At 64.2% G+C, this 230,686-nt stretch carries 141 protein-coding genes, 2 tRNA genes and 1 pseudogene (1 of these 144 cut by a window edge); 17 read left to right on the top strand and 127 right to left on the bottom strand.

Annotated features, from left to right (window positions below; genetic code table 11):
• From AEQU_RS05725 to ilvD, 6 genes are all read right to left on the bottom strand, one after another.
• A protein-coding gene (locus tag AEQU_RS05725; protein WP_022739984.1) for a helix-turn-helix transcriptional regulator crosses the window boundary here: on the bottom strand, positions 1–291 show its 5' portion. It extends 1,173 nt beyond the left edge of the window; the window shows 291 of its 1,464 coding nt (coding positions 1–291); the start codon lies at positions 289–291; the stop codon falls past the left edge of the window.
• A 210-nt stretch (positions 292–501) separates the two neighbouring features.
• Positions 502–774 (bottom strand): twin-arginine translocase TatA/TatE family subunit, encoded by a 273-nt coding sequence (tatA, locus tag AEQU_RS05730; protein WP_022739985.1) that lies wholly within the window; start codon positions 772–774, stop codon positions 502–504.
• Positions 775–1,036: 262 nt separating this feature from the next.
• Positions 1,037–2,032, bottom strand: coding sequence for a ketol-acid reductoisomerase (gene ilvC / locus AEQU_RS05735; RefSeq protein WP_022739986.1), 996 nt, complete (start codon positions 2,030–2,032; stop codon positions 1,037–1,039).
• Between the two features lie 38 nt (positions 2,033–2,070).
• A complete protein-coding gene (ilvN, locus tag AEQU_RS05740) occupies positions 2,071–2,553 on the bottom strand; it encodes an acetolactate synthase small subunit (RefSeq protein ID WP_022739987.1) in 483 nt (160 codons plus the stop codon).
• Positions 2,550–4,646: a biosynthetic-type acetolactate synthase large subunit gene (gene ilvB / locus AEQU_RS05745; RefSeq protein WP_022739988.1), complete on the bottom strand. Its 2,097-nt coding sequence runs from the start codon at positions 4,644–4,646 to the stop codon at positions 2,550–2,552. Before ilvB ends, ilvN begins: the two co-directional genes overlap by 4 nt.
• Positions 4,643–6,313: a dihydroxy-acid dehydratase gene (gene ilvD / locus AEQU_RS05750; protein ID WP_022739989.1), complete on the bottom strand. Its 1,671-nt coding sequence runs from the start codon at positions 6,311–6,313 to the stop codon at positions 4,643–4,645. Before ilvD ends, ilvB begins: the two co-directional genes overlap by 4 nt.
• 510 nt (positions 6,314–6,823) lie before the next feature.
• On the opposite strand from ilvD, the gene AEQU_RS05755 reads away from it, so the two are divergent.
• Positions 6,824–7,843 carry a hypothetical protein gene (locus AEQU_RS05755; RefSeq protein ID WP_022739990.1) on the top strand — a complete coding sequence of 340 codons (1,020 nt, stop codon included), beginning with the start codon at positions 6,824–6,826 and terminating at the stop codon, positions 7,841–7,843.
• 230 nt (positions 7,844–8,073) lie between these two features.
• A complete protein-coding gene (locus AEQU_RS05760) occupies positions 8,074–8,634 on the top strand; it encodes a gamma carbonic anhydrase family protein (RefSeq protein ID WP_022739991.1) in 561 nt (186 codons plus the stop codon).
• Positions 8,635–8,802: 168 nt separating this feature from the next.
• Here the strand turns inward: AEQU_RS05760 and AEQU_RS05765 are convergent, their stop codons facing one another.
• The 7 genes from AEQU_RS05765 to AEQU_RS05795 all read right to left on the bottom strand — a co-directional run bounded on the left by AEQU_RS05765 (position 8,803) and on the right by AEQU_RS05795 (position 16,870).
• The gene (locus tag AEQU_RS05765; protein ID WP_022739992.1) at positions 8,803–9,633 is read right to left on the bottom strand and encodes a purine-nucleoside phosphorylase; all 831 of its coding nucleotides are present in this window, start codon (positions 9,631–9,633) and stop codon (positions 8,803–8,805) included.
• A gap of 14 nt (positions 9,634–9,647) precedes the next feature.
• On the bottom strand, positions 9,648–10,757 hold the full coding sequence (locus tag AEQU_RS05770; RefSeq protein WP_022739993.1) for a N5-glutamine methyltransferase family protein: 1,110 nt from the start codon (positions 10,755–10,757) through the stop codon (positions 9,648–9,650).
• A gap of 171 nt (positions 10,758–10,928) precedes the next feature.
• Positions 10,929–12,002 (bottom strand): peptide chain release factor 1, encoded by a 1,074-nt coding sequence (gene prfA / locus AEQU_RS05775; RefSeq protein WP_022739994.1) that lies wholly within the window; start codon positions 12,000–12,002, stop codon positions 10,929–10,931.
• A 122-nt stretch (positions 12,003–12,124) separates the two neighbouring features.
• On the bottom strand, positions 12,125–12,421 hold the full coding sequence (locus AEQU_RS05780; protein ID WP_022739995.1) for a nucleotidyltransferase family protein: 297 nt from the start codon (positions 12,419–12,421) through the stop codon (positions 12,125–12,127).
• Between the two features lie 130 nt (positions 12,422–12,551).
• On the bottom strand, positions 12,552–13,403 hold the full coding sequence (locus tag AEQU_RS05785) for a TorD/DmsD family molecular chaperone (protein ID WP_022739996.1): 852 nt from the start codon (positions 13,401–13,403) through the stop codon (positions 12,552–12,554).
• Positions 13,404–13,493: 90 nt separating this feature from the next.
• Positions 13,494–14,072, bottom strand: coding sequence for a 4Fe-4S dicluster domain-containing protein (locus AEQU_RS05790; protein WP_041714520.1), 579 nt, complete (start codon positions 14,070–14,072; stop codon positions 13,494–13,496).
• Between the two features lie 17 nt (positions 14,073–14,089).
• A complete protein-coding gene (locus AEQU_RS05795) occupies positions 14,090–16,870 on the bottom strand; it encodes a molybdopterin-containing oxidoreductase family protein (protein ID WP_158318401.1) in 2,781 nt (926 codons plus the stop codon).
• A gap of 409 nt (positions 16,871–17,279) precedes the next feature.
• Here AEQU_RS05795 and AEQU_RS05800 point away from each other — a divergent pair, with 409 nt between their 5' ends.
• Positions 17,280–18,815, top strand: coding sequence for a response regulator transcription factor (locus AEQU_RS05800; protein WP_022739999.1), 1,536 nt, complete (start codon positions 17,280–17,282; stop codon positions 18,813–18,815).
• 11 nt (positions 18,816–18,826) lie between these two features.
• Here AEQU_RS05800 and AEQU_RS05805 read toward each other — a convergent pair whose 3' ends face one another.
• The gene (locus AEQU_RS05805) at positions 18,827–20,215 is read right to left on the bottom strand and encodes a cation:proton antiporter (RefSeq protein WP_022740000.1); all 1,389 of its coding nucleotides are present in this window, start codon (positions 20,213–20,215) and stop codon (positions 18,827–18,829) included.
• 295 nt (positions 20,216–20,510) lie between these two features.
• Here AEQU_RS05805 and trxA point away from each other — a divergent pair, with 295 nt between their 5' ends.
• Together trxA and trxB are read left to right on the top strand one after the other, a co-directional pair.
• A complete protein-coding gene (trxA, locus tag AEQU_RS05810; protein ID WP_022740001.1) occupies positions 20,511–20,819 on the top strand; it encodes a thioredoxin in 309 nt (102 codons plus the stop codon).
• Between the two features lie 178 nt (positions 20,820–20,997).
• Complete coding sequence (trxB, locus tag AEQU_RS05815; protein WP_022740002.1) at positions 20,998–22,008, top strand: thioredoxin-disulfide reductase; 1,011 nt, start codon at positions 20,998–21,000, stop codon at positions 22,006–22,008.
• Between the two features lie 90 nt (positions 22,009–22,098).
• Here trxB and panF read toward each other — a convergent pair whose 3' ends face one another.
• The 11 genes from panF to AEQU_RS05870 form a co-directional block, all read right to left on the bottom strand.
• Entirely contained in the window at positions 22,099–23,583 is a 1,485-nt protein-coding gene (gene panF, locus AEQU_RS05820; RefSeq protein WP_022740003.1) for a sodium/pantothenate symporter, read from the bottom strand.
• Positions 23,576–23,902, bottom strand: coding sequence for a DUF997 family protein (locus AEQU_RS05825; RefSeq protein ID WP_022740004.1), 327 nt, complete (start codon positions 23,900–23,902; stop codon positions 23,576–23,578). Before AEQU_RS05825 ends, panF begins: the two co-directional genes overlap by 8 nt.
• Positions 23,903–24,057: 155 nt before the next feature.
• Positions 24,058–25,977, bottom strand: a complete 1,920-nt coding sequence (gene thrS, locus AEQU_RS05830) for a threonine--tRNA ligase (RefSeq protein WP_022740005.1) — start codon at positions 25,975–25,977, stop codon at positions 24,058–24,060.
• Positions 25,978–26,143: 166 nt separating this feature from the next.
• Positions 26,144–26,647, bottom strand: a complete 504-nt coding sequence (locus tag AEQU_RS05835) for a zinc ribbon domain-containing protein (RefSeq protein WP_022740006.1) — start codon at positions 26,645–26,647, stop codon at positions 26,144–26,146.
• A gap of 153 nt (positions 26,648–26,800) precedes the next feature.
• Positions 26,801–27,388 (bottom strand): hypothetical protein, encoded by a 588-nt coding sequence (locus AEQU_RS05840; RefSeq protein WP_022740007.1) that lies wholly within the window; start codon positions 27,386–27,388, stop codon positions 26,801–26,803.
• A gap of 255 nt (positions 27,389–27,643) precedes the next feature.
• Positions 27,644–30,319: a valine--tRNA ligase gene (locus AEQU_RS05845; RefSeq protein ID WP_022740008.1), complete on the bottom strand. Its 2,676-nt coding sequence runs from the start codon at positions 30,317–30,319 to the stop codon at positions 27,644–27,646.
• 112 nt (positions 30,320–30,431) lie between these two features.
• Complete coding sequence (clpX, locus tag AEQU_RS05850; protein WP_022740009.1) at positions 30,432–31,829, bottom strand: ATP-dependent Clp protease ATP-binding subunit ClpX; 1,398 nt, start codon at positions 31,827–31,829, stop codon at positions 30,432–30,434.
• A 6-nt stretch (positions 31,830–31,835) separates the two neighbouring features.
• Positions 31,836–32,468, bottom strand: coding sequence for an ATP-dependent Clp endopeptidase proteolytic subunit ClpP (gene clpP, locus AEQU_RS05855; RefSeq protein WP_051353498.1), 633 nt, complete (start codon positions 32,466–32,468; stop codon positions 31,836–31,838).
• A gap of 154 nt (positions 32,469–32,622) precedes the next feature.
• Entirely contained in the window at positions 32,623–34,023 is a 1,401-nt protein-coding gene (gene tig, locus AEQU_RS05860; RefSeq protein ID WP_051353399.1) for a trigger factor, read from the bottom strand.
• A 264-nt stretch (positions 34,024–34,287) separates the two neighbouring features.
• Positions 34,288–34,824, bottom strand: a complete 537-nt coding sequence (locus AEQU_RS05865) for a hypothetical protein (protein ID WP_022740012.1) — start codon at positions 34,822–34,824, stop codon at positions 34,288–34,290.
• A gap of 294 nt (positions 34,825–35,118) precedes the next feature.
• Entirely contained in the window at positions 35,119–35,679 is a 561-nt protein-coding gene (locus AEQU_RS05870; RefSeq protein ID WP_022740013.1) for a hypothetical protein, read from the bottom strand.
• Positions 35,680–35,955: 276 nt separating this feature from the next.
• On the opposite strand from AEQU_RS05870, the gene AEQU_RS05875 reads away from it, so the two are divergent.
• Positions 35,956–37,641, top strand: a complete 1,686-nt coding sequence (locus tag AEQU_RS05875) for an MFS transporter (protein ID WP_022740014.1) — start codon at positions 35,956–35,958, stop codon at positions 37,639–37,641.
• 25 nt (positions 37,642–37,666) lie between these two features.
• Positions 37,667–39,295: an amidohydrolase gene (locus tag AEQU_RS05880; protein ID WP_022740015.1), complete on the top strand. Its 1,629-nt coding sequence runs from the start codon at positions 37,667–37,669 to the stop codon at positions 39,293–39,295.
• A gap of 161 nt (positions 39,296–39,456) precedes the next feature.
• On the opposite strand, the gene AEQU_RS05885 is transcribed toward AEQU_RS05880, so the two are convergent.
• The gene (locus AEQU_RS05885) at positions 39,457–41,337 is read right to left on the bottom strand and encodes a BglG family transcription antiterminator (RefSeq protein ID WP_022740016.1); all 1,881 of its coding nucleotides are present in this window, start codon (positions 41,335–41,337) and stop codon (positions 39,457–39,459) included.
• A 225-nt stretch (positions 41,338–41,562) separates the two neighbouring features.
• Here AEQU_RS05885 and AEQU_RS05890 point away from each other — a divergent pair, with 225 nt between their 5' ends.
• Positions 41,563–43,218: an MFS transporter gene (locus AEQU_RS05890; RefSeq protein WP_022740017.1), complete on the top strand. Its 1,656-nt coding sequence runs from the start codon at positions 41,563–41,565 to the stop codon at positions 43,216–43,218.
• A gap of 170 nt (positions 43,219–43,388) precedes the next feature.
• Here the strand turns inward: AEQU_RS05890 and sstT are convergent, their stop codons facing one another.
• The 51 genes from sstT to AEQU_RS06140 all read right to left on the bottom strand — a co-directional run bounded on the left by sstT (position 43,389) and on the right by AEQU_RS06140 (position 77,989).
• Positions 43,389–44,660: a serine/threonine transporter SstT gene (gene sstT / locus AEQU_RS05895; protein WP_022740018.1), complete on the bottom strand. Its 1,272-nt coding sequence runs from the start codon at positions 44,658–44,660 to the stop codon at positions 43,389–43,391.
• Between the two features lie 79 nt (positions 44,661–44,739).
• Positions 44,740–44,825 (bottom strand) — tRNA-Leu (locus AEQU_RS05900).
• 429 nt (positions 44,826–45,254) lie between these two features.
• Complete coding sequence (locus AEQU_RS05905; RefSeq protein ID WP_022740019.1) at positions 45,255–46,007, bottom strand: N-acetylmuramoyl-L-alanine amidase; 753 nt, start codon at positions 46,005–46,007, stop codon at positions 45,255–45,257.
• Positions 46,008–46,010: 3 nt separating this feature from the next.
• Complete coding sequence (locus AEQU_RS05910; protein WP_022740020.1) at positions 46,011–46,436, bottom strand: phage holin family protein; 426 nt, start codon at positions 46,434–46,436, stop codon at positions 46,011–46,013.
• Positions 46,436–46,561, bottom strand: a complete 126-nt coding sequence (locus AEQU_RS13030) for a CD1375 family protein (protein ID WP_022740021.1) — start codon at positions 46,559–46,561, stop codon at positions 46,436–46,438. Before AEQU_RS13030 ends, AEQU_RS05910 begins: the two co-directional genes overlap by 1 nt.
• Position 46,562: 1 nt before the next feature.
• Positions 46,563–46,946: a hypothetical protein gene (locus tag AEQU_RS05915; RefSeq protein ID WP_022740022.1), complete on the bottom strand. Its 384-nt coding sequence runs from the start codon at positions 46,944–46,946 to the stop codon at positions 46,563–46,565.
• Positions 46,947–46,955: 9 nt separating this feature from the next.
• Positions 46,956–47,555 carry a hypothetical protein gene (locus tag AEQU_RS05920; RefSeq protein ID WP_022740023.1) on the bottom strand — a complete coding sequence of 200 codons (600 nt, stop codon included), beginning with the start codon at positions 47,553–47,555 and terminating at the stop codon, positions 46,956–46,958.
• A 128-nt stretch (positions 47,556–47,683) separates the two neighbouring features.
• Positions 47,684–48,109, bottom strand: a complete 426-nt coding sequence (locus tag AEQU_RS05925; RefSeq protein WP_022740024.1) for a hypothetical protein — start codon at positions 48,107–48,109, stop codon at positions 47,684–47,686.
• A gap of 102 nt (positions 48,110–48,211) precedes the next feature.
• Positions 48,212–48,736: a hypothetical protein gene (locus tag AEQU_RS05930; protein ID WP_144079470.1), complete on the bottom strand. Its 525-nt coding sequence runs from the start codon at positions 48,734–48,736 to the stop codon at positions 48,212–48,214.
• Positions 48,737–48,767: 31 nt separating this feature from the next.
• A complete protein-coding gene (locus AEQU_RS05935) occupies positions 48,768–49,589 on the bottom strand; it encodes a hypothetical protein (protein ID WP_022740026.1) in 822 nt (273 codons plus the stop codon).
• A gap of 20 nt (positions 49,590–49,609) precedes the next feature.
• Positions 49,610–51,445, bottom strand: a complete 1,836-nt coding sequence (locus tag AEQU_RS05940) for a Gp37-like protein (protein WP_144079471.1) — start codon at positions 51,443–51,445, stop codon at positions 49,610–49,612.
• A gap of 4 nt (positions 51,446–51,449) precedes the next feature.
• Positions 51,450–52,355: a phage distal tail protein gene (locus AEQU_RS05945; protein ID WP_041714532.1), complete on the bottom strand. Its 906-nt coding sequence runs from the start codon at positions 52,353–52,355 to the stop codon at positions 51,450–51,452.
• Positions 52,348–55,362: a phage tail tape measure protein gene (locus AEQU_RS11875; RefSeq protein ID WP_022740029.1), complete on the bottom strand. Its 3,015-nt coding sequence runs from the start codon at positions 55,360–55,362 to the stop codon at positions 52,348–52,350. The genes AEQU_RS05945 and AEQU_RS11875 overlap by 8 nt, the downstream gene beginning before the upstream one ends.
• A 4-nt stretch (positions 55,363–55,366) precedes the next feature.
• Entirely contained in the window at positions 55,367–55,651 is a 285-nt protein-coding gene (locus AEQU_RS05955) for a hypothetical protein (RefSeq protein WP_144079472.1), read from the bottom strand.
• Positions 55,585–55,953 (bottom strand): hypothetical protein, encoded by a 369-nt coding sequence (locus AEQU_RS05960; RefSeq protein ID WP_041714533.1) that lies wholly within the window; start codon positions 55,951–55,953, stop codon positions 55,585–55,587. Before AEQU_RS05960 ends, AEQU_RS05955 begins: the two co-directional genes overlap by 67 nt.
• Before the next feature lie 4 nt (positions 55,954–55,957).
• On the bottom strand, positions 55,958–56,305 hold the full coding sequence (locus tag AEQU_RS05965; protein WP_022740032.1) for a hypothetical protein: 348 nt from the start codon (positions 56,303–56,305) through the stop codon (positions 55,958–55,960).
• 2 nt (positions 56,306–56,307) lie between these two features.
• Positions 56,308–56,907 carry a hypothetical protein gene (locus AEQU_RS05970; protein WP_041714535.1) on the bottom strand — a complete coding sequence of 200 codons (600 nt, stop codon included), beginning with the start codon at positions 56,905–56,907 and terminating at the stop codon, positions 56,308–56,310.
• Complete coding sequence (locus AEQU_RS05975; protein ID WP_022740034.1) at positions 56,908–57,312, bottom strand: hypothetical protein; 405 nt, start codon at positions 57,310–57,312, stop codon at positions 56,908–56,910. It abuts the gene before it with no gap.
• Positions 57,309–57,668, bottom strand: a complete 360-nt coding sequence (locus AEQU_RS05980) for a hypothetical protein (RefSeq protein ID WP_022740035.1) — start codon at positions 57,666–57,668, stop codon at positions 57,309–57,311. Before AEQU_RS05980 ends, AEQU_RS05975 begins: the two co-directional genes overlap by 4 nt.
• Positions 57,652–58,035: a hypothetical protein gene (locus tag AEQU_RS05985; protein WP_022740036.1), complete on the bottom strand. Its 384-nt coding sequence runs from the start codon at positions 58,033–58,035 to the stop codon at positions 57,652–57,654. Before AEQU_RS05985 ends, AEQU_RS05980 begins: the two co-directional genes overlap by 17 nt.
• Positions 57,995–58,348 carry a hypothetical protein gene (locus AEQU_RS05990; protein WP_022740037.1) on the bottom strand — a complete coding sequence of 118 codons (354 nt, stop codon included), beginning with the start codon at positions 58,346–58,348 and terminating at the stop codon, positions 57,995–57,997. Before AEQU_RS05990 ends, AEQU_RS05985 begins: the two co-directional genes overlap by 41 nt.
• Positions 58,349–58,351: 3 nt before the next feature.
• Positions 58,352–59,599 (bottom strand): phage major capsid protein, encoded by a 1,248-nt coding sequence (locus AEQU_RS05995; RefSeq protein ID WP_022740038.1) that lies wholly within the window; start codon positions 59,597–59,599, stop codon positions 58,352–58,354.
• A 12-nt stretch (positions 59,600–59,611) separates the two neighbouring features.
• On the bottom strand, positions 59,612–60,403 hold the full coding sequence (locus tag AEQU_RS11880; protein ID WP_022740039.1) for a head maturation protease, ClpP-related: 792 nt from the start codon (positions 60,401–60,403) through the stop codon (positions 59,612–59,614).
• 3 nt (positions 60,404–60,406) lie between these two features.
• Entirely contained in the window at positions 60,407–61,558 is a 1,152-nt protein-coding gene (locus AEQU_RS06005) for a phage portal protein (RefSeq protein ID WP_022740040.1), read from the bottom strand.
• A 13-nt stretch (positions 61,559–61,571) separates the two neighbouring features.
• The gene (locus AEQU_RS06010) at positions 61,572–63,254 is read right to left on the bottom strand and encodes a terminase TerL endonuclease subunit (protein ID WP_051353400.1); all 1,683 of its coding nucleotides are present in this window, start codon (positions 63,252–63,254) and stop codon (positions 61,572–61,574) included.
• Positions 63,232–63,690 carry a P27 family phage terminase small subunit gene (locus tag AEQU_RS06015; protein ID WP_022740042.1) on the bottom strand — a complete coding sequence of 153 codons (459 nt, stop codon included), beginning with the start codon at positions 63,688–63,690 and terminating at the stop codon, positions 63,232–63,234. Before AEQU_RS06015 ends, AEQU_RS06010 begins: the two co-directional genes overlap by 23 nt.
• A gap of 145 nt (positions 63,691–63,835) precedes the next feature.
• Positions 63,836–64,210, bottom strand: a complete 375-nt coding sequence (locus AEQU_RS06020; RefSeq protein ID WP_041714540.1) for an HNH endonuclease — start codon at positions 64,208–64,210, stop codon at positions 63,836–63,838.
• Between the two features lie 147 nt (positions 64,211–64,357).
• Entirely contained in the window at positions 64,358–64,801 is a 444-nt protein-coding gene (locus AEQU_RS06025; protein ID WP_022740044.1) for a hypothetical protein, read from the bottom strand.
• Between the two features lie 50 nt (positions 64,802–64,851).
• The gene (locus AEQU_RS06030) at positions 64,852–65,178 is read right to left on the bottom strand and encodes a hypothetical protein (RefSeq protein ID WP_041714542.1); all 327 of its coding nucleotides are present in this window, start codon (positions 65,176–65,178) and stop codon (positions 64,852–64,854) included.
• An 82-nt stretch (positions 65,179–65,260) separates the two neighbouring features.
• Entirely contained in the window at positions 65,261–65,482 is a 222-nt protein-coding gene (locus AEQU_RS06035; RefSeq protein WP_041714543.1) for a hypothetical protein, read from the bottom strand.
• Positions 65,479–65,865 (bottom strand): Lar family restriction alleviation protein, encoded by a 387-nt coding sequence (locus AEQU_RS06040; protein ID WP_022740045.1) that lies wholly within the window; start codon positions 65,863–65,865, stop codon positions 65,479–65,481. Before AEQU_RS06040 ends, AEQU_RS06035 begins: the two co-directional genes overlap by 4 nt.
• A 255-nt stretch (positions 65,866–66,120) precedes the next feature.
• Complete coding sequence (locus tag AEQU_RS06050) at positions 66,121–66,309, bottom strand: hypothetical protein (RefSeq protein ID WP_022740046.1); 189 nt, start codon at positions 66,307–66,309, stop codon at positions 66,121–66,123.
• Positions 66,306–66,926 (bottom strand): hypothetical protein, encoded by a 621-nt coding sequence (locus tag AEQU_RS06055; protein WP_022740047.1) that lies wholly within the window; start codon positions 66,924–66,926, stop codon positions 66,306–66,308. Before AEQU_RS06055 ends, AEQU_RS06050 begins: the two co-directional genes overlap by 4 nt.
• A 183-nt stretch (positions 66,927–67,109) precedes the next feature.
• Positions 67,110–67,253, bottom strand: a complete 144-nt coding sequence (locus AEQU_RS12615) for a hypothetical protein (protein ID WP_158318402.1) — start codon at positions 67,251–67,253, stop codon at positions 67,110–67,112.
• Entirely contained in the window at positions 67,243–67,479 is a 237-nt protein-coding gene (locus tag AEQU_RS06065) for a hypothetical protein (RefSeq protein ID WP_022740048.1), read from the bottom strand. The genes AEQU_RS12615 and AEQU_RS06065 overlap by 11 nt, the downstream gene beginning before the upstream one ends.
• 377 nt (positions 67,480–67,856) lie before the next feature.
• Positions 67,857–68,294 (bottom strand): hypothetical protein, encoded by a 438-nt coding sequence (locus tag AEQU_RS06070; protein ID WP_022740049.1) that lies wholly within the window; start codon positions 68,292–68,294, stop codon positions 67,857–67,859.
• A gap of 26 nt (positions 68,295–68,320) precedes the next feature.
• Positions 68,321–68,557, bottom strand: a complete 237-nt coding sequence (locus tag AEQU_RS12475) for a hypothetical protein (protein ID WP_144079473.1) — start codon at positions 68,555–68,557, stop codon at positions 68,321–68,323.
• A 15-nt stretch (positions 68,558–68,572) separates the two neighbouring features.
• Positions 68,573–68,914 (bottom strand): hypothetical protein, encoded by a 342-nt coding sequence (locus tag AEQU_RS06075; protein WP_144079474.1) that lies wholly within the window; start codon positions 68,912–68,914, stop codon positions 68,573–68,575.
• Positions 68,911–71,406, bottom strand: coding sequence for a DNA methyltransferase (locus tag AEQU_RS06080; RefSeq protein WP_022740051.1), 2,496 nt, complete (start codon positions 71,404–71,406; stop codon positions 68,911–68,913). Before AEQU_RS06080 ends, AEQU_RS06075 begins: the two co-directional genes overlap by 4 nt.
• A 75-nt stretch (positions 71,407–71,481) precedes the next feature.
• Entirely contained in the window at positions 71,482–71,706 is a 225-nt protein-coding gene (locus AEQU_RS06085; RefSeq protein ID WP_022740052.1) for a hypothetical protein, read from the bottom strand.
• Positions 71,703–71,966 carry a hypothetical protein gene (locus AEQU_RS12620; RefSeq protein WP_022740053.1) on the bottom strand — a complete coding sequence of 88 codons (264 nt, stop codon included), beginning with the start codon at positions 71,964–71,966 and terminating at the stop codon, positions 71,703–71,705. Before AEQU_RS12620 ends, AEQU_RS06085 begins: the two co-directional genes overlap by 4 nt.
• A 3-nt stretch (positions 71,967–71,969) precedes the next feature.
• Positions 71,970–73,061 carry a DNA polymerase III subunit beta gene (gene dnaN / locus AEQU_RS06095; protein WP_022740054.1) on the bottom strand — a complete coding sequence of 364 codons (1,092 nt, stop codon included), beginning with the start codon at positions 73,059–73,061 and terminating at the stop codon, positions 71,970–71,972.
• Positions 73,062–73,077: 16 nt separating this feature from the next.
• Complete coding sequence (locus tag AEQU_RS12480; RefSeq protein ID WP_144079475.1) at positions 73,078–73,455, bottom strand: hypothetical protein; 378 nt, start codon at positions 73,453–73,455, stop codon at positions 73,078–73,080.
• A complete protein-coding gene (locus tag AEQU_RS11885) occupies positions 73,452–74,246 on the bottom strand; it encodes a hypothetical protein (protein ID WP_022740056.1) in 795 nt (264 codons plus the stop codon). Before AEQU_RS11885 ends, AEQU_RS12480 begins: the two co-directional genes overlap by 4 nt.
• Before the next feature lies 1 nt (position 74,247).
• Positions 74,248–75,183 (bottom strand): DUF1351 domain-containing protein, encoded by a 936-nt coding sequence (locus AEQU_RS12290; protein ID WP_158318403.1) that lies wholly within the window; start codon positions 75,181–75,183, stop codon positions 74,248–74,250.
• Positions 75,120–75,629 (bottom strand): hypothetical protein, encoded by a 510-nt coding sequence (locus tag AEQU_RS12625; protein WP_022740058.1) that lies wholly within the window; start codon positions 75,627–75,629, stop codon positions 75,120–75,122. Before AEQU_RS12625 ends, AEQU_RS12290 begins: the two co-directional genes overlap by 64 nt.
• A complete protein-coding gene (locus AEQU_RS12485; RefSeq protein WP_144079476.1) occupies positions 75,626–75,949 on the bottom strand; it encodes a hypothetical protein in 324 nt (107 codons plus the stop codon). The genes AEQU_RS12625 and AEQU_RS12485 overlap by 4 nt, the downstream gene beginning before the upstream one ends.
• 779 nt (positions 75,950–76,728) lie before the next feature.
• Positions 76,729–76,938, bottom strand: coding sequence for a hypothetical protein (locus AEQU_RS06125; protein ID WP_022740059.1), 210 nt, complete (start codon positions 76,936–76,938; stop codon positions 76,729–76,731).
• Between the two features lie 14 nt (positions 76,939–76,952).
• On the bottom strand, positions 76,953–77,201 hold the full coding sequence (locus tag AEQU_RS06130) for a hypothetical protein (RefSeq protein ID WP_022740060.1): 249 nt from the start codon (positions 77,199–77,201) through the stop codon (positions 76,953–76,955).
• On the bottom strand, positions 77,185–77,382 hold the full coding sequence (locus AEQU_RS06135; protein ID WP_022740061.1) for a hypothetical protein: 198 nt from the start codon (positions 77,380–77,382) through the stop codon (positions 77,185–77,187). Before AEQU_RS06135 ends, AEQU_RS06130 begins: the two co-directional genes overlap by 17 nt.
• Positions 77,383–77,386: 4 nt before the next feature.
• On the bottom strand, positions 77,387–77,989 hold the full coding sequence (locus tag AEQU_RS06140; protein ID WP_022740062.1) for a hypothetical protein: 603 nt from the start codon (positions 77,987–77,989) through the stop codon (positions 77,387–77,389).
• Positions 77,990–78,127: 138 nt separating this feature from the next.
• Between AEQU_RS06140 and AEQU_RS06145 the strand changes: the two genes are divergently transcribed.
• From AEQU_RS06145 to AEQU_RS13140, 3 genes and pseudogenes are all read left to right on the top strand, one after another.
• Entirely contained in the window at positions 78,128–78,508 is a 381-nt protein-coding gene (locus tag AEQU_RS06145) for a helix-turn-helix domain-containing protein (protein WP_022740063.1), read from the top strand.
• A 9-nt stretch (positions 78,509–78,517) separates the two neighbouring features.
• The gene (locus tag AEQU_RS06150) at positions 78,518–79,225 is read left to right on the top strand and encodes a potassium channel family protein (RefSeq protein WP_022740064.1); all 708 of its coding nucleotides are present in this window, start codon (positions 78,518–78,520) and stop codon (positions 79,223–79,225) included.
• Positions 79,226–79,324: 99 nt separating this feature from the next.
• Positions 79,325–80,065, top strand: a pseudogene (locus AEQU_RS13140) (recombinase family protein); the annotation flags it as partial.
• 788 nt (positions 80,066–80,853) lie between these two features.
• On the opposite strand, the gene AEQU_RS06170 reads toward AEQU_RS13140, so the two are convergent.
• From AEQU_RS06170 to AEQU_RS06210, 9 genes are all read right to left on the bottom strand, one after another.
• Positions 80,854–80,928: transfer RNA gene (locus AEQU_RS06170), tRNA-Asn, on the bottom strand.
• Between the two features lie 94 nt (positions 80,929–81,022).
• Complete coding sequence (locus AEQU_RS06175) at positions 81,023–83,188, bottom strand: THUMP domain-containing protein (protein ID WP_022740066.1); 2,166 nt, start codon at positions 83,186–83,188, stop codon at positions 81,023–81,025.
• A gap of 258 nt (positions 83,189–83,446) precedes the next feature.
• A complete protein-coding gene (rpoD, locus tag AEQU_RS06180) occupies positions 83,447–84,601 on the bottom strand; it encodes an RNA polymerase sigma factor RpoD (RefSeq protein WP_223901137.1) in 1,155 nt (384 codons plus the stop codon).
• 346 nt (positions 84,602–84,947) lie between these two features.
• Positions 84,948–85,658 carry a response regulator transcription factor gene (locus tag AEQU_RS06185; protein WP_022740068.1) on the bottom strand — a complete coding sequence of 237 codons (711 nt, stop codon included), beginning with the start codon at positions 85,656–85,658 and terminating at the stop codon, positions 84,948–84,950.
• A complete protein-coding gene (locus AEQU_RS06190; RefSeq protein WP_022740069.1) occupies positions 85,651–87,459 on the bottom strand; it encodes an ATP-binding protein in 1,809 nt (602 codons plus the stop codon). The genes AEQU_RS06185 and AEQU_RS06190 overlap by 8 nt, the downstream gene beginning before the upstream one ends.
• 144 nt (positions 87,460–87,603) lie before the next feature.
• On the bottom strand, positions 87,604–88,221 hold the full coding sequence (locus AEQU_RS06195; protein WP_022740070.1) for a 4Fe-4S dicluster domain-containing protein: 618 nt from the start codon (positions 88,219–88,221) through the stop codon (positions 87,604–87,606).
• Between the two features lie 15 nt (positions 88,222–88,236).
• Entirely contained in the window at positions 88,237–90,864 is a 2,628-nt protein-coding gene (locus AEQU_RS06200) for a DMSO/selenate family reductase complex A subunit (protein WP_022740071.1), read from the bottom strand.
• A 378-nt stretch (positions 90,865–91,242) separates the two neighbouring features.
• Complete coding sequence (locus tag AEQU_RS06205) at positions 91,243–91,503, bottom strand: hypothetical protein (protein ID WP_022740072.1); 261 nt, start codon at positions 91,501–91,503, stop codon at positions 91,243–91,245.
• Between the two features lie 77 nt (positions 91,504–91,580).
• Positions 91,581–93,131, bottom strand: coding sequence for a helix-turn-helix transcriptional regulator (locus tag AEQU_RS06210; RefSeq protein ID WP_022740073.1), 1,551 nt, complete (start codon positions 93,129–93,131; stop codon positions 91,581–91,583).
• Positions 93,132–93,294: 163 nt separating this feature from the next.
• Here AEQU_RS06210 and AEQU_RS06215 point away from each other — a divergent pair, with 163 nt between their 5' ends.
• Entirely contained in the window at positions 93,295–94,875 is a 1,581-nt protein-coding gene (locus tag AEQU_RS06215) for an FAD-dependent oxidoreductase (RefSeq protein ID WP_022740074.1), read from the top strand.
• 112 nt (positions 94,876–94,987) lie between these two features.
• On the opposite strand, the gene priA is transcribed toward AEQU_RS06215, so the two are convergent.
• From priA to AEQU_RS11895, 5 genes are all read right to left on the bottom strand, one after another.
• Complete coding sequence (gene priA, locus AEQU_RS06220) at positions 94,988–97,336, bottom strand: replication restart helicase PriA (protein ID WP_022740075.1); 2,349 nt, start codon at positions 97,334–97,336, stop codon at positions 94,988–94,990.
• Positions 97,337–97,357: 21 nt separating this feature from the next.
• Complete coding sequence (gene ybaK / locus AEQU_RS06225; protein WP_022740076.1) at positions 97,358–97,843, bottom strand: Cys-tRNA(Pro) deacylase; 486 nt, start codon at positions 97,841–97,843, stop codon at positions 97,358–97,360.
• On the bottom strand, positions 97,843–98,769 hold the full coding sequence (locus tag AEQU_RS11890; RefSeq protein ID WP_022740077.1) for a lipoprotein intramolecular transacylase Lit: 927 nt from the start codon (positions 98,767–98,769) through the stop codon (positions 97,843–97,845). Before AEQU_RS11890 ends, ybaK begins: the two co-directional genes overlap by 1 nt.
• Entirely contained in the window at positions 98,770–100,161 is a 1,392-nt protein-coding gene (locus tag AEQU_RS06235) for an ATP-grasp domain-containing protein (RefSeq protein WP_022740078.1), read from the bottom strand.
• 120 nt (positions 100,162–100,281) lie between these two features.
• Positions 100,282–100,875, bottom strand: a complete 594-nt coding sequence (locus AEQU_RS11895) for a TetR/AcrR family transcriptional regulator (RefSeq protein ID WP_022740079.1) — start codon at positions 100,873–100,875, stop codon at positions 100,282–100,284.
• Between the two features lie 248 nt (positions 100,876–101,123).
• Between AEQU_RS11895 and AEQU_RS06245 the strand changes: the two genes are divergently transcribed.
• Both AEQU_RS06245 and metK read left to right on the top strand, forming a co-directional pair.
• Positions 101,124–102,725 (top strand): radical SAM/SPASM domain-containing protein, encoded by a 1,602-nt coding sequence (locus AEQU_RS06245; protein WP_022740081.1) that lies wholly within the window; start codon positions 101,124–101,126, stop codon positions 102,723–102,725.
• A 190-nt stretch (positions 102,726–102,915) separates the two neighbouring features.
• Entirely contained in the window at positions 102,916–104,184 is a 1,269-nt protein-coding gene (gene metK, locus AEQU_RS06250) for a methionine adenosyltransferase (protein ID WP_022740082.1), read from the top strand.
• Between the two features lie 352 nt (positions 104,185–104,536).
• Here the strand turns inward: metK and AEQU_RS06255 are convergent, their stop codons facing one another.
• The 3 genes from AEQU_RS06255 to gltX form a co-directional block, all read right to left on the bottom strand.
• The gene (locus tag AEQU_RS06255; protein WP_022740083.1) at positions 104,537–104,953 is read right to left on the bottom strand and encodes a PaaI family thioesterase; all 417 of its coding nucleotides are present in this window, start codon (positions 104,951–104,953) and stop codon (positions 104,537–104,539) included.
• A gap of 144 nt (positions 104,954–105,097) precedes the next feature.
• The gene (locus tag AEQU_RS06260) at positions 105,098–106,387 is read right to left on the bottom strand and encodes a hypothetical protein (protein WP_022740084.1); all 1,290 of its coding nucleotides are present in this window, start codon (positions 106,385–106,387) and stop codon (positions 105,098–105,100) included.
• Positions 106,388–106,417: 30 nt separating this feature from the next.
• A complete protein-coding gene (gene gltX / locus AEQU_RS06265) occupies positions 106,418–108,040 on the bottom strand; it encodes a glutamate--tRNA ligase (protein ID WP_022740085.1) in 1,623 nt (540 codons plus the stop codon).
• 274 nt (positions 108,041–108,314) lie between these two features.
• Here gltX and AEQU_RS06270 point away from each other — a divergent pair, with 274 nt between their 5' ends.
• A complete protein-coding gene (locus tag AEQU_RS06270; protein WP_022740086.1) occupies positions 108,315–110,660 on the top strand; it encodes an autotransporter outer membrane beta-barrel domain-containing protein in 2,346 nt (781 codons plus the stop codon).
• An 88-nt stretch (positions 110,661–110,748) separates the two neighbouring features.
• Here the strand turns inward: AEQU_RS06270 and AEQU_RS06275 are convergent, their stop codons facing one another.
• The 3 genes from AEQU_RS06275 to mfd all read right to left on the bottom strand — a co-directional run bounded on the left by AEQU_RS06275 (position 110,749) and on the right by mfd (position 116,504).
• Complete coding sequence (locus AEQU_RS06275; RefSeq protein WP_022740087.1) at positions 110,749–111,195, bottom strand: hypothetical protein; 447 nt, start codon at positions 111,193–111,195, stop codon at positions 110,749–110,751.
• Between the two features lie 263 nt (positions 111,196–111,458).
• A complete protein-coding gene (locus AEQU_RS06280; RefSeq protein WP_070098414.1) occupies positions 111,459–112,478 on the bottom strand; it encodes an EamA family transporter in 1,020 nt (339 codons plus the stop codon).
• Between the two features lie 150 nt (positions 112,479–112,628).
• A complete protein-coding gene (mfd, locus tag AEQU_RS06285) occupies positions 112,629–116,504 on the bottom strand; it encodes a transcription-repair coupling factor (protein ID WP_022740089.1) in 3,876 nt (1,291 codons plus the stop codon).
• 252 nt (positions 116,505–116,756) lie between these two features.
• Here mfd and nth point away from each other — a divergent pair, with 252 nt between their 5' ends.
• Positions 116,757–117,419: an endonuclease III gene (nth, locus tag AEQU_RS06290; protein ID WP_022740090.1), complete on the top strand. Its 663-nt coding sequence runs from the start codon at positions 116,757–116,759 to the stop codon at positions 117,417–117,419.
• Positions 117,420–117,488: 69 nt separating this feature from the next.
• Here the strand turns inward: nth and AEQU_RS06295 are convergent, their stop codons facing one another.
• The 8 genes from AEQU_RS06295 to pheA form a co-directional block, all read right to left on the bottom strand.
• On the bottom strand, positions 117,489–117,989 hold the full coding sequence (locus AEQU_RS06295; protein WP_022740091.1) for a hydrogenase maturation protease: 501 nt from the start codon (positions 117,987–117,989) through the stop codon (positions 117,489–117,491).
• A 9-nt stretch (positions 117,990–117,998) separates the two neighbouring features.
• Entirely contained in the window at positions 117,999–118,436 is a 438-nt protein-coding gene (locus AEQU_RS06300; RefSeq protein WP_041715174.1) for a hypothetical protein, read from the bottom strand.
• A gap of 334 nt (positions 118,437–118,770) precedes the next feature.
• On the bottom strand, positions 118,771–120,963 hold the full coding sequence (locus tag AEQU_RS06305; protein WP_022740093.1) for a YhgE/Pip domain-containing protein: 2,193 nt from the start codon (positions 120,961–120,963) through the stop codon (positions 118,771–118,773).
• Positions 120,956–123,607 (bottom strand): YhgE/Pip domain-containing protein, encoded by a 2,652-nt coding sequence (locus AEQU_RS06310; protein ID WP_022740094.1) that lies wholly within the window; start codon positions 123,605–123,607, stop codon positions 120,956–120,958. Before AEQU_RS06310 ends, AEQU_RS06305 begins: the two co-directional genes overlap by 8 nt.
• A 334-nt stretch (positions 123,608–123,941) precedes the next feature.
• Entirely contained in the window at positions 123,942–124,628 is a 687-nt protein-coding gene (locus tag AEQU_RS06315; protein WP_022740095.1) for a cytochrome b/b6 domain-containing protein, read from the bottom strand.
• 1 nt (position 124,629) lies between these two features.
• Positions 124,630–126,303, bottom strand: coding sequence for a nickel-dependent hydrogenase large subunit (locus tag AEQU_RS06320; RefSeq protein ID WP_022740096.1), 1,674 nt, complete (start codon positions 126,301–126,303; stop codon positions 124,630–124,632).
• 17 nt (positions 126,304–126,320) lie between these two features.
• Complete coding sequence (locus AEQU_RS06325; RefSeq protein WP_022740097.1) at positions 126,321–127,598, bottom strand: hydrogenase small subunit; 1,278 nt, start codon at positions 127,596–127,598, stop codon at positions 126,321–126,323.
• A 631-nt stretch (positions 127,599–128,229) separates the two neighbouring features.
• Positions 128,230–129,078 carry a prephenate dehydratase gene (gene pheA, locus AEQU_RS06330; RefSeq protein ID WP_022740098.1) on the bottom strand — a complete coding sequence of 283 codons (849 nt, stop codon included), beginning with the start codon at positions 129,076–129,078 and terminating at the stop codon, positions 128,230–128,232.
• A gap of 501 nt (positions 129,079–129,579) precedes the next feature.
• Here pheA and AEQU_RS11900 point away from each other — a divergent pair.
• Complete coding sequence (locus AEQU_RS11900; RefSeq protein WP_051353402.1) at positions 129,580–130,512, top strand: DUF559 domain-containing protein; 933 nt, start codon at positions 129,580–129,582, stop codon at positions 130,510–130,512.
• 331 nt (positions 130,513–130,843) lie between these two features.
• Here the strand turns inward: AEQU_RS11900 and AEQU_RS06340 are convergent, their stop codons facing one another.
• From AEQU_RS06340 to rpsP, 22 genes are all read right to left on the bottom strand, one after another.
• Positions 130,844–131,485: a manganese efflux pump MntP gene (locus AEQU_RS06340; RefSeq protein WP_022740101.1), complete on the bottom strand. Its 642-nt coding sequence runs from the start codon at positions 131,483–131,485 to the stop codon at positions 130,844–130,846.
• An 18-nt stretch (positions 131,486–131,503) separates the two neighbouring features.
• Positions 131,504–132,397 carry an HhH-GPD family protein gene (locus tag AEQU_RS06345; protein ID WP_022740102.1) on the bottom strand — a complete coding sequence of 298 codons (894 nt, stop codon included), beginning with the start codon at positions 132,395–132,397 and terminating at the stop codon, positions 131,504–131,506.
• A 104-nt stretch (positions 132,398–132,501) separates the two neighbouring features.
• Positions 132,502–133,932: an ATP-binding protein gene (locus AEQU_RS06350; protein ID WP_022740103.1), complete on the bottom strand. Its 1,431-nt coding sequence runs from the start codon at positions 133,930–133,932 to the stop codon at positions 132,502–132,504.
• A 216-nt stretch (positions 133,933–134,148) separates the two neighbouring features.
• Positions 134,149–135,006: an HAD family hydrolase gene (locus AEQU_RS06355; protein ID WP_244874814.1), complete on the bottom strand. Its 858-nt coding sequence runs from the start codon at positions 135,004–135,006 to the stop codon at positions 134,149–134,151.
• A 238-nt stretch (positions 135,007–135,244) separates the two neighbouring features.
• The gene (locus AEQU_RS06360; protein WP_022740105.1) at positions 135,245–137,146 is read right to left on the bottom strand and encodes an ABC transporter ATP-binding protein; all 1,902 of its coding nucleotides are present in this window, start codon (positions 137,144–137,146) and stop codon (positions 135,245–135,247) included.
• On the bottom strand, positions 137,143–138,948 hold the full coding sequence (locus tag AEQU_RS06365) for an ABC transporter ATP-binding protein (protein ID WP_244874815.1): 1,806 nt from the start codon (positions 138,946–138,948) through the stop codon (positions 137,143–137,145). The genes AEQU_RS06360 and AEQU_RS06365 overlap by 4 nt, the downstream gene beginning before the upstream one ends.
• A gap of 19 nt (positions 138,949–138,967) precedes the next feature.
• Positions 138,968–139,297, bottom strand: coding sequence for an AzlD domain-containing protein (locus AEQU_RS06370; protein WP_022740107.1), 330 nt, complete (start codon positions 139,295–139,297; stop codon positions 138,968–138,970).
• Entirely contained in the window at positions 139,294–140,082 is a 789-nt protein-coding gene (locus AEQU_RS06375) for an AzlC family ABC transporter permease (RefSeq protein WP_022740108.1), read from the bottom strand. The genes AEQU_RS06370 and AEQU_RS06375 overlap by 4 nt, the downstream gene beginning before the upstream one ends.
• Before the next feature lie 288 nt (positions 140,083–140,370).
• Complete coding sequence (locus tag AEQU_RS06380) at positions 140,371–214,617, bottom strand: hypothetical protein (RefSeq protein WP_022740109.1); 74,247 nt, start codon at positions 214,615–214,617, stop codon at positions 140,371–140,373.
• A gap of 1,077 nt (positions 214,618–215,694) precedes the next feature.
• Positions 215,695–216,255 (bottom strand): hypothetical protein, encoded by a 561-nt coding sequence (locus tag AEQU_RS06390; protein WP_041714563.1) that lies wholly within the window; start codon positions 216,253–216,255, stop codon positions 215,695–215,697.
• The gene (locus AEQU_RS06395) at positions 216,248–217,009 is read right to left on the bottom strand and encodes a ParA family protein (RefSeq protein ID WP_022740111.1); all 762 of its coding nucleotides are present in this window, start codon (positions 217,007–217,009) and stop codon (positions 216,248–216,250) included. Before AEQU_RS06395 ends, AEQU_RS06390 begins: the two co-directional genes overlap by 8 nt.
• A gap of 95 nt (positions 217,010–217,104) precedes the next feature.
• Entirely contained in the window at positions 217,105–218,304 is a 1,200-nt protein-coding gene (gene mtnA, locus AEQU_RS06400) for an S-methyl-5-thioribose-1-phosphate isomerase (RefSeq protein WP_022740112.1), read from the bottom strand.
• Positions 218,305–218,379: 75 nt separating this feature from the next.
• Positions 218,380–221,097 (bottom strand): pyruvate, phosphate dikinase, encoded by a 2,718-nt coding sequence (ppdK, locus tag AEQU_RS06405; protein ID WP_022740113.1) that lies wholly within the window; start codon positions 221,095–221,097, stop codon positions 218,380–218,382.
• An 882-nt stretch (positions 221,098–221,979) separates the two neighbouring features.
• Complete coding sequence (locus AEQU_RS06410) at positions 221,980–222,999, bottom strand: hypothetical protein (RefSeq protein WP_022740114.1); 1,020 nt, start codon at positions 222,997–222,999, stop codon at positions 221,980–221,982.
• Between the two features lie 819 nt (positions 223,000–223,818).
• On the bottom strand, positions 223,819–224,730 hold the full coding sequence (locus tag AEQU_RS06415) for a pyruvate, water dikinase regulatory protein (RefSeq protein WP_022740115.1): 912 nt from the start codon (positions 224,728–224,730) through the stop codon (positions 223,819–223,821).
• Positions 224,730–226,817: a glycine--tRNA ligase subunit beta gene (glyS, locus tag AEQU_RS06420; protein WP_022740116.1), complete on the bottom strand. Its 2,088-nt coding sequence runs from the start codon at positions 226,815–226,817 to the stop codon at positions 224,730–224,732. The genes AEQU_RS06415 and glyS overlap by 1 nt, the downstream gene beginning before the upstream one ends.
• Before the next feature lie 3 nt (positions 226,818–226,820).
• Entirely contained in the window at positions 226,821–227,969 is a 1,149-nt protein-coding gene (locus tag AEQU_RS06425; protein ID WP_022740117.1) for a glycine--tRNA ligase subunit alpha, read from the bottom strand.
• A gap of 18 nt (positions 227,970–227,987) precedes the next feature.
• Entirely contained in the window at positions 227,988–228,602 is a 615-nt protein-coding gene (gene lepB / locus AEQU_RS06430; protein WP_022740118.1) for a signal peptidase I, read from the bottom strand.
• Positions 228,603–228,648: 46 nt separating this feature from the next.
• Positions 228,649–229,587, bottom strand: coding sequence for a tRNA (guanosine(37)-N1)-methyltransferase TrmD (gene trmD, locus AEQU_RS06435; RefSeq protein ID WP_022740119.1), 939 nt, complete (start codon positions 229,585–229,587; stop codon positions 228,649–228,651).
• A gap of 58 nt (positions 229,588–229,645) precedes the next feature.
• A complete protein-coding gene (locus AEQU_RS06440; protein WP_022740120.1) occupies positions 229,646–230,170 on the bottom strand; it encodes a ribosome maturation factor RimM in 525 nt (174 codons plus the stop codon).
• Positions 230,171–230,425 (bottom strand): KH domain-containing protein, encoded by a 255-nt coding sequence (locus AEQU_RS06445; protein ID WP_022740121.1) that lies wholly within the window; start codon positions 230,423–230,425, stop codon positions 230,171–230,173.
• 4 nt (positions 230,426–230,429) lie between these two features.
• Complete coding sequence (rpsP, locus tag AEQU_RS06450; protein WP_022740122.1) at positions 230,430–230,675, bottom strand: 30S ribosomal protein S16; 246 nt, start codon at positions 230,673–230,675, stop codon at positions 230,430–230,432.
• Between the last annotated feature and the right edge of the window lie 11 nt (positions 230,676–230,686).

Raw genomic sequence — 230,686 nt, forward strand, 5'->3', positions numbered from 1 at the left:
CGCAACGATGAGGTACAGCGCTCCCACCAACGGCAGCGCGTAGCAGCGAACGAGACCCTCGGCCACGACCATGAGATGCCGACGCCGGCGCTCGCGGGTCATGAGCGCGAAGGTGGCGGCCATGACGAGGAGCACGCAGAGCAGGTCGGCCCGATCGATGAGGAACCCGTGCTGGCTGCTCTCGTTATAGGAGCCCAGATACAGCATGGCGAAGAGAAAGGCCTGGTTGCAACCGAAACCGAGGATGGCGTAGCGCGCTTGGCGCAAACGCGAAAGCGTCATCGTCGCCATGAACCTCCCTTTCTCTCTCGCATTGACAACGGTGTATTCTATCGCAACCAAGCGCATCGGTTCTCACCGACGGAGACATCCGACGAAATGAACCGCATCTGGTAAAACGAAGAGAAGCGGCGCTGGCCGTATCTGGCAGCTGCCGCTTCTCTTGGGAGGGAGGGTTGAAACGAACCCCGCACCTGAGGGCGCAGGGACGGTTCACGAATGCTACTCGGCCTTCTTGCGAACGACCTTCTTGACCACCTTGGTCTCGGACTCGCCGGCAGTGGCGTAGGCGACCTCGGGCTCGTCCTCGACGATCTCGACGATCTCCTCGACCTCTTCGTCGTCCTTCTTATCGAAGGCCATGCCCTCGCGCAGGCTCTTCACAGTCTTGCCGAGGGAGGCGCCGAGTTTGGGAAGGTTCTTCGGCCCGAAGATGAGCAGCACGACGACGAGGATGATAACGAGCTCAGGCACGCCCAGTCCGAGAATCTTCATAGTGGGTAATCTCCTTCTTTGCTTCGAAGCCGGCCGGGACACTCCTTGCGCCGCGCTTCACGGTTTCTTGCGTTTCGACGCCGCCCACTATGCCCCCTTCCAAGCCTCCTGCCTATCACGCAGACTCGTGATTTTGTCACGTGGCGAAGAAATTTCCCTGTCACACCTTTACGTGACAAAGCTCGTTTTCGCTGGTCAGAAGCTTACGCAAAAAAGGGCTGACCGAGGTCAGCCCCTACGGAACAACTATGGGAGATTTTTCCTACTCGTGGATCCAGCTGAACATGCCGCGGATGCGCTCGCCGGTCTTCTCGATCTCGTGGTTGTTGATGGCCTCGCGCTGCTCGAGGAGCCACGCGTGCCCGTTCTTGCAGTCGGCGACGAACTCCTCGGCGAAGGTGCCGTCCTGGATGCGGGCGAGGATCTCGCGCATGGCCTCGCGGCTCTGCTCGTTGATGACCTTCGGGCCCGCGTAGTACTCGCCGTACTCGGCGGTGTTGGAGATGGAGTAGTTCATGAAGTGGATGCCGCTCTCGTACATGAGGTCGACGATCATCTTCATCTCGTGGTAGCACTCGAAGTACGCGAGCTCCGGCGGGTAGCCCGCATCCACCAAGGTCTCGAAGCCGGCCTTCACCAGCTCCACCAGACCGCCGCAGAGCACGGCCTGCTCGCCGAAGAGGTCCTCCTCGGTTTCCTGGGCGAAGGTGGCCTTGATGACGCCGGCGCGCGCCCCGCCCACGCCCCAGGCGTAGGACAGCGCGATGTCCCAGGCGTCGCCCGTGGCATCCTGGGCCACGCAGATGAGATCGGGCACGCCGGAGCCCTCGGTGTACTGGCGGCGCACGATGTGGCCGGGGCCCTTCGGCGCACACATGATGACGTTCACGTCCTCGGGCGGGGTGATGTAGCCGTAGTGGATGTTGAAGCCGTGGGCGAAGGCAAGGGTGTCGCCGGCCTTAAGATGCGGGGCGATGTAGGTCTCGTACACCTCGGGCTGCAGCTCGTCGGGCACGAGCACCATGATGAGGTCGGCCTCCTCGGCGGCCGTGGCCATGTCGGTGACGCGCAGGCCGGCCTCCTCGGCGGCCTCGATGGAGTGCGAGCCCTCGCGCAGGCCCACGCGCACGTCGCAGCCGGAGTCCTTGAGGTTCAGCGCGTGGGCATGACCCTGGGATCCGTAGCCGATGATGGCGATCTTCTTGTCCTTGATGATGTCGGGGTTGCAGTCCTGTTCGTAGTAGATGGTGACGGCCATGAGTTTTGGTTCCTTTCTCTTGTTGCCTTTTCTATTTCCTAATCTCGCGAGCTGCGGGAGAGGGCTACTTTGCCGGTGCGGACAGTTTCCTTGATGCCGTAGGCGCGCAGCAGATCCTCCAGGCCCCGAAGCTTCGCGTCGTCGCCGGTGGCCTCGATGGTCAGCGAGCTTTTGCCCACGTCCACGATCTTCGCGCGGAAGATGTTGGCGATCTCGATGATCTCGCTGCGGCGCTCGGGCGCGGCGTTCACCTTGAACAGCACCAGCTCGCGCTCGATGGCGCCCTCATCGGTGAGGTCGGTGATCTTGTGCACGCTGATGAGCTTGTGCAGCTGCTTGGTGATTTGCTCGTAGGCCACGTCGTCGGCGAGCACGATGGCGGTGACGCGCGAGAGGGTGGGGTCTTCGGTAGGGCCCACGGACAGCGACTCGATGTTGAAGCCGCGCCGCGAGATGAGCCCCGTCACGCGGGACAGCACGCCGGGGCGGTTCTCCACCAGGACGGACAGAACGTGCTTCATCGCGCGCCCCCCTTCTCTTCGTCGCCGTCGCGGAACAGCGTCTTCCAGTCTTCGGGGCGCACGTCCACGGTGGAGCCGTCCTGGCCCAAACGGGCGCCCGTGTCCTCGGGGTCTATCTCCCAGCGGCCGCCGAACTGGGCGTCCAGCTTGGCGCAGGGAGAGGTGGCGGCCGCCGCGCCGGCCGCGGCCGCCCGGGCCCGCAGAGAACCCGGGGCGGCGGGCACATCGGTGCGCACGGCGCCCACGGCCACGTCGATCGCCCCCATGACGTCGCCCAAGGCCGCCCCCGGCGCCACCATGGGATAGACGTTCTGCTCGGGAGAGATGGCCACATCCAAGAGGTAGGGCCCCGCTGCGGCCAGCATGCGCTCGATAGCAGCAGCGACCTCGCCGGGCGCCTCCACGCGTTCGCCCTCCCAGCCGTAGGCCTCCGCCAGCTTCACGAAGTCGGGCACGGGCGCAAGCAGCGTCTGAGAATAGCGCTTGTCGTAGAACAGCTTCTGCCATTGGTGGACCATGCCGAGGCAGCGGTTGTCCAGGATCATGACCTTCACGGGCACGCCGTTGATGGCGGCCGTGGCCATTTCCTGGGAGTTCATCTGGAACGACCCGTCGCCGGCGATGCAGACCACCGTGGCATCGGGGTTCGCCACCGCCGCCCCGATGGCGGCCGGGAAGCCGAAGCCCATGGTGCCGAGCCCCCCAGAAGAAAGGAAGGTGCGCGGGAACTCGCGGGGCAAAAACTGGTGCGCCCACATCTGGTGCTGGCCCACCTCGGTGGTGACAATGGAGGCCGCCGGATCCAGCTGGCGTCCCAGCTCAGCAATGACGAGCTCGGGAACGATCTCGTCGCTCTCCTCGTTCTCGGCCATGTTCGGGTGGTAGAACGGGTAGCGGGCGCGCCACGCGTCGATATCGGCGATCCACTGGTCGTCGCGCGGGGCGGCGCCGTCCTTCTCGAGCACCTCGAGCATGCCGGCGATGATGCCCTTCAAGTCGCCCACAATGGGCACATCGGCATCGCGGATCTTCCCGATCTCCGCCGGGTCGATGTCGATGTGCACGATCTTCGCGTTGGGGGCGAACTCGGTGACGCGCCCGGTGACCCGGTCGGAGAAGCGCGCACCGGCGGCGATGATGAGGTCGGCCTCGGTCATGGCCATGTTCGAGTACTTCGCCCCGTGCATGCCCACCGGCCCCAGGTTCAGCGGATGGCTCGCGGGCACGCCGCCCTTGCCCATGAGGGTGACGACGGCGGGAATGCGCATCTTGTCCATGAGGGCCACAATCTCGTCGGTCGCCTCTGATGAAATGACGCCGCCGCCGACGTAGAGCAGAGGTTGTTCCGCCTCTTCCAGAAGGCGGCAGGCGGCGCGAATCTGCTTGGCGTTGCCGCGGTAGGTGGGCTTGTAGGAGGGCAGGTTCACCGCATCCGGGTACTCGAACACCATGGTCTCGCCGGCCACGTCGCTCGGGATGTCGATAAGCACGGGGCCTGGGCGCCCCGTGACGGCGATGTGGAAGGCCTCGCGGATGGTGCGGGTGAGCTCGTCGGTGGATTGCAGCAGATAGGAGTGCTTGACCACGGGCATCGTGATGCCCACGATGTCGGATTCTTGGAAGGAGTCGGTGCCGATGACCCCGCGGCCCACCTGGCCGGTGATGATGACGAGGGGCACGGAGTCCATGTAGGCCGTGGCGATGCCGGTCACCGTGTTCGTGGCACCCGGCCCCGAGGTGACGATGGCCACGCCGGCGCGCCCAGTGGAGCGGGCATAGCCGTCGGCCATGTGCACGGCCCCCTGCTCGTGGCGGGCGAGCACGTGGGTGATCTGGTCGGAGTCGTACAGTGCGTCGTAGAGCTTGATTGCCTGGCCGCCCGGGTAGCCGAACACCGTCGTCACCCCCTCGGCCTCGAGGCTGGCGACGACGGCCTCGGCGCCGAGCATGGTGCGGCCCTGCTTGGCCGTGCGCGAGCCCGCACCCCGGGGCGCGCCTTGGGTGGCGGCGTTGCGCCGGACCGGCGTTGTCGGCTTGTCCTCGGCCGGCGTTGCCGCGCTTGCGGCTGCAGTGCTGTCGTTGATATCGCTCACAGGATGATCGCCCCCTTGTCGGCAGAAGTTACCAGTTTCGCGTACTTGGCCAACACGCCCGCATCGTACTTGGGCGCCGGTGGCTCCCACGCCGCGCGCCGGCGCGCGAGCTCCTCGTCGCTCACGTTCAGCGTCAGCGCGCCGCCCTCGATGTCCACGGTGACGGAATCGCCCTCGCAGATGAGGGCGATGGGGCCGCCGGCCGCCGCCTCGGGGCTCACGTGCCCCACGGCCGGCCCCTTGGTGGCGCCGGAGAAGCGCCCGTCGGTGATCAGGGCCACCGAGGTGGAAAGCCCCATGCCGCAGATGGCCGAGGTGGGCGCGAGCATCTCGCGCATGCCCGGGCCTCCGGCCGGCCCCTCGTAGCGGATGACCACCACATCTCCCGAGACGATCGCGCCGCCGTTGATGGCCGCGCAGGCCGCCTCTTCCGAATCGAACACGCGGGCCGGCCCGGTGTGGCATAACATGGACGGATCCACCGCCGCCTTCTTCACCACCGAGCCGTCGGGCGCCAGGTTGCCGTAGAGCACCTTGAGGGCGCCCTGGGCGGAATAGGGGTTCTCGCCCGTGCGGCACACCTCGCCGTCGGCCGGGGGGCAGCATCTCGCCAGGTACTCGGGCAGAGGCCCCATGCAGGTGAGCGCGCTCTCGTCCAGCAGCCCCAACCGCCCCAGCTCCCCCATGACCGCCGGCACGCCGCCGGCACGGTACAGGTCGATGAGCGGGCGCGGGCCGGAGGGCGCGAGCTTCACCAAGTGCGGCGTGCACGCGCTGGCTGCGTCCCAGTCGGCCATGGCAATGGGGCATCCCGCTGCGTTCGCGATGGCCGTCAGGTGCAGCACCGTGTTCGTGGAGCCGCCGAAGGCCATGTCGCATTCCATGGCGTTGCGCACGGCCGCCGCATTCAGAATGTCCTTGATGCGCACGTTATCGCGGAGCAGTTCCATCACCTTCATGCCCGCGCGCTTGGCCAGACGAATCCGCTCGGAGTAGACGGCCGGCACGGTGCCGTTGCCCGGAAGCGCAATGCCGAGCGCCTCGCACAGACAGTTCATGGAGTTCGCCGTGAACATGCCCGAGCAGCTGCCGCAGGTGGGGCAGGCCGTGTCCTCGAAGTAGGCGAGCTCCTCTTCGGTCATGGTGCCGGCCGCCACCTTCCCCGCCCCGTCGAAGAGCGTGTTCAGATCGGTGGAGCCCTCCCCGTCCGGGCCCGTGCCGGGAAGCATGGGGCCGCCGGAGACGAACACCGTCGGCACGTTCGCCCGCAGCGCGCCCAAGATCATGCCGGGAACGATCTTGTCGCAGTTCGGGATGCACACCAGGCCATCGAAGGCGTGCCCCATGACGGCGCATTCCACGGAATCGGCGATGACCTCGCGCGATACGAGCGAGTAGTGCATGCCCTCATGGTTCATGGCGATACCGTCGCACACGCCGATGGTGGAAATTTCGAAGGGGACGCCACCGGCCATATAGATGCCGGCCTTCACGGCCTCGGCGATCTTGTCCAAGTGGGTGTGCCCGGGAATGACGTCGTTGCGCGAGCTCAGCACCGCGATGAAGGGGCGGTCCATCTCCTCGTCGGTGATGCCGTCCGCTTTGAGCAGGCTGCGGTGCGGCGCGCGCGCCTCCCCTCGCTTGATCTGGTCGCTCCTCAGTTCCATAGGCCTCGCTTCCTCTCGCGCTGCGTCTCCAAATACACAAAAACCCGCTGCAAGATGCACCGGGCCGGAAAACGAGACAGCCGTGCGACGACGCGCACAGGGAGGCTCTACGACAGATAACGGTGTCGCCGGTCCGACGCTACTTGCCCCCTTCGGCCCGGCGGTAAGCCTGTCAACCGAAAGGTCGTTCGCACCGAACTGCTCGGAGGTGGCTTTTCGGGTCGCCCACCGCCTGCTCGCACCAACCGCAGGCTCTCTTCAGATGGGTTCGCCCCTACTTTTCCTCGTCAACGCATTTCATCGGTATTAACTTGGCTCGGGAGTTTAGCACTCCTGCGATCAATCGCAAGGCTTTTCGCTCATATTTCTACGGGAATCTGACGAAACGGGCACGGGCGGTGACAAATGGGACGCGCCGCCATGACGTTTGACGGTCCGTCATCCCTGCTGACCGCGCCTTCCATAAACTAGTCAGGAAAGGGAAACGTCTATTCAGGAGAGGATACGGCCATGAGCACCGCCACCGTCCATCGTCGCAAGCTGTCGGCTACCGGAACCGTCCCTCCGAGCGTCTCCGCGGCGAAGCCGAAACCCCGCTCCCCGCGCCCTTCCCTTGCGGGCAACTCCCCGGGCGCCGCGCAGCCGCAGGATGACGGGCAAGCAGCGCGCCCCGTTCGCACCGCCTCGCTGCATCCGCGCGCCGCGGCCGCGAGCAACTTCGTTCCCGATCCCGTCACCCTCGAGCTGACCGACCGCGCCGAGCACCCGATGCTCACGCCGTCGTGGCGTGCTTTCCGCGCCTATGCCTCGAACCATCCGCAGCTTTCCGAGCTGAAGGCCCAGGGACTCGTTCCCATGATGCGGGCCCACCAAGGACTGCGTCTGGCAATTTACGCCGTAGCCGCCGCTTTGGTACTGCTCTTCGTGGCGCTTTTGGCCTATTGGTGGCTGCTGCCGGCGCCGGCGGCCGCCGACTCGCCGTACGCCACCGCCGATGCGGGCGCCGCCCAGAGCACGGCCGCGGACCAGTGGGAGCAGGGCGTCGTGCCCTCGCTGTACCAAAGTGACACCTCCTGGGCCGACGTGCCCTATGGGCAGGCCACGCTCGCCTCCACCGGGGCCGCCCCCGTCGCCCTGGCTATGGCCTACGTGGCGGCCACGGGCGACACCACCTACACTCCCGTCGAGTTCGCTCAATGGGCCACCGATCACGATCTGACTGCCGCCGGCGTCGACACCATCGGTGCCTTCCTGCAGCAGGGAGGCACCGCATTCGGGCTCGCCGTGGATCCCATGATCGTTGACGACCGGACGCTGCGCCATGCCATCGTCTCGAATGTGCCCGTGCTCGTCGTCACGCAGCCCGGCACTTTCGCGCCCGCCGCCTCAGTGGTGGTGCTGGACGACATCGACAAGGACTCCCACATCGTGCTGCACGACCCGACGAGCGCGAGCCGCTCGGCCAAAGGATGGGCTTTCGATGACATCACCGACGCCGCCGCCCTCGCCTTCACGGTGCACGAGGTCTAGAGGCGCACGCTGCGTGCTTTAGAAATGACAGTTAGCGTAGTTTTTCGCTTCAGTTTTCCGGAAATCTGCTTTAGAAATGACGGGTGTCGTAGTTTCAAGCTACGCTAACCGTCATTTCTAAAACAAACCGTGAATCCTCGCAACGGTTCCCGCGGTTTGGGTGTTTTCTTCGTTTCTCAAGAGCGGTAATGTGTGGGGCTAAGCTTTAGAACACGTTGCAAGGAGATCCCATGGATTACCGCCAGGTCACCGTTCATCCCGAGTCGCGCATCGCCCCCAACGCCACGCTGGTGGGTAACGTGGAAGTGGCCAAAGATGCCACGATCCTGTTCAATGCCACGCTGCGCGGCGATTACGGCAGCCGCATCGTCGTGGGCGAGGGCTCCAACGTGCAGGAGAACAGCTGCCTGCACCTCGATTACAACCAGGACTGCATCGTGGGCCGCGACGTGACCATCGGGCACGGGGCCGTGGTGCACGGCTGCACGCTCGGCGACAACGTGCTCGTGGGCATGGGAGCCGTCGTCATGAACGGGGCGCACATCGGCGCGAACTCGCTGGTGGCCGCCGGCGCTCTGGTGACCGAAGGCACGCAGGTGCCGGAAGGGTCGCTTGTGGTGGGCGTGCCGGCGAAGGTGCGCCGGGCGCTGACCGAGGAGGAAATCGCCGGCAACCGCGAGGCGGCCGAGGGCTACGCCGCCATCGGCCGCGACCTAGCCGAGCAGGGCATCCTCTACTGGGGCGCCGACGTTCCCGCCGACGCCCGCACCATCGCCCTTAAGCAGAGCTAGCGAACGGCACGCTGTCAGACGAGTCCGTAGGGGCTGACCTTGGTCAGCCCTAATGCTCGAAAGCCGTAGAAGCTATCGCATCAGCGCTAATTACCTCGCGGCTGAGGGGCGACCGAGGTCGCCCCCCTACAGATGGGCTTTCGCACTAGTTTTCACGAGCGAAACGCGCTATATCTTGAGAAGAACCCCCTCAATAAGCCGGCAGAAGTCGGCTTCTCTTGTTTGGGCCACCTCGTGCACCTCCTCGTCGGAGGGGCTCGCGCCCTCCACGCCGCAGGCCATGTTGCTTACGAGCGAGATGCCGAGCACGCGCATCCCCACATGGCGCGCCGCGATGACCTCCTCGCACACGGACATGGCCACGGTGTCGGCGCCCCAAGAGCGGAACATCTGAATCTCCGCCGGCGTCTCGAAGGAGGGGCCGAGCAGGCCCAGGTAGACGCCCTCCTGCACGGGAATGGCCAGCGCCTCGGCAGTCTGCCGGGCCAGCTGGCGCAGGACCGGGTCGTAAGCGTCCAACATGGAGAAGAACCGCGGCGCCATGGCGGCGGGCTCGGTACCGGTGATGGGGTTGCGCCCCGTGAAGTTCAGCTGGTCGGTCATGATGCAGAAGTCGCCGACGCGGTAGCTCTCGTTGATGGCGCCGGCAGCGTTGGTGGTGATGAGCGTACCAGCCCCGAGCCGGGCCATGAGCCACACGGGGAAGGCGACCTCTTGGGCGGTGTAGCCCTCGTAGCCGTGGAGACGTCCCTGCATGGCGAGCACCCGTTTGCCGCCCAGCATGCCGGACACGAAGCGCCCCACGTGACCGTTGGCCGTGGAGACGCCCATGCCGGGCACCTCGCCGAAGGGGACGAAGACGGGATCGGCGATGCGCTCGGCCAGAGGACCGAGCCCCGATCCCAAAATCAACCCGAGTTCCGGCCGGAAAGCGCCCAGGCGCTCCTCCATCACCGCCTGGGCCGCATCCAGCGTCCCCCTCAGGTTTTCCAGAGCCATAGAGAATATCCTTTCTAGCGTTTCGCCACCAGTACGCGGGGTCTTCCCGTCAGATCGTCCACGATATGCACGTCGACGAATCCCGCTTGCTCGGCCACGGCACGGGCGGCATCCATATGCCCCTCATACAGCTCGCAGGCGAGCACGCCGCCAGGCTTCAGGGCCCGGGCGGCCCACTGGGCGAGCGGCCGGAACAGATCGAGCCCGTCGGCGCCCCCGTCCAGGGCGAGCGTCGGCTCGAAATCGGCCACCTCGCGCGGAATGCCAGCCATAACGGCGGTGGGCACGTAGGGCGGGTTGGAGACCACGGCGTCGAAGGTGCCCATGCGCTTCTCGCCGATGCCGGAGCCCAGCGAGCACTGCAGCACGGCCACGCGGTCGGCAAGCCCCAAGGCCTCGGTGTTTTCTTTGGCGAGCGCCACCGCCTCCGGCGCGACATCCGTGGCGATGACCCGCACATCCGGGTGCTCGTAGGCCAGCGAGCAGGCGATGCAACCGGATCCCGTGCACAGGTCGGCCACGAGAAGGCTCTTTCGAGTCTCATCCATGCTTGCAGACGAGGAGCGACCAAGGTCGCCCCCTACGGAGGAGTCCTCCGCAGCATCACTCGGTTCGGCTGCCGCATCAGCATCGTCGTCATTCGCAGCCGAGGGGCGACCGAGGTCGCCCCCTACGGAGAGGGAAGCAGATTCCCCCGCCTCCTCCAGGGCCTTCTTCACGGCAGCAACGGCCTCGCGCTCCTGCTCGGCGGCCTCGGGGTTCCACGCCACATCGCGGGGGCCGGGCGTCGGCAGCGCCGCAAGCACTTCGCTCACGAGCACCTCGGTCTCGGGCCGCGGAATGAGCACACCGGGCCGCACCTTCACGTTGATGTGCCGAAAAGCCACTTCCCCAGTGATGTACTGCAAGGGCTCCCCGGCCCCGCGCCGCCGCACATAGTCGCGCAGCACCCCACGCTCGTCCTCCGAAAGCGGCCGATCGAAATTGACGAAGAGCTGCGTGCGCGAAAGTCCGCAGGCCTCGGAGAGCAGCCACTGCGCCGAGAGCCGGGGATTCTCATCCCCCTTGTCGGCCAGGTACCCCTCAGTCCATTCCAGCGCTTTCTTTATCGTCCATTCAGACATCGGGTTAACGGCCTTTCAGTAGTGTAGAAGTCAGGCGCGGACAGGAGGCGATGGTGCCGCGCGCAGTTCATTCAATGGCATCCGTGAAAGCCGCAACCCTTTGCAAGCCCTGCCATTGAATGCTGTTTGAGCACGGTGCCGTCGCCTCCTGGCCGCGCCGTCAGGTTGAGGCTAAACAGCAGCTTCCAGCTTTTGCGCGCGGTCGGCGGCCTGCAAAGCCGTGATCACATCCCCCAGGTTGTCGCCCAGAAGCACCCCGTTGTAGGTGGAGTTGAACCCGATGCGGTGGTCGGTCACGCGGTCCTGCGGCCCGTTGTAGGTGCGGATCTTCTCGGAGCGGTCGCCGGAGCCGATCTGGGCCAGACGCTCGGCGCCCTCGGCGGCCTGCTGCTCGGCGAGCATCTTCTCGTAGAGGCGGGCGCGCAGCACGGCCATGGCCGCAATCTTGTTCTGCAGCTGCGACTTCTGGTCCTGGGACTGCACCACGAGACCCGTGGGCAGGTGCGTGATGCGCACGGCGGAGTCGGTCGTGTTCACGCACTGGCCACCCGGGCCGCCGGCGCGGTACACGTCGATGCGCAGGTCGCCCTCGTTGATCTCCACTTCCACCTCGTCGGCCTCGGGAAGGACGGCCACGGTGGCCGTGGAGGTATGGATGCGCCCCTGGGACTCGGTCTTGGGCACGCGCTGGACACGGTGCACGCCGGACTCGAACTTCATGACCGAGTACACGTGATCGCCCTTCACCTTGAACTGGATCTCCTTGAAGCCGCCGGCCTCGGAGGGCGAGGCGTCCATGGTCTCGGTCTTCCAGCCCTGGGCAGCGGCGAAGCGCTCGTACATCTTGTAGAGGTCGCCGGCGAAAATGGCGGCCTCGTCGCCGCCGGCCGCCGCGCGGATCTCCACGATGATGTCCTTTTCGTCGGCCGGATCGGCCGGGATGAGCATGAACTTGATGTCCTCCTCCAGCTGGGGCAACCGGCCCTCGATGGAGGCGATCTCCTCCTGGGCGAACTCCTTCATGTCGGCGTCGGAGAGCATCTCCTTGGCCGCTTCCAAATCGTCCATGGCCGCCACGTACTCGGCCGCCTTCTTGGCGAGCGGGCCCTGGGAGGCGTACTCCTTGGCGAGCCGGTTGTACTCCTTCTGATCGGCGAGCACTGCCGGATCGCCCATCTTGGCCTGCAGCTCGTCGTAGGCCTCGATGATCTTCTGGAGCTTCTCTTTCATATCAGTTTCCTGCATGGGTGCTTCCTTTGCGTGAAACGGGTGTGTTGGAAAGCGCCCGAAGGCGCAACTTTGCATTGTAGCAGAAGGGGCACCAACAAACGCGCCCTTCGGTGAAAGACCATGGCGGAAAGCAGACCCTACAATGGCACCGCGTCCCTCGGGACAGCATCGCGGAATGGCCCGGCGTCGAGTTCGGAAAGCCCGAACACATCAACCTTTTTGCCCGAAAGCCGATGAAGATCCTCTGCCACCCCAAACACATTGAGGGGCCTGAAACCTGGGTTCCCCACAAACAAGATGTCAATGTCAGAGGACGCATCTGCCTCGTCGCGAGCATAGGACCCGAACAAGCTCGCCGAGCGCATGTCGTACTTCTCAAGCAAAGGTATGACCCACGAGCGAATTTGATCTGTTGTGAGCAAACCCGTTTCCATCGATGCTTCCTCCTTTCGTTTGAGCCCCATTTTAGCGTCAGATAAGAATATTTGGGACGCAACATCTCCGAACCAAAGAAAGGGACGGAAGCCATTCCGTCCCTTTCTGTAAGATGACGCTTGCAGCTATTTACGCAGTGGTTGGCACAAGCTCGTTGTCCTCCAGATGCGGCAATCGCAAAGATTCCAAGCGATCCAATGCCCCTGTCCCATCTTCATGGGATGAGACCGCTGCGTTGCCATCCGTGCCACCCAAGGGCGCATCTCTATCCGTCGGAGCCACTTCCTCGGCAAGCCAGAGCGCGATGTTGTTCAAGCACTGACGGTCCGTCGAAACAAATGCTTCAGTAGTCTTGATCAGCTGCGGGTAAAGGCAAGGATCGCTCATTTTACGCACTTCTGCCGCAAATGAGGGGATCCATGCAAGCAGATGATCGTCGGCGAACTTCGCTTGCGCCTGCAGAAGCGTCACGAGCTCGCGCCAATCTCTCTTATCGAATGCCTCCATGGCATCTCGGGCAAGACACGACATGAAGGCCATTTCTAGCGCAATATGGTCATCCGGCGTTCGCGGATAGCGCGCAGGAAGAACATTGAACCGACGGTAAAAGTCCCGAACGGCTAATGTCACTTCCGAAAGCAGGGAATGATCGCCAGAGCGATAGAAAGACTCAGACGGAACCACAAGCGCCTTCGGAAACCCGTAGAAGATTGCGACGTACTCGTCACCGCATAGCCCGAGAAAGCGTTGCCGCCTCTCATCATCTGCCAGCTCGCGACACAGTCTCTCAAGAAAGCCCTGGCATTTTTCGATCGTCTCGTCCTCTTGGGCGTAAATGCCCAAGGCCTCCGAAGTATCAGAGCCGCCGAGCGCTTCCATCAACTCTTCAGTCGGCTCACCACCGTAAAGCTTGTGGAACAGCAGATAGAGATACGCCCTTGCAGATAGTATCTTTTTGCAAGAGTCCATTTCTTCCGTCATGGCACCTCCTGCCTCACTCATACCGAACATCAAATAACTCGCTCTCGACAGAGAGACGCGGGGCATAAAGACGCCCCGCGTCCGCGACTATTAGTAGGTCACCTCGCGATAACCGCTCTCGAGGGCAGCTTCACGCGACTTAATCAGCAGATTGGGCCCCGTCACTTCAGCGCTGGGAAGCACCGACACCTCCTGAACCAAATCGTCGCCATGGGCTAAACGCAGTTCATTCAAGTCACCGAACTCTAATGCGCGATAGGGACATGCGTCCACGCACACCGGCAAGTATCCGCCTTCCCGCAGAGCGTTGCAGGTATCGCACTTCACAACGAGGTTTTCTGCCTCGATGTACTGAGGTGCGCCATAGGGGCATACGTTCAGGCACGTTTGACAGCTGATGCACACATCATCGTCATGCAGCACAAGGCCATCCTTGTTCTTGAACATAGCTCCCGTCGGACAATTTTCGACACATGCCGGTTTCTCGCAATGGTTGCAAGAAACGCTTGTGACGTACCCGGCCACCGAAGGAAAAGTGCCCGTTTGATAGCGATGCACCCTGCGAGGAGCGAACCCGACCTCGAAGAGATCGAAACGATCTTGACACGCCGTGCGGCACGCGGCGCATCCGGAGCAACGCGTCATATCAAAGTAAAATCCCAGACTCATTTCCAGCCCTCCTTTCCTTACTGTTCCTCAATCTGGAAGATATCGCGCTCGCAATCGGGCGGCACGGGCTCTCCCTCGTACTTCTCAATATTGACGATACCGTTGTTGTAGCCGGACAATCCGGGCATGTAATTGCTACGAACTGCAGGGGTAAGGACATTGGCAGAACCGCCGCGGTCGATCCAATGCTCCGGATCCGACTCGTCGAGATCGAGGTTGCCAGCGCTCTCCGCCAGGCCCAGGCAACCGGGCATGACCCCCTCCATCAACGTGACGCGTCGCAAAATGCATCCGCCATCAGGATTCCAGATACGAGCCGTATCGCCTTCCTCCAACCCCTCCTTCTGAGCATCGACTGGATTAATGTAAAGGCTGTGGGGATACAGCTCCTTGCCGACAAGGCTCCAGTTGTCGGAATGGCTGCCACGGGCCGGATGGAAAGTGAAGAACTGATAGGGATAATCGCCCTTGATCTGCTTGTCCCAATCGCTGAACGTCTTTTCGTACCCTATCGTAGGCTCGTAGTAGTTGGGGTAGGGCTTCATCGGTGTTTCAGGATCGACGAAGTCGGGCGTATTGAAATTGTCCGCTTTCAGCTGACTATAAATCTCCCACAGGCCACTTGCCGAAGGAAGAGGATTCGCGGCGGGGTCATCGATAAAGTCCTGATAGCAATAGCGCTTCGCGTAGGCATCGTCCTTCGAGCGAGGATATTGGTAACCGCCGTGCTCGACGAATTCCTCGAAATCGACCTCACCCTCTTGGGGCTCTAGTTCGACGCCGTGACGATCGATGGTGTCTTGAGTAATCGTCAGCAGCGTGTGCTCGGTCCCATCCTCATCTGTCGCGACACCACCGGCCATGCAATTGAAATAGCTCTGGATGGCATCCGTTGCAACAATCTCGTCGGGATCGAAACCCAGGCGCGCACCTATCTCCCTGGATATCCAATCGTCCGAGTGGCACTCCCACATGGGCTCGCACACGGGATAGTTGGCAGATACGAAGTCGACGCCATAGTAACGATTGACGGTGCCGCTCGGCCACGCATACTCCGCATGGTCGAAGCTGCCCTCCCATTTGGAAGGAACCGGCAGCACGATATCGCTGAATCGCGCGACCGTGGACGCATAAATGGCGTTGGTGAGAACGAACTCACAGTTCCTGTACACTTTCACCGCGTTGAACAAATCGATGCTCATCGAGAGGAAGTTGCGGCATCCGTTCCAGATGAATTTGACGTTGATGTCGTGCTCAACGCCACTGTTATAGGGATTCGGCGATTCCTGCTGGGAATGGGCGCCGTAAGAGGTGTACTTCCCCTCAAGCATGTTGCGCCAATGCAGCGGCGCGGCGATCAAGTTGCGCCCAACCGAAGGGATGCCCGCGAGATTGACTCCTGGCTCGGCCTCGAACTTCAGGGGGTTCTGAATCGAAGACGCCGCGCGACCGCGTGCCCCAGTGTAGGCTTTAGTGACGTAGTTCATCGCTGTCAGGTTGTAGAACACGGCATTGCCCTGCTTGCCCATATGGCCGCCCATGAGCCCGATGGTATAGATCATCTGGGGATAGTTCTCCACACCGGTGCAACGCGCCGCAGCTGTGCCCGTCGCCAAAATTACGTTGTTCTGCTTGCTCATGATCGCGGCCATGTCCTTGATGTCCTGCTCAGGTGCACCGCAAATGAGGCTGGCCCACGCCGCTGTTTTGGGCGTGTCGTCGTACTCTCCCAACAGATACCCTTGGTAACATTCCTGGAGTTTGGCGTCGTCGGGCATGTTGTCCATCGTGAAGCCCTTGGTGTACTTGGCGAGGAACTCCCAATCGATGACATCGCCCGCGCTCTCGTCCAGCTTCACCATCTCGTAGGCGACACCGTTCCAAAACGCTGTATCAGTTCCGGGACGAACCGGGATCCACCGCGCTTCAAGTTGAGTAGCACCCTGGTTGTAGCAAGGCCCCACATAGACGAATTTCGCTCCCGCTTCTTTCGCAGCCGTCAGATAAGCGCCGGAGGCGTTCGCGGTAAACACGGGATCCGAGGACGCGAGAACGAAATAGTCGGCATATACCCAATCCTGGGGGTCGTCGCCCATGTAGTTTCCGTAGAAGGGCAGGCCCCACCAACTCGTATCCGCCTGCCATGTTCCGCAGGAAATAGTGTCGTTGATCTCTACGTAACCACCCATGAGGTTCAGAACATTCTGGATCGAGCCGCCCATGCTGATAAAGCTGATGGTGCATGTGGGGCCATAGGTTCCATATATACGCTTAATCTCCGCGGCGCAGAGGTCGAGCGCCTCATCCCAACTGATGCGCTCCCATTCGTCTTTGCCACGCATCTGGCCGTTCGAATTCTCTCCGCCACCAGGCTGCCATCCCTTGCGCTTCATGGGATACTTGATGCGGCTGGGGCTGTATATCCACTCTCGAGCGACTTTGTAAGCGTGGCAGCTTCTCAGCTGGAGATTGTAGCTATCCTCTTCGAAATAATCGACAACCTTCCCTCGCATGGGGACGCTGTCAACGACATATTGGCACGGAGAGCACGTAAGCGAGCATCCCTTGGGGCACGGAACGCCCTGCCAGCGTCCTCGCCCTTCTAGAATCGCCCCATCTGAATCAACAACGTGTTGATTCAGATCGGTGGCATCGGCCTTCTCCCCCGTTGCAGATAAGCTTCCTTCGCTGTTTGGCGCGCAGCCAAAAGCCGCACCTGCAGCAGCCAATGCGGCGGCCGTAGCTCCGCCGCGCAAGAAACTACGGCGGCTAACGGTGGTACTGTTTTTTGACGACATTGATCCTCCTCCTGTTCGTATGTTGATTTTTCGCCAAAGCGTGTCCAAGCAAGTGATCTCCTCTCTCCTTTGGATGTTCCGCGCTGCAAATGAGCATTCGAGTTGCTCAAGGTTCGGAGCCGTCGACGTATAGCGTGCTCGGAAGCGGCGAGGGAAGAAGGGAGGGGGATTTAAAAACTTAAACAGCATCTCTCGATACCCGCTCAGACGATCATCCATATCCGACAGCGCCGAACTGGTTGGTCATGCTAAATCGAGACAGGAGGGCAGCCGGTCATGAAATTGGATACCTCGAGGTAAATCGCGTCTCATGAAACATGGGATATTGCCCTTCGGACGTCTTTCAGACACTTTGCGCAGTCTCTTGTCGATCCCTTTCGTGCTAGGATAGCTTCAGAGGAGGATCCCGTTGAAACGCATCAAATACATCACCGAAGCTTCTCTTAGCTTCGCACTCATCATTGCTGCCAACTCTATGGCCGAATGGCTTCCTTTTGTTCCGAATGCTGAAAGCGGTTTGCCCCATTTGCTCATGGAGCTTATAAGCCCCTTGACCTACTGCCTGACATGGATCCTATGTATGTTCATAGGCTTCTTCGCTCCTGCATCCGCAAAGGGCCCAGTTGTCTTCGGGGCACTCGGTCTCATATATGCGAACATGGCCACCGCTCTCTTCCGGCAATGCGGATTCGAAATCCCCATTGAGGCAAACGTTGCGGGCACGATAGCGAACAACATTGGCGCGCCCCTGCTCTACCTATTGTGGGAACAATACTTTGCCAGCGAGGACGACGACCAGTGCATCGCTGACATACTGGTCGGTCGCGGACTTCCCGTTTTGCTCTTTGCTTTGCTAGGCCTTATATCAAGCAGCAGCCAAACGATGGGGCTGCGTGCGGTGATATTGCTTGTTGCGGCCGTCACTTTGACCCGTTGCTACCGTTCGATGGACTGGAGCGCGCCGATGTACGCCGAGCGCCCGCTCGACCATCGGCGCACCTATCTCAATGTCATGGTCTTGTCATGGAAAAGCGCTTTATGCATCGGCTCACTTGCCTTCCTGTACACGGTTTTAAGATCGGCGTTTACAAGTAGCAATAGCACCTTAAATGGAATATTTACTTATGCACCACTGCTCGGAATGCTTGTAGCGTCCTTGGCCATCATGGCGCTATGGCAGCGCCGCTCCTTCTCTTTCAATGTCATACAGGTATTCCGCTCGCTCTTTCCGTTCCTACTCTGCCTACTTGCCGCCATTCCGCTATTCGCCACAGCGCTCCCTCAGATCACTTACGGCATCGCGTATGGAATCTTTTCTCTTTTGGTATCCATAGGGATGGTGCAGTGTTGCCAAACGTGCAAGAGAGATGGAATAAGTCCTTTGTTTATGTTTGGATTCTATTTCGGCATTGTCAACGTTATGCAGCTTCTCGGTTATGGCTTCAGCTCGATACTGACGACCTATGCCTTCTTCGGACAACCGCATGGGTTCGTCATCGCCCTATCGGCCATGTTCGTCACGTCACTCGTTTTCTATTTAGTACGGGGCGATCTCGATTCGAAGACGACAGCATTCACGAATGCAGAGTTTATCGCCCTTAGCCATGTCCCCGATTCCGATTCGCGCCTGGTCGTTTCAACCAATCCTCGGGACGCCCTCCGCAATCCCTATTGGGACAGGCTTGCGAAACAGTGCGCCAATACAGCAGCTCGCTTTCGTCTCACGGCGCGTGAAGCCGAGGTACTAGAACTGCTCGCCAGAGGGAACACCGTCCCTGCTATCGCCGAAAGCTTGGTCATATCCACCGGCACTGTGCAAACTCATTGCAAGCGGCTCTATGCGAAGATGGGCATTCATAAGAAGCAGGAGTTGATTGACATAGTCCGGGCCTCGACGGACTATGTCAAAGATCAGTCGCCGCAAAAGTCCTCGAAACCAAGGTAAATCAAAGACGATCAATGGCCGTCGTCTTCGGAATCTGGAACGTTGCAGACGCCCCCGGGGCAGCGCTCGGTGAGGTCGAAGGTGTCGGCATGGCGCGCGCCCGCTGCGGCCAGACGCGCCTTCAGCTGGCGGTGCAGCTCGCGCTCGCGACGACGGTGCTCAGCCAGAATATGGGCCACGGCGCGGGGCTGCTCGCGGATTTCGTGCAGCGCCTCTCCCAGATCGGCATTGACCGAATGGGCCATGACGGAGGCGAGCAGCGGCATGAGGAACACCGTGACGCCGCCGGCGGCCACGAGCACGGAGGCGGTCTGCTGGCTCATGGCCTCGGCGGAGACGGCCACGCTGGTGACGGCCACGATGATGGGAAGCGCCGTCGTGCAGTAGAAGGCGACGGTAAGCCGCTCGCGCACGTCCATGGTGCGCGACTCGCGTCCCGTGGAGAGGCCCACGAAGATGGGCAGCGCGCGCACGAACAGCAGAAGGAGGATGAACAGCCCCAAAAGCTCCGGCTCGGCACCGATGGCCCGCACGTCCACCTTCGCCCCGGACACCACGAAGAACAGCGGCACGAGGAAACCGTAGGCGATGGCGTTGTGCTTCATCTCCATGGTCTGGTCGCCCTCAGGGATGAGGTAGCGCAGGATGAAGCCGGCGGCGAAGGCGCCGAGCACGATATCCAAATCGAAGACGGCGGAAACAGCCGTCAGGCCGATGAGCAGCAGATTCACCGAACGGATGACCATCTGCGTGTTGGTGTTGGCATTGGCAACGATGAACCGGTGCACGTAGCCGCCGATGCGCTCGGCGATCTTCGGCACGGCGGCGGCCGCCACGGCGATAGCGAGGAACGCGAGGAGGATGACCACGGTCTGCCAGGTGGCCCGGGTCGAGAGCAGAAGCGCCATGGCGATGATGGGAAGCAGCTCGCCCCAGGTGCCGTAGGCGATGATCTCGTTCCCCATCCGCGTGCCCAGGATGCCGCGCTCCTGCAGAATGGGCAGAAGCGTGCCCATGGCCGTGGTAGTGAGCGCGATGACCACGGCCAGGCCGTCCAGCTCGAAGGCCGACAGCGTCGGCCAAATGGCCACGACGACGAACGCGATGGCGAAGGTGACAGCCCAGGTGACGGCGCCGCGCTTCCCCTCCGTGCCGGTGAGGCTCTTCGGCGATATCTCGTAGCCGGCGAGAAGGAACAGGAAGGCGAGGCCCAAATCCGACAGCAGGTTGATGGCGTCGGTAGACTGAATGGCACCGAGCCCGTGAGGGCCGAGCAGCGCCCCGGCTAGAAGAAGGAGCACCGTCTCGGGAATCGGCTTGCCCGGAATGAGCCCGGCGATGATGGGGCACGCGACGGACACCAGCGATATGAGGGCCAGCGAGACCAAATCGATCGCCATGACGCTTCCTTTCTCTCCCCTGCGCGAACGCGCGCGGTTTTCGAGTCCACTATAGGCATTTTAACGAATGTGGGCGGCATACAGGGAGCGGCGATGACAGACTGTTGAAGACGTGAGCGATTCAGCCGCAGATTATCTGCCGTCTGTGCCACGGTTTCGTGTCAGCCCCTTGACGCGGCGTCGCGCCGGCGGCGCCTTTGGCTAGAATACCAGGCAGAAGCGGATCCCAGCCGATGCGCACCAAGGCGAGTTCGGCCCATTCCGCGCTATACGAACATCCATTTAGGAGGATATCATGGCTGAGGTAATCAAGACGGCTGACGAGTTCCAGACGAAGGTGCTCGAAGCGAAGACCCCGGTGCTCGTCGACTTCTTCGCCACCTGGTGCGGCCCGTGCCGCATGGTGGCGCCGGTCATCGACGAGATCGCGGCCGAAAAGGCGGGTCAGGTGGCCGTCTACAAGGTGGACATCGATCAGAGTCCGGACTTGGCCTTCAAGTACCAGGTCTCCAGCGTGCCGACCCTCATCGTCTTCGAGAACGGCCAGATCAAAAATGAGCGCCTCGGCGCCCAGCCCAAGCAGAACATCCTCGCGATGCTCTAGTTTCAACAGAAGCAATGTTCAGCAGGAACACGGGGTGCCTTGACCGAGCGAGTTCCGCAGATGGTATCGAAGGCGCAAAGCCGCAGAGTACGCAAGATCGCCTCGCCTTCGATATCATCGAGGACTGTCTGAGCGAATCAAGGTGCCCCGTGGTCCCGCCCGAGGGAGACCCACAACTATGACTGAACAAGTTACCGACAACCGCATGGGCGCGCCGGTGGGGCCCGATGAGGGCCAGGAGGTGTACGACCTCGCCATCATCGGCGCGGGCCCAGCCGGTCTCACGGCGGCGCTGTACGCGGCCCGCGCCGGACTTTCCACCGCCCTATTCGAGCGCCTCTCCCCCGGCGGCCAGTGCGCCCAAACCGAGCACTTGGAGAACTACCCCGGCTACACCCGATCCACCAGCGGCTTCGAGCTATCCATGGACATGTACGATCAGGCCCTCTCCTTCGGGGCGAAGGCCATCATGGAAGACGTCACCTCCGTGGACTTCTCCGCCGAGCCCAACAAGCTCGTCACGCCCTTCAACACCTACTTCGCCCGCACGGTCATCGTGGCCACGGGCGCGGTGGCCAGCCAGCTCGGGCTGCCCCGCGAGGATGAGCTGCGCGGCCGCGGCGTATCCTATTGCGCCACCTGCGACGGCAACTTCTATCGCGACAAGGACGTGGTGGTCGTGGGCGGCGGCAACACGGCGGCGGCCGACGTCATCTACCTCGCGCGCATCTGCCGCAAGGTGTACCTGGTGCACCGGCGCGACAAACTGCGGGCCACGGCCATCTACCATGAACGCCTACGCGAGCTCGGCAACGTCGAGTTCTGCTGGGACAGCATTGCCGAGGAGTTCATCACGGGCGAGAACGGGCGCGTGACGGGACTCAAGCTGCGCAACGTGAAGACTGACGACGAGCGAGTGCTTGCCGCCTCGGCCGTGTTCATCGCCATCGGCATGAGGCCCTACACCGCTTTTTTGGAGGGCGACCTGGAAACCGATGGCGGAGGCTATATCGTCGCCGACGCCATGGGCAGAACCACGATGCCCGGCGTGTTCGCCGCCGGCGACGTGCGCACCAAGGAGCTGCGCCAGGTGGTCACCGCCGTGGCCGACGGCGCCAACTGCGCCCAGTCCGCCTCAGAGTTTCTGGAGGCCAAGGAGGCCATTGAAGAGGCTCCCTCGGCGGTATAAAGACGTCCGAGCGCCGAAATCCCATTCATAAAAGAAGCGCGCCCGGATCCCGAAAAGGATCCGGGCGCGCCGTGTTGACCGACCGCGGCTCTAGTCCGTCGGGAAGAAGACGTCCATACGGGCGTCTTCTTTCTGCTTGCCAGCGAGCGTTCCCACCACCATGAGGACGCCGGCTGCCGTCACGCCGATGACGATCTGGTGCAAATCGGCCACTTTGAAGCCCGCGGCCATGGCGGCGCAGTAGGCCAACGTGCCGCCGGCGAGCGAGAGCAGAGCGCCCGTGGCGTTGGCCCGCTTCCAGAACAACCCGCAGACAAGCACGAATAGAAACGCCGTCTCCAGGCCGCCGAAGGCGAACATGTTGATCTTCCAGATGACGTCTGGCGGCACGATGGAGAGCACGAACACGAGCAGGCCCACCGCCAGCGTCACCGCCTGGCTGGAAAGGGCGACGGAGCGCTGGGAGGGCGCGTGCCCGCGGTCGTCGCACCAGTGCAGGTAGACGTCCTTGATGATGGCCGAGGACGACGAGATGAGCAGCGATGACACCGTGGAAATGGACGCGGCCACAGGTCCTATGATGGCGATGCCCGCCAACGCCGGCGGCAGCGAGGCCGTGATGACCGTCGGGATGATGTTGTCCACGCTGCCCCCGTAGGCGGCGAGGTCCTCCGTAAGAACACCGGCTGTAAGCACGCCGAGCGAGGTGACGCCGATCATCATGGCGCCGATGATGACGGTGCCCCAGATCATGGCGCGGTGCAGCGACTTCACGTCCTTGTAGCCCATGGTGCGCACCACCGATTGGGGCAGCACGAAGGTGAACACGCCCACGAGCAGCCACTGGGTGAAATACAACGACGGCGGCATGGCGCCTCCGGCAAAGGGCTCAAGCATCTCCGGGGAAGTCTCCTTGATAGAGGTCATGATGGCCTCGTAGCCGCCCCCGGCGGAGAGAATGCCCCCGGCGAGCACCACAATGCCGACGAGCATCATGACGCCGCAGAGCGCGTCGGTCACGGCCACGCCGCGGAAACCGCCGATGGTGGTGAACAGGATGACCGCCACGCCGAACAGCGCCAGACCCACCAGGTAGGAGTACCCGGTCACCGCCTCAAAGAGCTTCGCGCCGCCGACGAACTGGGCCACCATGGTGGCGGCGAAGAACAGCACGATGACGAGCGCCGATAAGTTTGCGAGCGCATTGGACCCGTAACGGGCGCGAATCACGTCGACCACCGTGACGGCGTCCAGCTTGCGGGAGATGAGCGCCATCTTCTTCCCGAAAATGCCGTACAGAAGCACCAGCGCCGTCACCTGTACCACCGCCATGTACACCCAGCCGAAACCGATCTGCCATGCCTGGCCGGGACCGCCCACGAAGGAGCTCACCGATCCGTAGGTGGCGATGGTGGTCATGGCCAGCACGAAGCCGCCAAGGGCACGGTTGCCGATGAAGTAGCTGTTGACGAAGCCGCCCCCGGCCGCATCGGCACGGCGACGCACGACGATGCTCGCCGCCAGGGCAACGAGGAGGAAGAGGATAAGCGGGATGAGGGAGGCGAGACTAGCCACGGCGGGCCTCCTCCCCTTCAGCGTCCGTTGCGCCGGCAGTGGCTGCACCGACTACAGCCTCGGCGTCATCGTCGAGGCTGAAATCCGCGAAGACGCAGTGGGCAAGCACGACGGCGCAGACGATAGCCGCGATCCACGGACCGATTGTGCCCCCGATGATCCACAGCGGCGTCGAGAACACCTCGATGCCACAGCCGGCAAGCCCGATACCGCCCACAAGCCACACGGCCACGATGACCGCCAGCGCGACGACGGTCGCCACCGCCTCCCGGTTGGCCTGGCGCATCTTGGCGCCATAGGTGGAAAACGTTCTCCTCATGCCCATCTCCTCTCGCCACCGGCCTTCCGCCCCCTTCGACATCCGGCCCTTTCGATCCCGCGCTCGTTCCTTCGGAACGTAAAAAGCTCCGAGGGCAGTGTACCCTCGGAGCCTTGCGTTTGACGCGGTGTTATCTATAGTTTCTGGCTATAGGTCTAGATGGCGGCATCCCTGATCACGTCGATGAACTTCTGACGATCCCACTGGCCCAAATCGCCCTCCGAGCGCTCGCGCACGCTGACGAGCTTCTCCTCGACCTCCTTGTCGCCCATGACGATCATGTAGGGGATCTTCTGGCTCTGGGCCTTCGCGATCTTCACCTTCATGGGCTCGTTCTGATCCATGACCTCCACGCGGCCGCCCACGGCCTTAAGCTCGCCAGCGAACTCGGCCGCCGCCTCCTTGTGGCGGTCGGCGATGGGGATGACGGCTACCTGTACCGGGGCCAGCCACAGCGGCAGCGCGCCGGCATAGTGCTCGATGAGGATGCCGAGGAAGCGCTCGATGGAGCCGAAGATGGCGCGGTGCAGCATCCAGGGGGTCTCCTCGGTGTTGTCCTCGGTGCGGTAGGTCAGCCCGAAGCGCATGGGCATGTTGAAGTCGATCTGCACCGTGGAGCACTGCCAGGTGCGCCCGATGGCGTCCTTCACCTTGATGTCGATCTTCGGCCCGTAGAAGGCGCCGTCGCCCTCGTTGATGTCATAGGCGAGACCCCGGCGCGCGCAGGCCTCCTTCAGCGACTCGGTGGCGTGCTCCCACATGTCGTCGGTGCCGATGGACTTGTCCGGGCGCGTGGAGATCTCGGCCTCGTAGGTGAAGCCGAAGGTGCCCATGATGTAGTCGACCAGCTCCAGGATGGCGACCACCTCATCGACCACCTGATCTTTGGTGCAGAAGATGTGGGCGTCGTCCTGGGTGAAGCCGCGGGCGCGAAGCAGGCCGTGGACCACGCCGGACATCTCGTGGCGGTACACGGTGCCGAACTCGAAGTAGCGCAGCGGCAGGTCGCGGTAGGAGTGCAGCTCGTTCTTGTAGATGATCACGTGCCCCGGGCAGTTCATGGGCTTCACGCCGTACTCGGAGTAGCGCGGCTCCTCATCGGTACCCTCGTTGATCTGGAAGAAGTACATGTTCTCGTGGTAGAAGCCGTAATGGCCGGAGGTCTTCCACACATCCGCGTTGTAGATGTGCGGGGTGATGACCTCCTCGTAGCCGCGCTCGTACAGATCGCGGCGCAGCCACTCCTGCAGGGTGCGGATGACGCGCGCGCCCTTAGGGAGGTACAGCGGCAGGCCCACGCCGGCCATGGGCTCCATCATGTAGATGCCCAGCTCGCGCCCGAGCTTACGGTGGTCGCGCTTCTCGGCCTCCTCCAGGTTGTGCAGGTACTCTTCCAGCTCCTTTTTGCCGAAGAACGCCGTGCCGTAGATGCGGGTGAGCATCTCGTTGTCCGAGTCGCCCTTCCAGTAGGCGCCGGCCACCTTGGTGAGCTTGTAGGCGCCGAGCTTGCCGGTGTCGGGCACGTGCGGCCCGCGGCACAGGTCGGTGAAGTCGCCGAGCTGGTAGATGGAGATGGTCTCGTCCTCGGGCAGCTCGGCGATGAGCTCGAGCTTGAGCGGCTGGTCGGCGAAGATCTCCCGCGCCTCGTCGCGGCTGACCTCGCGACGGACGATGGCGGCGCCGGACTTGGCGATCTCGGCCATGCGGGCCTCAATGGCGGCGAAGTCGTCCGGCGAGACGGTCACGCCCTCGGGCAGCTCGATGTCGTAGTAGAAGCCGTTCTCGATGGCCGGGCCGACGCCGAACTTCACACCGGGGTACATATCGGTGAGGGCGGCGGCCAGAAGATGGGCCGTGGAATGGCGCATGAGCTCGAGGCCCTCGTCGCTCTTGGCGGTGACGATGGCCACGGAATCGCCGTCGGAGACGACGGCGTCCAAGTCGACGGGGGTGTCGTTGACGATGCCGGCCAGCGCCGCGCGGGCGAGCCCCGCCCCGATGGAGGCGGCCACGTCGGCGACGGTGGCGCCCTCTTCCAGCTCCTTGACGGATCCGTCGGGCAGTACGATGTTCATGGAACTCCTTTCCTCGCGCCGGGCGCGCACAGAGCGCCTGCGCGGTTTCCGCCGGGGCGTTGACTACCCCGACTCCGTTTCGAAGCACCGGGATTCCGATGCTCCCCTATTAAAACAGGGCCGCACGGGGGCGGCTCTGTTTTTAGGCTAACTTGTTGAAAAAAGCCTAGCCCTGGCTGGCCGGGCGGCTCTGACGCGCCTGGCCGGAGGGGCGACGCTGACGCGTGGCATGCGGAGCAGGGGCGCCCACGGGTGTGGCGCAGTAAGGGCAGACCGTCCAAGAGGGCTCAAGCGCGTGGTTGCAGCGCATGCAGAGGTTCTTCAGTTGCGTGTGGCAGTTCGGGCACAGGACAAAGTCCGCCTCTACGGGATAGCCGCAGTTGGCGCATTCGCCGTACTTCATGAGCTGGCGCTGTTTGAGCGCGATCTCCAGCTCCTGCTCGTCGCGATCGAGCTGGAGCAGCGGAGGGCGCAGCAAGCAGTAGGCCACCAAGCCCAGCACCGGCACGAGCGCCACCACGGCCCAGATGTACCAGGCGGTGCCGCGCAGATAGGCGTCGCGCACGACCCACACGATGGAAAGCACGTACAAAATGACCAGCAGAACCAAGACGACAGTAAAGGCCGCCTGCATCTCCGGCGTCCACAGCTGGGCTAGAAGCTCGCTCATATCAACCTCTTCTGATTCGAGTGCAATTGATGACGTGTCGGCCCATTATAGCAAACCTGCAAGCAAGTGAACCCTACCTGCACGAACGCACCGTATATTCCGCCGAGGGCGAGAGACGAAAGCACATTGGTTGCTGTTAGAGGATGAGCAACTTCAGACTCCCAGTTCCCGGAAGAGCTCGTCGCGACGAGCGGGATCGGACGCCGCTTGCGCAAGGTCGTCGACACGGCCGGCCTCTATGAGCCGGGATGCCAGGGTGGCGAATCGCGCGGAACCCTCCTCGCGACCTTCTTGGCGACCTTCTTGGCGACCTTCTTGGCGACCTTCCTCACGCGCCTCCTCGCAGGCTATGCGGCCGTTTATACGCTCGCGCCGCGCGGCGTTCTCCACGATCGTGCTCACCGACCACACCTTGTCCACCCACTCTCGATCCTCGTTGGCCCGCCCGACCGCCGCCTCTATCTTGCGCGAGAGCGATCCCAGGGCCTTGCCCGTCTGGGCATATCTTAACAGATCGAGCAGATCGCCGCCCGGCGCGTCCTCCCATGCCCGGGCGTTCAGCGCGAGCCAGTGCGAGGCATCCCCGAGCCGCAATTCGGGGACCTCGTCGCATCGGCGCTCGAGGTGGTAGACGGGCAGGTCGTACCCGAAGGGATCCTGGCTGCACAGGAAGACGACGAAGCTCTCGGGCAACCGGTCGTAGTCGTTGGTGAAGTCGACTCTTCTCCGGCGCTTCTGCATGGCTCCTCCTCTATCAGGCTTTCAGCAAGAGCCCAGCAGAGCCAAATCGCAGAAATGACGCGAGAATGTCCCGTTTCGCTCCCCGCGCCGACCGCAGTCGCGTCGCAGCGCATTCTCGCCGCGCGAAGTTGCAAAACTCCGTAGGGGCAGTGCTTGCGCCGCCCTCCCAAAAGAAGGAGATTCACGAAACTGAAAAGGGGCGACCAAGGTCGCCCCCTACGGATCAAATCACGAGTAATGCGGAATTGAAAAAGCTTACCCCAGCTCGGCGATCTGGGCGTCCAGACGGGCGAGCTTGTCGGTGAGGTCGGCGAGCTTGGCGCGGTCCTTCTCGACGATCTCGGGGGCCGCCTTCGCCAGGAAGCCGGGGTTGGAGAGCTTCTTCTCGAACTTGGCGGCATCCTTGGCCACGCCCTCGCGCTCCTTCATGAGGCGGGCGCGCTCGGCGGCGAAGTCCACATGCCCCGCCAGCACGATGTACACCTCCAGGCCGCTTCCCAGCACCACAGCGGACTCGGCGGGCTTGGAAGCCTCCACGGCCACGTCGAACTCCTCCACGTTGGCGAGCTGGCGCACCAGATGTTCCTGGCCCAGAAGCAGCGCGGCATCGGCCTCGTCAGCCACCTTCACGGCCACGGGCAGCGCCGTCTTCGGAGAGATGCCGTAGCGCGCCCGGGTGGAACGCACGGCACCCACCACCTCGCACACCATGGCAATGGCCCGCTCGGCGTCCTCGTCCATATAGGCGGCGAGCTCGCCCGCATCGGGCCACGCGGCCACGATGAGCATCGGGGCCGCATCGGCATCCTTGGGCATCTCACCGTAGACCTGCTCGGTCACGAACGGCATGATGGGATGCAGAAGGCGCAGGATCTGCCCCAGCACGAACACGAGGTTGCGCTGGCACACGGCGCGGTCGGCCGGATCGGCGTCGGCCCCCAGGCGCGCCTTCGAGAACTCGATGTACCAGTCGCAGAACTCGTTCCACACAAAGCTGTACAGCTCGCGGGTGATCTCGCCGAACTCGAAGTTATCGTAGGCCGCGTCCACCGCAGCGACGATCTTGGCCAGTCGCGAGAAGATCCAGCGGTCGGCCGGCGTGGTGGGCTCGGGCGCGCCGGGCTCATACCCTTCCAGGTTCATGAGCACGAAACGGCTCGCGTTTTTCACCTTGTTCGCGAAGTTGCGGGAGCTTTCCAGCTTCGCCTCGTTGAACTTCAAGTCCTGGGCGCCGGTCACCTGCATGAGCAGGCCGAAGCGCATGCCGTCGGCGCCGTAGTCCTCCATGAGGCGCAGCGGGTCCACGCCGTTGCCGCGGCTCTTCGACATGGGCTTGCCATCGGCGGCCATGACCGTCGGATGGATGATGACATCGTCGAAGGGGATGGTCTCATCGCAGCAGTACATGGAGGCCATGACCATGCGCGCCACCCACAGGCCCATGATGTCGCGGGCCGTGGAGAGCACTTGCGTCGGATAGGCGTCGCGCATCTGCGGGGCATTCATGCCCTCCTCCGTCCAGCCCATGGTGGCAAAGGGCCACAGCTGGCTGGAGAACCAGGTGTCCAGCACGTCCTCGTCCTGGCGCACCGGGGCACCGCAGACCGGGCACACCTCGATTTCCTCCACCGAGGCGTCCTCCCAGCCGCAGGTATCGCAGTAGAACATGGGAATGCGGTGGCCCCACCACAGCTGGCGGGAAATGCACCAGTCCTTCAGGTTTTCAAGCCAGTCCAGGTACACCTGCTTCCAGCGCGCGGGATGGAATTGAATGGAGCCGTCCTCCACCACGCGGGCCGCCGGCTCCTTCAGGGCGTCCACGGCCACGAACCACTGCTCGGACTCCCAGGGCTCCAGCTTCGTATGGCAACGGTAGCAGGTCATGACAGAGTGGTCGTGATCTTCCACGTGATCGAGCAGGCCCAGCTCGTCGAAGGCGGCGACCACGGCCTCGCGCGCCTCGTCGCGATCCATGCCGGAGAACTTCCCGTAGCCTTCCACCACATGCGCCGTCTCATCGAAGATGTTGATGCGCTCAAGGCCGGCGCGCTCCCCCATGGCCCAGTCGTTGGGGTCATGCGAGGGGGTCACCTTCACGCAGCCCGTGCCGAACTCGGTATCCACGTGCCAGTCGGCGAAGATGGGAATCTCGCGGTCCACGAGCGGCAGCTTCACCGTCTTGCCCACAAGGTGGCCGAAGCGCTCGTCCTTGGGGTTCACGGCCACGCCGGTGTCGCCGAGCATCGTTTCGGGACGCGTGGTGGCGACGACCAGATACTCCAGGCCGTCCACCGGCTCTGCGAGCGGATAGCGCAGGTACCACAGATGCCCCGCCTCGTCCACGTACTCGGCCTCGTCGTCGGCGATGGCCGTGGTGCAGTGCGGGCACCAGTTCACGATGCGCTTGCCGCGGTAGATGATGTCCTCGTGGTACCAGTCGGTGAACAGCTTCCGCACGGCGCGCACGTAGGCCGGCTCGAGCGTGAAGTGCTCGTCGGAGTAGTCGCAGGAGCAGCCCATGCCCTTGATCTGGTTCACGATGGTGGTGCCGTACTCCTCGCGCCACTTGTAGCATTCCTCGATGAACGCCTCGCGGCCGATTTCCAAGCGCGAGATGCCCTGCTCGGCCAGACGCTTGTCCACCTTGGTCTGGGTGGAAATGCCGGCGTGATCGGTGCCGATGATCCAGCGGGTTTTAAAGCCCCGCATGCGGGCGCGGCGGATGCAGGCGTCCTGGATGGTGTCGTTCAGGGCATGCCCCATGTGCAGCACGCCGGTGATGTTCGGCGGCGGGATGACGATGGTGTAGGATTCGTCGGCATGCTCGCCGAAGCCCGGCGTGCGCTGGAAGTAGCCGGCGTCCTTCCACGCCTCGAAGATGGGCCGCTCCATGGCGGCGTAGTCGGTGGACTTCTTCTTGTCCTCGGACATAGGCCCTTGCCCTCGCTTTCCCTGATTGCTCGGTATAAAACAAGGCGGGCGGCACGCACGCGGCCGCCCGCCAGATTGCCTTGGGCGATTATCGCACAGAAGGCCCGCTGCCTTACGCAGAAAGAGCCACCTGAGCGCTTCCGTCGGCGATCTCGACGATCTCGGGGCGCGTCTCGCCGGCGATATCGCTCGCGCGCACCGTGACGGAGGTGGCGCCCTTGTGCTCCGGCAAGTCGTACATGACGTCCATGAGCACGCGCTCGCAGATGGAGCGCAGGCCGCGGGCGCCGGTGCCGTGTTCCACCGCCTCATGGGCGATGGCGGAAAGCGCCGCCGGCTCGAAGGTGAGGCGCGAGTCCTCGAACTCGAACATGCGGGTGTACTGCTTGACGAGCGCGTTCTTCGGCTCGACGAGGATGCGGACGAGATCCTCCTCCGACAGCTCGTTCAGCGACGTGATGACCGGGATGCGGCCCACGAACTCGGGGATCATGCCGTACTTGTTCAAGTCCTCCGGCAGCACCTTCTTCAGAAGCTCGGCCTCGGACTCCTTCTTGGAGGCGGGCAGCTCGCTGGCGAAGCCGAGGGACGTGGTTCCCACGCGCTGGGCCACGATGTCGGCCAGGCCCACGAAGGCACCGCCCAGAATGAACAGGATGTTCGTCGTGTCGATGGGGATGAGCTCCTGCTGGGGATGCTTGCGGCCGCCCTGGGGAGGCACGCTCGCCTCGCAGCCCTCGACGATCTTGAGGAGCGCCTGCTGGACGCCCTCGCCGGACACGTCGCGGGTGATGGAGAGGTTCTCGGCCTTGCGGGCGATCTTGTCGATCTCGTCGATGTAGATGATGCCGATCTCGGCCCGGGGCACCTCGAAGTCGGCGGCGGTGATGAGCTTGAGCAGGATGTTCTCCACGTCCTCGCCCACATATCCCGCCTCGGTGAGCGTGGTGGCATCCGCGATGGCGAAGGGCACCTTCAGCGTGCGGGCCAGCGTCTGGGCCAGAAGCGTCTTGCCCGAGCCCGTGGGGCCGATGAGCATGATGTTCGACTTGGCCAGCTCCACGTCGCCCTCCTGGGCGGCGGCGCCCATGGAGATGCGCTTGTAGTGGTTGTAGACGGCCACGGAAAGGGCGCGCTTGGCCTCCTCCTGGCCGACGACGTGCTCCGAGAGGCGCGCGTACAGCTCGTGGGGCGTGGGAAGATCCCCCAGCACCTCGGCCGGCGACGGGGCGTTGTCGACCACGGGGCTCGCCTGGCGCTCGACCTGGGCGGCCGGCGGGTTCATCCAGCCCATGCGGCGGGGGTCGTCCTCCAGCATCTCCACCTCCTGGGCCATGGCGTAGCCCATGTCCCGCATCATGGCGTCGGCGCACACCGAGATGCACTCGTCGCAGATGTAGATGCCGTTGGGGCCGGAGATCATGGCGTTGACCTGGTCTCCGGTCTTGCCACAGAAGGCGCAGAAATAATTGGTGTCAGTGGGGCCGTAATTGTCGTGACGATGGTTCATGGGGTCTTATTCGCTCTTCTTCTCTCCGGGCATGGCGCCGTGATGGTAGATGATCTCGTCGACGAGGCCGTATTCCTTGGCCTCCTCCGCGGTCATGTAGTTGTCGCGCTCGGTATCGAGCTGAATCTTCTCGATGGACTGGCCGGTGTTCTCGGACAGGATCTTGTTCAGGCGCTTGCGCGTCTTCAGCATGAAGTCGGCCACGATGGCGATCTCCGTCTGCTGGCCCTGGGCGCCGCCGAGCGGCTGGTGGATGAGCACCATGGAGTTCGGCAGCACGAAGCGCTTGCCCTTGGTGCCCGAGGAGAGGAGCACCGCGGCCATGGAGGCGCACTCGCCGATGCAGATGGTGGACACGTCGCACTTGATGAAGTTCATGGTGTCCAGAATGCCGAGGCCGGCCGTGACCGAGCCGCCGGGCGAGTTGATGTACAGGGAGATGTCCTTGTCCGGATCGGTGGCCTCCAGGTGCAAAAGCTGGGCCACCACGGAGTTGGCCACGTGGTCGTCGATCTGCTCGCCCAGGAAGATGATGCGGTCGTTGAGCAGGCGGCTGTAGATGTCGTAGCTGCGCTCGCCGCGCGGCGACTGCTCGATGACGTAGGGGATGAGGGCGTTGTTCACGCGTTCGATGCCCATAGATACCTCGCTTTCGTAAATAGGGCCGCTCGCAGCGGCCTCCACATAGTTCAAGATCATATTGCTATACATCCGTTCGCAGCGCAAGACTCCTAGCGAAAATAGCAGAAGGGGCGGTGAGACCCGCCCCTTCGAAAACGTGCCAGCCGGAAAGCTACTCGGCGGCCTCTTCGGCCTCGTCCTTCTTGGCGGCCTTCTTCTTCGCCGGCTTCTTCGCGGCCTTCTTCTCCTCAGCGGCCTTGGCGGCGAAGTCCACCTCGGTCACGCTCGCGTTCTCCATGAGATCCTCGATGGCCTTCTGGCGCAAAAGACCCGTGCGGATGAGGTGCAGACGGCCGGCGTCGCGCCACTCCTGCTCCAGCGCCGCGGGATCCTCCACGCCGGTCTTGGCGAACTCGGCGGCGACGTCCGCATCGGTGATCTCCATGTTGTTGTGGCGAGCCCAGGCCTCGAGCGCGAGCTCTTCCTTCACCTGGTCGGCAGACTGGGCCTTCAGGTCGGCCTTGAACTGATCGGGCGTGATGTTCTGGCTGGCCAGATAGGCGTCGAAGGTCATGCCGGCCTGCTGCAGCTGGCCGAAGAAGTCCTGGAGCAGCGACGTCTCGGCCTGCTCAACCAGGGACTCGGGCACGTCGCCCTCGACGCGGTCGCGCAGCTCGACCATGATGTTGTTCTCCTTGATGCGCGGCATCAGCGAGCTCTTCTGCATATCCAGCGACTCCTTGATGCGCTCGCGCATGTCCTCGACGGACTCGAAGCCCATCTTCTCCTTGGCCCACTCGTCGGTGACCTCGGGCGTGACCTTCTTCTTCACCACGTTGCAGGTGACCTCGAAGGTAACGGGCTTGCCCGCCTGACCGGCCAGAAGCACGGCCGTCTCGTCCTCGGGAATCTCGAGCGTGAACTCTTTGGTCTGGCCCTTCTTCATGCCGAGGATCTCCTCGTCGAAGGCCTCGGAGAACATGCCGGTGCCCGGGCCGTACAGACGGGACTCGCTCGTGAGCGCGGCGATCTCGTTGCCGTCGGCGTCGGTGGCCTTCATGGTGAGGTCGGCGTAGTTCTCCGGCTTCATCTTGGTGGCGGCAGAAGCGTCCTCATAGTCGGTGTAGTGCTCGGCCATGGCCTCGACCTGCTCGTCGATCTCGGCATCGGTGGCCTCGGCGAAGGGCATCTCGATGGCCACGGGCTCGTAGCTGGTAAGCTCTACCTCGGGGCGCAGCTCGATGGTGAAGGAGTACTCGTAGGGCTCGCCAGCCTTCACGATCTCGTTGGTCTCCATGACCGGGCCGCCCACCGGGGCGAGCTTGGCCTCGTCGATCGCGGCCGTCCACGTGCCGTTCAGCAGCTCCTCGGTGACGGTGCCGACGACCGCCTCGGCGCCGAGGGCGTTGTCGATAACCGGGCGCGGGGCCTTGCCCTTGCGGAATCCCGGGAAGTTGTACTTGCGAGCGAAGTCCTTGTAGGTTTTCTTGATGCGGCCGTCGATATCGGCGGCGTCCACCGTGACGGTGACCTTGACCTTGTTGCCCTCCAGGGACTCAACCTTAGTTTCCACGAATAGTTCCTCCATCGTTTCCTGACACGTTACGGGCTTATCGCCCGCGCGAACACTTCCTCGGCGATCCGCCACGGGAATCCGCCGCGGAAGCGCACGGTTCGCTATTATGCCACAACCCTCCCACAGTGGCTACACGTCACTGAGACCATGACACAAAAAAGAGACGCGGGGCATCCCGCGTCTCCCAGGAGCGTCGATTCGACGTACTCTGGCGATCCCCGCCCGTCCCAAGCAGGGCACTGGGACTCTGTAGGCCGACGCTTAGGCCTCGCTTTTGCCGGAGCGCACGACGTAGCAGATCGTGATGTACCCGGCGACGGCCCCGGCGCAAGCGCACACAAGGCCCTTGAGCAGCATAAGGCCCGTCACGGTAAGCGGCAGCGGCAGAAGCACGCAGGCGAAAGCGCCGACGCCCATCAGCGAGACGGTGGCGGCAACCGTTGCCACGAGCAATGCCGGAGCGTAGCTCGCCGGCACGAGAGACGCCGCGCCGCCGAGATTGGCGACATTCGGCCCGGAGAAAACGCCCTTGCGCAGATCCATGCGGGTGAGCGGCACCACGATGACGAACAGCAGAATGCCGAGCAGAACCCCCGTAAGCGCGAAGTCATGGAAGATGTCGGCCTCGCTGAAGAGGAGCTCGGGCTCGGACAGGTGCATAAGATAGAAAATAACCGCATTGATGATGCCGTTGATGATGCCGTAACCGACGATGCACTTATTCAGCAAGTATGAATTGAACGGCTTAGCGGACCGCGTCGGCGCCGCGGGCGCCGAGCCAGCCATTGACTTTGCCATGAGCATTCCTTTCATCGGGATCTTCGCCTGCCGGCACAACTTGCCGAAGTCGCCCGGCGCCTCTCAGTATGGACGTCGCCCTGATGTCATCGGCGAAAACCCGGAATGCCGTTACGGAAGGGTGGGCACGGAGGAACCTTAGGGGCAACCTTGCCACCGGCGGGCCACCGATTCGTTCCCGACCTGTTTCGACAAGCAGCCCCGCGCCTCGCTTGAAACAAAGCGCGCCCGCCGGGAACGGCCTCTCGCAAGACCGATCTCGACGGGCGCAAGCGCAGATCCGAGCAGATTGCCCTAGAGCGCTGCCTCGGCAGTCTTGGAGGCCATGGCGGCCGCCACCTCGTCGGCCTTCTGCTGGCCGCGCACCACAAAGCTGATGGTGAACCAGCCGGCGACCGCGCCGCCCAAAGCACACACCAGGCCCTTGAGGAACATCATGCCGGTCACGGTAGCGCCGGCGGCCGGCAATGCCAAGGAAAGAAGGGCGCCGGCACCGGTCATGACCACCGCGGCGAGCGCGCCCACGCCGAGAATGGAGACCGCGTAGGACGAGGAGACGAGCGGAAAGGCACCGCCCGCCGCACCGGGCAGGGAGAAAACGCCCTTGCGCAGATCCATGCGGGTGAGCGGCACGACGCAGGCGAACAGCAGCATGCCGAGGAGAAGGCCGGTGAAGGCGAGGTCGTGCACGATGTCGTGCATGCCGAACATCGCATCGGGAGCACCGGCGTTGATGCCGGCGAAGATGGCCGCGTTGATGATGCCGTTCACCACGCCGTAGCCGATGAGGCACTTGTTCAGCGCGTAGGACTTGAAGGACTTGGGGGCTTTCGGGGTCTTGGAGGTCTTTGCCATGAAGTGATTCCTTTCTTCTTGCCATGCTCGTTCGCAAACCGCGCCCCCTCGCATCTTGTCGGGGTGCCGAGAAGGGCCGCGCGGAAATTGACCGTCGAGCAGTATAGGAACCGGTGTTTCCTTTTCGCACATGAAGCATTTCCGTTGCAACGGAAAACGTTTCACAATCGAAAAGGAAGCAATCTTTCTACAATGAGCGCCGCCGAATAACGAAGGGAGCCGACGAGACTACCCTTTTCGGCGTAGACATCCCATCCAAGATTAAAGGAGGACATAATGGCGAAGAGCAAAGCGACGCATCCCGAGGGGGGTGTTGAGAAGTTCCTCGTGCTGCCCATTATCGTGCTGATTCTGGCGCAGATGGGAACGTCGGGCGACAATGGCGCGCTCGGCCTCGCCAACCAACAGCTGGTCGACGTGCTCGGTGCGACGACCCCCGACATCCAGCTGGCGAACATGGTGTACTCGCTCATGGCCGGCGCCTTCATGGTGGCCGGAGGACTCGTGGGCACCATCATCGGCTGGCGCACCAACTTCCGCCTCGGCGCGGCCCTGTGCGCCGCCGGCGAGCTGGTCATGGCGCTGTCGCCGAACATGACGATCTTCATCTGGGGCGGCCGCATCCTTGTCGGCTTCGGCGCCAGCTTCATGATCCCCTCGGTGCTCGGCCTCATTCCGTTCATCTACCATGGCAAAAACCGCGTGCTGGCCTTCGGCTGCATCGGCGCCGCCTCGGGACTGTCGGCCTTCCTGCCGCTGTTCCTGGGCATCGTCATGCAGTTCGGCGGTTTCCGCATCACCTTCGGCGCCCTGGCCGTGTACTTCGCCCTGGTGCTGCTTCTGTCCTTCAAGCTGCCGGCCATCGAGAAGCCCGCTGAGAAGCTGAAGTTCGACGGGCTGGGCACGGGCATCGCCGCCACGGGCCTGTTCCTGTTCCTCGTGGGCCTCTCCCGCATCTCCGCCTGGGGCCTCATCGAGCCCTTCGCCGAGTGCCCCTTCACCATCTTCGGCATCTCCCCGGCCCTGCCCATGGCCGTCCTCGGCCTGATCCTGCTCGTGATCCTGGTGCCGGTGGAGAAGCGCGTCGAGCAGAAGAACGGCATCGCCCTTCTGCCCCAGTCGTTCCTGAAGACCCCGCAGGTGCGCGCCGGCCTCGTGGCAAGCGCCATCACCTTCTTCTTCATGGGCGTCCAGGCGATTCTCCTGTCCCCCTACCTGCAGCTCGTGGCCGGCTGGTCGCCGGTGCTCATGGGCGTCATGGCGCTGGCCGTGGGCATTCCCACCTTCATCTTCTCGCTGGGCATCCCGAAGTTTATGCCCAACGCCAACCCGCGCCGCGTCATCCAGGTCGGCTACATCGTGATGGCCAGCGCGTTCATCCCCATGGCCTTCTCGCTGCACGGCTCTGAGGTCAACGGGCTCATGTGGGTGGGCCTGGCCGTGGCAGGCGCCGGCGCCGGTATCGTTTCCGCCCAGGCCAACAACATCGTGGCCCTGGCCGTCAACGAGCGCGACGCGTCGCAGTCCGGCGGCATCCAGACCACCATGCGCAACGTGGGCCAGGCCATCGGCGTGGCCGCCATCGGTGCGGTCCTGCTGTTCGGCATCACCGCCAACATCGACAACGCCATGGCCGACAGCCCCGTCATCACCCCCGAGGTTCGCACCGCCGTGGCCGAGCGCAACATCTCGCTCATGGGCGACGAGCAGTTCGAGCAGACCATCGCCGACATCCCCATGACCGACGAGCAGCGCACCGAGCTCGTGCAGCTGAACTCCGACGCCCGCATTCAGTCCACCATCACCTCCTACGTGGTCTCCGGCGTGCTGATCCTGCTCGGCCTGTTCACGACCCGCTGGATCACCATCTTCAAGAAGGAAGAGGACGGCAAGGAGGAGACCATCGTGGCCGAGACGGCCGACGAGATGCCCTTCGAGCCGGTCGTCGACCGCGAGATGTAACTCGCGCGTGTTTGAAAGGAAATTTATGAAACGGCTTTTCACCAACGCCACCTTCGTCACCATGGTCGATGACGTCGACACCGCCGACGCGCTCCTCGTCGACGACGACGGCCGCATCGCCTACATCGGCGACGCCGAGGAGGGCCGCCGTCTCGCCGACGGCGCCGAGGAGGTGGATCTGGGCGGTGCCGCGGTGCTGCCCGGCCTCATCGACCCGCACAGCCACTTCACCGGCGCGCTGCAGTACCTGCTGTACGCCGACCTGTCCGAGTGCACCTCCTTCGACGAGATCACTGAGACGCTGAAGAAGTTCGCCGCCGAGCGCAACATCGGCCCGGACGGCGTCATCATGGGCAACGGCTACGACCAGAACAACCTCGTCGAGCAGCGCCACCCCGACAAGTCCATCCTGAACGCCGTGTCCACCGACGTGCCCGTGCTCATCACGCACGTGTCCAACCACATGGGCGTGGCCAACGACTGCCTGCTCGAGCTGGCCGGCATCACGCCGACGACACCCGATCCGGACGGTGGCCGCTACGGGCGCATCAACGGTTCGGGCGATTTGGACGGCTACGCCGAGGAGCCGGCGGCCATGAACCCGCTCTACGCCGTGACGACCCCCCGTCTGGGGCTGGACTTCGCGGCCATGGTGCCCGACATGCAGCGCATCTACCTGGAGCACGGCGTGACCACCTGCCAGGATGGCGCCACCGCCCCCGACATGGCCGGCGTCCTGGTGAGCCTGGCAAAGGCGGGCCTTCTGAAGATGGACATCGTGAGCTACCCCATGTGGGGCTCGGACGTGATGGCCACGCTCGCCGACAATGCCGAGTTCGATAGTCAGCACTACACCGGGCACTTCCGCTTCGGCGGCCTGAAGATGTTCCTCGACGGCTCCCCCCAGGGGCTCACCGCCTGGATGACCGAGCCCTACACGGCCGGCCCCGACGGCGAGAAGGACTGGGTGGCCTACAGCACCATGACCGACGAGGATGCCATCGCCTTCGCGAAGATGGCCATTGACTCCAACCACCAGCTTCTGTGCCACTGCAACGGCGACGCAGCTGCCGACCAGCTCTTGCGCGTCTACGAAGCGGCGCGGGACGCTTCGGACAACCCGGAGAAGATGGCCCTGCGCCCGGTGATGATCCACGCCCAGACGGCGCGCACCGACCAGTACGAGAAGATGGCCGAGATCGGCATGATCCCCTCGATCTTCGCCTCCCACGTCTGGTACTGGGGCGACGCCCACCTGCGGAACTTAGGACCGGTGCGCGGCGGCCGCGTGAGCGCCTGTGGCGATGCCGAGCGGGCGGGGCTGCCCTTCACGTTGCACACCGACACCCCGGTGCTGCGCCCGAACCTGCTAGAGGCCGCCTGGTGCGCCGTGAACCGCATCACCAAGGCCGGCGTCCAGCTCGACGAGGACCAGAAGGTGACGCCGTATGCGGCCATGCGCGCCATCACCTACAACGGCGCCTACCAGTACGGCGAGGAGGCCGATAAGGGCACCCTCGAGACCGGCAAGCTGGCCGACCTCGTGGTGCTCGACCGCAACCCCTTGGCCGTCGACCCGCGCGAGATCCGCGACATTCAGGTGCTCGCCACCATCAAAGAGGGCGAGACCCTCTACGAGCGCGACGCAAAGTAGCGGCAGCCGATCGATCGAGGAAACCGACCGAAGCAGAAAGGGAGGCGCGAGCCTCCCTTTCTTTCTGCCATCCGGCCCGTGGCCCGAAAGCGCCCTCCGAGCAGGCCGCCGCACCCGCGCCGAATCAGCCGACTCCCTTCCGGGCCGCCCCGGTCTCGCTCCTACTCCGGCTCGGGGAAGCAGACGAAGAAGCCGTCGTCGCTCACCAAGTCAGAGGTGTCGGCGTAGTCCTCCACCAGCCGCTTGAATCCCTGCGTGAGGGGGGTGAGGTCCGCCCGGTCCCCGGGCGCCGCGACGAGCACGGCGGCCATGGTGCACTGCCCGCACTCGGCGCCCTCGCCCTCTTCCAGGCGATAGATGCGTATGCCCGTTCTCCGGACGCCCGAACCGCACCAGGCGAACACGAGCGTGCGATCCTTCACGACAGACAGCGTCCACACGAGCCGCTCGAAGCGTGCAGGCGGCATGTCGATGAGCCCGTCCGCCGACAGGCGCTCGTGGAGCGAGCCGAACAGGCTCTCCGGGGAGGATCCCACCGAAAGCGTCCCCCGCTCCCACGCGGTGTGCACCTCCCGGCCCCGCCGCCAGAGCGGCACCGAGGCGATGATATGGTCGACGTCGCTGCGGCTGACACCCGGGGACACGGTCACGCTGGGGAAATCGACATCCAGCGGCTCGAACGAGACGAGGAAGTCGAAGCGCTCGAGCAGCGTCGAGTTCGGACGCGCCACGGCGGCGAGCACCTCGTTTTCCGTCAGCACGTCGGTCACCTTGAGACGGCTCGTCAGCTTCTCGATGCGGTGCGCGCCCCACAGGGCCAGATCGATTCCGCAGTTCACCACAAGCCCCACGCGGTAGCAGCGCAGGGCGCCGGCCTGATCGAGGTAGTCGAGCAGCACGAGCGCGATTCGGGCGTAATCCGGGCTGAACAGGTCGGCCTCGACAAGAGAGGGCACCTCGCAGAGCACCGAGGCGAGAAGGCAGGCGCCGTCCATGGTCTCGTACTTCACGGCCTCCTCGTTGGGGTTCGGGGCGACCAGGCCGCACGTGCGCCGCGCAAGGCCGCTCTCGAACAGGATGGCCAGAGGCTTGCGCAGATCCTCGGGCAGCGGCAGCCCGAACGCGTTCTCGAGGGCCGAGGCGATGTCGTCGGTGACCGCGCGCGCCCGCTCGCCCGGCTCGTAGGCCTCCATGGCGGCCAGGCTCCACTGCCACGTGCAGCAATGGGCCATGTCGCGCAGAAGCCCCATCTCCGCGTCGCTCACCGCAAGCGAGAAGTGACGCTCCAGCCGCTTCTTCAGGTAGGCGAAAAACGGCGTGGCCCCGTCCGCGCCGCGCCAGGAGGTGAGCCCATATCCAAGCCGGATGCGCGTCACCATGATGCACAGGTACACGCCGAACTGCCACTGCGCGTTGCTGGAGAACTCGAAGCCGAGATCGCGCTGCATCTCGGCGATGCAGCGCTCCAGAAACTGCCGGTCGTAAGGGTCGATCGTCCCGAACAGCGACGGCAGGATGCGCCGGCGCACTGCGGCGGTGGAAAACGAGAACAGCATGGACATGACGAAGCCCCGGATGGTCCATTCGGGGCCCTCGACCGTGATCTGGCGCCCGACGGACAACGAGAGCCCGCTCACCTCGAGCATGCCCTGCCACCAGCGCAGATCGGACTGGATCTGCTGCTTGTTGCGGAACATGCGCCGCGCCAGGCTCTCGGCGGTATGGGGCCCCGGATGGCATGTCAGCGCGATCATCTCCTGGCACAGCCGCTCGTAGCGCGGGTGCATCTCGGTCTCGCTCTCTTCGAGCAGCCGCACAAGGCGGTTCTCCTCGTCGGGCACGAGCGAGAGCCGCAGGCCGGCGCCGCGCTGCCGGCCCACCCGCGTGGCAAATCCCTCATGTTCGAAAAAGGCGTTGAGGGCCTTCACGTCAGTGCGGATCGTGCGATCGGAGCAGCCGAGCCGTCGAGCATAATCGGCGGACGTCCGGTAATCGCTGGCCTCGAGCAGCGCCCTCAAAAGCGCCCCCTGTCTACTGTTCATCGCTCCTCCTCACACGCATCCGGGAAACGCGAGCGCGTCTCCCCTCGCTAGTGTAAACCCGCCCGCAACAGTCGCGGGCGACGATACCGTGGCAAGATGGCAACAGTTGCACGAGATTTCGGGCGACACGAAGGACGAGGGGCGCATTCGGGGGAAAATTCCCTACGAGACAACAAGATATCGAGACGGCGCCAGACGGCGCCGCGGCAAGTTGAGAGGTTCACTATGGCGACAACGATCCTCACCGCCGAGGGCGCAACTCGGCGAACGGAAACAACGGCGAAAGCGACGTACGCGCCCCTGGTCGTTCTCGCTCTCGCCCAGATCGGCACCTCGAGTGACAGCGCGGCGATGAACCTCGCCACGGCGAGCCTGGTGGGGACTTTGGGCGCCACCCTCGACGACATCCAGATGGCGACCACGCTGTTCTCGCTCATCGCCGGTGCGTTCATGATCGCCGGCGGGCTCATCGGCGTGACGATCGGCCTGAGGCGCACACTGGCCATCGGCCTCTCCCTGGCCGCGCTGGGAGAGATCACGGCGGCGCTCTCCCCCGCCATCTTCTCGTTCACCTGGGGCGGGCGCGTTGTCACGGGACTCGGCGTCTGCTTGGTCACGCCCTCGGTGCTCGGCCTGGTCGCGGCGCTCTACCAGGGACGGCAGCGCGCCATCGCGTTCGGCACCATCGCCGGCGCGGCCGCCCTTTCGACGCTCTCGCCCCTGATCCTGGGCATCGTCATGGACTCGTCGGGCTTCCGGCTCACCTTCGCCATCATGGCGGCCTACTTCGTTGTAGTGCTCTGCTGCGCGCGGCTCATCCCCCGCACGCCCGCCTCCGGCGGCCACACGCACTTCGACGTCGCCGGCACCGTCGTGGCCGCCCTCGGCATGGGACTTGTGCTGTTCGGCGTGGCGCACCTGTCGGATTGGGGCATCGCTAGCCCCCAGAAGCTCTGCCCCTTCACCTTGTGCGGGCTGCCCCCCACCCTGCCCGCCATCGTCGTGGGTCTGGTGCTCCTCGGACTGCTCGTTCCCACCGAGCGGCGCGCCCAGCGCCGCGGCAACCCCCTCATACCGCGCGCGTTCGTCACCTCCCCCAGCGTGCGCGCGGGCCTGTCGGCGGTCGCCCTGCCGTTCTTCTACATGGGGGCGGTCGGCATCCTGGCCACGCCCTACCTACAGCTCGTCACCGGGTTCACGGCGCTGCAGACCGGAATGCTCTCGCTCCTGTCGGGCATCCCCATGTTCCTTCTGGCCACCTTTCTCCCCAAGCTCGCGCCGCACCTCTCATCCCGGCTCATCATCCGCGTCGGCTTTATCGCCATCGCCTGCGCGTGCGGACTCATGGCTTTGGGCGTCCACGCGCACGGCGTGACGGCAGCGCTGTTCGCCGGGATGGCCCTCGGCGGCTTCGGGGTGGGCGCCGTCAACTCCCAATCGAACAATGCCGTGGCATGCGCCGTGACCCGCAAAGAGGCCGAGCAATCCGGCGGCATCCAGGGAGCCGCTCGCAGCATCGGGCTCGCCCTTGGTACCGCGCTTGCCGGGACCTTCCTTCTCCTCACCATGGCGGGAGGATTCGCGGCCCAGGCCGCCTCGGCGGGCATCGACCAGAGCTATGTGGCTCCCGCTGCGGAAACCGCCTCGACGCTCATGAGCGACAGCGCCTTTTCCGACGAGGCGAGAACCTGGGGGGCCGACGCCGCGCAGGTCGACAAGCTCGTGGACGTGAAGGCGTCCGCCCAGGCCGACGCCATGCGCCTTTCCTTTGGTGCTCTTGGCCTCCTTATGGCAGCGGGCCTTCTCACCACCCGCCACCTCGCGGAAACCGCCGCGCCGCGCGCCGAGCAAGACAAGGCGAAGGCGAGACGTCCCCGCTGAGACCCCTCTTGCCGGAGTCATCGAACGCAGTCGAATCCGACCTGCTGGTACGCTCGTTCCGACAGGTCGGCACCACCTCGGGCCGTCGGATACAAACAAGGGCAAACGAGAAGGGAGCCCGTAGGCTCCCTTCCGCAATGTGATTCAAAATGCGCGGTGCACGCAGCTTGTTAGGAAAGCTCGTGGTAGGCGAAGGAGTCCTTGCCCAGGTGCACTTCCTTGCCCTCCTTGATGAGCTGGCGGTACTCGGCGGTGGCCGTGAACACCACGTCGGAAGAGGAGTTCAGGCCCGTCTCGCAGGAATCCTGGATGACGCCGATGATGAAGCCGATGCCGACAACCTGCATGGCGACATCGTTGCTGATGCCGAACAGCGCGCAGCACATGGGGATGAGCAGAAGCGACCCGCCGGCCACGCCCGACGCGCCGCAGGCGGACACGGCGGCCAGCACGCACAGGATGACGGCCGTCACCGGGTCGACCGCCAGATCGATGGTCTGGCAGGCGGCCATGGTCATGACCGTGATGGTAACCGCCGCGCCGGCCATATTGATGGTGGCGCCCAGCGGGATGGACACCGAGTAGTTGTCCTTGTTCAGGCCGAGCTTACGGCACAGCTCCATGTTCACCGGGATGTTGGCGGCAGAGCTGCGAGTGAAGAAGGCGGTGAGGCCGGAGTCCTTCAGGCAGCGCAGGACGAGCGGATAGGGGTTCTTGCGGGTGCAGATCCACACGATGAGGGGGTTGGTGACCAGCGCGATGATGAGCATGCAGGCCACGAGCACCAGAATGAGGTGGCCGTACTCGGTGAAGATCTCCAGGCCCGAGGTGCTCACCGAGGCGTACACCAGGCCCATGATGCCGAAGGGAGCCAAATTGATGACCCAGCGCACGGCCTTGGAGACGGCGTCGGAGATGGCGGTGAACACTTCCTTGGTGCGCTCGCCGGCGGCGCGCAAGGCGATGCCGAGCACCACGGCCCAGGCGAGGATGCCCACGTAGTTGGCGTTCATAAGCGCGTCCACCGGGTTGGCCACGATGTTCATGAGCAGCGTGGTGAGCACTTCTCCGATGCCCTCGGGCGCGGCCTGCTCCACCATGGATGAGGTGTCGAGCGTGAGGGACGTCGGGAAGATCTCGCTGCCGATGAGGGCGACAATGGCCGCGACAAGCGTGCTGATGACGTAGAGCACGACGACGGTCTTCATGGTGCCGGCGCCCTGGGCGTTGCAAAGGGCACTGATGACCAGGAAGAACACGAGCACGGGGGCGACGGCCTTCAACGCGCCGACGAACAGCGAGCCCAGAAGCGTGATGATGTCAGTCCAAGGCTGCACATTCGGGATGAGCAGCGCCAAGACGATGCCAACGGCAAGGCCAACGAGAATGCGCTTGATGAGGCTGATCTCGTTGTACTTCCTAAATACTGCGGGGACTGCCAAGGTAATTCTCCTTTGTCTTCGCGCGCCTCTGACAAGGCGCGTCACGGCCGCACGACCCAAACGGAACACGGGCGGGAAATGGTGCGGGCGAAAGGACTTGAACCTTCACGGGGGTTGCCCACCAGAACCTAAATCTGGCGCGTCTGCCAATTCCGCCACGCCCGCACTTCTGCGGTTGCCGACAAAACAGCTTGCCGGATTGGTTAATAATAGCAAAGAAACCCAGAATGCGAGGTCACAATTCTCATGAGGTGATTGCTCCACGGGAACGGCACTGGAAAAGAAAACGAGCCCGCCGAAGCGGACTCGTAAAATTCTGGCTCCCCCGTTTTCCACCTCATCGAACCACAACAGCCCCACTTCGTAGCGCACTCAAGATGTGGAGCATCCGTGTACGTCATGTCAAAGGGCATAGGTATCAGTCTGTCAATAAGGGCAGCCTAACCGAGCAGGGTACATTAAACGCCTTAATGGAAGAGAAGAAGTAGAGTAAACAAAAAATCGCCCCTCCCCCGCGACCGCGAGAGAGGGGCTTTCCACCGGGCGTGACAGCTTGCGGATGTGCGCCCGAGAATGGATTAACTTATAAGTTCATTAAAGAGCCAGGTCGCCGTTCTTGTTGACCTCGACGCTCGTCAGCATCCGGCAGTCCGGCCCGAAGGCGTACCACTTGCCGGCGATCTTGAGGCAGCACGACTGGGCCGCGTAGCCGTTGGAATCGAACCAGTACCAGGCGTCCAGCTTGAGCCACCGGTTCTTCGGCCAGGTGCCGTCCCCGTTGTCGTACCACCAGCCCCTGTCGTTGCGCTTCCACTTGCCCACGGCTTTTCCTCTCCCGATGCCGAACGCCGCCAGGATGCCGGCGGCAACCTCGTCCATGTCCGCGATGATCGTCTCTCGGTCGCCCTTGTTGTCGATGAAGCAGCACTCCAATAGGCGGTAGTTTATTCCCTGCGCCTGGGCGCGGTTCAGGTTCGCGAGGTTGTTCCGCTTGACCAGCTTCTCGGAGCGGCCGGGGAACTTCTTCGAGATGTAGTCGGCAAGGGCCTTGTCGTTCGCGTCAGCCGACAGGTCGGCGTCGATGATGACGTGGCCGCCCCTGGCGCTGCCGTTGGCGGCGTCCAGGTGCAGCTCCACGACGGGATTCCGGCCGACCTTCTTCTTCAGCGCGGAGTTCACAAGCCCCTGGGCGTACCAGTTCTTCGAGGTGTCCAGCACCTCCACTGACGCGCCGCCCAGCGCCTTCATGCGCTTGGCGAGTCGGCGCACCAGATCGGACTCGGTCTCGCCGCCGCCGGAGCTGCCGGGGTCGCCGTTGCCATGGCCGCAGATGACGTACAACTTCATACCCTAAGCCCCCTTCGGCAAGGTCTCGTCCTCTTCCACCTCAACGGCGATGCCGGGGCGCTCCGGCTCGTGGGGCTTCAGCCGCTTCACGACGGGGAGGGACGCGATGTCGGGGTTCAGGACGCAAAGGTTCTCCAAGATCGAGACGACCTCGGTCGCCACGACGAAGGTGCAGACAGCTCCAACGGCGGGAATCTCGGGCACGGACACGCCCGCACCCGCCGTCTCGGCGTTGAGCCACACGCTGCCCACCTCCCAGACGGCGGCCAGGGCGATCAGCCCGAAGAAGCCCGCCTTGTGCCAGAGGCCGGCGCGCATCTTGCCCGACTCGATGGCGTGATCCTTCGCGGCCCCGGCGAAGCCCGTGAGCATGTCCATGGCGATCATCACCGCCGCGACGGCGATGGGGTGCCAGTCGATGACTCCCATTAGGCCCCATCTCCCTCGGTCTGCCCCTCTTCCAGCTTAGCCGCCACGGCCTCGCGCCAACGGGCGGGGACGTCCCCGAGGGCCATCTTGCCGGCCTTGATGAGCCTCACGTACACGGCTGCCATGCTACTCACCCCCCGCGATGATGCCCGCAAGCTCGGCCAGGGCCTCGTCGGTGCCGTCCAGGCGGGTCGTGACCTCGGCGTTGGTCGCCTCCTGGCCCTGCTGGGCCGATGCGAGCGACTGCTGGCGCTGCTCAAGGCGCTCAAGGGTCGCCGCCGTGTCGGGGGCGAGGACGCGCTTGGCCGTGACCTCGCAGTAGCCGTCCATGGCCTTGACGCCCGTGACCGTGTGGTCTGGGTAGACCGCCACCGTCTCGCCGTAGTTGGTCACCTTGAGCACCTGGCCGTCGAGCGCCGTGCACTCCGTCAGCTCCGCCTCGCAGTAGAGCACGAGCGAGCCGCCGCGCTCGACGGGGCGCGCCTTGAGCGGGATGCCGTTTACTTTCATGTTTCCTCCTCAGTGGATTCTCTTGATTGTAAGTTTCTCGATGTAGCGCACCTTGCCGGTTCCAGTTCCTAAGCCATACGACGCTATTGGCAGTACGTCGATGTTGCCTGATCCAGCTTGACTTGCGCCTGTCTTCATATTCCTGGTTCCCGGGCCGTACAGGTACGTATTCCCGCCTCTCTCGATTGTCCCTAGGCTTGTTTTAACCTGCTTCTCGACAAGGCCGTCTGCCTCGGTGAACGCTCTGTACTTGCGTATGGAGCCGCTGGAAAGCTCAATCTCGATCACCTCACCGGTAGGGTGGCTGCTGACCGATCCAACCCATATGCCAATCGGATCATCGTCTCCAGGGCCTACTACGCCGTTTTCCGTGGCGATGCGCCCAGTAACTGTCTGGCGGTAGAGGCCGTCATCGGACACGTACACTCCGTTTGAGTCCGAAGATAGAAACGTTCCGCTCGTCACCGCGCACGACACGAACTTCAGATTCGTTGAGGCGTTGTTACTGTTGGATGTGTGCCCATTGATGGTCGCCTCCCACACCATCTCGGCCGTGGCGACGTCGTTGTCCAGCACTTCCAACAGGCGGGACGGGTCGTCTCCAACCATGTCCTCCCAGACGTGCGAGTGCTCAAGCGGGGCCGTCCCTGCCGCCAGCACCCCGAGGTTCCCGACTACGGCGGGTAGGCATTGAGGCTGCCCCCCCCCTCGATGATTTCGTTCATCCTGAATCCTTTCTAGATGATCCTGAGCAAGGTGAGCCTCGCGCTTGCATCGCCGACGGGCAATCTGATGAGATCCGACTCTGTGCCTATGGTTCTCGTTGTCGAGATGACGAAAAACACCGTCTCGCCGACCGATGATCGAGGACTCGTGATCGAACTGCTGCTTGTCCGGTACGACGGGAGCAGCGCGATATTCGGGTTTGTGTTGGACTCGCTGGAGTAGAGTTGCAGCTGGCACCAGCCCTCGAAACTCTCGAGCTTCGCCATATACACGCCGGGCGTAATCGTCACTCCCGTATCGGAGACCTTTATACCGACGCTTCCGCTGCCCATCGATCTGTCGATGTCGATGACGATCTCGGGCATGGCCTCCAGCCGCTTGGCCTCGATCCTATCGTCCAAGCCCATCACGTCCTCTGCGGTGTGGCAGTGCACCACGTCCGCCTTCCCGGACAGCCCGAGGGCGAGGTCTCCGACGGTCGCGGGGATGGCGCTGACCCCCCCCCCCGCTCATTTGCAAATCTTCCATGGTTTATCTCCTTACGCGAGTTTCCTGAGCTTGACCCTCGTCGTCACCGTGGTGACTCGCCCGCCCCTGTCAGAGGCTTGGTCTCCTCTCACGTACAGACGCGCCTTCGTGTTTTCGCCGACGCCGAAGCTGGTTTCACTGTTAGCGATCAGCAGGCCAGTTACTGATTTCTTCATGGTCTTTTTATTCAGGGAAAAATTGATACTAGAGACGCCTTTGACCGCATCCCCGCTGCTCGATATCTTGTCGCTGAGAATCATCCACGATTGTTGCGTGTCCGGAAAACTCAATGACACGGCACATAATGCATACTGCTCGCTATCGGGAATTGGTATGTCGACGGATGCAGAGGTCTCTGCGCATATCGCGTACACCCCGGGCTCGATCGGGTCGACCTGGTAATACTCGGTCTTGTTGTACTTGGCCGTGCAATCGAACTCGATGACGCGCAACCCGATGGATGCCACCGAGTCGTCGAACCCAGCGATGTCCTGCGGCACGTGCATGTGGTCGGCCCTCGCGCTGGCCGCGCTCACGATTGCCGCGTCCCCTATGGACGCTGGTAGGCTACTCGGCTGCATCTGCCACCTCCTGCTCGTAGGTCTTCCAATCGGTCTGCCAGCCAGCGGGCTCTACGTCGGTGTAGCCGAGGTAGTAGCGGAGCTGGTCGGGGGTCAGTCGGGTCGGGTTCTCCAGGGCGTGGATTCGATTGCTCAGATATCCCGCCGTAGTCTCGTCGAGCGCCGAGGCGATTAGGCCGATATTCGCATCGACATACCTTCCAAGAGAGTCAACGGCTCTGAGCGCTTGGCGTCGAGCCTCGTCCACGACCGCAGACATATCGATATCCTCAAAAGGAGAGCAGTAGGGGCACACTGAGGTGCCGCGCTCGTCAGTTACGGTGCCGTCCTGGATAGATTCGGCACCACTTGGCATCGTGACGTATCCGAGTCGCAACTCGTGAACTGCACCCTCGATCACGGGATCATCGGGAGTGCTCCCGGAGGTCTCCGCAACTCTGACGAAGATTCCTCTGGCGTCGTCGTTGTCGTCAAGACGCAGCATAACCGCATAGGTTACTATCCCACGAGGCGGCTCTGAGCACAGAACAATGTCCATACCGCCGTCGTCGAAAACGCCGCCGATGCCACCGTCGATGATTCCGACGCCATGCGACACGTTCAACGTGTAGCCAGTTCCAACGGACAGCTTGAGATTGTCGGCGGGACTTGGCCATACGCCTGTCGTAAACATTTTATCAAGGGTTCTACGCAAAAGACGCGCGCCGACAGCCCTGTCGTATAGCGGATAGCCCTCGTCGTCATAATCGTCGTTGAAATCGGAATCAAACGGGAACGATTCCAGGAGCGCAACAGTTCCGTTTGCCATAGATCACCTCTCTTTCTCGCTCAAACGAGCGCATTTCTTTGCTCGTGAGTCAGCAATTCGTCTCCGATGATCGGTCTGATCTCGGCCTTGTCGGCATCGTAGGTCTCGTCGATGCCGACAATGACGGCCTCGCTAGAAAGTCCCAATGCGTTGACGGCCATATCGACCCTATCGCCCAGATCCCATCTTTCCATGTAGTCTTCGGGGCTGAGGGTACCTGTATCGAAGTTGACTACAGCACCATAGTTTGCCCTGAGATGGTCGATTCCTCGATCTTCGAAAGTTGCGATGTAGCTCGCGTACTTTGCCTTGACGTCAGAAATCGATGGCATCTCGTCAACGACACCACGCGGCCATTCACCGTCGAAATCGGGCTTTTCATTGCGAATGTCCAGGTACACCTCGGAGTCGTTCAGCCCATCGGCCAGCCGCGCTATAACGTACCCACGCGAGTGCTTGTAACGAACCGCATATCCCTTTAGGGCACCTGGATCGATTGGAGACGTGTAGTCGTTCTCAATCTTCGAGCGGGCATTCAGGACTGATTTCTCGTAGACAGAGACAACGTCTACCGGCTCTTCGAAATCATAGAGGACATAGCATGTATTTCGGTAGTTGGACGTGTCGATCGATGCGGAGTAGTCCCAGAGCGTTCCCCATTCGTCGGAGAACACGGCCCACGGATTGAGCGACTGTGACTGCGTGCGGTCTACGCCCTTCCAAATCTCGAAAAGATAACTGTCCTGTTCGAAGTTGTACACGATTCGGCATGAAGCGTCGTCGGATTCCAACTCGGCGTAGACGAGATCGCCGAGGCGCTTGAGCGATGGGTTGATGGCACGTTTCGAGCACGCGAATATCGGCTCTGCGTAGTGCATGGTGTCTTGGAAGAACATCTGCACGTAGTCTGTCAGATGCACAGCGACATCGTCGGCCCTTGACGAGTCTCCGAGTTCTGTGCGCTGCCAAGGGCCTCTGATCTGAACCTTGCTCCAGCCTTCGTCTGTGCTTGTCCTCCAATTTTTGAGCCTGGTGAAATACTTGTATTCCTCCGTCTGCTCGTACTGCGACGCCACCTTCTCGCGAGTCGCCACTCCCGACGTTCTGAACCACGGGCCGTCAGGATCGTCGTTCCATTTCCTCCACGTGCTCCCGGACGCGTCTGTGACCCACGTAGACCACTCGCCCGTGTCAGGTGTCGTGGCCGAAGTCCCATCAAATCCAATGCTGTAGAGATGGCTGCCGTCGTCGTCTGTGTCTGTGTAGAGGTAGTAGTTCGGTGTATTGCGGTACTCAATCGGATGGACGGTGTAGGTCGCTCCGGTGAGATCGGTTACCGTGACCGACCCGTCGCCATTGGCAACCGACGATGCAAGCGGCTTCTGCACGTGGTTTACGGGATCGTACCCGGAAAGCTCTCCGCTTGGCCCTTCAGTGTAGATGAAGCCGCCGCTTGACGCCCACGCCTTCGGATCGTCCCTCGGTGCCGGATCGAACGATCTGGTTGGCGGCGGGGTGTACTTCCAGTTAAAATCTTCGACATCCTCGACGAGGAACACGAAGTCGTTAAGCCTGCCCTCGAGAAAGAACCCGCTAAGTGTCACAATGTCAACTCCAGCAGATGCTTCCGAGTTGAAGTCGTCGTCATCTGTCTGCACCTTCTGGATTATGCCAGTTTCTGGCCTATCGTCGCAATAGATATAAGCCCATGACGGATCGTACACATCGCGTGATACCTGCATGGAGAACTGCCCGGGCTTGCGAAACCTGCGCGACCATTGCAGCGATGCGTAAGGAATTGACCCGCTCGCTCTCCGCATCCGAGCGTCGAGAGCGAACACCTCGAGATTTTCCATGATGTCACACCCCCAGATAGAGACGGTGGAAGAGAACGCGAACTTCAGCAAGCGCCCTGCTGTCTTGGTTGTCGCAATCGAAGCGGAACTTGTTTTTTCCGACCTGCATTTGCATCCCAGTGAACTTGCTGTCCCGCGACGCCAGAGCGATGGCGTTGACGCCGTTAACGGTAACTTTCGGTGGAGATGACTCGAAATCGATGATGGCGACATCCCCCTCGACAAGGACGGTGTTTAGCTGAACGAACTTTCCGTCCTTGTCGATCTTTGGGTTGACAATCTCGCCCTTGGCCCTGATCTCGACGCGGTACCAGCATGGGACATCGCCGGTGTTCCACACCGTGTTGAGCCCGGAATAGACAAGCTCGCTGACGACGAACCCGGCGGGATGGTCTCGGGGGCGCCTCTTGTCGCTCGCGAGGTGCGAAACGAACGGGAAACCGAGTCGCGGGGTGGAGGATCCGAATGGACGTTCGTTGCGGTCGGCGTCGCGGTAGTAGACGTCCATTGACAGGATCGTGAACTTGATCGTGGGCATGATCGATGCGGCGTTGTCCTCGATGGCGAACGCCAGCAGGTCTCCTTCGTACCACCTAGTGACTCCGAGATAGGTCTTGTACACCCGGAACTCGTACTTCGGGTTGAAGAAGGAGATTGCGCGCGCCCTCACCTTCGCCTCCGGCTCGCTGCCGAAATAGTAGGCGGTGACCGTCCGATCCTTGTCGTCGAGCCTCTTCGACACGCGCGCCACGCCGTCGCGGATGATGTTCGGAGACGTCTTGACGGTCTGATCGAGCGTCGCCCATTCCGAGGAATCGCCCTGTTCGATGCCCCATCCTGAAGATGCGCCGTCGAACACCATCTGCGCGCCGTCGCTCCTGACGACGCGCATCGTGATATCGTCAGCCATTGCGATCACCGGCCAAACCGTAGGTGCGGCTGATCCTCAGAGCGCGGACAACGTCTGACGGCGATTTGACGCCGTAGAAGTTGTTCGTCTGGCCCTGGTTGGCCGCCATGGCCTCGATCAGGCGATCCACATCGTCTCCGTACTCGCGATTGCGCTCGAATGATGCGTCGATGTAGCCCTGGAGCTTGCTGATGGGCAGGACGGCCTCGGGGCCGGCCTCTCCACCGCCCATGAGCTTGTCTCCAAGCGCTCCGAAGATGGTCGGCCTGGTGAGGATCGCTCCGTTGGCGTACCATTTGATACCGAAATGCGGAACCGACGGAGGATTGAGGCTGAAGCTGCCCTCTATGTAGGGGTGCGGTAGCTTCAGATCTGGAAGCTTCCACGAGAAGTTGAAGAACCCTTTGATCTTGTCGATAGCCCCCTTTACGGTACTGACGGCGGCCTTGATCGGAGTCTCGATGGCAGATTTGACCGCGTTCCAAACCGACTCCGCAGTAGATTTGACAGCATTGAACTTTTCCTGAACGACACTCACACCGGCGGCGACGACAGACGTCACGGTAGACCATGCGGCCTGGACTCTGCTGGAAACAGCGCCCCAGCAAACGTCCCATACCGCCCTGACCATCTGCACCTTGTCGCTCACCCACGAGTGCACGGCGTCGATTCCGGCACCGACGATGGACGTTATGGCGCTCCATGACGACGATGCGGCCGTGGATATGGCGCTCCATCCAGCGCTCCACAGCGCAGATAGAACCGACAGCTTCTCGCTCAGCCATGATCCGATGGTATCAAGGCCTGCGGACACGATGGAGAAGATCCCGTCCCATGCGGCCTGGAGGTAGACGCCGAAGTTCTGCCAGACGAAGTTCCATGGGACGAGCAAGAGTTCGACGCCGGCAGATATGATCTCCTGGACGAACATGATGCCGACCTGGACGGCGTTGCAGATGGCGTCCCATCCCTGCTGCGCCGCTGCGGCCACGTACTCCCACACGCCGGAGACGGTCTCGCCGAGCTTGGTAAAGAAGTCGCCGACGGGCGCGATGACGTTCGCCATGAACCAGTCGGCGGCGGCCGATGCGGTCTGGCAGATCGAGTCCCACAGTCCTGTCCAGAAGTTGCGGAACTCTTCGCAGTTGTTCCACAACAAAATGAACGCGGTCACGAGCGCCGCTATCGCAGAAACGATAAGAACAACGGGATTCATGTTCATGGTGATGTTCAGGGCCGCCATAGCACCCGTAACCGCCTGGATGGTTCCAGAGATGGCCATGGCGGTTCCGAGCACGCCGAACGCGACGGCGACTCCGGCCACGACCGGCCCGAGCCATGAGAAGTTGTCGCTAGCGAAGGCGAAGAACTCGCCGAGGGCTGGCTGGATAACGTCGACCAAAGGCATCAGGATCTCGCTCTCGAAGCGCCGCTTCAGCCCCTCGGCCTGGTCTGCCACGTTGTCGTATCGTATCTGGTCGATCTCGTCCATGGTGCCTGCGGTGTCTGCCGCAGCGCCCATGAGGCCGAGCATCGCCTCCATGCCGTCTCGTCCCATGTCCTCCCACATCGTGCCGAACAGATCGACGCCGGCGGTGTTCTGCTTGATTGGATCTTCCATGGCGAGCAGCGCGTTTACCGTCTCGATGGTGGCGTCTCGCGCCGTGTCGCCGCCCGCTGCGATCCTCGCGGCGAAGTCGTCGGCCGAAAGCCCCATCAGCTCGAAGCCCTCTTTGGAGGAATCGCTCATGTCGATGGCGCGGATCGAGAACTCCTTGATGGCGTCGCCGGCCTTGTCGGTGCCGTTGAGGAACGTCTTTGATCCTGCAGCCATGGTGTTGAACATATCCTCGGCCGACAGCCCCAACTGCTCGTAGTAGACCGAGTACTCGGACACGGCGTCGAGCCATTCTCCGTTGGCGTTCAGGCCCTCCTGGCAGCCGGCGGCGAGCATATCGTAGGCCGCCTTGCCGTCGTAGCCGAACTGGGTCATGAGCTGGTTGGCCGCCTTGATGGACTCGTTGACGTCGATGTCGAAGGCGTCGCGCAGGATGATCGCCTGGGTGGTAAGCTCCTCGAAGCTCTCGGTGCTGAGGTCGTTGCCCAGCACCGCCACCACCTCGCGGCCCGCGTCCGCGATGTCCTCCAGGCTGTCGCCGTAGTTGCTGGCGTAGATGCGCTTCAGCGCGTCCTCAAGCTCGCCGAACTGCTCGGACGCATAGCCGCCGAAGGCGGTCTTGATCTTGCTCGCCGCCGTGTCGGACTCGACCACGAGCCTTTTGACGGCCTCGGTAGCGGCGTCGATGGCGGCCTCGCCGAAGTCGGCGAGCATGGTGCCGGCCGCCAGCTCCTCGATGGAGTTCTTCCCGTCGAGCGCCGAGTCGGCCATGTCGTACAGCGATCCGGTCAACTCGTCGCAGGCACGCTCGGCATCGGCGAGCCGGCCCTTGCTGTCGTTCAGGGCCGCGTTGGCCTCGCGCAGGGCCGACTCCAGCTCATTGGCCTCGTCGGACGTCCGGCCGTACTGGACGACCGCGCCCTTGTACTCTTCGGCGAGGCGGGACACCTCGGCCTGCTGCTCGTCGATGGTCGCGTTCAACTTGCCGAGCGCGCTCTCGGCACGCTGCTCGGCCTCGCGCTGGCCGTCAAGGGCCTCGCTCACGGCCTCGATCTGGCCGCGCACCCGCTCCTGGGCGGTGCGGGCGGCGGTGATCTGGTTGGCGTAGCGCTGCGCCTCCTGGGAGTTCTCGCCCCAGATCTCGCGGGCCTTCTCCAGCTTGCCGTTCAGGGCCTCGATCTTCTGCGAGAGGGCCGCGTCATGCTGCACGAGCAGGTCGTGCTTCTTGGATAGTCCGTCGACGCTCTGGCCTGCGTTGGCCATCTGCGCTTCGTTCAACTTCAACTCGCCGCGAAGCTGAACCATGGAGTCTCCGGCCCTCTTGATTGCGGCGCTGAACTCAGATGTGTCGGCGCTGAACTTAATTTTGGCCTCGTCCTTGCCCGCCATTACGTCACCTCCTTTCCTTGTTGATCAAATGCTCGCGTTCGGCAGATATCCACTCGTCCCACGCCCTCTTGTTCTCGGCGAGAGTGAGAACAAGCGAGAAGTCGGCGCACCAGAACAACTCGTCCGGAACGCCGATCACGCCGACGACGACCGAGTAGAGATCCTCTATGCCGTCTAAAACGACATGAGGGGCTTTCACACGTCTGCCGCCGATGTTCTTCCTTATTCGGCTTGTCCGCTTCTCGAGGGGGCCACGGAATCCCTCATCTTTTTTGGGGCCGTTAGCCACTGAACCTCCTCGGCGATGGCGTTGGGGTCTTCGGGAAGGGCGAGCATGAAGTCGACGTTGCTCATTGCACCGTCGAGGCTTCCTCGGCCATCGAGCTGCCCGCACAGGTAGGCGACGTACAACACGTCGACTAGCTGGAAGTAGTCCTTGCCGCCGTTGAAGATGAAGTCGTTGAATTTGTCGTACTCGATCTTGCGCTCGGATCTGAGCCGGTAGAGAAGGGCGTTGTTGAGCGTGAGATCAACTTGCGAGCCGTCGTTCAGGACGAGTTTTCTTCGGGTGCTGAGCGATGCGTGCTTCATGTTCTTACTCATCGCCGCCGCCGATCACCGCGATGAGTTCAGGCTTGAATTTGGCGATGATGCCGGCAGCGCGCTCGGGAGTTACGCTGAAGCGGTCGCCGACGTGGCGGCGGATGCCCTCGTCCAGATCATTGAACTCTCGGAGGCAGATGACCGCCACCTTGCCGCCTGCTTCTGCCTCTTCGGGCGCGGGATGATCCACGCGATCGGTATCGGCAACCGCAGCAGCGAGCTTGTCGCCGTCGACGGTGATCGCATCAGTGGCTTGTGCCGCATTCGCATCGGCGGCATTGTCGGTTGCGACCTTATCGGCCGTGGTCTTACGGGTCGTGGTCTTCTTGGCGGTAGTCATGTTTAAGCCTCCGTAACGTGCACCATGGACGGGTCGAACGCCTTGAGCCAGCTCGTCTTCGCCGTATCGTCCTTGAGATCCAAGGCCATGGCCTCGTACATTCCGTTGTCGTAGTCGTCGGGCATAAACGACAGTTCCAATTCGATCTCGGCAACCTCCTCCGCGCCGTTCTCCACCTTGCGAGCCGGGCCGCTGGTGACGCTGCAGCGCGGCCACGCTTTGAACTTCTCGACGTCGTCCTCGTCGAATACGTCGGCTGTCAGGCAGAACTCAGGGTGAAGCGAGTTGCGCCCGTAGGCCTTCACTCCGTCGATGAGATTCTTGTCACCGTCGAGCGCGAGAGCGCGGACGTAGAGCGCCCACGGCATATGCAGCGTGAGCTTGATGGTTCCCGAGCCAGTTCCGCGCGTGCGCGTCTTCGCGACGACGCCGCGACACTTCTTGCTAACTTTCAGAACCTCGCTCGCCTCTTCCATGGAGCCGATGCACTTGATGGTTCCAACCTCGGGCTGCTCCGTCTCGGAGAGCGCGGGGAAGATCATGTGGAGGCGGCGCACCTCGTACTCCGAGAACACCGTCTCCGTGATTGCCTTTGCAGTCATTTACTGCTCCCATTCTCTTGTCAGCGCGGCGACGCAGCGCTCCATGATCGTCGGGGCGGCGGCCTGCGCGCCCCGGAGCATGAAGTGCTGGCCTCCGGCGTGGTTTCTTGTCTTTCCCCCGTCGTCGGGGAAGTAGAGGTATCGGAACTTGGCCGTCGTCGTGACGGTCACGGCCAGGTTCTCGTTCGTGCGGTAGACGGGCCACTTCGATTTCGAAGCGGACGCCGTGTGGCCCTTGAAACGGCGTCCCGACGGGTGGATGAGCGGGTTGATGCGACCGTAGATGAGCGGGCCGGCCTCATCGTGGATGACGCCGTTGACGACGTCCTCCGCGCCCTCGCCGTAGGCCCGCACGCGGACTTCGAGGTCGCGCACGGAATCGACGTCGAGCCGAAACCCGCTCATCGTTTCTCTGCCTTCGCCACGGTGACGATGGCCTGCTCCACGGGGTTTCCCGTGCCGGGGTTGATCGCGTACTCGTAGGAGATGCCGTCGATGCGCGCCCCGGGGATGGCGTCCAGCGCGTCCACCACGCGCTGGAGAACGTCCTCTGGCAGGTAGCACTCGCGGGTCACGGCCACGGTGTAGCGGCGCGTGCGCCCCGTCTTGTTGGCGCTCGGGTCGATGGACTCTCGCGAGTACACGGTGAAGTTCCAAGGATCGGCGCGCCTGGAGTCGAGGCCTATGGCGATGCCGTAGAACACGCGATCCTCGCCCGACCTCTCAAGCGCGTCGCTGATGGCCTCAAGAATCGGCTCCATCGCCTGCCACCTCCCCCAAAGGAGAGCCGCCGTCGAGGAACAGGTACACGAACGGGCCGTCCTCGTCGGCGTAGGCGACTTTGTACATCGCGCCGTCGATGACCGCGCGGCATCCGCTCCCGATGCCGGGGATGCGGTGGCACTTGATCTTCTGCGAGAGCGTGAAGCCAACCTTGTCGGCGAACTCGATGTCACGCTCGCGCTTCGACTCGCGCGAGAAGTGGAGGCGGGCGATGAAGTCCATGTCTTCGGCGCTCTTGGGCGCGATGGCAGCCCCGAACGGCGTTTTCCGGTCGGATCGCTCGCGGTAGAGGTCTGCCACCCCGTCAGCGAGCGTCTGCGCCTTCCGCTTCTTTTTCAAGGGCATACTGGATCACCTCCCATTTTCTGCGGCACTCCTCGATGAGGTCGAAGTAGGCCTCGTAGAACTCCTCCAGCGCGTCGTAGTAGGCGTACCAGCAGTGGTTCTCAAGCAGGATGTTCTCGGCACCGGGCACCAGAAACGAGAAGCCGGCCGAGTCGGGGATGCCGAGGCGGTCGCGCAGGGCCGCCTCGGCGTTGGGGATGAGTTCGTCGCGAACGCGGTGCGTCGTCTCGTCGTCGTCCCACGTGATCTTCAGCTTGCGCATCACCTGCTGGAAAAGCGCGCACTCCACCGCCGGGATCTCATCGGCGGCCATGGCCTACACGCTCGGCGTCTCTGCGGCGGCCTTGGTGGTCACCTCGCCGGAGACCTCGACGCCGCCGGGAAGCTCGCCGATGTTGCGGACGGTGAGGTAGGCCGGGTCGAGGTCGGAGATGTCGAGCACGATGAAGCTGGCATCGTCGTAGGGGCGTCCGGCTGCGTGCTGGATCGCCTTGAAGGTGCGGCAGTCGTCGAGGAACTTGAAGGAGTCGTCGTACTCGATGCCGTTACGGGAGCCGCCGATGCCGAGCTTGTAGAGCTTCGGGATTCCAAGGACGGCCTTGCCGGTCGGCACGGACGCGCAGGGGATGGGGTCGGTCGGGAACGGGAACACGTTGGACACGTAGCCGCCCATGGTTGACTGCACGGTGGTGGCCGGCATGATCTTCGTGAGGTAGTCGCTCATGTTGGTCACCAGGATCACCTCGTCGAATACTCGCTGGCGGCCCGTCGGGGTCTCGGCGAGATCTGCCAGAAGCTCGCCGTACTCGGCAGGGGCGAAGGACGTGACCTTGACGGCGGTCTTTGCGGGGTAGCCCGTCGTCTGGCTGAACGAACCCTCCGGGTCGCGCATCATGCCGATGGGCATATTGACGCCCGAGCCGTTGACGACGGCCTGCTCGAGACCGTAGAGCATGGACTCGGCCATGAGGGCGCGGATGAACGCGTCCACGAACTCCGGCCCCATGTCCAGAACGTCGAGCGGGATGATGCAGAAGGCGGTGTAGCGGCTCTGCTCCATGGAGATGACCTTGATAGCGCCCTCGATCTCCTTGGTAATGGCGTCGGTGACCTTGCCCCACGCGCCCATCTGGATCGAGGCGTCGTTCATAATGAACTTGGTGGCGTAGCCGACGTACTGCGAGCCGACCTTGGCGAGCAGCTTGCTCTCCTTCTGGATGTCCGAGAAGACGTCCTGGATGATGGTCGGCGGCATCAGGGTGTCCTGGTCGTTGGTGCCGATGATGTCGATGAACGCCTGCTCGGTCTTGGCGTCGCGCAGGGCCTGGGAGACCTTCTCGTACCACGCGCGCTCCTTGGCGGTCAGCACGCGGTATCCGCGCGACTCCATGGCAGCGGCGTCGATGTTGGGGCCGTACTGCTCGAACTCGGCGCGCAGCTCGTTGGCGATGGACTCGGAGTAGCCGGCCCAGGCGAGCGCCAGCGCGTTCGGGTCTGCGGTCTCCGAGAGCATCGCCTCGGCCAGGTGCTCGCAGGCCTCCATGTTGGCGAACTTGATGGTCATTTGGTTTCCCTTCTACTGGTTGATGGCATTAAAAAAGCGCCCCAGTCGCTGGAGCGCCTCTTTGGGCTTTTCCTCGTCGTCCCCGTCGTCGGGGTCGTCGGGGTCTTCGCCGCCGCCGGTGTCGTCGGCGACTTCCGGATTGTCCGGGTCTTCCGGATCTTCCGGGTCGTCCGGATCGTCGGGGTCTTCCGGGTCGGCCTCCTTGGCGGCCGCCAGCGCCACGAGGGCGCGCAGCGCGCACTGAGAGGGGCCGGGGGCTTCGTCGAACTCGTCCACGGAGGTGGCGAACCCCATCTCCACGGCGCGCCCGGGGGCAATCCACGTCTCGGCGTCCATGAGGGCCGTAAGCTCATCGGCGTCGATGGAGACGCGCGAGAGGTAGGCGGCCTTCGACGCCTCGGTGATGGCGTCCAGATCGTCTGCCTGCTTGCGAAGCTCGGCGGCGTTGCCCTCGCCGTAGGCCCACGCGTTGTGGATCATGAGCATCGACGCCTTGCGCATCACGCGCTCGTCGCCGGCCATGAAGATCACCGACGCGATGGAGCACGCCAGCCCGTCGCAGACGGTCTTGACGCGGGCGGCATGGCCCCGCAGGGCGTTGTAGATCGCAAGTCCCTCGGCCACCTCGCCGCCGTAGCTGTTGATGTGCACCTCGATCTCGTCAACGTCCCCCAGCTCCTCGAGCTGGGTGGAGAGGATCTTGGCGCTCATGTCGCTCTCGAGCCACGGGCGCGACGTGATGTCGCCGTAGATGTCGAGGCGTGCCTTTCGGCCCTCCTTCGCGAGAGAGAAGTAATGCTTCATTTCTCACCCCCTTTCCTGGATGACTTGGCGCAGCACCTCGTCGATGGGCCCGAAGTTTCGGGTGATGAGGTGCTGCTGGGACTCTTCCGTTCCGATGGTCGGCTGGTTGAGGTACTCCCGCAGCTCGTCCATGGAGTAGCCGGCCCCGAGCAGTTGCTGCACCGACGGGGCGCTGTCGAAGATGTCGATGTACTTGATGCGCGAGGTGTCCACCACGACCTCGCTCCCCCGGTACCATTCGAGGGGGTCGAAGAGCTTGGAGGTAAGCTCTTCGGAGATCTGCTTGGCGAGGGGCTTCACGGTGAACGTGAGGAAAACGCGCGTGATCTCGTCGAGGTTCGTCATGTTGCCGAACAGCATCGACTGGGGGATCTTGTAGATGCTCGCGACCAGCTCGAAGGCGTCCTTGCGGATCTTGATGAGGTCGTCGGAGGGGCACCCCTTCACGTCGATCTCCTTCAGCTCCTGGCCGCGCGTCTCGAAGTAGACGGCGTTGGCACCACGGATGAAAGTCTGCAGCATCTCGCGCGGGTCGTTCCGCTGCTGCTCGGCCGCCTTGTTGAACCGGCGGTCTCCCGAGCCTCCCTGCTCGACGGTCAGCTTCCACTTCGTCCCGGCCCCGGCCTGGTACCCGGCGACGGCAGATCCCATCATCTTTGCGTAGGACTCGAACATACCGTCAACGAGGCGCTTCACGCGCTGGTTTCCGAAGGTGAGGTAGATGGCCTCGCCCGGGCCGTAGCGGCGGCGGATCTGGAATCCGCTCACGGTGACGTTCTCGAACGTCGCGCGCCCGAAGTCGATGTCGGTCTTGTTGAATCCGTCGGCGAGGTACAGGCCGTTGCCGACGGGGACGATGAGGGCCTCTCCCATGGTCATGAGCCGGTAGATCATGCCGACCTTGAGCTGATAGGCGCTCATGACGGGGTTGGGGCGCAGGTTGAGCTTACGGTAGAGGTCGCCGCGCTTCGGCTCGCCCTCGACCATCACGCGCATCTCGCAGCTCGCGATGGAGTCGGCCACGTACCCGATGGCGGTGTCGGTGGCGGCCGCCTTGAAGTACAGCATGGCGGCGTCGTCCCCGAGGCTCGCGCCGTCGGCGGGCCTGATCTCGTCGGTCTTGACGCGGAAGTCGAGGAACTCAAGGACATTCACTAGGCACCACCTCCTAAACCACCAAAGGCTCGATGAACTCGATCTCGTTGCATTCGGGCAGCTCTCCTTCCTGGGTCATGGCCGCCACGAAGGCCATGAAACCGTCCGTCTTTCTCGATTTCTCCTCGATCTTCCCGTAGGTGAAGTTGCCGTGCGCGGCCGGAACCAGCTTCGCGTTGTTCGTGTACCAGCGCATGAGCGGGTTGTCGCCCCAGGCTATCGACTGGTTGAGGAAGAGCGAGTTGATCTTGACCTGCACGAGCATGATGTCGCTGGGACGCACGAGCTTGATGTTCTTCCGCTTCTTGTCGTCGAATCCGATGCCCTCAAGCTCGCGCTTGAGCAGCGAGAAGCGGTAGGAGTCGATGGAGACCCTCATGACGTCGTAGAGGCGCATTTGGTCGATCAGCCAGTCGGTCACGAGCCAGGGGGACACCTCTACGTCGTCCACGAATTCGAGGAGGCCGGCGGCCTCCCATTCGTCAAGTGGCGCTTTGATGCGCCCGAGATCTGCCGACTGGCGGCAGACCCACGTATGGCATATGGCGTAGTACTGCCCGTTCTCGCGGAAGAGCAGCACAGCGGCCACGAAGTCGTTTGTCTTGGCGAAGTCGATGCCGCAGATGCAGGGCCATCCGTACAGCTCCGGCACCTCGCGGTTCGTCGCCAGGATGTCCTCCCACTTCGCCACGGGGCTTTCCTGGGCGGCAACCGGGCAGTTCATGCGCTTGGTCATGAAATCGAAGTTGACGGCGGGGTTCTCTACGTAGTCGGCGTACTCCTTCTCGATCTCGGTGTGAAGGATTGGCAGATACGGGAGGGATGGATTCGCCTTCTCCCAGTTCCTGGGGTCGTTGACCTCCTCGGGGCGGTCGAGCTTGCACATGAACGGAAGAAAGCCGTTGTCGTGCTTCTCTCCGGAGAGGATCTTCTTCGATTTGCTTTTCAGCGAGTCGAGCACGCCGTCGCGCACGTCGCCGTCGGTTGTCGTGTAGAGCCTTCGCGGGTGTGGCTTCTTGCCGAGGCCCGTGGTGAAGACGTTGATGTTCTTCCAGTTCTCGTAGGCGTGCACCTCGTCGAAGATGACCATGCCGGAGCGAAGGCCGTCCTTGCTCTTCGGGTTGTCGGTGCGGTACTTGATGCGGGACTTGGTGGACTTGCTCGTGATGACGACTTGGTTCCAGGAGAAAGACCGCTGGAACTTCCTGTAGTTGTCAGGATCTTCGAGGACGTTGTAGACGTCGTCGAACGAGGTCTTCGCCTGCTCCTCGGAGTTGGCGCAGATGTCGACGTCGTAGAAGCCGATGCCGTTGGCGTTGGTGATGGCGCAGAACGCCACGAAGCCGTCGAAGCCGTTCTTTCCGGCTCCGCGCCCGACGTAGATGAACATCTCGTCCCAGCGGGGCGTGCCGTCGGCCTTGAACACGCACATGAAGAGCGTGAAGCAGAACTTCTCCCACGGGAGGAGGTCGAACGGGAAGTACTTCTGGTACCCCATGTACCGCTCGATGCGCCCGTAGTCGATGATGAGATCCTCGGTAGCGAACACGTGCCGCACATGGGCAACGAGCTGGTGCTGCTCGGCGCATGCCTCGATGCCGCCGGTCTCGACCAGCCTCATCCATTCGGTGATCTCGGGGCAGTCGATGCGCCGCCGCTTCCTGGGACGGAGGTCAGAACTCCTCTTCGCCGCCATCGTCCTCGGCGACCGGCACGACGAGCTTGCAGCGCGACGTCACGGTGAGGCCCAGGGATGAGGCGCAGGTGTGGGCCTGCTTGAACGCGCGGTCTTGGGCGATCTGAACCGCCTTGATGTCCTCTGGCTTCGAGAGACCGACGAGCTTTGCGGTGAACGACTCGTAAAGCGATTCGGAAACCACGTAGCGCGCCAGGAGGTCGGCGTCGGGCTGCCCGAAGCTGTCCGGCATGAGATGGGAGAGCATCTTGGCGTAGCGGTCGAAGTCGGCCACGCGCTCGGGCCACTGGAAAAGGTACTCGGGAGGCTCGATGTCGCGCAAGTCGATGGGCACGTTGACTTGCGACGCCTTGCGCTCGTCGTAACCCGCCCGCGTCAGATGGGTCTTTCCGCGCGCGGCGATGACCTCCACGGGCTGTCTCTGTCGTCCGGCCACGGCATCACCTCCTCTCAAAAGTCGGCCAAAAAAGGAAAATTTTCTAACTTGTCGGGTATCTCCCCCCGTTGCCAGCCCCTCTTGTGAGACCCCCCAAGGGGGGCTGGGGGGCCTATCTCGCATCAGGTGGGCAAAGATGCCGCATTCACCATCTCTCGTCCGTCAGCGGCCTCTCATCGCCTCTCTTCCTCCTCGGCCCCTGGAATCTCCCGTGGGCCTTGTTGTGGCACGCCTCGCATATGGCCCACAGGTTCCTCTGCATATTCCCCTCGGCGTCGGTGTAGTAGCGGGACAGCGCCAGCTCCGGGCGATCCTTGACCTCGTTCACGTGGTGGACGCACGTGGCGCGCACGGGCGGCCCCGCCTTCTCGCGGCACCACTCGCACTCCCCGTGGGCGTCTGCCATGACGGCATCGCGGAGGATCCTCCATTCGTCGGTCTTGTAGAAGCGGTACAGTCTGCCGCCCTTTATAAGCTCACTTATCCACGACGCGAGGGAGCGGTCTTTGGGTACCCTCATGGCTCGATCCGTTTCAGGGCATGAAAAAAGGGACGCCGCATGACGTCCCTTCGGTTGATTCTCTCTCTTGCGGACGGGATCTCTCCCCTTCCGCGTTTCTGACTGGCTACACCATATCACAGGTTTAGCGGACATTTGCGGACAACTTTACCGTGCGGTTTCCTTGCTGACGATTTCCTGTGCCATCTCCATGGCGCGGATGTGCACGCGCCGGTAGTTCCTGTCGGAGTACCCCATGCGGTAGGCGGCGACCGTGGGCCTGTCCCTGTCGATGTACCGATAGTGGAGGCACTGGCCGAGCTGGATGTTCTCGTGCATGACGGCCCTAACGAGCGAGCGCGCCTCGTCCCTCACGGAGATGTAGCGCTTGATCTCGTCGTCGATCCTGTTGCAGAGGTCTACGAGCTTGGCCACGCCGCCGCCCAGCTTGTCGGCCGAGGATCCTCCCCCCGATGCCGAGGGGTCGGAGGTGATCGAGTAGAGCGCACTGATGATTCGGTCGTGCTCCTCGGTCAGGCTCTCCAGCTCGTCGCAGGCGATGCCGTAGCCTTCCAGGATCTCTTGGGCGCAGCGCGCGTTAACGTCGGTCATGTGCCAGTCCTTCCACTATTCGGTTTTCAAGGTTCGTAGATTATAGCGCGTCACCGCATCTTCCGTGGCGCTCTCGGCAGTTTTCCATGGCGGCAGGCCGCGAACCTCTGGCGGCCTTGCGGCGCGTCCCTGGGGAGCGCGTCGCCGACGCATCTGAGCATATCTTGGAACCGATCACCGATGACGGCCAACGCCTCTCGGGCCTTCTCGATCTCGTCCGCGTGCTCCTCGGCCCACCTCTCGTCGTCGGGGTCTTCGTAGCAGCCGCCGACGATGCACGGGGAAACCCCGTACCGCTCCCTGAACCCGCGCGGCGCGGCGCATTCGCCCGCTCGGTCTCCCCCGGCCTCGAAGTCGCATATTCCCGAGTAGCACATCAGCGGCACCTCCTTATCTCGTCCATCGCCACCCAGCACACGATCCCCAGGGGCACCAGCACCGCCGCCAGGGCGGCGCGGGCTAACACGGGGCCTCCCTTGGCTCGAAGTCGTCTGGCCTGTGGCAACGGTGGCGCGGGCCGTAGCCCCTGTAGTCGCGGGTGAACAGCCGCGCGCCCTCGATGCTCCGCTTCCACGCCATGACCTCGGGGCGGCAAGCTTTCACGGAACCTCCCCTGCTGCCGTACTTGCTCGTGCGGCAGTGGTTGGCGCAGTTCCCGCACACTTTCTCGACTTCGCTCATTCGGCCACCACCTTCGCGCCGCAGTTCGGGCAGTACGCGAAGCGCGCACCCATGGGCATGACGGCGACATGGCCGCACGACAGACGATACGTTGTCGTCCCACAGTTTCCACCGCCACTCACACCGTCGATGCAGCACTCCCTCACCTTCTGCCACGTCTCCCCGTCGTGGACGGCCTGTGCGAACTGCTCGTCGGTGACGGCCGCGCGGGCGTTCCAGCGAAGCACCAGCTCGTCGAGCGTGTGCCATTCCGGGCAAACGTCTACCGCCTCCAACGTGAGAAGGCACTCGTCGCACACGATGCCGTCCACTTGGCCGTCGGTGCGGCGGTGTATTAGCACCGGGCCACCGCACAGAGGGCAGGGCTTCAGCTCATCGCTCATCTTTCGTCTCCTCTCAGATCGCCGGCGAGGTACCTGCACTCTTGGCAGCAGGGATGGGGCTCGTCGTTCTTTTCCGATGTCCCGAACCCCAGACACTCGCCCGTCTCGGCGAACCGGCTGTACCTCATCTCGCCCCTGCACTCGCGAATCGGGATGACGAAGCAGCCCGAGGGCTTTCGCGCGAACCGCCTCATAGCGCCTCCTCCAACCACTCGTCCACGGTCTTGCACGGTATCCCGCAGGCCTCGCACACGGCTACTCGCCTCCCTTCTCGTCATCATCATCCAGTGGTTGCGTGTTGGCTCCCTGCATTCCCACGCAACGAATGGCGAGCGCGCAGGACAGCTTTCCGTTACACTCAAACGCCCACGCGCAGTCGGGGTCGCACTCCATGGCCCCGTGGTTGAAGGCCTCGGAATTGGCGAGGCTCATCTGGCAGATCATTCCGCGCCTCCCGTCCGCTTGTCCAGCTCCCTTTGGCGGCGCAGCAGGTCGAGCACCATGGCACCTTCGCAGCTGTAGGCGTGGTACCACCGCCACGGCTTATCGCCGTCGATCTTCGCTGGGCATCTTTCGCACGAGCATCCAACGCACTCCCAATAGGTCATGTAGCCCTTTCTGGCGTCCCGATCGATGCGCTCCTGTGTGTCGGGATGGGTGTGGGTGATCCACGATGCGTCGCACCACGGCTTGGAGTGATGGTCGAACATCACAAAGCGGTGATCGCTTCCTCTGATCTTCCGCTTAAATCCGAGCACCGTGAGCGGCTCGCCGACTTCGACGCCGAATAATCCGTAAGACCTCGGCCCGGCTTTAAAATCGACACTGCCTGCGTGCGCTTTGCCCTCGTCGGTCAGCCACACCGTCTCACCCACCACGATCGGCTTCCCGTCGGCTCCCAGATCCTCGGGGGCGGGGCGCTTGACGCGCTCTCCGTCGCATAATGACGCGCTGCGCTCCTCAACGAACCCGAGGCAATAGGAACCATCGAACGTGTTGATGCAGTCAATCGTGCACGTCTCGCCTGTGTACGGGTGCTCAGCCTTGTCTCCGATATGCACCGGCTCCCCGTCCTCGAAGCGTGGGCGCGGTATGGCGCAGCGGTCGAGCCATGCGCCGAAGTCCTCGCTGGGCTTGAAGTCGGGCCAGCCGTTGGCCTTGGCCCACAGCTCGGCACCACGGAGCAGGGAAAGCTCGCGGGCCTGGGCAAGCTCGGCGTCGATCTTGTCGGCAAGGGCGTATAATCACTCGGAATGCCGGATTTTTCTGCTCAGGCAAATGAGGTCGATCAGGTTTGTCATCACGGTGCCGCTAGATCCCTCGTAGCCATTGCCGGCTTCCCGCAGCAGCTCCGATGCGGTCATGTCCTTGGGGTCTTTATCGGCCATCTCCGGCCTCCTGCGGCTCGCAGACGGGCCCTGAGACCTTCACTGACGCCTTCTCGAAGTCGTCGGCGGGTAGGCACCCGTAGAACGGCACCGCCTTGATGCGGGACGCAGGATCCTCCGAGAAGACGCGGCGCGCCATGACGGCCGCCTCGTCGTAGTCGTCGAAGGCGGCGATGGGCTCGCTCACGCCGGGGTAGCCGATGGTGTAGATCGCCTTGGTTCTCATGCGATGTCCTTTCCGAGGAGGGCCCGCGCGGGCGGTGCCGCGAGCGAGGGCGACTCGGCTGAATTGCCGCCTCTCCCCCTTCACTGCGGGTCTTCCTCTCTTCTAGCTCTGCTTATCTATGCTTATCTATGCTTATGTTCGATTTCCCTGGGGAAACCTTGGTTAACTGTGGGGGTATTTTGGCCCGACTGTGGGGGTATTTTCGCCCTACTGTGGGGTTATGGCCCCCGACTGTGGGGGTATTTGCCCCCACACTTACCCCTATTGACTGTGGGGCTATTCGCGCGCCGACCGTCGGAATGCCCCCACACTCCTTTAAGTAACTGTGGGGTTATTTCCAGACGTTCGAACGCGCGTTTCCCCCACGGTTGCCGGGGTTAAAGTGGGGGTATCGGCGGGGGCGGGTTGACGACGTAGAGGCTCGCGTGGCCCTTCACGCCACGGTGGACGGGCGTCAGAAGGCCGATCTCCACGAGTCCGGAAATGGCGCGGTTCGCAGTCTCGTCGCGCCCGTCGAGAAGCCCCGCCGCCCAGCCGCGCGAGAGCTGGACGCACTGGAAGTCGTCGAAGGGCACCGTGGCGCGCCCGGTCGACTTCATCCAGTCCCAAAGCCACAGGGCCTCCTTCTCGGGCAGCGCGCCGGCGTCGCGGACGATGCTGCACATAGGGCCGAGCAGCCTCGGCCACAGCGCGTCTCGCCGCTCCATGAGGAGTGCGCCGGCCAGGATGCCCATCGTCTCGGGCCTCATCTTCCAGAACGGGGGCGGCCCCGAGAAGATGCCGCCCTCGTCGTACGCGCCGGCTTCTCCGGCCATGCGCACCTCCTCTCTGATCGCCTCGGTCATCGGTCGTCGGGGTCTGGCGGGTCTGGCGGATCCGGCGGGTCTCCATCGAAATCTCCGCAGTCATCCCAGTCGCTTGGGTACGTGAACTCATCGGCGTAGGAGCACCAGCCCCACCAGCAGCCGCAGGGGCACTCGCTCCAGTGGGCGCAGCGGTCACACCATCGGCGCGGAACGGCATCGTCCGGCGGCTCCAGGGGGCCGTCTGGCACGTCGTAGGGCCTCATGCAGGTCATATCGGCACCGACCCCCTAGAAGAGGCGCATCTGGCCGCTGTAGAGGCCCAGGCGCTCCACGTCGCGCTCCAGGGCGCGCGCCAGCTCGTCTCTGCTGTCGCAGCCCATACCCCATCCGCTGCAGTTTCCCTTGCGGTCGTCTTGAGCGTTGTAGTAGACGATGGCGTTTCCCGCGCGGCCGGTGACGCAATCGGCGAACCTGCCGCCGGTCAGCATGGTTATCTCGACCTTGTCTCCGCAGGCGGCTACGTACCTGTTTCCGTACCGCTCGAGGATCTCGAACTCGCACAGCCCGAGGCCGTTGGCCCACTCGCACAGGCCCTCGGCGGTCTCGCCCTCGAAGTCGCCCCCCATCACGCCACCTCCTCGACGTCGAACAGCGACGGCGCGGCCATCTCTTGGTCGTGCGCGCGCAGGTACGCCACCCCGTCGTCGAAGTAGCCGGGGTTCAGCTCGGTCGCGGTGCCGCGACGGCCCGCCAGAAGCGCCCGCAGAGGCACCGTGAACAGGCCGCCGAACGGGTCGAACACCAGCTCGCCGGGGTTGCTGTAGCGCTCAATGAGCCTGTCCACGATGTCGAACTGCAGCGGGCACACGTGCATCTGCTGCCGCTTGCGCGACTGCTGGGTGTTCAGCGTGAGCATACGGTTCACGTCCGTCCACACGTCCGGCGCCCACGAGGACGGCGCGAGCGCCATGAACGTGGCCGGGAGCCTCCCCGCCCCGTCCATCTCCTCGGCGAGCGCCACGTGCTCGCGGTAGTCGTAGACCGTATCCGACGAGCGCTTGGAGAACGCGCGGCACACCTCCGAGATGTCCATCGCGGCCACCTCGTCCGGCCCCAGCAGGCGGTCGCCTGAGGATCGCCAGAAGGCGTGGGCGTCGGTCTGCCAGCGGGCGCGGGAGTACTCGTCCTTGCCCTTGGCCACGGGAACGTCGGCGTAGCCGCGCGTCCGGTCGGTCTGGGGCTTGTGGAACAGCAGCACGTACTCGGGGCACCCCACCCCCATCTTCGTGCCGTCCTTGCACTGCTCAGTCCACCCGAGCCGGTAGGTCTGGTTGTTCTCGCGCACGACGTCGGTCACCACGGTGACCATGCCGATGAAGTCGAAACCGTGGCCCATGGTGTGCTCGATCACGAGCGCGTGGAACGGATCTACCGTCGGGATGCCGGCCCCGGTCACGTTGCCGAACAGGATCCTGTCCTTGACATGGCACGCGTAGATTCGCCCGGGGCGAAGCACGCGCAGAAGCTCGGGGGTGAGGTAGTCCATCTGGGCGAAGAACTCGCCGTTTCCGGAGGTGTGCCCGAAGTCGTTGTAGCTCGGCGTGTACTCGTAGTGGTTGGCGAAGGGTATGCTCGTCACGATGAGGTCTACCGAGTCGGACTCCATGGCGGCCGTCTCCTCCACGGTGTCGTTGTTCACCACGCGCCACCCGTCGCCGGACTCCTCGCGGCGCTCGCAGCCGATGGAGCGGCGCATGGCGTCGGCTGCGGCCGTGTCGGAAAGCCCGTACTCGCGGATGATCTCGGCCATGCGGGAGGTCAGCTCATCGTGGGCGCGCCACTTCTCGCGAAGCACGTCAACCACGCCCTCCTCGCCCTCGGCGTAGATGATGTCGATGCGCACGGGGCTTTCCTGCTGGAAGCGCTGCACGCGGTGGATAGCCTGAATGAAGTCGTTGAACTTGAACCCGACGCCGCAGAATATCTCGCGGTGGCAGTGCCTTTGGAAGTTGCAGCCGGAGCCGGAGAGGATGGGCTTGGTGGCCAGCAGCCGGAACTCGCCGTCCGAGAAGCCGATCACGCGGGCCTCCCGCTCGTCCAGATCCTGCGAGCCGTAGACCTCAACGGCCTCGGGTATCTGGCGCTTGATCTCGCGGCGCTCGTCCTCCAGGTCGTGCCACAGGATGAAGCTGTCCTCCGGCGAGGCTGCCACGATCTCGGCGGCCTTGGCGATGCGCTCCACCATGGTGTCGTGCTTGATTTCGGCGGCCTCCGAGAGCGACATGGCAGAGTCGCGCACGAGGCGAACCTGGCCGTCGCGGTCGCAAGGGAGTTCGGCGTCATCCGGCGCGGCCACGCGGTGCCAGACCACCTCGATCTCCGGGAGGTCGTACCCATCGTCGGAGTAGCCCAGATCGCTCGGCCTCTGCACGAACACGGCCCAGGTGGACAGCCACAGCCAGAACTCGCGCTCCTTGTGGGGGTAGATGGTCAGGTTGTTCGCCTTGGTGGAGTCGCGCTGGAAGAAGCGCGTGAGGGCCTGGCCCGTGTCCATGACGCCGAGGTACCCGGCGTAGTGGATAAGCTCCTTGTAGCGGTTTGGCGACGGGGTGGCGGTGGCGACGAAGCGGTAGGGCACGCCCGCGAACAGCTCGAGGAACGTCTGGTAGGTCTTGGAGCCGTAGGATCGGAGCACGCTCGCCTCGTCCAGGCTCGCGGCGACAAAGCCCGACACGTCGAGCCGACCGTCGCGCACGCTCTCGTAGTTGGTCAGGTACAGCCCGTCGCCCTCCACCTCGTCGTCGGTGCGCACGAACTTGGGCGCGAGGCCCAAAAGCCGCCCGTCGCGCACGAACTCCTGGCGCACGCCGAGCGGGCACACGATGAGCGCGCGGCCTCCCTCTCGCTCGAGCACGAGCCGCATGATCTCCAACTGCATGAGCGACTTTCCGAGGCCGAAGGCGGCGAAGATGGCGCGCCGGCCTCCGCGCAGGCACCACCGCACGATGTCGCGCTGGTGCGGGAAGAGCACATCGCTCACGTCGTCGCCCGGGTCGAATCCCGCATCGGGCGGCTCGACGGCCTTGGCGGCCAGGAAGTCGTAGTATCCATCGATGCTCACGCGACCACCTCCAAGACGTACCACGCGCCGCCGATGCGGGCCACCCATCCGAACACGGGCGACCACAGGGCGTAGCTACTCGGCTTCTCCATCGCCGCCACCCCCCATCTCGCGGTAGAGCCTCTTCCACGCGACGCCGACGGACGCGCCGGAGGCCACGAGCACGACGCCCATGGCCATGCAGCCCGCGCCGTCGCCGAAGATGACGCCGACGCCGGCGGCCACGCAAACAAGCCCCGAGACCACGAGGCCGAATGCGAGCGCGGCCAAGAACTGGCCGGGGTTTCTCAAATTGATCAAAGGTACCTCGCCTCCTTGTCCATGGCCTCCGCGCACGCGCGGCAGCGGAGGCCGAAAGCCTTGAGGCACGGGTCGGCCGCCGCTTCTGGGCAGCCTCCCGTGGCCTCCATGAGCGCGCACTCGGCGCTGAGCGCGCGCTCCCGGTAGTAGTCCCTCTGGCGCACGGCCTCGTTGGCCATGCGGCACGCCTCCTGGAAGGCGTAGCGCAGGGCCCGTATCTGGTCGCGCACCAGGTGCGCCGGGACTTCGATGACCGCCACGGTCTACCCGTTCGTCATGCGCACGGGCATGACGATGGCCGTGCAGCCGCCGCCGGAGAACCGGAGCGGCTTGATGGGATCCTGGATTTCGAGCACGACCTCGGCAGACGGGATGTTCGACACCGCGTCGACCGCGTAGACGGCGTTGAGTGCCGCAACGACCGGCGCGCTCACCTTCGCGTCCACAAGCTCGCTCATGGACTCCACGTCGGATTTCCGGCTGACGTTTATGCCGCCGTCGTCGAGGGCGAGAATGACGGGATCGGATCCGTCGATTACGGCGGCGCGCTTGAGCGCGTCAAGGAGCGCCCCACGGTCTACCTCGGCCCGCGTCGTCGGCTCGATGGCGATGATGCCATCGCAGTTCGGGAAGTTCCCGGCGTAGGCGCGGCCAACGACGGCGTCCTCGTCGCTCGAGAGCCCCACCGTGGCGTCGGATCCGAACAGGGTGACGCTCGCCCCGGCCGTCTTGGCGAAGTCGGAGATCATGCGCACTGGCACGTTCATCTCGAAGTCGGGGGCGTCGGGGGCCGGGATGCTCGATCTCGCGATGCGGTACGAGTCGGTGGCCGTGGCCCGGATGGTGCCGTCCGCGCACTTGAGGTTGACGCAGTCCATGATCAGCTTCTTGCTGACCGTCTCGCCCTCCTTCTCGCGCTTGGCCGCGTAGGTCGTGTGCGCCGCGAGCGACGCGAGGGAGGCCGACTCCACGGTGACCGAGAGCACCTCGCCGGGGCTCATCAGGCCCGGGAAGTCGTCGGGGTCGAGCGACGGGACGTCGAAGGTGGAGCGCCCGCACGCTATGTTGACGGTTCTGCCATCGCCGGTGAGATCCACCGGCTTGTCCGGAAGCGCCTTGACGACCTTCGAGAGCATCCGGGCGCTCACGAGCACCTCGCCGTCCTCGGAGACCATGGCCGCGCCGCACACGGATCGGACGGAGTCGTTCAGGTCGGTGGCCTCGGCCACGAGACGGCCGGAGCCGTCGACGGACAGCTTGACGCAGGCGAGGTAGGACTCCTTCTGCTTCTGCGCGAGCTTGCAGGGCCGCTCGATGAGGCGCGCAAGCTCGCTCTTTGAAACGGTGACGATCAACTCGCCACCTCCTTTCTCATGGGAAGGGACGCCACCCCGGCAGCCGGAGGGCGTCCCACGTGTTGATTTGGAAATCGGTGATGAGGTACGCCCAGAAGGCGCTCTGCCACCCGCGCACGTCGGGGGCGATGTCGGCGTCCTCGCCGTCGGCCCACCACAGGTGCAGCCGGTGGCGCTCGGCCGCGCCGTGGTGCAGCAGCCTCCCGTCGGCGTCGAAGAGCGCGTTCCCGCGCCCGCACAGGTGCACCATGGGGCCTGACGAGCCGCCGAGCGAGCGGGCCACCACGTGGTGTCGCTCAGGGTGCGGCCTCCCGCACACGGAGCACCACCCGGGGAGGTGGTCTGCGCCCCTCATGTTGTGGGCCGACAGGCGCGACATGAGATCGGCGCTCAAACGGGAATCACCTCGACGTCGTCGCCGAACAGAGGATCCTGGCCCTCGCAGGGCTGGGGCGGCACGGGGAACGCCTCATCCAAAAACTCCATGGCCACCTCCACCTGCATCTCGTTCATTCGGTAGTACGGCTCGGCGAACTCGGCGAGGATGGCCTCGGCCAGCTCGTTGCCGTCGTGCAGGCCGAGGGTGTGGCGGGCCTCGATGGCCTCAGCGAGCCTCCGCTGGGCCTTGGTTGCCCGCGCGGGGAGGTGCGGCTTGAACGCGGGCCGCCCGTCCTCGCCGTCGGGCGGCCAGGTCACCTCGTCGTCCTCGTCCATCCACATGGCCAGACCGCAGCCGAAGCGCATGGCGGCGTTGCGGATGGCGTCGCCGATCATCTCCTTGACGGCGTCCGGGCCGTCCTTGCCGCCCGCGTCGCCGAATCCGATGCGCTCAACGCCGCACACGGTGAGGTATATCCACAGCACACCGTGGGTAACCGGCTCGCCGGAGGCAGTAACGGCCATGGGCCGCCATCCCCAGGCGGGGTCTACCTCGTTCAGGCGCTCGGTCACGCGGGCGTGGCCGACGTAGCGGAGATGGCGCGCGGGAAGGGCGTGGGTCTTGCCGCAGCGCGGGCACTTCTGCACGGCCGAGGCAGGCACGAACCGACGCCCCTCGCTGTTGAAGTCGTAGGGGCCGACGTAGACGGGCCGAAGCTCGATGTCCTCCTCGGGGAACGGCTCGCGCAGCTTGGCGAGGCCGCGCTCCTGCCACTGGGCCATGGCGATCTTCTCGGACGCTCCCATGCTAGGCCACCCCCTTGACGCCCTCGCTCACGATGCCGAGCGACTTGGCGTACTCGGCGATCATGGTCGCCTGGGCCTTTGTGGCGCGGAAGCGGAACTCCCACTCCTGCACGCGCTCGCGGCGGCCCGCACGGGCGCGCGGCGCGGCGGCCGGGGAGGCAGCGGCGGCCTCGGCCGCCTTGGCCTGGGCCATGGCGCGGGCAACGCGCTCCTCGGCCTCTCGCTGCATCTGCTCGGCGTGGCGCTCGCGGGCCTCCACCTCGTCGGAGAGCCGCTTGGCCTCGGCGAGGGCCGCAGACAGGTCGAGGTGCGCGCAGTAGTGCCTGTCGGCGTCGGTGGCGAACTTCGGGGCGGCGGCGCGGATGGCCTCGCGGTCGCGCACCGCCGTGGCGATCATGTCGCCCAGCGCGGATACGGCCTTGGTCTCGGCCCACTTGCGGCCCGTGAGCGCCGGCTCCCGCTCGATGAACCGCTCGAGCGGGATGGCCTCCATGAGGTCGGGGGCCTGGGCCTCGTACTCGGCGCGCAGGGCCTTGACGCGGGCGGCGCGGAACTCCTCGTCCATGCGGTCGAGGATGCCGTCGATGGCAGCCACCTGCTCCTCGATGACCTGCTTCACCTCGTCGCACTGGCGCTTGAAATCTTCCTTGGGCGCGTCGTAGGCGCGGAAGGCGTCCTTTCGGGCCTGCTCGATGGCGGCGATCTTGGAGTTCAGGTCGGCTCGGATCTTCTTGGCGGCCTTGCGGTCTTCGTCGGTGACGATCTGAAGCGACTCGAACCGGCTCACGTAGGCGCGCGCCGCCGTCTTCATGGCGGCGAAGTCGGCCGTGAGGCCGCCGGAGGTAGCGCCCATCTCGATGACGGCGAGCGCGCTCACTCCTGGAACAGGCTCTGCTGCGCCATCCGGCACAGCTCGGACTTCTTGGGTCTCTTGCATTTGTCCCCCTTTCTGCGGGGCTTTCCGTAGTCGATGTTGGCGGTGCAGTCCCCGGCATCGGCGAGGCGCACGGCCTCGGCGTAGCTGCGGGCCGGGAACGGGTAGGGCTCGCCCATGGCCTCCTCCCACTTGGCGGGGAGGTCGAGGTCGTCTATGGGCGAGCGGTTGCAGCCGATGACGCGCGTGAAGCCGGGGCGCATCATGGCCATGTAGCGAGCGATCACGCTCCACAGCTCGTGGGAGAAGCGGAACTCGCGGTCGTTGGTTATGCGAAGCCCGCTCTGGCGGGCCAGCGTGTAGATGGCGTCGCGGCCCACCCATGTGGAGCCGCGCGCCACCTCGGAGTGCACGATGTGCATGACGCGGCGGTAGGTGTCGTTGTGCTCGCGTATCCAGAGCAGCCCGTAGTCCAGCAGCTGCTCGGGCGTCTTGCGGCGGCACCTCATGGCGCATCGGCCGCCTGGGCGGCGGCGTACCCGTCGCTCCACCCCGCAGAGTGGCCCTCGGCGTAGCCCAGCGAGCGGGCCTGGCCGATGGCCCAGAACATGGCCACCACGACGAGCACGGCGAGGACGGCCATGGCGGTGTCCGACACCGTGGGCTTTGGGCGCTCGCACGGGATGTGGTAGTATTCGCGTGTCTTGGGATCGCTGAAAGTGCCAGGACGGCGCGCCCCCTCTTTGACCGGTCGGGGCGCGATCTTTTTCTTTGGGCCCTCACGCGGCGGCTTTCGGCGCGTCGGGCGCGGATGATCTCGATTGCTCAACTCCTTCGCTCCTCTCTGCGAATCGTCGGAGCGCCGGCGCTACGGCCGACGCGGGATCGTCCTCGGGCACGTGCACGACGGCGGTTCCGAGGCTGCTTGTAAAGACGTGCGTCCCCTTGGGGAACGCGATCTGGTCGGGCGGCGGCATGGGCCTCCCCTCTCGCTTCGTGCGGTCATTCCTTCGGGGTCGCTTTTCCGGCCAGCGTGCCCGAGTCGGCCATTCGGTTGTTAAGGTTCGGACGCCCTTCGGCATCCAGGGGGCGGCACCACTGATCCGCCGCTATTCCCGCAAGGGCGCGCGTCCGAGTGCCTATTTCTTTGCGCGCCCGTGCCGCCCCCTGGATGCCGGCCCCCGCAGGGGCCGGACTTTGTTAGCGGCTAGGCCGCCTCTGCCGCCTCCTCGCGGGCGGCCGTCTCGGCCTCCCATTCCTCGCACAGGGCCCAAAGCTCGGCGAGGAGGCGGAACTCCGCATCGGGGATGTCTTCGAGCATGGGCCGTAACCTCCTTTTCGCTTGTCGGTTGGTAGTTTTCGCTTGACCCATAAGGGCAGTTGCTTGAAATCAATAAGTTCGCCAAAGTAGCGCGACAGTGGTAGAATCACCCGGTTATACAACTACCGCCGCACGAGACAACGCCCTTGACAACTGAATATGGACGCAGCATGAGAAAAGCTCCGAGACATGCAACCGAGAAGGACTTGAAGCGCTTGGAGCGCTCGGATGCTCGCGTCCGTATTTCAGAAAGCATCATTGTTGGCCTGGTGGTAAACGCCTTGTGGCTACTCATCGAAAGGCTCTTCTCGCCTGATTTTCTCGACTTCGCATCTCAGATCATCAATGTTCTTTAGGATCGAGCACCACCCGACGATGCCGAAGATAAGCACCGTCCCATCTCCGATGCCCAGCGTCCTGTTGAGCAAGAAAACGAACAGGGCCAAGGCGACGGCGAATAATAGCGCCGCCCCGATTTTGCCAATACGACGATTCACGCCACACCTCCTTCCTAGGCCGCGTCACCGCAGAGACCGACGGCCTCGTCGATGGAGAAGCCGGTGATGCGGGCCAGCTTCGCGATCTCGCCCAGGCTGAACTCGCGCAGGCCCCGGCGCTTGGCCGAGAACGTCCCGGGGCTCATGCCCATCACGTCGCGGGCGAAGTCGTCCAGGTTGATGCGGTGCACCGCCGTGTAGGCCAGCACCGACTCGTCGATGACGGGGCTGTAGAACTCCCCCGTCTCACCGATTCTTGGCATCCTTATCACCTCCTTTCCGCTTGCTCGCGAGATTCCATCCGGCCAAGATACCGCTACACATCAGGCACATTCCGAACATGAGCGTGAACATATGCGCATCGCCACGGCCCCAAAAGAAGATTTGAAGAGCGAGGAACACGAAGGAGAAGAGCGCCATGAGGCGCTTCAGCGCATCGCCCACGGCCCTACTCCCCCACCGTGAAGAGCGCCGCCTCCAGGGCCGCCAGGATCTCGGTCACGGCGTAGCCGTCGGCGTCGTTGCCAGCGGCCATGAACAGCGCGCGGTCGTAGTCGTAGACGCACGCGCCGTCGGGGGCGCAGACGTTGAGCTTCACCACGCGGGAGCCATTTGGATGCTCAGGGGTGACGATGCCGACCTCGGACGGCAGCAGTTCGGCGATGCCGTAGAAGGCGTATCCGTCGGCGGTCTTGCCATTGAAAATCGTGCTGCCGGTGATGGGCACCTCCTGGACGTCGAAGGACACGCCGCCATCGCCCTCGGCCTCGCCCTCCGCGCCGTAGGCCAGGGCCTCGGCGATGGACTTGACGGCCTCCACGATCTTGGCGATGAGCGCGTCCATGTCGTAGCCGGCGGCCTCGGCGTCGGCCCCGTAGTACTCCACGGCCACATCTGCCACGCGCTCGCCGTTGCGGGTGAGCACCACGCCGTCGCCGCCAAGCGGGGCCTCGCAGTCGGTGTAGCCGTCGAAGGAGATGCTATAGTCGTGGCCCTTCTCGTCGTAGGCGTAGGCCTTGAGGCGTCCGTCCGTGATCATCGTCCATTCCATCGTGAGGCTCCTTCGGTCAAAAACTTTCGTATTTGAAACTATCCGTATTTAACTCTCAGATATGAAAGAAGTCAACCCCTTATTTGACTTATTTCTTTCATATGTGTAAGATTTCAAATATAGAGGAAAGGAGCAGTCGTGAGATTCAACGAAGTTTTTCGCGAACTTGTGTCCCAACGTGGTGTTATGGCCCGCTTGAGCGAGGAAACAGGAATCTCTGCTGGCCTGCTTTCTAACTACAAGAAAGACATAGATCCTTCTCTGACGAACGCTACGAAGATCGCCCGTTTCTTCAATATCTCGTTGGATTACATGGTGGGACTCAAAGACACCCCAGAAATAGAAGGGCACTCCCCCGCCCATGTCATGGAGATAGAGACCGTCCGGCTCGTGGAGGACTTCGAGTCGCTTCCCGAGGAGGGCAGGGGCGCGATCCTCGATCAGGTGGAGTTCCAGAAGATGAAAAGCCAACGCGCCCAATCGGACGTGCAGGATAATCCCATTTCCGGGATCGCTTGATTAAAGACCATGAGAAGAAGATTGTACAAACCTGTTTCGCAAGAAGCCGAGCAATCAGGGGCGGGAAGAACATACTCTGTCATCATGTCGTTTTTCATTGTTCTAAGCCTAGTTCCTCTCTGCTTTCATGAGGATTCTCCTGTATTCTCGGTGATCGAATACGTCTGCGTCTCGGCATTCATCGTTGACTATGCGATCAGATGGGCGACTGCTGACTACAATCTCAAAAGAGGTGTTGCATCGTTCGTCATCTACCCGTTTACGCCCATGGCCATCATCGATCTGCTGACGATACTCCCCTGCTTCATCGCCCTGAACCCATCATTCAAGGCGTTAAGGATACTGAGGCTCCTTCGCGCTCTCAGCGCATTGAAGCTGATACGATACTCGAAGGGCGTCGATGCCCTTAAGCGCGCGGCAGTCAACCAGAGAGAGCAGCTAGCAGTGGTGGCCGCAATCGCGGCAGCCTATGTCGTGATATGCGCGCTTGTCATGTTCAACGTGGAACCCGACACATTCCCCACGTTCTTCTCGGCCCTGTACTGGGCCGTGGTGAGCCTCACAACGGTGGGGTACGGAGACTTATACCCGACGAGCGATATAGGAAGGGGGCTTGCCATGGTTTCGTCAATCGTCGGCATCGCCATTGTGGCAATGCCGTCAGGAATCATCACCGCAGGACTTATCGACGAGCTGGACAAACAGAAAGCGAAGTAATAAAGCCCCGCGCATAAGGGCTGCAACCCTGCGCGAGGCTCAAGCAAAAACTACCAACCGACAAGCGGAAGGCCGTCGGCAGGCAAGGAGAATTGTAACATGGCACAGCATCTAAGGGCAGTCATCTACGCGCGGTTCTCGTGCGACAAGCAGCGCGACGCGTCCATAGACGACCAGGTGGAGGCCTGCACGGGCTACTGCGAGCACATGGGCTACGAGATCGCGGGCGTCTATCCCGACTACGCGCTCTCGGGCCGCAGCGACGACCGCCCCCAGTTCCTCCGCATGGTGGACGACGCCAAGAAGGGCCTGTTCGACGTCGTCGTGGTCTGGAAGATAGACCGCTTCGCCCGCAACATGATGGATCAGTTCCACTACGAGCGCGAGCTGTCGCTCTCCGGCGTCACGCTTGAGTCCTGCAAGGAGAACATAGCCGGCAACACCATAGAGGCCGACATGAACAAGGGGATGCTGGCGCTGTTCGCCCAGATACGCTCCCAGCAGTCGGCGGTGGACACCGTGCGCGGGATGCTCGGCAAGGCCGAGAAGGGCCAGTACCTCGGCATTCCGCGATTCGGCTACTCCCACGAGGGCGACGAGATAACGCTCGACCCCCGGTGGGCACCCGTGGCCAAGCGGCTGCACACGGACTACCTCTCCGGCGTGAGCATCGAGCACCTGGCCGCAGAGCTCCGCGACATGGGGGCCACGACCTCCGTCGGCACCGAGCCGGACTACAAGTTCGTGCGCGGCATCCTGCGGAACATGGCCTACGCCGGCGTCTACGAGTGGGGAAGGAAGAAGGACTCGCGGGGGCGCGTCATACGCGACGAGGACGGCCGCCCGGTGCCGCTCGTGCGGAAGGAGGGCGGGATGCCCGCCATCGTGTCCATGGACACCAAGCTCGCTTGCCTGCGCCTCCTGGGCTGCCACAAGAGGTACTCGGACAGGTACGACTACCTCCTCGCGGGGCGGCTCTTCAACGCCGCCACGGGCGCTCCCATGAACGGCGAGTACGCCACGGGCCGCTCCGGGGCGAAGTACTTCTACTACGCGGACAGGAGCGGCAAGCGGCGCGTGAGCGTCCGCAAGGAGCAGATCGAGGAGGCGCTGGCCGCCGCGGTGCGCGGCGTGCTGTCGGACGACGGCGTTCTGGACGCTCTCGCGGCCCGTGCGGCCGCGATGAGGCGCGAGATGGACAAGAGCGCGGAATCGGCGACAGAGGCCGCGAGGGCCGATCTGGCGGCCCTGGAGCGCCGAAAGGGAAACATCCTGGACGCCGTTGCCGACGGCGCGCCGTGGCAGAGCCTGAAGGGGAAGCTGGATGAGATCGAGTCGGCCATGGACGCCGCCCGCCGGCGCATCTCCGAGGCCGAGCGGCGTGGGGAGGGCAATGGCTACGAGCAGCGCATGGCGGCGTTCCTCCGCTCGCGAAAGTTCGCGGAGCTTCCCGACGAGAAAATTATTTCCATGTTCGTAGGCTCGGCGGCGTATTTCGAGGGGCGAGCGGCGGCGATGCTCAACTTCACGGACGAGCGCGGCGATTTCGCGGAGCTTCGCGACATCATCGTGCAGGAAATAAAAAAGTCGAACCCCAGGTCAGACCTAGAGTTCGACTGTTTGAAGTCTGGCTCCCCGGGTAGGATTCGAACCTACAACCCTCCGGTTAACAGCCGGATGCTCTGCCGTTGAGCTACCGAGGAATGTCGCTTTCAGAACCTTCGCCCTGACGCGCAAGATAGTATTATAACGAAGGGGCTTCGCTTTGCAAGACCCTATTTTCCCAAAGGCGAAAATTTATTTTCGGCGCACCAGATAGCACTTGTGGATACGAGGGTTCCGCTCAAAGTCGTGGGGGATGGTGCGGGCGGTGATGTCCTCAAGCTCCACGCCGCAGCGCCCCAGCTCCTCGATGGCCGGCTTGAACGTGCGCAGGTTGCAGGAGAACACCGCCACGCCCCCGTCGGCCAAAAGACGCGAGACACCGACAAGCAGCTCCACATGGTCGCGCTGCACGTCCCAGGTGCGCCGGCCCATGGCCTTCGAATTGGAGAAGGTCGGCGGGTCCACGAAAATGAGGTCGTAGCAATCGTGGCGCCGGCGCGCTTCGGCGATCCAGCGGGTGACGTCGGCGCGAACGAGCTTGTTGGCCGCCCCTCCCCGCCGACCCCTCGACGAGCCTCCGTCCGTTCGATCCCTCCGATTCGGCTTGTCGGCAACTTCGAAGGCGAACCCGTTGGACGCAAGATTGCGGGCCGCCCAGTCCAGGTACGTCTGAGACAAGTCCACCGTCGTCGTCTCCTTCGCACCGCCGGCCGCAGCATGCAGCGTCGCCACACCCGTATAGGCGAACAGGTTCAGGAAGCGCTTGCCGGCGGCCATCTTCCCCACCATCTCGCGGGTCACGCGGTGATCGAGGAAGATGCCCGTATCAAGATAGCCGCCCAAATCGATCTCGCAGATCAAGCCGTCCTCGCTCGTGTGGGTCACGAAACGGCGACCGCCGGCGTCGCGGTACTGCCCGCCGCCCTTCGCGCGCAAACGGGACTTGGAGAACACGTGCTCCGGCGGAATGCCCAGCACGACGGGCACCAGGGCGAGCACGTCCTCGAAGCGTGCGCGGGCCTGCTCGGGGTCGACGGACTTGGGCGGCGCGTACTCGGCCACATGGGCGTACAGCTCGCCCTCGCCCTCGGCCGCCCCCTCGTACAGGTCGATGGCGCAGGCGTACTCCGGCACATCGGCATCGTAGAGACGATAGCAGGCCATCCCCTCGCGCGCCGCCCATTTGCGCCGCTCGCGGGCCACCTTACGCAAACGACTCGCGAACTGGACGGCCGCCGGGTCGTTCACCTCGACGGGAATGTCGGCACCCCCGGCGGGGTTGGCCACGGCGATAACGGCGGGACGCCGCGGCGGCTCGTCGAACACCTCTATCGTCGTCTCGGAGCGCCCGCGGCCAAGCTTGAGACGCGCCGCCGGCTCCTCCTTGAACTTCGCGGCCATGCCCTCGAAACCGGCGAAGGCGAAGCGAGAACCGGCCGGCGCCTCGCGGGAAGCGGCCACGCAGGCAGCCCGGGCAGCCACGGCCTCGGCATCGTCGTCGGCCCGAAAGGCCGAGGCGACGCTGGCCACGAGTCGAGGGGCACCGGGACGCACCGGTGCGGTGGCAAGCAGCGCCATGCGCGCCTCGCAGCGTTCGTCCGCCTCGTCCAACAGGTCGCCCCAGGCTTTTTCGGGAAACGCCGTCCAGCCCGTGAACCCCCATCGTTCGCGCAAGAGGCCCGGCGCCCGATCCTCGCGCACCTCCGCTGCCTCGCGGGCGAGGATGCTGTCGTCGTCGACGGGGTCGAGAAACGTCATCCCCTCCGCAAACAGCTCGGCCGCACCAACTGCCGCGAGCAGCGTTGCCGCCTGCGACACCACCGAGGGCGCCTCCTCCCCGGCCTCGTCGCCAAGGTACGCCCGGCGTGTGAGGGAGCGGCCCGACAGATCGAGCGAGAGCGTCGCCTTCTCCTCTCGAAGACGCACTTCAAGGAGGGCATCGGGTTGCTGGGGACTCACATCGGGTCGCGCGCCACGAACCTCGGCCAAACGATCGCAGATGGCGTCCTTCACCTTCAAGGCGACGAATTGGGTGTTGCGCAGCTCGGCGTTGGTGCCGCTCGCCCGCACGGCGATGCTCGCCTCCTCGGCGATCACCGCCTCCCAGGGAAGCTCGCGCACGCCGGCGTACAGGGCATCGGCGTCGCGCGCCGCCACGCGACCCACCGTGAGATTAACGCGCCCCGCGAGTCGCGACCACAGGCACGCACGCAGGGCGTCCTCAGGCGCGCCGAAAAACGATGCGCCGCCGGACAGCGGACGCACCTTCCTCACGCCGAGTCCGTGCAGCTCATCCGCCAGGAGCTTCTCGGCGCCCGGCAGGCACGTGGCGAAGAACTCATATACGGCCTCATTCATAGGGCCCTCACTGCCTTCCTTGCAATAATTTCGAAATTCCTGGTCACAAAATCGAGTTTTGGGTTTTCTGAGCCAACGTTTTCGGCGACTCGGCAACTTTTAAGCCTGAATTTGTCCGCAGAACGAGCTGAAACGGACAAGATATGCGAGTTTGGGCCACCGCAGAAACCCAAAACTCGACTTTGTGACCATTTTTACACGCAAAAGAAGATGCCCGCAGCAGCGAGGCCGCGGGCATCGGGTCTGTCGGGTCGTTCCCTAATCCTCGAGATAGTCCTTAAGCTTGCTGGACCGGCTGGGGTGCCTCAGCTTCGCAAGCGTCTTGCTCTCGATCTGGCGGATGCGCTCGCGAGTGACGCCGAACTCACGACCCACCTCTTCCAGCGTGCGCGGGTGGCCATCTTCCAGGCCGAAACGGAGGCTGATGACCTTGCGCTCGCGCTCGGCCAGACCCTCCAGCACCTTGGCCAGCTGCTCTTGCAGCATAGAGAACGAGGCGGCATCGGGGGGCACCACGGCGGCGTCGTCCTCGATGAAGTCACCGAGCTGGGAGTCCTCCTCCTCGCCGATGGGGGTCTCGAGGCTTACCGGTTCCTGGCTGATCTTCTGAATTTCGCGGACGCGCTCGGCGGAAAGGCCCATCTCCTCGCCGATCTCCTCGGGGGTTGGCTCGCGGCCGAGCTCCTGCAGAAGCTGACGCTGGATGCGCACAAGCTTGTTGATGGTCTCCACCATGTGCACGGGAATGCGGATGGTGCGGGCCTGGTCGGCGATGGCACGGGTGATGGCCTGGCGAATCCACCAGGTGGCGTAGGTGGAGAACTTGAAGCCCTTGGTGTAGTCGAACTTCTCCACCGCGCGGATGAGGCCCAGGTTGCCCTCCTGGATGAGATCGAGGAACAGCATGCCGCGGCCCACGTAACGCTTGGCGATGGAAACGACCAGGCGCAGATTCGCCTCGATGAGCTGCTGCTTGGCATCCAGACCCACCTGCTCGATGCGGCCCAGGCGGCGCTTCTCGCGACGCTCCAGCTCGATGCCGTCGGCCTCGGCTTTCTCCAGCTCCTCGGTGGCGGCCACGCCGGCCTCGATCTTCATGGCCAGATCGATCTCCTCGGCAGCGGTGAGCAGGGGCACCTTGCCGATTTCCTTCAGATACATGCGCACCGGATCGCCCGTGAGCATGGTCACGCCGGCATCGGCGTTGCGCTTGGCGCGATTGCGGGCGCGGGCCTTGGTACGGGGAGTGACCTTGGGGAGAGCAGCCGCTTCAACGGTGGCCTTCAGCTCCTCCTCGGGAATGCCGTCGAGCAGATCCTCTTCGGAGTCGATGCCGGCCTCGATCTTGTCCTCGGTCAGGCTGTCGGAAGCAGTGTCGTTCGTCGCGTTCGCGGGAGGTTCCGCGTTGTCCATGTCGTCGTCATCCAGGTCATCCATCTCCTCGACGTCCTCGGTCACGACGATCTCTTCGGTTTCGTTCTCAGGATTCTTCTTTGCAGCATCAGCCACGCGATAGTCCTTTCTCTGGCGTCTGCGCCTGATTTTGGGCATAGAAACACAATTCTGGCGCAGAGATACAGCAGAGAAGAATACTACAAAGAGAAGACCCCTTCAAGAGAAAACCGGCCGGAAGTTTAAGCGCAATGACAAACGCATTATCCATGGAACCGCCATGGAAGAAAGGCTCCATGCCGCTGCAGCAGTTGCCCCATTGCTTCGGCGAACCTCAAAGGAAAATCAGTCCCAATAGAAGAACGGCCTATATCGTCTCGGCCAACTTGTACCCGACGCGCCAGATAGTGACGAGGTAGCGTGGTTTGGAAGGGTCGTCCTCTATCTTCTCGCGGATCTTACGCACCATGACGGTGATGGAGTTGGGGTCGGCAGCCTCTTTGCTTCCCCAAAGCGCCTCGAGGATCTGATCGCGGGTGAACACGGCGCCCGGATCGGAGGCGAGCAGCTCTAAAAGCTCGATCTCCCGGGAGGACAGCGCCACGACTTCTCCGCGCATTCGAACCTCGTACTTCACGAAGCGTATCTCCAAATCCCCTACCGAGAACGCCTCGGGACGGCGGTCGCGTCCCTCATGCTGGCGCTCGCGATCGCGTTCTCGACGGCGCAAATGTGCGTTCAGCCGCAAAAGCAGCTCCTCGGGCTGGAAGGGCTTCACGAGGTAGTCGTCGGCGCCGGCCTTAAAGCCGATCGACTTGTCAACGATGTCGCCCTTGGCCGTGAGAAACATGATCGGCACCTTGCGGCCCTCACCTCGGACGATCTCGCAGATTTCGAAACCGTTAATGTCGGGCAGCATCACATCCAGAATAAGGAAGTCGGGGCGCTCGGCCCTCAGCATCTCCAGGCCGTCGGCCCCGTTGCCCGCACAGCAGAAGTCGTAGCCGCCGCGGCGTACAATCTGCTCGATGAGCACCTGCATAGACGCGTCGTCGTCGACGAGCATCACCTTAGTCATGATCTTCCTCCTCTACGGGCAATTCGACGGTGAACGTCGAGCCACACCCCGGCTCACTTGCCACAGTCACGGTGCCGCCCATCATGGCCACCAGATCCTTCACCAACGAGAGCCCCAGTCCGCTGCCGCCGTAGCGACGCACCGTGGACATGTTCTCCTGACGAAACCGCTCGAAGATAAGCTCCTGGGCCTCTTTCGGAATACCGATGCCGGTATCGGTCACGCGCATCACCACTTTGCGAGCGTCATCCTCGTCCGCCTCGCAGCAAACGCGCACAGCCACCTCGCCGCCGGCATCGGTGAACTTCACGGCATTGCTCGTCAGATTCGCAAGCACCCGACGCAGCTTTTCCCAATCCCCCATGATGAGGGGCACGTCGAAGTCGACCCGTGTGGTAAAGGCTACGCCCTTTTTGGCGGCCACCGGCGCCATAGCCGACTCTACCATACCCACGAGGTCGTTCAGATCAACCAGCTCCAGGTTCAACGTCTCGGAGCCCGCCTGAATGCGGGCGCACTCCAGCACGTTGTCCACCATCTCAAGCAAAATGGCGCCGTTTTTGCCAATCTCCTCCAACTGGCGGCGCGCCTCGGGCCGGCCGGGCCCGATGGACTCGCCCAGGAGCTCGGCGAAAGCCAAAATGGAAGTAAGTGGCGTGCGCAGCTCGTGGCTAACGATGGCAAGGAAATCGGACTTGTACTGGTTGTCTCGGGCGAGTTGGGCATTGATCTCCTCCACTCGACGACGTTGACGCTCCAGCTCGGCATTAGCGCGGGAGAGTTGCTCGGTGCGCTCGGCCACCTGCGACTCCAGACTTCCGTAAAGCTCCTCCAAGCGCTGGGCCATGGAATGGTACTGCTCGATGAGGTCGTCTATCTCGCGGGACGAGTACAGCACGCCTCGGTCGGTCGTGGCCAGGGAATCCCGCGCCGGCAGGCCACGTAGGCAACCAGGAGCGAGCGCGGATTCATTCGCATCGACGTCTGCTGGCCCAAAGACCCTCGGAGTGGTCGTTTCCCCCTCGGCCGCGCGCGCATCGGGCTCGGCTACGCGGGAGAAAGAAGCTCGAAGCTCCGTCAAGGGCTCGGTAATGAGCCGGCTGATGACAACGTAGATAAGAAGCGCCATGGCCGCCACCACGGCAAGAAAGAACATCATGTTGCCGATGATGGCGTCGCGCATGTTGGTCATGGCGCCATCTGCGGGCACCACCACCGACACCGCTCCGGCCACATCCCCCACGCTCCAGCCTTCTTTCGGGTAACCGGTCGCATCCAACTCGCCGGCAGGCTGACCATGGCACTCGGTACAGTCGTTGGAGACGTCCATGGCCCGCACATAGCGGAAAACCTGATCGCCGCCCTCGGTCTGATAACCCCATACCTCGTCGGTGTCCTTATCCGCCAGAAACGTCTCGATGGCGGCGGCCTCGTAGGCGTCCGGGGTATTGTAGATGTTGCGCGGGTTCAAGTTCGTGAAGCGGATGGAGTAATCCGTCTTCTCGGAGAACAGCGCCGCCACCGACTTGCCCGCAATGGCGCAATTCAGTCCCTTGTAGTCGTACTCCCCGTCGGAGGTATAGTTGATGACGTTCTGGTTCAGCGAGATGAAATCCCACATGGCATCCATCTCGGTAACGAGCACCCGCGACTTCTCCAGAAGATCGGTCTCGGCGCGGCGCGATTGATCGTCATAGGTGAACGCAAGGAACACCGCCGATATCAGCACGAGAACAACCGTGAGAAGCCCGATAAGCTTCGTCCGCAGCCCGATCTTCCTCTGTCGCCCAAAAATCGTCATGGCTCTATCGCGCCTGCTTCCAGGCAGCGCGCGGCCGGCTCGCGTTCTTCTCCATTCACCCTCCCTAACGCCCGATGCGGCTGGTAGGAGTTATACCCTACCAGCCGCCGTAAAGCTAGTGTCCCGTTCTTAAGCCGTCGGCGCTCAGGCCTCGTGGCCCACTTCCTGCGGGTTGCGCAGCACGCCACCTTTGGCCGCGTCGCGATGAGGCGCGAACACCACAGCGGGGCCCGTCTCATCGGTCAGCTCGCCCAGGGCGCTCACGCCCTCGGGATGGCGCTCCCGCAGTTCAGCGAGGGTGCCGAACTCGAGCGCGCGCACCGGGCAGGCCTTGGCGCAAGTGGGATCCGGCACGCCCTCCGGGTTCTCGTCCGAGCAGAGCACGCACTTGTGGGACAGGCCGTCGTCCAGCTGCACGGGATGCCCATAGGGGCAGCTTTTCTCGCAGGTCATGCAGCCGATGCACTTCTCCTTGTCGTTGTTGACGATGCCCGTTTCCGGATCCTTCTGCATGGCTCCGGTGGGGCAGTTGGCCACGCAGGCCGGGTTCTCGCAGTGGCCGCAGGTCATCGATACGTAGTAGGTGAACGCCGTGGCGGTAAAGGCACCGGCATCGTCGGCCTTCCACTCGCCGCCGCCGAACTCGTACACCTTGCGGAACTTTTGCGGCACCTCCAGGTTGTTGCGGTCGAAGCACGAGGTCATGCAGGCCTTGCAGCCGGTGCAGATGTCGGTGTTGACGAAAAATCCGTACTGTTCCATGATCTATCCCCCTCTTTAGGCCTTCTCGATCTTGCACAGGTTGGAATGGACGCCGTTGCCCTTGGAAATCGGCGTTGGGCGCGAGGACGTCAGCACCGAGATGCAGCCGCCCAAATCGAGCACGCTGGGGTCGCCGATGGTAGCGCCGTCGCGGGTCTCCGGGTCGTACCAGGCGCCCTGGGGCACGCTGACCACGCCGGGCATAATGCGGTTCGTCACCTTCGCGGTCATCTGGGAACGGCCGCGCTCGGTGGACACAATGACGGCGTCGTCCTGGTTGATGCCGAGCGCGGCGGCGTCGCCCTCGTTGATCCAGCACTGCTGCGGGGCCACCGAGCTCATCCACGGCACGTTGCCGTAGGAGGAGTGGGTGCGCGTCTTGGTGTGGTGGCCGATGAGCTGGAAGGGGTACTCCTCGCGCAGCGGATCGCCGAAGCCCTCGAAGTTCTCGTACCAAATGGGCAGCCCTGTGATTTGGTCGCGGCCGTCGTCGGGCACGTACCCGCCGCCGGTGAGGTCCCACTGGCGCGACAGGTTGTAAGCCTGCTTCGAGAACACCTCGTACTTGCCCGAGGGCGTGGCGAGCGGGCCCTCCGGCGCGGCGATGGCCGGCGTGTGGTCGTCAGTCTGCTTGATGAGGCCTGCGGCGCGGAACTCCTCGAAGGTGTCGGGCAAGTCGTCGCCGGCCGCCTTCCCCTCGTTGTAGCACCACTCGATCCAGTCGAGCTGGGTCTTGCCCTCGGTGAACTCGTCCTTGATGCCGAGCGCGTCGGCCAGAAGGGTGCAGATCTCGTAGATGGGTTTGGCCTCGAACAGAGGCTCGATGGCCTTCGACTCGCAGCAGATGAAGCCGGTCCAAGCGGTACCGCCAGTGGTGAGATCGTCCTCCTCGAAGGGCGTGGTGCCGGGCAGGATGATGTCGGAGGCCATAGCCGTCGGCGTCATCCACGGGTCCACGGTGACGATCATGCGCACGCCGGAGTCCTTTTCATCAGGCAGGTTGTAGATGCGGAGCGAGTCGTTGATGTCGGCGTGCTGGCCCATCATGACATTGGATCCGTAGTTCCAAATGAACTTGATGGGGGCCCTAAGCTTCAGGGTGCCGGGCTCCTCGGCGTAGCTGGTGACACCGGTCTCATCGATGGCGCGGATGCCCCAGGTGGCGTCGTTCATGACCGTGTAGTCTTCGATGGCCTGATACCAGTCGAAGAACGAAACGCACACCCCCACCGTGTTCTTCTCGGGGAAGCACGGGATAGCCGTGGGCGTGGCGAAGGGAACGCCGCCCACGCCCTCGCGGGCGCCGGTGCCGCCGCCGGAGATGCCCACGTTGCCGGTGATGGCGGCGATCATCGCGATGGCGCGGGAGTTGTTGCCACCGTTGGAGTGGCGCTGCGGACCCCAGCCCTGAATGGTGGCCGTGGGGCCGTCCATGTACAGGTCGGCCAGCTCGCGGATGGTATCGGCCGGAACACCGGTGATGCCGGCGGCCCACTCGGGGGTCTTCTCGCCGGTGCCCGCATAGGCGCCGGTGCCAGCGAGGTAGGCCTCGTAGGACATATCCTCATCGATGGTGAGCGCGCCAGACTTGTCGAGCCCCATGAAGGCGGTGCTTGTGGGCTCGGCCGCTTTCACATCGTCGGCGAAGCTGTCGGAGAAGAAGCCGACGAACTTGTCGCGGATGAGCTGCTCGTCCAGCTTGCCGGCGCTGAACAGGTACTGGATCATGCCGGCCACGAGCGCCATGTCGGTGCCGGGGCGGATAGGGATCCAGCGGTTGGCCACGCCCACGGCGGTGTCCGACAGGTGCGGATCCACCACTACGATGGTGGCCTCGGGGTTTTGCAGGCGCACCTGGGTGAGCAGGTACTGCATGGCCGAGCCAGACATACGGGTGTTGGCCGGGTTGTTACCGAACAGCACGATGTTCTTGGAGTTCACGAGATCGGTCACCTCGTTGTTCGACCAGGCGTCGCCGTTGAAGAGCGGCATCTCCCAGGTGATCTGACCGGTGGAGTAGTCGGCGTACTGGCGCAGGTAGCCGCCCCACAAGTTCATGAGACGCGCGAACATGGTCTGGTCGGGGTGCCACGACTTCGACACCGTACCGCCCAGCACGCCGGTGCCGTACTGGATGTAGAAGGCGTCGTTGCCGTACTCCTCCTTGATCTCCTTCATGGTGGTGGCGATGAGGTTGATGGCCTCGTCCCAGGTGATCTCCTCGTACTTGCCCTCGCCGCGCTTGGTGCCCTCGACGCGCTTCAGCGGCTTCTGGATGCGGTCGGGGCTGTAGATGCGCTGGCGGTTGGTGCGGCCGCGCACGCAGGAGCGCATCTGGTAGATCTTGCCGGGGCCGAACTCGTCGTCGCCGTCAGAATCAATGTCGATGCGCACGACCTGGCCGTCCTTCACATAGGCCTTCAACGGGCAGCGGCTGCCGCAGTTCACATGGCATGCAGACCAGCTGACGGTGTCGTAATCGAGCGGATCGCCGCCAGTGGCGGGCAGGCTGTCTGCGGCCGGCTCCTCCTGCTTGGCGGCCGGCGCGCAGCCGGTCAGCGCCACGCCGACTCCCGTCGCCCCGGCCAGGCCGAGGAACGACCGGCGGCTGATCTTGCCGAAGGTTTGCGCAGTCTTTCCCATAGACTCCCCTTTCCTCTTCTTGTTCGGGGCCCGAAGCGGAAGTCGGGCCCTCCCTCGGAAAGAAAGTCTACGCGCGCGAGCATGGAACCTCCATGGGTATTTGGTTCATTTTTCCTTAGGAATTTCTTATCGAATTATTGCATCCCAGGTGAAAGGACGATTTGACCATCGGCAGGCGGCGGAAAGATACAGGTTGAATTTTAAAAGGATCAATTCGTCGCCCACGATCCAAGTTCGATCCCGTAATGACACGAATCCAGATAGTAAATGCCACTTCGGCCCCGTTATGGCGCCCCCATCAGAGTGAAAATGCCACTTCAACCCAGTAATGGCAAGATCTGGTCGAGAGATCTTGCCATTACTGGGCCGAAGTGGCATTTACTGATCCGAGAGCGAGACCTCTCGTGCGAGACGGTAGATGAGAGGAGCGCTGCTTCTCACGATTTCGGTGAAATAGTCGAGGTCAGATGCGGTGAAGCCTTCGATTGAACGCCATTGGCACTGGGGAAGGAAACACGTTGCGGAACAGAAGCCGCCATCGATGGGTCGTTCGATGGAAACCTGCACGGTTTGATCTTCCAGTATGTTCGAGTGCGCTATCTGCGTGTCGTCGGCAAGCTTGATATAGTTGTACATCATGAGCAGGCCTCCGTGATCGGGAACTCACGTCTTGGACGTCATTGTAGCACGCACTTTGGGAGCGCCGCCCCATCATCCTACGAAGCATAATCCGATTCGAAACAAGAGCTCCTGTTCAACTCTATTTCGATTTCATCCATAAGATCCTGTCGAGAATGAGAGTCCATCTTCTGATAAATACGTCGAATGTAGGTACGCACCGTGCTTTCAGAGATGAAGAGCTCTTTCCCGATATAGGAAGCGGTTCTTCCCGAGGCAAACAGTTCCATGATACGTTCTTCCCGCGACGAAAGACCGTATCTGTTGGCGATGGCGTGGCAAGCAGCGGGCACGGAAAGCGAGGTGCCCTCCGAATCGGTCTCCTTCACTGCCCGATCGGACGCTGCGCTTGACGACCGGCGAAGGGCCATCATCCCCCGGAACAGCATTACGGTCACGTACAAAAGCCAAAGTGCGATAAGTGCAAACAGAAGATTGCTCAGCGACGAGGCGCCCAGAAAAGATGCCGCAGTTCCCAAAAGCCTGCCGATCAGAACCGAGCCCCGCAACAAACCAAAAGAGAGCGCGAAGGCAGCCAGAAAGATCGAGCCCGACTCGTATCCCTCGCGCGCGAAATAGACCCACACCAGCACCTGCACCACCGTGAAGCTCGCCCGAATGCATACCCCGATGTCCACAATGCCGTCTGGGGAAAGAAGAGACGCCGCAAGCATTATGCCCGCAAACACCGGAAGCACCACCAGAGTGGACGTTTCAACAGTCAGATCGATATCGAAAAAGGCGATGCCGAGCAGAATAACGAGTGCCACAACAGCGGCGATGTCTGCCATAACGTACAGTCCGCTCGAAGACGCGGCGCCTTCCACGAAAAGCTGCGTGGCGACTCCGCACAGCAACGCGAACACCATGGCAGGCACTACGATTGGGCGCATCAAAAACCAGACCGCTCGTAAGCGGTTATGGCTACTGTCCGCCTCGCCTGTCCGCTGGGCGGCTCCCTCCCCGATCGGCGGGACGCCAGCACCAGCCTCGGACTTCGAAAGGTCTCTTTCCTCCCGCGCGAACGATTCCCTCACGGAAAGTTCAGGGCAGCTTAGGCAGGTGAAGAAAAGCAGCAAGCTGCCGACCATCAAGGCTAGGGAATCCACTTGAGCCAAAGCATCGGGCGCAACCCAGGTTGCCGCAACGGCGATACCGTGAGACACGATAAACGCTCCGATAATGCAAACTTGCGTGGCGCGAGGGCGGAACCGAGAGAAAACGATCATAGCCGCACAGAGGAACAATGCTGTCGCGGCACCTGCGCACATTCCGCACGCGACCGCGCCAAATGGGGCCGCAAGCCCAACAGACTGCAGGCCAAATGCGCCCAGCTGGAATGCCATAGCCGCAAGAGCCATTTTCTTTTCCGACAGCAACACGCGCGTAGCAACAAGGCCAATGGCGCAGAAGCTCGCAATTTCCGCCACGCGGGATGCCCAATGGGACACATCGCCGCCATAAAACCAGTTCTCCCACAAGAGAAAGCACCCGCACCAGAACAGCGCCAGCCCCAAGCCGTGCAGAGCCAATGCCCACCCGAAGGTGAAGCCGGCATCGTTGTTCTTGGCTGTATTCCACAATTTCATAAGGTATTCATTACAGCATATGCGGCTCTTCAGGAACAGTCATCAGTTTCTGGGGACAGCACTCACCTCGTGTTTTGCCTAACATCGGAGCAGCGGATTTGGAAATCGGAATCTGCTAAGCCAACAATGTCGCACCCGAGCGACAGCCAAAAAGGAGGAGAATATGGGAACCGACAACAGCATTTCTCGCCGCAGCTTCATTGGGGCGGCCTCCGCCGCCGCAGCGGCGGCAACAATGGCCGCACTGGCCGGTTGTGCCCCCACGTCCAAAGAAGAGAGCCTCGCTTCCACCGACCCAACATCGTGGGACGAGGAAGCCGATCTGGTCATTATCGGCTGCGGAGGATGCGGTTCTTCGGCCGCCATCAGCGCAGCTGAAAACGGCGCCTCGGTCATCGTGTTGGAGGCAGCAACCACCATGGGCGGCTCAGCCGTGCTTTGCGCAGGCTCCTTCGTTGCTGCAGGCACCAAAATGCAGGCAGATGCGGGAATCACCGATGATCCCGACCTTTACCTGAGCGACGTGAAGGGCTTTCTCGGCGACGCGACCATAGAGCGAGCAGGAGACGACTGGAAGCTTTTCGAGATGCAGGCCCGGGAAGGAGCGGCCACGGTTGACTGGCTTCAAGCCATGGGCGTCGAGTTCAACGGCCCCCTTCCCTATCCGCTCCATAGCGCCGATCGCCTGCACGTGTTGACGCCTACGGCGGGCGAGTGGCCTAAGGCGTTGCAGCCCAGAATGGAAGAGCTGGGCGTCCAAGTGCATTTTCGAACACCAGCTGAACGCCTCATTACCGATGAGAATGGGCGAGTGGCAGGCGTGGCTGCAAGCGGGAGGAAATATCGGGCAAATAAGGGCGTCCTTATTGCCGCTGGCGGCATGGATTCCAATGTCGAGATGAAGAAAAAATACTACTCCAGCGCCATCGCCGGTATCGCAGCGGCCAACGGGTTCAACGACGGTAGTGGCTACAAGATGGCCCAAATGGTGGGTGCCGATATTACCGATCTCACAGATGCGACGAGCAACCTCATGAGAACCTCCGGCCCCGGACCGGACGCAGGCATCACGCAAAAGCAGAAGTGGATGCCTTACGGGCTTTCGAATGCAGGCGCCATTCTTGTAAACAGCGCGGGCGAGCGCTTCTGCGACGAGGAGCTGTCGGATAAAGACCTCATCCCTCTCTGCGAGGCCCAGCCCGATCGACAGTGCTGGATGGTCTACGATGAGGCCGTAGCGCGCAACTTCCGCGACTTCCCCAACATGATCGTATCCTCCCTGTCGGGGGTGGGCTGGGGCACCATAGAGGACTTCATCGAGCGAGGGGGGATTGTAACCGGCGATACCATCGAGGATGTCGCCGCGCAGGCCGGCATCGATGCAACTGGCCTCACTTCCCAGATCGATAAGTGGAACAAGGCGTGCAAGGACGCCATTGACGAAGATTTCGGACGCAAGACCTTCGGACGCGAGGAGGCCGGTACCCTAGGCGCCGGGCTTTCAACGCCGCCCTTCTATATTCACGGCCCTATTCACGCCGAGTGCAACCAAAGCTGGGCGAGCTTGGCCATTACCGAAAACTTCGAGGTAAAGAATGTCGAAGGCGACGTGATTCCCGGCCTGTACAGCGGCGGCCAAATGGGCCACGGGCTCTCCCCCATCGCCGGCGGTGGCCATGGCGGCACTATGTGCTGGGCATTCACATCAGGGCGTCTTGCCGGCAAGCACATTGCCTCTCTGTAACACTGCGCATAATTAATTACATACTCTTTACAATTAATTTATAGTCGACAACCCTCCCCATTTGCGCCCAGCGCTTATCGCACTGGGCGCATCTTTTAAAGGCTGCGTTCTCCTACAGCAAGTCCACAGGGTCGATGTCGACGGCGGCGTTGACGGCGGGGTTTACCTTGCGGGCGCGGAACAGGCGCACCAGCGGGGCCGAGAGGTCGTCGCCCAAAGGCGCCTTCACGACGATGTGGTAGCGGTAGGTGTTGCGCAACTTCGCGAGGACGCAGGGAACGGCGGGCAGTACCGTCCAACGCTCCCCCACCTCGTTGCGGATGAGCTCGGCCAGCTGGGCGTGCAGAAGCTCGGCCTCGGTAGCCACGGCGTGCTCGTCGGCACCCCACAGAAGCACGTTGGCCATGCGCACGTAGGGCGGGTAGCCCAGAAGCTTGCGCTTGGGCAGCTCGGCGCGCAGGAACATCCCGCGGTTGTAGGTGGCGGCGGCGCGGATGGCCACGTCGTCGGCCTCGTAAGTCTGCACCATGACGCGGCCGTCCAGCTCGGCGCGGCCGGCGCGGCCTGCCACCTGCTCGATGAGCTGGAAGGTGCGCTCGCCGGCGCGGTAGTCCGGCAGGTGCAGCTGGGTGTCGGCGTTGATGACGCCCACCAGCGTGACGTCGTCGAAATCGAGCCCCTTGGCGATCATCTGGGTGCCGAGCAGCACGGCGGCATCGGCGGCGGCAAACGTTTCCAGCAGGGCCTGGTGGGCACCTTTAGCTTGGGTGGTGTCGGCGTCCATGCGGATGATGGGCACGCGAGGCCCCACGCCGGGCAGCCCGTCGAGCAGCTGGCGCAGCTCCGTTTCCACGCGCTGGGTGCCGGCGCCGAACTTCTTCAGGTAGGGGCTGCCGCATTCTGGACACACGGGAGGCGCGGCCACCGTGTGCCCGCAGTGGTGGCAGACGAGCTTGGCGCCCTGCTCGTGGTAGGTGAGCGACGTGGAGCAGTGCGGGCATTCGGGCACGAACCCGCAGTCGCGGCACAAAAGGAACTTCGCGAAGCCGCGCTGGTTCAGCAGGAGCACCGCCTTGCGGCCGCGGCTCAGCTCCTCCCCGAGGGCCCGGGTGAGGCGTCCCGAGAACATGGCCCGGGAACCGGAGGCGAACTCGGCGGCCATGTCCACCACCTCGATGGCGGGCATGGGACGGCCGTTGGCGCGGGCGGGGAGTGCCGCCGCCGTCCAGCGCGGGTTCTTGTTCACCTGGTAGAGGGACTCGATGGAAGGGGTGGCCGAGCCGAGCACGAGCGCGCCGCCGGCCCGGGCCATCATCCACTCGGCCACGTCGCGGGCGTGGTAGCGCGGCGAGGAGTCCTGCTTGTAGGAGCCCTCGTGCTCCTCGTCGATGACGACGAGCCCCACGTTGGCCGCGGGCGTGAACAGGGCGCTGCGGGCCCCCACGACGACTTTGGCCGCGCCGCTTTTGATGAAGTCCCACTGGTCGTAGCGCTCCCCGTCGCTCATGCGGGAGTGCATGACGGCCACGGCGTCGCCGAAGCGGCCGCGGAAGCGGGCCACGGTCTGGGGGGTGAGCGAGATTTCCGGCACGAGCACGATGGCGCGGCGCCCCTCGGCGAGCGTGCGCTCGATGGCCTGCAGGTACACCTCGGTCTTGCCGGAGCCGGTGACGCCGTCCACGAGCACCACGCGCCCGTCGCCGGCGGCCCGGGCGGCCTCGATGGCGGCGACGGCGGCCTGCTGGCCCTCGGTGAGCTGCGGGGCGCTAGTGGCGGACGAGGCGGTAACAGAGGCGGCGGCCGCGCCCTCCATGCCGCGCATGCGGCGGCGGCGCTCCACTGTGACGGCCCCCTTGGCGGCCAGCGCCTTCAACGTGGAGCCCACGGCGCCGAACTCCCGTGAAAGCTCGGCCACGCGCACATCTCCCGCGGCCACGACGGCCAGCACCTCCTGCTGCTTCACGGCGTTCTTACGGGGCGTGAACTCGTCGAAGGCCGGCCCGCGCGTGACCCAGCGGTCGTCCACTTCCCCGATGGCCGGCTCCTCGACGCGCCAGCGCCCGTCGCGGCCCCGCACGATGCGCGGCACGGCCCGCGGCGGCGTGAACAAGCGCGCGCATTCGGAAAGCGGCGCGGCGTAGCGTTCGGCGAGCCAGAGCGCGCAGGCCGCCCCCTCCTCGTCGAAAAACGGCGCCGAGAGCACCGCTTCCACCTGCTTGAGATCGGCCGCCGACTGGGGCGTCCCCCACAGGTCGGTGCCCTCGTCCGGAGAGGGAACGACCTCTTCCAGGCCCACAATGTAGCCCACGGCCTTGCGGCCGCCGAGCGTCACGAGCACGGCGCAGCCCACCGCGGCCGGACGCCCCCCTTCCCCGACGAGCATCTCGTCGGGAACCGCGTAGGAATAGGGGGTGTCGAGAGCTTGGGTAGGAATGTCGACTATGACCGAGGCAATGTTCATGCCCGCCAGTATACCGCAAGCCTACACCGTGAGGTCGGCGTATTGGAAGGGGATGAGGCGGGCGAGGTCGTCGGGGTTCATGCGGATTTGGCAGCCCACCTTGCCGCCCGAGAAGTGAATCGTATCGAAGAGTTGGGCCGTCTCGTCAACGAAGGTGGGAAAGCGCTTCTTCATGCCGATGGGCGAGCAGCCGCCGTGCACGTAGCCGGTGAGCGGCAGAAGCTCGCGGGCCTTGATCATGGCGATGGCCTTCTCGCCGGCCGCCGCGGCCGCCTTCTTCAGGTCGAGCTCGGCGGCCACGGGCACGAGGAACACGTAGTAGCCGCCGGACTTGCCCTGGGTGACGAGGGTCTTGAAGACGGCGTCGGGATCCTCCCCCTGCGAGCGCGCAATCTCCTCGCCGGTCATCGTGGGCTCGGCGTCGAAGAACAGCTCCTCGTGGGGAATGCCCGCCGCGTCCAGCTCGCGCAGGGCGTTGGTCTTGTGGTCCTTGGGAGGGCGCGCCATCAGCGACGGCCCTTCTTGCGCTTCTTGGAGCGGGCGGCGTCGGCCGCGGCGGCCTCTTCCAGCTCGCGGTGCTGCACCTGGGCCTTCCACGCGAACAGGCAGCCGGCGGCGAAGCAGAGCAGCCCGACGCCGATGGCCGAGCCGACCCAGACCGCCCCCATGCCCATCCAGAAGTCGATCGGGTACATGGAGATGAGCAGCGAGTCGTAATTGAACGTCCAGGTGCCGTCCACGAAGAACAGCGAGTGGAAGGCGGCGAACAGGCCGTTGAAGTCGATAACGCCCCACAGCCCTAGTACGACGAGCACCGCCAGAAGCAGCGCCGGCCCCATGCGCAGCATGAAGGCCAAAGCTGCGAACTGCTTGCGAAAACCGAGCACCAGCGCGATGATGAGCGCCGCCACGCCGATCATGCCCAGATAGGAACTCAAGCCCGTAATGAGCCCGTTGCAGTCCTCCAAGTGGCTCACCGCATCGGCGTCCAGGGCGTAGCGGTCGGACACCTTCGCCAGCGCGTCCATGGTTTCAAGCGCCGTGCCATCGGAACCAGCGGCCGCGCCACCGTCCGCGGCCATCGCGCCGCCCTCCCCTTCCGCATCGCCAAGAACCTGCTTTGCCTGCTGCGTCCACTGGGAGTACTTGGGAGCTCCCTCGGCCGAGGCCTCCCGCGCCGCCGCCACCACGTCGGCGGCCAAAGACTGGCGGGCCTCTTCCATGCTCGAGTGGGCGTCCACGGTGAACGCGCGGGTCTCCTGCGCCAGCGATACCAGCTGCTCGTGGGTGTAGGGCGAATCCGCCCCCGTGCTCACGGCGCCGGCAAGCGAGGCGGTGGTCACCGGCAAGCAGCAGGCGGCGAACCCGCACACGAGCAGGGTGACGGCGAGCACCGTGGCGCCGATGCCGGCGAGAATGCTATCGGATCCCATTTACAGCTCCAGCCCATCGGGCACGTCGCAATCGACCCAGATAGTGGCCGCGGTCATGCCGTCGTTGGTCTTCGAAATCGTCGGATGCGGCCCCAGCCGGCTGAAGACGCCTTGGAAGTGGCCGTTGTACAGGTACAGCCCGTTCAGATTGTTGTAAGGTACCGGCTCGCTTTCTACGGCGCCGTCGGGCGCCTCGTTGATGCCGCGGTCCGGCGGCAGCGTGTCGGTCTTGAAGGGGCGGATGTAGCGCTGCACAATGAAGGGGTAGCCGGCGCGCTCGTTGGCGAACTCGTCGATGACGCGCTCCCACTCCTCCTGACTCACCTCGCAGCCGGCGTACACGTTGTCGGCGCCGTAGTGGTCGGTGGGCTTGATGATCCACTCCTCGCGGTTGGCGCGGATCTGGTCGATGTTCACCTGATCGTCGTTGAGGAAGGCCGTCATGGGCACGGTCTCCTCCACAAACGCGATCTCCTCTTCGGTGAGGAAGGCCTGGGTCTCCGGCGCAAAGAGCACCTCGAACAGCTGCTTGTCGTGGACGATGTGCCCGGAGAACGCCCCGATGAGCGCCACCTTCCGCGCCCGCACGGCGTTGATGAGGTCCTGCGAGTCGTCCCAGAACTCCAGCACGTCGTTGGTGACCGAGCGCCGCCAGATGGCGTTCACGGGCAGCCCGTCGGGTGTCGTCAGCACCTCGCCGTCGAAGGACAGCTCGCGCACGTCGGCCACGACGCATTCCACGCCGGCCTCGCGGAACTTCTCGGCGAAGATGTGGAACTCGTCCACCACGCCGTTCTCCAGGTAATCGCAGATGGCCACGCGGGGGTTCTCCACCTTGAAGCGGTAGGTGCCGTAGATGTCCATGAAGGCGCGCACCCAGGGCATGAACAAGTCGCAGCCCTGGACGGCGTGGTTCTCGGCGAAGGTGCGGAAGGTGTCGGAGCCCACGATGGAGTTCGTGATCTCGCGGTTCTCGTTCATGCCCGCGCTGCCGTCGCCGTTGAACTCGCAGAAGTGGATGCGGTAGTCGTCCTCGTTCAAGAACGTGTCCACGCGGGCGAAGGGCAGCACCGAGTCGTAGTCGCGGGGCAGCAGTATGAGCTCCACGAGACGCTCGTCGAAATCGAACAGCTTGCGGTACTCCTCGTCAGCCCGGTAGCGCTCGATGACCTTGCAGAGGATGCGGTGGCTCGTCTCGGCCGTGCGCTTCATGACCTCGTAGGTTTTGCGGTTGAACAGGCGCGGCACGAAGGAGGAGGCCACCACCTGGTGGTGCACGATGGCAGTGGAGTCCTGCATGTAGTTGAACGCGGCGCGACGGCTCTCGATGTCGCCGTCCAGCTCGTCGATGATCTGGAAGTACTCGCGGGTGTAATCGGCATTGCTTGGCATGAGGGCTCCGTCCTTTGGGCTTTTGTGCATTTGAATAAGTGTAGCACGACCGCCGCGAAGCGCGGGCAACGCGTTGGAAAGCCGTTGGCTGCCGAGGCGGCCAGACCCGTCAGCGCGGCCCTATTCCAAGGAGAAGAAGCGCTCCTCGCCCACCAGACGACGCACGTCGTCCACCATTCCATCGATATCGCGACCACCGTCCTCCCCCAAAAACCAATGGAAGAACACCGCCCCCACGCCGCCCACGTAGAAGCGAATGAGGTTGTCGAGCGCCGCGGTATCGCGGAACGCGGGAAGAACGCCCTGCGCTATCACACGGGATCGGATCGCCGGCACGAGCGCCTCGACGACCCGATCGAGCGGCGCCTCGGCGAAAACGCTTCGAAAGAATTCCCGATCCGCCAGAAACAAGTCGGCCACCCGCTCGAGCGTCTCGCGGAGATTCACGGCCATGGCCGACCCTTTGGAAACCGGCATCAGCGCTGCCGCCACCTGGTCGGCGATCTGCCGGATCTCCTCGGCCATCAAGTCGTCCAGGCCGCGGTAATGCAGGTAGAACGTCTTGCGATCGATGTTCGCCTCGCGGGCCAGCGCGCTCACCGTGATGTTGCGAAAGCCGTCCCGTGCCACAAGCGCGCGGAAGGCGCTGTGAATGGCGTACCGGGTGCGCCGTACCCGGCGATCGGTGCATGGGACATCGAAATCACGGCTCATAACCCACCTTTCAAACGGTCTTCTCACTATTATACATCTTGTTCATTTTTCTGCACTTGTGGTCAAGTTGTCGCCCAACGGGTGGCAACTCCGTTACGAAGAGACACTAAAGCGGAAACAAGCGGAGAGGGAAGGGAATAATTTCGGCAACACCCGAGTACCTCGCGCGCGGGTAAGGCTAGGGCGACAGAGAAGGCGCCGTGCCGCGAGGCATCGATTCGACCGGACTCAATTGAGAGGAGAAACCCATGAGGCCAACAGAGAGAGCAAAGCAAGCGCTGGCCTACAAGCTCGTCGATTATCTGTGCGACGACCCTGAGAACAACATGGCGACCATCATGGGCAAAATCGACGTCCTCGCTCCGGCCAGCCTGTTCGCCGAGCAGCGCGCCGCCTTCTCGGACGCCATCAAGAACAAGACGAACATGTACCAGCTCATCATGCGCGTCATGGACTTGAACCCCGAGGTGCGGGCCGATCTGCTGAAGACCTTCATCGTGGACGCGAACTTCCTCGCCTGGGGCAAGCAGGAGAAGATGCGCGAGCGCCATCAGTGCAACATCCCCTGGGCCATCCTGCTGGATCCGACGAGCGCCTGCAACCTCCACTGCACCGGTTGCTGGGCCGCCGAGTACGGACACGCGTTGAACCTCGCCTATGACGAGATCGACTCCATCATCCGCCAGGGCAAAGAACTCGGCGTGCATGTGTACATCTACACCGGCGGCGAGCCCCTCGTGCGCAAGCGCGACCTCATTCGGCTGTGCGAGGCCCATCCGGACTGCGCGTTTCTGTGCTTCACGAACTCCACGCTCATCGACGAGGAGTTCTGCCAGGAGATGATCCGCGTGAAGAACTTCGTGCCGGCCATCTCCGCCGAGGGCGACGAGGCGGCCACCGACGGACGGCGCGGCGCGGGCACCTACGCCAAGGTGGACGCGGCCATGGATCTTCTCGCGAGCCACGGGCTGCCCTTCGGCGTGTCCATCTGCTACACCCACGACAACGCGCACTCCGTGGCCTCCGACGCGTACTTCGACTGGCTCATCGACAAAGGGGCGCTCTTCGCCTGGATCTTCACCTACATGCCCGTAGGCAAGGGCGCGCCGACCGAGCTCATGCCCACGCCGGACGACCGCAAACTGCTCTACCATTTCAACCGTCGCGTGCGGGCGGAGAAGCCCATCCTGACGCTCGACTTCCAGCACGACGGCGAGTTCGTCGGCGGCTGCATCGCCGGAGGACGCCGCTATCTGCACATCAACGCGGCAGGCGATGTGGAGCCCTGCGTGTTCATCCACTACTCCAACGCCAACATCCGCGAGCAACCGCTGCTGGAATGCCTGAAGAGCCCGCTGTTCATGGCCTACTACGAGGGCCAGCCCTTCAACGACAACTTGCTGCGGCCCTGTCCGATGCTCGAGAATCCCGACTGCTTGGAAGAGATGGTCGAGAGGAGCGGCGCCCACGGCACCGACCTCGTGGAAACGGAAAGCGCCCACGAGCTGGCCGAGAAATGCCGTCCGGCGGCCCGGGCGTGGGCGCCCGAGGCCGAGCGTCTGTGGACGGACGGCGCCGACGAGCGCGCGCCCTACCGAGCACGCCAGTTCTGCGGCATGGCCGACACCGACAAGGCGAAGTTCGCGCGGCTCGGCCGCACCATGCACGGGGCCTTCAATCCGGACCGCCCCGTGGACGAGATGGCACTGGAGCCGGCGCTGGCCGATGAGCTGAGATGCGCCCTAGACGAGGGAGCCCTGCTCTCCCAGGCCGACGCCGCCGCGGCGGAGCAGGCCGTGGATGGCGCCGCCGAGAGGGCCGAGAAGGCCGCCGATGAAGTTACCGCGTAGGCCGACTCCTCCCCTTGCGCCCGCTCCTTCGAACCGTTATCATACTTGATCGCGCGCCCGCATCGGACGCGCGATCTGCATTATCCAGAGTCGGGGTAGAGAGTTGGCTCGATGATCCCGACACCAACCTGACGCGTCCCTCACCTGAGCGCCAAGGTGGTCCGGCCAACACCGATAAGAGAGGACTCTTATGGCTGAAAAGCACTCATCGTACCTGTTCACGTCCGAATCCGTCACGGAAGGACACCCGGACAAGATCTGCGACCAGATTTCCGACGCCATTCTGGACGCCATCCTGGCCAAGGAGATCGCCCTGGCCGAGGAGGGCTACATTGCACCCGACGGCAACCCGGCCGACCCGGCGAAGATGCGCTGCGCCTGCGAGACGCTCGTCACCACGGGCACCGTCTTCGTCACCGGCGAGATTCGCACCCAGGCCTACGTGGACGTGCAGTCCATCGCGCGTGACGTGGTGTGCTCCATCGGCTACGACCGCGCGAAGTACGGCTTCGACGGCAATACCTGTGCCGTCATGAGCTCCATCCACGAGCAGTCCTCCGACATTGCCCAGGGCGTGGACGAGTCCTTCGAGGCCCAGCGCGACGAGGCGGCCGCGGCCGACCCCTACGAGACGATTGGCGCGGGCGACCAGGGCATGATGTTCGGCTATGCCTGCAACGAGACGAGCACGCTCATGCCCATGCCCATTTACCTGGCCCATCGCCTCTCCGAACGCCTGACCGAGGTGCGCAAGAACGGCACGCTGGAGTTTCTGCGCCCCGACGGCAAGACCCAGGTGTCCGTGCGCTACATCGACGGGGCGTCCACGGCGGTTGAGAAGGTGGTCGTGTCCACCCAGCATTCCGAGGACATCGAGCAGGACGCCCTGCGCGAGGCCGTCATCGAGACGGTCATCCGCCCGGTGTTCGAGGCCGAAGGGGTGGCGCTCGCCGACGACTGCGAGATCTACGTGAACCCCACGGGCCGCTTCGTCATCGGCGGCCCTATGGGCGACGCCGGTCTCACCGGCCGCAAGATCATCGTCGACACCTACGGCGGCATGGGACGCCACGGCGGCGGGGCGTTTTCCGGCAAGGACTGCACCAAGGTGGATCGCTCAGCGGCCTATGCGGCGCGCTGGGTAGCGAAGAACGTCGTGGCCGCGGGACTGGCCGACCGCTGCGAGGTGCAGATCGCCTATGCCATCGGCGTGGCGAAGCCGGTGAGCGTCATGGTGGAGACCTTCGGCACGAACCATGTCCCGGAAGAGGATATCGAGCGCGCCGTGTCCGAGGTGTTCGATCTGCGCCCCGGCGCCATCATCGACGAACTGGACTTGCGCCGCCCCATCTACCAGAAGACAGCGGCCTACGGCCACTTCGGCCGCGAGCTTCCCGAGTTCACTTGGGAGAAGACCGACCGCGTCGACGCCCTGCGGGCGGCCTGCGGGGTGGAGTAACCTGGCTGCGGCTCTCCCGGCGGGGAGACGCGCAGCATTCTGATTCGCTCTGCTGCGGCTCTCCCGGCGGGGAGCCGCACAGCATTCTAATTCGTCCAGGCAGTCCTCGCTGGCCGCTCCTTCCATAGGGGGCGACCTTGGTCGCCCCTCGCGACAGGCAACGTCTCTCCGGTTGAGAGGGGCGACCAAGGTCGCCCCCTACGAAGATTGACCTGCAGCGGAACTCGCTCGGTCAAGGCATCCCCGCGCCTCCCCAAATGATCTAGGGCGATTGAAAAGAACCCCAGTTGAGGCCCTTTTATTCCTTCATTCGATCTGCCTGCTCTTGCGGAAGTCTTCTTCCCTACTCTGTCTACTCGCTCTCTCGGAAGACGGTGGCGGCGACTCTCGCTATGCGGCGGCCCGTGTCGTCGGTGACGTCCGTGGTGTAGAAGCCGAGGCGGCGGCCGGACTTGTCCGCGGTGCACGTGGCGATGAGGCGGGTGCCCCTCGAGGCGCTGAGATATTCGATGGTGCTCGATACCGACACGCTCGGGTTCCCGCCGGTATTGCTGGCAATGGCCAAGGCGAAATCGGCCAAAGTGAAGATGGCGCCGCCCATGACGTTGCCCAGCGCGTTGCGGTGGTGGTCCTGGATGTCCAGCTCGCACACGGCGTGATCGCGCGATCCTTCCACGATGCGACAGCCCGCGTGCTCGGCGAACCGGTCGTGACCGAAGAAGCCGTTCAGCTCTTCCAACGTCGGATGATCGCTCAACTGCTTTGCCATAGGAATCCTTTCCCTCCGGTCAACCTTCGTAGGGGGCGACCTCGGTCGCCCCTCATCAGCAGGAAAAATCTCTCTGGTTGGAAGGGGCGACCAAGGTCGCCCCCTACGGATCTAATGCACTGGCATCCACGCAGGTGGCTGCCCTTACCCCTGCGCGACCGGGGTGGCGGTAGCAGCGAAGAGCTCAAGGTACTGGCCGTTGCTGACCGTGACCGTCTGCTCGCCGCCGGGAATGACGTACTTGGTGTCCACAATGGAGTCGTCGTCGAAGTCGAGGTTCTTCATGACGAAGGCCGCCGAGTCCTCGTCGGTCTCGCCCTCGCCCACCGTGGCCGCGGTGATGGTGTAGCTGCCCGCGGGGATATCGATGCCCACACGGTAGCAGCCGTTGGTATAGGGCGCCGTCGGGTTAGTGGAGGTGGAAGGAGCCGGGTACATGGTCGCCTCGTCGCCGGGATCGAACACGATGAGATCGCCCTCGTCCAAATCGACGAAGTAGTTGCCGAAGTACTGCACGGAATCATCGAGGCTGTAGCGGCCGTCGTCCCCGTCGAACACGTAGTAGTGGGAGAGCTTCTCGTTGGAACCTTCCAAGTAATACAGGCCGGCGGGAATCTGACCCTGGGGCCCTACGGTGTAAAAGCCCTTGACGCAAACATCGCCCTCCCCCGGCTCGCCCGCCGCGACGCCGTCAGCTTCGAACACCGAGGCGATCTCGTCCAAAGTGAAGCCGCCGTAGGGCGAGGCGTCCTCGTCGGTGCCGTAGCTATCCTCGGGAGCCCACATGTCGGTGTCGCCGAAGTCGTAATCGTAGTTGTAGTCGTAGCCGTCGTCGTAGCTGTTGTAGCTGTCGTAGCTGCTGTCGTAGTCGGCCAGGGCCATGATGCCCACGCAGCTGGCGCAGCCGCCCATGCCGACGACGAGGCCCACGGCCAATCCCAGCAGAAACCACGGCCAGCGACGCTTCTGGTTGGGGTTGGGCGGCTCGTAGCCCGGATAGAAGTTCTGCGCCGGCGCCGGCGGCACCGGGGGCTGATTGCCCGCGCCGTAGGTGCCATAGCCTGCGGCATCGTAGGGCGCGTAGGTCGGCTGCTGGGCCGCGGCCTGAGCGTAGGAGGCGTAGGGCTGCCCAGCGCCGGCGGCCTGCCCATAAGGAGCGTAGGGCTGCTGAGCGGGCTGTGCCGCAGCGGCGTCGTAGTAGGGCTGCGTCGGCGCCGTCGCCGCAGACGCCGGCCACGCGACCTCGGGGGACACCGCTGCGGGCGCAGGCGCGGCCTCGGGCTGGGGCGCCGATGTCCCGAAGGCGGCAAAGGGGTTCTCGGGCGCGGCCTCAGGCTGGGGCGCCGGCTGTTGGGGCACGGCCTCGGGCTGGGGTGCCGGCTGCTGGGGCTCCGGCGCGCCGGAAGCGCTCGGGGTGTTGCTATTCTCGTCCATGGTCTTCGACCTTTCTGGTTTGCGCGCCCGCTAGTTGGCGCGCTCGCTGAACACGGTTTCGGTGACGCCGTCGATGCGGGCGACGATGTCGGCGGGATCCATCAGCATCATGGCCTCGAACAGAGGCGGCGACACCATGTTGCCGCACACGGCCACGCGCAAGGGCTGGAACAAGAGCTTCGGCTTGAGCCCCGCCTCCTCGCCGGCGGCACGGCAGAGCTCCTCGAGCGCCTCGGCGTCCCACGGGTTGTCGTCGTTAGCGAGAATGCCGCGGCAGATGGCGAGCGCCTCATCGGCCCGTGCGCCCTCCTTCAGCAGCACCTTCTGGACGCTCTTCTCGTCGAGCACCACCGAGTCGCCCCAGAACAGAAACGCCAGCTTGGCGGGAATCTCGTCCAGGTGCGCCAGGCGCTCGGCAACAAGCGGGTACATGGCCTCGTAGAACTCGCGATCGTCGTCCACGTCGGCCAGGCACGCCTCCCAGGTGTCGGCGTCCACGCCCTCGCCGGGCAGATGCAGCTCGCGGGCGGCCGCTTCCGCCTCCTCTTTGGTGGGCGTCGGCACGACGGTGATGCCGTCCGGCACGTTCGACCCGTCCAGGTTGGTCTGGGCGAGCCAGGGCTTGGCGGCATCGACCCAGGCGGCAGCGCCCATGTCGCGGATATAGACGCCGTTCATCCAGTCGAGCTTCTTCTCGTCGAAGATGGAGTGCTTCTTCGTGATGCGATCGAGCGAGAAGGTGCGGCACAGCTCCTCCGGCGGGATGATGGTGGTCTCTCCGTCGAGCGACCAGCCGAGCAGCGCGAGGAAGTTCACGAGGGCGTCGGGCAGATACCCCCGGTCGCGGTACTCCTCCACGTTGGTGGCGCCGTGGCGCTTCGAGAGCTTCTTGCCGTCGGGGCCCAAGATCATGGACAGGTGCGCGAACAGCGGCACCTCGGCGCCGAGCGCCTCGTAGATGAGCACCTGGCGCGGGGTGTTGGAGAGATGATCGTCGCCGCGGATGACGTGGGTGATGGCCATGTTCACGTCGTCGCAGACCACAGCGAAGTTGTAGGTGAACGTGCCGTCGGTGCGGCGCAGGATCATGTCGTCCATCACATCGATGGGGAAGCTCATGTCGCCGTAGACGGCATCCTTGAACGTGACCGGACCGTGGTCGTCGGGCACTTTCAAGCGCCAGACATGGGGCTCGCCGGCAGCGACGCGCGCAATGGCCTCGTCGGCCGGAATGGCGCGACAGGTGCGATCGTAGCCCGCGTAACCCCCCTCGGTTTTCTCGGCGGCCTCGCGCTTGGCGTCCAGCTCCTCCTTGGTGCAGAAGCACGGGTAGGCGGCGCCGGCGTCGATGAGCTTCTGCAGCGCTGCCTCGTACGTATCGGTGCGCTGGGTCTGGAAGTAGGGGCCGCAAGGTCCGCCCACCTCCGGGCCCTCGTCCCAATCGAGGCCCATCCACTTCAGCGCGCGCAGAATGATCTGGGTGTTCTCCTCGGTGGAACGCTCCGGGTCGGTGTCCTCGATGCGCAGCACGAAGGTGCCTCCGGTAGCCCGGGCGAAGGCCCAGTTGTAGATGGCAGTGCGGGCGCCGCCGATGTGCAGCTTGCCGGTGGGAGAAGGCGCGAAGCGGACGCGCACGGGCTTGGTCGTGGTCATGGGTTTCCTTCAGTCCTCGGGGTCGATTCAGGTAATAGCGCCAGTATAGCACGGGGGCTGAGCCATCATTCTTTGACCACATCCGACTCGGCGACGGTTCGGTACAGGGCTCGTGTCCGCAGCGCAACGGAGCCGTGACGCTCCGTGACAGTTCGGCGGTGGGGCCGTATCGGTTGGACAGCAGCCCTAAGGCGACACCGGAGCGGGCCTAGACTGAAGGAGCTATGGGAGGGGCTTCGGCTTCGCACGGGCGCCCGCGAAGGACGCGCCGGCTATGCCCCGTTCCACACGTTCCCACGACGCCGTAAGAGAGGAAATCGCCATGGCCCCGTACCGTTCCGTACATGCCTTCACCGTCCGCTTCTTTCCGCACTCGTCGGTGTCCCTCCGCTGGGTTGTTGCCGTGTTCGCCCTTCTCGCCGCTCTCTGCTGGGCGTCCCCGGCCTGGGCCGTGGACAGCGCTGTCTTCGCCTCGGGCACGGGCACCGAGGCCGACCTCTACCTCATCGAGAATGCAAGTCAGCTAGCGGCCTTCCGCGATGCCGTGAACGCAGGCGACGACTATGACGGCAAATACGTGGCCCTCGGCGCCGACGTGGATCTCGAGGGCGCCGAGTGGACGCTCATCGGCACCGGCACGCGCAAGAGCAGCGGCATCGCCGAGGGCAGCACACCTTTCGCTGGCACCTTCGACGGCGCGGGCCACACCGTGAGCGGCCTGAAGATCACTTCGACCCAGGGCGCCGACTACGCCATCGGACTCTTCGGCATTCTGGACGGGGCCACCGTGAAGGACCTCACCGTGGCCGACGCGAAGATCGCCGTGCCCCAAAGCGAGCTGGCGGGCATCCTCTGCGGCATGTTGGCGAACGATTCCACTGTATCCGGCGTAAGCGTCTCCGGATCCGTTTCCGGCAAGGCGGGCGTGGGCGGCATCGCGGGGCGCATGACGCTATCCGGCGCCATCGAGAACTGCGAGAACAGCGCCTCGGTCACCGCCGCGGGCGGCGTGGGCAACGCCGGCGGTATCGTGGGCGCCGCCTACTACACCACACCCTCGGGCCGCATGGCCATCACGGGATGCCATAACAGCGGGAGCATCTCCGGCACCGACTGCATCGGCGGCATCGCCGGCCTCAGCGCGGCCTTCGTGTCGAATTGCGAGAACAGCGGCGCCATTGCCGGCACGAGCTACTCTGTCGGCGGCATCGTCGGCGAGCAGAAGAACTACGGCGCTGTGAGCGGTTGTATCAATTCCGGGGCGGTTTCCACGAGTAACGCCAGTGCCTACGGCATCGGGGGCATCGTGGGATGGGCCCGCTACGACGGCGCCGCCCCCGCCTACGCCGCCAGCGCGCCCATCACGGTGACCGGCTGCGCCAACAGCGCCTCCGTGCAAGGCGGCAGCTGCGCCGGCGGCATCGTCGGCACGTTCTACAACGCGGGCACCGTAAGCGGGAACACCAATACGGCCGCGTCCATCACCAGCTCGAGCTTCGCCGGGGGCATCGTGGGCAACCTGCAGAACGCCGACATCTCGTCGCTGCCCTCCACAGTACCCGAGGGCATCCTCGTGGAGAACAACGTGAGCACCACCCCGCTCGATGCCATCACGGCTCCCTTGAAGGGCCCCTACGCCTACAACAACACGCCGAGCGATTTCACCGTGCGCGACAACGGGAGCGCCTGGGTGGCCCAGGCCGGAGCGACGCGCTATGCCACGCTCGCGGGCGCCTTCGCAACGGCCCCTGATCACAGCACCATCAAGCTCGTCAGCAGCGTGAGCGAACAGCCGACCCTCTCCGTTTCCGACGGGCGCGAGCTCACGCTGGATCTGGCCGGCTTCAACCTCTTCTTCGCCACGGACGGCGGTCTGTCCCTTCAGGATGGAGCCCTGACGGTAACCGGACAGGGCGACGTGGCGACCGCCGAGGGAGCCGACGGCAAGCCCGAGCCTTTGGCCACCGTAAGCGGCACGGGGTCACTCGCGCTTAAGGGCGGCAGTTACAACCAGGACGTAGCGCCCTATGTGGCTGATTCCTACGCCGAGTTCGTCCCCGCCGACGCTCACGCGACGGCCCCCTTTTCCGTCGTGCCCGCCTCAACGGCCAAGCACAACGCCCAGGCCGTCGTTCACGATGGAGGCAAGACCGTTTACTATGGTGACGCCGGCGCAGCCCGAACAGCAGCGGCCGCTGCCCCTGGCGCCACCGTGGAGGAGCTGAAAGCCCCGAGCACGCCATCGGGCAACGAGGGCGGCGAGGGCAACCCGAGCGACGGACAGACGGGAACGACAAACGACGGGCAGCCGAGCGGAGACACCAACGCGAATGCCGGGGACAAGACAGATGACAGCACCGCAGCCGACGACCAGACCGACGGCAACGGGACGAAGGGCGCGGACAAGGATGACGCCTCTAAGGCGACAGCCAAACCCAGCACATCCAGCGCGGCGTCTGGCACGCATACTTACCGCAGCAGCTCGATCGCCTACCGCGGCGTTCCACAGACTGGAGACGCGGCCACCGATGCGCTGCTCGCCGTGGGAGCTCTGGCCGTCGTCTCGGGCGGCGCCGCGGCCCTCGCCCGCGCCCGCATGAAGCGTGCCCGGGCCAAGTAGCGTAGCTCGGCATCGCTCGCACCGTAAGCCGCAATCGCCGTGGCTCCTCTTTACCTGAGAGCGCACATCGAGGCCGTCGCCCTGACCACTACCTCCTCGTCGGCCTCCCCACGGAAACGGGCAACTCCCGCAGGGCCTCCATTACCTCAGCGGCGGCTTCCTCGGCTTGCAACTGACGAGGCATGTCGAGGCCCGCGCGCTCGAAGGCCTCGGCCAGCGCGGCAGCGTAGTCGCGCTTGTGGGCATCGTTGAGCGCCTTCCACGGAATGCCCTTGAACCAAGCGGCCACCTCCCCATTGAAGGGCACGCGTCCTTGCAGCATGAGCGCCATGATGACAGGGTATCCCGCGTAGCCCTGCCAGAACGTCGCGTTGTCGTTGGAGCGGTAGCGTTCCTCGTCGTCCCAGGTCACCCGGTACTCCTTCGACCCGTCCGACGATCGCACGATAAGCGCTTCCGGACTCAAATCGTAGCGATCGTCGACCAGCGCCGTCCACGCCTCGTACACTTTCTCAACCGGTGGCAATTTTTCCATGAGATACTCCTTGTATCGCACTTTCTCGTTCTGCTCATTATGACTCCACTGCTTCGGTTCAACGCAAAACTGCCACTCATCAGTTATGTTGCAAGCCTTCCAGTTATGGTCATTTCATGTGTGCCCATTTACAAAGTGCCTGCTCATAGAGTTATCCACAGCGAAAACGAGACACTGCCGCGACATAACTGCGGTTTGACGCTGCTACGATCCCCGCCCTACTTCGATCCATCTAAAAAACAAGGGGCACCATGGCGGTACTTTTAGCGGGCGCCTGAGCGCTTCCTTTTGCCTTCGGAATTCTGCCCGGAGAGGGAGACGAGGGCGATCATGGCGGCCATGAGGACAAGGCCGATCCAATCCCAGGCAGAGAACGGAGTGTGCAGCCACAAGGCAGCGATGACCATGGCACCGGCCGGCTCAGCCACGCCCAGAAGGCTCCCCTTCACCGAGCCCACGAGCGACACGCCGTAGAGGAACAGCCCGAAAGCAGCAAAGGTACCCAGAACGCCCACGCCACCGATAAGAGCGAGCCAGCCTGTAGCGTCCATGTCGGGAACGAGACTGCCGGCGGTGCCGAAAAGGTCGGTGAGAATCGAGCCCGCAGCGCCGAGGGCGGCAGAAGGGGCGACGAGCAGCGAAACGATCGCCTCTCCGATGAGCCACACGAGAATGGCGACAATACCGCTAATGACCATACCGCAGGCGATGATGGTGGGGCGATCCCATCGGCCGTAGAGCCGTTGGGGCGCCATGATGTAGAGCGTCTCGGACAAGGCGTTGGCAATGCCCCAAGCCAAGCCCGCCACCGGCAGCACGATGACGCCCCAGTCTCCCTGGGTGGCGATGAGCGTCGCGGCGGCCATCGCGCACATCAGCCCGACAAAGTCGGCGACGCGCGGCAGACGGCGCGCTCGGGCGCAGGTGATGAGCATGACGAACACCGTGCAGGTGGCCTGGAGCACCGTGGCCGTGCCGGCGTTGGTGAGGGCCACCGACACCGCATAGGTGATCTGCGAGAGGTACAGCCCCACACCGAACAGAACGAGCGTCGGACGGGCGGCGGGGCTCCCCAGCAGCGAGAGCAGAGCCTCGCGACGCGTAACGAATACGAAGACGGCGAACAGCAGGGCCGCCACGCCGGCACGTACGGCGGAGATGAAGGCGGAGCTTACCTCGTAACTCTCCGCGAGGAACTGGATGCAGGCTCCTGAGAATCCCCACAGCGTCGCACCCGCCAGGGCACATACCACCCCTCGCCAGAAGACCTTAGAAGCGTTCACCGCCGTCTCACCTCCGTGCAATCCATCGAAATCCGTTGCCGCAGAGGCAGCATACACCATCCCGTGCACAAGGAGCCAGAGAGGCCGCACCTTCGACCGCTGCGGGCAAAACGACCTCCCTACTGCCGCCCTCGGCACTTGGCGGCGCGGCTATCGTCCCTCTTCGCGCTTGGCGGCGCGGGCGGCGCGCTTGGCGGCCAAGCGCTCGCGGGCGGCATCGCCCTTGGCGAGGTTGTTGGCGCGCCGTTCGCTGCGCCCCGTGGGGCGGCCGGAAGCGGGAGTGGCTGACGCTGAGCCCTTGGCCGGGTCCTGGCCCAGGGCGGACCGAGATCCGCCCCTGCGGGAATCGGTCGGGGCATTTTGCGAAACAGCCTTAGCAGAGCCTGTCCGAGCATTTTTGGAAACGCCCGCAGCGGGATCTGTTGCGATACCCCGGGGGACAGAAGAGGCAGGATCGGAGGCAAAGCCGGAAGCGCCGCCCTCCATCTCCGCGAAAGGAGCCCCCTCTTCGGCGTCGGTCTCGCCGAAGATTTTCTCCAGGAAGTGCACGATAGCCGGAAGCAGGTTGTCGCGTTCCTCCTCCGAGAAGTAGCGCAAAGGCAGCGTCAGCTTGCGCTTATCCGTCTGGTAGCGGCCGGCCGCGCGGCGCAGGGGCTTCATGGCGGCAGCGGGGATGTCGATGGGCTCCACGATGAGCTTGCCCGCCGCCACGGAGATGAGCTTGACCCCGTGCTCGTTGGCGAAGGCCTTCAGCCATGCGCGCTCGAAGAGGTTGGCCGCCGCCTCGGGCATCTCGGGGGCCTTGGCGAGCATATCCTCGCGGAGGGCGGCCACCTCCTCCACCGTGGAGGCCGAAGCCAGCTTGCGGTACCACAGCACCCGGGCGTCGGCGTCGGGGATGTACTCCTCGGGCAGGTAGGCGTGACCGGGGATGTTCACGGTGATGTCGGAAAGCGCCGGCGGCAGCTCGCCTGAGGCGCCCACGCCCTCGCGCGTCTCGTTCACGGCCTGGTTGAGCATCTGGGCAAACAGATCGAAACCCACAGCCGACATGTTGCCGGACTGCTCGGCGCCGAGCATCGAGCCGGCCCCGCGAATCTCCAGATCGCGCATGGCGATGCGCATGCCGCTGCCCAGATCCTGATGCTCGTTGATGGCGGTGAGGCGCGCGGCGGCCTCTTCGGTCAAAGGCACGTTCTCGGGGAACATGAAGTAGGCGTAGGCCTGGGTGGACGAGCGGCCCACACGGCCCTTCAGCTGGTACATCTGCGCGAGGCCCAGACGCTGGGCGTCCTCGATGATGAGCGTGTTGGTGTGGGGGTTGTCGATGCCGCTCTCGATGATGGTGGTGGCCACGAGCACGTCCAGCTCGCCGGCGGCGAACTCCTCCATCACCTGCTCCAGCTCCTCCTTGGTCATCTGCCCGTGGGCCACGCCGACCCGCGCCTCCCCGGCGGCGGCATGCACGCGATCGACCGCCTCGTCGATGGAGCGCACGCGGTTGGACACGTAGTACACCTGGCCGCCCCGCGCCAACTCGTAGCGGATGGCGGCCGATACGACGTCGGGATCCCACTCCCCCACGTGCACCTCCACGGGGCGCCGCTCGTCGGGCGGCGTTAGGATGAGCGACATGTCGCGCACCCCCGACAGCGACATCTGCATGGTGCGCGGGATGGGGGTGGCCGACAACGTCAGCACGTCGATGGACTCGCGCAAGTTCTTCAGCTGCTCTTTGTGCTGCACGCCGAAGCGCTGCTCCTCGTCGATGATGACCAGTCCCAGATCGTGCGGGTTCACATCGCGCGAGAGCAGCCGGTGCGTGCCCACGAGCACCTGCACGTCGCCTTTGGCGAAGCCCTCCAGGGCCGCCTTCTGCTGCTCGGGCGTGCGGAAGCGCGAGAGCACTTCCACAGTGACGTCGAAGGGGTCGAAGCGGTCCTTGAAGGAGGTGTAGTGCTGCTGGGCCAGAATGGTGGTCGGACAGAGCACCATCACCTGCTTGCCGTCCTGGGTGGCCTTGAAGGCGGCGCGCAGGGCCACCTCGGTCTTGCCGAAGCCGACGTCTCCGCAGATGAGACGGTCCATCGGTCGCGGCGATTCCATGTCGTGCTTCACATCGGCGATGGCGGCGAGCTGATCGCGGGTCTCGGTGTAGGGGAAGGCCTCCTCCATCTCGCGCTGCCAGGGGGTGTCCGGCGAGAAGCGGAAGCCCTGGGTGGCGGCGCGGCGGGCGTAGACGTCCACGAGGTCGAAGGCGAGCTTCTTGGTGGCCTTGCGGGCGCGGTTCATGGCCCGCGCCCAGTCGCTCGTGTTCAGGCGGGTAAGACGGGGGCTGCCGCCTTCCGGCCCCACGTAACGGGTCACGCGGTCGAGCTGCTCCACGGGGACGAACAGCTTGTCGCCCTCGGCGTATTCCAGCTGCAGGTAGTCGCGCTCGGTGCCGTCCACCTCGCGGCGCACCAGATCGCGGAAAAAAGCGATGCCGTGGGCCGCGTGCACCACGTAGTCGCCGGGCTTGAACGGGAAGGTGACCTCGGTGGCATCCACGCGGGAGCGCACGCGGCGGCTGGCGGCGCGCGAGCCCTGGGTGTCGGCGGCCGACACCAGCGCGAGATGCGCCTTCGGGATGATCATGCCGAGCGGGATGTCGTTGTCCACGATGTTGACGACCCCGCGCCGCAGGCGGCGTTTGGCCTGGGCCGGGGTGTCGGCCTCTGTGCTTTCGGGTTGCGACTCGCCATCGTCCAAATGCTCTGGCTGCACAATCTGGATGGGAATACCGTGATCGACGAAGGCGTGGCGCATGGTCTCGCGGGCGCGCAAGTTCGGGGCCGAGAAGACGATGGTGTAGCGGTCGGCGGCGAGGCTCTTCAGCTTGCCGAATATTTTGTCGGGCATCCCGGCCACATCGACGCGCTTCACCGGCAGCTCGTCGTCCAGCGCGCCGCCGACCCGCATGATGGAGACATAGGTGGCCCGCACCTCGCCCCCGAAGTCCAGCGCCGCCGGCTCGGCGAACAGGCCCGCGAGCGCGATGTTGGTGCCCCGGGCGCGCTCGGCGATGTCGTCTGCCGCATGGGCCGCGTCATCGAAGAGCGAACGCGGCTCGATGAGGGCCGCGCACGTGCCCGCTCCGGCGTAGGCGCCCAGCGTCACCGGCTTCTTGTACAGAAACGGCAGCACCACATCGGCGCCGTCGAAGCGCAGCCCCCCTTCCAGCTTCTCCAACACATCGCGCAGAGCCGGGTTAGTGAGCGCCGGCTTCTCCAGGGCGCGCCGCGCGTCGGCCAGCGCCCGGGGGGAGGTGGGGAACTCGGAGACGGGGTAAATCTCCACGGAGGGCAGCGAAGAGATGGTCTGCCCCGTGGCGGGCACGATGCGGCGGATCTCGTCCAGCTCGTCGCCGAAGAAGTCGAGCCGCACCGGAAAGGACAGGTTGCCGGGGAACACATCCACGGTGCCGCCGCGCACGGCGAAGGTGCCCGGACCGTCCAGCTCGCCGGTGTTGGCGTAGCCGGCGGCCTCCAGGGCGCGGGGCAGGTCGCCCAGCTCCTCGACGCCCTCGACGCCCATTTCCTCAAGCTCCTCGCCGGCCGTAAGCGCGATCGGGCGCGCAGCATTCGCCTCTACCGGCGGCAACAGGCGCAGCAGCGCCCGGGCGCTCGCCACCACCACGACTTCGCGGCCGCTCTTGAGCGCCCAGGCGGCCTCCATGCGCTGGGCGATGACGCGGCGATCGGCCGGCTTCGGGTCGAAGGGGTAATCCGCGCGCTCCGGGAAGCGCAGCACGCGCTCCTCCCCCACATAGGCGGCCACGTTGCGGGCGAAGGCGACGGCGGCGTCCTCGCCGGCCACGACGACGAGCGTGGGCTGGGGCGCATGGGCGAAGCGGGCCGCCACGAGGAAGGGCCGCGCCGAGGCGGCCACGCCCAAGGTGGCGTCCTCGCCGGCATCGAGCTTTCCCCAGAACGCGTCCAGGCAGCCGGACTTCTCCAAGGTGAAGGCGAGCGAATCGATGAGCACAGTGGTCTCTTTTCCAGTAGGGCAAACGGCAAAAGCCGCCCGAGCGGGCGGTCGGCGCCCGGGATGAGCGCCTCGCGCAGTGTAGCGCACTGGGGCGCGCAGCGACGCGAACGGGGGGCCAATAGTAGCAAAGAAGTAAACCGTCCCGCCGCGATTCCCCTAACTATTCCTCGAGAAGGAGCCCGCGCTGTGCGACAATAGCGAAAACGACACAGCGCCGACGCAGGCCGGCGCAAAAGGTAAGGAGGCAGCATGGCACGGGAATCCCTGGCGAGCAAGCGGGAGCGGGCGGCGGCCATCGAGGAGCGCATGTTCGAGCACTACGGCCCTGGGAAGGCGTCGCTCGACTATCGCACGCCCTTCGAGCTCACCGTGGCCGTGGTGCTGTCGGCCCAGTGCACCGACGCCGCCGTGAACAAGGTGACGCCGCGCCTGTTCGCGGCCTTCCCTACCCCAGCGGCCATGGCGGCCGCCTCCTCGGACGAAGTGGCGGAGATCATCCACTCGCTGGGGTTCTTCCGAAGCAAGGCGAAGAACCTCGTGGCGCTCGCACAAATGGTGACGGCGGATTTCGGCGGCGAGGTGCCCGCCGACGTAGATGAGCTGCAGAAGCTGCCCGGCGTGGGCCGCAAGACCGCCAACTGCGTCATGTGCGAGGCCTTCAAGGATCCCCAGGGCATCGCCGTGGACACCCACGTCTTCCGCATCGCCCATCGGCTGAAGCTGGTCGGGCCCTCAGCTGACACGCCGCAGAAGGTGGAGGACATCCTTCTGAAGGTGTACCCGCGCGAGCAGTGGCTGTTCATCAACCACCAGTGGGTGCATTTCGGCCGCGAGTTCTGCCGCGCCCGCAACCCCCGCTGCGCCGACTGCATCGTCGGCGATCTGTGCCCCACCCGAGGCCAGTGGGGGTAGGACCCTTTCCCCTTCCATAGCGGATAGTCGCCGTCTTACCCCCGTAGGGGACGACCTTGGTCGCCCCTTCTATTTCTTCTGCAAGGGGAAGCCGCGGCGGTGCAGCTCGGCCACGACGGTTTCCACCAGCAGGGGCAGGGCGGCGGCGCATTCGGGGGTGAGCCCCACAACGAACTGCTCCGGGGAGGGATTGCCCACCTGCATGCCCAGGCAGAAGCCCTCCGCCTCATAACCCATGAGCGAGGCGGCGTCGAACAGGTCGACGAGCTTCAAATCGTGCAGCGACGCCTCGGGGCCCGAGTGGCGCGCCATGGCATCCGGCTCGAAACGGTACACGGTGCCCGGCGCGTCGCCCGTGCCGTCCACGGCGTCCACCGTGAGGATAAGGTCGCAACGCTCCACGTAGGGCAGCATGTCCAGCGACATGCAGCCGACGTCCACCAGCGTCACGTTCTCGGGGATGTCATAGCCGGCAAGTATCTCGTCGTAGGCCGCCGGGCCCACCCCGTCGTCCAGCATGAGCCGGTTCCCGACGAAGAACACCGCCGCCGTGCGCTCGCTCGCTTCCATGCTGCCTCCTTAGGCCCAGGTATCCAGCGTCGGGCGCAGATCCAAGTTGTACCAGGTGGCAAACGCCACGATGGCCACGGCGATGATCGCGCCAACAACGGCCCAGATGCGCTCCCGCCGCAGGTAGGTCTCGCGACTCACCCCCATGTTCTCGGCTCGGTGCGCCGCGAAAGGCTGGGCCACAATGGAGAACACCACGGTAGCGGCCACCAAGCCCGCGGCCATGAGCACGGCCAGCACCACGTTCATCACCGTCGGCTCCACCGTGGCCGCATAAATCACGTTGTCCGCGAACAGCCACGCGACGAAGAAGAGGAACGCCGCCCACATCCCATGGGCCGGCCCCCACACAGGCGCCAAGAACAGCGCCCCCAGGTTCACCCGCGGCAGCCCCGCGAGAAACTTCTCCTCTTCGGCAATCTGTTCGTCGGTCAATGGCTCGCCCATGTCGCCCATCTTTCCTCTCGTTGATCGGCGGCACGTCGGGTGGCCCCTCCGTGCGCTCGCCGTTATTTCCAATCCCGCCTTATCATTGCCAGGGCATCCTATCCGGGTTCCAGCTGTATTCAACAAGACCGTCTCAATTCTCGTTTTCCAATTTTCGGGGATAAATGCCACTTCAACCCCGAAATGGTCGATTTTTCGGCAACATACCAGAGTTTTTTCGACCATTTCGCCCTTCAACTGGCATTTGGCTTGCCATTTCGGGGTCGAAGTGGCATTCACTGCCAAAAAAGGGAAGCATGAGGAATGGGGGTCGGCTTCGGTCGCGCAGCGCGCGCTAGCTGATGAGCTTCGAGCTCTCCACCTTTTCCACGTACCATTCCATGAACTTCTCCAGGAGCTTGCGGAGCACCAGGCCCAAGAGCGCCGCCGGGATGAGGAACAGGGCGAGTGCGCCCATCTGAGCCCAGAAGTCACCGCCGTAGGTGCCCATCATGGCGCTTCGCATGGCGTTCACCACGTGGGTGGCGGGAAGCCAGGGCGAGAGGGCCTGCACGAAATCGGGCATGATCTGCAGCGGGAACGAGCCGCCGCAGCCCGTCACCTGCACGATGAGCAGAAGCACCGCGATGGCCTTGCCGAGGTTGGCGAAGGACACCACCAGCGCGTAGATGATGAACGTGAACACAAGGCCCGCGCCCCAGAAGCACACCATGAACAGCCATGGCGAGGTCACCTGCACATCGAGGAAGAAGAGATTGCCCAGCGCCATGACCGTCGACTGGGCCAGCGACACCACGGCCATGACGGCGAAGCGGCCGAAGAACAGCTGCCGCGGCTTCGGGTTCACAAGCCCCGCCTCCTTCTGGATGCGTAGGTCCGCCTTCGGCTTGAACACCACGAGAATGAGAAGCGACCCGATGAAGAGGGCCAGCGTCGTGTAGAGCGGCGCCATGGCGCTGCCGAAGTTCTCCACCGGGAAGACCGCGATGCGCTCGACGCCCACGGGGCTCGCCAGCGCCTTCGAAAGGGCCGACACGTCGGAGCCGAGCACCGCGCGCAGGGCGTCGCGGTCGCCCGAGGCGATGGCGCCGTCGATATCGGAGGCCATCTCCCGCAGCCCCGAGGAGACGCCCTTGAGCTTCTCGGTGGTCTCGGCGATCTTATCGGCGGTGCCGGCCATGACATCGGCCGCCGAGGTGGCCGAGGAGGACAGCTCGCCGCCGACGCCCTTCAGGTCGTCGGAAACGCCAGAGAGCGCATCGGCCATGGAGGCGGCCTGCTCTGCCAGCGAGGCGAGCCCCGGCGCCACATTCGCCTCGTAATCGTCCTTGATGGAATTGATGGAGGCGGCGGCCTCGGCCGCCTTGGCCTTGGCGGCGTCGCGCTCGGCGGAAAGATCGGTGTCGCCCGCCTCCAGCTTATCGGCGGCCGTCCGCAGGCTCGCGGCCATGGAATCCGCCTGGGACGCCACCGCCCTCGCGCGGCCGGCCAGGGCGGTCACTTGGGGCCGGAGGCTCTCGGGCAGCGACGGGGCGGCGCCTTCCAAGCTGTCGGCCACCTGGCGGTACACCGTCGCATGGGACGCAAGTGCGTCGGCCTGGGCGCGCAGATCCTTGGCAATGCCCTGGCCGTCGCTGGAGGCCGCATCGAACAGGGCGTCGACGGAATCGGATACCGCCCCGAAGGCGGCGGCGCTGTCGGCCAGCGAGCTCTTGAGCGTGTCCGCCGAGCTCTTCAGAGCGTCCACCGTGGCCGGCACCGCGTCGGCACGCCCCGTCGCGGCGGACAGCGTCTCGTCCAGGGCCGTGGAGGCCTGGGTGGCCAGGTCGGCCGAATGGCGCGAAAGATCCTCGCAGGAGCGAGCGAGCGAGCCGTAGAGCGAAAGCACCCCGGATGCGTCGTCGAATGCATCGGCCATCTCGCGCACATGATCGGCCACCACCGCGATGCGGCCGTCCCAGTCGTCCTCGTCGGCGAAGCTGGAAAGCGATTCGGCCAGCGAGAGCGACACCTCCGAGAGCGTCTGGGCGAACACGGCGTTCACCTGGTAGGACACCGAATCGGCTCCCTGGTCGGTGATCTTCGGCGCGATGGCGCTCTTCTTCTCGTTGGCGTAGTAGACGATATCGGCATGGCCGGCGTCGCCCGTGTAGAAGGTGAGCATGTCGCGGCTGAAGCTCTTCGGGATCACCACGGCGGCGTAGTAGCGCCCCGATCGCGCACCGTCGATGGCGTCATTCTCGTCGGTAAATTGCCAGTCTATCTGGTCGTTGGCCCGCAGGGCGGAGACGACCTGGTCGCCGATGTTGATGCGCAGCGGAATGAGATCGCTCTGGTAGCCCTCGTCGGTGTTGGCCACGGCCACCGTGAGGTTGCCCGTGTTGTCGAAGACGTTCCAGCAGGCGATGATGTTGTACCAGGCGAACAGCGAGGGCACGAGAACGAGGCCCAGCGTGATGATGATGGACATGACGTTGGCCTTCAAGCGGCCCAGATCGAAGCGGAACAGGCGCCAGACGTTATTCATGACGGGCCTCCTCCCCTTCCGCACTGTCGCGCGCGGCATCGCGTGCGCACGCGCGCTCCCGCCCGCCGAAGCCCGCGTCGCGCGCATCCATGCAGGCGGCTCGCTCCACGTCCGCCGTGGCGCCGTACAGGTCGATCAGGCTCGCGTCGGAAAGGCTCTCCAGCTTCAGCTGCCGCTCGAAGCTGAAGCGCAGGCTCTCGATGACCACGAGCGCCACGAAAATGACGATGATCCAAATGAGCCAGCCCGTGAGCAGCCACACCTTCTCGGTCGGCGTCAGGGCGAAGATGACCGCAAGGACCACCGGCACCGCCACGCCCAAAACGAGCGCGCCCTTCATGAGCCGCGGATACCAGCGGTTGAATGTCGCGTAGCGCTGCTGCAAGGCCGTGGCGTAGGTGTCCTTGTCGGAGAGCGCCCGCATGATCTGGGAGATGCGGTAGGGGCGCACGGGGATGTCGACGTCCTCGCCGTTGAACAGGCCGCCGTCGCGCACCTGGCGGGCCACCATGCGGTTCACGTTCGCCATGAGCGGGCGGATGAGGAGCCCGAGCGCCATGAACAGCACGAGGAACAGCGCGAGCACGAGCAGGTCGGAGACGTACTGGCCGCCGTAGAAGCCGCAGATGGCCTCGCGCATGGCCCCGATGCCGTAGGTGAAGGGGAACAGCGGGTAGATGGATTGGAAGAACGGCGAGGTCATCTCAATCGGATAGAGGCCCGTGGCGCCGGGGATCTGGGCGAACACGAGAACGACGCAGATGCCCTTGCCGATATGCTGCAGCGTGACGGAGAAGGCGTAGATGATGGAGAGGTAGGCAAGCGACGCCAGCGCCGCGGCGAAGATGAGCGCCGGCGCCGAGACGGTTTGCACGCCGAGCGCGAGCACCCCGACACAGCAGATGACCGCCTGCATCACGGCGATGGCCGCAAGGAACAAATACCGGCCCCAATAGCGCTGGGCCAGCGTCAGGCCGGGGATGCCCTCGCCGTCCGCCTCCTGGCGCATGATGACGAGCAGCATGAAGGCGCCGATCCAGAACGTGAGGTTCATGAACAAGGGCGCCATGGCGCTGCCGTAGGCGTTCAGCGGATAGAGCTGCTCGGTGACCACCTCGGTGGGCGACGCCATAAACGCCGCGATCTTGTCGGCGTCAAGACCGCCCTCGCCTACGAGCCGGGAAAGCGCGTCGGAGGTGCCGAAGGCGAGCACGTCGTTGTAGACGATGCCCAGCTCGCTTTCCAGGCCGGCGAAGAGCCGGTCGGTCTCGGCCACCGTTGAGGCGGCCGTGTCCATGGTGGCGTCCAGCTGGTCGATGACGAGCCCGGTCTGAGCCACGAGGAGCCGCTGGGTCTCAAGGGCCCCGGAAAGGGCCGACGAAGTTTCGGCCAGCGCGTCCAGCGCGTCGTTCACAGCGGGCAGCGTGGTGCCGAACAACGTCGTGGAATAGGCCGACGCGCCGCTGGTCGCCTGGCGCACCGCGCCATCGAGGGCCGATGCCGCGTCGGAGAGCGCGGCCGCCGAGGACTGCGCGCGGTCGTTGGCGGCCGTCAGCGCGTCCAGGGCCGTCGAGGCCGCCCGGGTCCGCTCGTCCAGGGAGTCGGCCAGAGCCTCCAAGGCGGCGCGCTCGCTGCTGCCGGCGGGAAGGGAACCCGCCGCCGCGCGCACGGAGGACGCCAGCTGGCCGCTCTCCTGCACGGCGGCGCTTCCCTGGGCCAGCGCCGCCTGAATGCCTCCCTGGGCCTCGCCGAAGGCGGCGGTGAGGCGCGCGGCGGCCGAGGTGGCGTCGTTCGACGCCTGGGTGATGTCGTCGAGGCCGGCGGTGACGGCCGGCAGCGCGAAGGCGGAGAAGTCGCTCAAGGTCTTCTGCATGGCCGTCGCGGTCTCCCCCATCTGGCCCAAGGACTTATCGGCCGCGTCGATGCCGGCACTCGCTTCGGAGAGCGTCTCTTTGGCCGAGGCCGCCTTGTCCTTGGCCGCCTTCGACGCATCCCCCAAATCGGCGAGCACGCGGCGCACCTCGCTGGTGGCGGCGACGGCCTCCGATATCTTCTGCGCGGCCTTCGACTGCATCTCCTTGGTACTCTCGCGCCCCTCGTTCACCTTCTCGTCGATGGTCTTGACGACCACGTCGCTTACGGTGGCGACGAAGGTGGAGTTGATGGTCTCGTCCAAGGTTGTGGCGCCCGTGTCGGTGATCTTGGGCGCCACCGGGCCCGATTTCTCGTTCACGTAGTACTCGATCTTGGGCTGCGTGAAGCTTCCGGTGGTGATGGTGAGCAGATCGGCGGTGAAATGCTCGGGGATGACATAGGCCGCGTAGGCACGTCCGCTCTTCAGCTCGTTCATGGCCGCATCGTAGTCGGTGAATTCCCAGTGCAGCTGGTTGTTCTCATGCAGCTGGTCCACGATGCGCTCCCCCACGTTCAGCTCGCCGGTGAGCTCGGAGGAACCGCCCGCGTCCTGGTTCACCACGCAGACCGTGAGGTTGCCGGTGTTGTCGTAGGGGTTCCAGAACCCGATGACGTTGTACCAGGTGTACAGCGAGGGAATCACCATGAGGGCGAACACGACCACGAGCGCCTGCGGCGTTTTCAAAAGACGCAGAAGATCGCGCTTGAGTATCTTCAGAACATTCCGCACGAAACGGGTCCTTTCCGCCTGCAGTCGGTAAGTGTACAGAGTTGCCGTTAATCATAACGCAACCCCGGCAAGTTTGCTTCCTCTTGTTGACGGTTCGGAACGTTTGGTCAAGCACGTGAGAGCCCAGAGGAGACGTCGGGTGTTCTGACCGAGCGAGTTCCGCAGATGGTATCGAAGGCGCAGTGGGAACGGAATGGGGCAATCTCGTCGCCTTCGATACCAGCGAGGACTGTTTGAGCGAATCAGAATACCCGACGGCTCCTCCCCGGGAGACGCGCAACAAAAAGGGCGGCCCCTTGCGAGACCGCCCTTTCGACTTCGGCGCGCGCGACCCTTAGTGGAGGTCGGCGTCCTCCCCAACGATGTTGTGCAGATCGGGGTCGTACACCAGGCCGCCATGCTCCTTGCGGATGAACATGAGCTTGGTGGGGGCAAAGCCCTCAACATTGGCCAGGTAGATGTGGATGAACATGAAGATGATGAACACGTACATGCCGAAGTAGTGGATGATGCGCATGGACATGAGACCGCCCACGAGGTTCGTCGTCGCGGCGAACGCGGGCACGTTCATGGTCACGCCCCACAGGCAGAGCCCCGTCCAGAACATCAGCACGATGAGGATCGGAATCAAGAGGTAGCTGATCTTCTGCGGCACGCCGAGCTTGGCGCCCAGGGGATGATCCTTCTTCAGGAACAGGTAGTACTTGATCCACTCCAGAGCCTGATGGCGGTTGTCCTTCTGGGGCAGCCAGGTCTTGAAGTCGGTCACCTGCTGGCGCGTGCCGCCGGTCGGCGCGGTCTTCACGAAGAAGGCCATGATGACGCGGGCCACACAGTTGATGAACAGCACGAAACCGAAGAACAGATGGCAGCCGCGGGCGATGCCCGTGAGGAACGGCAGCACCGGGAAGTGGATGATGATGCCCGACAGGATGAGCATGATCATGGCGATCAGGTTGATCCAGTGGGTCACCACGAAGATAAGAGGATGGGCCTCTTTGTAGTGAGCGAGATGGGCCATCTTACTTCACCCCCCAAGGGCTGGTGACGGTCTCGAAGTGCTTGCCGGTACCGCGCTCCGTGACGTGCACGGCGCAAGCGGTGCAGGGGTCGAAGGAGTGAACCGTGCGCAGGGCGTTGATGGGCTTCTCGATGTCGGCCACCGGAACGCCGATGAGCGCCTGCTCGAGCGGGCCGTGCTCGCCGTCGCCGTTGATGGGAGCCAGGTTCCACGTGGACGGGATGATGATCTGGTAGCCCTCGATCTTGCCGTCGACCACCTTCTCGGAGTGGTAGAGCGCGCCACGGGGGGCCTCCCAGAAGCCCGTGCCCTCGCCGGTGAGGCGGGCAGGCTCGCGGAAGTACTCGGAGTCGCCGCCCTTGATGGCCTCGGCAAGCTCGTTGACCCATTCCACCATGAGGTTGGCGATGTAGATGGTCTCGATCTGGCGGATGGCGGTGCGTCCCAGGGTGGACTGGAAGGCGGCCAGGTCGCCCGGCTTGGCGCCGAGGATGCCGAGAACGGCGTCGACCTGCTCCTTGATGAAAGGCACGCCGCGCACGTAGGCCGCGAAGATACGGGCCATGGAGCCGGCCTCCATGGGCTTGCCGTCGTAGGCGGGGGCCTTCACCCAGCTGTAGCGGTCGTCGACGTTGTACTCGGTGAAGTCCGGATCGGTGACGAAGTACGGCGAGGTGTAGGTCTCGCTGCCCTTGTACCAGGAGCGGCCCATGTACTCGGTGATGAGGTTCTCCTGCACGTCCGACGCCTGGAACTGCTCGTCCAGGACGGCCATGGGCAGGTAGCGGTTGAGCATCTGCTCGGTGTAGTTGTCGCCGTAGGGCCAGTCGGGGCCTTCGAAGACGCCCCAGGCGATGTAGCGGCCGCAGCCCTTGCCGAAGGTGAGCACCTCGGGATAGAGCTTGGCGAGCATCACGGTGTCGGCGAGAACGGTGTCGTTGACCCAGTCGCGGACCTCGGTGGCCATGGCGAGCAGATCGTCGAGCTTGCTCTCGGTGGGCACCCACATGTTGCCGCCGGGAATGGAGGTCATGACGTGGGGCATCTTGCCGCCGAGCAGCGCCGCCATCTCGGAGGAGCGGGCCTGCATCTTCAGGGCCTCCAGGTAATGGGAGGTGAGGATCAGGTTCGCCTCAGGGTTGTCGACGTAGGCCTCGCCGCCGTCGGCATCGAACCAGTTGCCCGAGAAGATGGACAGCTGGCCGTTGTCGGCAAAGGCCGCCAGCTTCTCGTAGAGCTGGTTGAGGTCGGAGTGCAGCGCCAGGCCGTTCTCCAGGGCCACGGCGTAGGCGTCGTCGACGTTGGCCTGAAGCGCATTCAGCGGGTTCACGTAATCGAGAGCCGCCAGGTTGTACAGCCACAGGATATGGCTGTGCAGGAACTGAGCGCCCTCCAGCAGGTTGCGCACGATGCGGGCGTTGTTCGAAATGGTGATGCCGTAGGCCTTGTCACCGGCGATCGAGGAGGCATGCGCGTGCGAAACGGGGCACACGCCGCAGATGCGCTCGACGATTTGGGCCGCATCCTCGGGGGTGCGGTTCTGCACGACGAGCTCCATGCCGCGGAAGCAGCCGCCGGACACCCAGGCGTCGGCGACCACGCCGTTCTCGACCTCCATCTCGACGCGGAGATGGCCCTCGATACGGGTAATGGGATCAATAACAGAACGTGTCAAGTCAGCTCACCTCCTTCTTAATCGTTGTTACGGGGTTCGGCGTTCTTCTGCAGCAGCTCGTCGTCGAGAACCGGGCCGCCGGCGACCGGGTCGGCGTAGGTGCCGATCTCCTGGTCGGGATGCTTGGCATCCCACTTGCGGATCTTCTCGAACGGAGCGCCGCCGTCCATGCGGCCGGAGAGCTTCATGCCGAAGCCGTGCACCACGAGCGCCGCCGCCACGATGCCGGTGATGGTCACGGCGATGGTGGTGGGCTGCAGGCTCAGAGGACCGATGCGCAGGTCGCGCATGCGCTTGTAGAACGGGGTGTTCACCTCGGCCCAGTTGTCGCCCGGGTTGTTCGGGTTGGCCTCGCAGCAGCCGATGCAGGGGGCGCCGGACTGCACGCACCAGCTGCGGCGGTTGTTCCACAGCGTGACGCCGCACAGGGCGCGGGTCTGCGGGCCCTTGCAGCCGACGGGATACAGGCAGTAGCCCAGCTCCTCTTCCTTCGAGCCGAATTCGTAGACGAACTCGCCATTCTCGAAGTGGCCGCGACGCTCGCAGTTGTCATGGATGGTCTGGTTGAACAGATCGCCCGGCATGTTGAACTCGTTCAGACGGTTCACCAACAGGTCCATGTCCTTCATGACCACGACGTCCACGAGCACGGACATGACCCACTCGGGGTTCACGGGGCAGCCCGGAACGTTGACGACCGGCGTGGCGACGCCGACCTTCTTCAGGTACTGCTGGACGCCAAGGGCCTGGGCCGGGTTGGGGGCAGCGGCCATCCAGCCGCCGTTCACGGCGCAGGAGCCGACCGCCACAACGGCGTTGGCCGACTCGGCAGCCTCCACAAGGGCCGTGATGCCGGTCTCGCCGGCCACGCGCAGAGCGTTGCCGTCGAAGGCCTCGAGCACGGCGCCCTCGTAGATGAGAATGTAGTTGCCTGCCGCGATGGTCTGGGCCTTGGCCTCCTCCATGGAGTGGCCAGCGGCGGCCGACAGGGTCTCCGAGTAGTTCAGGGAGATCATGTCGAGCACGACCGATGCGACATCGGGAGTCTCCACCTGGGCGAAGGACTCCGTGCAACCGGTGCAGGAAGCACCCTCGATCCAGATGACCGGATACAGGTTGCCGGACGTCGCGCCGATAACAGACTCTTCCAGAGCTTGCGCCACGCGCGGAACCGCGAGCTGGGAGAGCCCGGCTGCGGCGGCGATGCCGGCGCACAGCTTCATGAAGCTGCGACGGGTAACGCCACGCGAGGCAAGGATGCTGTCAAAGTCTGACATCGTTGCCTGATTTTCCATGCGTACACCTCCTTATAGGTGTCTCGTCTCTCTTACATGCAGGGGTTAGATTATCCGTTCGATCGCCACAAAAGCTGCACAATGGGTCACAAACGGTCAAATCATCTACCAGCGGCGAGAAAATGTTACGCGCTCCCCTGCTGGTAACAAGGCATTTTCGGCGCTGCGCCGTTCGCGCCCGATTTGCGCCGTCGGCGGGAAGGCCCTGCTCGCGCGGCCCTGGCAAGCTGTCGGCCGCAATCCCCTTGCATGCCCGAATTCGCCAGCGGCGGCAGACGACTGCGCGACCAAGACATGCCGCTCGCGATAGCGCCCTCAGCCGCAACTCCGCTTTGCCGCACGAAAGAATCGCGGGTCGCCCGCTCTCTCGTCTTCGGTATTTGCCGCGTAGATGCCACTTCGACCCAGAAATGGTCGACGGGCCAAAGAAAAAGCACGCGAAAATGCCACTTCGACCTAGAAATGGCCAAAAAGGAAGGTGGGCTTCCGTCCATTTCGGGGTCGAAGTGGCATCTACCGACCACTTGCTCGAAACAGAGAGCGGGAACAGCCGCCCGGCTACCGCACATCGGCGGTGAAAGCACCTTGCGCGACTAACGACCCGTCGCTGACAAACCGAGGCGATCGCTCGTTACTCCACGGGATAGCTGCCGAGCACCTTAACCTCACGCAACTTCAGCCGCAGGCAATCAAGGGCGGTCTGAACGTCGATATCATGCATCGACCCGTCAAGCTCAATGAAGAACATGTACTCTCCCAGCTGCTTTTTTGTCGGACGCGACTGCAGCATCGTCAGGTTGATGCCCGCGTAGGCGAATTCGGAAAGAATCATCTGCAGGGCGCCGGGCTTGTCCGCGCGCAAAAAGAGCGCCAGCGACGTCTTGTAGCGCGAACCCCGCAAAAGCTCGGCATCGACCAGGCGACCCACCAATGCGAAAGCGGTCTGGTTCTCGGGGTTGTCCTGTATCGACTCCGCGACCACGCGCGCGCCGTGCAACCGAGCGGCAAGGGGATTGCAGATGCCCGCCGTGGCAGGATCGCCGGCCGCCATCCGCGCGCTTTCGGCCGTTGAGGCCACGGAAAGCGTTGAAACGCCCTTAAAATGCTCCGCCAGAAAGCGGCGGCACTGCGCGATGCCCTGCGGATGGGAGGCGATCCTGCGAATGTCGGATCGAGCGGCCTCGGGATGCATCGCCAGACAATGGCGCACATCGATCACCTCCTCGGCCAGGATAACCGAGTCGGTGCGGAAGGCGAAGTTGTCGAGCGTCGCCGTGACGGGGCCTTCCAGCGAATTCTCCTTGCCGACGACGCCGAAGCGCACCGTCCCATCGTCGACGCAATCGAAGACCTCGTCGAAAGAAGCGCACTCCACCAGATCGGGGTCGTCGATGCCGAGACGGGCGGCGAAACGCAAAGCCGCTTCGTTGCAGTAGGTTCCGGCCGGTCCTAAGAAGGCGATGGAGTTCTCGTAGCTCATGTTAAACCAATCTGTTGTGCGTCATTTGCGATGTCGCGCGCCAATCACTGCGCCACTAATCGCGAGCCGCGTCGCACGTCACTCGCGATGTTGCATGCCAGAGCGCGACGCCGCGTGTCGTCTGCGATCATCATAGCGCGTCGGCGCCCGAACGGCTTTGAAACAGCCCCGTTCCGATCTCTTTCACGTGCTCTTCGGTTGCTGAGCCTTGGGCGAACACGACAGCATCAATAAAGCCTTTCCGGGATGCTTTTCCGGCAAAGCATCCTTCAGGGTACGTTATCCACCATCTCGAAACGACTTTCCACTCTTTCGTCATCTCGTCTACTCTCATTCTCGCCAAATTCGCGTTGAAACCGCATTGATGTCTCGTTAAATTCCCGATTTACCAAGAGTTTTGCACATTATTTCAAATCGTATTGACACGGAATTGAGACCTGGTATCGTGGGCTCATGGAATGCACGCTAGCACATAAAAGCTCCCTTGAACTATGGTCACATATGGCCGAAACCAATGCTGCGCCCACATGCTACGACCGGACGCTCAAGTCCAAGAAGGCCGCCGTCGGCGTTGCGGCGAAGGATGTTGATTTCTGGCTGAATCGAGGAGGCTTCTTCACCGAACCGCTTCACATTGCCGTCGGGTCTCCATCCGAGCGCTGCCGCGTCTTGCGCTGCGTTTCCCACATCGATCGCCAGCTCGGCAACAAAGGCACGGTATGGGGAATTGCCCCTAAGCTTGCCACAGTTTCACCGGCAATGTGCCTGGCGCAGTTCGCCGGCGAGCTGCCTCTCGCGCAACTCACTGAGCTCGCATGCGCCCTGAGCGGCAACTACCGCTTCGCCTCCAAACCCGAAGACGTTGTCACCTCGGCAGTACCGCTCACATCGTTGCGAGAGATGCGTGCGTTCCTTCACGCTCATCAGCAAATTCGTGGAGCATCGAAGGCGCTCAGGGCCATCGATCTCGCCATCGACCACCTGGGTTCCCCCTATGAGACCATTCTCTATCTGCTTCTCTGCCTGCCCCGCAAGCTTGGAGGCTACGGTCTTCCTAAGCCCGTTGCCAACCGATCGATCATGCCCAAGTCCCGCGATGCTCACCTCGTTGCCCAACGCGATTTTTACCCAGATTTGCTCTGGCCCGACAAGCAGCTCATCGTCGAATACGACAGCTTCAAGCACCACAGTGCACCGGAGCAGACAGAGCATGACGCCCGAAGGCGCAACGACCTCGAGTCCATCGGCTATCGCGTCATGGTCGCCAACCGCTCCATCGTCTCCTCCGCCGCACTGTTTTCTCAATTCGCAGACAAGGTCCGCCGTGAACTTGGCGCGCGAAGCCGTCCGGAGACGGAACACTGCCGAAATAGCCGAACGCAGCTTCGCAAATTGCTTCTTGCGCCCGATTCGATTGCGGAGCTTTGGAGATAAGTTTTTGGAATTCGACAAGTATGCATCGCGTCAATCGCCGAGAACGAATGCAAGCGGGTACGTATCGGAAACATGGCAGGTAGATGCCACTTCGACCCCGAAATGGCTCAACCCCCTCCTATCTTTCTGGCCATTTCTAGGTTAAAGTGGCATTTTCGAGGGATTTCCCCTCAGCAAGTCGACCATTTCGGGGTCGAAGTGGCATTCACTTGCGGATTTTAAAAAGTGCAGGATCGGGCGCGTCGGATGGTGAGGGCAATTGGGCGACTGCGGGGATCGGACGGCTGCGAGAGCGCACCGGTCGGCTAGGGGCGCGGCACGCAGGGGCGCGTTAGCCGGCGAGGTGCTCGATGAGGATTTTCAGGCCGATGAGGATGAGGACGATGCCGCCGGCGATGGTGGCGGGCTTTTCGAAACGCGAGCCGAACTGGTTGCCGACCACTACGCCGACAAGCGACAGCGCGAAAGTGGTGACACCGATGATCGCGATGGCGACCCAAATGTTCACTCCGAGGAAGGCAAACGTGATGCCCACAGCCAAGGCATCGATGCTCGTGGCGATGGCGAGCATGACAAGCTCGCGATAATCGAGGGGCGGGGCGATCGGCGCCTGCCGCGCCGCCTCGGGATCGTCGCAATCGGCGCCTCCGCGGCGTTGGCACGTCGCGCAATCGCGCCCGCACACGCACGGGGAGTCCTCCTCGTGGAAGGCGTCCCAGAGCATCTTGCCGCCGATGAAGGCGAGAAGCCCGAAAGCAATCCAGTGATCGACGGCGGTGATGGTGCTGGCGAACAGCGAGCCTGCGGCCCAACCGATAAGCGGCATGAGCGCCTGAAAGCCCCCGAAGAACAGGGCGATCACCAGCGCATCGCGCCAACGTATCTTCCGCATGCCGAGGCCTTTGCAGATGGCCACGGCGAACGCGTCCATGGAAAGCCCGACGCCCGTCAGGAACAACTCGATGAAACCCACAGCGAACCCTTTCTTCCCTCAGGGGGTCAACGTATCGTTTTCCTCGCGGAAGAAGCCCTCGGCGAGGAGGTCGGCGACGATGGAATCGAAGAGCGGAGGCTCCACCTCGGGACGACCGGCAGCGAGCTCAGCCGTGTTCAGGTCGGCGAGCACGACCGCGCGGGAGACGCCCTCGGGAGCGGCGAGCACGCGGCGGATGATCCAGGCGCGCTTCTGGCGGCGGGAGCCCTCGAAGGCCGACTGGCGGCTGTGACCGGCGCTGCGCCGAGAGGGATTCGGCACCGTGGCCTTCAGATGCGCGCCGTAGTCGAGCAGGCCGTAGTACCAGCGGCGCGGATCGGCTGCGGCGGCCGGGTGGAAAGCGGCGGCCTCGACCAGGGGCAAAAGAACCTTGTCGCTTACGGCCTCCTCTTCGGGAAAGAGCTCGTGCAAAAACACCGAGCGCACGTTGGTCTCCAGATAGACGGCCGGCCGCTGATAGGCGAAGGCCACCACCCCCGCCGCCGTAGCCGGACCGATGCCAGGCAGCGCCAGCAGCCCCTCGTAGGTTTCCGGAAGCCGACCGGCCCCCTCGGCGGCGCACCTGTCGGCCGTGCGCTTGAGCGCCAGGGCGCGGCGGTTGTAGCCGAGGCCCTGCCACAGCTCGAGCACATCGGGCACAGCGGCGGCCGCCAGGGCATCCACCGTGGGAAACGCCGACAGGAACCGCTCCCAGAAGCGTCCGACGCGTGTCACCTGGGTCTGCTGAAGCATGATCTCCGAGACGAGCACCGCGTAAGGATCGTCCACATGGCGCCAAGGCAGATCGCGGTACAGCTCGTCTCCCTTGGCGAGCATCGAGGTCACAAAGTCATCGAGGGCCGGCCCCTCGCAGGGCCAATCTATCGGTTCTGCATTCTTGCGGCGGACCACAGATCCCGTCCTCCTTCATCGGTCGTCTTCACACGGAAGCAGAGCTCCCGACAGAAAACGGGCGGGTCCGCGCCCGCCCGTTCAATTCGGCAAACAACCACCGGCTATCCCACCAAGTCGTTCAAATCGCCCAAGGAGGCGGAGAAGTCGGAGACGACGAGGCGCTCGAGCTCGGCGTACTCGGCGGAATCGAGCGGCTGGTAGGCGGCGAGCTTGTCGAAGAGGTTCTCCCGGGACACCGGAATGTAGCGGCGCTCCACAAGGCCCTGCTTGTAGGCTTCCTCGATGGCCTCGCGGGCCGCCATGTAGATGTCGTAGCGCGGCAGGTTCGCCGAAAGGCGCACCAGCTCGTCGCGGCTCACCGATCGGATGGAGGGATGGTCGCGAGCGATATCCATCCAAATGTCGGCGCGCTCCTCAGCGGTGGGATAGTCGATATCGACGCAGGTGAGGGGGAACAAAAGCTCCGTGAAGAACGGATCGATGGCCTCGAGCGACGAGGCGGAGGCCAGCACGTAGACGTCGGGGTTCTCCACCGCCTGGCGGATGAGGTTCACCGCCTCCCGTGCGCCCCGGGACATGGCGGCCATGAAGAAGCCCGCCATATCGTCGGCGGCATCGATGACCGGCGCTCCCCACAGATCGAGATCCTCCAGCACCAGGATGCCCGGACCCGCAAAGCCGTGGCGCAGGCTGGCGAGCTTCTCGGCATCGGTGGCCTGGGCGCTGACGCAGAGCATGGGCACGCCTTGGAAGGTCTCCTCCATGCGCATGCGGATGGCCGGTAGTCCCAGCTCCCCCACCGTGGCCAGCATGAAGCGGCTCGCATCCTCCCGGGCCGGCGAGCAGAACAGGAGGCTGTCGACGACCGGCATGGCGTCCAGCCCGTGGCGGGAGTTCAGCATAGCGACGAAATCGTCGAACTCGGGAGTGCCGGCCAGGCCCACGCCCAGAGAGCGCATGCGCGCCACGGCGGCGCCGTAGCCGGAGATGCTGTCATAGGAGAAGATATCGACGGGCTGGGAGGCCTCATCCCCTGCCGGAGCGGCCCCCGACGGCGCCGCCAGCGCCTCGGCCTGGGCCATGGCCGCGTCCTCGCCGTGAACGGCGGCGGCCATCATCGGCCCCACCATTTCCATGAAGTCGCCGGAAAGGGCCTCAGTCATTTCCATGAGATCGTCGCCGGAAAGACCGATGCCCTCGAGGCGCTCCATGGCGAGCACCTGCAGCTGCTCCACACAGGCCTGCACCTCGTCGTCGGACAGGTAGGGCTCGAGCCGCTCGAAAATGTACTCGGCCAGAGCGCGCTCCTTGGTGGAGCAGGCCACGCGCCATGCCTGCTTGAGACCCATGATAGCGTCCTCGGAGGGGGCGTCACTGTGCTCGGCGGCCTGCTCGAAGGCGGCCAGGTACAGATGGAGCCCGAGGCGCGCGTCGCCGGCCTCGCAGGCGGCCACCGCGCGGGACAGGTAGTTTTCCGGAGTGCCCGCGCCGTCGTCGCGGGAATTAGGGGATGTGTTGATATTCTCTAACATGGCCGTTACCTCTCAAATGCTGGGGGCTTTCAGGGCCCCGATCGTGTTCTGCCGCCATTTTATCGTACATAAGTACGATTGCCAAGAGTATTTTCGTATTTCGCGGGAGAAAATTTATCGGCCGCCGCGCCACCATTGCGCCCCGCTAGCGCGCACCACCGCCGCTGCCGCCGCGCGACCGCTGCCATCCCCGCTTCGCAACTATCCTCGCGCGCCCTACCATTCCAAGATATCGTAGCCCTGAGCGTTGGCCGTGCGCGTAAGGGGCCGATCCGGCGTGACCGCGTAGGCGCTCTTCGCAGCGGCCAGCATGGCCCTATCGGAATGATGGTCGCCGTAGGCCCAGGCGAGCTCCCAGCCGTCCGCGCCGAACAGCTCGTCGCACAGGCGACGGAGCACCACCACCTTCTCGGGGCCCTCGATGGGCTCGCCCTCCACCTCGTCGGTGTAGTTGCCCTGGAAGTCGACCCTCATGCGCGTGGCGATGGCGTACTGGATGGGGCGGCGCTCCATGGCCGCGGCGATGATGGGCTCGAAGGTGGCCGACACGCACACCACGGCATGCCCCGCCTCCTCGTGGGCCGCCATCTCGGCCTCGGCATCGGCGCGAAAACGCCGGTCGATGACCTGGTCGTAGAAGTCGCGCAGAAACCCGTTCACCTCCGCGACCGGCCGCCCCGCGAACGCGCGGAACACCAGCCCCCGCACCCAGGCCTCGTTCTGGGGCAGGCGCGTCTTGTAGGCGAAGGCCCAGCTGAGAATGCGGGCCACCACCGAGGGCGACAGCATGCGCCGGCGCACCAGATAGCGTACGAGCATGACCGGCGAGTTGCCCTGGATGCACGTGCCATCGAAATCGAAGGCCGCCACCTGGACTTTCCCCTCGGCGTTGCGCGCAATCGGCCCGTCCATGAGTCGGACGGCGCCCAAGGCGTCGGGGGTCACGCGACGCACCCCGGCGGGAAGCGGCCCGGTCTCGCCGCGAAAAGCCGCGTCGTCGGGAATTCTCACATAGGTGCTCGCCTGGGGCATAATCACTCGCTCGTCCTCCAGCTGTGCGGTCAGGTTCGTCAAAATTTGCCTCGCCTATGATAGCCGACCCGGCACGACCCCGCCCGTCCTGCGACGTTTCTGCAGGAAACTTTTACGGAATTGAAGGAATGGAGCCGTCTCGTCGAAGAACGGCTTCGCGCCTGCTCCCGTAGGGGGCGACCCTGATCGTCCCTGTTCAGGTGCGGTGGCCTCGCTTGCGGAGGGCAGACCAAGGTCTGCCCCTACGGATGGGGTGTGCGAGAAAAGCGCGGAATGCGCACTACTCCTCGAAGCGGTCGTTGCAGGAGGCGAACTGGGAGTTGTACAGTTCGGCGTAGAAACCGCCCGCGGCGAGCAGCTCCTCGTGGCTGCCCTGCTCCACGATGTCGCCGTCGCGCATGACCAAGATGAGATCGGCCGCGCGGATGGTGGAGAGCCTATGCGCGATGACGAAGGACGTGCGTCCCGCCATGAGCCGGTCCATGGCCTCTTGGATGCGCAGCTCGGTGCGCGTGTCCACCGAGGAGGTGGCCTCGTCCAGAATGAGCATGCGGCGGTCGGCCAGAAGGGCCCGGGCAATGGTGATGAGCTGGCGCTGGCCCTGGCTCAAGTTGCTCGCGTCCTCGTTGATCTCGAAGTCGTAGCCGCCGGGCAGCATGCGGATGAAATGGTCGGCGCAGGCCTCGCGCGCGGCCGCCTCCACTTCCCCATCGGTGGCATTAAGCCGCCCGTAGCGGATGTTCTCGCGCACGGTGCCGGAGAACAGCCACGTATCCTGCAGCACCATGGCGAACAGATTCCGCACATCGGGGCGTGACAGCTCGCGGATGTCGGCGCCGCCGATACGGATGGCGCCCGCGTCCACGTCGTAGAAGCGCATGAGCAGCTTCACCATGGTGGTCTTGCCGGCGCCCGTGGGGCCGACGATGGCCACGGTTTGCCCGGCGGCCACGCGAGCGGAGAAGTTGCGGATGACGGGCGCATCGGGCGCGTAGCCGAAGCGCACGCCGTCGAATTCCACATCGGTGGAAAGCGCCGCGGGATCCACGGCGGAGGTCTCTTTCGGCACCTCGGGCAGATCGAGGAAGGCGAAGATGCGCTCGGCCGCCGCGGCCAGGGACTGCAGCACGTTGGAAATCTGGGCCAGCTGGGTGATGGGCTGTGTGAAGTTCTTCACGTACTGAACGAAGGCCTGGATGTCGCCTACCGTGATAGTGCCCGCCACGGCGAAGAACGCGCCGGTGACGGCGACGGCCACATACCCCAGATTCCCTACGAACCCGAGCACCGGCATCATGAGGCCAGAGAGGAACTGCGCCTTCCAGCCGGCGTTGTAGAGCGCCTCGTTGTCGGCCTCGTAGGCGCGCACGGTCTCGTCCTCCCGCCCGAAGGCGCGCACGACGGCATGGCCCGAGAACGTCTCCTCCACACGGCCGTTCAGCGCGCCGAGCAGACGCTGCTGGGCCACGAAGTGCTTCTGGGAGAGCCTCACCACCACCGCCACGAGCGCTATGGAAACCGGCACCATGACCAGGGCCACGAGCGTCATGATCCAGTTGATGGAGAGCATCATGACAAGCACGCCCACCACCGTGACCGCCGAGGTGATGGCCTGGGTGATGCCCTGGTTGAGGCTCTGGCCCAGCGTGTCCACATCGTTGGTGATGCGCGAGAGGGTATCGCCCGTGGAGGTCTTCTCGAAATACCCGAAGGGCACGCGGTCGATCTTTTTCGCAATGGCGTCGCGCAGCCGGTAGCACGTCTGCTGGGAGACGTAGCTCATGACCCAGGACTGCACCCACGAGCACGCCGCCGACAGCAGGTACAGGACCAGCGTCGCCAGAAGGATGCGGCCGATGGCGTCGAAATCGATCGAGCCGGTGCCGGCTGCAGAGGCCACAGCGCCGTCGAAGAGCACCGTGGTGGCCTCGGAGAGCACCTTGGGCCCCACGATGGAAAACGCGGTGGAAGCTATGGCGAACAGGAGCACGAGCAGAAGCCGGCCCTTGAACTGCCCCATGAAGGCGAGCATGCGCTTCATGGTGGGGCCGAAGGCCAGCGCCTTCTCGCCGCCCATCATGCGGGCCGCCGGGCCATGGCCGCCGGGGCCGTGCCCGTGGCCGCCGGAGCCCCGCCGAGGGCCGCCGCCGGCCTTGGGAATGAAGGAAGGATGCCCGCTCATCGCGCACCCCCTTCCACAAGTTCTTCCTCGGAAAGCTGGGACAGGGCGATTTCGCGGTACTCGGGACAGCTCTCCATAAGCTCGCCGTGGGTGCCCACGCCGGCGACGCGGCCCTCGTCGAGCACGACGATGCGATCGGCGGCAAGCACCGTGGAGATGCGCTGGGCCACGAGGATCACGGTGGAGCCGGCGGCCCAAGCGGGCAGCGCGGCGCGCACGCGGGCATCCGTGGCGTAGTCGAGCGCCGAGAAGCAGTCGTCGAACAGGTAGGCCCGCGGGCGCCGCACAAGGGCGCGGGCCATGGCCAGCCGCTGGCGCTGGCCGCCGGAGACGTTGTCGCCTCCCTGGGCGATGGGAGCGGAAAGGCCTCCCTCGCGCGCTTCCACGAAATCCAGGGCGCAGGCCACCTCAAGGGCGCCGCGGATGGCCGCCTCGTCGGCGCTCTCGTCTCCGTAGGCGATGTTGCTTTCCACCGTGCCCTCGAACAGGAAGGCCTTCTGGGGCACATAGCCGAAGCACGCCCGCAGGTCGGCCTGGGAAAGCGCGCGCAGATCGACGCCGTCGAGGGTGACGGAGCCCTCCGTCGGGTCGTAGAAGCGCTCGATGAGCTTCACGATGGTGGACTTGCCCGAACCGGTGGGGCCCACGATGGCCAGCGTGGTGCCGGGCTCGGCCGTAAACGACACATGGGAGAGCGCCGGGTCGCCGTCGTCGGTGTAGCGGAAGGAGACGTCGTCGAAAGTGATGCGCGCGCCCGCTGCGGCATCGGATCGCACGCGAGTCGGCGCCTGCGGATCGCGGACGGTGGGCTCGGTCGCGAGCACCTCGCTCAGGCGCTGGGCGGCCACGTCGGCGCGGGGCAGCATGATGGACACCATCCCCATGATGAGGCAGCCCATGATGATGACCATGGCGTAGGTGATGAACGCGATGAGATCGCCGGTCTGCATGGTGCCCGCGGCCACGCCCTGAGCGCCGAACCACACGATGGCCACCGAGGTGAGGTTCATCACAAGCATCATGGTGGGCATCATGAAGGCCATGGCGCGGTTGGTGAACAGCTGGGTATCACGCAGCTTGCGCGAGGCGGCGTCGAAGCGATTCTCCTCGAAGCCCTCGCGGTTGAAGGCGCGCACCACCGACAGGCCGTTCAGCATCTCGCGGGCCACGAGGTTCACGCGATCGATGAGCGTCTGCATGATTTTGAACCGCGGCAGCGTGAAGCGGAACAGAACGGCGATGACCGCGAAGACCATGGCCACGGCGAGCACGACGATCCACCCCAACTGGGGGTTGGTGACCATGACCATGACCACGCCGCCGATGGCGAGGATGGGGGCGTAGAGCACCATGCGCATCACCATGGTGCACACGTTCTGGATGAGGGTGACGTCGTTGGTGCCGCGCGTGATGAGCGAGGCCGCCGAGAACTGGTTGATCTCGGCATCGGAGAAGGCCACCACCCGCGCGAACAGGCGCCGGCGCAAGTCGCGGCCGATCTTGGCGCCGGTGCGGGCCGACACGAAGCCGGCGGTCACATCGAGCACCATGGAGCCAGCGGCGGCGAGCAGCATGAGGCCGCCGATGCGCAGGAGATAGGCCATCTGAATGGGGAACAGATCGACGCCGGCGGCCTTGTAGCCCGCAAGGACGTCGAGGTCCTCCACGCCCGACTGGGCGATGCCCACATCGACGATCTGCGAGGTGAGCACCGGGATGGCCAGCTCGCAGCCGGCCTTCAGGAGCAGAAGCAGCATGACGAGCGCCACCGCCCCCTTGTGCTGCCCGAGAAACCGGATCACGCCCAAGGCTGCCCCTCCCCTACACCGCAAAGAAGGCGAGCGCCGCGTAGACGGCCACGCCGGCCACGGCGGTCCACAGAAGCGACTTGGTCTTCACGGCCACGAGCGCCGATGCCACAGCGGCCACGAGCGGGATGGCCGCCGGCCACACGCCCGCGTCGAACATGCCGGGGTTCAAAAGGTCGTTGGCCACGAGCGCCGCGAACGCCGCGGGCGGGATGAAGCCGAGGGCCTGGGCGAGGCGCGGGGGCAGCTCGCGGCCCTTCAGCAGAAACAGCGGGATGACGCGGCAGGCCCACATGGCCAGCACGCACCCGATGAGAACAAACCAGAACTCCTCCCAGCTCATCGGCGCTCACCGCCCTCATCAGGCGAGGTGTCCCCACTCGAGGAGGGGCGACCAAGGTCGACCCCTACGGGATCAGTACCGGGAGCGCTTGCCGTGACGGGACGGCGCGGGAACAGCGCCGAGAACGCCAGGGCGCACACGACACCGGCAACAGCGCCGATGAGAATGGCCGGCCCGGTAAGCCCGAGCGCCTTGCACAGGTACACGCCGAGCATCGCCACAATCATGGCGACGATATTGGCGGAGGTGAACTTCTGGGTGACGAGCAGGCAGATGAAGATGGCCGTCATGGCGAAGGCGGCGATGGGCACGGGGATGTCGACGGCCGCCCCCACCGCGCAGCCCACGATGTTCGAGATCGTCCAGGAGCTTTGGGAGAACAGGTTCACCATGAGCGCCCGATCCACCGACCAGTTGCCCTCGGCGAAGCGCGCCGTGTTCACGCCGTAGGACTCGTCAGTCACCGATGCGGCGAACAGGGCCGCAAGCCAACGGGGGCTTGCAGCGCACTGGGGCGCGAAGGAGGCGGCGTAGAGCATCTGGCGCGTGTTCACGAGGGACACCGACGCCGTGATGGCCGCCACCGAAGAGCCGGCGAGGAACATGTTGGGGATCATGAACTGCCCAGCGCCCGAATACAGAAGGATGGACAGGAGCGCCACCTGCAAAGGGTTCAGCCCGATGGTGTTCCCCAAAATGCCACAGGGAAGGCCAATGGCCACATAGCCCAGCATGATGGGAACGGCGGCGGAGAACGCCGAAAGTATGTGCTCGCGAGAAAACATGACGCCTATGATAATCGACTCGCAGATTTTTGAAAGACCCTTCCCCCGATTTCACAACCCCTAAATAGCAGGTGGCCCCGTGGGTAATCAGGATTCCGCGGGGCCGTCTGCTTCATCGGAGATGGCATATATGATGTGCCGGCCACCGCCGCGCGCATAAGCGGCGGCGGCCGGCGGGCTTCGGCAGGTGGCTTCGCGGGTAATCAGGGTTCCGCGAAGCAGTCTGCCTACTCGGAAAGGTCTCAGGTGCCGGGGCGGAGGGCGCTCCGTCCGCCCCGGCGGTCTCCCCTACTCCTCAGGGGTCTCTTCTTCCTCCTCGTCGTCATCGTCGCGCCGGCGGGCGGCCACGGCGAGAACGAGGCCGAGGGCGGCCACGAGGGCCAGGCCCACCATCCACGGCAGGAGCTCGTCGCCGGTCTGCGGGAGCTTCACGCGGAAGATCTTCGTGCCCCAAGGCGTCTCGAACACCAGCGTCAGCCAACCGTCCTCGTAGCTGGGATCGCCCGGCCCGGGCAGCGGGTTGTCAGGCTCGACAGGCTCATCGGGCTCATCAGGCTCATCGGGCTTACCGGGATCGACGGGAACATCCGGCGTCGGAGTGGGATGCTCCGGATCCTCTTCCTTGTAGAGACCCAGATCATGGTGCAAAGATTTCTCCCAGTTCATATTGGACCAATTCTGGGAGCTGATCAACGATTCCAGCAGAACCAAGCGCTCGGTGTAGACCCGGCGGATATCGGGGTCGCCGCTGCCATCGTAGACCGGTTTGTCGCCGATTGTGATGTTATCGGCCCCCACCGAGACCCTCTTGCCGAAGATGACCTCCTCATACTCGTCGCCAAGCTTCTCGAGTTCGTCCACATCGAGCGTCTTGTTAATCTTCTCGATGAGCTCCACCTTGGTGCGACGGCTCGTCAGATAGTCTTCGACGTTGACGCCTCCTTGGAGGTTCTCGCCGAGCATCGCCGAGAACGCTTCGCTCATCTGGTCGAGCTGAGCCGTCGTCGTTGCGTTGTCGATGAATTCCTTGAGGATGCCGAGGCACACTTCCTTGGGGGTCTTCTGCGCCCCATCGCTGTTCGGAACCGTGACGAGGGTGTTCTCCTTGAGGGCGGCCTCGTGGGCACCCACAGCCTCGGCCAACGCCTCGGGCTTGTTCGTCGCCTGCGCCGCCCGGAAAGCCACGATGGCCGCCAGGGCACGCTGCTCAGGGGTGAGCCCGTCGTCGGGATCGGAATTTTCCTCTCCCTCTTCTCCCTCGGCGCTTTCATCGGCCATCACTTGAATGATGGAATCAAACGCGAAGGCGAGGATGCCGGGATCGGACGCGGTCTGGGTGCCGGACTCGGAGCCGGGCTGTCCCCCTTCACTCTCAGCCGGAGTGGTCTCAGGCGTATCTGTCTCAGTGCCAGTGTCGCCCTCAGGCGCATCGGGATCCTCAGCCGGGTCGTCGGGCTGCTGCGGGTTGTTCACGGCCGCATAGGTGCCGAGCGGTCCGGCCGTCGAGGAGCTTTCGGTGGTCTCTGCCAAGCGCGAGAGCACGATGAGATCCTCGAAGCTTGCCGGCGTGTTGTCCGGCTTGATGTTCTTGATCTTGCCACTGGTGAGGTCGGCATTGTTGGGCACGAGAACACCGGTCTCCTCGTTGTAGTCGGAGTTGATGAGGTCGCCCTCGGCGTGCTGGGTAGTCAGCTCGTACTCCTCGGGATAGCTCACCACTTCCACGCGGTAGCCAAACAGCGCCGGCACGCTCACGGTCGTAGTGGCATCCACCTTCACTTTATGGCTGCCCGTGCCGGCAACCATGAACTCCCACAGGCCGCCGCCGTTGGAAATCGCATAGGCGGCGCCGGGGAAGGTGGGGTACTGCTGGCCGTTGCGCTCCTCGTAGACGATCTGGTCGGCGGGCACCATATCGGCCACCTCGAAGAGATCGAGGAAATCGTAATCGCCAGCATCGCCCACGAGCACCCTGACCTGATCGAAACTGAAGCTCATGTCGCGGCGCCAACGATTCTGCTCGTTCTCGCCGTACTGGCCCTCTACCGCCGCATTCTCGACGGCGGCGTCCAGCGTGCTGCGCACTCGGACGTCGCCGGCCACCACTTCGCCGTCCTCGGTAGTGTAGCCATAGAGGAAGTCGTAGTGGCACCGTTTGAAGGCCAGCAGCTCATTCATGGTACGACGCTCGTCAGCCAGCCACGCGATCATCTCATCGGGTTTGCCCGCAAGATCGAGAATCTCCTGCGAGAACTGCTCGTCGGGCTCGTCGCCGGGCTCCGTCGTGCCGCCGGGTTCCGTCGTACCGCCGGGCTCCGTGGTATCGCCAGACTCGGTGGTGCCGCCGGGCTCCGTGGTGTCGCCAGACTCGGTGGTGTCGTCCGAGAATGCCTCGATGCCCTGCTGGTCATCGCCAGCATCCTCGCCACCGGTGCCGTTCCCGTTGCTGGTATCTCCCTTGTCGGGATCGGTCGGCGTCTCAGGCGTCTCCGGGGCCTCCGGGGCCTCCGGGGTTTCGGGAGTTTCGGGAGTCTCCGGATCCTCGGCCTTGCCATCTTCCAGCGAACCCACGCCCGTCGTGTCGTACCAGTAGCGGGTCAGCTTGATGACGGCGCCGGGCACGCCCTCCTCGCCCGAAGCCTGCAGGCCGTCCTTGTTCGTGTCGTTCCACACCAAACCGCCGATGAGTACTGGATCGCGCAGCACCAGACCGGCGTTGCCGGCGCGCTTGCGATCGAGACGGTTGGCCAAGTCGTAGGTGTAACCGCGGTAGCTCACCTCGTATTCGTCGTTAGTGGACAGGGTCGTAATCTTAGGCTGCGCCACCACGGCGTAGTTCTCGAAGTCAGCCTGGTCGGCGTTGAACCCACCAGACATGTCGGCATTGAACTCGCGCAGGTCGGAATCGACCACGCCATCACGCGAGGCAGCGTGGAACTTGGATACCAAGTGCTTACCGTCGCTGATGACCTTAACGGCATAGCCGGCCAAGTAGGGATCGGCGTTCTTGTAGATATGCTTATGCTGGGCCCATTCCTCCTCCGGCTGGTACACCTCGCCCGGCTTGGGAAGCTCCGGGTTCTCCGCCGAGGAATCCACCAACACGTAGGCCGGCAAATCCTCGAACAAATAGGTGCCGTGTTCATCGGTGCGTACCATGCTCTGGTGGTCGCCCAGCGTCAGCTCGGGCTCTTTCTCTTCGTCGGACGTACCGGGTTCGGTCGGAACCTCGGAGCCGGCGCCTTCGCCCTCATCCTCGGCGATAGCGGCAACGCCCTCGTCGCCGGAGAGCGCGAACGTCGTCAGTGCCTCGGAGTCAGTCGTCTCCGAAGGCGTAGTCGGCTCGGGCTCGCTCGGAGCCAGCTCGGCCTTCTTCGCCTCGTAGGCCGCCAGCACCGCGGCGTTGATGGTGGAGGTGTCCACCACCACGGTACCGTCCTCCACGTCAGGATCGGTCACCTTGCCCGTGATGAGATCGGCATAGGCGTCCAACACCGCTTCCAACTCGGCGAGAGTCGTGGCGGCCTCGATGGCGGCCAGGGCCTTCAGCTCGGTTTCCTTCGCCGCGTAGGCGGCGGTGGCGGCGTTGTCCGCGCCGTCATCGAAGACGTCGGCGTAGGTGGACTTAACCGCCTCCAGCGCCACCAGATCCGTAGCAGCCTCGATGGCGGCCACGGCAGCTTCGATGGCCCGATCGGTCTTGTCCTTACCTTCCTGAACGCCATTGAAGTCGGTGTTCTCTACCCAGGTGCCGCTGGAGTTCAGCTCGCGAATGCCGTTCTTCCACAGCAGCTGATAGTCGTAGATACGGCCCGCGCTCTGCAGGAACACCTGCCCGCTACTTCCGACGAGGATGTTGTTCTTCTCGGAGTTGCCACCGGGCACCAGGCGCAGCGCGGCGTTGTCGTCATCGCCCTCGAAGTAGAACTTGTTGCCATCGACGTCCTCGTAAATGGGGTCGTACTTCGTGGTACCCGTGTTGTCCACATGCGTGTAATAGTGAGGCACGAAGTAGTACTGGGTGAGCACTACGCGGATGTTATCCACGCCGCCCTCGTCGCCGCCGTTCTCGGGGGCATCGGGGTCGGCGCCGTTCAGCGTACCGTCGTAGTCCTCGTCGAACCACACGATACCGGTGAGGTCGGTGTGGTCCGGCGGCACGAAGCCGGCGTTCATGAAGTTCTGATCCTGGCCCGAGGCGAAGTCGAAGTCGACCGTCACCGTCACCTTGGTGGCGTCGGCGTCGTCCTTCGACATCGTGCGCGTAGCCGTAAGGCGCTGCGAGGCCGGGGTAGCGGCTTCATCGGCGTCATCGGCTCCATTAGTCGCCTTGCCAGCCAGGATGATCTTGCCGTCCAAGGCGTTCTTGCTGATGTTCTGAATCAGGGCCGACTCGTCTTCCAAAGTGGCCGGGTCGCGCGAGGCGTCCACACCCGAGCCGGTCTGCAGCGTGTCGATGCCCAGGGCGATATCGTAGGTTCCGTCGGTATTGATGCCCGTGGCCTTGGGACGCGCCTTGGAGTTAACCTGGTCGCGATCCTTCGTATCCTGCTCGTAGGCCGTAACCAGCAGCGAAACCATGCCGTCCTGTTCGTAGGCGCCGTTGACATCCAGCGTGTAGCCGGCCAGATAGTACTTGTTCTTGCCGTTTTCCTTCAGCGGCACGGCGGTAGGCAGATCCGTGAACTCGAAGTAGCCGTCGCCGGGCACGGTCACCTCTTTATCATCCACGGTCTCGGTGTGCTCGCCCCGCGATTCCACCGACATGGTGCCGTTGTCAATCCATTCGCCCTTGTCCGGATCGTAGTACCACTTATGCAGCGTGACCTGCTTGTTGTAACGGTAGCCCTGCTCCTGGTATGTATAGGGATCGCCCTTCTCATCGGTGCGCGTCTCGGCCTCACGCTGGTAGATGCCATCATAGTCGGTATCCTCCCACACGTAACCAGAAATCTTGTACGTGGGCGGGATGATGAATCCACCGTCGTTATGGGAGCGGTCGATGCCGGCAGTCAGGTCGTAGGCCTTGAGATCGCCCTTGGCATCGATGACCTCGGCGATCTTCTGGTCGCAGCCGTGGGAGGCCGGTCCGTAGAAGCGGTTCGAGAGGTTGGAGGGTACGCCGCCAGAGGTCACATAGGTGCCGTCCTCAGCGACGCGAATGGTGTCAAGCAGCACGATCATCTCGTCCTCGTCATTGTTGACGAGGTAGTTGTCCGACGCCAGATCGGAATCGAGCTGGCAGTCATCGCCGCTGTGCACCTTCGACTTGAAGCACAGCTCGTTGACGATGCGCTCATCGGTCACCTTCACCTTGTAGCCGTAGATGCGGCGCTTGCCGTCCACGATAGCCGAGGTCTCCAGATCCTTGAAGCAGTAGCGTCCCTTCTGCATGAGCTTCGCTTCGTCGCCTTCGCTCTTGATGTCCTGACCGATGGGCAGGCTATCGGCATCCACGGTGGAGGGATCGACCTCGGTCACCTCGCAGGTATGGGTCTCCACCGTACCCGATGTGCAGGCATGAGCCTCATCGCCCTGGTAGCTGTATTGATAGTTGGTATCCTGCACCCATGCAGTGGCACCCTCTTCGAAGTACCAGCGCTCAAGGGTCACTTTGTAGCCGTTCTGCGGCTCCTCGCCGTTGTCCTGCAGGCCGTTGTTGTTGGCGTCGTGCCACAGGATGCCTGTGATGGATTGGCGCGGCGCGTGAACCACGCCGATGTCGCCGCCCTTGACAGGCTCGGTGACAGTTTCGCTATAGCGGTCGACCGTCAGCCAATCGTAGGCGGCGCTGCCGTCCTGATCCTCAGTCTGATCCGTGATAAGCAAGTTCCCCATCGGCACGGAGATATAGTCCGAGGTATGACGCAGGTTGGTGGCCATAGGCTTCGCGGCGGCCGCACCGCTGCGCAGCGGCAGGGAGAAGGCGGCGAACAGCGAAGGCGCCTGGTCAGCCGCAGGCACAATCATGCCAGGTTCGGCCAGGCTCGCATGGCCGACGTCGCTGCCGTCGTTGCCTCCGTTGCCGACATTGTCATCATTGCCGTCGCCACCGGTGTCGCCAGTATTGTCGGTATTGTCGGTATTGTCGGTGTCGTCCGTCGATGGAACGTCTCCCTGGGCGCTCACGCCCTCGCTGGCGACGACCACCATCGCATCATCGGTGCCAGAGTTGCCGGTACGCACGCCGAACACCTCGGTCGAGCCTTCCTTCGCCGGCGTCACCGACGCCTGGTCGCTCACGATGCGGCCGAGGCGCCCGTTTCCGGCCGCGGCGGTACCGTCGTTGCGGAAATCGACGTGGCCCGTGCGGTCGGTACTGGCAACATCGGAGTCGGTGATGCGCTTGCCCTGGGCGTCGTAGCCGCTCTCGCCCCTATGGTAGCGAGTGAGCATCCAATCGTAAGTTTCCCCGTCGGCGGCCAGGCCCTGGTCGCTGCCAGCAGCCCCCAGTCCGTCGACTTCCACCTGATAGGCGGCTAGCGAGTAGGTGTCGTAGAACAGGCCGACGCTCGCCCAGTCATGGGCATCGCCCGCCTGCACGAAGCCCGTGTTGCCCACATAGCGGGGCGCGAGCAGGACATCGGGAGCCTGTGCGGCACCAATGTTCGCCACGGCACTGGGAACATCGTAGAAAGCGTAGGTGCCCGGATCAAGCTGATCGGTGATCTTGCCGTCGCGGTCGTAGCCCACCGGGCCGGTGATCACCGTGCGCATGCCGTCGCCCTTGTTCGGGGAGCCAAGCGCTGCCTCGGTGTCGGCCACCGTGGTGCTCTCCACCCACGTGGCGCCCTCGTCGGGCGACACCCAGCGGGTGTCGCCATCGAAGGAGGCCACCTGCACCCAGGCGTTGTTCTCCCACTTCCACTGGGTCAGGCCCACGGTGCGGCCGGCCAGACCGTCCTCGGTCTTGCGGGTGCCATCGGCAGCTGTCCAGCTGTCGCGAATGCCATTGTAGGAGCGGTCGCGCTCGGCGCGGTTCTCGGCAGCGCTGCCCTGGTCCTGGAAGGAGTCGTCCCACACAACGCCCTCGATAGTGGTGGTCGGGATCTTCACCAGACCACCGTTGCCGCCCTTCTGGTGCTGGACGTTACGGGACACATCGTAGGTCACGCCGTTGTAGGTCTTCACGTTCTCGGGCTTGGAGCTGCTCGTACTCGTCTGGGCCACGATAATCATGCCGTCGGCGCGGACGCCATCGGCCTCGACGAAGCGGTTCACCAAGGGGAAGGCCTCCTGGCGGCCATCAGCGGCCTCAAGACCGTCCTTCGCCTCGTAACGGTACATATCCGACTCCACCGCATCCTGCACCTTGTCGGTGGCGTCATGGGGCCGCGTGAGGGTGTAGCCGGCCAGAGCCTCGTTGCCCTTGCCGTCGGCGCCGACGGGAGAGACGGCGAGCGTGTAGCCGCAGAGGTACTCGCGATAGGCAACATCGCCGGTAGCATCCGGCTTACGGAAGCTCGTGGGCACCAGCTCCGTCTCGTACTCGCCAAGCTCCAGGTCGGTCAGCTCGTCGGTACCCAGCGAAGTGGTTACGTTGATATAGGGCTCGACGATCAGATTGCCGTTATCGTCCTTGGCGTAGGTGCGCTTCCAGGTGCCTTCCGGACGCTCGTAGGTGCCGTCGGCATTCTGGGCGCCCTTATCTTCATCGTCCAGATAGTACTTGGTCAGGCGCAGACGCACATCGCCGATGCCCTTCTCGCCCTCTTGACGGATGCCGTCGTAATCGGCGTCCTCCCAGATGACACCCTCGATGGGAGCCGAAGGCGGAACGATGTAGCCGCCGTTGATGCGCTTCTCGTTCTTGCCGAAGGTGTAGTCGAAGGCTACCGCGGTGTTCGCCGCATCCTTGGGACGATTCTTGCCCTCGGCGGTCTGCTGGTACTGGGACGCCTTGCCCTTGCCCTCGACCGTGGCGGAACCCGCAAGCACGAGCACCGAGTCGAGGGTGTGGATGTTGCCGTCGGACGAGTAGGCATCGTTGCGAATCAGCGGGAAGGTCTGAGAGCCGTAACGATAGGCCTTGCTCGACGAACCGCCTAGCACGATGCCCTCGCCCTTGGAGTTCCAATCATCGGCCACCTGATCGGAATGAGCGATCAGGTACGCAGAGCTGTCCACTTCCTTCTTGCCGGCGCTGAAACCAGAGTTGCCGCGGATAGACACGGTGTAGCCGGCCAGGTACTCCTTGCCCTTCACGAACACGCGCACCGGCAGGTGGTCGAACTCGTAGTAGCCGTCATAGAGCGCACCGCCGGCGGAAGCAGACTTCGTCCGCACCGTCTTGTAATAGAACGGACGCGCCGTGGCATCGGCGGTGGCGGGATCCCAATCGCGATCGTCGCCGTAGGTCATGGTCGGGAACCAGTGGCTGCCGTCGTCATTGGTGTTGTCCGGATCGTAGTACCACTGGCGCAGGTACATCTGTGTTGAGGTACGGCCCTTCTCCGATTCTTCGAGCGTGATCGGATCACCCAGCGAATCATCGGGATCGGGGTAGATCTCCGAACCGCCCTCGATGCGGTTGTAGATGCCGTCCTTGTAGGCGTTGTCCTGCCACACATAGCCGGCAATGGAGCGGTAGGCGGGCTCGATCTCGCCCACATCGCCGCCCTTGGCCTGGGCGAGCGGAGCCGTCCACTGGTAGTTGGGCTGCACGTCGTCAGCCATATCCATGCCGTGCTTGAACGGCAGCGTCTGCACCGCCAGGAGGTTCTTGCGAGCGTCGGCCACCTCATCGGCTGCCGTGGCCAGAATGACCTGACCGTCGTTGGCGCGCACGCCCAAAGCAGCGCCCTCGGTGCCGTAGCGATTGACGATCTTTGTGCTGGCGTAGTTGTCCTTCGTATCGGCGTTCGGGTCGGTCTCGCCGTCGGCCACGGTAGCGAAGGCGATGGAGCCCACATTGCCGGCAATGCCCGCGTCGTCCGCCTTCACATCGGAGTCCTTGCTCACATCGCTGCCCTGATGGACGGCGCTGAAGTGCCACGGATCGGCGAAGTCGCCGTCGGCCACGTAGTTGTTGGGCGCCTCCACCTCGAGGCGGTAGGCAGCCAGGAAGTACTCGTCGAGACCCGTCACGCTGTTGTACTTCACCACCGCCGTGGGCAGGTTGTCGAAGAGGTAGCGGCCCGCGTCGGTGATGCCGTCGCCCTTCGTGCCGAACGTCTTAACCGCCACCACGGACTGCTTACCGGCCCGATCGAGCTTGGATACGCCGCCGGTCACCACGGGAACGCGGCTCGCGACCGGGTAGTCGGACGTCGCCGCCACGATGCGGTAGTAGGCCTTGGGCGTCGTGCCGTCCTCCTCGTATTCCACGACGAAGGTGCTCGGATCGGCCGTATCGGGATCGAAGCTTTCGGCCTCGACGTCGATGGGCTCGTAACTGTTGGCGACCATGACGATCTCGCGCTCGGTGCCGTCGGCCTGCTTGATGTACCAGACGGTACGGTCGTAGCCAAACTCGTCTTGAGTCGTTTCCTTGCGAATATCGGAGGGCTCGATGATGGATCCGTCGGCATCGACGTAGGCATCGCGGGTGGAGATCCACTCGCTGCCGAAGCCAGCGTTCTGCACCCAGGCACCCACAGCGCCCTCAGGAGCCGTGCCGCCGACTGTCTTTTTGCCATCGGAAGCCACCCACTCGACGATGCCGGCCGAGCCGCCGATATTGCTCTTCGCATCGCCGATCTGCGCGAACAGAGGCGAGGTGGCAGGCACGTAGAACCACTGGGTGGCGAGCACCGTCTGGTCGTTCAGACCGGGCTCCGCATCGTCCATGAGGCCGTCGGATGCCGTGTTCTCGTCACGCTCGGTGTCGTCCCACACGATGCCGGTGATCTGGGAGGTGGGTACCTTGAACAGGCCCGTGTTCACGTTCTCGCGACCCTGCACCTGGAAGGCCAGGTCGTAGGAGAGGGCCTTCTCGCCGCCCTTGAAGGTGTACTCGTAGGGGCTGTTGTAGTCCTCGTCGCGCTTCTTGGCCACGATGATGAAGCCGCTGTTCTGGGCGACGCGCTCGTCGTCCTGCACGCCCTCGATGTCGTTGCCGGAGCTGTCGGTGACCGTCTCGGTGCCCACGAACTGCGGGTACGTCGTCACCACATGGTCATCGACGGTCACATCGCGATGGGCGTCGGAGTCCTGCTGGCTCTTCTCAGCATCGGAGGCGCCGGCCTGGTACACCGTAAGGGAGTGACCGGCCTTCAGATCGGGCACCGTCACCCTATAAGCGGCCATGGCCAGGGTGTCGTCGGTCGCGGAGCTGGACTGCGGAACCACCGGCTCGTAGTCCTCGTCGAACTGCACGCACGGCAGAAGGCCGCTGAAGGAGAACTCGCCCTTCTCGTTGGTGTGGGCGCGCAGCTTGCCGCCGGAGACGAAGTTCGGGTTGTTGATCCAGGCGCCAATGACGGCTCCAGTGCTCTCGCCGCCCTCGTGGACGAGCTCGCCCACCACGTTGCCGCCGGCGTCCAGCAGCTTCTCGCCAGAGATCGCGTAGCTCTTCACATTGCGGGTAATGGTCTCGAACACCGGCTTGCCGTCGACGGTCTTCATGTCGAACTGATCGTTGCCCGACACATCGCCCGCATTGCTGCCGAAGGTGAAGTCGTCCCACGTGAAGGCCGAGAGGAACTCGCCCGGGTTGGCATCGTGGATGGCCTTCAGAATATCAGCCTTGGTGGCGCCGGCGCTCACGGTGATGTTCTGAGAGGCCGCATAGGTGCGCAGACTCGGCTCATCCATCTCGTCGATGGAGGTGAGCAGGTACCACTGGGTGATCTCCACCGCTTGGCCCTGGATGGGATGCTCGGTATCGTTGTCGTCGTTGTCCACAGCACCCTCGGCCAGCTCCAGCATGCCATCGTAGTCGGCGTCGAACCAGACGCGGCCGGAGATGGTAGAGCGACCGAAGTAGCCGTAGCCGGCGCTCATGCGCTCGCCGTTCTGGCCAGTGGCCTTGTCAAACTGCGTCTCGACAGAAGCGCCCTCCGTGCTCACGTTGTTGACGCGTTTCTGGTTCAGCGCGTAATAGGACTGAGTGTTGGCGGTTCGCTTGCCAGCCAAGACCACCATGCCGTCGAGCGTGGTCACGCCCAACTTCTTCACGTCGGCCGGATCAACCTGCTTGGTGAGTTGATTCCAGTACACCGGGTAGTTCGTAGAGGTATGAACGGTCTCGGAATAGGTGACCTTATCGGATCCGATGACCGTCGAGCCGATTTTGTGTACCTCGGAGTTGAGCGTCTCGTCGTCCTCGCCGTCTAGCGGCACCTCGATCTTGGTGACCGGGCGTCCGTTGATGGCGTCGGCATCGCTGCCGGCCTTCACTTCCACGGTGTAACCGGCCAGGTACTCCTTGCCCTTCACGTTCACGTACACCGGCAAGTTCTCGAAAATATAGTAGCCGGCATCGCGGATGACCTTGTTCGAGCCGTCTTTCAGCTCGCCCTGAGTCAGCGTAGTGCGCGTGCCGGTGAGCGCGGCCTTGGAGAGGGCCGCGGACGCGGCGCTATTCAGCACCGCAAACAGAGCAGCCGCGAAAGTGCCAGTCTCGTCCGAGAGCGAGGGCGTCTGATCGTCACCGGCATCCGGCGCCGGGGTCGCGGGAACCTCGTCGCCGAAATCCATGACGCGGATCCACTCGCCGCCCTCGCCCGTGACGTTGCCGTCCTTATCCACTTCGGGATCGAAGTACCACTGCTTCAGGATGACGCGCTTGCCCTCGATGCCCTTCTCGACCATCATCTCATCAAGACCGCCGACGGACACATTGGCGTCGTCGTCCTTCAGCAGACCGTCGTACTTGACGTCGGTCCACACGTAACCGGAGATAGACTGCAGCACGATATCCATGACGCCGCCGTCGTTGTGAGCGCGATCGGCGCCCTTGGCCAAGTCGTAGCTCAAGGTTGCGGGAGCCGCCACGGCCGCCGTCTCGCCCTGGGCGGGAACGTCCTTTACCACCGAGGAGGCGGGCACGCGGCCGTAGCGATCGAGCGCGTTCTGGTCGGCGTTATAGGAGTTGGCGTTCGCGACCACGTTGGAAGGCTGGGAAGGCACGAGCAGGTGGGTATCGCCCGCCGGGTTGAGGCTCGAATTCTTCACGTAGTTCTCATCGTCGGCCGCATTCAGCAGCACAGCGTACTCGTCGGCGTCCATGAGGTAACCGGACTGGTGGATCAGATCGGAATCCAGCGTGTAGTCGTCGGTCTTGTGGTGCCAGGCCGTGGCCAAGCGACGGCTGCGGAAGTCCTCGTCGGTGACGCGGACCTTGTAGCCGTACACGATGCGCTGGGGCTTGGCATTCTCGCCCTCGCCGACCACGCGCACGTCGGAGGACTTCAGGTTGGCGAAACGATACACGCCGTGCGCAACGGCGCTGACGTCGTCGGAGGCCACCTCGTTGCCGCTGGCGTCCTCGGCATGGGTATAGGTGTTGGCCTGCTCCACCTCATTGAACGTGTAGGTGGCGCGCTCGTACTCCGCGCCGGTGATCTCCGTGGCTGTCTCAGTCTGGCGCGTCCAGTTGCGACCAACGCCGGCAACGGTGGTGTTGTCGGAGCGGTTATCGGAGTTGCTGTAGTAGTCGTCGTAGTCGGTCGGGTACGGATCGGCCCACTCGGTATCCCAATGCCACTCGGTCTCGCCGGGCAGCTGCCAGTAGCGCTCCAGGGACACCTTCACGCCATCGCGACCCTCCTCGGGCTTCTTCGCCGTGGTGCCGTCATCGTTCAGCTCGTCGTAGTCGTTCTGGATGCCGTCGTTGGAGCGGTCGGTCCAGATGATGCCCGAGATGGTCTGATAGGGAGGCAGCACCTCGCCCACGTCGCCGCCCTTCTTGGCGGGAATGGTCTCGTCGCCGTCCTCGCCCACCGCAGGCTCCTTCATCCAGTCGTAGTCCTGCTTGTCGTCGGACATGTTCTCGGAGCCGTTCACCGTCTCGGTGGTGTTCTGGTTGCTGTCCTCATCAGCTTGCTCGGCAAGGATGACCTGACCGTCGAGCTGACGAGTAAGGAAGTGCTTGTCGGCGGAGCCGTCGTTGTTCTGGCCGGCCACGATAAAGCCGCCCGCCACGCCGGTCTTCTTCGTGTCCTTTACATCGGAGTCGAAGACGACGTTCTGCTTGTCGGCGGTATCGACGGCGCGGTAGCGGCTGAGCAGCCACTCGTCGTCGGCCGTAGCCAGGGTGTCGTCGCCGTTCAGACCGGGGGTAGTGTTAGTCTTCGGCAGCTCGATGCGATAGGCCGCCAGGTAGAACTCGTCGGAGACACCGTTCTGCACCACGCAGACCGTCGGCAGCATGTCGAAGGTGTAGGTACCCGTCTTCTGGGCATCTGCGCCAACCGTGGCCACCACGCCGTCGCCATTGACCCGATCCTCGACGCCGTCGGAGGTCCAGATGCTCACGATGCCCTCGCCATAGTAAACGGAGTTGGACATATAGGGATGGTGGACAGCGGCCTCGTTTTCGTCGGCAACGGTGAACGCTGTATAGCGATCCTCGCCGAACAGGGTGTTGCGGATCCAGACGCCGGCCACGCCCTTCTCGGTGACCGCACCGTCAACCGTAGTGGCAAGGCCGCGGGCCATGAACTCGTTCCACACCTTGCCAGCGTCGTACTTGCCCTTAGTCATGAGAGCGTCATCGTTGTAGTCACCGCTGGTCTTCAAAGTGGCCAGGGCCAAGTCGCTGTGGTAGCCGAAGAAGGTATCCCACTTGGTGCGATCAACGTAGAGCCACTGGGTCATGCGCAGCTCCTGGTCAGCCAGACCCGGCTCGTTCTCGGTATCGAACGTGCCATCGGGGTTGCGTTTCTGAATGCCGTCGTAGTTGTAGGAGTCATCCCAGATGCGGCCGTCGATAGAAGACTTCAGCAACTCCACGAGGCCCACATCGCCGCCACGCAACGGATCAGTGGCCGGACGCGGCACATCGTAGCGCTTGCCGTTGTAGAAGACCTCAGCGCCGATGAAGGCCGCACCGGAGGCGGCGTTGTTCGCCATCTGGTACTGGCCACCGGCGGCCGTGGCGGCCGCCTCGTCGTCCAGCTCGGCGGCCACGATGACATAGCCGTCGTCACGGATGGCGTTGCCGTCCCGATCAGCGCTCTGCGCTTTGTTGAGGTCGTTGTGCTCACCGGACACTTCCTCGATAACGTTGACGGTATTGCCCTCCCCGCGCAGGGCATCGGAATCGTTCTCGATATCCTTGATGGCATTGTCGCCTTCCTGGTCGAGAAGACCCTGATGCGGGAACGTGAGGGCGTAGTCGGGCTCCACCTCATCGAGGGTGAGGCGATAGCCGGTCATGTAAATGTGATCGCTCGTCACCTTCGCGGCCGCCACCTTCACCGGGTCGCCGTCGGTGTCCACCACATCGGGAGTCACGCCCGTAGTGGTCGTAGGCTCGGGCGTCGGAGTGGACTCGGTCTCGTCACCCTCGCCATCGGTGTTCTCATTGTTCTCGCTCTCGTTATCGCCGTCCTCATTCTCGTTGCCATCGGTTTCGGCATCGTTGTTGTCGCCCTCGTTGTCGCCGAGCTCGGGAGCCGGCGTCTGGATGGAGCCGGTGGGCAGGTTCACATGTTTGCGACCGGCGAAGTAGGGCTGCACATCGCGCAGAGCGTCGCCGTCGAGTGCGTCCACATAGACGTAACTGGTCAGCTCATCAAAGGTGTAGAGACCGTCGCCGTCGGTGACGGCGCCCTCGAAGTAGCCGTTGGCATCCACGACGATGCGGCTGTCGAGCGCCTTGTCGCCAGGCTCGTCGCCGACGCCGTCGGGCAGCTCGCTCAGGTTGGTGCGATAGCTGAAGCTCTTCGACTTGAACCACACGCCGTCGCCGGAGGTCAAATCATCTTTCTCGTAGTCGGCGGCAATGAGGGCGGCAATGGTGTCCGTCTCGGAGGCGGGCACGAAGAACCACTGGGAAATTTGCAGCGTCTCGCCGGCCACTGGCTTGTCGGAGGTGCGCGGGTACTTGCCGTTCACCAGCTCCTGCGGGTTGTAGAAGCCATCGACATCCTTGTCCTGGAACACGCGACCTGTCACCGAGCCGGTATCGAAGCCGCCGAAGCCGCCGTCGAGGTTCTCCTCGTTGCGGCCGAGGTTCCAATCGAAGGTGACCTCGGTATTGGCTTCGCCGCGGTTGGTCGTGGTGGCGGACACGACGGACTGCGCCGGGCTGTTGGCCTCGGCCACACCGGCCAGCACGATCTTGCCGCCCATGGTGTGCTTGGTGTAGACGACCTTGTCGTCGTTCTCGGCGCCGTTGTCGTAGGTATCCTGGGCCGTCTCGTCGTTCCAGGCCAGAATGTAGTTGCCCGTGGCGCTGCCCGCGGCGTCCACTGTCTCGGAAACCGTGGTGGAGATGGCCTGGGAGTTCACGATGTCGTCGTCGCCCTGCTGCTTCAGCGTCGCCGGCAGACCGGTCACGGCCTGGGCCTTCTCATCCTCGGCCACCGAGGCGCTGTTCTTCACGTTGCCCAGCACCTCCACGGTGTAGCCGGCCAGGTACTCGCGGCCGAGCTGGGTGCCCTGGTGGGCCTCCACGTAGCGGGTGGGCAGCAGGTCGAACAGGTAACGACCGGCCACAGTGCCGTTCTCACCGTCGGCCGTGGTCACCCAGATGCCGCCCTCGGCCGCGTCGTAGACGGAGCCGGGGATGGTGGTCGTGGTGGCCGGCTTGGTGTTGGTGGGCGCCGTGGCGCGCTGTTCGGCCTGGGTGTAGTTGTCGTTGCCGAAGTTCACGTTCTGGATCCAGCCGTAGGTGGTGCTGGCGGCGTCGTAGTCGCCGTCGGCATTGACCGGAGCCCAGTACCACTGCTTCAGGATGACGCGCTTGCCGGCAAGGCCGGGCTCGTCCGCATCCTGGATGCCGTTGTAGTCGGTGCCCTCGACGCTGTTGAAGCCGTTGTTGGCATCTCGCCACAGCAGGCCGGAGATGCTCTGGAACAGCGGCATGCGCAGACCGCCGTCGTTGTGCAGGCGGTTGATGCCCCAGGCCATGTCGTAGTGGCGGTTGGCGCTCGTCACATCGGAGGTGACGGCGGCCGTATCCTCGCCGTTGTTCGGGTTCTTGGAGTTGGCGGCCCAGCGCTTGTTGGACTTAGGCGAGTTGTCGTCGGCCACCTGCAGCGGCACGTCGTACTCGTCGGCGCCCATGAGGTAGCCGTCGTTGAAGTCGAGGTCGGAATCGTTGGCGTAGCTCGCGCCGTTGAAACCGCTCACCTGCAGCTTGGCGGTGCCAAAGTAGCGATCCCACCAGCGCTGGTCGGTGACGCGCACCTTGTAGGCGTAGATGATCTGCACGTCCTCGACGGTGCCGTCCTCGTGGGTGATCGTCGCCCACTCCTGGGTCTTCAGGTTGTCGAAGGTGTAGACGCCGCCCTCGACGGCCTCGACGGCCGGGGTGCCCTCGGGGTTGTCCTCGGTGGGCTCGCCGGCGGGCGTGCCCGGAACCGCGGCGGAGGTGGCCACAGTGCGCGGCAGGCCGTCGGCATGCTGGGTGCCGTCGCCGAGGCCCACAGTCGGGTCGGCGTCGTAGGCGGCCCACTGCTCGGCGGTGGCCCACGCGGACTTGCCCGTCATGCCCTCGATGGTCTCATCGTCGCGCATCCAGCTGTAGTCGCCGTTCTCGTCGGTACCCACGATGGCGTAATAGCGCTCGAGGGTGACCTCGATGCCCTCGGCCATGGTATCGGCACCCTCGCCGGCCTCATCGTCGGTGGTCTCGGCCAGGAGACCGTCGTTGTCGTCGTCAAACCAGATGCGGCCGGAGATAGTCTCGATGGGAGCGCGAACCTCGCCCACATCTCCGCCGGCCACGGTGGTCTTGCCGTACTCGTCCACCTTGGCGGCCGGGGTATCGTTGTTCGTCGCCGTCCTCATCCAGTCGTAGGCGCGAGCGTCCGTGACATCCATGGCCTGGCCCGCGGGCACGGTCACCACGGACTTGGCACCGCTCACAGCCCCGCCGGTGATGAGGCTCGCGCCCATCTCGCGGGTGCCGGCGAGGATGACCTGGCCGTCATTGGAGCGAGGCGCAGCCTCGGGCGCGCCGCCATCGAAGCCGCCGATGACCTTGATGCCGCCGGCGATGCCGGTGTCGGTGATATCGGAGGCATCGGAGTCGGCCAAGCGATCATCGCCCTGGTAGGTACGGGTGAGCAGCCACTGGTTGTCGGTCATATCGTCGTTCTCGGTGTGCTCCACGTCGGCCAGCTCGATGCGGTAGGCGGCCAGGTAGTACTGGTCGTTCTCGCTCACGTAGGCCGTGGGCAGGTTGGCGAAGTGGTACAGGCCGAGCTGCTCGGCGCTGTCCTGCTCCACCGTCTCGCCCTCGTTCTCGCCGGGCACCTGCACCTTGGTCATGCCGCCGGTGGTGGTGGCGAGCACGCCTTCCACGAGGTCGCCCTCGGCGATGACCGTGCCGTCGGCGTTGGCGCCGAGCGCATACAGGTTGCCCTTGGCATCGACGCGCCGGCCGTTCTTGGCGTACACGTAGGACAGCGGTGTCATGTCGTTGCCGTCATAAACGATGGGGGTGAGCTCTTCGGTGACCTCGGTGCCGTCCACCATCTTCTTGTCGCCGGCGCGCACAAGCGCCTCGGCCCCGGCGGCCTGGTAGGCGCCGTCGCGGTTGGAGGTGTAGCGATCCAGACCGAACTTCGTGTTCTGGAACCAGTGGCCGTTCACGCCGTCCGGGTTCTCGTTGGCCGGATCGTAGTACCACTGGGTGATGAACACGGCCTCGTCGGCCAGGCCGGGCTCGCCCTCGTCTTGGATGCCGTTGTAGGTATCGGTGGAATCGGAGCCCTTGAAAGCGTCGTCCCAGATGCGACCGGTGATGTCGGCGCGCGGCACGGACACCAGGCCCGCGTCGCCGCCGCGCTGGGTGCCCATCGGGTCGGGCACGTCGTAGAAGACCTGGCCCATAGCACCGCTTCCGTATACGCCCTGGTACTGGTGGCCGTCCGCCTCGTCGGCGTGATCGGACACGAGCACGTAGCCGTCGGTGCGCCAGGCGGCGAGGGCGCCGTCGAAGTACTCCTCGCGCAGCTCGATGTCGCCGAAATCGTCGCCGGTGCGGATGGCGTCGGAGTCGATGTCCTCGCGACCATTGGTGCCGGTGGTGTCGCGCACCGGGTCGGCGTTCGTGTCGTTCGTCACGTCGGCGCCCGGATGGTCGGCCGGCTTGCTCGTGGTGGAGAGCATGCCGTCGCTATCGATGACGTCGGTCTCGATGTTCACGCCCACATGGGCCTTTGTGAGGCTGAAGCTCGGCGCCACTTCGGACAGCGTAAGGCGGTAGCTCACGATATAGAGTTTGTCGGTGTTCACGGCATGATCGTTCTCCACGGTGCCGTTCGGACCCGTGAAGGTCTTGCCTTCGGCCAGCTTCTGGCCCGGCTGGTAGATGCCGGGGTTGGCGCTGGTCTCGGTTCGGCCGTCGGCGGTGTAGGCGCCCTGGGCGTACACGAAGCTCGGCAGGTGCTCGAAGGCGTAGGCGCCGGACGCATCGGTGGTCGTCGTCAGCGAGCCGGAGTAGGCGCTGCCCACGAACCGGCCGAAGCTGTCCACCTTCACCCAGGCGCCCACCACGGTATCGGCGTTCTTGCCGTCGCCCTTGACCGGCTCGATCTTGGCACCGGCCGGGACGACCTCGCCGTCGGCGGGCACGAAGTGGGCCGCGTCGCCCTCGCCGGTCATGGTGCCGGCCACGTAGTACCACTGGGTGAGCGTCAGGCTCTTGTCGGCCAGGCCGCCCTCGGCACCGTCCAGGATGCCGTTGAAGTTGTCGTCCTGCCACACCTTGCCGGAAACGGTGGTGTCGCCGAACAGGCCGAAGCCGGCGTTCAGCGAGGTCTCCTCGCGGGCCACGGAGAAGTCGAAGTCGACGTTCACGTCGGCGTCGCCCTCCGAGCCGTCGCCGCGCACCTTGCCGGTGGCCTGGACGCGGTACTGGTCCTGGGTGACATCGGCGTTGGTGGCGTCGTCCTCGGTGGTGACGGTCTTCGCCGCCAGCACGATGCGGCCGCCCAAGGTGGCCTTGTCGAAGGCCGACACGCCGTCGCCCACGGTGGCCGTGGCCTGGGTGGTGTCCTCGTTCCAACGCAGCGGGTAGTTGCCCTTGGCGTAGATGTCGGTCGCATCGTTGGCCTCGGCGGAAACCACCTTGGAGTTCACCGGATCGGTGGCGCCGTCGATGGCCCAGCTCTCAAGCCCGCTGCCGTTCACCTGCAGGCGCGTGGCCGGCAGGCCGTTCATGGACATCGTCTTGTCCTCGTCGTTGCCGAGCACCTCCACGGTGTAGCCGGCGAGGTACTCGGTGGCGGCATGGTTGAAGTCGGCGATCTCGCCCAACTGACCCACGGTGCGCACGTAGGTGTAGCGCACGGGCAGGTTGTCGAAGCTGTAGTTGCCGTCCTTATCGGTCAGCGTCCACACGCCGCCGCGGTTCTTATCGTAGGTGGCCTTGGGCAGGGTGAAGACCATGGCCTGGCCCTGGGAGTCCTCCAGCGCCTGCTGGTTGGTGGCGATGGTGGCGCCGTTGGCGGCGCGGGTGTAGAAGTCGTTGCCGAAGTTCTTGTTCTGGATCCACTGGTAGGTGGTAGAGGTCGGGTCGTACTCCCCCGCCTCGTTAGCCGGGGCCCAGAACCACTGCTTCAGGATGACCTTCTTGCCCTCAAAGCCGGGCTCGGCGGCCACGGCGGGCGTGCCCTCGGGATTCTCGTCATCGCCGGGAACCGCCTCGCGGCCGGGCTCGTAGAGGCCGTCGTAGTTGGCGTCCTGGAACACCACGCCGGCGATCTTGCTCGCCACCGGCGTGCGCAGGCCGGCGTCGTTGAAGCGGCGGTCGGCGCCCAGGCCGAGGTCGTAGGTGAAGGTCTTCTCCGTGGAGATGGTCCACCCGGAGATATCGGAGATGGGACCGGCCAGGCTCTCGCCGTTGCGGCCGGTCACCTTCGTCGGCATCTCGGCGACCACGGTGTCGCCCTCGGCCGCGGCGGCCAGGGCCGCGGCGTAGCGGTCGGCGGCATTGCGGTCGATGGTGTTCTGGCCGGCGTTGCCCGAGGCGGGCACGATGGCGTGGTTCGTGCGCGGCGACTCCTTGGTCACCACGTTCAGCAGCACGTCGTACTCGGTCGGGTTGCCGTCGGCGTCGGTGGCCATGAGATAGCCGTTGGCGTAGATGAGATCGGAGTCGATCTGGGCATCGTTGCCGGCACGGTACTTGGCCGCGCCGATGGTGCGCTCCCAGAAGGGAACGTCGATGAGGCGCACCCGGTAGCCGTAGATGGTGACGGAGGCGGGCACGACGGTCGTAACCTCGGTCTCCTCGTTGGTCTCCGGGTCGGTCATGGTGTTGGTGACCGTCGTGGCCGGGTGGTACACATGGCTCGGCAGGTCGGAGAAGGTGTAGACGCCATTGGCATCGGTGGTCTGGGTGCGCTGGGTGTTCGCGGGCACGCCGTTCTTGGTGAGGCCCACGGTCGGATCCTTGTCGTAGGCATCCCAGTTGTCGGCCCACGCGGCATCGCGCGTCCAAGCGGCGTCGTCGGCCACCTTGAAGGAACCGTCGGCCTGCTGGGTCGCGGTGATGGTGTAGCGCTCGAGCACTACCTTACGGCCGCTCTCCAGCTTCTCGCCGGCGAAGGTCTCGTCGGCCGGGGTGGCCGGGTCATCAGCCACCGGCCCGTCGTAGAGGCCGTCGTTGTCCTCGTCGTTCCAGATGAGGCCGGAGATGGTCTGGCGCGGCGCCTGGACCTCGCCCACGTCGCCGGCCTGGACCGGCTTGGCGCGGGTGACGTCCACCGTGGTGCCCTCGGTCTCGCCGGGGACGGCCACGGTCTCGGTCTCGGGATCGAGGATCCAGTCGTAGGTCTCCTCGCCCTGGCCCATGCCCTCGCCGGCCGGCAGGGTCACGTAGGCGTTGGCGTTCGCGTTGGTGAACTCGTCCTTGTCGTTCACGGCCAGGCCGTCGCCGGTCACCTTCTGGGCCAGGATGATCTGGCCGTCGTAGTTGCGGGCCGTCTTCTGGGCCGGGGTGGCATCCACCTTGACGCCATCCAGCGAGGCGATGCCCGTGGTGGCCGCGGCGTCGTAGGCCGTCTCGGCGGCAGCGTCGGCGTCGGATTTCGCCGCGCCGCTCACGCGGCTGGCGATGACCATGCCGCCGGCCACGCCGGTGCGGTTGGTCAGCGCCGCGTCGGAGTCGGAGACGACGGAGGTGGAGTTGTTCACCGTGGCCTTCACGGCGGCGGGCACGGAGCCGTCCGCCTCGGTGGCATCGTTGTGGTAGCGGGTGAGCATCCATTGGTTGGTGGTGCCGTCGGCCAAATTCGCGTTCTCCTCGCGGTACAAGTCGGCCAGCTCCACGCGGTAGCTCGCCAGGTAGTACTTGTCGTCGTCGGAGACGTACACCGTGGGCAGGTTCTCTACGAGCCACTGGCCCTCGTCGTTGGTCGTCACGGCCAGCGCGCCGTCCACGCCATCCACCGCCGCCAGCGGCGTCTCGTCGGCGGCGTTGCCGTCGTAGATGATGGGCTCAAGAGCCTCGCCGGCGGCGCGACTGTACTTGTTGGAGGTGTAGGTGTCGGCGCCGAAGGCGGTGTTGCGCACCCACTCGCCCTCGCCGGAGACGGAATTCGCCATCTCGGTGGCGGGCTTCCAGTACCACTGGGTCAGGTAGATGGTCTGGCCAGGCAGGCCGGCCTCGCCCTCGTCCTGCACGCCGTTGTAGCCGGTGGCGTAGTTGTAGGTGCCGTCGGCGGCCTTGATGCCCGTGTCGTCCCACACGCGGCCCGCGAGGCTCGTGCGCGGAATCTTCACGAGACCCGCCTGGCCGCCGGACTGGGCGAACAGCGGGCGTGGCACGTCGTAGCGCACGCCGTTGTAGACCTCTTCGTACTGGTAGGAGGCCGCATCGGTGAGAGTGCCGTTGTCGCTGTATTGGTTGACGTGGCTGCCGCGGGCGGCCACGATGATGTAGCCGTCGGTGCGCCACAGGCTCTTTTGGCCCTCGGCGACCTGATTGCGGTCGTCGGCGCCGTACTTGTCGTTGGTGTCCTGATCGTACTCGCCGAAGGTCGCCTCGCCGTCGAACGAGTTGTCGAAGTACTCCTCCACCACCTGGATGACGCGGTCGCCATCGGGATTCGGGCGGAAGGCGTCGTTGTCGGAGCCCTCCAGAGGCGCGCCTCCGGCGGTGATGGTGGACAGGTCGCCCAGCGTCTTGTCGCCGATGTTCACGCCCACATGCAGGCTCGTCAGCGCGAAGTCGGGGGCCACCTCGGAAAGCGTGATGCGGTACGCCGTCATGAACAGCTCGTCTAAGGCGACCTCGTTGGCCTCCAGAGTATCGGTAGTGTCGCTGGGCTGCAGGACGCGCAGGCTCGTCGTGGTCACGGCGTCGTCGCCCTCGCCCTCGGTTTCGGTGTCGCGGGCCAGGTACACGAAGCTCGGCAGCTTCTCGAACTGGTAGACGCCGGTATCGGCGGCCGTCACGGCATCCGGGCGCGTGAAGGAGGAGCGCACGTCGGCGACATCGCCCGTGTAGGCGTCGCCGGCCGCTGCGGCCTCGGCGGCCTTCTCGGCCGCGGTCTTCACGTGGATCCACGCGCCGTCCTCGGTGGTGGCCGGCGTGCCGTCCGCCTCACGGGTCAGAACGTTGGCGTTGCCGGCGGCCGCGGTCTTCTCGTCCACGACGAAGTTGGTCGGATCGGCCTTGAAAGCCTCGATGAGCTCGGAGTCGGTCACCCAGAACCACTGGGTGATGGCCAGCGTGTGGCCCGCGAGCACTTCCTCGCCGGCGTTCAGGATGCCGTCGAAGTTGTGGTCGCGCCAGACCTTGCCGGAAACCGTGGTCCAGCCATACTCGCCGAAGCCGGCGTGCATGCGCACCTCGTCGCGGCCGACCGACCAGTCGTAGTAGACGGTCTGATCGACGGGCTTGCCCGCATCGTCGCGCGGCGCCACCCCGGCGCTGGCGGCGGAACCGGCCAGCGGGTAGGCGTAGGCGGCCGCCTCGCCGTCGCCGGCGGCCTCGGGCAGCTCGGCCCGACGGGTCTCGTTCACATAGTACTGGGGCTGGGTGCCGCGGGCCGCGGCGCTGGCAGCGGCCGCGCGGGTGCCGGCCGCGGCGTTGCGAGTCTCATCCGCGTCGCCGGCGGCCGGCTGGGCGGCAGCACGGGAGGCCAGGATGATCTTGCCGTCGAGCGTGGCCTTCACCGTCTCGCCGGCGCCATCGGTCACCTGCACGGTAAGCTCGTTGAAGCGCACCGGGTAGTTGCCGTCGGCGTAGTCGGCGAGGTTCTGCTCCTCGGAGCCGGAAGCGACAAGCGCGCTTATGGCCTTGGAGTTCAGGGCATCGTCGGCCTTATCAGTCTGCAGCAGCGTTGCAGGCAGACCGGGAATGGCCTCGGCATTGTCGGTGTCGACCGCACCGCCCAGCACTTCGATGGTGTAGCCGGCCAGGTACTCGGCCGCGGGCATGTTAAGCGTGCTCGCCACGCCTTCGGTGCCCTCGATGCCGTTCTCGGGATCGGGCTCCACGGCTTCCACGCCGGGCACGCGGGCCTCGACGTAGCGAGCCGGCAGGCGGTCGAACAGGTAGTCGCCGGCCACCTTGATCTGCTGCTGGGTGGTGGTGCCGTCATCGCCGGTCACGGTTTCGAACTCGTCGTGGTCGGTCAGCAGGTAGACGCCCACGCCGTCCAGATAGGTGGCGTTCGGGATGATGGTGGTCAGCCCATCGGCATAGGCCGGGTCGTCCACGGTGTCGACCACCTGGACCTCCTCGGCGTCGGCGCCGTCGCCCACGGTCTCGGTCTTGTAGGTGACCTTGTTCTCAGCCACGGTGTAACCGTCGTTGCCGAAGTTCGGGTTGAGCACCCACTGGCCGTCCTTGTAGTACCACTGCTTCAGGATGACGCGCTTGCCGGCGTAGCCCTGATCGGTGGTGGGGATGTCCGCCGCCGGATCGTCGGCACCGTCGCCCGCGCCCTCGAGCGGCTTGTCCGCCGTCTCGAGCTCGTTGGCCGTGGCGGCATGGTTGAGCGTGCCGTCGTAGTCGGCGTCGTGGAACACCCGTCCGGCGATCTTCTGCTGCACGGGCACGCGCAGGCCGGCGTCGTTGCCGGCGCGGTCGGCGCCGCGGGCCAGGTCGTAGGTGAGCACCGGATGGAACTCCGCACCGGCGGCGTTCAGCTCGGCCACCGCGTTGGTGGTGAGCACGGTTGCCGGCACGGGCTCGCCGTAGCGGGCATTGCTGCCGTAGCGGTCGGCGGCCGGCGTCTTCAGCTGGTAGTTGGTATTCGGATTGTTCGGGTTCAGGGACTTGCGCTTGTTCACCGTCTGCGTGTCGGCAGTCTCCGCGTTCAAAAGCACCGTGTACTCCATGGCGTCGGCCGCATCCGCGGTGCCGCTCATGAGGTAGCCGTCGGCGTGAACCAGATCGGAATCGGCGAGCCACGCCTCGGAGGTCTGCACGTAGGTGTCGCCCTGGAGGTACTTGGCGGTGCCCCAGTAGCGGTTCCACCAGTCGGCGTCGGTCACGCGGACGCGGTAGCCGAACACGACACGCTTCTTCGTCGCCCCCTCGGTGCCGTCGGCCACGACGTTGCCGTCCGCGTCGAAGGACAGCCACCCCTGGCTCTTCAGGTTGTCGAAGACGTAGGTACCGTCCTCGGCCGAGATGGTGTTGTGGGTCGGCTCGGTCGGCTCGGCCTCCTCGTCGCCCTCGGCGAGGGCCGCCGGGCCGGAGGCGGCGACGCCCGCGGGCACCACGGCACCGTAGGTGTCGTCGCCGGGAAGGCCAACCGTCGGATCGGCGGCGTAGGCCGCGTAGGCGTCCTCGGTCGCCCAGGTGGGATCGACCGTCCAGCCACCGGCGACCACGGAGGTGTCCTCGGCGTCCAGCGACTCGGCCAAAGCGAAGGAGCGCTCCAGCGTCAGCTGGATGCCCGCCACCGGGTGGTCGGCCGTGGTGTCGTCCTCGCCCACCGCAAGCGTGCCGTTCATGCCGTCGTTGTCGGCGTCGTTGAACACCACGCCGGTGATCTTCTGGGTCGGCGGCTGAATCTCGCCGGCATCGCCGCCGGGCACTTCCTTGACCGGCTCGCCGGTGACGGGATCGGTGACCTCCACCAGCTCCTTGGTAACTTCGCCGGTGTCGGGGTCTTTAACCTCGCGCAGCTCCTTCTTGGTCTTGTAGGTGAGCCAGTCGTAAGTGACGTAGCGGTCCTTCGCGACGAGCAGGTCGCCTTCGGGCGTGCCCGTACCATCGATGGCCTTCTCCACCACATCGGAGACGGGGATGGTCACCTTGGAGGCCTGCAGGTCGATGGCCGTCGTGGTCTTGTCGATATTGCTGTACTTGGTGTTGCCCGCGCGCTCGGCCAGGATGATGTGGCCGGAGTGGGCGCGGGTGCCGTCGTGGGTGGCGCCGTCGAGCGTGACGACGGAATCCTGGGCCGTGACGGCGATGCCGTCGAGCACCGTCTCCACGTCGGAGTCGGCGTCGGAATCCAGCTTGGTCCCGGCCAGCGGATCGCCCTCCACCTCCTGGGCCAGCGGCTTGTGGAAGCGCGTAAGCAGCCACGCCTCGTCGTCGGCCAAGGTGGTCTCGTCGGTGCTCGTGTAGTTCAGCTCGCCCACTTCCACGCGGTAGCTCGCCAGGTAGTGGGAGCCGTCCTCGGAGGTGTAGGCGGCCGGCAGGTTGTCGAAGGTGTAGACGCCCTTCGTGGACTCGTCGGTCATCTCCTGCTCGCCAATGACGTCCTTGGTCACCGGATCGAGGACGTCCTCCATCCAGCGGCGCGTGTCGGCCGTCTTGGTGGCGATGATGCCCGTGGCGTTGCCGGCATCGTCGAGCACGTTCCAGGCGCCCGCCGAGCGCGGCACCAGGGTGTCGTCGAACATCGGCTGGCCGTTGCCGTCGATGGCCTGCTCGCCGGTGGCCTCGTCCATGATGGGCTCGTGCTTCTTCTTGCTCGTCAGCTTGTCGGTGCCGAAGGCGAGGTTGCGCACCCAGAAGCCGGAGCCGTCGGAGGCGGCCTCGAAGGCCTCGGCCTCGATGGCGGCCGCGGGCACGCCGGCCGCGGCGGCCTTTCCGGCCAGCGCGCTCTTGTCGGCGGCATCGAGCTCGCCCTTGGCGGCGAGGGCGGCCAACTCGGCGTCCACGGTGAAGCGGAAGCTCTCGTCGGAGGCCTCGCCCTGGTCGGGCTCGACGATGCCGTCGCCCTCGTTGATGTTCAGGTTCGCCAGCGGCAGGTAGTACCACTGGGTGAGGTACATCACCTGATCGGGCAGGCCCGGCTCGCCGTCGTCCTGGATGCCGTTGTAGGCGCGCTCGCGGGCCGCGGCATCGCTTGTGTTCTCGTCGGTCTCGTAGAACGAGTCGTCCCACACCTTGCCGGTGATCGACGAGCGGGGCACGGGAAGCAGGCCCGCATCCCAGTTGTACAGACGGGCCGCGTCGCCCAAGTCGTAGATGGTGTGCGCCGCGCCGAAGTACATCTTGCCGGAGCCGTAGTCCTCCTCGGTCTCGTACTCCTCCTTCTCCTTCAGGTAGTTGCGGTAGTCGGCCTTGTACTTGGTGTACTCGTCGTTGAGCTTGTTGTACACCGAAAGCGCCGCGTTGTAGTCGGCCAGGGCCTTCTCGTAGTTGCTCTGCAGCCTGTCGTAGATCGCCTTGTAGCCGGGGAACGTGAAGGTGTACTCGCCCTTATGGGCGCCGCCCTCGCCGGTCTCCTCTTCCGTGAGGTTCGGACGGGCCGTCGTGGTCTTGTTGCCGTTGTCGTCGGGGCGGTTCAGCTCAAAGTACTGCGAGTCGTCGCCGTTGTAGGCGGCCTCGTAGATGAGGAACGCCTGCTCCTCGGTGCCGCCCGTGATGATGATGCCTTCCTTGTTGTAGGGCTGGGTGTACACGTTGGTGGTCATATTGTTCTGCGTGACGGCAACGAGCTCCTTGTTGATGTCGTAGTAGCAGAAGCCGAGCGTGGAGTACCACTTGCCCAGGAAGTTGTTCCAGTCGGTCGACCAGGCCTCGCGGGCCTTCTCGCGGGCGCGCTGGCGCTCGACCGAGGTCGGCTTGGTCTTGTCCGCCACCTTGATCTCGTCGTAGAACTTCTCCTCGGCGTACTTCGGGTTGCCGGTGTAGGGGTTCTTGACGTTGGTGTCGCTCTCGGGCTTGTTGGCGTCGAAGTTGTCGTTGATGCCGTCGAGGTTGGTGTCGTTCCACGTCGGCGGGCGCAGCTCGTCCGGCGTCGGCGGCACGGCGGGCTTGGGGTTGGCCTGCAGCACCTTGCGGCGGTCGGTCACGTCGGCCCACAGGCCGTCCAAGGCCGCCTCCACCGCGTCGGTGTCGGCATAGCGGTTCACGGCCACCCCGCCCAAGGAGATGAGCTGGGAGTAAACGTCGGTGAGGTTGCCGTCGGCGTCGTGGCGCTGCTTGCCGTAGACCTTGTTGTCCGAGGACTCGATGAGGTTCGGCCAGCTGATGCCCGGGGTGGCCGGGTTCTCGTCACCGCCCCAAACCGGGTTCAGGTTGGAGATGGTGCCGTAGATCACCAGGTTCACCGGGTCGCCCGTAAGCCCCGTCTTCAGGGGCTTGCCGCCCTGCGGGTAGGGGTTGTTGGAGTCGTCCGTCTTGATGTTCGGGTCGACCAGGTCGTCCTGGGAGCCGAAGCGCGTAAGGCCCGCGCCCGGCGTCTGGCCCACCACGGTGCCCGCGGCCGGGGCCGTAAGCAGCCCGGCGGCGGCGAAGTCCGTGGTGAAGGTGACGCGGCCGAGCGTGAGGCCCGCGCTCTCGATGGCGGCCTTGGCGGCCAGGTAGGTCATGCCGGTGTAATTGCCCACGGTGGAGGTGGGCGTGCGCTGGCTCACGACCTTGATGGCGCCGCTCTCGTCGGTCTCGCGGTTGACGAGCTGCGTGGCGGTAAGCATCGAGGACTGGTACAGCGGCAGCACCGGCACGAGCTTGTCCAGATCGCGCTTGACCTTGTAGCTGACGGTGTTCGTCTCGATGTCGCCTTCCTCGCCGCCGGAGATGATGGCGTGGTGCGCGATGGTCTTCACCGTGCGCAGGTAGTAGCTCGCCGTCACGGTCACCGACTCGCCGGGCAGCAGGGAGTACGGCCCGAAGGTGACGACCTTGTTGCCATCGCCGTCGGTGCCCTCGACTCCCGCGCCGCCGAGGCTGCTGGTGGAGCCGGTGAAGCTCACGGCATCGCCCTCGGGGAACGGATCGGTGATGGTGATCGTCTGGGGCTTGTCCGTCTCGTTGCGATAGGTGGTCGTGAACGTCATATCCACCGGGGCCTCGACGTAGAGCTCCTTGAAGGGCAGAAGCTCGTCGGTCGGGTACGGGTCATTGCTGTTGGGCATGGTCACGCCGGCCCGGTAGTGGCCCGTCACGGAGTGCATGCCGATGGTGGAGAGCACGATGTAGGCGTCCTCGAAGGAGCCGGGCTCCACCTGGCTGCCCTTCTCGTTCAGGTAGTAGGTGAGCGTGGAGGCGTTCTCGTCGTTGGTGCCGTCGATGTACTGGGTGCCGTCGAACAGCTCGTCGTCCCCGTCGTCGCCATCAGCGGCGTCAGGATTAGCCACGGGGCGGCCCTCAACCTGGACGTAGATCTTCTTATCGCCGTCCTTGACCATCACGTAGCGTGTACCTTCGAAGCCTTCCTTAAGCTCGGTGTAATTGTCGCCTTCCTTCATGTAGTACTTCGTGGTGTCCTCAAAGGCGCTCTGGCCGGAGTTCGCCTGGCGCAGCACGGTGGTGGACACGGGCTTGGTCATGGCGTCGGAATCCGAGTCGATGGACTGGCCCGCCGCCTGGCCGTCCTTGGTGAGGAAGGCGTTGCGCACGGTAACGGCGTAGTCCTCGTCGAGCGCGTTCAGGTCGTCCTGATCAATGCGCAGGCGGTAGCCGGCCAGACGCTTGGTCTTGTAGTCGTCGCCAATGCCGGTGCGCTTATCGCGCGGGTCGATGACGTAGGTGGACACGTCGCGGAACAGGTAGGTGCCCGCGGCGGCCGCATCGCCCGAGTAGGCCTCGCGCAGCGCCTCGCCCGGGTACAGCTGCCAAGCGTACTCTTCGGAGTCCTCCATGACCCACTCCATGATGGGGGTCTTGTTGCCGTCGGCGTCGAGGATCGGCTTGCCGAGCGCGTTCATCTTCCAGGCCGGATCGCCATTGGCGTCTGTGGCCTGCTGGTACTTCATCGTGGAGGTGACCGGCGCGTAGTACCAGGTCTCCATCTTCACGCGCACGCCGCCGTTCTCGGGGCCCTCGCCCACGCCGGGCTCGTCGTCCTGCTGGATGCCGTCGTAGTTGGAATCCTCCCAGACGTTGTTGCCCAGATAGCCCTTGGTGCCGTCGATGTAGCCCAGGGCCAGCTTGTCCTGGCGCGCATAGCCCATCCACTTGTTGCCGGCATCGTGGTAGATGGCCTTGAACTTGACGGCGTCGGCGTTGTAGGTCTTGCCGTCCTGGTCGCTGTAGGTCTTGCCGTCGGCGGAGAGCGTGAGCTCGGCCGGGCTGCCGTCGGCCGCGTACAGCGGGTTGCCGCGGTTGTCCAGCCAGACGAGCGGCAGGTCGGCCACGAGCGGGTAGGTGCGGGCCGAGCCGGACACGTAGCGCAGGTCGTTGTCGGCCACGAGCACGTTGGTGCCGTCGTAGTAGAAGCCGTCGCGCTGGTAGGCCGTCGCATCGTTGGTCCAGGTGTTCAGCGTCGGCTTGATGAGGCGGTTGGCCACGGTCTCCGAGGTGCGGATGATATAGGTCTTGCCCGCCTTCAGACGGAAGCGGAAGAAGCCGGTCTCGTCGGTGACCACCGAGGCGATGTTGCCGTCGGCATCGGTGGCGATGTTCTTGATGGAGCCGTCCTCGTACTCGTAGACGTTCACGCGGATGCCCTCGAGGCGCTTCTCGTCGACCTGGGTGGCGCCGGCCATCTGGGCCTCGGTGCCGCCCGTGCCCACGGAGATGGAGTCGAGCAGCGAGTTGATGTCCTTGTCGTCCTCCGGCGTACCGTCGGCCAGGATGTCGTCGCGGTAGGTGACGCCCTCGAAGGTGACGCCCTGGGCGATGCCCAGCTTCAGCGAGGTCATCTTCTGGTCGTAGGCCTGATGCACCGTATCCAGGGTGCCGTCGCCCACCTTGGCCTTGTCGTAGGCCACCGGCTGCACCTCGAAGGGAGCCGTGGTGACCACGAGCGCCGCGTCCACGCCGTTGGCATGGTCGGCCTCGACGCGCTCGATGGTGAGATCCTTGTCGTTCTGCTGCACGTACAGGTTCGCGTCACCGATGGACTTCGTCGTCGGCGAGTAGTTGTAGTACTCCTCCGGGAAGGTGAAGCGCAGACGGTAGCGCATCTGCTCGAAGCCCGAGGAGGCCTTCAGGTCGGAGAAGATGTAGTAGCCGGGGTTGCCGTAGTAGTCGGTCTGGGTGTAGCAGACGTACGGCGCACCGGAGTCGGCGTTGATGTAGTTGCCCCAGGCGTCGAAGTCCTCCTTGCCCGTGCGGGCGTCGCAGATGACCCAGCGGTCCTGGAAGCCGGTCTTGGCGTTGTTCACGAGCTTGACGACCTCGCCGTCGCGGTTGACGGGGTTGCCGTACTCGTTGAGGAGCTCGACCTTGACGTTGTTGATGCCGGGATCCTCCACCTCGGCGTCGTAGTCGAGGTCCTTCAGGCGGGTGGCGCCGTTGGCGTACTTCGAGTTGTCGAAGGTGCGGCGAACCTGCTTGGTCATCGGGGTGCCGTCGCTCATCAGGCGCTCGCACTTCTCGTTGACCTTCAGCCCGTTCTGGTCGCGGTAGCCGCCCTTGCCGTCGGAAACCGCCTCGCCGGTGCCCATGAGGGGCACGGTGTCGTAGACGATCTGGCCGTTCTCGTCGGTCTGCACGCCGCGGATGAGCTTGCGGCCGTTGGCCGAGGTCTGGTAGGCGGAGCTGCCGTCGGCGCCGGTCTTCACGTCGTCTTCGGGCGTGCCGGACCAGTCCGGATCGAGCCAGACGTAGTCGCCCAAGTATCCGCGCTCGTCGGGCGCGTCGATGAAGGCGCCCGCGCGCACGTCCTCGCGGAAGTACACGCCGGAGGCGTCGCCGGTCTCGGTCTGGTTCACGCGGGAGATGAAGGTGTTCCACTGCAGCGTGGAGCGCAGCAGGTTCGCCTTGTTCAGGGCCTGCTCGCGGTTCTCCACGACCACGCTGGTATCCGTGGGCGTGATGAGGTCGATCTTCGGGTCGCCGGTCTTGGTGCCGAGGAACTTCGGCAGGTTCAAAGGCGCCGTCAGGTCGTACACCAGGCGCATGTAGCCCTTGTTGGGCACGTACATCTTCGCCTCGGGCTGAGCCCAGATGGCGCGCAGGCCCCGGGTGAGCTCGTCGGCCTCCTCGGGGTAGGCCGCCAGGTAGTCCTTCAGCTCGGAGAGCTTGATGAGCTTGTAGGACGCCTTCATCTCGTCGGCGGTCTTGGTCATCTTGTAGGTGCCGTCGACGGTCTCGTACTTGCCCAGGCGCACGTCCTCGAAGGTCTGGAAGCGGTCGTCCTCCTCCTTGGTGAAGTCCTGGAGCTGGTCGAGGGTGAAGCGGTTGTTGTTCAGATCGTCCTGAGAGGGATAGGTCGGGCCGTAGATGATCTGCTCGCCATGGCCGAACAGCCACAGGAGGTCCTTCTCATCGGCCAGCTCGATGGCGCCGGTGGCGGCGTTGCGCTGGTAGGGGCCGACCCAGATGGTGACGTCGCGGCCGTCGACGAGCGTGCTGCCGTCGGCCGGGGAGTCGGTGTCGTAGGCGCTGAACTGCTTCACCTTGATGGAATCGAGGTCCTTAAGCCAGCCCGCCCACTGGGAGTCGCGCGAGCGGGAGGCCCGGTTGTCGTGGTTCATGATGTCGGTGTCGTCCTCGAAGGGAAGCACGTCGTAGAGCACGTTGTTGGAGTAGCGCGACGCGTTGGAGGTCGACGAGCGCGTCTCCGGGTTCACGGTGGAGGCATAGTAGCTGTAGCTCGTGCCCTCGGGGACGGCGGCCGGCCCGTTGGTGTCGGAGGCGGCCAGGTTCTCCAGCTGGCTCGTGGTGGTCTTGGTGGCGGACACGTTGGCGTCGCCGGTGAACTCGAGCGCCTTCAGCTGCATCATGACCATGGACTGGCTCGTCTGGCCGTCCAGGTTCACGTCGCGGGTGTCGGAAACCAGACCGCGCGTCGAACCGTCGTTGTCGGAGGTGGCCGGCGTGTAGGGCTTGAAGTTGCCCGGCTTGTAGCCGTAGGCCGACGTCGTCAGCAGGTCCTCGGAGAGCATGTCCGAGGCCTCCTTCTCGATGGGCATGATGAGCTCGATGACGATGCCCTCGCCCGGAGCCAGGATGCCGCGGTCGGTCTCGCCGGCCGTGGTGGCGCCGGTGAAGCGCCAGTTGAGCATCTTGCGGTTGTAGTTCGCGCCCGAATCAACGCCGGCGGCCTTGTCCTCGATGCGGAACGAGGAGGTCTCGCGCGGGGTCAGCGAGGGCTGGGTGAGCTGCGGCGTGGAGGACGTCTTGTTGTAGAGCACCGTCTGCGGCTGCAGGTAGTCGTTCATATCGGCCACGTAGTAGGTCCACAGCGGCTGCTCGGCATCGATGTTGCTGTGGGGCTTGTTGCCCACCTTCACCGACTTGTAGTTCCAGTCGAAGTACTTGTACTGGCTCTTGTAGACGCTGTGCGAGCCGATGCCGTTCTCCAGATCCTCGGGCATGAACAGGTCGTCGTAGTCGACGTAGTGCAGCTTGGCGTCGTTCATGTCCACGGCCGAGCCGAAGCCCTCCACGTAGGGCAGGACCTCGGAGATCTGCGGGTTGGCGCAGTAGTCCTGATCGTAGCCCTTGAAGTTCAGGGCGGCCATCTGGTCGTCGGAGAGGTTCGTCAGGATGATGCGGTAGCGCATCATGCGCGAGGAGCCCTTGTCGATGGTGCTCGCGCCGGTGGCCCACTGGTAGCCCGAGGTGCCGTTGCCGGCGAAATAGCCCTGGATGAGCTCGAGCGAGAGCACCGGGGACTCGGGCGTGCGGATGAAGCCGGCGCGGCTGCGCTCGCCCTCGATGTACTTCGTGTCGTCGTAGCGCGGCGTGGCGGAGACGAAGTGGTTCACGTGCACGTCGGGATCGGCCTCGTAGATCGACCCTCCGTCCTCGGGCGGGTTCTGGGAGCCCTGGCCGATGGACGGCGTGTTCACGAGCGACGTGGCGAAGTTCACGATGGGCGTGGCGTTCGTCATGGACGCGGGCATCTTGGCCGTGGTGTCCGGGTAGCGGTTGCCCGCGGAATCGAGGATCATCACCTGGCCCGAGGCGTTCTTGCGATAGCCCCAGCCCACGTTCAGGCGCAGCGGGTCGAACTCGTCGGCCTCCTGCTTGCCGGCCACCTCGATCGTGTTCCCGTTGGTGTCCTTCAAGTTACCGGTGTCGTCGGGCACCGCGTCGGTATCCAGGCGGAAGCCGTGGGGCACGGCCACCTTGGTCGACAGCGTGTCGTCGTTCACGTCGGCCACGGTGGTGCCGTTAACCTCGCGCACGGGCACGGCCTTCACGACCCAGCGGATCTGGCGCACCTGGTAGCCCTCGTAGGCACCGGTCAGGAAGCCGTCGTCGATGACCTCGTTCTTCTTGTCGGAGATGGCGTATCCGCTCTTCTCGCCGATCTGGATCCACGTCTGCTCGTCGGCCGTGTTGTAGTCGGCCGATCCGCCGAAGACCTCGTCGATGTCGTCCTCGCCGAACCAGTAGTCGCGGTCGGCGTCGGTGCCGGACAGGGCGAAGTTCTCGTGGTCGATGTAGGACGCGCCGTTCTGCTCGTTGTAGGCGTTGATCGGATCGGTGCGGTCGGCGGAGACCACGCGGGCGAACATGAACAAGCGCAGCTGCTTCTCCACCTTGGCCGCGTCGTTGGACGCCTCGCGCGTGACGGTGACGCCGGGCACGGTGGCGCCGGTGGAAGCGTAGACGACGTTGCCCGAGGCGTCCAGCTTCACTTCGCGGGTGTTCGCCACGGTCTCGCCGTTCGCGCCCGTCTCGGGCACCACGGCCGTGGCCTTGCCGTCGGCATCGAAGTTGATGGTCCGGCCGGCCAGCGTGTAGGTGGCATCGTACTTGGCGCCGGGCACCTCCCAGATGCCGGTGGACACCTTCTGGAAGGCGGACTGGATGCGGCCCACGGCGTAGTTGGTCGATTCGAAGGGCGCGTTGTTCACCGTCATGGCGTTGCCCTGCGGGTCGGCCGCGGCGGTGGCCCAGAAGGGCACCTGCCAATCGACCACGAAGGTGTTCACGGCGCCGCCGGTGTTGACGGCCTGGGTGACGTAGAAGTTGTTGGAGCCCTTCAGCTGCACGTCCTGGCCGGTGTAGACCTTCATGTCGGAGTTGTAGATGAGGCTGCGCAGTTCCTTGGTGTCGGTGCGCACGGAAGCCGACGGCTTGCGGATGTGGAACCAGCCGGAGGTGGCGGTCACGTACAGGTCGTCGACGTCCTTGTCGCGGTCGTAGTTGGTGTTCGAATACGGGTTGTCCTCGGCCTTCTTGCCGGCGCGGAAGAAGCGGTTGACCGACTGGCCGTGGAAGGAGGTGCCGATGAGGGTCTTGGCGGCCTCCTTGAGCTTCGGCTTGTTGGCCGTGGTGCCCTCATTGACGCTACCGCCCGCGCCCAGCTCCACGTCGTCGCCGTTCTCGTCCTTGCCGAGGTTGCCGGTGTCGGTGTCGGTCAGGTCGTCGCCGTCGTAGATGTGGTCCCACGCGGCATCGTCCGGGTTGTCGGAGAGCCAGTTGAGCTTCGTCTCGTGGGCCGTGGCGTAGACGTTGGACGCCTCGCCCTCCCAGGCGTAGATGGCCGCCAGCTGGTCTTTCACCGACTTCAGCACGCCGTCGGTGTACAGGCCCTCGTCGAGCGCCGTCTCGGTGTCGCCCAGGTTGTCCAGACGGGTCTTCACCTTCAGGGTCATGGAGTCGTTGTAGCCCAGATAGCCGTCGCAGTGGGCGCCGGCGTAGTAGGCGTTCAGCAAGGTGTCGAACTCGGCGAACTCGCGGTCGGTGGCGTCGTCGGGAGCGGCGATCTCGAACACGACCACCTCGCCCTCGTGGTTCTGGCTCTTCACCGTGGTGTACTCGCCCACGCCCTGCATATCGGTGCGGGTGCCGGAGAGCACATCATTGATGAGGCCGCGGTAGTCCACGGTGTCGGAGGCCTGGTCGGTGTCCGGCTTGCCGTAGTGGGCGTTGCTCTGGCCGCCGCGATTCGCCAGCGTGCCGCTCGTCGCGTAGGTGTTGTCGTTGTAGTTGGGCTGATAGGTTACCTTCACCGTCCAGTCGCGGTCGAGCATCTGCTGGGGCGTCAGGCGCTCGATCTTGAAGACGCTCTCGCCGGCGGCCTTGTCGGCCGTGGCCTTGGGCACCGGGTTGCCCTCGGCGTCGGTGACAACCTTGCCGGTCGCATCGGTCTCGAAAAGCTTGTTGTCCTTCTTGTCCACGACGTACTCGCCGGCGGCGATGTCGGCAGTGGTGGCGTTGCGGTCCTTGTAGAGGCGCTCCACGTAGAAGGCGTAGTCGTCGCTGCCCTTCTTGTAGCCGTACGTATCGTCCTCGCCGATCCACTTGTAGAGGTTCGGGTACTGCTTGGCGATCTTCAGATCGTCGGTGAGCATCCTGTCGTCGAAGAAGGTGACCTCGCGGGGCAGGTGCAGGGCGAAGACGAGCTTGGCATGCTTCAAATTGCCCTGGGCCTCGACGATGTCGGTGTACTCGGACGGATCCAGGGCATCGGCGTTGTTCAGCACGGTGGCCGCGAACCACGGATGCTCGTTGTACTGCCAGGCGTCCTTCTCCTCGCTGGGGAGGAACAGCGTGTCGTGCTCGATCCAGCTGTTGTCCATGCCGAACTTCTCCAGCATCTCCGGATCGTACTGGATGTCGTTGTAGAGGTAGTACTCGTCGTTCTGGCTCGTCCAGGCGAGCGTGCGGCCGTCGACGCGGTGGCCGGTGAACGTGTAGGGCACCGGCTCCCACTTCGTGCGATCCATCGGCACCGGCTCGCCGCCCTCGGGCAGCTTGTTGCCGGACTCATCGACGAGGTCGCCCTCCTTGTCGGTCTCGTACAGAAGCACGTTGTTGTAGGCGGCAATCGTCCAGTCGGCGGCGTTCAGAGTGCCGGTCTTGTTTCCGGCGCCGTCCACGTCGTAGATGATCATGTTGCCGGACGCGTCCAGCCGCACGGGCAGCTCGCGCACCTCGCCCGTGGTGTTGTTCACGAGCAGCGTCAAGGTGTCGGCCGTGGCCGAGAGCTCGGTGTCGTCGTAGACGTACTGCACCTCGCGCGTCGTGCCGTCAGTGCGGTTCTTCACGGTCATGAGGCCGTTGGCGCCGGTCTTCCACGGCACGGCCGGGTCGGCCAGACCGATCTTGAACTCGACGTTTCGGGTGATGACGAAGCGCACGTCGGAGACGGTCTGGTGGCGCCAGAACAGGTAGTCGTCGTAGGCGTCGGGCACCGTGGGCTCGGGCTCGTCCTTCACGCGGGTAAGCTCGACGGGCACGTACACCTCGCCGATGCCCTCGATGGACACCGTGGTGTAGAGCTGGTCGGCCTCGGCCTCCAGGTAGTCGCCGAGCTTGTCGGTGCCGCGCACCTTCTTGCTCAGCATGACCTTCTTGGTCTGGATGGCGCCGTCGATGAGCATCGAGACGCTCTGGGCGCCCACGAAGTCGTCATCGACCACGTTCAGCGTGTAGAAGTCCTCGCCCTCGCCGTTGAAGCGGCCCAGATCGGCCGCGACTGCGTCGGCGGCGGGCTGCTTGACCGGCATCTCGTAGCGGTAGAAGGTCTCCTTCACCGGCTTGTTGTTCTCGTCCAGAATGGTCTGGCCGTTGCCGTCCTTCTTTTCCACCTCGAACGAGACGAGCTCCAGGTAGGTGCTGCCGCGCTGGACGAGGCGTCCCAGACCCTCCACCGAGTAGGTGTACTTCGTGCGCGGGTCCACATTGCGCTTGGCGATGACGGACTTCGCGTAGACGGGGTTGTTCTCGGCGTCGACGCCGGTCTGCTTGTAGAGCACCTTGGCCGAGGCGCCGACGTACTGGTCGAGGTTCACGCTGGAGATGGTCACCGGCACCCAGCTCACCTGGGTGATGAACTCGGGCACCTCGGGCGTCTCCTCGCCGCCGTCGCCCTTGCCGTCGTCGCCGCCGGTCGAACCGGAGCCGGAGCCCTCGCCGCCGGAGCCGGAGCCCTCGCCGTCGCCCTTGTCGTCGCCGCCGGTGGTCGGCGGGATGTATTCGGGGTTGGGCACCTGGGTCTCGACGCGCTCGAAGAAGTTGAGGTCCTTGGCAAGCTCGTACTCGACCAGCTTGCTGTTCTCGTCCACGTCGCCTTCCACGGTGTAGTAGTAGTCGTCGAAGAAGCCCTGGTCGGTCGCCTTCAGCTTCGCGCGGACGAAGATGGCCTTGCCGTTCACGTCCTGCTTCACGTAGATGTCCTCGGCGGAATCCGACGCGTAGTGGGCGAGCTGCGTGGCCGAGGTGATGGTCACCTTCTCGAAGCGCTTGGCAGTGTCGTTGTAGCGGTAGAACACCGCGCCCATGGCGCTCTGGTCGGGAATGGCCTCGAGACTGTAGTCGAAGTAGCTGAAGGGGTCTTCCTCCTCCACTTCCACCGGCTTGCGCTTCTTCACCGTGATCTCGGCGAAGGCGGCGCCGTCGCCCACGTAGAGCTTGCGATGGTCGGCGATGGCCATCGCGAGCGCGGAGGTGGTGCGATCGAGCGGCGTGTACACCTCTTCGCGGACGTAGCGGGTCTCCTCGGCCGTCAGGTCGGCAACCTGGCTCTCCTCCACGTACTTCTTGCCCAACGGCGCGTTCGGATCATCGCGCAGCACGTAGCGGGTCTCCAGGGTGCCCACCGGCGCCGGGGAGTACTCGTAGTCCATGGTGTAGAAGGTCACGCCGGAGGCGGACTCGCCCGTGGCCTCGTTGGAGGTGTCGGGGGCGAGCGGGTTGTAGGTCACCTTGCGGGTGCGCTTGTAGTTCTCGGTGAGCACATGGGTGCCGCCGGCGTCCACATCCCCTGCGTACAGCTTCGCCTCGGTGACGTCCACTTCCCCGGTCAGCAGCGACAGATCGAAGGTCTTCACGAGCGACCAGTTCACCGCGCCGTCCTTGTAGCTCTTCAGCGTCACGGTGACCTGGTTGCCGTTCACGACGCGCTTGGCGTAGTTCTGCATGACGCCGGCGGCGTTCTTCTCCACCATCTCGGTGACGATGTGGGTCTCGGAGTACTTGGTCTCGGTCACCTTGATGAGCTCGTTGCCGTTGGTGTCGCTCATGATGCGGTCGGTCACCAGGTTGCCGTTGATCATGCGGCTCATGGGCGCGGAGATGACCGAGCCGTCGGTGTGCACGACCGACCCCTCGCCGGCGCCGGCGCCCGTGGCCTCGGTGCCCGGCTTGAAGTCGGCGGCCGTCTTGTCGGAGTAGTCCTTGCCCGAATCGGACGGACGGTTGAGCGGGTTGGCCTCCACCTCGTAGGACACGTTGAGCGTCGGCACCTTGGTGCGCAGCTTCACGGTGGAGTACACGCCGGCATCGCGGTGGGTGGCCGCCACGCCCGTGGCGCGGTTCACGAACTTCTCGTCGTGGGTGGGCGCGCTATCGGCGAACGCGGCGCGCGCGTCATCGGCGAGCAGGGCCTCCCCTACCGCACCGGTGCCGTTGTCGCGATGGCCGTTCAGGGCGTTCGTCGTCGCCGTCGACAGGCCGTAGGCGTTGGCCGCGAAGGTGTAGTCGCCCACGGTGAGGCCCTTGCCCTGGACGGGCTGGGGAGTAAGGTCGTTGCCCTCGTAGTCCTTCTTCAGGGTGTCCGCGCCCACCAGCGGCAGCGACGCCAGGCTGACGCCGCCCATGGCGTTGGGGATGCGGCTCGTGCCCGTGGCCTCGACGTAATGGCCGTTGAAGCCGATGAGGTAGTTGTGGGGCACCTTCTCGGCGACGGCCACGCCGGTGGTGGAGTCGCCCGTGCGGATGTACTTGGCCGGGATGAAGCCCTCGGTGTGCGGGGTCACCGTGAACAAGTGCCCGCAGTCGCAGCCGGCGGTGTAGGTGTAGTAGGTGCTCTGGGTGGCATCGAGGCGCTTGTCGGCGTTATACCAGCCTGTGGCCAAATTCCAGCTGGTAAGCGTGTTGCCCGTGATGGACGTCCAGTTGCTGTGGTTGGCGCGGTAGGTGAGCCACGAGAGCTTCTTGTCGCGCGTGAGCTGCGCCTCGGCGCCCACCGTGAAGGGGTTCTGGGTGCTGGCGTTCACGACCGAGATGCTGGAGGTGCCGTTGGATTGGTCGATGCGGCCCTGGTTGGTGGCGCCGTAGACGGTCACGTCCTCGTCGGTGAGGTACTTGTAGCCGTCCACCTTCGAGGTGACGTAGGCGCGGATGTTCTCGTAGCTCTTGGTCATGGCCTTCGGATCGAGGCCCATCTTGGGCTCGTCGTAGGTGAGCACGTTGAACTTGAAGGTGTCCAGGCCGCCGTTGACGATCTGGGTCACCAGGTCGTTCGGGTCGTTGTAGCCGTCGGCCTTGGGTTCGAAGCGCAGGACGTAGCGGTACTCCTGGGCGCCGGTGTCGGTGGTGACGGCCTCGAAGGAGTAGGTCGCGTCCCAGTTGGCTTCCTTGTAGGCCGCGGACATGTTGTCGTTGACGGAGTTCAGCTGGGTGTAGCCGGTCGCGTCGTCGTAGGTGTACTCCACGTACCCGTCGCCGTCGGTATCGGGCACCGTGGGCGCCGCGTCGGCGGTGACGAACAGCTGGCCCGCGAAATCGGCGGCCTCGTCCATGGGCACGGGCTCGTACTTGGCGGCCACGGCCTCGGCGGTCATCTGGTAGAGCGTGTCGGTGCCGGCCTTCGCAGCGGCCACAGCGGTCGCGCGGTCGGCGGCGGGCACCTCCTCGTACTTGGTGGCGTCGCTTGCCATCGGGCGGTAGAGCTTCGCCGTCGCGTCGTCGAGCAGCGCATCGTCCTTATCGATGGCGGCGAAGGTGGCGTCGATGGCGTCGAAGTACTGATAGAAGTAATGGGTGGCGTTGCCGAGGTTCTCGTAGTTGTCGGCATCGGCGCCCACCACGTAGGACATGTCCCAGTCCTCAGTGTTCACGTGCCAGTTGATCGTGTCGTCCTTGCCGTTCTTGCCGTCGATGGCGTAGGGCTGGCCGGTCTTCTTGGAGTAGAGGGCTACGCCGTAGGGCAGCACGACGGTCACCACGGGCAGCGTAAGGGAGCCCTTGCTCCCGCCGTCCACCGCGTAGTTGTTGCGCGGCTGGGAGTCGTAGGTCTCCGTGGAGGTGTAGTAGTAGCGGCCCACGTTCCTCTGCCAGATGTAGGGCTGCTCGGCGAGCCAGTAGCGGTTCTCCACATGCACGTTCACCTGGCGGCGATCCGCCTCGGTGTCCACGTAGTAGGTGTCGTTGTCGGCCGCCACCGCATCGGAAGTCTCCCCCACCTCGGGCACGAACTCGGACACGGTGTTCCACACGCGCACGAAGGGCTTGCGCATGACGGCGTGGGTGCCCGTCTGGGCGTACAGGGTCACGCCGCCCTTCAGGGCGTCGTTGTAGTTCACCTGGTCGGTGTCGGTCACCTTCAGGCCCAGGTTCTTGAAGGCCTTCTGGCTCTCGCTTACGGCGGCGACCTCGTCGGTCACGACCGAGTTGTTCATCACCGTGTAGCCATTGATGGCCGGGAAGTTCGAGGAGCCGTAGAACTCGCCGTAAAGGGGCGCGTGCACGCCGAGGCGGCCGGGCGAGATGAGCGTCCAGCTGTAGTCCATGCCGTAGGGCTGAACGTTCTGGCGACGGCTGCGCAGGGCGGCGTTGCCCTCGTAGACGTCCACGTCGTAGATCTGGTAGTAGGCGCTCGCGTTGAAGGGCTTCTTCTCCGCAGTGGCCGGAGCGGCCTCGGCGGTCTTCTTGTAGAAGGTCAGCGTCGTATCGGCGCGCTCGGCCTCGGTGGCCAGGCGGTAGGTGCCGTCCTCGTTCGCAACGTACAGCGCGCCGGTCTCGGCAGCCGCGTCGGCCACGGCCTCGTAGGCGGCGTCCGTGGCAGCGGTGCCGGGAACGACGGCATCGAAAGTGCGGTCGATGTTGGCCTCGTCGTCCCACGGGGCGGTGAGAAGGCGGTCGTACCAGGCCTCGTCCTCGTTGTTGCCGAAGATGTGGCTGGACACGTTCACGCGCATCTTGTAGCCGCCGGCCGCGTAGCACTCGGCCAGGGAAACGGGCGCCGGATCGGTGGCGGAGGCTGCGGCCGACGCGCGGCCGAACCACTTGCCGAGATCCTGCTTCACGGTGATCTTCAGCACCCAGGGCTGGCTCGACTGGGTGTAGGCGGCGCCGCGCATCTTGTCGGCATCGGCCACGATGCGATCGCCGTCCATCTTGTCGCCGGAGGCGTAGCCGGTCCCCTCCGCCTTCACGGCGGTGTAGGTGGACGCCTCGGGATGGGCGGACAGATCGCTGGCCGCCGTCATGACGTTGCCCTCGCGGTAGACGGCCGGATCCTGCTTGGCGCTGGCGGCATCGTAGCCGTGGTAGTCGCCGTAGGGCGTCTGGACGATCTCGATGTCGATGAGATCGGCGGGGATGGCCTCGTAGGTCTCGTCCACGTAGGGCGCGCCGTCGTTGGCCGTCTTGCCCGTGTTCACGGTGTTGCCGTAGACGTCCTCGGCGCGACCGCCCTTGTTCACGCCGTTGACGGACTTCAAAAGCTCGGCCGTCACCTTCACGGTGCCGTCCTCGTTCAGAATCGGCTCCACGCCGCGCGGCATGATGTAGGTGAACTCGACGCCGTCGAGGTTGCGGTCGCCGTAGTTGTAGGCGGTCAGCTGACTTACGTAGTTCTGGCCAAGCTCGAGGGCGTCCTCGTACTGGCCGAACTCGATCTCGGGATCGTCGTTCAGCTGGTGGTTGGTGAGGTTGTTCTGGCGGTTGTCGTACACGTCCTTGGACGGGTCGCGGAAGTTCACGTCCGCGCCGCCGGGCACGAGCGTGTTGCGCACGGCCGAGCCCGAGGAGCTGGTGGACACGAGCGCATCCTTGCTGTAGCGGCGGGCGGCCTGGTAGTCGTCGTTCGCGTTGGCCGCGCCGTACTCGTCGTCGAAGGAGCTCACCATCTCGGAGGTGGTGGCCAGCCACGCCTTCTGCATGTGCAGGCGCGTCTGCGACCACACGAGCGGGGTGGCGGACACCTCGGTGGCCGTATCCTGGGCCACCGACACGGTAGCTCCCTGGGTTGCGGCCTTAGTGGCCGTCGTGGCGGCCAGGACGTCGGCGATACGGCTGGAAAGCTCGAAGGTGAACGTGTCGCGCGCGTAGTTGCCCGTGGTGGTGCGCCCGCCGGAGGAGAGCGACCACTGGTTCTGCGTCACGAGCGAGAACTGCGTGGGCAGGCCGGATTTGGCCGCGGCCACCGTGGAGGTGGTCGGCGTGCCGGTGGTGAGGTAACTCACCTTCTGGCGGTAGTTGGCCGTGATGACATCGGCATCGACGTACTGGCCGTTGGAGCCCGAGGAGCCGTAGTCGTTGCTGGCCGTCCAGCTCATCGTGCTCGTGGCGCTCTCGTGGATGTAGCCGCCGGAGGAGCGCAGCACGTTGGAGGCGGTGCCGGGAACGAACGTGTAGGCATGGTTGAACATGTCGCAGGTGTCCACGTGCTTGGGCTTGTCGGTGGTGAACGCCGACTCGTGCAGCAGCGAGTCCATATCCATCATCACGTTCTCGGTGCACACGCGGTTGGTGCCCCAGATGGGGTTCGAGAGCCCGAAGGCGGGGTTGCCCACGCCAGGGTTCGTGAAGAAGTTGCCCGCCGCGCAGCCGGCGTGTCCGCAGTGCAGGTGGTAGCTGGAGAAGTAGTACTCGCCCAGACGCGGCAGGTAGGCCGGCTTGGCGCCCGTGGTGTTGGGCGTGCCGTCGGCATTGGTGGCCGTGGTGGTGGAGTCATCCAGGTTCTTGTACACCTGGGGCAGGTTCTCCTCGGCCGCGCGCACCGGGAAGGCGATGGACAGGATGTCGCCCACTTCCATCACCGAGGAGGTGTAGTCGGGACGGTCCACCGGGCGCAGGCTCGTGTCGTAGGTGCTCAGTTGAGAGCCCGTATTCAGTTCGTTCTCGGGAACGAAACGGCTCTCGCTGGGATCGTAGATGGGCCCGTTGTTCTCGCTATCCTTATACTGGTCGTCCACGACCAGCTCGATCTTGAACAGGCCGAAGGTGGTCTCGTTGGAGACGTTGGCGCCGCGCGGGTCGATGTCGTTGTAGGCCTTGCCCCAGGTGTAGACGCCACTTCCGCCGTTCACGCAGGGGTTATTGATGCCGCCGTTGGTGCAGATGCCCAGCTCGCGGGAGACGTAGTTCATCGATCCGCCGTAGTCGGGCGTCTTCTTCTCGGTGCCGACGAGCGTGACCTTCACCTTCAGGCCGCGGGTGCGCTGAGCCGTCACCGCATCGCCGTAGCGGTTGGTCCAGTTGATGTACTTCAGGGTGCCGTTCTCGTCGCGCGTGTTCAGCACGCCCTCCAGGTAGGCCGTATCGATCTTGGAGCCGATCTTATCCGCCACCTCGCCGGTGCCGAGCGCGGAGTTGTAGCCGGCGGCCTGGCGCAGGTAGTCCAGCGGGATGCGCTCGAAGAACACCGGGTTGTACAGCTCGCCCTCGCCGGTGTTGCCCTCGTTGGTGCCATCGATGACGAGGTTGTTCTTGATCTCGCGGGTCTCGTCGTCATCGGAGACCTCGGGGGTGGAGCCGGTCGTGTTCGAGAGCGTCAGGTTGGAGATCTTGCCACAGTCCTGGCCCCGGTTGACCGAGCCGTCCTTGCGGTAGTTGAACGAGAGGGTGTAGGTGCCCGGATCGAGGGTCAGCACATAGTGACCACCCGTAGGACCGCCCATGAGGCGATCAACCGTGTTCACGCGGGTGCCGTCGTCGCGGTTGCAGTACCAATACAGCCAGTCGTAGCCCGACTCGGACTCGACCCACCAATCCCAAGACACATCGGTGCGGTTGTAAAGCGTGAACGTGACGTTCATCGTGGAGGTGGTGCCGTGGCGTCCCTGGTTGCCCGACGTGTAGGTCTTCGAGGCCTCGTCGTAAATCCAGTTGGAACTGAAGCTGTTGGGAACCGGGGCCATCTTGGTGTTGTAGATGGTGTCGCGGTACCAGAAGGTCTCGCCGGCCACGTACCCGGTCTTCTGGGGCGCGCTCTCGTTGTAGGCGCCCGTGGCCTCTCCCTCGGTCTGGAAGACCTGGTTCTGGAACTGGGCGTTGGGGTTCTTGCGATAGACGCGGATGGCGCCGGTCTTGTTCCACTCGTTCTGGAGCGTCTGCCAGGTGCCGTGCTGCACGTTCTGGGAGACGGCGTCGCCGAACTGGTCGCCCTGGATGACGTCATCCTTATAGAGCGGGCCGTTGAAGTCCAGCGTCGTGGACTCGTTGTGGTAGTGGTTGTAGGCCACGTCCACCGAGCAGGTGCCGTCGAAGTAGTTGGCGATGTCCTTGTAGGCCTCGCCCATGGTGCGGGTGTCGGTGAAGCGCACGACGCCATCGAGCACCACGTCGTCCAGATGGAAGGCGGAAAGCCCATTGGCGGTGGCGGGCACGTCGAAGTAGGTCCAGCGCATGGCCGTGGCCTCGCGGAACAGGTTGATGTCGTACACGCCACGGTTCTCGACCACGGTGTCGCCCTGGGCAAGACCGCTGAACTTGTTGGCGGTGCCGAGCACCATGTGGGTGCGACCCTCCATGAAGGTGGTCAGCGCCTTCGTGTCCTGATCCTCGGCGAACCAGGCGCCCAGCACGCGGCGGGACACGGTGGGCATGGCCTCATCGTCGTCCGGATCCGGCGCGATGGTCGTGTCCTCATAGGCCACGTCAACCCCCTCGGGGTAGGCGTCGATGGCGCGCTGCAGGCGCGTGGCGTCATCGGAGCCCTCCTCGTTGGCGTAGGGCAGCGGCACGTAGTACTCCACGCGCACGTTCTTGCGGCCCTTGGCGGCCGCAGGGCCCTTCGCCTGGGTGGCCGTCTCGCCCTCGCCCACGGTCTTCATGAGCGTCGGGTCGCCGTCGGTGGTCTTAACGCCGCTCGTGGTGTTGGCCGGCATATCGGCCGGGTAGTCGATGTTGTGGCCGTACACCTCGAAGATGCGGTTGCCCACAGGCGCCTGGGCGGCGGTGTTGAACTTGTCGGTGAAGTTCACCGTCACGCGGATGTCGTTCGTGTGGAACGTGGTGTTGTACAGACCGGCCACCGTGAGGCGCAGCGGGTTGCCGTCCTGGTTGGCCGTGGTGTTGCGCGTGGTGGAGCGTTTCACGTAGCTGGCATTGATGGTGACGTCGTTCTTGTGGTTGTCGCCCACGCGCGTCACGCGGCGGGAGTTGTCGGTCTTGGTCTCGCCGGAGGCCGCCCAGTTGTAGCGATCGTTCAGGATGGAGGTCACCTGGCCGAAGCGGTCGCGGTTGGCGCCCGTGGCCGTCATGAGGTTGACGGCATGGCCAGCAGCGTCGGTCGTCGCTGTGAAGGACTTGTCGCTCACCACGGCGTGGACGCCGGATCCCTTGCCGTCGCCGGAGTCGCTGTGGTTGTAGAAGCGCACCTTCGATTCGATGGAGCCGCCGTACTGCAGACGGTTGTCCAGGTTGGCGATCGTCTTCACCGGATGGCTGTAGTCCACCGTGTCGAGCGCCTCGTCGTCCATGGACTTGTAGACGCGGTCGCCGTTGGAGTCGGACTGCTCCACCTTGTACTGGGCATAGCCGTGGCGCGGGGCGGCCGTCACGGTGTAGACCGCCTGCACCTGATCGGCCGAGTAGCTCGGACGGTCGGCGTCGTTCGTGAAGGCGTCGTTGTTCTTCTCGTTGTAGGCCTCGGCATCCGCTTCCAGCTCGTCGGTCATCTGGGTGATGACGCGGATGTAGACGCCCTCGCCGCGCAGGGCCTGCTGGGTCTTAGAGCCCACGGAGAACACGAGCGCGCGGTTGCTGGCATTGTACTCGCCGGCGGCCGCATCGACGAGCGCCGTCTCGGCGCCCTCGGCCGCGGTGACCGTGGCTGCCGTATCGTGGGCGATCTTGGTGAGATCGGTGGAGGCCGGCGCCATGAGCATGGTGACGTTGTCCAGCGTGGTGACGGTGCCGCCCTCGCCGGTGACCGTCTTCGGGTCGCCGAGGAGCGTGGCCGTCACGCGGGCGGCCTTCGCATCGGCGTCGTAGAACCTCACGTCGTCCGTCTTCGGCGGCTCGCTCGTGTTCACGCGCGGCGCGTCGGCCGGATGCGCCTCGGTGACGCCGATGCGCTCGTTGGCGCCCACGGTGTTCAGCTGCACCTTGTTCGCGGAAAGCCCGGTTTCGGTGGGGATGCGGTCGGTGACCACCTCCCAGCCGACGATGCGCTGGCCGCGGCCCACGGTGAAGCGGGCGTCCATGTGCTGCAAGGGCAGCACCGACTGCAAATTAGCGCCCAGATACAGCGTGTACTCCAGGTAGTCGCCGGCGTACAGCGCGCCGTCGGGCACGTCGTTGGCGGTGTTGGTGGGCTCGTAGCTGAAGATGTTGGTCATCGAGCGGTCGTCGGCGTCGTAGGCGAAGACGGTGTCCTTGCTCACGGCCGTGGCACCGTTGGTGCCGTAACCGATAGCCGCGTCAATCTTGCGGCCGCGGACGTAGGAGACGTCCATGGTGCCCAGCTTGTGGGACACGCGGTAGGCGGCCTCGTCGTCCACAAGCGCGGCCAGGCCCTCGGTGTTGGGGTCTTTCGCCTTCAGATCGACCGTCAGCTTATGGCGGGAATCGGTGCCCGCGTAAGCGCTCGCCTGCTTGCCGAAGGTGGGCGTGGAGTCGTAGTCGAAGTTGCCGGCGTTGGTCTTGGCGGCATCGTCGACGCCCTCACCGGTGAGCACGTTGTCGTGGGTGAGCGTGTTGGTGGCGGCGCGAGCCGAGGTGAACAGCTCCACGGGACGATCGACATAGATGCCATCGTACTTGAAGGCGTAGTTCACCATGGTGTTCGACTGCGCAGAGGTCGCCTGGGTGGTGCCCACGTTGTACTGGCTCTGACGGGTGAGCCACTGGCCGGCGTCGAGCGACGTGTTCGCGAAACGGCGGTTGGCGTTGGGCGCCTCGAAGGTGATCTCCAGCTCGGTGAACAGGGCCTTGGCGTAGGTCTGGTCCATCTTCGCGTCGCCCGAGAAGCCAGCGATGGTGTTGGTCGCGGACACGCCGTTATAAGTGCTATAAGATATAATGTTTTTGCCATCGGCATTCCCCGCGGAAGCCGCATCGGCGCCTTCGCCAGACTCGTCGTCGGCGCTCGACGCCACATAGGCGCGGAAGAAGCTCTCGAAGTCGATGACGTAGTCGCCGTCGGCATCGTAAGTCGGGTTGCCGTTCTCGTCGTAGACGATGCGAGCGGTGCCGGAGGGGCCGGAAGCGGCCTCGCCCTCGTCGATCTTCCACGGGCCGCTCACGCGGCCAGCGGCCTTAAGCTCGTCGAAGGTGACGTTGACTTCCTGCTCGGCGCCGTCGGCATCCATGTACTTGAAGCGGAAGTTCGTGGCGTTGAACCAACCGCCGTCGCACTCGACGCAGGAGCAGTCCTTATTCTCCTGGCCGCCGCAAGCGGTGGCCTCGATGTAGGCGTTGTCGTCCTTAGTGTACACGTCGCCCGTAATGGTGAGGTAGATCTGGCGTGCGTCGGTGACCGACGAGCACTCGCGGGTGTCGGTGACCTTGTCGCCCTCGGTCTTCAGCTCGCCGGTGATCGTTTGGACGCTGCCGGGCTTGGTGACGATCTTGTTGTCGCCATCGAGCGCGCGGGGACCGGTGTACTTGATGTACTCGTCGCCGATCTTCACAAAGGGCGTGTACTGGTAGCTGATGCACGTGCCGTTCGCGTGGTCGTCGCAGTACACGTGGTCGGTCTTGGCATTCTCGCCGTTGCGCACCAGATAGGCCGGCACGTAGACGTTCTGCAGGCGGAAGGCCTTCTTGTTCGTCGCGAGGTTCTCGTCGAAGGTGCTCTTCAGGCTGATGCGCGTCAGGTGCGCGGCGCGGTTGTTGTTGACGTCGTTGCCCACCGTGCCGTCGAACTGGTTCTGGAAGCGCACCTCGAAGGTGGCCTTGGTGGGCGTCAGGTTGTCGCTCGTATCGTCGATCTGCTGCTTGCCGTCGACCCAGGAAAGGGTGCGCTTATCGCCGTAGTCGTAGATGCGCTTGGTGTCGGTGTTCCAACGGATGACATTGGCCGTGGTGGTATTTCCCCAGTAATCCGTGTAGCGCGTGACATCGTAGGTGCCGTTGTTGGCCCAAGCGCCCTGGGGCGTGATGTTCTCGTAGCCCGCGTTGTAGCCGTAGGACGTGGTGCGCGTGACCACCTGATCCTGGGCGCGATCCTTGATGACCCCATGGGCCGAGGAGTTGTTCTCGTAGTAGTTCTCGGCGTTGTCCGTCAGCGTGCCGTTGTTCTCGGTCTGGATGCCGGCGGCATAGCCGTAGCGCACCTTGTAGCCCACCATCCAGGCGGTGTCGTAGGCGCTGTTGCGCGGCACCCAGCGGTAGCCGTTGCCCGGGTAGCCGAACTGACGCTCGTAGCTGTTCACGATGGACCAGTTGTTGTAGGAGTACAGCTGCTTCTCCGCGCTGGTAAGGAAGGTCGTGGGCGCGTAGTAGCGGTTGTAGTCCACATGGGCCGTGGAGATGGCGTTGTCGATGTAGTTCTGGAAACGGGTCTCCTGAGCCGTGGTGCCGGCGGCGTAGAGCTTGTTGTTCTGGCCCTTGTAGATGTAGGGGCGTCCCAGCACCTCGTAGTCGGAGGTCGTCTGCCCGCTGCCGCGGTCGCCGTCGTAGGCGCGCGCCGTCTCGGCGGTGGCGTCGGCATCGCCGCCGTAGGGGCCGAGATCCAGCGTGTAGCTCGTCACGAACTCGCCGTCGGGCAGGTTGATGGTGAGCGGCTGGTGGTCGGTGAAGTCGCCGGTCTTGGTGATCTTGGAGGCGACCACCTTGCCCGCGGCGTCCTTCGGCTTCTTCTCGTAGCTGTACTCCGGCGCGCTCGACCAGTTGATGGCGTCCATGAAATCGGGCGTGTAGTCGCTCGGGCGCTTGAAGTAGATGAGCGCGTCGCCGTCCTTGTTCAGACCCTTGGTGAACAGGTAGGTGAGACCGGGGGACGCCGGCTCGTCCACTTCCTCGTGCTTGCCGGCGTTGGCCCCGGTGATGGGATTCAGATCCTCATCGATCATGGTCTCGGTGCCGTCGGCGTTCACGAGGTACATATTGTACTCGCGGATGCGGATGGTGCGGTTCACCGTATGGGTGACCTTGGCCCCATCGGAGGTGGTGAACTCGTAGGTGCTCCCCGCCCGCTTGCGCCAGCCGTTGTCGGTGGAGGCCAAAGACTCGGCCTGGGTCTTCGGCGGCGTGTAGGAGCCGTCGGTCACCTTGTCCCACGCCGTGGTGCGCAGGGTGATGAACACCTTGTCGAAGTTGTCGGCGCGCTCGGCGCGGGCGTAGTTGGTCACCGGGTTCAGGTGTGCCCACACGTTCGACGCCGTCATGGAGGCGATGGAGCTGTCGGCCGTGGCCGTGCCGTTCTTGGAGGTGCGGAAGAACTTCAGGCCCATGCCGAGGTAGCCGTAGTACTCCAGATCCTGATCGGGGTAGATCGTCGGCAGCGAGTCGTTGATGCGGATGTTGTCGGCCGCCGAGATATTGGTGCCCCAGGGCTTGTAGTCGTGGTCGCCGTAGTTGGTGTCGTTGCCGCCCGGCTCCCAGCGGTACAGCGACATGAAGTAGCCCTCGTCGTCCGCGAAGATGCGCTGGTCGGAATGGTTGTCCGACACGTTGGTGTTACCGGCCCAGCCGATGGAGCCCGCATCGCGGTTCACGGACTTCTGCACGAAGTTGCGGCTCTCGTAGGCGATCATGCGCGAGGACGTGCGCAGATGGCGCATCTTGCCCTCGTCGAACTGGTAGAAGTGGTAGTGGTGGTGGTAGCAGCCGTGGTAGGAGCACCAGCCGTCGTGGCAGCACTGGCCGGAGCGGTGGAAGTTCTTGTAGGACCAGGAGCCGCGACCGTACTCGTCGTAGTAGAAGTTCAGCGACTCGGCGCCCGTGGCCCCCATGTTGCTGAAGGTGGTGGCGATGTCGCGGTAGATGTTGCGCGCGTTGCCCCGCCAGCTCGAGTTGTTGGCGCGGGAGGTCAGCGTCTCGCTCGTGGCACCGTCGTGCTCGTTTCCGTTGTACACGGCGCGCTGGTTCGGCGAGTCGTAGCGCTGGGCCGCGGCGTGCACGTACTTCTCACCGGAGTACTCGCCGCCGATGGTCATGTTCATCGTGGTGGTGGAGGTCACCGTGTTGGCCGCCGTGGCGGACGTGGCCTGATCGGTGCGGATGAAGCGGCCCGTCACCTCGAAGGACATGTTCTTCGACCACTCGGCCGAGCTTGCGCCGAGGCTGTCGGCGAACCACTGGCCGTAGTCGGGCACCTTCGGGTAGCCGGCCGAGTCCAGCGTGCCCTGGTTGATGGTCACGTCGTAGACGATCTGGGTCACGCGGAAGGTGGGCACGCCGTCGGCGTAGTCGTTGAAGGTGTCGCGATAGGCATAGACGTCCTCTTTGCCGAAGCTCGGCACGTGCTTGGCGTAGGCCGCCTTCGGGTTCGCGGCCAGATCGACCGGGTTGCCGCTCGCGTCCACCACCTTCATGAGGTTCAGGCGGAAGAAGTAGTTGCCCTGGTTGTCCAGCTGCACGGAGGTGGGCACGCCGCCGTTGTTGCTCTTGTTGAGCGAGTCGTAGTACTGCGCGCGGATGGTGTTGCCGTCGATGACCATCTGCTGGCCGTCGCTGAACTTGACGGTCACCTTGTCCAGGTAGGACAGGGCCTGCTGCTTGATCTTGACGTAGTAGGCGTCGAAGCCCTCACCGGAGATATCCTGCACCATCTCCAGATGGGCGCCGGTGTTGTAGGTGTAGGAGCCCACGGTGTTGAAGCGCGGGTTGCCGTTGGCCCAGTCGTAGCAGAAGTGGTTGCCGTAGTAGTTGGAGCCGCTGTGGTAGTGGTACTGGTCGTCGATGTTGCCCGCCACGTCGCGGTAGGTGCCGTCGTCGACGAAGCCGGAGCCGTACACCCAGCGGGAGTTCTTGTCGTAGTAGGACCAGTTGCTGTAGCAGCCCTGGCAGCGGGTGGGATAGAAGTTCGAGTTGCCCTGCTCCATGAAGAAGGTGGTCTCGGGCGCCACCGAGCTTACGCCCGCGCGGGCCGGGTTCGGGTCGTAGCCCGAATGCCAGTTCGGGTGGTAGGTGATGTTGCCCAGGTTCGTCTGGGGCGTCGTGTCCACCTGGCGGAAGTCCACGAGGAAGGAGCCCTGGGACTTGTAGCCGATGGCCAAGTCACCCGAGGTCTCGTCCACCGACGAGCCCCAGCACCCGGAGTGCCCGTAGTGGTGGCCGTCGTTGGAGCCGGTAGAGTAGTTCGTGAAGCGGGTCGTCTGGGCGTCGCCCGTCAGGTACTTCGCGTTGTCGATCTTCTTGGGCTGGCCGTACCAGGTGGGATAGGTGCCGTTGATGAGCTTCGCGTCGCTCACGCCGCTCGCCGGGTCGAGCACCGACCAGCTGGGGCCGAGCTTCTGGCGGGTGATGGACACCGGCGTCGAGGAATCCCCCGACGTCTCCGGGCCCGAGGACACGGTGAGGCGCACGCGCTTGATGTCCACGGGCACGTCGTCGCCCGTGACAATCTCCTCCACCTTCTCGCCGTTGACCTCGGTCTCCCGCACGAGGCCCACGCAGATCACGTGGTTGTAGGTCACCGACTCGCTCGGCTGCATGTCGACGCCCTCGTCCACCGTGTAGCCGGCGGCGGTGAGCAGCGCGCGCACCTCGTCGACTTCCTTGTTCACGCAGCTGTCGAACAGCTGGGCGCGCTGGTACTGCTCGGTGGGGCCGTCGGAGACGTAGATCTTCACCGGCACGAACGTCGCGGGCTCGGCGACCGTCTCGTCTCCGTCCTCGGCGCCCTCGCCCTCGTCAGGCTCGGTGACCGTCGGGGGCACGGCCGGGCCGTCCCACTCGCCCTTGCGCTCGACGCGGATGACAAGACCGGCCTCGATGTCGTTGTTGCGCTCGTGGATGATGTCGACCTCTTCGTCCTCCAGGCCGAAACCGGCGGCGGCGAGCTTCAGCTTGGCCGCGTCCAGAGTCATCATGCGGTAGTCCTGGGCCAGCTCGGCGGCCTCGATCTTGGAGGGATGCAGGCCGTCGGAGACGGTGAGCTGCACCGTGGCGGGATGCTCCACGGCGTCCTTCGGCTTCACCGACCACAAAAGATCGGGATCGGTGGGAACCTCGACGCGCTCCTCGCCCTCCGCGTACACGTAGCTCGGGTCGTACTGCGGACGGGCGTAGACGCCCTCTACCGCCGGCTCCGTCCAGGCGTCCTTCACGATCGCCAGATCGATGATGCTGCCCGCGGGCACCGCATCGTCGTAAGCGTGAATCGACTCGGCGACCTCGAAGCCGTCGGTGGCGAGCTTGGCGCGCGCCTCGGCCTCGGTCAGATAGGTCGTGGTCGTGGTCTCGCCCTCGGTGGAGGTGACGGGGCGGTAGTCCTTGAACAGGTCGGCGCCCTTGGAAACGGTGACCTTCACCGTGCCGTAGCCGTCGGTGGCATTGCCGCCCTCATCGGTGCCCGGCTTGGGCTTGCCGTCTTCCAGCACCGGCTCGGTCAAGCGCTCGATGGCGATGACCTTGTCCTTCTCCACCGTCTCGCTAAAGACGTACTCCGTTTCGGCGATGTGGTAGAACAGCTCGCGCAGCGCGGGCTCGAGGCCCAGGAAGTCGGAGCCCACCAGCTCGGCCACCTGGTCCACGACCACTTCCTGGCCGCTGGACACCGTCACGCGCACCTGGGCGCGCACGCCGTCGGCCGCCTCCTTGACGACCTCGCAGCTGATGACGAAGCCCTTCGGAACGCCGGCCACCAACTTGTAGAGCTGCTTGCCGGAGGAGAGGGCCGCGTCCTTGTCGGCCACCTCTTCGTAGATCGTCTTGCCGTTGGCGTCCACCTCCGGCTCGCCGGCCTCGTTGGTCTTCTCAAGGTACAGCGTGATCTTGCTCGTGTCGTCGGAGCTGTCGATGGGCACGTAGGTGTCGTTGGAAGCGGCGAAGCGGATGTCGATGTCGTAGTCGGCATCGCGCAGGCGCCACTTGGCCGTGGCCTTCTCGTCGGCCGTGGCGGAGGAGAACACCGCGCCGCCGACGTAGTAGCGCGCCTCGGTGGTCGCCTCCTCGCCCTCGGCCTGGCGCTCGTACACATAGGCGGTCACGTAGCCCTCGTGGGCCGGAACGACCGCGCCGTTCTCGTCTTTCGTCTCGGGGATGTCGGTGTAAACGTAGAGCTGCGTGGGAGCGTCCACTCCCCCGCCGGTGCCGTTCTGCACGAGCAGCTCGCTGCCGGCGGCCACTTCCACGTAGCCGTCGCTCTCGAGCGCCTCGTCGAAGCGGTAGAAGGTGACACCGGCGCAATCGAGGGGCGTCGCATCCGCGTCCATGGTCTCGGTGCGGTAGCCGAAGCCCTCCCCGACGGCGACGATGGTCACCTTGGCCGTCTTGCCGTCGGCGGACTTGATGTACACCTCGGGCGCGGCGGGCGCCTCCTCGCCCTCGACGGGCTCGGGCGCGACGTAGTTGCCCAAGTCCCCCTCGGCGATGGTCACGTAGCCGTCGCTCACGAGGCTCTCGTCGAAGCGGTAGAACGTGGTGCCCTCGGTCAGCGGGTCCTCGTCGATCTCGAAACGGGTGCCCACGACCTGCTCGGCCAGTGGCTTGTTGGCGTTGTCGTCGTTCTTGTCCTCCACGGCCTCACCGGAATCCACGTCGGCGTAGGCGGAGCGCGCCACGGCGTCGTAGTACATCTTCGACACGAAGATGAGCGAGCGGTCGATGCGGCTCGTGATGTAGTTGTCCGCCGTGGCATTCAGCGGCTTGTCGTTGTTGCCGGCGTTGGTGCCCGTGAACGTGGGCAGGTCGAGCGGCAGCTCGCGGAAGCAGTCTAAATGATTATATGTCTGTACGTTTATAGTGCGCTGGGTTTCGAAGTTGCTGTCGGTGTAGCCGCGCATCTGGACGGACTGCTTGTCGATGGAGCCGGCGGAGCCGTCCACGCTCTTGGCCATGTCCTCGGCCATGTCCTTCCAGGAGTACAGCTGGAACAGCGTGGGCACCTCGATGCCCAAGTCGTGCAGCTGCTGCTCGGTCATGTAGAAGTTGCCGGCATGCACGCCGCCCTGCAGCGGGATGCGCACGCGGCCGTCATCGGTCACGGTGAAGCCGTGGGCCTGAAGCTCGGCCTTGGAAACGGCGGCGAAGTCCGCCGTGGTGCGGCCGCGGGCCTGCAGCACCTTGCCGTTGGTCTGCACGCCGGTGGTGTACTCCAGCTCGAAGCCGGCGAGGCGCTTGACCGTCGTGGTGACGGCGTCGTCACCCTCGCCCGTCGTGACGGGCACATCGACGTAGTACGGCCACAGCACGACCTTCTTCGTCGCCCACTTGGGGTCGGACGAGAGCTTGCGCAGATCGCTTGTCTGCTTCGGGTCGTAGCCGAAGATGCGGATCTTGCCGATCTTCTCGTCGGGGAAGCAGCGCAGGTAGTTGTTGGAGATGGAGTAGTCGATGGGATGGAAGCCCGTGTACTCGCCCACGTACCCGTTGCCGGAGCCCTCGCCTGTGACGGCGGCCTTGGTGGCGCGCACGCTTTCGAACTGGATGGGGAACGTGATGTTCACATCGGTGTCGTCCAGCTTCGAGACGGCGGCCTCGTTCTTCAGGTTCACCCAGTAGTTGAACGTCTTGGCGTAGGGCACCGTCACCTCGGTGCGGTTGCCGTCGGAGGCGTAGCTCGTGGAATCGGAGACCGTGGCCCCGGTGTAGTTGTTCACGTCGCCGTAGCGCACGTAGGAGTGGGCCTCCAGGTACGGGCGCGCCACGGAAAGGGCGGCGCACTTGCGCACCGTGTCGTAGCGGAACTTCTTCGAGGACTGCTGGACCTCATCCGCCGTGCTGTCGTTGATGGCGGAGTTGTCCTGCCAGTCGGCCGTGCGGGTGCCGCGGGTGTCCAGCTTGCCCTTCTGCTTCAGGAACAGGCGGGCGTGCAGGGTCTGGTTGTGCGGGTAGTACCAGTTGTAGACGGCAGTGCTGCTGGACCAGTAGGAGAAGGTGCGGTAACCGTTCACGCAGGGGGTGAGGGTCTTGTCCGTGCCGTTGACGAACAGCCCAGACGTCGACCAGCTGTTGCCGAAGGAGGCGGTGTTGCCCACGCCGTTGTACCAGTCGGCCTTGCCCGTGGCGGTGACCGTGAGCTCGCCGGCAGCGTCGGCGGCATCGGCCTTGCTGTTGTTCGCGCTCGTCACCGGCACGAGGGAGTCGCCGCGCCAACCGGTGTAGTTGTTGGCGTCGCCGTCGGTATCCCACGCGTAGTCGCCCGCGCGCCACGAGGGCTCGAGCGAGTCGTACTCGAAGTCGACCTGGTACAGGTAGCAGTCGTCGATGGTGTACTTCGTCGTGTTCTTATAAATGGTGCCGGTGAAGTTCGCCGTCGTGTAGGCCGTGTTGGTGCCGGCGATGGTGGGCACCGTGGTCTCGGCGTTGTAGCCGCTGGCCGGCGAGTTGGCCGGCGTCGTGCCGTTCTGCGTTTTCACCAGGCCCACGAAGGACACGGTCTGGGGGGCGCCGGAGCCCGAGGGGATCTTGTTCAGGGTCACGTCTCCCGCCGCGTTCCACAGATCGTGGAAGTTCAGGGTCGTCTTCGCGCCAGCGGCGCCCCAGATGGAGGAGTCGGCCGGCACCTTGATGATGCACTTCTCGCCATTGGGCTGGTAGAAGGTGAAGTTCACCGAGGACAGGGCGCCCATGGTCTTCAGCGCCGTGCCCACTTCCAACGTCTTCGTCTTGAAGCCGCGCACCACGCCGCGGTAGCCGTAGAAGTTGTTGGTGTCCAGATCGGCGGAGTTCCCATTGTTGGCCTCGGGATAGCCGGGCTCCAGCATGCTCTTCGCCTTCATGGAAACGCTCTCGATGCGCATGGAGAGCGTCGCCTTATCGGAGCGGGCGCGGCTGGCGTTGCGCAGGGTGAAGACGTAGCCGGTGTTGTCGGCCTTGTTGGCCACGGTCACGGTGGCGGAGTTGCCCGAACCCAGCGTGCCGTTGGTGGACGAGTTGGTGTAGCCGCCGGTCACGTACTCCGGCGTGGAGGACGAAACCGCGCCGCCCGGACGGGAGTCGCCGCCCTTGAACGCCGTGGCCTCGGAGGCGCCGGCGTACTGGTCGATGTAGAGCGTCTTGGTGGAGGAGCGGTCGATGTTGCCGTAGAAGCTCGACAGCGGGAAGTAGTACATCGTCGAGGACATACGGTGGTTGTAGTTATTGTTGATCTCCGCGCCCGTGGCGGTGGACGGCGTGCCGTGGGTGCGCACGTCGCCGTAGATGCGGGCCACAAGCGAGGTGTTCGTGCCGCGCTTGGCGGTATCCAGGCCGTCGTCGGGATAGGTCTCGTACAGCTCGGCGGACATGGTGGCGTACACGAGGCGGATGTTGCTCACGGCCTTGTAGTCGAAGTTGCCGCTGGCGTCCTGGCGCAGCTCCACGCTGCCGCCGTCGGTCTTGAGCTTCTCCAGACCCGCCTGGGTGAGATCGAGCGAGAGCGTCGCCTCGTCCACGGAGTAGTCGGCGCGGCTCGTGAAGTCGATGTCGCCGTCGGCGTTGCGCACGAGCTTGTCGATGGTGGCGGAATCGAGCGTCACCGTGGCCACCGGGTGCTTGCGGGCGGTTTCCACGCCGCTCGCGTTCACGGTCACCACATCGCCCGTCGTGCCGTCCACGGAGGTGGTGGAGGTCACCTGGCCGGCGGTGTTCTTGGTGTAGGTCTCCTGGGTGTGCGGCACCGCCGTCTCGCAGTCGTAGATCCACAGCGTCGCGATGTTGCCGGCGCGGTTGTACCAGGAGGTGTCCGTCTCGGAGGTGTCGGCCGGCAGCTTCGCGCGGCGGTTGTCGCCGTTCTTGTAGCGGAAGTAGCCGTCGATCTGCAGCGTATCGGCGATGAAGCCGCGGGCCTCGCTGATGAGGCCGTTGGCATCGTACTTGCTCACGCCGTTGCCGTCCACGGAGGTCTTCATGTAGGAGACGCCGTTGATGGCCAGATCCAGGTAGCTGTTCTCGGCGGTGGACTTGCTCTTGTTGGTGAGGATGTACTCGTACCAGGCGTCCTCGCGCGGGTTGTCGTCGCTGAACACCGAGGTGCCGTGCACCTGGCCGCTCGTCAGCGGCTTGCCCTCGTTGAACTGGGCGAAGCTGCCCTCGCCCCAACGGTAGGGCACGTTGGTGATCGTCTGGGGCAGCGTCTCGTGGATGACCTTGTTCGCGCTCTTCGGGCGATGCGTCGCCGCATCCACCTCGTAGTTGTCCTCGTTCGTCTTGCCGCCGGTCCAGTTGAAGTAGGTCTGCAGCTCCGGCTCGGCGGTGAGCGGCATCATCTTCGCGAAGTCGCCGTCGATGGTGCGCGTCGCGGTGTTGCGGTTCCACGACTCGGTCTTGTACTCGGTGGAGAACTCGGCGTTCAGGGCCATGGTGGTGGAACGGGTGGGCACGCCGAAGACCTCGACCATGGCGCAGTTGCTCTGGGTCGGGTCGGTCTGGGTCACCTGGGAGGCAAAGTGCGGCAGGTGCAGCACGAGGCGCACGACGTACAGATCGTCGGCGCAGCCCACGTCAGTCTTGGAATCGTGGCCGACGCCGTCCTTATGCTGGCAGCTGTCGGAGTGCACGTACCAGGCGGCCTCGGGGATGGAGACGACCCACTTGCCATTCTCGTCGGTGGTCACGTAGTCGGCCAGGTTGATGGCGTGGTACTTGGCGTTGCGCGCGGCGTCGGTGTACACCTGCTCACCGGTCTCCTCGTCGGCCGGGGTCGTGTCGAGAGCGCCGCCCATCTCGTGGATCGGCTTCGCGGGCACATCGGCCACGGTGATGGTCTCGTTGGCGTAGGTGCCGTTGCCCTGGACGCGGCGCACGGTCTCGGTGCGCGAGAAGGTGGTGTCGTCGGCGCCGATGGCGTACACGTCCAGCGTGTAGCCTTCCAGGGCCGCCTTCACCTCGTCCTCGGTCAGCACACTGGCATCTTGGGCCGTCGGATGAATGTAGTTGCCCTTCTGCTCGAAGCCGAAGCGGTCCTCGTCCAGGCCGTAGCCGCCGGCCTTCTTCGCCACGGCGTCGGAGAGGACGGCGTTCATGGCGTTAGCGTTCAGGTAGACGGTGTTCACCTCGAAGCCGCGCCACTGGCCGTCGACCAGCTCGCCGTAGATGGCGGCCTTGTTGCTCATGGCGCCCGTGGAGGCGTTGGCGAGCTTGCCGCCGTCGTAGTTGTAGGTGCCGTCCACATAGGTGCCCGTGGAGCCCTTGTCGCCATCGTACATGGTACCGTAGTAGCCGCCGATGGTGATGCGGGCCGAATCCATGGAGTAGCTCGCGTTGTTCGTGAGCGGGAAGCGCCAGCCGGAGTTCATGGTGCCCATGAGGGTCTCCATGGTGCCGTGGTTGTTGGAATTATGGTCCAACACGGCGCCCGTGGAGGCGTTCTTGTTGAAGCTGTAGTTCTTTTCGTCCACCTGCTGGCCCGGCTCATCGGCGTACAGGAAGGTGACGGCGCCGATCTTCGGCTGCACGGGATCGACCTGCGACACGAGCATGGCAGCGTCGGTGCGGTCCATGCCGTTGGAGCGGGCCTGAGCCGTTCCGTTCAGGTACTTGTAGGCAAGCGCGTTGTTCCCGTTCTTATCGGCGGTCTTGGCCTGCAGGATGGAGCCGCCGTTGATGTAGCCGGTCCAGTCGCCGTAGGTGTCGGAGGTATGGTCCCACGTGCCGGCATGGACGGCGTTCGCCAGATGGTTGTTGCCGTCGGTCAGGTTCGTGTCGTAGCAGGTGTTGAACGTGGAGGCCAGCGTGATGTTGCGCTGGGAGACATCCGTGCGTCCGAGCACGTCGATGACCGCGTTGTTCGCTTCCTTGACCGACTTGTTGAAGTGGTACATATCCATGCGGAAGGTGAGGAAGTAGCCATCGCCCCATGCCGTAGAGGGAATTTGCAGGTTGCCCTCGGCGGTGTAGGTGGCGCCAGCGGCGATGAGCTGCTCTAAGGTGAACACGTAGATTACCTTGGGCTGACCGTCTTCCATCTCGGTTGTGACCGTGGCGCCCGTCTTTGAATCGATGACGGTGCCCTCCTTGAAAGCGGAGGAATCGGAGGAAGAGCCCGTGTCACTCCCCTCGCCGCCTTCTTCTCCCGAATCGGACTCGTTGGTGCCTGAGTCAGACTCGTCGGTGCCTGAGTCAGACTCGTCGGTGCCGGATCCCTCGCCACTTCCAGCAGCAGACTCGCCGGAGCCGTCGCCCTCGTCCGGGGTCACCGGCGTCGGTACGGGCACGACCGTATTGCCCTTCTTGGTGGAGGGGTAAGTGGTGATGCGGATGGTCTTGATGGCATTGCCCTTCACCTTGGCGACATCGAGCCCGTTGCCGGTCATGGCATCTTTATGCCAGGTGGCGTTGTCCCACGTGTCCGGATCCCAGGTGACCGCATCGATGAGGCCTGCCGAGAGGCTGATGTATTTCGCGTCGAAGCCGCGGAAATTGTTCTCGTAGTCGCCGGCCTCATTCGCCGGCACTGCATCGGCAGGCATCGCCCCCACCTGGATGTAGCTGTCGAACATCTCGTAGTCGCGGTCGTAGACGTTGGCGTCTTTGTTCCACACGCTGTTGGCGTAGTTGTTGGAGGTCACCGTCGTGGGGTTGGCGTAGTTGGTGTAGGTGAAGCGCCACCCCGCGCCGTAGTAGCGCAGCCACGCCGTGGTGGTGTCGGCAAGCGAAGCGACCGTGCCGAGCGGCGAAGCGGCGTCCACGAAGTAGGACTTCGCCGCCACCTTCTGGCTGGAGGCCGGCATATGGGCGAACAGATCGCCGTAGTCGGTGGTGCGCGTCATCTCAGAGTAGATGTTCGTGTCGTAGGTAGCTTTGCCGTCGTAGCCGCCATTCGTTGAGCCGTGGTACCCGTTGTGCGTGCCGTTGTCGCTGCCCTTGAACAGGTTGTTCCAGTTCTTATTCCCATACGTGGTCTTGAACTCGGTGGACAGACGCACCTGATCGTAGTACCAATCCCAGTACTGGGTGACGGAGCCGCCATCGCCCTGCTCCCAACCGTGGTTCACGCACCACGTATCGGTGAGCTCGCGCTTTTTGTTGGCATCGGGCGAGTCGATAGTGTAGCCGAAGAAGTCGACATAGGCCTCATTGCCGGTAATCGCCTTGTAGTCCTTCAACGTCGAATCTTTCGACTGCTCGCGAGTCAGGTCGTTTTGGTACCAGTCGTATTCGATGATGACGCCGGCGAGGTCTCCCCCGGCCCACAGCGTCGAATCGAGCAGCACGTCGTCCGCATCAAGCTCGACGCCCGCATTCTTCTTTTCCTCGTAGACGATGTTGCCGTCGGCATCGCGCTTCGGGATGAAATCGCCGTTTTCGTCGGTCTTGTTGGTTCCATCCTCGTTCTTCTCATAGACAACCGCCAGATGCTTGCCTTCGAACCAGGCTTTCACCTGATCTCCTGTGTAAGTTGTCGAATAGAGCTTCGAGGCACTCATCGAATTGAGCGTGCTGCCGACGAGCGTCAAGGCGCGGGCATTGGCCACATACCAGTTGAAGGTGATGGATTTGATCCCATTCACGTTCTTCGTCACCGTACCGTTCGCATCGGTCTCGTCGTGCAGACCCGCCTCATACATTTCCCGAGACAGGGAGAGACGCGTGGTACGGAATCCCGCGTTCTCCAAAAGCATGGGCGCGCCCTCTTGGGCGATGGGCGTGATATTTCCCAAAGCGATCCTGGCGCCATGGGTCATGGCATAGCGCGACTTGTTGGAGAACAGGGCGCGGTAGCCCACGGCCTCGTCGCGCCAGTAGGCGCGCGGCTCGGTGCCGAAGGTGTACGAACTCGTCACGTAGTGGTTGCCGTTGGAGTACCCATAGTGGCCCGAAGATGAGTCGGCCCGCGGCGTCTCGTACTTCTTAAGGTCGCCGAAGGCCTTATTGGCGGTGTCGGCGTCCTTATAGGAGTACATGGCCGTCACCGGGCGCACCGGCGGAAGCGCGATGTTCAAACGGCTCGATGTCGTATAGGTGTACGGAGCCAAGCCGCTCATGGATTCCATCTTGGCCAGAGCAGGCGTTTGATAGGAACCGCCCGGGCTTACCCACAAGCCGTTCACATAGGTGCCGCCTGTCGGCCGCCAATAGGTGTACCAGCCGGGATGGTTGGCATCGCCCAGCTGGGAGCTGAACGTGTTGTAGGCGCCAATGGTGTAGGCATCGATGCGCGTGCCCCCGTTGGTATAGTAGTTGTAGCGGTACCAGTCGGCCGAATACTTGTAATTCTGCGTAAGCGTGTTGGTCCGATACTGGTAATCGGTCATGTCATCGCGCAACGTGAGCGTCGAATAGTCGGTATAACCGCTGTAACTACCGGCGGCACTGGTGTTGTTCTTGTTGTTGTAGTTCCACCACGGGGTAAGCCAGTCGGTGCGCAGGGTGGAATACATGTTCCAACCAACCCAGCGGTAGGTGCCCTCACCCCAGAACTCTACATAAGCGCGGTCGTAATTGTCCAAGTTCTTCTTTGAGGAATCCGTCTCGTCAACGTCCTCGAACGCCGTACGGCTCTTGAAGTCGCGCAGGTGCATCTCTACGTTGCGGAAGTAGTGGCCGCCCCAGAATTCGCGATTGATGATAACGTCCCCATCGGGCTGGCGGTACGCGAGCACCGTGCCGTCGGCATCGGTTACCTTGGCCGTCATCGTCTTCAGCTCTTCAGCATCGGTCACCATCTCGGCTTTTGCCACGCCGGCCACGTTCGCGAAGATAGGCTCGGTTGCAGGGGTCGTACCATCGGCCTCGAAAACAGGCGTGCCGTCGGCATTCTTCTTCTCACGCTGAAGTTCGGCCGTCGTCTTCGCCGTAGCCAGCTTGATGAGATCAGCGCCGTCGAGCGTAATGGATTCGTCCACGCCGGCAAGCGTGTTGCCGTCGGCGTCAACCTTGTAAGGCACGTAGCTTAACGTGACGTCCTTCACGCGCACGATGCCGTAGGTGTCCACGTCGAGCAGCTGCTTGGTGAACGCCACCTTCTTAGTGGTGAAGTTTACGTATCCGCGCTCCTTCTTGCCCGCCAGCACCTCTTCGTCATCCTTGTTGTCGGTGTAGGCAATCTTCTTGGTGGCGAAGTAGCCCTTGTTCATGGTGAAGTGGCCGTCTTTGCTGTGCAAGTTGTTGCGCGTCGTGTCGGTATCGGCCACGTCCTTGGTATTGTTGTTCGAAAGCGTAAAGCGGAAACCGCTTCCCTCGTCCTCGTAGTAACCCGTAGTCGTGCCGCTCTTCTTAAGCACTCCGGACAAGGAGGCCTCTTGAGCGGTGCCGTCGGTGTAGTCGTCGTAGCCGTACTCGCTCGTCACATCGTCGGAGCGCATGAACGTCTCAGCCTTGATGGTCTCGTTCACCTCAAAGGGACGACCCATGATCCAGGCCGTCGCTGATCCGTTGTGGAAGGCGTTGGCGCCCTTCCAGTATTTCTCCCAGCTGGCCACGCAGCGCTTGAACTGCGGCATATAGGCATTCCAGTGGCTTGTGATGTAGGAGTAGTTCGACGGGTTGTTGGCGCACCAGTTGCGCACCGACCAGCCGGGGTCGGTCATGAACTGCACCCAGTCGCCCACACGCGTGTAGCCCTCGCCGTAGGCCGAAGGGGTGCGGGAGTTGTACGCCCACACATTGGGCCAGGAGCCCCAGCCGTAGCCGGCGATGTTGGTGCCGTAGGGGCGCGACGGCTCGTCGCGGTCGTAGTGCCAGCCGGCGTAGTCGTAGGTGCAGCCGAACCAGGCGGAAAGCGGCATGTCGCGCACGTTGTCGGCGTAGCCCCACAGATCCACATAGGCGGCGTTGTCCTCGGTGGCGCCGTCGGCGGCGTAGCCGGTGTTGGGATTCACCTTGTTGAACTTCACCACGACGTTGGTGATGTAGCCCTCGCCCCACTCGTCCCAGGGGATGATGAGGTTGCCCTCGTCGTCGTAGGCGTGGGTCTTCTTCGCGTCGTCCATGTCGTCGCCCGCGGCGCCGTCGCTGTCGACAAGGCCCTTGAGGTAGCTGAATGGAAGCGTCGCGCGAATGAGATGCGGCGTGGCTCCCGTGGTGTTCACCGCCGTCACGGGACTTACGGCGCTATCGACACCACTCCAGAGCGGCAAGTTCGATGCCACGGTAGGATCGACCTTCGGGAAGTAGGTGATTTCCACACTGGCGATATCGCTTCCGTTGAGCAACGCCTTGGAGATGGCAATGGCCTTGGTCTGGAAACCGCGAATGATGTTGTGGTAGAGCTCTTTGTCATCGGTGCCGGGCACCACCTGGTAGGACACACTCGTGCCCTGGGGCGTGTAGGCGCCGTACTTCACACCGGCGTTCGCCGCATCCACCCAGTACTTGCCATCGGTCGTACCGATGCGCAACTCGCTCTCGAACATGGTGCGTGCGCCGTTGGACACATTGAAGCGGTAGGCCGCGCCTTCCTCGCCCCACCAGGCCTTGGTCTGGCCGGCCGTCGTGGCCGTCGAGGTGGAAGCGGAAAGCGCGTCGAGCGACGGCGTGTTCACGACCGTCTCCAAATCCTTCTCAGGCTGGAAGTAGGTGGACGCGCGCACGTTGATCTTCGGCTGGCCGCCGATGGCATACAGGTTCGCCTGGTCCTGAGCGTAGGTGCGCTCGCCGTCGGAGTTGGTGCCGGAGGAGGCACCGTTACCGATACCGTAGCGAGTCGACCAAGCAGTGTTCGGGTACAGGGCCTTCAGCTCGGAGTCGGCATCGATAGACACGTAGTAGTTGCCCACATAGGCATAGCGGCCGAGGAACTGGCGGTCGATGCGACTCGTGGAGGTACCAGGGTTACCGCCGCCCCAGCAGCCCCAGCCGTGGGTCTGGCCCACGTGCACGACGTTGTAGGAGTCACCGTACTTGTAGTAGTCGTCGGACTCGGCGTAATAGGGGTCGGTAGCGTTGTTCACGTTCGGCGAGTCGATGCCGTAGCCGAACAAGTCCACATAGGCCTTGTCCTGCACGGTGAGGTGCGAATCAACCCTCTTGAACTTCACCTCGAACCAGTAGGCGTCGCCGCCGAACCAACCGTCGCCGGCCGGGATGTTGATGTTCTCGCCATCCCAGCTGTCATCAGCGGCCTTGCCCATCCATTTATCTTGGATCTCCTCCCATGTCCACGTGGTGGTGACCGACTTGCCGCTCGGGTCGGCAATGGTGCCGGCGTTCACAATGCGGTGCGGGTTGGAGTTCGGGTTCGTATGGTTCCACGCGGTCATCTGGCCGCCGGAGGTGTACTTGGTGTAGGCCGGCACCGACTTGATGGTCACCGACTCGATCTCCGAGTTCTCGATGAGGCCAGCAGAAAGTGTGAGGTAGCTCGTGTGGTAGCCGAGGTTCTTATCCAGGGCCTCGCCGGGCTTCTCCCCCTTCTTGTGGCCGTCACCGTCGTAGGTCCAGGCGGCGTCGTCCCAACGCGGGGTCAAATTGCCGATGGTGAGCTTGGCGCCATGGCGCATGGCGTGGTCCGAATCGTTGGTGACCACGGCACGGTAGCCGGAGTTCTCCTCGTTGCGGTAGGCGATCGGCTTGTCGTCGCGCACCTCGGAGGAGGTGATCGGGTACTGCTTGTAGTAGTTCCCGTTGAAGATGTTGCGCTCGCGATAGGTGCCCGTGTTGTAGAGCGTCGTCTTGTTCATGTGCATCGTGTTGATGCCGCCGTAGGTGTGGGCATTGCCGGCGACGACGTCGGCGTTCTCCTCACCGGGAGAGTCAACGTCGGCCTCGTAACCGTAGGCGCCCATGTTCATGGTCGGGCGGATGGGGGCGAGCGTGGAGGCGATGCGGCCGGCGCTCGTCCAGGAGCGCGTCCACTCCTCGATGGCCTGCTTAGTCTTGAAGGTGGTGTTCACCTGGAAGTTACCGATGCTGGTGGTCTTGCCGCGCAGCTCGATGTAGGCGTTGGTGTCCTCGTTCACCCAGTTGTTGAAGGAGCCGTAATCAAGATCGACTTTCACCAGGTAGCCCTTGTCCCACAGACCCCAGTCGAGCACGTAGTTGCCCTGGCCGTCAACGGTGACGACCGGCCTGCCGTCATCATCGGTCTTGCCGTCGAAGGTGGGCAGCGGCACCGAGGAAGCAGATGAGAACTTACCTTCGGTATAACCCTTATACCCGCTCATGCCCTCGGTCGTCAGCGTGATGCGCTGCTGGTAGGCGTGCTCCACCAACTCGTGCAAATCGATGTACTTGAGCGTGGCCTTATCGGTGTCGGCGAGATCGTAGTACCACAGGCGCGCGTCGATCATCTTGCCGGCATAGTGGGCCTGCGTCTCATTCGATGCCATCTCCTTGCCGCGGAACAACTCGCTTGACAAGGTGATCTGATGGGTCTCGAAGTCGACCAGTTTCTTCACGGTATCCTTCGAGGCATCCGACCCCGTGGCGTCGAGCGCATCAACCGGAATGGCGTCCACGGAGAAGTAGGCGCCCAAATTGATGGCGTACTTCGTGTTGTTGGCCAGATTGATGCGGTATCCGGTGTCGTCGTAGTCGTAGTAGGCCTTGCGGGCGGGCACGTTGTTCGAGCCGGTGGCCCACACCGGCGCGTCGGTACCGGTCTGCGACTTGATGCGCATACCGGTGCGGTAGCCCAGAAGCGGGCTGGAGTAGCCGGCGCCGCTCGCCAGGTAATCGAGGTTGCTGTCCTTCTCGGTGTCGCCGCGCATGTCGGAGAAGGCCTTCACGATGGGGGTGCCGTCGGCCGGGTACGGGGCGCCGTTGAGCACGCCCAGGGAGTCGACGGCGCTGTTCCACTTCGGGTTCGCGTAGTTCGTGGAGAACACGCCGCCGAGCCACATGGTGTCCTTGTTGGTGACGGTGCCGAAGATGTCCAGGTAGCCGCCGTCGTCCAGCGTGAGCCCGCTGCCGAAGTCGGTGAAGGTCTGCTCCACGCCGCGCAGGTAGTAGGTGTTCTTCCACACATGGCAGTTGGCCAGCGTCACCACGATGCGCCCGTAGGGCTCCACCGTGATGCCGTAGCTGGCCGGAACGGCCGCATATTTGGCGAGCATCTGGCTGAGCAGCGGGCCGCCGTTGGGGTCGTAGGACGAGGAGGCCATGAAGGCGTCCTGCTCCTCCTGGGTGTAGAGGTTCTCGTTCGCGAACCGGGAGAGCGCCGTGCGGAAGGCGAGGCCGGGGATGACCACGGCGGTGCCGCCCGGAGCAGCGGCGTTCTCCACCTGCACGTTGGAGCTGTTGGTGGTCGTGAACACGTTCAGGCGCAGATCGGACGGGATGCCGCCCTTACGCACCTTGCCCGTCGTCGCCACGGCCTTGCCATCGGGGCCTTCGCCCGGGCAGTCCTTCGTGTGGTTGTGGTTGGCCGTACAAGAATCGGTCACGTACACCGTGGCGTCGCTTTCCATCCACAGCGCCGGCGAGATCGCGATGGCCGAGGCCTCGAAGTCGGTCTGCGTGCCGCTCTTGTAGTCGATCTTGGTGGTCTGCTTCACCGCACCGGCGCAGGAGGCGGTGTGGATGTGGTTCTTGGTGCACAGGCACGCATCGGAGTGCTTGTGGCCCTCGGTGGCGTTGTTGCACTCCGGCACCCAGATCTCCGTGGACTCCTCGGTGGAGTCCACGGCCTTGCCGGTTCCCTGGGAGTCTTTCAGCACCACGCCGGCCTTGATGACCGCATCCCCGATATCGAAGGAGGAGTCGTTGGCCACGGTGATGCGCCAGCCGCTGCCCGGGTCGCCGATGTAGCCCTCGAAGAGCTTGTTGGTGCCGGCGTCGTCCTTCTCCACCACCGGCTGCATCGAGGATTCGACGGGCTTGGTCGTGGTGTTATCCACCAGCTCGAAGTAGACGAACTGGTTGCCGTCCTTGGTGCCCTCGTAGGTGCCGTCGCTGTAGAGGACGCGCTTCTGGGCGTCGCGCTTCAAGGTGAGGACGTTGCTCACCGTCTTCGTGCGCTCTTCCTTCACCGTCTTCGAGTAGACGAACCATCCGTCGTCGGTGACGTAGCCGACAGAGCCCTCCCAGTTGGTGTACTCGTCGAAGGTGTCGCTGCCCACGGTGACCTTGTTGCCGGTGGCGGTGAAGCTGGTGTGCTTGGTGCCGGTCTTCGTGACCGAGCCGCCACTTTCCAGGGCCTCGCTGTACTCGTAGGTGAAGAGGCCGTCGGCGATGTAGCCCTCGTGGCCCTCGCGGTCGATATAAAGGTCGTGGCCAGCGCCGTCAGTACGCTGCTGATGGGTCACCGACAGCGTCGATCCGTCGGCGAGTACGAAGTCGTTGCCGTTCACGTAGCCCTCGTTGCCCGAGCCGTCCACATAGATCATGTGGCCGTCGTTATCGAAGACATAGGAGGTGTTACCCTCGCCGTCGGTGGTCGTCTTGGCGGAGAGCAGCACGCCGTTCACATAGGGGTCGGTCGCCGCCTCGAAGAGGAAGTCCTCCTGAATCTCCTTGGTGACATCCACCTCGTAGGTGAACGTGGTGCCGGACAAGGTGCCGCGATGGCCCTCGGTATCCAGGTAGGCCGGGGTGGCCGTGACACCTTCCACCTCGCGCACGTCGAAGGCCTTGGTCTGCTGCTCGTCGTTGGCGTCCATATAAAGGAAGTTCGTGCCGTCGAACACGCCCTCGACGGCCTCGCTGTCGCGGTACAGCGGGAAGATGGTGGCGGCGTTGAAGGCCTTGCGGCGCTCGACGCTATCCGTCATGCCGTACTTGAAGGTGCCGTTCTCGATGATGCCGCGATTGCCGGCAGCGTCGGTGTAGTAGATGTTGCCGTTGTTGTCGCGGGCGTATTCCAGGTTCGCCACAAAGGCGTTCGGGTCGCCGGGCACCTGGCTCTCGCGCATGCCGGTGGTGGTCACCTGCAGCTTGTAGGGCGCCTTGCGGGAGGTGAACGACGCCGTGGCGCGGGCCGACACGTTGCGGCCGGCAAGGGCCGCCGCGAAGTTCTCGTAGGCGGTGCCGAAGGTGCCGGACATCTCCATGGTGTCCAGCTCCTCGGGGGTGCCCTGCACTTCCACGTACATCTTGGAACCGGCGGGAATCGTCTCCTTGCCGCCCACTTCCTCGAAGGAGATGGTCATGGAGACGAAGTAGCCGGCGTCCAGCCAGTCCTTCGGCGTGATGACGATGCCGTCCTTCTTCCAGGTGCTCTTGTCCTCCTGGTTCGGGATGACGTTGCCCTTGGCATCAAGGTACAGGCCCGTGGCCGGGTCCTTCTGCCACACGCGCTGGCCGCCCACAATGTAGGCCTGATGGCTCTCAAGCAGGTTCTTGAGCGCATCTCCCGTAAACTTCGCCTGCTCGGTCTTCAGAGCCGTGGGCGTCCCGGGCGTGCCCATGCGGTAGTTGATGGTGATGCCATCGATGATGGAGTTGTCGATGAGATCCTGGCTGATGCCGATGCGCTGGGTGGAGAAGCCCTCGGCGTTCTCCGCGCCGTAGGCGTTGCCCACGGTGAAGGTGGCCGGCTCCATGACGGAGATGGCGCTGTTGTCCAGCTGGAAGCGCCAGCCGGCGCCCGAGCGGTTCAGGATGGGCTGGCGGTTCGGGTCGGTGGCGGCGTTGCCGATGGCGGTCGTGGCATCGAACAGGTTCACCGCCATGGCCACGGCCGTGGCGCTCACCTTCGGGTTGGGGCTCGCAGCCGAGTTGAAGGCGGCCTCGGAGCGCTCGGAGCTCTCCAGCGACGAGGCGTAGTTGTTGGCGGCGTAGTTCCACATGCGCTTGCCGTAATCCACCTGGGCGGCATTCTTGTAGTCGGCCAGAGGAATGGTCATGGTGCCGTTGACACGCACGGTGACCGGCAGGGTCTTGTTCTCGTCAATCGGCGTGTTCATCACCATGCGAATGTTGCCGGTGAAGTTGTAGATCGTCTGATCCTCGTGCAGCTGGGGCTGGGAGATGCCGGGCAGCGAGCTGCCGTGACGCGCCTCGATGAGCGATGCCAGGCTCGTGTCCTTCGTGGTGCCGCCCAAGCGGTAGATGTGCTTGTAGGAGGTAACGGTGCCGTCGGCCGCCTTCACCTCGTCGGAGCGCACGTACTGGGGCGCGCCGAGGTTGATCCAGTAGTAGGTATCCTCGTCGTCGCCCTTGGCCGGCGTCATGATCTGGAACTGCGCGACGGAACTGGTGGCGCTGTACTCAGGGAAGCGGTCCTTGTTGGGATCCAGGTCGTCGTGGAAGTCGGAGTTGATCTTCATCGAGCCGTCAGGGTTCTGGGTCGGCTTCTCGCCCGGATCGGTGTCGAACCACTCGTCGAGGGCCGCATTCTTGTTGCCCTCGGGCAAAGGATCCTTGTCCTCGATGACGAACTCCAAGTTGTACAGGCGGAAGTAGTTCGGCAGCGTGTCCACAATGATGGGGCCCGCCGTCGTGGAGGAGGAGTCCTCGCCGTACAGGGGCATGTTGCCCACGGTCTTCATGTTGCCGATCTCGTAGGTGACCATCTGGCCCAAGTAGCTGAAGCTGGTGTTCTGGGTCTGCACCGGGGTCGTGCGCTTGATGACGTTCGTGGTGGGACGCCCGTTGGCGCCGATCTGGTACTGGTACTGCTCGAGGGCCATCTTCTCGCCGGTCATGGACGCCTGGGGAAGCCCGAAGGGATAGGAGAACTTCGAGACGGAGTCCGACCACGAGTAGTCGCGGCCCACGCCCAGCTTGCCGAAGAAGATGGTGGTCAGCGGATCGAGGTCGACGTAGTAGCCGTTGCCCTTGAAGCCTACCGTCTCATTAATATTAGTAGTGTAGGGCACCGCGATGATGAAGCTGTACTCGCCGTTGCCGTCGCCTTCGATCTTCTTGTTCGGGTACAAGTGGCCGCCGTCTTCGCCGGCGACGGTGAAGTTCACGCGGCCGGACTGATTGTTGGTCTGGTACGGGATGGACTCCGCATGAATGATCGGCGCGCCCGTATCCTCGTCGTAAGTGGACTTGATTTTGTAGTTGTCATCGTTGGAGGTGTCGTAGCGGATGGTACGGGTGTCGAGCACCTTGCCCGACTCCGAACCGGAGCCGCTTCCCGTGGAGCCGCTCTCGGAGCCGCCTTCCGTAGAGCCGCCCTCGGTCGTCGAGCCCGTTGCATCCTTGTAGGTCTCATCGTAGATCACGGGACGGTTGTCGGCGCGCTCCATAATGGAGTCGATGTTGCTGAAGTCGCGCATATCGAGCGCCTCGTAGTCTTTGGGCAGCCAGTTGGTCGTGTCGTAAATGAGCACGCCGCCCTGGTTCGGAACGCCCACGTAGGAGATCTGAGCCGCAGCGCTGCCCGTGGAGCCCGAGGTATCCGTGCCATCGACCCACTGGGCGTAGAGGACGTCGTCGCCATCGGTGAGCTGGAACTCGTCCCCTGGTTTGAACGTCTTGCCGACGCCGTTGGGCTGGGTGCTCCACCCGGCAAACTTCTTGCCCTTCTGCACGAAACCGCATTCGGAGACCGTGACCTTGCCGCCCTTGGCGCCCACGGTCTGGCCCATGGTGCCCGAGCCGCCGTTGGCGTCGTAGGTGAGGTAGTCGGCCAGGGGATACGTCGTATGATCGTTTTTAGGATACAGAGGGTTGGTGTAGATGGAGGCACCATCGGTCATGAACTGCATGAGGTCCTGCTTGGTGATGCCCTGGGCGTTGTTCTCCTCGGTGTTGTGCACCGTGAAGAAGTACTCCAGGTAGTCGATCTCGGCGGAGCCGGAGGAGGTGTTCTTGGTGGTCACCTTGTACACCATATAATTGTAGCGATCGAACAGAACGTTGTTGTCCTTGTAGCGCGGGTTGTCCTTGGTGCCGAAGTTGATGTCGGCCAAAGGCTCGTAGGACGTCTCCCAGGTGAGGTTCGTCTTCAGCAGGGTGATCTTGCGGACGGAGTTGTTGTAGGACTGCCCCTCGGGAGCCGTCAGCGTAGCACCCATGCCGCCGAGCGGGTAGTAGTAGAAGTTCATACCGGCCTGGGCATTGGTGAACACGTGGGCCGTGCCGCCGTAGGTGATGGAGCCGCCGGCGTTCTCGGGGATGTTGCCGAGCATGGCCACCGTGCAGTTCGGCGCGAAGGCATTCTGGCCGGACACCTGCATATCCATCGTGTAGCCGGTGGGGTTGCCCTTCTTCTGAGCACCGTGCCACTCGAAGACGAGCTGGCCGGTGAGGCCCGCGCGCAAATCGAGACCTTCGAGGTTCTCCTTGGCCTCAGGGCCGGCCTCCTCGATCAGACGCTTGAGGATTGCCGGCCGATCATTCTCGCGGCCGGGGGTTAGATACTCGTCCAGGCAGATTTCCTTCTCGCCGTTGGTGTTGGGAACCTTCAGGTAAATGGACCAATTGTTCAGCACCGCCTGGGTATTGTTGCCGAAGTTGATGGCGAACAGCGGATAGTCATCGGGCTTGGCCGGGGTGCCCGCCTTGTCGCCGTCGGTCACGAAGGTGCCACCGGAGAAGGTGCCGTCGCCGTTCTTCTTGCCGCGCCAATCGGTGTAGCTGTAGGTAGAATCCATGCCGCCGGCGTCGTTCTTATATAAGTAGGGGACGTTCAGCGTCAGGCGCGTGCCCATCTCGTAGAAGCCCTGGGCGTCCTTCTGCTCGTTGTAGTCCTTCAGCTTGGCGGCGTTGCGAATATCTTCCGGTTTATCCTCCCCGCAGTTCGGATCGACAAGATCGCCCTTCTTGTGCTCGGCGCTGTCCTCGGTATAGGTCGTAGGGGTCATGTGATCCGTGCCCTCAGCGTAGGCCACGGCCTCAGCGGCACTGGTGAAGCGGTTATGATCGTCCGCCGTTCCCGAGGGAGTGTAGATCGGCGTCACGCCGTCCTCTTCGTAGTCGATGAGGCCGTCGTCGTTGGCATCCATGGTGCCGTAGTAGTCGGACGGATAGCGGCTCCAACCGCCCATATAGCCCGTGGAGCCGTTGAAGATGATCTGCATGGAGACCGTCGGGGTGTCCTTGTCGTTCACCAAGTAAGTGTTGCCGCCAAGGGAGGTGGACACGCCGCCGGCGACGAGGTTCGGGTTGAAGTAGGTCTCGGTCAGCGCGCCGCCCAAGGGAGCGGAGGGCGCCAGCGTCGTCGTGGCCGAGGCGCTGAAGGGAGCGATGGAAGCAGAGAACAGAGACATCGACACCTGCACCGGATCGAAGGTGCCGAAGTCCTCGGTATTGGCGAGGTCGTCCATGGTCTCGATGCCGAGCATGTCGAGCGTCGTCTCGTTGTAGCTTCCGATCTCATCATAAATAGGAGTGAAATCGGCCGGCTGCTCCTCTTCCGCCGGCTCTTCCTCGGCGGGCTCTTCCTCGGCGGGCGCCTCGGTCGGCTCTTCCCCATCAGTGCCCTCGTCGGGCTCGTCGGTTGCCGGCTCGTCGGCGGGCTGCTGCTCGTCGGTCGGCTCGTCGGCGGGCTCGGGCTCCGGCTCCGGCTCGGGGGCGGCCGGCTTCGGGAAGGCGATCGACTGCGTGCCCAAGTCGCTCACGAAGGTGAGCTTCTCGTCGGCGAGGGTGTCGTTCACCGACTCGGCACCTTCCACCTTCTCCTCCTGGACGGCCTTGGCCGTCTCGTAGGACCACAGCATGAAGGAAGGCTCCTCGGCGTTGTAGGCCGCGCCGTCCTCGGTCTCGGTGAGATCGGCGGCGGCGTAGGGCACGGCGACGTACAGCACGCGGGTTCCGTCCACGGCGCCCGTCACGGCATCCAGGGCGAGCGCGTCGCCCTCCTCGGCCGCAAACGTGATGTCGGCCACGCCGTCTTCGGCCACCGACACCTCGGCCAGGCTGCGGCCGAGCGCCTCGATGGTCGCCGGGTCGGCCGGGTTCACGCTGGCAAGCTCCTCGTCGGTCAGATCCGTCACGTCGAAGGCCACGACGGCGTCGGCGGAAAGCTTGCCCTTGCCCTCGGCCGTGTCGGGCAGGTCGCTCACGCGCAGGGTGTAGCTGTCCTCGGTCATGGCGCCGAGGGCCGACTTCAGCGTGAGGAGGTAAGAGGCGAAGCCGCGCTCGGCATCCATCACCGGCTCGCCGGCCGCCGCGAGGGAGGCGTCGAGGGACACCTGGGGCGCGGCGTTGACGAGCACGGCGGTGGCGGCAGCCGCGTCGGCGTAGTTCATGCGGAGGTAGTCGCCCTTGGGGGTACCGTCCTCATTGGCGGCGGGCGTGTAGGAGCACAGGGCGAAGCCGGCGTTCACCGACACCTTCTCGGTGGCGGGCACGGCCTCGGTGAGCCACATAAAGCCGCGGGGCAGCTCGGTGCCGGCGGGCATCTGGCCGCGCGTCTCGCTGACCGTGATGCCGTGCTCGTCCTGCACGCCCTCGTAGCGCAGCACGATGGTGCCGGAAAGACCGGCGGCGAGCTCCTCGGCGGTGCGCTTCTGGTACTGCTCGCCGTGCTTGGTGAACACGGTCCAGCCGGCCGGCAGCGACGAAACCGCGAACAGCGCGCGCATGTCGTCGGCAGCGGCGCCGCGGGCCTTCCACTCCTCTTCCGAGAGCGTGGTGCCGTAGGTTCCGTCGGATTTCTTGTACAGGAAGGGAGCCTCGAACGTGAGAACGACGGCGTCGTTGTCCTCGGCGCCGCCCAGGTATCCGCCGTCGAAGGAGACGTTCGTGTTGCCGAGAGAGGGGGCAACGGCGAGGTTCGTGCCGCCTACGTGGTAGGCGTCGTCCGAGGCGCGCAGGGCGTTCGCAACCGCGAGAGAGAACGAGAAGCGGTTGGCGAAGGCGGCCTTGAGGTCGTCCTCGGAGGTGGTGGCCGGCGTCAGGATGCCGTCCTTTTCCTGCTTCAGGGTAGCGTCGGCGAGCGCCGGCATGACCTTCTCGGCATCGAGGAGATCCTTAGGCAGATATGCCTGCATATCTGCCTCGCTGACGGTATCGTCAGCGGCCGTGTCGTCGGCGTCCTCCCCACCAGAGGCATCGTCGCCCTCGGCGGCATCGCCCTCGCCTTCGGCGTCGTTGGACGCCTGGTCGATGTTCTCGTCGTCCACCTCGTCGAGCAGCTCGTCGCCGGAGCCCGTCGACGCCATGGGTACGGCGTCGTCGCCGATGATCATGCGGCGGGCCTCCTCGATGGAGTAGCTGTTCCAGCAGGTCAGCACCAGCAGCACCGACAGCACCACAGCGATGGCCTTGCCCATGGGGTTCAGCTGGCGCGGGGCGTTGTGGCTGATGACGCCGGCAGAGGCGCCCTCGTCGTTGGCTGCAGGCGCAACTCCCGGGGGAACCTGCGGAGCGTCGAAGGCGCTGGTTGTGGGCGCCTCGGCGTTCTGGTTGCGATATTCGCTGCGTTCGTTCATGTTGCTCACGTTCTCTCTCTCGCCTCGCTTCGCGGCCCTGATTCCGCGCTGCTCGGCCTCGTTCGAGCCTCCCGAGACGTCCCTGATTCCGTCCCGCTCGACTTCACTCACCGCCGTTTTGCCTGATCAAAAGGCGGTTTTCCTTCCTTTTCCTTTTGACGTTTCCGCTCTTTGGGCGCAGTGGTGCCAAAGAGTGTTTTCGTTCATGGATTATTATCTACAAATTGGCAACATTGTAAAGGCATGTCAATAACAAAAATGACCGTTGTACTGGTATTACTCTTTTGACTGTTTGTCATTTATCGCTAATTTTCACGGCGTCGATTACACAATCGCCGTTACTTGAGCGTCATCTTCATCGTTGGCTTTTCGTGAAAAATTCACAGCAAATAACACATATAATGTTTTTGTCTCTATATTCTTTTATCTCATACTCATGATGCTGTATAACAAATTCCCCTGTTTTCCCTGGTCAGAGCGCTTATCGTTGTTATGATTTCATAAACTTATAGTGGCTATATTTTTATATGATTATTGGTTTAGCGACATACATAGTCCTACTGTCTATATATGACAACAACATTATATGTTGAAATGAAATAGCAACCCATCTGTTATGCAACAGAGGAAATTTTTTCAAAAAATTTTTTACAACAAGATTCCCGGCACAAAAACCCCGACCAACGGGCTCAGGGTTTAACGCTCTACCTCAAGCACTCATCAAGACACTCAAGCAGAAAACAAGTCTTGAAGTATATGTTGTATTACGCTACTGTGTTTGTGTCAACGGATGTAAGTCCCGGGTGCTGGCGGTGCCTCTGGAAGTATTGGATCGACCAATGCGAAAGGAGGTGGAGCCTATGGAGATAGCCAACGAGATCCTCGGATTGCTGACGTCAGTCGTCGTGCTGGCAACGGCAGTGGTTAAGCTCTATATCCAGAGCGCCGAGCAGAAACGTCTTAGTGAGAAAAAGAGGGGCCGACTGAGGAAGCAGCCGACCCTTCCACTCACAACGGCACTGCCCGTTAAGCAAGCCCGGGCTTTCCGTTGGCGTCATCATAGCATGGCGAAACGCCGCTTTCAACCTACTTCATGAGTTTCTTGATGAGCTCCTCGTACGCGGCCACAGCGGCCTGCAGCTCTGATTTGTGGCTCTCCCAATACTCGTCCAGCGCCTGGCGCATCACCTCGGCGCGGGTGACCTTCATCACCGAGGCCAGAAGATCGGCGTGCTCGCGCTGCTCGGCAGTCATGGGCACGAGCACCTGGGCGGTCATGCGCGCACCGGAACCTTCGACGGCCTCTTCCACCGGTGCAGCCTCCACGTTTTTCTTGCGAGGCTTGCGCGTCCGGGAGGCCTTAGGCCTCAACGGGGGCCCGTCGACCGACGCCTCAGCGCTTTCCACCGCCAGATTACTCTGAGTCGAGAAAGAGGCCTCCCCTACCGTCTCAGGCTGTGCCTCCGCTGCTCTCGCAGCCTCCGCCGCTTTCGCCGTCTTCGCTCTCGTGGCCTTCGCACTCGTCTCTTTCGCAGGCGAAAGAATCTCTTCCTCGGGCGCAGATTCAACCTCTTCCTGTGCTGCGCCGATGAAGGCCGCAGCGGCGCGGGCGGCGTCCATTTGGGCGCGCAAATCCTTCTTAGCCATTGACATCCTCCAAAAGCTCCTCAATGAAGAAGCGGTAGTCGTAGGCGACCTTGGCCGAAGGCGCGTAGGCAAAAAGCGACTGCTTCACCGCCTGGGCCTCTTTGATGACCGTCGCCTCGCGAATCCAAGCGCGGAAGACCTTAGTGTCCAATTCGGAAGCCATGGCCTCGGCGTCCTCGCGAATGATTTTCGAGATGGAGGTGCGCGGGTTGTAGCGCGTGAGCAGAATGCCGGCGATCTTCAGGTCGGGGTTGGTGTACTCGCGGATCGCCTGAATGGTGGCGGCCAAATCGGTGACGCCGTCGAGCGAGTAGGCGTCGGCCTGGGCCGGAATGACGACCCATGAGGCCGCCGTGAGCGCGTTCACCGTTAGGGTGCCCAGCGCCGGCGGAGTGTCGAGAATCGCGTAGTCGTAGTTCTCGGCCACCGCCTCCAAGGCCTTGCGCAGCCGGTAGTCCTTCCCCACCGAGGGCATGAGGTCGTCTGCCTTGCCGTTCAGGCGGCTGGCGGGCACCACGTCGTACCCGTCGATGGACTGGGCGGCATCGGCGACCGTGGCATCGCCGGTGAGCACGTCGAGCGACGAGAGAACCCCCGCCGTCTGCGCCTTCAGCGTCGTGGAGAGGTTCATCTGAGGATCGAGATCGACGTACAGAACGCGCGCGCCGTCTTCGACCAGTTTCGCGCCGATGGCCAGATTGGTCGTCGTCTTCGCAACGCCGCCCTTCTGGGAGGCCGCCGCCAATGTGATCATAATCGTCCCTTTCCGCCGCACGAGGGCATAGCTGACCTAGCCCGCTTCTTAGCAAAACGCACTATAACATATAATGTTATGTTGTCTATAGGGTTCTAGGATTCTAAGGGATTCCAAACACCGTCTTCAGTGACGATGGCGGTGATGAGTTCATAAGGCGTCACGTCGAAGGCGGGGTTGCGCACGGCAACGCCGAGGATGGGCTCAGCGAGCACCTCGGCGTGATCGCGCTCCTCGATGGGAATATCGGCTCCCGACTTCGTTGTGCAATCGATAGTACTTTTCGGCGCGGCCACATAAAACGGAATTCGAAAATAGCGCGCCATGATAGCGAGTCCCAGCGTGCCCACTTTGTTGGCCGCATCCCCGTTCGCGGCAATGCGATCGGCACCGACGATAACGGCATCTACCTGGCCTTCAGCCATAAGTGAAGCAGCCATGTCGTCGCACTGCAGCGTCACAGGCACCCCTGCGCGGGCCAACTCCCACACCGTGAGGCGCGCGCCCTGGTTCACGGGCCGCGTCTCGTCGGCGAACACACGGTTGATGATCCCTTCTTGTGCAGCCGCATAAACGACGCCGAGAGCCGTGCCATAAAACGCCGTCGCCAAACTGCCGGCATTGCAGTGCGTGAGGATGTTGAGACCCTGCTGCCGCGCGGAAGCACCAGAGCGCAAAGGAGCATCGCCGCCACGGTCATGGGGGGCCCCCGGAGCGCCACGTTCCATATCCAGCTTGTCGGCAAGCTCGCGCAGCAACGCGGCCCCATGGGCCCCGATGCGGCGGTTCACCGCCTCGTCTTCGGCAATAAGGGTCTCGACAAGCTCGTAGAGCGCCTCGGCCGTCTCCGCCGCCGTCTTGCCGGCAGCGCGGGCCGCACGCGCCGCCTCCTGGGCCCTGCGCACTCCCCAGGACAGGTTGACCGCCGTCGGCCGCGCCTCGGCGATCACGCGTGCGGCCTCTTCCAAACGATGATCAAACGTAGCCCGATCGATTTCTCCGGCAGAACCGATGCTCTCTTCGCAGTCGCGTTGCGCAGCAAGGCGCGCATCCCCCTCGGCCACCGCATACTCATAGGCCGCCAGCATCACCGCCGCCGCTCCCGCCACACCGATAGCCGGTGCACCGCGCACGGCCAGCGTCTTCACGGCGTCCACCACCTCGCGCCAATCCGACGTGCGCACCAGGATCAGCTCGCCTGGCAGGAGCCGCTGATCCACGAACCCCACCGCGGGCACTCCCCCGCTCTTCTCAACCCAAATCGTTCGCGGCAGGTTTTCCAAATTCAGATTCATAGTGCCTCCTTCATATCAAAAGGGCCGCTCCGTCGTGCGGAACGGCCCTTAGGGCTAGGCTCTTTCAGCGGGCGCTTAGCGCTGCTTGATGGCGGCCTGAGCGGCAGCCAGACGGGCCACCGGCACGCGATAGGGCGAGCAGCTCACGTAGTCCAGACCGATGCGGTTGAACGTGTGGATGCTCTCCGGGTCGCCGCCGTGCTCGCCGCACACGCCGCAGACGAGGTCGGGGTTGCCCTCGTGACCCAGCGCCACGCCCATTTCCACGAGCTTCGCCACACCGGGGTCAATCGTGGCGAACGGGTTGTAGGGCAGCAGGTGCTCGGCCAAGTACTGCGGCACGAACTCGCCCTCCACGTCGTCGCGGCTGAAGCCGAAGGTGGTCTGGGTGAGGTCGTTGGTGCCGAAGGAGAAGAAGTCGGCCTCGGTGGCGATCTCGTTGGCGGTGACGGCCGCGCGCGGCAGCTCGATCATGGTGCCGACGGGGATGTCCAGCTCGACGCCCTCGTCAGCGGACACGTCGGCGATGACGGCCTCGGCCACGCCGCGCAGCTTCGCGAGCTCGGGCAGCACGGACACGAGCGGGATCATGATCTCGGGTTTCGGCGAGAAGCCTTCCTTCTGCAGCTTCGCGCAGGCCGTGGCAATGGCGCGCACCTGCATCTCGGGAAGGATCGGGTACACGATGCCCAGACGGCAGCCGCGCATGCCGAGCATCGGGTTCTGCTCCGCGAAGCCGTCGATCTTCTCCAGCAAGTCGCGCTTCTCGGCGATGGCGTCGGCAGCGGCGCCGGTCGCTTCCATCTTCGCGATTTCCACGGCCAGCTCGCGCGGGCTCTCCAAGAACTCGTGCAGCGGCGGGTCGAGCAGGCGAACGATCACCGGCAGGCCGTCCATGGCCTTGAACATGCCGTAGAAGTCGCCCACCTGGGCCTCGAACAAGTCGGCGACGGCCTTCTCGCGGATGAGCTCGTCGTCGTTCAGGATGAACGTCTGGATGATCTGCTTGCGATCGCCCAGGAACATGTGCTCGGTGCGGCACAGGCCGATGCCCTCGGCGCCGAAGTCGCGGGAGAGCTGGGCGTCCTCGGGGTTGTCGGCGTTGGCGCGCACGCCCAGGGTGCGGACCTCGTCGGCCCACTCGAGGATGGTGTCCAAGTCGCCGGTGAGCTCGGGCATGACCAGCTCCACCGCGCCGAGAACCACAATGCCCGTGGTGCCATCGATGGAGATCATGTCGCCCTCGCGGATGACCAGGTCGGTGCCGGCGATGGCGGCCTCCTTCTTGGCGGCGTCGATCTTCAGCGCCTCCACACCGCACACGCACGGCGCGCCCATGCCGCGGGCGATAACGGCCGCGTGGCTCGTCTTGCCGCCATGGGAGGTGAGGATGCCCTCGGCGGCGATCATGCCGGCCAGGTCATCGGGGTTGGTCTCCCAGCGCACCAGCACGCACTTGCGGCCGGCCTCGGCGGCGGCCACGGCATCGGCGGCGGAGAAGACGGCCTCGCCCACCGCGGCGCCCGGGCTCGCGTTCAGGCCGCGGGCCACCACGTCGTAGGTGGCGTTCTTGTCGAACTGCGGGTGCAGCAGCTGGTCGAGCTGGTCGGGGGCCACGCGCATGATGGCCTCCTCCTTGGTGATGAGGCCTTCCTTCTCCATCTCGATGGCGATGCGCAGGGCGGCCGCTGCGGTGCGCTTGCCGGCGCGGGTCTGCAGCATCCACAGCTTGCCCTGCTCGATGGTGAACTCGATGTCGCACATGTCGCGGAAGTGGTTCTCCAACACGTCGAAGATCTCCTCGAGCTGGGCGCCGGCCTCTTCCAAGCCCTCGACGGTCTTCAGATCGGCGATGGGGCTCGTGTTGCGGATGCCGGCCACGACGTCCTCGCCCTGGGCGTTCACCAGGTAGTCGCCGTAGAACTCGCGCTCGCCGTTGGCGGGGTTGCGGGTGAAGGCCACGCCCGTGGCGGATGTGTCGCCCTTGTTGCCGAACACCATGGACTGCACGTTGACGGCGGTGCCCAGATCGTCGGCGATCTTCTCCTTCTGGCGATAGAGGACCGCGCGCGGGTTGTTCCAAGAACCGAAGACGGCCTCGATGGCCAGCTGCAGCTGCACCATGGGATCCTGGGGGAAGGCCACTTCCCCGTCGACCACGAGCGACGGATAGGCCCCGCCGTCGACGTTCTCGGCGAAGATGGCCTTGAACTCGTCGACGAGCTCCTGCAGGTCCTCGGCGGTCAGATCGGTGTCGGAGGCGACGCCGCGGTCGTTCTTCATGGCGACGATGGCGTTCTCGAACAGATCGCCGTCGAGGCCCATCACGACGTTGGAGAACATCTGGATGAAGCGGCGGTAGGAGTCCCAAGCGAAGCGCGGGTTGTCGGTCTGCTTGATGAGGCCGTTGATGGACTCGTCGTTAAGGCCGAGGTTCAGCACGGTGTCCATCATGCCGGGCATGGAGAAGGGGGCGCCGGAGCGAACGGACACGAGCAGCGGATCCTCGGCGTCACCGAGGCGCTTGCCCATGCGCTCCTCCAGGTCGGCGCGGTACTCGGCGATGGTGTCGAGCGCGCCTTCCGGCCACACGTTGCCGGCGTTGGCGTACTCCATGCAGGTTTGGCACGTGATGGTGAATCCGGGAGGCACCGGCAGCCCGATGTTGGCCATCTCGGCGAGGTTCGCGCCCTTGCCGCCGAGCACCCATTTCATCTCGGTGTTGCCCTCGGTCACATTGTTCCCGTTGGCGTCCTTGCCGAAGGCGTAGACGCGCTTCACTGCTTCTGTCACCTTACTTCTCCTTAAAGCTTAAGCGACGCCCCTTATGCGCGCCGCGATTGCCTTTCCCGCGCTTTTGCGCGCGCCCCGCCGGCCCCCTCGCCGCCGCCCCTTTCGGGTGCGATGAGCGCGAGGAGCGACGTGCGCGCGAATGGACGCGGTTGCCTTTCCCGCCATGCCAGCCGAGCCGGACAAGGCGCCCCGCTCCGTTTCGAGCTTAGCCGCAGGCACATCGCGGGCATCTCGAACATCGCGGGCATCCCCGAACGTCGCGGGCATCCCCGAATCGCGGGCATCCCTGTTGCCTGAGCACCGAAACGAAACAAGTTGGCTTCAATTATAAGGGATAATCTCGCCTATTTCGCGATTCCCCTCCCCCATCAGGCCGCAGTACCCCAAAATCTCACAAGCGGTCGTTTGCAACCCCAACTCTCCCCGCTCATCTGCCGATGGTGCATCATTCGCCCGAGACGATAGCGCTCAAGAAACGCAGCAGGAAAAACACTCTGGAGAACGAGCACAGCGGCACACGACAGTCTGGACAGTCTAGGAAATAGACACAGTGGCATACAGCCGCATTTCGATGCAAGCCCTCCACGGCCAGAAAATCGGCGTTAACTGCATCACGGACCAAAAAAGTGGCACTGACTGCATTTTGGCAAGCCATCTTCGTGGGTTTTGGCCAAAAAGCATTCCTCAGCTGCAAAAGCGACGCGCAAATCGCATCTCCGTCCTCTACCACAAGCCCGTGACCTGGCCTTTTTGATAACCCTTCTTTTCCCAGCTGAAGACAGTGGTCAATTTTCCCGTCTTAACTGCCAGTTCGCAATGCTTTTTTGTCCAGAAAGTGCCCGAGCAACGCTAGCGATCAGAACCCGTGGCTGGGCACCCCCGCTAAAACACCTCTGCGTGCAGCGCGCTTGACCGACAGCAAGACCGCTGCGCCGCAACCCACCCCTCGTCGAGATAATCATCCATGGACCATCTCAGCTGATAGAGTCGTTTTTGCCTTAATGCAAAGTTCTTGCAGCGCAAGCGTAATCGCGTGCCTCGTCTTGCGTGCGCCTCCTGGGCGACGTGGCGCATAGCCGAAGCGCTGGCCAACTGCGAAGTTGTAACGGTGATTACCTTCAGGCCGTCACTTTCCAGCGCCATGCGCTTTGTCGCGTCAAGCGTCGCCTGGCGCGCCGTAAGATGCTCGGCATTCGAATCGAATTCAATGTCGAGCTTGCAGTCCGGCAAATACAGGTCTGGAACCAAGCTCTTCCGTCCAGCAAGCGCTTTTGCCCGCTTTGAAGGCTTAATGCGCTTGTTCATCACCGACCCGCTCAATCCGAAACCGCCCAACCGCGCTGGGAGTCCGAGCACAAGCCGCATGAACACTTCAGGCGGCGATGCTGCCTCAGCGCAGACAAACCGCAGAGCCTCCCGCACGCGTGTAAGGCCATCGTGACCTGGGCAACGCTCGAGATAGGCGCCGATGCGTCGAGGGCTTGTCAACGGGGTCCGCCCCATAAGCCCCGACGGCACCGAGGGATCGAGGCCGAAAGTCGCGCATAGAAAGCATCCCGCTTGAATCAACGGGAGAAGATCGAGGCTCTGGGCCAGCTGAAGAAAGCATAATTCGGGACACGGAACAATAACGCCATGATCGATGCGCAAAAAGGACCCCGATCGATAGGGATACGACGAACCATGCAGATGCACATCATCGAGGGAGCAGCGCTCCCACTTAGGAACCAAGCAATGCACGGGGCGCGTAAGGTAAGGCATTCGCTCACGCACATAGTCCAGGGTAGCCTGCGTAGGGTAGCAGGATTTATCAAGGACGCTGGGGGGCGCCACCGCAGAAGGCGCATCGCCCGCAACGAGATAGTAGGCGAATGCCGACTCGCCGTAGAGAGCAACGCGCATGAACCTCCCCTTCCCATCGTTTGAACAACCGCCTCTCGCTTCGTTTCGCCTCCGCAGCGCGCAGCTTGAGCGATTCGACGCAACGGGCGAGAGGAAAGTGTTCCGCGTACTCTATGCCAGAAGCAGGCAATTGACTAGGGGTGCATTTTGCCGTCATCCCCGGCGCCAGTCGGGACTCCATCGGGAATGAAACGAGACATTGCGCTGAAGTTTTCAAAGCACGAGGTCACATGAGGGGAGTTATCAACAACCACGCAAGCCGATCGTCGTGCCGTTCCCAAAACGCAAAATACTTCAGGAACAAATTTCTCGTTGCTCTTCTTCGGCGAGCACCCACTGCACAAGATCCGCACATTCACGGCATTCCACGCAATTGCTCTGAAAGATATCTGGATCCGCAGCGGGGTGCGCTCGACGAAGCTTGCGGCGCGGCGCGAGCAGCAAGGCGCGCAGGGCTCGACGAGACACAAGAGGAGCGCGCCCGGCAATATATGCAGCAGAGCGCGACCGACAAATCAGGATCCTCTGGTGCGCCTCATGAATTCTTTTGGCCAAAAATGCCACGCTAGCTGGCAGCTATCGCCCTTATTTTGCCCACTACCTTGTTTTTCGAAAAGAGCTCTATAGCAGATTGGAGTTTTCCCTGTTCAGGAGCGCGCAGTTAGTACTCCGATTGAGCCCAGCGTGAAGCTGATGCAGCCAGCGGCTCCTTTTTGGCCAGAACCTGCCCCCAAGCCTCCGCAAAAGCAGTTTCCGCCACTTTTTTGACCAGCATTGGGAACAAAGTCGAGCAGCCGGCCGGGGGCGGAACCGCTGCAGCTAGTCGATGATGTCGGTGTTGGAGGGATGGCTGCGCTCGTAGTAGCGGAGGATCTCCTGGGCGGTTTCCTCCACGGCGCGGCCCTCGGTGTGCACGACGATGCAGCCGAGTCGGCGCATGAGGGCGCGGCTGGCTTCCAGGTCGCGGTAGATGTACTCGGGATCGGCGTAGTTCTTCGCGAGCATGACGAACTGGCCGCCGCCGGCCTTCCCCGCCGCCTTCTTGATGCGCTTGCGGCGGATGTCCAGCAGCACCTCCGGCGTGATCATGAGCCCGAACAGGCGCGTGCGATCGACGTCGAAGATCTGCGAGGGCGGCTCGGTGGTGGGGTCCAGCGGCACATTGGCGACGCGCAACCCCTGCTGAGCCAGATAGATGGAAAGCGGCGTTTTGGAAGAGCGCGAGACCCCCAAAAGCACGATGTCGGCCTTCGTGAGGTCCTCGGAGTTCTGGCCGTCGTCGTGGGCGATGGTGAACTCCAAGGCACCGATGCGCTTGAAGTAGTTGTGATCCACCACGCGCAGCATGCCGGGCTTGCCCACCGGCTCCATGCCGCTCATCTCGGAGACGGCGGCGACAGCGGCCGTGAGCACGTCCACGGCCACGATATGGGGATGCTCTGCCAAAAAGCCCTGCAACGGCTCGCGAATGTCGGCGTTGACCAGCGTGTACATGACGAGCATGCGGTCGTCGCCGAGCACCTCCTCGTGGTGCCGCGCATGTTCCAGCAGGTATCCGCGCACCTCCTCGAAGCTCTTCACCTTCGAGAAGATCTCGAGGTGCGGGCTCGTGACGCCGAACTGGGCCGCGGCGGCGCGCGCCACCACCTGGGCCGTCTCGCCGATAGAATCGGAGATGATGTGGATGGTGGGCACGCGAGCCGCGCGCTCAGCCGGCGTTTTATTGTGCATTATTTTTTCGCCATCTGGGAGAAGTCGGCCACGTGGGCGAAGACGTTGGCGAAGCGGTTCAAGAGCTTCAGGCGGTTCGCGCGAACCTCCGGATCCTCGTCCATGACCATGGTGGTGTCGAAGAACTCGTCCACCGGCGCGCGCAGGGCCGCCAGGGCCACGAGGGCGTCGGCGTAGCGGTCGTCGGCGAGAGCGGCGGCCACGTTGCCCTCGGCGGTGGCCACGGCCTCGGCGAGCGCCGTTTCCACATCCGTGAGCTCAGCTTTCTTGTAGCCGGTGCCCAGACCGATCTCGCGCAGGTTGTTCGCGCGGGCAAAAGCGGTGGCCAAGTCGTCGAAGACCTGCGGGTTCTCGGTGCGGGCGGCCTCCAGAGCCCGAGCGCGGCGGGCAAGCACGATCGGCTCCTCGATGCCGCAAGCGAGCACGGCGTCGATGGTGTCGGCCTTCACGCCGGCGTCGCGCAGGGCCACCTTCTCGCGGGTGATAAAGAAGTCGATGATCTCGCGGCGCACCTCGGCGTTGTCGAACTGAAGCCCGGCCTCGCGGTAGATGATGAGCGAGCCGTCGATGGTCTCCACCAGGCTGATCGGCAGGCCCGTCTCCTCCAGGATGGCCAGCACGCCCAGGGCGGCGCGGCGCAGGGCGAAGGGATCGGAGGAGCCGGTGGGCGCCTGGCCCACGGCGAACAGGCCGCAGATGGTGTCGATCTTGTCGGAGAGCGCCACCACCTGGCCGATGATGTCGGTGGGGATGGCGTCGCCGGAGAAGCGCGGGCGATAGTGCTCGGCGATGGCGCGGGCCACGCGAGGCGCCTCGCCGGCGGCGGTGGCGTAGTAGCTGCCCATGATGCCCTGGACGCTCGTGAACTCGATGACGGCGCTCGTCACCAGGTCGGCCTTGGCCAGGTAGGCCGATCGCGCGATGTCGCGCATCTCGGCGGCCTCGATGCCGGCGGCCGACGTGATGCGGGCCGACAGCTTCACCACGCGGGCGGTCTTGTCGCGCATGGTGCCCAGCGCCTCCTGGAAGACCACTTCATCGAGGCGATCGACGTAGGCATCCAGCGGCAGCTTCAAGTCCTCGTCGTAGAAGAACTTCGCGTCGTAGAGGCGGGCGGCCACCACACGCTCGTTGCCGTCGACGATGGTGTCCTCGTGGGCCGGGTCGCCGTTGGAGACGATGATGAACTTGTTGGTGAGCTTGCCCGCCTCGTCGTACAGCGGGAAGTAGCGCTGGTGCATGAGCATGGCGTCGACGATGATCTCCTCGGGAACCTTCAGGAACTCCTCGTCGAAGGTGCCCACCATGGGGGTGGGGTACTCGGAGAGGTTGATGACCTCGGTGAGCGTCTTGGCCGGCAGATCGGCGGTGAAGCCGGTGGCCGCCTCGATGGCCGCCACGCCCTTGCGGATGACCGCCTCGCGGGCCTCTTGGGTGGGCACGACGAAGGCGCCCTCCACCACGGACACGAGGTCGTCGGCCGAGGCCACGGTGTGCGGGCCGGGGGCCAGGAAGCGATGGCCGCGCGTCTCGCGATCGGCAACGAGTCCCGCGTACTCCACGGGAATCACCGTGTTACCCAGAAGCGCCACCAGCCAGCGCACCGGGCGCGAGAACATCTCGGTCGTGATGCCCCAGCGGCAGGACTTCGGCCAGGAGATGCCGTCGATGACGCCGCGCAGCACCTCGGGCAGCAGGGCCGCCACATCCTGGGAGGGAACCTGCCGCACGGCGTAGACGTACTCGGTGCCGTTCTCGTCGCGGCGCTCGAGCGCGTCCACGTCGAGCCCCTTGCCGCGGGCGAAGCCGATGGCGGCCTTGGTGGGGTTGCCCGCCTCGTCGAAGGCGATCTTGGCGGCGGGCCCGCGGAAGACCTCTTCCAAAGCCTCGGTTCGGGCGGCCACGTCGGCCACGATGGCGATGAGGCGGCGCGGGCTCGTGTAGATGGCCACCTCCCCGTGGGGGATGCGCACGGCATCCAGGGCCGCAGGCACGAGCTCGGCCAGCTGCTCGGTAGCGCGCTTCAAATCGAAGGCGGGAATCTCCTCGGTGCCGATCTCGAAGGCGAGGGTTGCGGTATCGGACATCTTCTAGGCCTCCTTCTCGGACGGATCGGACGACTCGGACGGGGCGGAGACGGCGTCCTCGGCGATGGTCACGAACTCAAAGGCGCGCTCGGAGCGATCGCCCGCAGCGGCCGCGGCGCCGGGGCACCCGCCACCGGATGCGGGCTCGGGGCACGCCGGCACGACGTTGGCGGCTTCCTCGACAGCCGGCTTCGCGAGCGGGTCGGGCACGTCGGCGAGCAGGGCGTCCAAATCGGAGGTGTCCACGTCCATTCCCACGACGTTCTTCATGTAGGACGCGCAGCAAGCCTTGGCGAGCGTGCGCACGCGCAGGATGTAGGCCATGCGCTCGGTGGCGGAGATGACGCCGCGGGCATCGAGCAGGTTGAAGGCGTGGCAGCACTTCAGCACCGAGTCGTAGGCCGGCAGCGGGAGCGACGCCTTCAGGGTGCGCAGGCACTCCACCTCGCGATCGGCGAACTCCTGGAAGAGGAACTCGGTGTCAGCCACTTCGAAGTTGAACGCGGAGTACTCGCGCTCGTTCTCCAGGTACACGTCGCCGTAGGTGAACACCACGCCGTCGTCGCCGCGGGCCCACACGATGTCGTACATGTTGTCGACGCCCTGGACGAACATGGTGAGGCGCTCCAGGCCGTAGGCGATCTCCACGGGCACCGGGTCGCACTCGAAGCCGCCCACCTGCTGGAAGTAGGTGAACTGGGTCACTTCCATGCCGTCGATCCAGATCTCCCAGCCCAGGCCCCAGGCGCCCAGCGTCGGGCTCTCCCAGTCGTCTTCCACGAAGCGCACGTCGTGGGCCGAGATATCGATGCCGATGGCCTCAAGAGAGCCCAGATACAGATCCTGGATGTTGTCGGGCGAGGGCTTGATGAGCACCTGGAACTGGTAGTAGAACTGCCCGCGGTTGGGGTTCTCGCCGTAGCGGCCGTCGGTGGGACGGCGGCAGCCCTGCACGTAGCAGGTGCGCCAGGTGTCGGGCCCCAGCGAGCGCAGCGTGGTGGCCGGGGCGTTCGTGCCGGCGCCCACCTCGTTGTCGTAGGGCTGCAGCACCACGCAACCGGTGCTCGCCCAGTAGCGCTGCAGGTTCATGATGACGTCTTGGAAGGTGGGGGGCGTCGCCTTCCCGACCTTCTCGGCAGTGTCTGGTGCCATGGGTCTCCTTTGCTCGAATTACAGCGGGCCGACGTCGGTCAGCGGCCAGTAGATGAATATCGCCTTTCCCGTGACGCTCGACTCCTTGATGGCGCCGAAGTAACGGGAATCCTGGGAATTGGTGCGGTTGTCCCCCATGACCCACAGGCCGCCTTCGGGCACCGTGTAGGGGTAGTCGATGGTAAGCCCGTAGTAGGGCGTCAGCGGGTAGGACGGCTCGCCGCGGGTGTAGGGCTCGTCCTGCAGCACGCCATCTACATAGACGCGGCCGTCGCGCAGATCGACGGTCTGGCCGCCCACGGCGATGACGCGCTTGATGAGGATGCGGCCGCCCTGCTCCGGATCGGGGTCTTGGAAGGTGACGATGTCGCCGGGCGCCGGGTCGCTACCGTAGTAGGTGATCTTCTCGGAGAAGACCATGTCGCCGGGCATGATGGTCTCCTCCATGGAGCCGGAGGGGATTTCGTAGGCTTGGAAGACGAAGGTGCGCAGCCCCCAGGAGAGCAGCACCACGAGAACCACGAGCACGAGCACGGAGAGCACCGTGCGCAGAAAGCTCGAGGCGCGCGAAGGACGGGGCTGGGGCTGCGGCTGGTAGGCGTAAGGATCGGTCCCATAGCCGTTGTCGTACATCTTCGGGATGCCCCTTCCACGTCTGCGCTCACAATTGTCGGAAACGCTATGATACCCCTTCGGCCGCGCCCGTCGGCGCTGGTTCCAACAACTTCAAAAATTTCTGGTCAGCGGGGGTAAGGCGCCCCGCGGCCTCGGCAGCGGCGATGAGGTCGGGGCGGGCGGAGGCCGTGCGGGCGAGGGACTGCTCGCGGCGCCAACGCGCGATGGCGGCGTGGTTGCCGCTCGTGAGCACCTCGGGCACCGCCATGCCGCGAAAGTCGGCGGGGCGTGTGTACTGGGGATATTCCAGAAGGCCGCTGGTGAAGGACTCGTCCACGGGGCCTTCGGCCGCCCCCAGCACGCCGGGCAGCTTGCGCACCGCGGCATCGATGACCACCATGGAGGCCAGCTCGCCGGAGGTGAGCACGTAGTCCCCCAGCGAGATGACGTGGTCGGCCAGGGCGTAGACACGCTCGTCGATGCCCTCGTAGTGGCCGCAGATGAACAGCAGGTGGTCGGCGGCGGCGAGCTTATCGGCGTAGGCGTCGTCGAAGGGGCGGCCCTGGGGGGCGAGGAAGACGATTTGGGGGCGGTGTTGTTGCGACTCCCCCTGGGGCGGGGCTGCGGGGTACCCTGATTCGCTCAGACAGTCCTCGCTCTGCGAAACAGCCCACTGGGCTGTTTCGTTCGCTGCGGAACTCGCTCGGTCAGGGCACCCCGTATCCCCGCCGGGCTCCCCCTTGGCCGCGGCAAGTTTTGCCTCCACGACGTCTTTTCCCAGAATGGCTTCTACCGCCTCGAAGATGGGGTCGCACTTCATGACGAGGCCGGCGCCGCCGCCGTAGGGGTCGTCGTCGGTGGTGCGGTGGCGGTCGTGGGTCCAGTCGCGCAGGTCGTGGGCGCGAAATTCCAAGATGCCCTTCTCCTGGGCGCGCTTCATCATGGACTCGCCCATGACCGAGTCGTACATATGCGGGAACGTGGAGAGGGTTTCGATGAGCATAGGATCCCCCTGTCGATGGGTGGCGCGGACGGGCGGAAAAGACGACGCGCGGGGCGTCCTACAGATCGAGCAGGCCGGCGGGCAGGGACACGTCGATGCGGCGGCCGTCCTCGTCCACTTCGACGATGAACTCGTCCACCAGCGGGATGAGCGCCTCTCCCCCCTCGGCGCGGCGCACCGTGAGCAAAGGCTGGGTCGCGCGCTCGGCGACTTCCACGACCTCGCCCACGTATCCCGCGCACTCGTCGTGCACCGACCAGCCCTCCCAGGCGGGCAGCGCCTCGGCCTCTTCCAACACCGAGGCGTCGATGTCCTCCTCGCGAGCCAGAAGCTCGCAGCCGGCAAGAAGCTCGGCACTGCTCAGATCGGACACCTCGTCGAAGAAAACGAGCGCCTCGTTCTCGGCCCGTTCCGTCACCTCACTCACGGTGAGCGTGCGGGGCGCGTCCAGCTGAGGCGGCACGACGGCCAGCGTGAGACCGGGGTGCAGCGCAAAGGGAAGGCCCGACGCACCGCGTGCGACGAGCCCTCCGTTCAAATTCTTCGGTTTCGCCAGATAGGCGATGGACATCCAGCCGCGCATTTAGTCGATGAGCTCCACATCGACCAGCTTGCCCGACTTCGACGCGGCGGCGCGGGCCAAGGTGCGGATGGACTTGATGACCCGGCCCTGACGGCCGATGACCTTGCCGGCATCGTCGGCGGCCACGCGGATCTCCACCATGATGTTGCCGTCCTCGGTCTCGGCGGCCGTGATGTCCAGGGCATCGGGCTCGTCGATGAGCGGACGGACGATGGCGTCGGTAAGGCCGGCGAGATCTTCCGTGAGATCGGCCATGGTGCTAGGCGTTCTCGCGGGCGATCGTCAGCAGCTTCGCGACGCGATCGGTGGGCTGGGCGCCGTCGGCGATCCAGCGGTCGACCTTCTCCATGTCGAACTGGATCAGGTGCGGATGGGTGCAGGGGTTGTAGCGGCCCACTTCCTCGATGAAGCGGCCGTCGCGCGGAGAGCGGGAATCGGCGACGACGATGCGGTAGTACGGGCGCTTCTTGGCGCCGTGGCGAGCGAGGCGAATCTTGACTGCCATGAAATGGAACT

The sequence above is a fragment of the Adlercreutzia equolifaciens DSM 19450 genome, from assembly GCF_000478885.1.
Classification (GTDB): Bacteria; Actinomycetota; Coriobacteriia; order Coriobacteriales; family Eggerthellaceae; genus Adlercreutzia; species Adlercreutzia equolifaciens.

Excerpts from the sequence above, each read along its gene's own strand:
- AEQU_RS05765 (WP_022739992.1), bottom strand. The coding sequence starts at position 9,633 with ATGGCTCTGGAAAACCTGAGGGGGACGCTGGATGCGGCCCAGGCGGTG.
- rpsP (WP_022740122.1), bottom strand. The coding sequence starts at position 230,675 with ATGGCAGTCAAGATTCGCCTCGCTCGCCACGGCGCCAAGAAGCGCCCG.
- AEQU_RS06150 (WP_022740064.1), top strand. The coding sequence starts at position 78,518 with ATGAGAAGAAGATTGTACAAACCTGTTTCGCAAGAAGCCGAGCAATCA.
- AEQU_RS05995 (WP_022740038.1), bottom strand. The coding sequence starts at position 59,599 with ATGACCATCAAGTTCGCCAACATGGAGGCCTGCGAGCACCTGGCCGAG.
- AEQU_RS06130 (WP_022740060.1), bottom strand. The coding sequence starts at position 77,201 with ATGCCAAGAATCGGTGAGACGGGGGAGTTCTACAGCCCCGTCATCGAC.
- AEQU_RS05905 (WP_022740019.1), bottom strand. The coding sequence starts at position 46,007 with ATGAAGTTGTACGTCATCTGCGGCCATGGCAACGGCGACCCCGGCAGC.
- pheA (WP_022740098.1), bottom strand. The coding sequence starts at position 129,078 with ATGAGCTACGAGAACTCCATCGCCTTCTTAGGACCGGCCGGAACCTAC.
- AEQU_RS06020 (WP_041714540.1), bottom strand. The coding sequence starts at position 64,210 with ATGAGGGTACCCAAAGACCGCTCCCTCGCGTCGTGGATAAGTGAGCTT.
- AEQU_RS05880 (WP_022740015.1), top strand. The coding sequence starts at position 37,667 with ATGAAACGGCTTTTCACCAACGCCACCTTCGTCACCATGGTCGATGAC.
- AEQU_RS05785 (WP_022739996.1), bottom strand. The coding sequence starts at position 13,403 with ATGACGGAAGAAATGGACTCTTGCAAAAAGATACTATCTGCAAGGGCG.
- AEQU_RS05985 (WP_022740036.1), bottom strand. The coding sequence starts at position 58,035 with ATGCCCTTGAAAAAGAAGCGGAAGGCGCAGACGCTCGCTGACGGGGTG.
- AEQU_RS06215 (WP_022740074.1), top strand. The coding sequence starts at position 93,295 with ATGGGAACCGACAACAGCATTTCTCGCCGCAGCTTCATTGGGGCGGCC.
- AEQU_RS05945 (WP_041714532.1), bottom strand. The coding sequence starts at position 52,355 with ATGGCTGACGATATCACGATGCGCGTCGTCAGGAGCGACGGCGCGCAG.
- nth (WP_022740090.1), top strand. The coding sequence starts at position 116,757 with ATGGCACGGGAATCCCTGGCGAGCAAGCGGGAGCGGGCGGCGGCCATC.
- AEQU_RS05935 (WP_022740026.1), bottom strand. The coding sequence starts at position 49,589 with ATGGCAAACGGAACTGTTGCGCTCCTGGAATCGTTCCCGTTTGATTCC.
- ilvC (WP_022739986.1), bottom strand. The coding sequence starts at position 2,032 with ATGGCCGTCACCATCTACTACGAACAGGACTGCAACCCCGACATCATC.
- trxA (WP_022740001.1), top strand. The coding sequence starts at position 20,511 with ATGGCTGAGGTAATCAAGACGGCTGACGAGTTCCAGACGAAGGTGCTC.
- AEQU_RS06210 (WP_022740073.1), bottom strand. The coding sequence starts at position 93,131 with ATGAAATTGTGGAATACAGCCAAGAACAACGATGCCGGCTTCACCTTC.
- AEQU_RS06070 (WP_022740049.1), bottom strand. The coding sequence starts at position 68,294 with ATGGCCGGAGAAGCCGGCGCGTACGACGAGGGCGGCATCTTCTCGGGG.
- AEQU_RS05790 (WP_041714520.1), bottom strand. The coding sequence starts at position 14,072 with ATGAGTCTGGGATTTTACTTTGATATGACGCGTTGCTCCGGATGCGCC.
- AEQU_RS12475 (WP_144079473.1), bottom strand. The coding sequence starts at position 68,557 with ATGACCTGCATGAGGCCCTACGACGTGCCAGACGGCCCCCTGGAGCCG.
- clpX (WP_022740009.1), bottom strand. The coding sequence starts at position 31,829 with ATGAACCATCGTCACGACAATTACGGCCCCACTGACACCAATTATTTC.
- AEQU_RS06030 (WP_041714542.1), bottom strand. The coding sequence starts at position 65,178 with ATGTGCTACTCGGGAATATGCGACTTCGAGGCCGGGGGAGACCGAGCG.
- thrS (WP_022740005.1), bottom strand. The coding sequence starts at position 25,977 with ATGAACATCGTACTGCCCGACGGATCCGTCAAGGAGCTGGAAGAGGGC.
- gltX (WP_022740085.1), bottom strand. The coding sequence starts at position 108,040 with ATGACCACGACCAAGCCCGTGCGCGTCCGCTTCGCGCCTTCTCCCACC.
- AEQU_RS06295 (WP_022740091.1), bottom strand. The coding sequence starts at position 117,989 with ATGGAAGCGAGCGAGCGCACGGCGGCGGTGTTCTTCGTCGGGAACCGG.
- metK (WP_022740082.1), top strand. The coding sequence starts at position 102,916 with ATGGCTGAAAAGCACTCATCGTACCTGTTCACGTCCGAATCCGTCACG.
- AEQU_RS13030 (WP_022740021.1), bottom strand. The coding sequence starts at position 46,561 with ATGGCAGCCGTGTACGTGAGGCTCATCAAGGCCGGCAAGATGGCCCTC.
- AEQU_RS05840 (WP_022740007.1), bottom strand. The coding sequence starts at position 27,388 with ATGCAGAAGCGCCGGAGAAGAGTCGACTTCACCAACGACTACGACCGG.
- AEQU_RS05870 (WP_022740013.1), bottom strand. The coding sequence starts at position 35,679 with ATGGCAAAGACCTCCAAGACCCCGAAAGCCCCCAAGTCCTTCAAGTCC.
- AEQU_RS06245 (WP_022740081.1), top strand. The coding sequence starts at position 101,124 with ATGAGGCCAACAGAGAGAGCAAAGCAAGCGCTGGCCTACAAGCTCGTC.
- AEQU_RS06415 (WP_022740115.1), bottom strand. The coding sequence starts at position 224,730 with ATGCACAATAAAACGCCGGCTGAGCGCGCGGCTCGCGTGCCCACCATC.
- AEQU_RS06205 (WP_022740072.1), bottom strand. The coding sequence starts at position 91,503 with ATGATGTACAACTATATCAAGCTTGCCGACGACACGCAGATAGCGCAC.
- AEQU_RS06010 (WP_051353400.1), bottom strand. The coding sequence starts at position 63,254 with ATGGCGGCGAAGAGGAGTTCTGACCTCCGTCCCAGGAAGCGGCGGCGC.
- AEQU_RS11900 (WP_051353402.1), top strand. The coding sequence starts at position 129,580 with ATGGCCGAAACCAATGCTGCGCCCACATGCTACGACCGGACGCTCAAG.
- AEQU_RS06140 (WP_022740062.1), bottom strand. The coding sequence starts at position 77,989 with ATGGAATGGACGATGATCACGGACGGACGCCTCAAGGCCTACGCCTAC.
- AEQU_RS05975 (WP_022740034.1), bottom strand. The coding sequence starts at position 57,312 with ATGAGCGGGTTTCGGCTCGACGTCGATTCCGTGCGCGACCTCGAAGTC.
- AEQU_RS05920 (WP_022740023.1), bottom strand. The coding sequence starts at position 47,555 with ATGGTTGGAGACGACCCGTCCCGCCTGTTGGAAGTGCTGGACAACGAC.
- AEQU_RS05915 (WP_022740022.1), bottom strand. The coding sequence starts at position 46,946 with ATGAAAGTAAACGGCATCCCGCTCAAGGCGCGCCCCGTCGAGCGCGGC.
- AEQU_RS06255 (WP_022740083.1), bottom strand. The coding sequence starts at position 104,953 with ATGGCAAAGCAGTTGAGCGATCATCCGACGTTGGAAGAGCTGAACGGC.
- AEQU_RS06350 (WP_022740103.1), bottom strand. The coding sequence starts at position 133,932 with ATGTTAGAGAATATCAACACATCCCCTAATTCCCGCGACGACGGCGCG.
- AEQU_RS06190 (WP_022740069.1), bottom strand. The coding sequence starts at position 87,459 with ATGACGATTTTTGGGCGACAGAGGAAGATCGGGCTGCGGACGAAGCTT.
- AEQU_RS11885 (WP_022740056.1), bottom strand. The coding sequence starts at position 74,246 with ATGGGAGCGTCCGAGAAGATCGCCATGGCCCAGTGGCAGGAGCGCGGC.
- AEQU_RS05755 (WP_022739990.1), top strand. The coding sequence starts at position 6,824 with ATGAGCACCGCCACCGTCCATCGTCGCAAGCTGTCGGCTACCGGAACC.
- AEQU_RS05825 (WP_022740004.1), bottom strand. The coding sequence starts at position 23,902 with ATGAGGAGAACGTTTTCCACCTATGGCGCCAAGATGCGCCAGGCCAAC.
- AEQU_RS12615 (WP_158318402.1), bottom strand. The coding sequence starts at position 67,253 with ATGGCCGATAAAGACCCCAAGGACATGACCGCATCGGAGCTGCTGCGG.
- AEQU_RS05940 (WP_144079471.1), bottom strand. The coding sequence starts at position 51,445 with ATGGAAAATCTCGAGGTGTTCGCTCTCGACGCTCGGATGCGGAGAGCG.
- glyS (WP_022740116.1), bottom strand. The coding sequence starts at position 226,817 with ATGTCCGATACCGCAACCCTCGCCTTCGAGATCGGCACCGAGGAGATT.
- AEQU_RS06410 (WP_022740114.1), bottom strand. The coding sequence starts at position 222,999 with ATGCGCGTTGCTCTCTACGGCGAGTCGGCATTCGCCTACTATCTCGTT.
- AEQU_RS06315 (WP_022740095.1), bottom strand. The coding sequence starts at position 124,628 with ATGGCCCATCTCGCTCACTACAAAGAGGCCCATCCTCTTATCTTCGTG.
- AEQU_RS05780 (WP_022739995.1), bottom strand. The coding sequence starts at position 12,421 with ATGGAAACGGGTTTGCTCACAACAGATCAAATTCGCTCGTGGGTCATA.
- ybaK (WP_022740076.1), bottom strand. The coding sequence starts at position 97,843 with ATGGCGCGCCCTCCCAAGGACCACAAGACCAACGCCCTGCGCGAGCTG.
- AEQU_RS06425 (WP_022740117.1), bottom strand. The coding sequence starts at position 227,969 with ATGGCACCAGACACTGCCGAGAAGGTCGGGAAGGCGACGCCCCCCACC.
- AEQU_RS05960 (WP_041714533.1), bottom strand. The coding sequence starts at position 55,953 with ATGAAGCACGCATCGCTCAGCACCCGAAGAAAACTCGTCCTGAACGAC.
- trmD (WP_022740119.1), bottom strand. The coding sequence starts at position 229,587 with ATGCTCATCGAAACCCTCTCCACGTTCCCGCATATGTACGACTCGGTC.
- AEQU_RS05910 (WP_022740020.1), bottom strand. The coding sequence starts at position 46,436 with ATGGGAGTCATCGACTGGCACCCCATCGCCGTCGCGGCGGTGATGATC.
- clpP (WP_051353498.1), bottom strand. The coding sequence starts at position 32,468 with ATGGGCATCGAACGCGTGAACAACGCCCTCATCCCCTACGTCATCGAG.
- AEQU_RS06200 (WP_022740071.1), bottom strand. The coding sequence starts at position 90,864 with ATGGGAAAGACTGCGCAAACCTTCGGCAAGATCAGCCGCCGGTCGTTC.
- AEQU_RS05980 (WP_022740035.1), bottom strand. The coding sequence starts at position 57,668 with ATGGAGCCGATTCTTGAGGCCATCAGCGACGCGCTTGAGAGGTCGGGC.
- AEQU_RS11880 (WP_022740039.1), bottom strand. The coding sequence starts at position 60,403 with ATGAAGCATTACTTCTCTCTCGCGAAGGAGGGCCGAAAGGCACGCCTC.
- AEQU_RS05795 (WP_158318401.1), bottom strand. The coding sequence starts at position 16,870 with ATGTCGTCAAAAAACAGTACCACCGTTAGCCGCCGTAGTTTCTTGCGC.
- AEQU_RS06325 (WP_022740097.1), bottom strand. The coding sequence starts at position 127,598 with ATGGAAAATCAGGCAACGATGTCAGACTTTGACAGCATCCTTGCCTCG.
- lepB (WP_022740118.1), bottom strand. The coding sequence starts at position 228,602 with ATGTACGACAACGGCTATGGGACCGATCCTTACGCCTACCAGCCGCAG.
- AEQU_RS06035 (WP_041714543.1), bottom strand. The coding sequence starts at position 65,482 with ATGAGCGAAGTCGAGAAAGTGTGCGGGAACTGCGCCAACCACTGCCGC.
- AEQU_RS06370 (WP_022740107.1), bottom strand. The coding sequence starts at position 139,297 with ATGAGCTGGGAGGAGTTCTGGTTTGTTCTCATCGGGTGCGTGCTGGCC.
- AEQU_RS06305 (WP_022740093.1), bottom strand. The coding sequence starts at position 120,963 with ATGAATAACGTCTGGCGCCTGTTCCGCTTCGATCTGGGCCGCTTGAAG.
- AEQU_RS06260 (WP_022740084.1), bottom strand. The coding sequence starts at position 106,387 with ATGGACGAGAATAGCAACACCCCGAGCGCTTCCGGCGCGCCGGAGCCC.
- AEQU_RS06360 (WP_022740105.1), bottom strand. The coding sequence starts at position 137,146 with ATGAGCGGGCATCCTTCCTTCATTCCCAAGGCCGGCGGCGGCCCTCGG.
- AEQU_RS05965 (WP_022740032.1), bottom strand. The coding sequence starts at position 56,305 with ATGACTACCGCCAAGAAGACCACGACCCGTAAGACCACGGCCGATAAG.
- AEQU_RS12625 (WP_022740058.1), bottom strand. The coding sequence starts at position 75,629 with ATGAGGTGCCGCCGCAAGACGCCCGAGCAGCTGCTGGACTACGGGCTG.
- AEQU_RS06025 (WP_022740044.1), bottom strand. The coding sequence starts at position 64,801 with ATGACCGACGTTAACGCGCGCTGCGCCCAAGAGATCCTGGAAGGCTAC.
- AEQU_RS06445 (WP_022740121.1), bottom strand. The coding sequence starts at position 230,425 with ATGGCCGATCTCACGGAAGATCTCGCCGGCCTTACCGACGCCATCGTC.
- AEQU_RS06235 (WP_022740078.1), bottom strand. The coding sequence starts at position 100,161 with ATGCCAAGCAATGCCGATTACACCCGCGAGTACTTCCAGATCATCGAC.
- AEQU_RS11875 (WP_022740029.1), bottom strand. The coding sequence starts at position 55,362 with ATGGCGGGCAAGGACGAGGCCAAAATTAAGTTCAGCGCCGACACATCT.
- AEQU_RS05845 (WP_022740008.1), bottom strand. The coding sequence starts at position 30,319 with ATGTCCGAGGACAAGAAGAAGTCCACCGACTACGCCGCCATGGAGCGG.
- AEQU_RS05805 (WP_022740000.1), bottom strand. The coding sequence starts at position 20,215 with ATGGCGATCGATTTGGTCTCGCTGGCCCTCATATCGCTGGTGTCCGTC.
- AEQU_RS11890 (WP_022740077.1), bottom strand. The coding sequence starts at position 98,769 with ATGGGATCCGATAGCATTCTCGCCGGCATCGGCGCCACGGTGCTCGCC.
- AEQU_RS06270 (WP_022740086.1), top strand. The coding sequence starts at position 108,315 with ATGCCCCGTTCCACACGTTCCCACGACGCCGTAAGAGAGGAAATCGCC.
- AEQU_RS06040 (WP_022740045.1), bottom strand. The coding sequence starts at position 65,865 with ATGAGCGATGAGCTGAAGCCCTGCCCTCTGTGCGGTGGCCCGGTGCTA.
- ilvN (WP_022739987.1), bottom strand. The coding sequence starts at position 2,553 with ATGAAGCACGTTCTGTCCGTCCTGGTGGAGAACCGCCCCGGCGTGCTG.
- AEQU_RS05760 (WP_022739991.1), top strand. The coding sequence starts at position 8,074 with ATGGATTACCGCCAGGTCACCGTTCATCCCGAGTCGCGCATCGCCCCC.
- AEQU_RS06395 (WP_022740111.1), bottom strand. The coding sequence starts at position 217,009 with ATGATCACATTGGCGGCGGCCTCCCAGAAGGGCGGCGTTGCGAAGACG.
- AEQU_RS05875 (WP_022740014.1), top strand. The coding sequence starts at position 35,956 with ATGGCGAAGAGCAAAGCGACGCATCCCGAGGGGGGTGTTGAGAAGTTC.
- AEQU_RS06375 (WP_022740108.1), bottom strand. The coding sequence starts at position 140,082 with ATGTTTTCTCGCGAGCACATACTTTCGGCGTTCTCCGCCGCCGTTCCC.
- AEQU_RS06440 (WP_022740120.1), bottom strand. The coding sequence starts at position 230,170 with ATGCGCGGCTGGATGTCCATCGCCTATCTGGCGAAACCGAAGAATTTG.
- AEQU_RS11895 (WP_022740079.1), bottom strand. The coding sequence starts at position 100,875 with ATGAGCCGTGATTTCGATGTCCCATGCACCGATCGCCGGGTACGGCGC.
- mtnA (WP_022740112.1), bottom strand. The coding sequence starts at position 218,304 with ATGAATCTGAATTTGGAAAACCTGCCGCGAACGATTTGGGTTGAGAAG.
- prfA (WP_022739994.1), bottom strand. The coding sequence starts at position 12,002 with ATGCAGGAAACTGATATGAAAGAGAAGCTCCAGAAGATCATCGAGGCC.
- AEQU_RS05835 (WP_022740006.1), bottom strand. The coding sequence starts at position 26,647 with ATGAGCGAGCTTCTAGCCCAGCTGTGGACGCCGGAGATGCAGGCGGCC.
- AEQU_RS06275 (WP_022740087.1), bottom strand. The coding sequence starts at position 111,195 with ATGGAAAAATTGCCACCGGTTGAGAAAGTGTACGAGGCGTGGACGGCG.
- AEQU_RS06300 (WP_041715174.1), bottom strand. The coding sequence starts at position 118,436 with ATGGGCGAGCCATTGACCGACGAACAGATTGCCGAAGAGGAGAAGTTT.
- AEQU_RS12290 (WP_158318403.1), bottom strand. The coding sequence starts at position 75,183 with ATGCAAGAGACCCAAGAAGTCCGAGCTGTGCCGGATGGCGCAGCAGAG.
- AEQU_RS06050 (WP_022740046.1), bottom strand. The coding sequence starts at position 66,309 with ATGATCTGCCAGATGAGCCTCGCCAATTCCGAGGCCTTCAACCACGGG.
- AEQU_RS05770 (WP_022739993.1), bottom strand. The coding sequence starts at position 10,757 with ATGTCTGAATGGACGATAAAGAAAGCGCTGGAATGGACTGAGGGGTAC.
- priA (WP_022740075.1), bottom strand. The coding sequence starts at position 97,336 with ATGAACATTGCCTCGGTCATAGTCGACATTCCTACCCAAGCTCTCGAC.
- AEQU_RS06175 (WP_022740066.1), bottom strand. The coding sequence starts at position 83,188 with ATGAATGAGGCCGTATATGAGTTCTTCGCCACGTGCCTGCCGGGCGCC.
- AEQU_RS06195 (WP_022740070.1), bottom strand. The coding sequence starts at position 88,221 with ATGGAACAGTACGGATTTTTCGTCAACACCGACATCTGCACCGGCTGC.
- rpoD (WP_223901137.1), bottom strand. The coding sequence starts at position 84,601 with ATGGACAACGCGGAACCTCCCGCGAACGCGACGAACGACACTGCTTCC.
- AEQU_RS05885 (WP_022740016.1), bottom strand. The coding sequence starts at position 41,337 with ATGAACAGTAGACAGGGGGCGCTTTTGAGGGCGCTGCTCGAGGCCAGC.
- AEQU_RS05970 (WP_041714535.1), bottom strand. The coding sequence starts at position 56,907 with ATGACTGCAAAGGCAATCACGGAGACGGTGTTCTCGGAGTACGAGGTG.
- AEQU_RS06185 (WP_022740068.1), bottom strand. The coding sequence starts at position 85,658 with ATGACTAAGGTGATGCTCGTCGACGACGACGCGTCTATGCAGGTGCTC.
- tatA (WP_022739985.1), bottom strand. The coding sequence starts at position 774 with ATGAAGATTCTCGGACTGGGCGTGCCTGAGCTCGTTATCATCCTCGTC.
- AEQU_RS06390 (WP_041714563.1), bottom strand. The coding sequence starts at position 216,255 with ATGGCTAAGAAGGATTTGCGCGCCCAAATGGACGCCGCCCGCGCCGCT.
- AEQU_RS05990 (WP_022740037.1), bottom strand. The coding sequence starts at position 58,348 with ATGGCCGCCGATGAGATCCCGGCGGTGGAGTGCGCGCTTTTCCAGCAG.
- AEQU_RS06065 (WP_022740048.1), bottom strand. The coding sequence starts at position 67,479 with ATGAGAACCAAGGCGATCTACACCATCGGCTACCCCGGCGTGAGCGAG.
- AEQU_RS05865 (WP_022740012.1), bottom strand. The coding sequence starts at position 34,824 with ATGGCAAAGTCAATGGCTGGCTCGGCGCCCGCGGCGCCGACGCGGTCC.
- trxB (WP_022740002.1), top strand. The coding sequence starts at position 20,998 with ATGACTGAACAAGTTACCGACAACCGCATGGGCGCGCCGGTGGGGCCC.
- ilvD (WP_022739989.1), bottom strand. The coding sequence starts at position 6,313 with ATGGAACTGAGGAGCGACCAGATCAAGCGAGGGGAGGCGCGCGCGCCG.
- AEQU_RS05890 (WP_022740017.1), top strand. The coding sequence starts at position 41,563 with ATGGCGACAACGATCCTCACCGCCGAGGGCGCAACTCGGCGAACGGAA.